At 54.9% G+C, this 230,686-nt stretch carries 188 protein-coding genes, 4 tRNA genes and 1 other RNA gene (2 of these 193 running past the window's edge); 105 read left to right on the forward strand and 88 right to left on the reverse strand.

Annotated features, from left to right (window positions below):
- The 16 genes from ffh to P3B99_003400 form a co-directional block, all read left to right on the forward strand.
- Positions 1–875, forward strand: partial view of a signal recognition particle protein gene (gene ffh / locus P3B99_003325; GenBank protein WYJ08158.1) — the 3' portion only. It extends 460 nt beyond the left edge of the window; only the last 875 of its 1,335 coding nucleotides appear in the window; the start codon falls outside the window, past its left edge; its stop codon occupies positions 873–875.
- Positions 876–1,055: 180 nt separating this feature from the next.
- Positions 1,056–2,492, forward strand: a complete 1,437-nt coding sequence (locus tag P3B99_003330) for a cellulase family glycosylhydrolase (protein ID WYJ08159.1) — start codon at positions 1,056–1,058, stop codon at positions 2,490–2,492.
- A gap of 276 nt (positions 2,493–2,768) precedes the next feature.
- Positions 2,769–4,376 carry a trehalase family glycosidase gene (locus P3B99_003335; protein ID WYJ08160.1) on the forward strand — a complete coding sequence of 536 codons (1,608 nt, stop codon included), beginning with the start codon at positions 2,769–2,771 and terminating at the stop codon, positions 4,374–4,376.
- Positions 4,377–4,416: 40 nt separating this feature from the next.
- Positions 4,417–4,806, forward strand: coding sequence for a hypothetical protein (locus tag P3B99_003340; protein WYJ08161.1), 390 nt, complete (start codon positions 4,417–4,419; stop codon positions 4,804–4,806).
- 312 nt (positions 4,807–5,118) lie between these two features.
- Positions 5,119–6,738 (forward strand): FAD-dependent oxidoreductase, encoded by a 1,620-nt coding sequence (locus P3B99_003345; protein ID WYJ08162.1) that lies wholly within the window; start codon positions 5,119–5,121, stop codon positions 6,736–6,738.
- 111 nt (positions 6,739–6,849) lie between these two features.
- A complete protein-coding gene (locus P3B99_003350) occupies positions 6,850–8,880 on the forward strand; it encodes a cation-translocating P-type ATPase (protein WYJ08163.1) in 2,031 nt (676 codons plus the stop codon).
- Positions 8,881–9,136: 256 nt separating this feature from the next.
- Complete coding sequence (locus P3B99_003355) at positions 9,137–10,324, forward strand: DUF935 family protein (protein ID WYJ08164.1); 1,188 nt, start codon at positions 9,137–9,139, stop codon at positions 10,322–10,324.
- Complete coding sequence (locus tag P3B99_003360) at positions 10,311–11,000, forward strand: phage protease (GenBank protein ID WYJ08165.1); 690 nt, start codon at positions 10,311–10,313, stop codon at positions 10,998–11,000. Before P3B99_003355 ends, P3B99_003360 begins: the two co-directional genes overlap by 14 nt.
- Before the next feature lie 40 nt (positions 11,001–11,040).
- Positions 11,041–11,736 (forward strand): capsid cement protein, encoded by a 696-nt coding sequence (locus P3B99_003365; GenBank protein WYJ08166.1) that lies wholly within the window; start codon positions 11,041–11,043, stop codon positions 11,734–11,736.
- A gap of 4 nt (positions 11,737–11,740) precedes the next feature.
- Positions 11,741–12,661: a hypothetical protein gene (locus tag P3B99_003370; GenBank protein WYJ08167.1), complete on the forward strand. Its 921-nt coding sequence runs from the start codon at positions 11,741–11,743 to the stop codon at positions 12,659–12,661.
- A 48-nt stretch (positions 12,662–12,709) separates the two neighbouring features.
- On the forward strand, positions 12,710–13,159 hold the full coding sequence (locus P3B99_003375) for a hypothetical protein (protein WYJ08168.1): 450 nt from the start codon (positions 12,710–12,712) through the stop codon (positions 13,157–13,159).
- A 1-nt stretch (position 13,160) separates the two neighbouring features.
- The gene (locus tag P3B99_003380; protein ID WYJ08169.1) at positions 13,161–13,568 is read left to right on the forward strand and encodes a hypothetical protein; all 408 of its coding nucleotides are present in this window, start codon (positions 13,161–13,163) and stop codon (positions 13,566–13,568) included.
- Complete coding sequence (locus P3B99_003385) at positions 13,565–13,951, forward strand: hypothetical protein (GenBank protein WYJ08170.1); 387 nt, start codon at positions 13,565–13,567, stop codon at positions 13,949–13,951. The genes P3B99_003380 and P3B99_003385 overlap by 4 nt, the downstream gene beginning before the upstream one ends.
- Positions 13,948–14,097: a hypothetical protein gene (locus tag P3B99_003390; GenBank protein ID WYJ08171.1), complete on the forward strand. Its 150-nt coding sequence runs from the start codon at positions 13,948–13,950 to the stop codon at positions 14,095–14,097. The genes P3B99_003385 and P3B99_003390 overlap by 4 nt, the downstream gene beginning before the upstream one ends.
- Position 14,098: 1 nt before the next feature.
- Positions 14,099–15,817 carry a hypothetical protein gene (locus P3B99_003395; GenBank protein ID WYJ08172.1) on the forward strand — a complete coding sequence of 573 codons (1,719 nt, stop codon included), beginning with the start codon at positions 14,099–14,101 and terminating at the stop codon, positions 15,815–15,817.
- A 2-nt stretch (positions 15,818–15,819) separates the two neighbouring features.
- A complete protein-coding gene (locus P3B99_003400; protein ID WYJ08173.1) occupies positions 15,820–16,443 on the forward strand; it encodes a hypothetical protein in 624 nt (207 codons plus the stop codon).
- Positions 16,444–17,021: 578 nt separating this feature from the next.
- Here P3B99_003400 and P3B99_003405 read toward each other — a convergent pair.
- Positions 17,022–18,497: a DEAD/DEAH box helicase gene (locus tag P3B99_003405; GenBank protein WYJ08174.1), complete on the reverse strand. Its 1,476-nt coding sequence runs from the start codon at positions 18,495–18,497 to the stop codon at positions 17,022–17,024.
- Between the two features lie 143 nt (positions 18,498–18,640).
- Between P3B99_003405 and P3B99_003410 the strand changes: the two genes are divergently transcribed.
- Positions 18,641–20,296, forward strand: a complete 1,656-nt coding sequence (locus P3B99_003410) for a hypothetical protein (protein ID WYJ08175.1) — start codon at positions 18,641–18,643, stop codon at positions 20,294–20,296.
- Here P3B99_003410 and P3B99_003415 read toward each other — a convergent pair.
- Genes P3B99_003415 through P3B99_003430 form a run of 4 tightly spaced genes read right to left on the reverse strand, consistent with a single transcriptional unit; the run spans position 20,284 to position 24,264 of the window.
- Positions 20,284–21,258 carry a thiamine-phosphate kinase gene (locus P3B99_003415; protein ID WYJ08176.1) on the reverse strand — a complete coding sequence of 325 codons (975 nt, stop codon included), beginning with the start codon at positions 21,256–21,258 and terminating at the stop codon, positions 20,284–20,286. The genes P3B99_003410 and P3B99_003415 overlap by 13 nt on opposite strands.
- A complete protein-coding gene (locus P3B99_003420; protein WYJ08177.1) occupies positions 21,255–22,046 on the reverse strand; it encodes a type II CAAX endopeptidase family protein in 792 nt (263 codons plus the stop codon). Before P3B99_003420 ends, P3B99_003415 begins: the two co-directional genes overlap by 4 nt.
- The gene (locus tag P3B99_003425) at positions 22,046–23,302 is read right to left on the reverse strand and encodes a dihydroorotase (GenBank protein ID WYJ08178.1); all 1,257 of its coding nucleotides are present in this window, start codon (positions 23,300–23,302) and stop codon (positions 22,046–22,048) included. The genes P3B99_003420 and P3B99_003425 overlap by 1 nt, the downstream gene beginning before the upstream one ends.
- Before the next feature lie 5 nt (positions 23,303–23,307).
- On the reverse strand, positions 23,308–24,264 hold the full coding sequence (locus P3B99_003430) for an aspartate carbamoyltransferase catalytic subunit (GenBank protein ID WYJ08179.1): 957 nt from the start codon (positions 24,262–24,264) through the stop codon (positions 23,308–23,310).
- Positions 24,265–24,403: 139 nt separating this feature from the next.
- On the opposite strand from P3B99_003430, the gene trkA reads away from it, so the two are divergent.
- Genes trkA through P3B99_003455 form a run of 5 tightly spaced genes read left to right on the forward strand, consistent with a single transcriptional unit; the run spans position 24,404 to position 29,925 of the window.
- A complete protein-coding gene (trkA, locus tag P3B99_003435; GenBank protein WYJ08180.1) occupies positions 24,404–25,753 on the forward strand; it encodes a Trk system potassium transporter TrkA in 1,350 nt (449 codons plus the stop codon).
- Entirely contained in the window at positions 25,754–27,232 is a 1,479-nt protein-coding gene (locus P3B99_003440) for a TrkH family potassium uptake protein (protein ID WYJ08181.1), read from the forward strand. It abuts the gene before it with no gap.
- Positions 27,233–27,245: 13 nt separating this feature from the next.
- Positions 27,246–28,001: a pyridoxine 5'-phosphate synthase gene (locus P3B99_003445; protein ID WYJ08182.1), complete on the forward strand. Its 756-nt coding sequence runs from the start codon at positions 27,246–27,248 to the stop codon at positions 27,999–28,001.
- Positions 27,991–28,395, forward strand: coding sequence for a holo-ACP synthase (acpS, locus tag P3B99_003450; protein WYJ08183.1), 405 nt, complete (start codon positions 27,991–27,993; stop codon positions 28,393–28,395). The genes P3B99_003445 and acpS overlap by 11 nt, the downstream gene beginning before the upstream one ends.
- A gap of 3 nt (positions 28,396–28,398) precedes the next feature.
- A complete protein-coding gene (locus P3B99_003455; GenBank protein ID WYJ08184.1) occupies positions 28,399–29,925 on the forward strand; it encodes an NAD(P)H-hydrate dehydratase in 1,527 nt (508 codons plus the stop codon).
- Positions 29,926–30,015: 90 nt separating this feature from the next.
- Here P3B99_003455 and P3B99_003460 read toward each other — a convergent pair whose 3' ends face one another.
- The 4 genes from P3B99_003460 to P3B99_003475 all read right to left on the reverse strand — a co-directional run bounded on the left by P3B99_003460 (position 30,016) and on the right by P3B99_003475 (position 32,480).
- Complete coding sequence (locus tag P3B99_003460) at positions 30,016–30,270, reverse strand: hypothetical protein (protein WYJ08185.1); 255 nt, start codon at positions 30,268–30,270, stop codon at positions 30,016–30,018.
- A 74-nt stretch (positions 30,271–30,344) separates the two neighbouring features.
- Positions 30,345–31,433: a type II toxin-antitoxin system HipA family toxin gene (locus P3B99_003465; GenBank protein WYJ08186.1), complete on the reverse strand. Its 1,089-nt coding sequence runs from the start codon at positions 31,431–31,433 to the stop codon at positions 30,345–30,347.
- Complete coding sequence (locus P3B99_003470; GenBank protein WYJ08438.1) at positions 31,426–31,695, reverse strand: helix-turn-helix transcriptional regulator; 270 nt, start codon at positions 31,693–31,695, stop codon at positions 31,426–31,428. Before P3B99_003470 ends, P3B99_003465 begins: the two co-directional genes overlap by 8 nt.
- Before the next feature lie 137 nt (positions 31,696–31,832).
- Positions 31,833–32,480 carry a GIY-YIG nuclease family protein gene (locus tag P3B99_003475; protein WYJ08187.1) on the reverse strand — a complete coding sequence of 216 codons (648 nt, stop codon included), beginning with the start codon at positions 32,478–32,480 and terminating at the stop codon, positions 31,833–31,835.
- 251 nt (positions 32,481–32,731) lie between these two features.
- On the opposite strand from P3B99_003475, the gene P3B99_003480 reads away from it, so the two are divergent.
- The 7 genes from P3B99_003480 (at position 32,732) to P3B99_003510 (ending at position 38,793) form a co-directional block, all read left to right on the forward strand.
- Positions 32,732–33,892 (forward strand): site-specific integrase, encoded by a 1,161-nt coding sequence (locus P3B99_003480; GenBank protein WYJ08188.1) that lies wholly within the window; start codon positions 32,732–32,734, stop codon positions 33,890–33,892.
- Between the two features lie 13 nt (positions 33,893–33,905).
- Complete coding sequence (locus P3B99_003485; GenBank protein WYJ08189.1) at positions 33,906–34,982, forward strand: Fic family protein; 1,077 nt, start codon at positions 33,906–33,908, stop codon at positions 34,980–34,982.
- Positions 34,983–35,491: 509 nt separating this feature from the next.
- Positions 35,492–35,749 (forward strand): helix-turn-helix domain-containing protein, encoded by a 258-nt coding sequence (locus tag P3B99_003490; protein WYJ08190.1) that lies wholly within the window; start codon positions 35,492–35,494, stop codon positions 35,747–35,749.
- Positions 35,749–36,534: an AAA family ATPase gene (locus P3B99_003495; protein ID WYJ08191.1), complete on the forward strand. Its 786-nt coding sequence runs from the start codon at positions 35,749–35,751 to the stop codon at positions 36,532–36,534. Before P3B99_003490 ends, P3B99_003495 begins: the two co-directional genes overlap by 1 nt.
- A 37-nt stretch (positions 36,535–36,571) precedes the next feature.
- A complete protein-coding gene (locus P3B99_003500; protein ID WYJ08192.1) occupies positions 36,572–37,987 on the forward strand; it encodes a DUF3987 domain-containing protein in 1,416 nt (471 codons plus the stop codon).
- Positions 37,988–38,163: 176 nt separating this feature from the next.
- A tRNA-Arg gene (locus tag P3B99_003505) sits at positions 38,164–38,235 on the forward strand.
- Between the two features lie 150 nt (positions 38,236–38,385).
- Positions 38,386–38,793 (forward strand): hypothetical protein, encoded by a 408-nt coding sequence (locus tag P3B99_003510; protein WYJ08193.1) that lies wholly within the window; start codon positions 38,386–38,388, stop codon positions 38,791–38,793.
- Positions 38,794–39,698: 905 nt separating this feature from the next.
- Here P3B99_003510 and P3B99_003515 read toward each other — a convergent pair.
- The 4 genes from P3B99_003515 to P3B99_003530 form a co-directional block, all read right to left on the reverse strand.
- On the reverse strand, positions 39,699–40,655 hold the full coding sequence (locus tag P3B99_003515) for a Fic family protein (protein WYJ08194.1): 957 nt from the start codon (positions 40,653–40,655) through the stop codon (positions 39,699–39,701).
- Between the two features lie 112 nt (positions 40,656–40,767).
- The gene (locus P3B99_003520) at positions 40,768–41,061 is read right to left on the reverse strand and encodes a hypothetical protein (protein ID WYJ08195.1); all 294 of its coding nucleotides are present in this window, start codon (positions 41,059–41,061) and stop codon (positions 40,768–40,770) included.
- A 2-nt stretch (positions 41,062–41,063) separates the two neighbouring features.
- Complete coding sequence (locus P3B99_003525; GenBank protein WYJ08196.1) at positions 41,064–41,333, reverse strand: hypothetical protein; 270 nt, start codon at positions 41,331–41,333, stop codon at positions 41,064–41,066.
- On the reverse strand, positions 41,326–41,529 hold the full coding sequence (locus P3B99_003530; GenBank protein WYJ08197.1) for a hypothetical protein: 204 nt from the start codon (positions 41,527–41,529) through the stop codon (positions 41,326–41,328). Before P3B99_003530 ends, P3B99_003525 begins: the two co-directional genes overlap by 8 nt.
- A gap of 437 nt (positions 41,530–41,966) precedes the next feature.
- Here P3B99_003530 and P3B99_003535 point away from each other — a divergent pair, with 437 nt between their 5' ends.
- The 5 genes from P3B99_003535 (at position 41,967) to P3B99_003555 (ending at position 52,730) form a co-directional block, all read left to right on the forward strand.
- Entirely contained in the window at positions 41,967–43,688 is a 1,722-nt protein-coding gene (locus P3B99_003535; GenBank protein ID WYJ08198.1) for a class I SAM-dependent DNA methyltransferase, read from the forward strand.
- Positions 43,685–44,800, forward strand: coding sequence for a restriction endonuclease subunit S (locus P3B99_003540; GenBank protein ID WYJ08199.1), 1,116 nt, complete (start codon positions 43,685–43,687; stop codon positions 44,798–44,800). Before P3B99_003535 ends, P3B99_003540 begins: the two co-directional genes overlap by 4 nt.
- Before the next feature lies 1 nt (position 44,801).
- Positions 44,802–47,996, forward strand: coding sequence for a type I restriction endonuclease subunit R (locus P3B99_003545; protein ID WYJ08200.1), 3,195 nt, complete (start codon positions 44,802–44,804; stop codon positions 47,994–47,996).
- A gap of 451 nt (positions 47,997–48,447) precedes the next feature.
- Positions 48,448–52,152 (forward strand): hypothetical protein, encoded by a 3,705-nt coding sequence (locus tag P3B99_003550; protein WYJ08201.1) that lies wholly within the window; start codon positions 48,448–48,450, stop codon positions 52,150–52,152.
- A 95-nt stretch (positions 52,153–52,247) separates the two neighbouring features.
- Positions 52,248–52,730 carry a hypothetical protein gene (locus P3B99_003555; protein ID WYJ08202.1) on the forward strand — a complete coding sequence of 161 codons (483 nt, stop codon included), beginning with the start codon at positions 52,248–52,250 and terminating at the stop codon, positions 52,728–52,730.
- Positions 52,731–53,197: 467 nt separating this feature from the next.
- On the opposite strand, the gene P3B99_003560 is transcribed toward P3B99_003555, so the two are convergent.
- The 5 genes from P3B99_003560 to P3B99_003580 form a co-directional block, all read right to left on the reverse strand.
- Entirely contained in the window at positions 53,198–55,981 is a 2,784-nt protein-coding gene (locus P3B99_003560; GenBank protein WYJ08203.1) for a hypothetical protein, read from the reverse strand.
- A gap of 68 nt (positions 55,982–56,049) precedes the next feature.
- Positions 56,050–56,934, reverse strand: coding sequence for a hypothetical protein (locus tag P3B99_003565; protein ID WYJ08204.1), 885 nt, complete (start codon positions 56,932–56,934; stop codon positions 56,050–56,052).
- An 11-nt stretch (positions 56,935–56,945) separates the two neighbouring features.
- Positions 56,946–58,031, reverse strand: coding sequence for a hypothetical protein (locus P3B99_003570; protein WYJ08205.1), 1,086 nt, complete (start codon positions 58,029–58,031; stop codon positions 56,946–56,948).
- Positions 58,032–58,055: 24 nt separating this feature from the next.
- Positions 58,056–59,705, reverse strand: coding sequence for a pilus assembly protein PilM (gene pilM / locus P3B99_003575; GenBank protein ID WYJ08206.1), 1,650 nt, complete (start codon positions 59,703–59,705; stop codon positions 58,056–58,058).
- Positions 59,706–59,859: 154 nt separating this feature from the next.
- Complete coding sequence (locus tag P3B99_003580; protein WYJ08207.1) at positions 59,860–60,525, reverse strand: hypothetical protein; 666 nt, start codon at positions 60,523–60,525, stop codon at positions 59,860–59,862.
- 208 nt (positions 60,526–60,733) lie between these two features.
- Here P3B99_003580 and P3B99_003585 point away from each other — a divergent pair, with 208 nt between their 5' ends.
- Entirely contained in the window at positions 60,734–63,259 is a 2,526-nt protein-coding gene (locus tag P3B99_003585) for an immunoglobulin domain-containing protein (GenBank protein WYJ08208.1), read from the forward strand.
- A 263-nt stretch (positions 63,260–63,522) separates the two neighbouring features.
- On the opposite strand, the gene rnpB is transcribed toward P3B99_003585, so the two are convergent.
- The 3 genes from rnpB to P3B99_003600 all read right to left on the reverse strand — a co-directional run bounded on the left by rnpB (position 63,523) and on the right by P3B99_003600 (position 66,811).
- Positions 63,523–63,892, reverse strand: an RNA gene (gene rnpB, locus P3B99_003590) — RNase P RNA component class A.
- Between the two features lie 138 nt (positions 63,893–64,030).
- The gene (locus tag P3B99_003595; protein WYJ08209.1) at positions 64,031–66,196 is read right to left on the reverse strand and encodes an alpha-galactosidase; all 2,166 of its coding nucleotides are present in this window, start codon (positions 66,194–66,196) and stop codon (positions 64,031–64,033) included.
- A 96-nt stretch (positions 66,197–66,292) separates the two neighbouring features.
- A complete protein-coding gene (locus tag P3B99_003600) occupies positions 66,293–66,811 on the reverse strand; it encodes a lipocalin family protein (GenBank protein WYJ08210.1) in 519 nt (172 codons plus the stop codon).
- A gap of 188 nt (positions 66,812–66,999) precedes the next feature.
- On the opposite strand from P3B99_003600, the gene P3B99_003605 reads away from it, so the two are divergent.
- Positions 67,000–67,992: a class II fructose-bisphosphate aldolase gene (locus tag P3B99_003605; GenBank protein WYJ08211.1), complete on the forward strand. Its 993-nt coding sequence runs from the start codon at positions 67,000–67,002 to the stop codon at positions 67,990–67,992.
- Between the two features lie 296 nt (positions 67,993–68,288).
- A complete protein-coding gene (gene clpB, locus P3B99_003610) occupies positions 68,289–70,862 on the forward strand; it encodes an ATP-dependent chaperone ClpB (GenBank protein ID WYJ08439.1) in 2,574 nt (857 codons plus the stop codon).
- A 169-nt stretch (positions 70,863–71,031) separates the two neighbouring features.
- Here clpB and P3B99_003615 read toward each other — a convergent pair whose 3' ends face one another.
- Positions 71,032–72,165 carry a coproporphyrinogen-III oxidase family protein gene (locus P3B99_003615; protein ID WYJ08212.1) on the reverse strand — a complete coding sequence of 378 codons (1,134 nt, stop codon included), beginning with the start codon at positions 72,163–72,165 and terminating at the stop codon, positions 71,032–71,034.
- 44 nt (positions 72,166–72,209) lie between these two features.
- Here P3B99_003615 and P3B99_003620 point away from each other — a divergent pair, with 44 nt between their 5' ends.
- On the forward strand, positions 72,210–73,193 hold the full coding sequence (locus P3B99_003620; protein ID WYJ08213.1) for an IPT/TIG domain-containing protein: 984 nt from the start codon (positions 72,210–72,212) through the stop codon (positions 73,191–73,193).
- A gap of 92 nt (positions 73,194–73,285) precedes the next feature.
- Positions 73,286–74,179 (forward strand): LOG family protein, encoded by an 894-nt coding sequence (locus P3B99_003625; GenBank protein WYJ08214.1) that lies wholly within the window; start codon positions 73,286–73,288, stop codon positions 74,177–74,179.
- Positions 74,180–74,521: 342 nt separating this feature from the next.
- Here P3B99_003625 and P3B99_003630 read toward each other — a convergent pair whose 3' ends face one another.
- The gene (locus P3B99_003630) at positions 74,522–76,609 is read right to left on the reverse strand and encodes a hypothetical protein (protein WYJ08215.1); all 2,088 of its coding nucleotides are present in this window, start codon (positions 76,607–76,609) and stop codon (positions 74,522–74,524) included.
- A gap of 299 nt (positions 76,610–76,908) precedes the next feature.
- Here P3B99_003630 and P3B99_003635 point away from each other — a divergent pair, with 299 nt between their 5' ends.
- Positions 76,909–77,712, forward strand: coding sequence for an SGNH/GDSL hydrolase family protein (locus tag P3B99_003635; GenBank protein WYJ08216.1), 804 nt, complete (start codon positions 76,909–76,911; stop codon positions 77,710–77,712).
- Positions 77,713–77,979: 267 nt separating this feature from the next.
- Here P3B99_003635 and coaD read toward each other — a convergent pair whose 3' ends face one another.
- A complete protein-coding gene (gene coaD, locus P3B99_003640; protein ID WYJ08217.1) occupies positions 77,980–78,465 on the reverse strand; it encodes a pantetheine-phosphate adenylyltransferase in 486 nt (161 codons plus the stop codon).
- Positions 78,466–78,542: 77 nt separating this feature from the next.
- On the opposite strand from coaD, the gene pgsA reads away from it, so the two are divergent.
- The 4 genes from pgsA (at position 78,543) to tpx (ending at position 80,676) form a co-directional block, all read left to right on the forward strand.
- Positions 78,543–79,127, forward strand: a complete 585-nt coding sequence (gene pgsA / locus P3B99_003645) for a CDP-diacylglycerol--glycerol-3-phosphate 3-phosphatidyltransferase (GenBank protein WYJ08218.1) — start codon at positions 78,543–78,545, stop codon at positions 79,125–79,127.
- Positions 79,128–79,130: 3 nt separating this feature from the next.
- The gene (locus P3B99_003650; protein ID WYJ08219.1) at positions 79,131–79,661 is read left to right on the forward strand and encodes a phosphatidylglycerophosphatase A; all 531 of its coding nucleotides are present in this window, start codon (positions 79,131–79,133) and stop codon (positions 79,659–79,661) included.
- A gap of 113 nt (positions 79,662–79,774) precedes the next feature.
- Positions 79,775–79,846 (forward strand) — tRNA-Lys (locus P3B99_003655).
- 323 nt (positions 79,847–80,169) lie between these two features.
- Positions 80,170–80,676, forward strand: a complete 507-nt coding sequence (gene tpx / locus P3B99_003660; GenBank protein WYJ08220.1) for a thiol peroxidase — start codon at positions 80,170–80,172, stop codon at positions 80,674–80,676.
- Positions 80,677–80,793: 117 nt separating this feature from the next.
- On the opposite strand, the gene dnaE is transcribed toward tpx, so the two are convergent.
- Entirely contained in the window at positions 80,794–84,639 is a 3,846-nt protein-coding gene (dnaE, locus tag P3B99_003665; GenBank protein WYJ08221.1) for a DNA polymerase III subunit alpha, read from the reverse strand.
- A gap of 177 nt (positions 84,640–84,816) precedes the next feature.
- On the opposite strand from dnaE, the gene P3B99_003670 reads away from it, so the two are divergent.
- Positions 84,817–84,975 carry a small basic protein gene (locus tag P3B99_003670; GenBank protein ID WYJ08222.1) on the forward strand — a complete coding sequence of 53 codons (159 nt, stop codon included), beginning with the start codon at positions 84,817–84,819 and terminating at the stop codon, positions 84,973–84,975.
- Positions 84,976–85,041: 66 nt separating this feature from the next.
- Positions 85,042–86,313 (forward strand): peptidase U32 family protein, encoded by a 1,272-nt coding sequence (locus tag P3B99_003675; protein WYJ08223.1) that lies wholly within the window; start codon positions 85,042–85,044, stop codon positions 86,311–86,313.
- Between the two features lie 53 nt (positions 86,314–86,366).
- Here the strand turns inward: P3B99_003675 and P3B99_003680 are convergent, their stop codons facing one another.
- The 13 genes from P3B99_003680 to P3B99_003740 all read right to left on the reverse strand — a co-directional run bounded on the left by P3B99_003680 (position 86,367) and on the right by P3B99_003740 (position 96,915).
- On the reverse strand, positions 86,367–87,548 hold the full coding sequence (locus P3B99_003680; GenBank protein WYJ08224.1) for a DegT/DnrJ/EryC1/StrS aminotransferase family protein: 1,182 nt from the start codon (positions 87,546–87,548) through the stop codon (positions 86,367–86,369).
- 678 nt (positions 87,549–88,226) lie between these two features.
- Positions 88,227–89,621, reverse strand: coding sequence for a 3-isopropylmalate dehydratase large subunit (gene leuC / locus P3B99_003685; protein ID WYJ08225.1), 1,395 nt, complete (start codon positions 89,619–89,621; stop codon positions 88,227–88,229).
- 89 nt (positions 89,622–89,710) lie between these two features.
- Positions 89,711–90,451: a YebC/PmpR family DNA-binding transcriptional regulator gene (locus tag P3B99_003690; GenBank protein WYJ08226.1), complete on the reverse strand. Its 741-nt coding sequence runs from the start codon at positions 90,449–90,451 to the stop codon at positions 89,711–89,713.
- Between the two features lie 98 nt (positions 90,452–90,549).
- Positions 90,550–92,508, reverse strand: coding sequence for a membrane protein insertase YidC (gene yidC / locus P3B99_003695; GenBank protein ID WYJ08227.1), 1,959 nt, complete (start codon positions 92,506–92,508; stop codon positions 90,550–90,552).
- A gap of 24 nt (positions 92,509–92,532) precedes the next feature.
- Entirely contained in the window at positions 92,533–92,856 is a 324-nt protein-coding gene (gene yidD, locus P3B99_003700) for a membrane protein insertion efficiency factor YidD (protein WYJ08228.1), read from the reverse strand.
- Entirely contained in the window at positions 92,840–93,193 is a 354-nt protein-coding gene (rnpA, locus tag P3B99_003705; GenBank protein WYJ08229.1) for a ribonuclease P protein component, read from the reverse strand. Before rnpA ends, yidD begins: the two co-directional genes overlap by 17 nt.
- A gap of 13 nt (positions 93,194–93,206) precedes the next feature.
- Entirely contained in the window at positions 93,207–93,344 is a 138-nt protein-coding gene (rpmH, locus tag P3B99_003710) for a 50S ribosomal protein L34 (protein ID WYJ08230.1), read from the reverse strand.
- Between the two features lie 750 nt (positions 93,345–94,094).
- On the reverse strand, positions 94,095–94,766 hold the full coding sequence (locus P3B99_003715; GenBank protein WYJ08231.1) for a zinc metallopeptidase: 672 nt from the start codon (positions 94,764–94,766) through the stop codon (positions 94,095–94,097).
- 1 nt (position 94,767) lies between these two features.
- Positions 94,768–95,244, reverse strand: a complete 477-nt coding sequence (locus P3B99_003720; protein WYJ08232.1) for a dihydrofolate reductase — start codon at positions 95,242–95,244, stop codon at positions 94,768–94,770.
- A complete protein-coding gene (locus P3B99_003725; GenBank protein ID WYJ08233.1) occupies positions 95,241–96,038 on the reverse strand; it encodes a thymidylate synthase in 798 nt (265 codons plus the stop codon). The genes P3B99_003720 and P3B99_003725 overlap by 4 nt, the downstream gene beginning before the upstream one ends.
- A 245-nt stretch (positions 96,039–96,283) precedes the next feature.
- Positions 96,284–96,448, reverse strand: a complete 165-nt coding sequence (locus P3B99_003730; protein ID WYJ08234.1) for a hypothetical protein — start codon at positions 96,446–96,448, stop codon at positions 96,284–96,286.
- A 158-nt stretch (positions 96,449–96,606) separates the two neighbouring features.
- Positions 96,607–96,807 carry a 30S ribosomal protein S21 gene (gene rpsU / locus P3B99_003735; protein ID WYJ08440.1) on the reverse strand — a complete coding sequence of 67 codons (201 nt, stop codon included), beginning with the start codon at positions 96,805–96,807 and terminating at the stop codon, positions 96,607–96,609.
- A 35-nt stretch (positions 96,808–96,842) separates the two neighbouring features.
- Positions 96,843–96,915 (reverse strand) — tRNA-Lys (locus P3B99_003740).
- 200 nt (positions 96,916–97,115) lie between these two features.
- Here P3B99_003740 and P3B99_003745 point away from each other — a divergent pair.
- The 13 genes from P3B99_003745 to P3B99_003805 all read left to right on the forward strand — a co-directional run bounded on the left by P3B99_003745 (position 97,116) and on the right by P3B99_003805 (position 108,949).
- Positions 97,116–98,018, forward strand: a complete 903-nt coding sequence (locus tag P3B99_003745; GenBank protein WYJ08235.1) for an alpha/beta hydrolase — start codon at positions 97,116–97,118, stop codon at positions 98,016–98,018.
- A 15-nt stretch (positions 98,019–98,033) separates the two neighbouring features.
- Positions 98,034–98,909 (forward strand): alpha/beta hydrolase, encoded by an 876-nt coding sequence (locus P3B99_003750; GenBank protein ID WYJ08236.1) that lies wholly within the window; start codon positions 98,034–98,036, stop codon positions 98,907–98,909.
- Positions 98,910–98,924: 15 nt separating this feature from the next.
- Positions 98,925–99,566, forward strand: a complete 642-nt coding sequence (locus P3B99_003755) for an MBL fold metallo-hydrolase (GenBank protein ID WYJ08237.1) — start codon at positions 98,925–98,927, stop codon at positions 99,564–99,566.
- On the forward strand, positions 99,566–100,687 hold the full coding sequence (gene ribD, locus P3B99_003760) for a bifunctional diaminohydroxyphosphoribosylaminopyrimidine deaminase/5-amino-6-(5-phosphoribosylamino)uracil reductase RibD (protein ID WYJ08238.1): 1,122 nt from the start codon (positions 99,566–99,568) through the stop codon (positions 100,685–100,687). Before P3B99_003755 ends, ribD begins: the two co-directional genes overlap by 1 nt.
- Entirely contained in the window at positions 100,669–101,421 is a 753-nt protein-coding gene (locus P3B99_003765; GenBank protein WYJ08239.1) for a methyltransferase domain-containing protein, read from the forward strand. The genes ribD and P3B99_003765 overlap by 19 nt, the downstream gene beginning before the upstream one ends.
- A gap of 32 nt (positions 101,422–101,453) precedes the next feature.
- The gene (locus P3B99_003770; protein WYJ08240.1) at positions 101,454–104,246 is read left to right on the forward strand and encodes an insulinase family protein; all 2,793 of its coding nucleotides are present in this window, start codon (positions 101,454–101,456) and stop codon (positions 104,244–104,246) included.
- 29 nt (positions 104,247–104,275) lie between these two features.
- Complete coding sequence (pyrH, locus tag P3B99_003775) at positions 104,276–104,989, forward strand: UMP kinase (protein WYJ08241.1); 714 nt, start codon at positions 104,276–104,278, stop codon at positions 104,987–104,989.
- 19 nt (positions 104,990–105,008) lie between these two features.
- On the forward strand, positions 105,009–105,569 hold the full coding sequence (gene frr, locus P3B99_003780; protein WYJ08242.1) for a ribosome recycling factor: 561 nt from the start codon (positions 105,009–105,011) through the stop codon (positions 105,567–105,569).
- Positions 105,570–105,575: 6 nt separating this feature from the next.
- Positions 105,576–106,670: a glutamate 5-kinase gene (proB, locus tag P3B99_003785; protein ID WYJ08243.1), complete on the forward strand. Its 1,095-nt coding sequence runs from the start codon at positions 105,576–105,578 to the stop codon at positions 106,668–106,670.
- 1 nt (position 106,671) lies between these two features.
- Positions 106,672–107,274, forward strand: a complete 603-nt coding sequence (locus tag P3B99_003790) for an iron-sulfur cluster assembly protein (GenBank protein ID WYJ08244.1) — start codon at positions 106,672–106,674, stop codon at positions 107,272–107,274.
- Between the two features lie 41 nt (positions 107,275–107,315).
- Entirely contained in the window at positions 107,316–108,200 is an 885-nt protein-coding gene (locus P3B99_003795; protein WYJ08245.1) for a substrate-binding domain-containing protein, read from the forward strand.
- A 29-nt stretch (positions 108,201–108,229) separates the two neighbouring features.
- Positions 108,230–108,305: transfer RNA gene (locus P3B99_003800), tRNA-Gly, on the forward strand.
- Positions 108,306–108,523: 218 nt separating this feature from the next.
- Positions 108,524–108,949 (forward strand): hypothetical protein, encoded by a 426-nt coding sequence (locus P3B99_003805; GenBank protein WYJ08246.1) that lies wholly within the window; start codon positions 108,524–108,526, stop codon positions 108,947–108,949.
- 68 nt (positions 108,950–109,017) lie between these two features.
- On the opposite strand, the gene P3B99_003810 is transcribed toward P3B99_003805, so the two are convergent.
- A complete protein-coding gene (locus tag P3B99_003810) occupies positions 109,018–110,142 on the reverse strand; it encodes an SGNH/GDSL hydrolase family protein (protein WYJ08247.1) in 1,125 nt (374 codons plus the stop codon).
- A gap of 134 nt (positions 110,143–110,276) precedes the next feature.
- Positions 110,277–112,058, reverse strand: coding sequence for a DUF5696 domain-containing protein (locus tag P3B99_003815; protein WYJ08248.1), 1,782 nt, complete (start codon positions 112,056–112,058; stop codon positions 110,277–110,279).
- Between the two features lie 109 nt (positions 112,059–112,167).
- Between P3B99_003815 and P3B99_003820 the strand changes: the two genes are divergently transcribed.
- Genes P3B99_003820 through P3B99_003830 form a run of 3 tightly spaced genes read left to right on the forward strand, consistent with a single transcriptional unit; the run spans position 112,168 to position 115,016 of the window.
- Positions 112,168–112,899 (forward strand): hypothetical protein, encoded by a 732-nt coding sequence (locus P3B99_003820; protein WYJ08249.1) that lies wholly within the window; start codon positions 112,168–112,170, stop codon positions 112,897–112,899.
- A gap of 51 nt (positions 112,900–112,950) precedes the next feature.
- A complete protein-coding gene (locus tag P3B99_003825; protein WYJ08250.1) occupies positions 112,951–113,319 on the forward strand; it encodes a hypothetical protein in 369 nt (122 codons plus the stop codon).
- Complete coding sequence (locus P3B99_003830) at positions 113,316–115,016, forward strand: SulP family inorganic anion transporter (protein ID WYJ08251.1); 1,701 nt, start codon at positions 113,316–113,318, stop codon at positions 115,014–115,016. Before P3B99_003825 ends, P3B99_003830 begins: the two co-directional genes overlap by 4 nt.
- A gap of 751 nt (positions 115,017–115,767) precedes the next feature.
- Here P3B99_003830 and P3B99_003835 read toward each other — a convergent pair.
- Positions 115,768–117,150 carry a Gfo/Idh/MocA family oxidoreductase gene (locus P3B99_003835; GenBank protein WYJ08252.1) on the reverse strand — a complete coding sequence of 461 codons (1,383 nt, stop codon included), beginning with the start codon at positions 117,148–117,150 and terminating at the stop codon, positions 115,768–115,770.
- A gap of 323 nt (positions 117,151–117,473) precedes the next feature.
- On the opposite strand from P3B99_003835, the gene P3B99_003840 reads away from it, so the two are divergent.
- The 8 genes from P3B99_003840 to P3B99_003875 all read left to right on the forward strand — a co-directional run bounded on the left by P3B99_003840 (position 117,474) and on the right by P3B99_003875 (position 131,193).
- The gene (locus tag P3B99_003840; GenBank protein WYJ08253.1) at positions 117,474–117,668 is read left to right on the forward strand and encodes a hypothetical protein; all 195 of its coding nucleotides are present in this window, start codon (positions 117,474–117,476) and stop codon (positions 117,666–117,668) included.
- A 216-nt stretch (positions 117,669–117,884) separates the two neighbouring features.
- Positions 117,885–120,590, forward strand: coding sequence for a hypothetical protein (locus P3B99_003845; protein ID WYJ08254.1), 2,706 nt, complete (start codon positions 117,885–117,887; stop codon positions 120,588–120,590).
- 137 nt (positions 120,591–120,727) lie between these two features.
- Complete coding sequence (gene leuB / locus P3B99_003850; protein WYJ08255.1) at positions 120,728–121,825, forward strand: 3-isopropylmalate dehydrogenase; 1,098 nt, start codon at positions 120,728–120,730, stop codon at positions 121,823–121,825.
- A gap of 18 nt (positions 121,826–121,843) precedes the next feature.
- The gene (gene alaS / locus P3B99_003855) at positions 121,844–124,516 is read left to right on the forward strand and encodes an alanine--tRNA ligase (protein ID WYJ08256.1); all 2,673 of its coding nucleotides are present in this window, start codon (positions 121,844–121,846) and stop codon (positions 124,514–124,516) included.
- Between the two features lie 4 nt (positions 124,517–124,520).
- On the forward strand, positions 124,521–128,222 hold the full coding sequence (smc, locus tag P3B99_003860; protein WYJ08257.1) for a chromosome segregation protein SMC: 3,702 nt from the start codon (positions 124,521–124,523) through the stop codon (positions 128,220–128,222).
- 369 nt (positions 128,223–128,591) lie between these two features.
- Positions 128,592–128,771, forward strand: coding sequence for a 50S ribosomal protein L32 (gene rpmF, locus P3B99_003865; GenBank protein WYJ08258.1), 180 nt, complete (start codon positions 128,592–128,594; stop codon positions 128,769–128,771).
- A 221-nt stretch (positions 128,772–128,992) separates the two neighbouring features.
- Positions 128,993–130,090 (forward strand): phosphate acyltransferase PlsX, encoded by a 1,098-nt coding sequence (gene plsX / locus P3B99_003870; GenBank protein ID WYJ08259.1) that lies wholly within the window; start codon positions 128,993–128,995, stop codon positions 130,088–130,090.
- A 101-nt stretch (positions 130,091–130,191) separates the two neighbouring features.
- On the forward strand, positions 130,192–131,193 hold the full coding sequence (locus P3B99_003875) for a beta-ketoacyl-ACP synthase III (protein ID WYJ08260.1): 1,002 nt from the start codon (positions 130,192–130,194) through the stop codon (positions 131,191–131,193).
- A gap of 101 nt (positions 131,194–131,294) precedes the next feature.
- On the opposite strand, the gene P3B99_003880 is transcribed toward P3B99_003875, so the two are convergent.
- From P3B99_003880 to P3B99_003900, 5 genes are read right to left on the reverse strand one after another with little or no spacing between them, the layout of a single operon-like run.
- The gene (locus P3B99_003880; GenBank protein ID WYJ08261.1) at positions 131,295–132,197 is read right to left on the reverse strand and encodes a DMT family transporter; all 903 of its coding nucleotides are present in this window, start codon (positions 132,195–132,197) and stop codon (positions 131,295–131,297) included.
- A gap of 9 nt (positions 132,198–132,206) precedes the next feature.
- Complete coding sequence (locus P3B99_003885; GenBank protein ID WYJ08262.1) at positions 132,207–132,965, reverse strand: DUF1189 family protein; 759 nt, start codon at positions 132,963–132,965, stop codon at positions 132,207–132,209.
- Between the two features lie 5 nt (positions 132,966–132,970).
- Positions 132,971–133,711 carry an RNA pseudouridine synthase gene (locus P3B99_003890; GenBank protein ID WYJ08263.1) on the reverse strand — a complete coding sequence of 247 codons (741 nt, stop codon included), beginning with the start codon at positions 133,709–133,711 and terminating at the stop codon, positions 132,971–132,973.
- Positions 133,708–135,141, reverse strand: coding sequence for a hypothetical protein (locus P3B99_003895; protein ID WYJ08264.1), 1,434 nt, complete (start codon positions 135,139–135,141; stop codon positions 133,708–133,710). The genes P3B99_003890 and P3B99_003895 overlap by 4 nt, the downstream gene beginning before the upstream one ends.
- A 4-nt stretch (positions 135,142–135,145) precedes the next feature.
- Positions 135,146–135,739 carry a Maf family protein gene (locus P3B99_003900; GenBank protein WYJ08265.1) on the reverse strand — a complete coding sequence of 198 codons (594 nt, stop codon included), beginning with the start codon at positions 135,737–135,739 and terminating at the stop codon, positions 135,146–135,148.
- 149 nt (positions 135,740–135,888) lie between these two features.
- Here P3B99_003900 and P3B99_003905 point away from each other — a divergent pair, with 149 nt between their 5' ends.
- The 4 genes from P3B99_003905 to P3B99_003920 all read left to right on the forward strand — a co-directional run bounded on the left by P3B99_003905 (position 135,889) and on the right by P3B99_003920 (position 145,122).
- On the forward strand, positions 135,889–137,997 hold the full coding sequence (locus tag P3B99_003905; GenBank protein ID WYJ08266.1) for a DUF6259 domain-containing protein: 2,109 nt from the start codon (positions 135,889–135,891) through the stop codon (positions 137,995–137,997).
- A gap of 224 nt (positions 137,998–138,221) precedes the next feature.
- Positions 138,222–140,210, forward strand: coding sequence for a methylmalonyl-CoA mutase family protein (locus P3B99_003910; protein WYJ08267.1), 1,989 nt, complete (start codon positions 138,222–138,224; stop codon positions 140,208–140,210).
- A gap of 22 nt (positions 140,211–140,232) precedes the next feature.
- Positions 140,233–142,425 carry a methylmalonyl-CoA mutase gene (gene scpA / locus P3B99_003915; protein WYJ08268.1) on the forward strand — a complete coding sequence of 731 codons (2,193 nt, stop codon included), beginning with the start codon at positions 140,233–140,235 and terminating at the stop codon, positions 142,423–142,425.
- Positions 142,426–142,560: 135 nt separating this feature from the next.
- A complete protein-coding gene (locus P3B99_003920) occupies positions 142,561–145,122 on the forward strand; it encodes an alpha-L-arabinofuranosidase C-terminal domain-containing protein (GenBank protein WYJ08269.1) in 2,562 nt (853 codons plus the stop codon).
- A 62-nt stretch (positions 145,123–145,184) separates the two neighbouring features.
- On the opposite strand, the gene P3B99_003925 is transcribed toward P3B99_003920, so the two are convergent.
- Positions 145,185–146,198, reverse strand: coding sequence for a metallophosphoesterase (locus P3B99_003925; GenBank protein WYJ08270.1), 1,014 nt, complete (start codon positions 146,196–146,198; stop codon positions 145,185–145,187).
- Between the two features lie 99 nt (positions 146,199–146,297).
- Here P3B99_003925 and recR point away from each other — a divergent pair, with 99 nt between their 5' ends.
- Genes recR through P3B99_003970 form a run of 9 tightly spaced genes read left to right on the forward strand, consistent with a single transcriptional unit; the run spans position 146,298 to position 153,129 of the window.
- A complete protein-coding gene (gene recR, locus P3B99_003930) occupies positions 146,298–146,894 on the forward strand; it encodes a recombination mediator RecR (GenBank protein WYJ08271.1) in 597 nt (198 codons plus the stop codon).
- Positions 146,895–146,909: 15 nt separating this feature from the next.
- Positions 146,910–147,956, forward strand: coding sequence for an undecaprenyl-diphosphate phosphatase (locus P3B99_003935; GenBank protein WYJ08272.1), 1,047 nt, complete (start codon positions 146,910–146,912; stop codon positions 147,954–147,956).
- A 6-nt stretch (positions 147,957–147,962) separates the two neighbouring features.
- Positions 147,963–148,880 (forward strand): amidohydrolase family protein, encoded by a 918-nt coding sequence (locus P3B99_003940; protein WYJ08273.1) that lies wholly within the window; start codon positions 147,963–147,965, stop codon positions 148,878–148,880.
- A gap of 32 nt (positions 148,881–148,912) precedes the next feature.
- Positions 148,913–149,554: a dTMP kinase gene (gene tmk, locus P3B99_003945; GenBank protein WYJ08274.1), complete on the forward strand. Its 642-nt coding sequence runs from the start codon at positions 148,913–148,915 to the stop codon at positions 149,552–149,554.
- Positions 149,541–150,467 (forward strand): DNA polymerase III subunit gamma/tau, encoded by a 927-nt coding sequence (locus tag P3B99_003950; protein WYJ08275.1) that lies wholly within the window; start codon positions 149,541–149,543, stop codon positions 150,465–150,467. The genes tmk and P3B99_003950 overlap by 14 nt, the downstream gene beginning before the upstream one ends.
- Positions 150,464–151,423, forward strand: coding sequence for a TIM barrel protein (locus P3B99_003955; protein ID WYJ08276.1), 960 nt, complete (start codon positions 150,464–150,466; stop codon positions 151,421–151,423). The genes P3B99_003950 and P3B99_003955 overlap by 4 nt, the downstream gene beginning before the upstream one ends.
- The gene (gene ybeY, locus P3B99_003960; protein ID WYJ08277.1) at positions 151,420–151,887 is read left to right on the forward strand and encodes an rRNA maturation RNase YbeY; all 468 of its coding nucleotides are present in this window, start codon (positions 151,420–151,422) and stop codon (positions 151,885–151,887) included. The genes P3B99_003955 and ybeY overlap by 4 nt, the downstream gene beginning before the upstream one ends.
- The gene (locus tag P3B99_003965; protein ID WYJ08278.1) at positions 151,880–152,524 is read left to right on the forward strand and encodes a DUF502 domain-containing protein; all 645 of its coding nucleotides are present in this window, start codon (positions 151,880–151,882) and stop codon (positions 152,522–152,524) included. The genes ybeY and P3B99_003965 overlap by 8 nt, the downstream gene beginning before the upstream one ends.
- Positions 152,521–153,129: a hypothetical protein gene (locus tag P3B99_003970; protein ID WYJ08279.1), complete on the forward strand. Its 609-nt coding sequence runs from the start codon at positions 152,521–152,523 to the stop codon at positions 153,127–153,129. The genes P3B99_003965 and P3B99_003970 overlap by 4 nt, the downstream gene beginning before the upstream one ends.
- Before the next feature lie 4 nt (positions 153,130–153,133).
- On the opposite strand, the gene P3B99_003975 is transcribed toward P3B99_003970, so the two are convergent.
- Positions 153,134–155,056 (reverse strand): methyl-accepting chemotaxis protein, encoded by a 1,923-nt coding sequence (locus P3B99_003975; protein WYJ08280.1) that lies wholly within the window; start codon positions 155,054–155,056, stop codon positions 153,134–153,136.
- Positions 155,057–155,171: 115 nt separating this feature from the next.
- Positions 155,172–155,837: a hypothetical protein gene (locus tag P3B99_003980; protein ID WYJ08281.1), complete on the reverse strand. Its 666-nt coding sequence runs from the start codon at positions 155,835–155,837 to the stop codon at positions 155,172–155,174.
- Positions 155,838–156,136: 299 nt separating this feature from the next.
- Between P3B99_003980 and P3B99_003985 the strand changes: the two genes are divergently transcribed.
- The gene (locus P3B99_003985) at positions 156,137–157,828 is read left to right on the forward strand and encodes a hypothetical protein (protein ID WYJ08282.1); all 1,692 of its coding nucleotides are present in this window, start codon (positions 156,137–156,139) and stop codon (positions 157,826–157,828) included.
- Positions 157,829–158,047: 219 nt separating this feature from the next.
- On the opposite strand, the gene P3B99_003990 is transcribed toward P3B99_003985, so the two are convergent.
- From P3B99_003990 to P3B99_004015, 6 genes are all read right to left on the reverse strand, one after another.
- Positions 158,048–158,923 carry an NYN domain-containing protein gene (locus P3B99_003990; protein ID WYJ08283.1) on the reverse strand — a complete coding sequence of 292 codons (876 nt, stop codon included), beginning with the start codon at positions 158,921–158,923 and terminating at the stop codon, positions 158,048–158,050.
- A gap of 30 nt (positions 158,924–158,953) precedes the next feature.
- Positions 158,954–159,109, reverse strand: coding sequence for a hypothetical protein (locus P3B99_003995; protein ID WYJ08284.1), 156 nt, complete (start codon positions 159,107–159,109; stop codon positions 158,954–158,956).
- The gene (locus P3B99_004000) at positions 159,106–160,848 is read right to left on the reverse strand and encodes a sodium:calcium symporter (protein WYJ08285.1); all 1,743 of its coding nucleotides are present in this window, start codon (positions 160,846–160,848) and stop codon (positions 159,106–159,108) included. The genes P3B99_003995 and P3B99_004000 overlap by 4 nt, the downstream gene beginning before the upstream one ends.
- On the reverse strand, positions 160,845–161,549 hold the full coding sequence (locus P3B99_004005; GenBank protein ID WYJ08286.1) for an ABC transporter ATP-binding protein: 705 nt from the start codon (positions 161,547–161,549) through the stop codon (positions 160,845–160,847). Before P3B99_004005 ends, P3B99_004000 begins: the two co-directional genes overlap by 4 nt.
- Positions 161,550–161,869: 320 nt before the next feature.
- Positions 161,870–162,430 carry an OmpA family protein gene (locus tag P3B99_004010; GenBank protein ID WYJ08287.1) on the reverse strand — a complete coding sequence of 187 codons (561 nt, stop codon included), beginning with the start codon at positions 162,428–162,430 and terminating at the stop codon, positions 161,870–161,872.
- A gap of 128 nt (positions 162,431–162,558) precedes the next feature.
- The gene (locus tag P3B99_004015) at positions 162,559–163,221 is read right to left on the reverse strand and encodes a hypothetical protein (GenBank protein ID WYJ08288.1); all 663 of its coding nucleotides are present in this window, start codon (positions 163,219–163,221) and stop codon (positions 162,559–162,561) included.
- 95 nt (positions 163,222–163,316) lie between these two features.
- Between P3B99_004015 and P3B99_004020 the strand changes: the two genes are divergently transcribed.
- The gene (locus P3B99_004020; protein ID WYJ08289.1) at positions 163,317–165,506 is read left to right on the forward strand and encodes a trehalase family glycosidase; all 2,190 of its coding nucleotides are present in this window, start codon (positions 163,317–163,319) and stop codon (positions 165,504–165,506) included.
- Between the two features lie 79 nt (positions 165,507–165,585).
- Here P3B99_004020 and ispE read toward each other — a convergent pair whose 3' ends face one another.
- Positions 165,586–166,464, reverse strand: coding sequence for a 4-(cytidine 5'-diphospho)-2-C-methyl-D-erythritol kinase (gene ispE, locus P3B99_004025; GenBank protein WYJ08290.1), 879 nt, complete (start codon positions 166,462–166,464; stop codon positions 165,586–165,588).
- 48 nt (positions 166,465–166,512) lie between these two features.
- On the opposite strand from ispE, the gene pyrF reads away from it, so the two are divergent.
- Genes pyrF through ispF form a run of 3 tightly spaced genes read left to right on the forward strand, consistent with a single transcriptional unit; the run spans position 166,513 to position 168,437 of the window.
- Entirely contained in the window at positions 166,513–167,211 is a 699-nt protein-coding gene (pyrF, locus tag P3B99_004030; protein WYJ08291.1) for an orotidine-5'-phosphate decarboxylase, read from the forward strand.
- Positions 167,208–167,951 (forward strand): IspD/TarI family cytidylyltransferase, encoded by a 744-nt coding sequence (locus P3B99_004035; GenBank protein WYJ08292.1) that lies wholly within the window; start codon positions 167,208–167,210, stop codon positions 167,949–167,951. The genes pyrF and P3B99_004035 overlap by 4 nt, the downstream gene beginning before the upstream one ends.
- Positions 167,952–168,437 carry a 2-C-methyl-D-erythritol 2,4-cyclodiphosphate synthase gene (gene ispF / locus P3B99_004040; GenBank protein ID WYJ08293.1) on the forward strand — a complete coding sequence of 162 codons (486 nt, stop codon included), beginning with the start codon at positions 167,952–167,954 and terminating at the stop codon, positions 168,435–168,437.
- A 170-nt stretch (positions 168,438–168,607) separates the two neighbouring features.
- Here ispF and P3B99_004045 read toward each other — a convergent pair whose 3' ends face one another.
- Together P3B99_004045 and P3B99_004050 are read right to left on the reverse strand one after the other, a co-directional pair.
- A complete protein-coding gene (locus P3B99_004045; GenBank protein ID WYJ08294.1) occupies positions 168,608–169,453 on the reverse strand; it encodes a patatin family protein in 846 nt (281 codons plus the stop codon).
- 28 nt (positions 169,454–169,481) lie between these two features.
- The gene (locus P3B99_004050; protein ID WYJ08295.1) at positions 169,482–171,194 is read right to left on the reverse strand and encodes a hypothetical protein; all 1,713 of its coding nucleotides are present in this window, start codon (positions 171,192–171,194) and stop codon (positions 169,482–169,484) included.
- Positions 171,195–171,430: 236 nt separating this feature from the next.
- Here P3B99_004050 and P3B99_004055 point away from each other — a divergent pair, with 236 nt between their 5' ends.
- Entirely contained in the window at positions 171,431–172,606 is a 1,176-nt protein-coding gene (locus tag P3B99_004055) for an outer membrane beta-barrel protein (GenBank protein ID WYJ08296.1), read from the forward strand.
- 192 nt (positions 172,607–172,798) lie between these two features.
- On the opposite strand, the gene P3B99_004060 is transcribed toward P3B99_004055, so the two are convergent.
- From P3B99_004060 to P3B99_004070, 3 genes are all read right to left on the reverse strand, one after another.
- Entirely contained in the window at positions 172,799–173,566 is a 768-nt protein-coding gene (locus tag P3B99_004060) for an MBL fold metallo-hydrolase (GenBank protein ID WYJ08297.1), read from the reverse strand.
- 1 nt (position 173,567) lies between these two features.
- A complete protein-coding gene (locus P3B99_004065) occupies positions 173,568–175,307 on the reverse strand; it encodes a hypothetical protein (protein ID WYJ08298.1) in 1,740 nt (579 codons plus the stop codon).
- Between the two features lie 209 nt (positions 175,308–175,516).
- Positions 175,517–177,466 (reverse strand): FAD-dependent oxidoreductase, encoded by a 1,950-nt coding sequence (locus P3B99_004070; GenBank protein WYJ08299.1) that lies wholly within the window; start codon positions 177,464–177,466, stop codon positions 175,517–175,519.
- A 142-nt stretch (positions 177,467–177,608) separates the two neighbouring features.
- Between P3B99_004070 and P3B99_004075 the strand changes: the two genes are divergently transcribed.
- Genes P3B99_004075 through P3B99_004090 form a run of 4 tightly spaced genes read left to right on the forward strand, consistent with a single transcriptional unit; the run spans position 177,609 to position 181,970 of the window.
- Entirely contained in the window at positions 177,609–180,176 is a 2,568-nt protein-coding gene (locus P3B99_004075) for a tetratricopeptide repeat protein (GenBank protein ID WYJ08300.1), read from the forward strand.
- A gap of 4 nt (positions 180,177–180,180) precedes the next feature.
- Positions 180,181–180,840 (forward strand): MotA/TolQ/ExbB proton channel family protein, encoded by a 660-nt coding sequence (locus P3B99_004080; GenBank protein WYJ08301.1) that lies wholly within the window; start codon positions 180,181–180,183, stop codon positions 180,838–180,840.
- Positions 180,837–181,268: a hypothetical protein gene (locus P3B99_004085; GenBank protein WYJ08302.1), complete on the forward strand. Its 432-nt coding sequence runs from the start codon at positions 180,837–180,839 to the stop codon at positions 181,266–181,268. The genes P3B99_004080 and P3B99_004085 overlap by 4 nt, the downstream gene beginning before the upstream one ends.
- Positions 181,269–181,271: 3 nt before the next feature.
- Complete coding sequence (locus P3B99_004090; GenBank protein ID WYJ08303.1) at positions 181,272–181,970, forward strand: hypothetical protein; 699 nt, start codon at positions 181,272–181,274, stop codon at positions 181,968–181,970.
- Positions 181,971–182,132: 162 nt separating this feature from the next.
- Here the strand turns inward: P3B99_004090 and P3B99_004095 are convergent, their stop codons facing one another.
- The 14 genes from P3B99_004095 to P3B99_004160 all read right to left on the reverse strand — a co-directional run bounded on the left by P3B99_004095 (position 182,133) and on the right by P3B99_004160 (position 198,184).
- Positions 182,133–183,827 carry an Rne/Rng family ribonuclease gene (locus P3B99_004095; GenBank protein ID WYJ08304.1) on the reverse strand — a complete coding sequence of 565 codons (1,695 nt, stop codon included), beginning with the start codon at positions 183,825–183,827 and terminating at the stop codon, positions 182,133–182,135.
- A gap of 41 nt (positions 183,828–183,868) precedes the next feature.
- Positions 183,869–185,146: an FtsW/RodA/SpoVE family cell cycle protein gene (locus tag P3B99_004100; protein ID WYJ08305.1), complete on the reverse strand. Its 1,278-nt coding sequence runs from the start codon at positions 185,144–185,146 to the stop codon at positions 183,869–183,871.
- A complete protein-coding gene (gene metH / locus P3B99_004105) occupies positions 185,143–188,724 on the reverse strand; it encodes a methionine synthase (GenBank protein ID WYJ08306.1) in 3,582 nt (1,193 codons plus the stop codon). Before metH ends, P3B99_004100 begins: the two co-directional genes overlap by 4 nt.
- On the reverse strand, positions 188,717–189,697 hold the full coding sequence (gene hprK, locus P3B99_004110; protein ID WYJ08307.1) for an HPr(Ser) kinase/phosphatase: 981 nt from the start codon (positions 189,695–189,697) through the stop codon (positions 188,717–188,719). Before hprK ends, metH begins: the two co-directional genes overlap by 8 nt.
- Before the next feature lie 3 nt (positions 189,698–189,700).
- The gene (gene lptB, locus P3B99_004115; protein WYJ08308.1) at positions 189,701–190,441 is read right to left on the reverse strand and encodes an LPS export ABC transporter ATP-binding protein; all 741 of its coding nucleotides are present in this window, start codon (positions 190,439–190,441) and stop codon (positions 189,701–189,703) included.
- 81 nt (positions 190,442–190,522) lie between these two features.
- Positions 190,523–190,717 carry a hypothetical protein gene (locus tag P3B99_004120; GenBank protein WYJ08309.1) on the reverse strand — a complete coding sequence of 65 codons (195 nt, stop codon included), beginning with the start codon at positions 190,715–190,717 and terminating at the stop codon, positions 190,523–190,525.
- Between the two features lie 99 nt (positions 190,718–190,816).
- Entirely contained in the window at positions 190,817–191,362 is a 546-nt protein-coding gene (locus P3B99_004125) for an OmpH family outer membrane protein (protein WYJ08310.1), read from the reverse strand.
- 68 nt (positions 191,363–191,430) lie between these two features.
- A complete protein-coding gene (bamA, locus tag P3B99_004130) occupies positions 191,431–193,929 on the reverse strand; it encodes an outer membrane protein assembly factor BamA (GenBank protein ID WYJ08311.1) in 2,499 nt (832 codons plus the stop codon).
- Positions 193,916–195,337 carry a replicative DNA helicase gene (gene dnaB / locus P3B99_004135; GenBank protein WYJ08312.1) on the reverse strand — a complete coding sequence of 474 codons (1,422 nt, stop codon included), beginning with the start codon at positions 195,335–195,337 and terminating at the stop codon, positions 193,916–193,918. Before dnaB ends, bamA begins: the two co-directional genes overlap by 14 nt.
- 148 nt (positions 195,338–195,485) lie before the next feature.
- On the reverse strand, positions 195,486–195,971 hold the full coding sequence (gene rplI, locus P3B99_004140) for a 50S ribosomal protein L9 (protein ID WYJ08313.1): 486 nt from the start codon (positions 195,969–195,971) through the stop codon (positions 195,486–195,488).
- A gap of 48 nt (positions 195,972–196,019) precedes the next feature.
- Positions 196,020–196,484 carry a single-stranded DNA-binding protein gene (ssb, locus tag P3B99_004145; GenBank protein ID WYJ08314.1) on the reverse strand — a complete coding sequence of 155 codons (465 nt, stop codon included), beginning with the start codon at positions 196,482–196,484 and terminating at the stop codon, positions 196,020–196,022.
- A gap of 21 nt (positions 196,485–196,505) precedes the next feature.
- A complete protein-coding gene (locus P3B99_004150) occupies positions 196,506–196,796 on the reverse strand; it encodes a 30S ribosomal protein S6 (GenBank protein ID WYJ08315.1) in 291 nt (96 codons plus the stop codon).
- A 42-nt stretch (positions 196,797–196,838) separates the two neighbouring features.
- Positions 196,839–197,405, reverse strand: coding sequence for an aminoacyl-tRNA hydrolase (pth, locus tag P3B99_004155; GenBank protein ID WYJ08316.1), 567 nt, complete (start codon positions 197,403–197,405; stop codon positions 196,839–196,841).
- A 95-nt stretch (positions 197,406–197,500) separates the two neighbouring features.
- A complete protein-coding gene (locus P3B99_004160) occupies positions 197,501–198,184 on the reverse strand; it encodes a 50S ribosomal protein L25 (GenBank protein ID WYJ08317.1) in 684 nt (227 codons plus the stop codon).
- A gap of 293 nt (positions 198,185–198,477) precedes the next feature.
- On the opposite strand from P3B99_004160, the gene P3B99_004165 reads away from it, so the two are divergent.
- Entirely contained in the window at positions 198,478–201,159 is a 2,682-nt protein-coding gene (locus P3B99_004165) for a beta-galactosidase (protein ID WYJ08318.1), read from the forward strand.
- A 95-nt stretch (positions 201,160–201,254) separates the two neighbouring features.
- On the opposite strand, the gene P3B99_004170 is transcribed toward P3B99_004165, so the two are convergent.
- The 4 genes from P3B99_004170 to proS all read right to left on the reverse strand — a co-directional run bounded on the left by P3B99_004170 (position 201,255) and on the right by proS (position 208,216).
- The gene (locus P3B99_004170) at positions 201,255–203,111 is read right to left on the reverse strand and encodes a sugar-binding domain-containing protein (protein WYJ08319.1); all 1,857 of its coding nucleotides are present in this window, start codon (positions 203,109–203,111) and stop codon (positions 201,255–201,257) included.
- An 804-nt stretch (positions 203,112–203,915) separates the two neighbouring features.
- Positions 203,916–205,325, reverse strand: coding sequence for an adenosylhomocysteinase (gene ahcY, locus P3B99_004175; protein WYJ08320.1), 1,410 nt, complete (start codon positions 205,323–205,325; stop codon positions 203,916–203,918).
- Between the two features lie 151 nt (positions 205,326–205,476).
- Positions 205,477–206,649: a methionine adenosyltransferase gene (gene metK, locus P3B99_004180; GenBank protein ID WYJ08321.1), complete on the reverse strand. Its 1,173-nt coding sequence runs from the start codon at positions 206,647–206,649 to the stop codon at positions 205,477–205,479.
- A gap of 46 nt (positions 206,650–206,695) precedes the next feature.
- Positions 206,696–208,216 carry a proline--tRNA ligase gene (gene proS, locus P3B99_004185; protein ID WYJ08322.1) on the reverse strand — a complete coding sequence of 507 codons (1,521 nt, stop codon included), beginning with the start codon at positions 208,214–208,216 and terminating at the stop codon, positions 206,696–206,698.
- Between the two features lie 286 nt (positions 208,217–208,502).
- Between proS and dinB the strand changes: the two genes are divergently transcribed.
- Entirely contained in the window at positions 208,503–209,720 is a 1,218-nt protein-coding gene (gene dinB / locus P3B99_004190) for a DNA polymerase IV (GenBank protein WYJ08323.1), read from the forward strand.
- A 174-nt stretch (positions 209,721–209,894) separates the two neighbouring features.
- On the opposite strand, the gene P3B99_004195 is transcribed toward dinB, so the two are convergent.
- Together P3B99_004195 and hemB are read right to left on the reverse strand one after the other, a co-directional pair.
- Positions 209,895–211,085, reverse strand: a complete 1,191-nt coding sequence (locus tag P3B99_004195; GenBank protein WYJ08324.1) for a hypothetical protein — start codon at positions 211,083–211,085, stop codon at positions 209,895–209,897.
- A 308-nt stretch (positions 211,086–211,393) separates the two neighbouring features.
- Positions 211,394–212,401 carry a porphobilinogen synthase gene (hemB, locus tag P3B99_004200; GenBank protein WYJ08325.1) on the reverse strand — a complete coding sequence of 336 codons (1,008 nt, stop codon included), beginning with the start codon at positions 212,399–212,401 and terminating at the stop codon, positions 211,394–211,396.
- Positions 212,402–212,442: 41 nt separating this feature from the next.
- Between hemB and cysS the strand changes: the two genes are divergently transcribed.
- The 8 genes from cysS (at position 212,443) to P3B99_004240 (ending at position 218,505) form a co-directional block, all read left to right on the forward strand.
- Positions 212,443–213,858, forward strand: coding sequence for a cysteine--tRNA ligase (cysS, locus tag P3B99_004205; protein WYJ08326.1), 1,416 nt, complete (start codon positions 212,443–212,445; stop codon positions 213,856–213,858).
- Between the two features lie 6 nt (positions 213,859–213,864).
- Complete coding sequence (gene ispH, locus P3B99_004210) at positions 213,865–214,740, forward strand: 4-hydroxy-3-methylbut-2-enyl diphosphate reductase (GenBank protein WYJ08327.1); 876 nt, start codon at positions 213,865–213,867, stop codon at positions 214,738–214,740.
- A 56-nt stretch (positions 214,741–214,796) separates the two neighbouring features.
- Positions 214,797–215,243, forward strand: coding sequence for a type II secretion system major pseudopilin GspG (gspG, locus tag P3B99_004215; GenBank protein WYJ08328.1), 447 nt, complete (start codon positions 214,797–214,799; stop codon positions 215,241–215,243).
- Between the two features lie 4 nt (positions 215,244–215,247).
- Positions 215,248–215,733, forward strand: a complete 486-nt coding sequence (locus P3B99_004220; GenBank protein ID WYJ08329.1) for a prepilin-type N-terminal cleavage/methylation domain-containing protein — start codon at positions 215,248–215,250, stop codon at positions 215,731–215,733.
- Positions 215,730–216,176: a hypothetical protein gene (locus P3B99_004225; GenBank protein WYJ08330.1), complete on the forward strand. Its 447-nt coding sequence runs from the start codon at positions 215,730–215,732 to the stop codon at positions 216,174–216,176. The genes P3B99_004220 and P3B99_004225 overlap by 4 nt, the downstream gene beginning before the upstream one ends.
- On the forward strand, positions 216,158–216,802 hold the full coding sequence (locus P3B99_004230) for a type II secretion system protein (GenBank protein WYJ08331.1): 645 nt from the start codon (positions 216,158–216,160) through the stop codon (positions 216,800–216,802). Before P3B99_004225 ends, P3B99_004230 begins: the two co-directional genes overlap by 19 nt.
- Positions 216,799–217,881: a hypothetical protein gene (locus tag P3B99_004235; GenBank protein WYJ08332.1), complete on the forward strand. Its 1,083-nt coding sequence runs from the start codon at positions 216,799–216,801 to the stop codon at positions 217,879–217,881. Before P3B99_004230 ends, P3B99_004235 begins: the two co-directional genes overlap by 4 nt.
- A gap of 168 nt (positions 217,882–218,049) precedes the next feature.
- Complete coding sequence (locus tag P3B99_004240) at positions 218,050–218,505, forward strand: hypothetical protein (GenBank protein WYJ08333.1); 456 nt, start codon at positions 218,050–218,052, stop codon at positions 218,503–218,505.
- A 143-nt stretch (positions 218,506–218,648) separates the two neighbouring features.
- Here the strand turns inward: P3B99_004240 and P3B99_004245 are convergent, their stop codons facing one another.
- The 6 genes from P3B99_004245 to P3B99_004270 form a co-directional block, all read right to left on the reverse strand.
- The gene (locus P3B99_004245; GenBank protein ID WYJ08334.1) at positions 218,649–219,542 is read right to left on the reverse strand and encodes a hypothetical protein; all 894 of its coding nucleotides are present in this window, start codon (positions 219,540–219,542) and stop codon (positions 218,649–218,651) included.
- A gap of 190 nt (positions 219,543–219,732) precedes the next feature.
- The gene (locus P3B99_004250) at positions 219,733–223,092 is read right to left on the reverse strand and encodes a hypothetical protein (protein ID WYJ08335.1); all 3,360 of its coding nucleotides are present in this window, start codon (positions 223,090–223,092) and stop codon (positions 219,733–219,735) included.
- Between the two features lie 364 nt (positions 223,093–223,456).
- Positions 223,457–224,092 carry a discoidin domain-containing protein gene (locus P3B99_004255; GenBank protein ID WYJ08336.1) on the reverse strand — a complete coding sequence of 212 codons (636 nt, stop codon included), beginning with the start codon at positions 224,090–224,092 and terminating at the stop codon, positions 223,457–223,459.
- A 27-nt stretch (positions 224,093–224,119) separates the two neighbouring features.
- Positions 224,120–225,487 (reverse strand): Gfo/Idh/MocA family oxidoreductase, encoded by a 1,368-nt coding sequence (locus P3B99_004260; GenBank protein ID WYJ08337.1) that lies wholly within the window; start codon positions 225,485–225,487, stop codon positions 224,120–224,122.
- Positions 225,488–225,516: 29 nt separating this feature from the next.
- Entirely contained in the window at positions 225,517–226,116 is a 600-nt protein-coding gene (locus P3B99_004265) for a hypothetical protein (protein ID WYJ08338.1), read from the reverse strand.
- A 250-nt stretch (positions 226,117–226,366) separates the two neighbouring features.
- Positions 226,367–227,407, reverse strand: a complete 1,041-nt coding sequence (locus P3B99_004270; GenBank protein WYJ08339.1) for a sugar phosphate isomerase/epimerase family protein — start codon at positions 227,405–227,407, stop codon at positions 226,367–226,369.
- Positions 227,408–227,673: 266 nt separating this feature from the next.
- Here P3B99_004270 and P3B99_004275 point away from each other — a divergent pair, with 266 nt between their 5' ends.
- Positions 227,674–228,006, forward strand: a complete 333-nt coding sequence (locus P3B99_004275; GenBank protein WYJ08340.1) for an STAS domain-containing protein — start codon at positions 227,674–227,676, stop codon at positions 228,004–228,006.
- A gap of 388 nt (positions 228,007–228,394) precedes the next feature.
- Here the strand turns inward: P3B99_004275 and P3B99_004280 are convergent, their stop codons facing one another.
- Entirely contained in the window at positions 228,395–229,273 is an 879-nt protein-coding gene (locus tag P3B99_004280) for a sugar phosphate isomerase/epimerase (GenBank protein ID WYJ08441.1), read from the reverse strand.
- Positions 229,274–229,428: 155 nt separating this feature from the next.
- Between P3B99_004280 and P3B99_004285 the strand changes: the two genes are divergently transcribed.
- Positions 229,429–230,686, forward strand: the 5' portion of a protein-coding gene (locus P3B99_004285; GenBank protein ID WYJ08341.1) for a PAS domain-containing protein. The gene runs 152 nt beyond the window's last position; only the first 1,258 of its 1,410 coding nucleotides appear in the window; its start codon is at positions 229,429–229,431; the stop codon falls past the right edge of the window.

Consider the following 230,686-nt stretch of genomic DNA (forward strand, 5'->3'; position numbering starts at 1 on the left):
TGAAGGTCTACGCCGACAGAAATTCGAAAAACGTCCCCGCGCTCGCGGAAGCCCTCGAAAAGCGTGCGGTCTCCGACGGCGCAAACGCCGTGATTTTCGACACGGCGGGCAGACTGCAAATCGACGCCGATTTAATCGACGAAATCGTGAAGCTCAAAGCGGTCGAAAACCCGCAGGAAGTGCTGCTTGTTGCCGACGCCGCGCTCGGTCAGGAGGCGGTGAACGTGGCAAAAGCGTTCAACGAGGCAGTGCAAATTACGGGAGTTGTGCTCACGAAGCTCGACGGCGACGCGCGGGGCGGCGCGGCGCTTTCAATCAAAACGGTTTCGGGCGCGCCGATTAAGTTTGCGGGCACGGGCGAAAAACTCGGCGACATCGAAATTTTCCACGCCGACAGAATGGCTCAGCGCATTCTCGGAATGGGCGACGTCGTAAGCCTTGTCGAACGGGCACAAGAAACGATAGACGCCGAGGAAGCCGAAAAAATGGCCGAAAAACTCCGCAAGGCGGAATTCGACTTGGAAGACTTCCTCTCGCAAATGCGGCAAATAAAAAAGCTAGGCTCGATGGGCAGCATTCTCAAAATGATTCCCGGAATGGGCGGCATAAACGTGGGCGAGCGCGAGGAAAAGAAAATGCGCCAGACAGAGGCGATTATACTTTCCATGACGCCCGCCGAACGCCACAACCCGAACATCATAAACGCGCGGCGCAGAATGAGAATCGCGGCGGGTTCTGGAACGCAGGTGCGCGACGTAAACGCCCTGCTCAAACAGTTCGAGGGCATGCGCAAAATGATGAAAATGATGCGCGGCGAAAAGGGCAAACGCCGCATGGCCGGCATGATGAACGCCATGCGCAGGCGCGGAATGTAGCGGGAAAGCCGCGGGAAAATCCGAAACATTTCGGCGTCCGCGCGGACGCCGTTTTTTTTGCGCCCGCGCAAACCGAAAACATACCATTTTTCAGGGCGGATACCATTTATTGGCGTTGCCAAAAGGCGCGGCAAAAGTTAAAATCGGCAGACAACAAAAACAAAAAAAGGAAGCACTCGCATGAAAAAACACACATTACTGCTCTGCGCGGCGGCGCTCGCGGCGCTCGCGTTTTCGGGCTGCAAGGAGGACAAAAACTTCGTCGGGGTATCGAAGACCGACTGCCGCTATCTCGCGCTAAAAGACGGCTCCACCTATATTCCGATAGGGCTGAACTTCTGCTGGCCGCCGAATGCGTGGAACGGCAAAGACGAAGAAAAAACGCTGAAAGAAGTGGAGGAACAGCTCGAAAATCTCGCAAAAAACGGCGGCAATTTCGTGCGAATCTGGATTAGCGCGGATTTCACAGAACCCGAAGTCGCCGAGGGCATCTACGACGAAAACAAGGCAAAGCGGCTCGACAGAATCGTCGAAATGTGCGCAAAGCGCGGAATCAAGGCGAAGATGTGCCTGCAACATTTCAGGCTGCTCAGCGGCAGAACGCCGTCGCACGGGGTCTCCGACAAGCACTACACGCGCAAAATCTACGACAAAAAGTTCGGCGGAAGTTTCGCCGACTGCGCCGATTTCTGCACAAGCAAAGAGGGAAAGGCACTGTTCGTCAAACGCATGGATTTCTTCGCAAAACGCTACGCGGACAACCCGACGATTTTCGCATGGGAACTGTGGAACGAATTCGACTGCGTGCAAATGCCCAAAGACCTCCATGTGCCGTGGACTGTCGAAATGCTCGGCGAGCTTCGCAAGCGTTTTCCGAACAACTTGGCGACCCAAAGCTGGGGAAGTTTGGCGGGCAAGCCCGACACTATTGAAAGAGAGCTTAAAGACTACTATCAGATTCCGCAGGACGACCTCGTGCAAGTCCACCGCTACAATCTGCCCAACGACGACATGCCCGAGGTTGAAGGGGCGCAGGACGTATGCCTGTCCACCGCGCTCGAGCGCGTCTTTGCGTTCAACCCGCAAAAGCCCGTGCTGCTTGCCGAAACGGGGGTCGCGCTCCGCTACTATATGGGACGCTCGCCCGAGCACGACGCCGACAAGGAGGGCGTGATTTTGCACGACACCCTTTTTGCGCCGTTTTTCGCTGGCGCGGCGGGCCCGGGGCACATCTGGTATTGGGACGTTTACGTGCAAAAAAACAACCTATGGAATCATTTCAGGCTGTTCAAAAATGCGATAGACGGCTTCGACCCCGCCGCCCAGCATGCAAGGCCGTTCCGAGCCGACACTCCCGAACTCCGCGTTTACGGGCTGAAAGGCGAAACGAAAACAATCCTCTGGTGCAGGGACAAAAGCTCCGACATTCACTCCGAACTGCGCGACAAAATTCCCGCGAAAAAATTGTCGGGGCTGAAAATAAAGGTCGGGAGCGGATACTCGAAAGCGGAGGCGTATTTCGATTGGACTGACAAAACCGCCGAGCTGAAAATCGAAAACGGAGAAATCGAGCTTCCGAAATTCAAACGCTCAATCACCGTAAGGCTCGAAAAATAGAGATAAAAACCTTGCGAAAAAGAACGCGCCGCGTGTTTGAAAACATTGCGGCGCGTTTTCGTTTAAGCCACAGAGCAAAGGCGGGCTAAGCCACGCAATGCGAAAATCTCCGCCGCCTTGCGCCAGATTCGAACGCCGAGGCGGCGCGGGCGGAAAGGCGCAGAGTTGCCCTCCGTTTTCAAAACGAGCGAAAGTCTGTCTGTTGCGTCCCCCGCGCGTCGCCGCAAAAAACGCGGGCTTGACCGCGCCGCGCTTTTCGGCTACGAACAATGCACCATGCGCATAATTTTGTTTGCAAAACTGCTTGTCGCCGCCGCCTGCGCGTGCGCGGCAGGCTCCGCTTCCCCACAAACCCGCGACTTCGGCGCGGAAAAGCTTTCCGCGTATGTCGACAAATTCAATGCCGACGACGACGAGCTTTACGTCAACACAATCCCCAATTCGGAGGCTAAAAAGTTTCTCGCCGAAAATGTCCCGACGCTCGACACGCCCGACGAGGCAATCGACGCAACCTATTATTTCAGGTGGTGGACGTTCCGCAAGCACATCGTGAAAACTCCCGAAGGGTACGTCATTACGGAGTTCATGCCGAAAGTGTCGTGGGCGGGAAAGTACAATACGATTGTCTGCCCCGCCGCGCACCACATTAGGGAGGCGCGTTGGCTTGCCGACGGGAAAATCGCCGCCGACTACACAAAATTTTGGAGCACTGCCCGACACGCAAGGTCGTACTCGTTCTGGTATGCCGACTCGGCGCTTGCCCTGCACTCCGCGCGTCCCGACCGCGCCATGCTCGAAGCCCTCTACCCCGCCCTCAAAGCAAACTACGCCGCTTGGGAGAAGTCGCACCGCGACCCCGTAAACGGGCTTTTCAAGCAGAAAGACTTGGCGGACGGAATGGAGCTTTCGATTGCGGGCGCGCTCAACGCCCGTTGGGAGGGATACCGCCCCACGATTAACTCCTACATGTACGGCGAATGCGCGGCGTTGGCGGAAATCGCGAAAATCCTCGGAAACGCGGGCGACGCCGAGCATTTCGGGCAAAAAGCGGCGGAGCTTAAAAAATCAATCAACGAAATGCTGTGGAACAAAAACCTGCGCTTCTATGCGGTCATGCCCGCAAACGGCTACACGGGCGACCTCGCCGACGTGCGCGAGCTTCACGGCTACACGCCGTGGTATTTCGGCATTCCGCCCGAAGAATATTCCGACGCGTGGCGGCAGATTCTCGACCCCGACGGCTTCAAGGCGAAGTTCGGGCTGACTTCCGCAGAGCGGCGCGACAGGCGTTTCAGACTGAATTACGTCGGGCATGAATGCCAGTGGAACGGCCCCGTGTGGCCGTTTGCGACGTCTATTACGCTGACGGCGTTGGCGAATTTTCTCGGCGAATACAAAAGCCGCCCCGTGTCGAAAGACGACTTTTTCGACGCGCTCAGAACCTACGCGAAATCGCATACGCTGACGAAACCAGACGGCAAAAAAGTATTCTGGATTGACGAATCGCAACACCCCGACAACGGCGACTGGATTACCCGCACGCGCTATGTCCGCGGCGGCGACAAGGTTAAAGCGTACTACAAGGAGCGCGGCAAAGACTACAACCACTCCACTTTCGCCGACATCGTAATTACGGGGCTTGTCGGGATTCGCCCGACGGCGGACTCGACGCTGAAAATCAACCCGCTCGTCCCCGACGGCTGGAAGTACTTCCGCCTCGCAAACGTGCCCTACAAGGGCGCAAAGCTCACGGTTTTCTACGACGCCGACGGCTCGCGCTACGGCGAGGGTTCGGGCTTCTTTGTTGTCGCCGACGGAAAGGTTTTGGCGCGCGCCGACAAGCCTCAAAAAACGGAAATCGAAAATTTCCCGAAAGGCGAATAAACTTAAACGCCGCGCCGCCCGCGCCGATAAAACAGGCGTTATGAGAAAATTATCGGCTCTTGTGTTGGCGGTCGCAGCGGCGTTTACGGCGTCCGCGCAGGCGGAAAAATCCACGGCGGACTATTATTATATAAAGAATTTTGCGGGCATAGGGGCGTCGGCGACGCTGTATGTGTCGGCGGCAAAACCGCTGGCTATTTACTGCGACAACAACGTTGTGTGTTTCGAATGCAAAACGGTAGGCTCGGACGGCTCGTTCGGCGGGAAAATCCGCGTGCTCATGCCGCAGTGGCGCGCCGCCGCCTTCCGCGAAAAATACGCAAGACCCGCCACGCCCAAGCCGCTTTCGGGCACGATAAAAAAATACCAGTGGGGCGACGGAATCTCGACAATCGTGCTGTTCATAGAAAGCGACACCGCCGAAAAATAGCGTGCCCTTGCGCGGATTTTACGCGCGTGCGAAAGCCCAGCGGAAGCGTCGGATTTGCGTTTTTGCCGAGGCGGCGCGTTTTGTTGAGGACTCATGCAGGCGAAGTGAAATGCGTAATTGCCAAAGACATGCGCGGCGGTCGCGCGATAAAAATCGCCTTTAATTCCACAAAATCTCAAAATTTATCGGCGATTTTTAGGCAAAATTATTCTTGTATTCCGCAAAAAGTCAGGCAGTTTTCTTGGGATTGTTCCGCGCGCGGAAATTCGGCACGGAATCATCTTTATTCTATCCATATCTCGAAAACTGCATATGAACACAAAAAAAGCATTGTTTGCATTCGCGGCGGCGGTCGCGGCGTTCTCGGCAAGCGGCGTTTACGCCGACCTCCCCGCGCCAACGACGCCCAACCCCGGCCTTAAATACTACTATCCCCTTCCCAAGTCGGAAAATCCCGTAGAAAACGAATACGACATCGTAGTCTACGGCGGCACGCCCGCGGGCGTCGGCGCGGCTTTGCAGGCGCGCCGCATGGGCAAAACCTCCGCGCTATACGTTTTCAGAAGACACGTCGGCGGCATGACGAGCGGCGGCCTCACGGAATCCGACATCGGCAAGAAAAGCTCGCTCGGCGGCGCGGTAGTCGAGTTCTACAAGAGACTCGGCAAATGGACGGGTTTCCGCCCGTCGGACGCCGAAAGGGTCTTCCTTGAAATGTTGCAGGAAGCCGGCGTTCCCGTCTACTTCGAACACCGCCTCGAAAAGGTCGAAAAGAAAGACGGCCGCATCACGAGGCTCGTTTTCGAAAACGGAAATTCAGCAAAGGGCAAAATGTTCGTAGACGGCACTTACGAGGGCGACCTCATGGCGATGGCGGGCGTTTCGTACATGCTCGGCCGCGAAGACAACGAACGCTTCGGAGAAACGTACAACGGCACATATTTCTCGAAACACAGCCACCTGCCCCGCCACGCGGTAGACCCCTATGTCGTCCCCGGCGACCCGTCGAGCGGACTCATCGAGGGTGTTGCGGACTCGAAAGTAGACGTTCTCGGCAAGGGCGACAAAAAGCTTCAGGCGTACTGTTTCAGAATGTGGGTTTCGAAAAAAGACCCGCACATCGAATGGCAGAAGCCCGCAAATTACAGACCCGAACGCTTCGAGCTTCTCAAACGCTACGTCAACGGCGCGCCCTCGACGTTCTGGAATCTCAGATACAGCACGGGGCCCGTCAAGCTCAACGAAGGCGACTGCAACAACGCGGGCCCGATTTCCATCGACCACGTCGGCGCAAACTTCGGCTGGGTTGAGGCTTCGTACGCCGAACGCGAAAAAATCTTCCAAGACCACGTAGACTACCAAATGGGCTTCATGTTCTTCCTCGCGAACGACTCGTCCGTTCCGAAGGAACTCCGCGACCGCGTTGCGGCGTTCGGCCCCGCGCTCTCCGAATTCCCCGAAACAAACCACTGGCCGCACGAACTTTACGTCCGCGAAGGCCGCCGCATGCTCTCCGACTACGTGATGACGCAGGCGGACTGCCAGGGCAAGAGGGTTGCGCCCGACTCCGTTGGCTTGGGCAGCTACCAGATGGACTCACACCACATCGAACGCGTCGTCCGCGACGGCAAGGTCGCCATGGAGGGCGGTTTCGAAAAACCCGTGAGAATCGCCTACCCCATCAGCTACCGCAGTCTCGTTCCGATGAAGTCGGAATGCCAGAACCTCTTTGTGCCGTTCGCGCTCTCGGCGTCGCACGTGGCTTTCGGCTCAATCAGAATGGAGCCGAACGTAATGATTTTGGGTCAAAGCTCGGCTACGGCGGCGGCGATTGCAATCGACGACAACGTCGCGGTTCAGGACGTGGACTACCAGAAGCTCCGCGCCCGCCTCGTCAAGGACGGTCAGAAGCTTGACGGCTTCAAAAAATAGTCGATTTTACTCCCAGCGCGCCGATAAAAAATCGGCGCGTTTTTTTTGCGACAAAAGCTTTGCAAAACAAATTAGACGCATCTAACTTACTGCAAAAATTTCAAAATCGATATGGATAACGAAAGCGAAAAACACGGTCATTCGTGCTGCTGCGGGCACAAGCACGAAGAGGAACTTCACAGCTGCTGCGGCGGACACGCCGCGGGCGGAATGCACTCGTGCTGCTCGGGCGGCGGAAAAAAATACGTTCCGACGTCCGTAAAGCTCTGGCTGTCGGGGCTGTCGCTCGTGGCGGGATTCGTTCTCTCGAAAACTTGGGCGGGATTTTCGCCGCTCGCCGACCCGTCGTGGATTGCGGTGGCGCTTTGCGGACTGCCGATTTTCGCCGCGGCGCGAAACGCCCTCGAAAACGGAAGAATCGGCGCGCCGGCGCTCGTTTCGCTTGCGATGATTGCGACTATCGCGCTTCAATTCGCGGTCGAATGCGGCGCGGAATCGGGCGGAGGACACGGCGGGCACGGGTACATTTTTGCGGCGGGCGAAATCGCGTTTCTGATGGCGTGCGGAGAGGCTCTCGAAGAAAGAACGGTCGGACGCGCCAAGCGGGGGGTTCGCAGGCTCGCGGAGCTTGCGCCCAAAACCGCGTTCGTGAAAAATCCCGACGGCTCGCTTCGGGAAAAACCGATTTCGGAGCTGAGCGCGGGCGATATTGTGGCGGTCAAGCCGCACTCGGCAATCCCCGCCGACGGCACGATTGTTGTTGGGCGCACTTCCGTCGACCAGTCGAACTTCACGGGCGAATCAATGCCCGCCGACAAGGCGGAGGGCGACCGCGTGTTTGCCGCAACGACAAACCTTTCGGGCGCGATTGAAGTGCGAGTCGAAAAAGCGGGCGGCGACTCCGAAGCGGGAAAGCTTGCGCGGCTTGTCGAGGAGGCGGCGGGCACGCGCGCGCCGATTTCGCGCATCGCAAACGTCTGGGCGGGGCGGCTCGTGGTTGTGGCGCTGCTCGCGTCGGTCGCGGTATTTTTCATCGTAAAATTCGGCTTCGGACTGTCGGCGATGACGGCTCTTGTGAGGTCGGCAACCGCGCTCGTTGTGTTCTGCCCGTGCGCGTTCGTGCTCGCGACGCCGACGGCGATTGCCGCAACCATCGGCAGGTTCGCAAGGCTCGGCGTAATCGTTAAAAGCGGCGCGGCGATAGAAACGCTCGCGAAAACCGACACTCTCGTTTTCGACAAGACGGGCACGCTCACAAAGGGCGAAATCAAGGTGGCTGGAATCATAGCTTGCGACGGCGACGCACGCGCCCTCGCAAGGCTTGCCGCGTCCGCCGAACGGCTCTCGGAGCACCCCATTGCGGCGGCAATCTCCGAATTCGCTAGGGCGGAAAAAATCGAGGCTTTGCCCGCCGAAAATTTCGTGTCCGTTCCCGGTCGCGGGATTTCGTGCGAGACCGCCCTCGGAAAAATCGAAGTCTGCAAGCGCGGCGCGTTTGCGGGCGAAATAGAAGGCTCGAAAATACTCTCGGATTTCGAAAAACAGCACGGCGGCGAAACGCTTGTAGCGGTCGCGCTCGACGGCAATTTGCGCGGGCTTATCGCGCTCGGCGACACGCTCAGAGGCGAGGCGAAAACCGCGGTAGACGAGTTGCGCGCGCTCTCCATTGACGCCGAAATGCTCACGGGCGACAACGAGGCCGCCGCAAAGGCTGTCGCCGATGCCGTAGGCATTGCGAAATTTTCGGCAAACGCCATGCCCGCCGACAAATTCAACGAGGTCGAACGCCTGGCAAAAAGCGGCAGGACCGTCTGCATGGTGGGCGACGGCGTAAACGACGCCCCAGCCCTCGCCGCCGCAAACGCATCGGTTGCGATGGGGAAAATCGGCAACGACATGGCGGTCGAAAACGCCGACATCACACTGCTCTCCGACGGAATAGCCGAAATACCGCGCATTATCAAATTCTCGCGCAAAACAATGGCGGTTATCAAAACTAACATGGGCATTTCGCTCACGGTTAGCGCGCTCGCAATCACGGCCTCCGCTTTCGGTCTCCTCGACCCCGTCTCGGGCGCACTCCTCCACAACCTCTCCTCAATCTTCGTAGTCTCCAACTCCGCCAGACTGAGCGGACAATAAGGCGGGAGCAATATGCGACGCCTGGCGGAGCTTCGCTCATTTCTGCGATAATTCGGCGCGGCTACAACCGCGCCTTTTCTCTTTTAGCCCGTATTGGCTTCGCCAATTACTGGCGTTGGGAAATCTTTTAGTTTGGCGGGAAACAAATAGCGCGCATTGCGCGACGGAAATCGAAAAAGTATCAAAAAATGTAGTTTTATCAAAAGTTCCCAAAGTAAATTTGCCGACGCGCCCTGTCCGTGATATTCTGGGACGCATGAATGCAAAAGGCAACAATCCCACGATAAGTTCGCGCTTCCTGAGGGCGCGATTCAACACGATTAAAAACCTGCGCCCCGATACGCTCTCCCGCGCCCTCGAAGAATTCGAAGCCGGAAGGCTCGGAACGGCGGCTCGAATGTTCGAGGCAATTCTGCGCCGCGACGACGTAATTTGCGGGCTGAACCTCAAACGCAAAAAATCGATAGCGCGGCTCGAATGCGAAATCGTCGTAAGCGAAAATTCGCAGAGGGCGTTCGAGCACAAAAAGATTCTGTCCGACTTCTATTCGTCGCTCGAAGCAAGGAGCGCGACCGACAAAAACGAGCGCGGCGGGCTTCGCATGCTCGTCTCGCAGATGATGGACGCTGTCGCGATGAAATACTCGGCGCACAAAATTTCGTTTTCCGAAAAGAACGGGAAAATCCGCGGGGTGTTCGAGCAATACCCGCTCTGGCTCTTCGAAAACACGAGCGGCAAACTGAGGCTGCTCGAACGCGAGGGGCAGCTCGCCGACGGCGCGCCGCTCGACGAGGGCGAATGGCTCATCACCTGCGGCGACGGTCTGATGACGGCGTCGTCAATCGCATACATTTTCAAACAACTGCCGCTCAAAGACTGGCTCATCTACTGCGAGCGCAACGGCATGCCGGGGATTAAGGCGAAAACCGACGCCTTCCCAGACTCGCCCCAGTGGGAGGCGGCGTGCGAGGCCGTCGCCGATTTCGGCGCGGAATTCCACGCTGTGCTTTCGGAGGGCACGGACATAGAGGCAATCGACGTTTCCACAAAGGGCGAGCTGCCCTACCCCGCGCTCGTCGAACGCGTAGACAGAATGCTCTGCGCCCTCTGGCGCGGCAGCGACCTCAACACAATCAGCGGCGACAACAGGCAGGGCGCGAGCGTGCAGTGGTACGAAAGCTCGCTCATAGAGGAGGCCGACGCCGCGCTTGTAGGCGACACGCTCAACCGCTGTGTGGACGCGCAGGTAATCAGGCTTGCGACGGGCGACGAAACGCCGCTTGCGAAATTCAGGCTGAAACTGCCCGACTACGAAATGCACAAGTGCGAGCTTGAAATCATCGAACGCCTCGCCGCCCTCGGACTCTCGCCCGACAAAACCGAACTCGCGCGGAGGTTCGCATTCCCCGCTTCAAACAAAAAGGAATCCAATGAAATCGGATAGGGAGCTTTTGCAGGTGCTTTGCCCCTTCGGAGAATGGCCGCACGCAAAGGGCATGCAGGTTGTCGACGAAGAGTCGGCGCGGAAAATGAAACGCGCGGCGGCTTGGAGCGCGGCGGTCGGCATTCCGATTTACGTCGGACACCCCGACGACGAGGGAATCAGGGCGGAGGCGGTGGGGCGCATAAAGCGCATATGCCCGACAAACGACGGCATCGCGGTCGTGGCGGCGTACCCGCAAAAAACCTACGAGAAAATAGTGAGGGGAGAATTTTCGGCGATGTCGCCGCGCTGGCGAATGCAGAAGCTCGGCGACGGCAGATACCGCCCCGTGAAGCTCCTGTCGGTAGGTCTTACGAACAACCCGAACATTTCCGAAAGCGGAAAAATTCTCGGCTTCGGCGGGCGCGGTTTGGCGCAAACTGCCGAACGCTCCCGCGCGGCGATGGCGAAAATGGGAAAGCTCGCGGAGGAAATAGAAATCTGCGCGGAAAAGGCGGAGTCGCTCAGAAAAAGCGCGGCGGCGGCGACAATCTCGGAACGGCTGGCGGCGCGGAAAAACGCCGACGAACGCCCCGAAAGGAGGCTTGCCGAACTTGCGCTCGAACGGTCGCGCAGACTCGGCGAGCCGTACACGAAAAGCTTTGCGGCGGTAAAAAAACAGAAACTCAACGGATAGCACTAAAAATCCGTCCGCATAAAAAACAACAGGAAATAATATGACAGACAACAGACAAAAACTGTCCGCGCGGCTCGCAGAAGGCCTCCGCGCGGCGTTCGAACGCAAGCCCGCGTTCTGCAACATCGCAGACGGCACGCACGCAGGCTCGATTACAATGGTCGCGGAGGAATCCGTAGACAACGCGTACCTCGTGGTAAAGGCGGGCGCAAACGACGGCGGCTTCGCGGTTGCGGGCGCGGCGGACAAGCCTTTCGGAGTGTGCTCCGACGAGGGCGCAAAAGGCGAAAGGCTCGCGGTGATTCTGCCCGCAAGCGCGGAAAGCACAATCATGTGCCGCGCGGCGACCGACATTCCCGCGGGAGCAAGCGTATACACGTCGGCAAACGGCAAGGTTTCGGCGGCGGCGGCGGACGGCTCGTACAAAGTGGGCGTCGCGGTGTGCTCGGCGGTTTCCGGCGGGCTTGCGGAAATCGACCCGCAGGGCTTCGGCGAATCGGCGTGGAAGCTCGCCGCGTGCGGCGTGCACGAATGGACTACGGCGACAACTTCGGACTCCCTCGAATTTTCGGGGCTTAACTCCGACAGCGTTGTAATCGCCGCCGTTCAAAGCGCGGGAGGCTCGGAAAAGACGGTAAAGGCCGCGGCGTCTACGTCGGGCATAAGCTTCACGCTCGACGCGAACGGCACGGCTGGCTCCACGAAAATCGCATGGATTGCAATAAGCAAAAACTAATATCATGAACGAAAACATAATAAGCGCAAACGAAAATAAATTCACCGCGGGCAACTACTCGGAAGCCCTCACGGCGTTCACTACGGGCTGGGTCGACCCCGACAACATCTCGGCGATTCTCGACTTCATCGCCCCGCCCGTCCCCGTCGGCAGACGCTTCGAATTCAAGCGCAGCGACAACGCACAGGCGTTCTTCTCGGAAAGCGACGACGTGCGCTCAATCGGCGCGGAGTTCAAGCGCGTCCGCTACGACGGCGAGTCGGTCAACGAAAAGACGCTCAACAAGGGGCTTACAATCCGCGTAGACCACGACGAAGCCGCGGGCGACGACTGGCAGGAACGCTATGTGCAGATGCTGCTCCAACGCCTGCTCCGCAACGAGCTGCGCAGGGCGGTTGCAGCCCTCGACGCAATCGCCACGGCGCAGACAAAGGCGGACTGGTCGGCGAGCGCAAACCCCGACGCCGACATTCGCGCAATGCTTTCCTCCGCCGCAGACCAGAGCGGAATCCGACCGAACAGGCTGCTGCTTGGCGAATCGGCGTGGGACAAGCGCATGACGTGCCTCGAATCGCAAAATTCGGCGGTTGCCTTCAAGGGCGCGGCGATGGCGCAGGACGAGCTTGCGGGCAAATTCCTGCTCGACGGCTGCCGCGTGCTGGCGTCGCGATTCCAGAGTTCCGACACCGCAAAATCGAAAATCCTCGGCAATACGGTCTACGCGTTCTACGCGCAGAACGCCGTTTCGAAGGACGAACCGTCGAACCTCAAACGCTTCTACACCCCCACGGAGGAGGGCTCGGCGTTCAGGGTTTACTGCGACGAACACGCAAAGTACACCGACATCACTGTCGAGCACTATTCAAGCATAGTGGCGGCGAGCGAGCTCGGCGTGCGCAAACTCGAAATCAAGGAAGGAGCGTAATAGGCGGCGCGACGGAGGCCTTCGGGCTTCCGCCGCGTCCATGCGGTTATGGAATGGATTAAAATTTTCCCCGAAGACCTCGAAGAGGCTCTAAACAAACCACAGCTCGACACGCTCAAAGCCGAGGCGTTCAAGTCGCGCAAACGCGACATTTCGGTGGACATCATAGCGACGGTCATAGCGCGAATCAGGGTGGAAATCGCAACGAGCGGGCTGAACGCGCTCGACGCCGACCACTCTAAAATTCCGCCCGAGCTCAAAGACTGCGCGTTGCGGCTTGCGGTGGAATCGCTCCACCTGCGCGTGCCGTCGATTGAAATTTCAGACATGCAGAAGAAGCACGCCGACATCGCCCGCGAAACGCTTGCAAGAATCGCGCGGGGCGAGCTTGTGGTGTCGCGACCGCTCGACGGCGTAAAAACCGTGCGTCCCCGACGCGGCGTATCGGCGGCTTCGGCGGCGAGAAACGCAAGCCGCAAAACAATGGAGGGCATTTAAAATGGGAACGCTCGAAAGCCTGCAAAATTCGATTTACGAACGCCTGCGCGGCGCGTCCGACCTGCGCCTTGCCGACATCAAAAAGGAGGGCGCGGACGACGACGGCGGAAAGGCGAACGGACTCCGAATAACAGTGGGAAGGCCGCTGCCGAAAACCGCGTCGAAATACGCGGCAGGCCCGACATTTTCGGAGGTGGAGCTGCGCGTGGAAGTTTCGCGCGCCGACCCGATAGCCGCAAACGCGCCGTCGCTGCTTTCCGCCGCCGAAACCGTATCGAAATCGCTTCACAACTGGACGCCGCCGCTGGCGTGCGGATACGGGCGCATGACCCTTGCGCCGCAGTATCCGTGGATTTCCAAGGACGGGAAAATCTCGATAATCCTCAACGCGCAATCGGTTTTGCAATGAAAATAAAATTCGCCGACACAAACCTTGCGAACGACGGAGAGTTCCCGAAATCGCTTTCGCTCGAAACGTGCAGACGCTCGCAGACGGAATACACTATCGACGCCGACGAGGCCAAAATTTTCGACAGGGGCAACACAAAAACTACCCTCGCGTTCGAAATCGAACGCGCCCACGGAAGCGAAGCCGACGCCGAAAAATTCGCGGTCGGGCACGCCTCCGAAATCGCCGCGCTCTCGCCCGCCGCGCTCGTTTTCGAACACGCAGACGGCTCGAAAACGACATTCGAAAACGCGGTGGTTTCGAAAATCAAAACCGAATACGAAAAACTTGTATCAAATACCCGCTACGAATTTTCGGCGGGCAAACCAAAGGAGCAACAATGACAATCGACGACATCGAACGCGAAATGCGCACGGAACTCGACAGGCTCGAATCGAAAATCGACGAGCTTGAAAAAACCGTGGCGCAGCTGAAATCCGACATCGAGGAAAGCCTCGAACAAATGAAAAAACTCAAAGGCGAAGTATAGAATGAACGTCGTTTTCAGGATAAACTCGGCGGCGGTAGACGCCGCAAAATTCCCGGTGTGCGCGGCGAAAATCCTCCGCAAAACGTCGTCGGCAGACGAGCTTAGAATCACGCTCGCGCCCGACGCGCAGACCGTGCCCGACATCGACGACACAATCGAGGTTTTCGTCGGAAGCACGCGCAAATTTTTCGGACGCATCACGAAAATCCCCAAACGGCGCGCGGCGGAAAAAACGGCGTCGGAAATCGTCGCAAAAAGTCCGTGGAGGGACTTGGAGGAAACCGTCTACCAGCAGTACTGGAAACGCGCCGTCGGCGGAGAATCGGCAAGCGTGCTCCGAAGCAGAGTCGCGCTCGGACAAAACGCCGCGGGCGGGAAAATCAAGGTCTCGGAGCAAATCAGAGAAATCGCGCTCTACGCGGCGTCGTGCGGAGCGCAGCTCGCCGTCGGCACAATAGACACAGACTCCGACATGCTGCTTGACGAAGCCCGCGACATCTCCTGCGCCCAGGCAATAGCGCGTACCCTCAAATGGGCGCCGAATTCCGTGGCGTACTTCGACTACGCGACGGACGGCTACCCCAAGCTCGAAGTCCGAAAACGCCCCGCCCTGCCGTCGGAGACAATAGATATTTCGAAGAAAACCACGCTCTCGGCAAGCGTCGCCGAGCGTCCCGACCTGCGCGTAGATTGCGTTTCCGTAAAGTACGAGCAGGAAAACGAAGTGGACGGCGAAACGTGGCTCGCGGTCTCCGAGGAAAAATACCCGCAGGACGCGCAGTCGAACTCGCGCCGCGCAATCGTGATGACGGTCGATTTGGACGGCGCGAAATCGTCGTCTTCGACATATAAAATCGTCTGCGGAACGGTGCAGCCAAACAGCGTGCAGTGGTGGCGAAAGCATGTGCCGTCGCTCGCGGACGAATCGGACATGACGGTTGTCGAATCGGCGCGTGAAACGCCGACATACGCGCGGGAGCTGCTCGTAGGCTCGATTGTAGCGGGAATGAACTTCCAAACGCTCTCCGACCGCATTACGGCGAAAGTAAAATACACAACAGACGACGGAAGCATTGTCACAAAAAACGTCGCAGCAAACATTCTTTCGACAAACGCAGTCAGCGGAACGTACACAATCTGGAAGACGTCGCAGTTCGCGGAGGAAAAGCCGTCGGGACTTGCGGAAGCCGTCTACAAAGCCGTTTCCGACGCGCAGTACGAAGGCTCGGTTAAGATTCTCGGCGCGCTCGAAAAGAGCTTTCTCGGCAAACGCATCGGCATTTCGGATTCGAAAAATCCCGACTGGGCGGACATAGGAGCGACGGTCGTGCAGACCGAGGAAAACCTCGCCGACGGCACGACGCTCGTAAAATTCGGCCCGCCCAAACACCTCTACCCCGACAACATGGAGGAGCTTTTCAGAATCAACCGAAACCGAACCGTAAGCTCCGACATATCGACGCGCACGACGGGCAAAATTTCGGGGAAATCCGACGAGCCTACGCAGACGAAAGCCGAAATCAACGGCGGCGAAGGCGACGCGGTTTTCGACAAATTCGTGATTGGCGCAAGCGGCGGCGAACAACCCGACGGAATCGAGCTCGACCCAGCCGACCTCGACGACGGCGAGCTTGCGAAAATGCGCGAAATCTACATCTGCCACAACGGCTACCTTGCAACCGCAAAAGTACTCATGAGCGAACCCAAATACGTAGAATAAACATGCAAGCGTTTACACACCTTTCCCCGATTCCCTACCCGACGACGGAAGTTCTGCCGGGCGGCGGGCTTGCAATCGGCCCGATGACGCCGCAGGAGTGCGTGGAGTTTTTCTGGCTGACATCGGAAGTGTCGCTCGACTTCTCGGTGCGCGTGTTCGAGCAGCACGCAAAAAGCGGCGACGTGCTCGTTGACATAACAAAAGCGGCGCATGCGGACAATTTCTGCTCGGCGACAATGCCGTTTTCGCTCGAACCCCGTGCGCGCTGCACGGCGTCGGGCAAAACGCTGTGCGACATATTCCTGCCCGACGGCGGACTCGACTTCCAAATTTCCGGCCCGTACGTCGATGCACACTACCCGCAAGAAATATCATTTGCAAGCAAATCATACTACTATAAACTTGCATTCCATTTCGGCGCAGGCTCGCTGGAAATCGATACAAACTACTCGACAAATACCGGCCCTGCCTACATGACAACCGTAAAAAGATTCCCGTTTACAATATTCGATAAAACCTACTATTTGAACCTCAACGTGCCCGACATGTACCTAAACCCCGCCCAATACGAACTAAACGTCTCATACAGCGCCGACATCTCATTAAGCAGGCAAAGCGCAGGCTAGCAGCAGGCTGCAGCCTGCACGGGCGCGAGCCGCGCCGGTCGTCGGAACTTCGTTCCTTTCTGTGATAACTCGGCGCGGCTATAACCGCGCCTTTTCTGGATAAGTTCGTATTGGCTTCGCCAATTACTGGCGTTGGGAAATGCTTAACGCAGAAAAGAAACTAATTTAAATAGACGCGCTATGCGCGGATAAAAAGAAAAGCGGAAATCCCGAATCTCGGAATTTCCGCTTTTTTGTAAAACCAACTTTTATCCCAACACACTCTAAAAATCTTCCGCGCCGTGCGCTCACTATTTAGGCGCGTCAAAGTGCTAGTATAAGGGCGGCTTTACGCGCGAAACAGGGCGCGTAGCATACACGGCTATCCGCAAACATTAGTCGGCTCACAAACCAAACAACTCCACTTTTCTCCCAGCGCATTCTAAAAAACTTTGTGCGTTAGCACTCATTTGTTAGGGGTGTTAGAGTGCCGTTCAGGCGGTGGCTTTCACGCATGCGCAGGGCGCGTGGCGTACTTTTGTACGCGAGCGGTCTGCGCATGCGGGGAAACGCCGCATCAACGGTGCTATAACACCCCGTCAGCGGTTGCGTTTCCTGTGCTTTTTGGTTTCTTCCACGAGGATTGGCTCGTTTCTGTACGCAAAGCCCTCCAACTTTCTGCGCTCGATTTTCGCGTTTATAAATTCCTCTATTCTTTTCAGGAACATAGTTTCGTCGGAGGAGTAAAGCGTGATTGCCGTGCCGTCCTTGTTCGCCCTGCCCGTTCGCCCGATTCTGTGGACATAGTCCTCCGCGTGTTCGGGAACGTTGTAGTTTATGACGTACTGGACATCGTTGATGTCAAGCCCGCGCGAGGCGATGTCGGTTGCGACAAGTATGTTGGTCTTGCGCTCCTTGAAATCGGCGAGAGCCTTGTCGCGTTCGCGCTGGGTGCGGTCGGAGTGGAGAATCGACACTTTGTAGTCGTGCCCGACGAGCCATTCGCCGATTCTGTCGGCGTCGATTCGCGTGCGGGTGAAAACTATGAGCGAGTCGAAAGTTATCGATTTAAGATATTCTATCAGTAAATCGTATTTTTGAATTCCGTCAACGGGATAGACGAAGTGCTCGATTGTATCGGCGGGGCTGTTTTGGGCAATGCCCGTGTCGAGCCTCTGCGGGTCGGTCAACGCCCATTTGGACAGGCGCATTACGGCGTCGGGCATTGTTGCCGAAAAGAAGAGCGTCTGGCGTTCCTTGGGGCAGTACCTGATGATGTTGGAAACGTCTTCGATGAAGCCCATGTCGAACATGCGGTCAACCTCGTCGAGCACAAGGTACTTTATGTTTTTGAGCGAAATTGCGCGGTTGCGGTTGAGGTCGAGAAGCCTTCCGGGGGTGGCGACCACGACGTCCACGCCGCTTTTGAGCGCGGCAATCTGGCGTTCCATCGAGACGCCGCCCTGAACGAGGAGCGTTTCGATAGGCGAATATTTCGAGAAATTTTTGAACGCCTCGGCGGTCTGCGAGGCAAGCTCGCGAGTGGGGCTTAACACAAGCACGCGCGGCTCGAACTGCGATTCGCCGAGCTTGTCGACGAGCGGAAGCGCGAACGCCGCCGTTTTGCCCGTGCCCGTCTGCGCCGTGCCGATTACGTCCGCGCCAGAAAGGACAATCGGGACTGCCTTTGACTGAATCGGCGTGGGCGACGCGTAGCCCATGTCCTTGACGGCGGAGAGAACCGCGGGGGAAAGACCGAGCGCGGCGAAGTCGGGAAGCGACGCCGAAAGCTCGTCCTGCGGATAGGGGGCGGGAACGTTTTTGGGAGCGCGTTTTTGCGCGGGGACATTCTGCACGTCCAAGCCTTTTTTGCCCGACTCGCGGCGCGGACGGCGACCCTCCCTGCGGCGGTCGTCGGGGCGGCGGGCGGCGTTTGCGGGGGCATTTTTGGGGCGCGGCGCGGCGGAATTTTTCTTTCGGGCGCCGCCCTGCTGTTTCCCCGCCTTGCGCGGCTCTGACTCATTTTTGGAAAAAACCTTTTTTCCGAGAGATACGATTTTCTTAAATAAATTCATGAAAGCCAAATATCAAATCAAAGGCGGACGCGCTCTTCAAGCTATTTCTTGCGCCCCTTAAAATAAAGACGCGCCCTAAAAGGCGTCGGGCGCGTTAAATTGGTTGACACGCGGGGAATGCCCAATAGGATTTTCGACTTTCTATGAAGACATTTATCACATCAATCTCGTTGGCGGTAATCGCAGCCGCATCGGCGTTCGCTCAGGAAATGCCCGCCGAATTAAGGGCGAAACTCGAAGCGAAATCGGCGGAAGTAAACGCCGACAACGCGTCGAAGGCGAAATCCTGGGTAAAAAAACAGGTCGAAGCGTGGGAGACTATCCAGAACATGTCGTTCTCGGCGGACGAAAACGACATCAAGCTCGTGAAGGAGCTTGCCGACAAAAAGTTCCCGCTCGACTTCGTAAAGCAGGAGCCGTTCATCGGCGAACAGGCGTCGATTGCGTCGGGGCTGGGAGACTATAAAACGCAGCTTGGCGCGGCGGCGTACGGCGAACTGAAAAAGAAATTTACGGAATCGGGCAAGACGAACCTCAACACATTCCTCGAACTGCTCCAAAACGAAACCGCCGCAAAGCTCGAACTCGACGCTATGACGACGGACAAAATGCGCCCGCGCACATTCGCGCTGATAAAGAAAGCCGCCGCAGAGGAATTCCCCGGAAACTTCGCCGAACAGCTGAAAACCATCAAGGAAATTTTGTCGGGCAAGGCGGCGGAAGCTTCGGCTTCCGAGACTGTCGCCGCCGGCGGAAACGAGCAGGGGCAGAAAAAACGCCCCGCCACAATGAGCGAACTCGAAAATCTCGTCAAGGAACGCTACACCGCGCAGACCTACATGACCGACGGCGACGTCCGCGGCGCGGCATTCCTTTCGGAAATACAGGGCAAACAGGTTGCGTTCATTCCGTTTGCTGCGTTCACGCCGGGGCTTACGCTTTCGAACGCGCGCGGCGAACAGCTTGAATACAACGAAAAGGAAATCTACGTTTCGAAAAACCTGCCGCTGGTGCTCGTCTTCCCAAAAGAGCTGCCCGAAGGCACGAAAAATTCGGAATTCATCAACGAAAAGCAGTACCGCGACCTCGTTGGAACCTCGCAGTTTGTCGTGGGTTATTTGAAGCAGAAGATGATGGCGTTCCCGGTAAAAATCAACGCAATCAACGACAGGATTTTGAAGCTAAACAACAACCTGCCCATAAGCTACTCGGAGGGCACGCTCATAATCAACCCCAATTCTATGGAAACGCTCGCGGTCGTAATGCCCGCGCAGGCGAAAATCAGGCGCATAAACTGGTTCCAACGCTCGGAAGTAAACAGGCTAATGCGCGACATCGAATCGGAGGCTGGCACTCTCGAAGCCCGCAGGCTCGACAACCTCGGCAAGTGGGAAAAATTCTCCGAAGACAACTACATAGACCAGAAGATGAAAGTCGAAAGAATCGGGAACGTCGCAAAAGACTTCGTAAAACTTTTCTCGACTACACAGCTTGCGGACTCGGAGAACTCGCCCGTAATCGGCATGATTGTAAAGAAGCACCTTTCCGCGCTCAAAAAACGCATGGACAAATCGAGCTTCGAACGCGCCTACAAGGCGTACATGCTAGACCTTTCGAACCTCATCAAAACGGAAGTGCGCGAAATCAACAATACGGACTTCTATTCGGGCTTCGAGGGCGACGTGAAGAAATACACCGAAGTGCTCGAACAGGTGCAAAAGACTTTCGAAAACGCCGCAAAAAGCCAGGCGTTCCGAAATCTCGTTCAGGAGGACATCAAGAGAAGTCAGGGCTGGTAGTGGTCGAAACCGCCCGCCGAAAACGGCTCGCGGCGGTTTTGCGAAACGACAAACACGGCGTCTTCCCCGTCTGCGGGATTCGCCGTTTTTATTTGCCCCATGACGTAGAACGGCTCGCCGAAACGCGCTTCGTAGACGCGCGAAAACGCGCTAAGCTCGGACGCCGCGCCGGAGAAAGTGAAGAGAAGCTCGTAGTCTTCGCCGTCGCAAAGAGCCTGTTTTAGTGTCGCGGTTTTGCCGCAGTACTCCCTGCGGGGGACGGCGCTTTCGGACAGCTCGGCGCAAGTTCCGCGCGGAAGGAGGTTGCGGAGGTCGGACGCCGCGCCGTCGCTCAAATCGGTGCACGCCGAAACGCGCGGCTCGGCGGCGAGGAACACGCCCTGCTCAACGCGCGGCTCGAAAGCCAAATGGTGCCCGCTTTCGAACGACGCGCCTAACGCGCCGCTTACGCAAATGTAGTCGCCCGCCGACGCTCCGACGCGCAAAAGCGTGCGTCCGTCGGTCTGCCCCAAGAGGGTAAGGTGGGTCGAGAAGAAGTCGCCGCCGACCGACGCGAAATCGCCGCCTATTATTTTCAGCCCGTACTTTTCCGCGGCAACGCCCATGCCCCCGCAAAAACCGTCGAGCCATTCGACCGACACGTTTGGCGAGCATATCGAGCTTGCAAGCGCGGCGAACGGACGCGCCCCCATTGCGGCGATGTCGCTTACGTTGCGCTTCACGAGCTTTGCGCCCGCGAGTTCGGGCGGGGTGTCGGGAGAAAAGTGCCTGCCCAAAATGACGGCGTCGCTTGTAAGCAGGACGTTTTTTTTCAGGGACTGCGAAAGCACGAGGGCGCAGTCGTCGCCCGCCCCGAATGGGGGCGGCAAATCGGCTGCCGCGCCGAATTTTGCGCACACGCGCGAAATCAGGCGTTTTTCGCCCAAGCCGCCGACCGTTCCGACTGTCGCAAAAGGTTTCATAAAATTAAAATCACCGCGATGTTCGCGGCGTTGAAAAGCGAATGCGCAACTATCGGCGAAACGAGCGAGCCAGATTTTTCGTAGGCGCAGACGAGGATTATCCCCATCAGGAAAATCGGCGCGGCGGCGTACGCGCTCGCGTGGATTAGCGAAAACAAAACCGACACTACCGCCGCCGAAGCCGCCGTTGCGACGGCTTTTTTCGAATCTGGCAAGACCGCCGAAAACGCGCCCTTGAAGACGGGGTACAGAATGCCGCGGAAAAACGTCTCCTCGGCAATCGGCGCAAGAAGCGCGATTGTGAAGACGGCGAAAATCTTTACCCGAATGTCGCCTATTCCCGCAAAGAGAGCTACAATCTCCTGCCGCGCAATGTCCTCGCCGAACGCCGCCTTGTAGAACACCGCTATGCACGCGCCGCACGCAAGCACCGCAAGGGTCGGGAAGAAGTACAACGCACCCGTTTTGAGAGCGGCGCGGGTCGGATTGAAGTCGAGCTTGATTTTCGCGAAACGCGCAAAAACAGCGCAAAGCGCAAGCGCCGTAATTTGCGAAGCGGAAGTCGGCAGAAATATTTTGAAAAAGTCGCCCGAAGCGTCGGCAAACGCCCGCGCAACGGACATCGAAACAAGCGCGCCCAGCACGAAAAGGAACGCGAGAAGCATCGTCGAAAACGCGTCAAGCTCCGCCGAACGCACGCCGCGCGCGCTCCCCGCAGTCTTCGCAACGGTAGCCCACACAGCCGCAAGCGACAGAAGCCCGAGAACGCCTGCCCCGAAATACTCCATCAATAAATCTTCGAGCCGCCGAGGTATGTTGCCACGACCCTGCCGCGCAGTTTTTTGCCGAACCACGGCGAATTCGTCGAGCGGGAGAGCGTTTTGTCGTAGACGTATTCGGCATTTTCGTCGATGAGAACGAAGTCCGCCTTTGCGCCGGCGGCGAGAGTGCCCGCGTCGATTTTCAGAAGCTGCGCGGGGCGCGTCGACATCAGTTCAACAAGCTTCGGCATGCCGATTTTGCCCGAGCGCACAAGGACTTCGTGGCAGACCGAAAACGCGGTTTCAAGCCCAGTAATGCCGAATGGGGCGCAGTCGAACTCCCTGTCTTTGTCGTTTTCGGAATGCGGTGCGTGGTCGGTCGCGATGACCTCTATTGTGCCGTCGACGACGCCCTCTATAAGCGCGTCCACGTCGGCTTTTGTGCGGACGGGCGGGCACATTTTGAAATTGGTGTCGTAGTCTTTGAGGCACTCGTCGGTTAGCGAGAGGTGGTGCGGGGTAGCCTCTGCGGAAATGCTAATTCCGCGCTTTTTGGCGTCGCGGATAATTCCCACCGACAACGCGCTCGAAATGTGCTGCAAATGGATATGCGACTTTGTGTAGTGCGCCAAAATCGCGTCGCGCGCCACAATTATGTCCTCCGCCGCCGACGGCCAGCCTCCCAAACCGAGCCGCGCCGACCACTCGCCCTCGTGCATCTGCCCCGTGCGCGTGAGCGTGTTTTCCTGACAGTGGTCCATGACGAGCATTCCGAACATGCCCGCGTACTGCATTGCGTTGCGCATAAGCTCCGCGCTCTGCACGCACGAGCCGTCGTCGGTCAGAGCAATCACACCGAGATTTTTGAGAGTCCCGAAAGGCGCGAGAGTCTCGCCCTTTCTGCCCTCGGTAAGGCACGCGCTCTGGTAGACGCGCACTTTTGCGGTTTCGGCGACGATGTCGTTAATAAGCCTAACGGTCGAGGCGTTGTCCGCCGCGGGAACGGTGTTGGGCATCGCCACGATTGAAGTGAATCCGCCCGCCGCCGCCGCCGCCGTGCCCGTCGCCACAGACTCTTTCGAAGTCTGACCGGGTTCGCGCAGGTGAACGTGCATGTCAACAAAACCGGGGGCCAAGACAAGCCCCTTGGCGTCCACGACTTCGGCTTTCGGCGAAACATTTTCGGCGAACACTCCGTCGCGGACTGCAATGTCGCAAACTTTGTCGAGATTCTGCGAGGGGTCTACAACCCTCGCGTTTTTAATCAAAATTTCGTTTTCCATAATAATTACCGGTTTGTGCGGTGCATGCAAAGGTTCATGACGGCCATTCTGACCGCGACGCCGTTGGTGACCTGCGTGAGGATAACGGAGCGGTCGGAGTCCGCAAGCGGCGTGTCAAGCTCCACTCCCCTGTTAATCGGACCGGGGTGCATGATGAACGCGCCCTTTTTGAGGAGGTTTTCGCGGCGCAGGTTCAGCCCGAAAACGTTGGCGTATTCGGAGACCGACGGGAAGTGCGTCGCGCTCTGGCGTTCGTGCTGAATGCGAAGAAGCATCACGACATCGGCGTCGGCGACAGCCTCGGCAAGGTCGCAGCAGACGCGCACGCCTAGCTTTTCGAACTCGCGCGGGACGAGCGTCGATGGTCCCGCAAGGGTCACCTCCGCGCCGAGCTTTTGGAGCAGATAGATGTTCGACCGCGCAACGCGGCTGAAAAGAATGTCGCCCAAAATCGTTATTTTTTTGCCCTTGAAGTTTCCGCCGAATTTTTCGCGCATGGTGAACGCGTCGAGCAAAGCCTGCGTTGGGTGCGCGTGCGCGCCGTCGCCCGCGTTGATTACGGGAATTTTCACCCTGTCGGCAAGGTACTTCGCCGCGCCCGACGAGCTGTGGCGCACGATAATCATATCCGCCATCAGAGCCTCTATGTTGCGGGCGGTATCTTTGAGCGTCTCGCCCTTGACCGACGACGAAATGTTCGACGCCACGCTTATGACGTCCGCGCCGAGCTTGTGCGCCGCCATTTCGAAAGCGGTGCGGGTGCGGGTGCTCGGCTCGAAAAAGAGGTTCACCACAACCCGGCCTTTCAGGTAGGGAAGCTTTGCCTTGTCGCTTTTGAGCGACGCCTTGAAAACGTCCGCCATTGCGAAAATTTTGCCGATTTCGTCGAGGGTAAGGTCTTCGGTCGAAATCAAATCTTTGCGCGACCACGAAAGGTCCTTCATAAAATCTTTTGCTTTCATGACAATTTTTCGCCGAATCTATTTTTTCGCCCGCTTTTGTCAAACGCATTATACGCGGCGGGCGATTTTTTCCGCAGTCGGGAGGACGCCAAAAAAAGCTTTTTATTCGCGCGAAGTCTGTTAGTGTCGATAGGTAGATATGAAAATAATAATAGTCGGAGCAGGAGACGTGGGGCACTACCTTTGCCAAGTCCTCAGCGAGGACGGGCACGGGGTAACGCTCTTGGAGTCCGACACTGACCGCGCGGACGAAATTGAGGAAAACCTCGACGTGCGGGTAATCCGCGGGAACGGCGCGTCGGCAAAATTCCTGTCGCTCGCGGGCGTGTCCGACTGCGACTTCCTGCTGGCGATGACCGCTTTCGACCAGCTCAATATCGTCGCCTGCGCAATAGGCAAAAAGCTCGGCGCAAAAACCACAATCGCAAGGGTTCACGACCAGGTATACGCCGACAACTCCCTTGTAAACTACCAAAAGCAGTTCGGCATAGACATTCTCATAAACCCCGAAGCTCTTACCGCCGTGGAGCTTGCAAAACACGTCCGCAACCCCGAAAGAATGGCGGTCGAAGACTTCGCGCGGGGGCAGATTGAATTGCAGGAAACCGAAATTTCGGAGGGCGCAAAGGCGGAGGGCAAACGCCTGCGCGACATCAAGCTCGACCCCGCCGTGAAAATCGGCTACGTCGAACGCGGCGACAAACTCTACGTTCCGACCGCCGACACCGTGCTCGAACGCGGCGACAAAATCACCCTCATCGGCACGCCCGACAGCATTTTGAAACACCGCGGAACGTTCTCTTCGGAGCGCAACTCGGAAAGCGTGAGGATAGTCCTCAACGGCGCGACGGAAACGGCGATTTCGGTAATCCGCAGGCTCTCGAACTACCGCTTCAAAATCAGGGTCATAGAACCCGACCTCGACAAATGCCGCGAAATCGCCGAACAGTTCCCGTCGGTCACGGTAATCAACGGCAGCGCAACGTCCCTGCGGCTTCTCGAAGAGGAGCAGATAGGCGACGCCGACTACTTCATAGCCTGCACGAAAGACGACGAAGAAAACGTCATGACCTCGATTCAGGCAAAAAAGCTCGGCGCAAAATACGTGGAACTTGTAATCAACAAGCCCGACTACGAGCAGGTTCTGCGCAACATCAGCGGATTCCTCAACATCACCGCCGACGCCTCTCCCCGCCGAGTTACGGCCGACGAAATCAAAAAATACGTCGCCAACAGAGACTTCGCAGTGGTCGGCGCGCTCAAAGGCGGCGCGGTCGAATTCATCGAGCTTAAAGTGTCGGAAAAGAGTGCGGCTTGCGGACAGTCGGTGAAGGACCTCAAACTTCCGCCCGCGTGCATAATCGCGGCAATCGTAAACGATACCGACGCAAAAGTGCCCGGGGCAAACGACGTCATAGAAAGCGACGACAGGCTCATTCTCATTCTCGAAAAGGAGAAAATCGGGGAAGTCGCGGCGATGTTCAGATAAATGAACTACTCTATCATATTCAAGATGCTCTCGATGGTGCTGTGGGTCATGGCGCTGGCGTTTTCGGCGTGCACGGGGGTGTCGCTGCTCTACGGGGCGTCGCCGCTCGAAAGCGAGGCAATGCCGTCGTGGATATGCGTAATCGCCCTCTGCGTAATGCTTGCGTTCGCCCTCTACCTGCCGAGCCGCAACGCGCCCAAAAAGCTCTTCAAAAAGGAGGCGATGTGCGTCGTGGGGCTTGGCTGGATTATCGCCTCCGCCGTCGGAAGCCTGCCCTACGCGCTGATTCTGGGCTGCGGGTTTCCAGACGCGTTTTTCGAATCGACAAGCGGGCTGACAACCACGGGATCGAGCGTGTTTTCTAGCTTTGCCGACTTCCCCCACAGCCTGATGTTCTGGCGCTGCCTTTCGCACTGGATAGGCGGCATGGGAGTGCTCGTGTTCTTCGTGGCGATTCTCTCCTTCATGGGGTCGGGCGGAAGGATTCTGTACGCAAGCGAATCGAGCGCGAACGCGGGCGGCGGAATAGAAACCGCGCGCATTCAAAGCGGAATCTTCAAAATACTCGCGCTCTACCTCGGCGTCTCCGCGCTGTGCCTTGCCGCGTTCAAAGTCTGCGGAATGGGCTGGTTCGACGGCGTCTGCCACATGTTCTCGGCGGTCGCAACGGGCGGATTCAGCGTGTACGAAAACGGCATGGCGCACTACGACAGCAACGCGGTCTACTGGGCGACGACGTTCTTCATGTTCGTCGGCGGCGTGAGCTTCATGCCGATGCTTGCGGCAATCGGCGGCGACTTCAAAAAACTGGCGTCGAACACGGAGTTTCGGACATACTCGGCAATACTGCTCGTATCGACGGCGGCGGTCGCGGCGTTCATCGCGCAAGACTTCCGATCGGCGTCCGACTGGGGAGAGGTGATTACAAAGGCGGCGTTCGCGTCGGTTTCGCTGATGACCACAACGGGCTTTGCGGGAATAGACTACGGAACGTGGCTTCCGGCAACGCACGCAATATTTTTCGTGCTGATAATAATCGGCGGCTGCGCGGGCTCGACGTCGGGCGGGCTGAAAGTCTCGCGCGCGGTCGCGGCGTTCAAGATAGCATGCAACGAGGTTGAAAAATCGTTCCGACCGAGAGTCGTGAGGAACATCTCCGTCAACGGCAAGAGCCTCGACGACTCCGACATCAAAAGCGTGCTCTCGCACTGCGCAATATTTTTCGGGCTGTCCCTATGCGCCACGGTGCTGCTTGCGGTTCTCGAACCCGACATGTCCTTGGAGGGTACGCTGTCGGCGGCAATCGCGTGCCTGAACAACATAGGGCCGGGGTTCGCGGAGGTCGGGCCGTCGAAAAATTTCGGATTTTTCGGCGACTCGTCGAAAATAATTTCGGCATTTTTAATGATTACGGGGCGTCTCGAATTCTACGCAATCCTCGTGCTGTTCCTGCCGTCGCTCTGGAAAAAATTTCAATAGAAAGGGAAATACCATGACAAAACTCGGAGTAAACATCGACCACAGCGCAACGCTCAGACAGGCGCGCTACCGCGAATCGCTGGACAATCCCGACGTAATAGTCGAACCGAACCCCGCGGAAATCGCGCTCGCGGCGGAACGTGGCGGCGCGGACTCAATCACCGCCCACCTGCGCGAAGACAGACGCCACATGCAGGACGCCGACATCGCCGAACTGCGCAGAAAAATCTCCACAAAACTCAACCTAGAAATGGCGTGCTCGGAGGAAATTGTTAAATTCGCGACGGAAATTTTGCCGGACTACGCGTGTCTCGTTCCCGAAAACCGCCGCGAAGTCACAACCGAGGGCGGCGTCAACCTGCTCGACCCCGACATCAAAGACAGAACCGCCCGCGCCGTCGAAACGCTTTCGAAAAAGGGAATAATCTGCTCGATTTTCATCGACCCCGAAGCCGAACAAATCAGGGTTGCCGCGGAAATCGGCGCGCCCACCGTCGAACTCCACACGGGCGCATACGCAAACGCGTGGGGCAACGTTGAAAAACGCAACGCCGAGCTCAAACGCATAGCCTCCGCGCGGGACTTCGCAAAATCGCTGGGACTCACCGTAAACTCAGGGCACGGCATAAACTACCGCAACGTCGGCGAACTGCTCCGCGCGGCTGATTTCAACGAACTCAACATCGGCCACACCATCATGTCGCGCGCGCTTCTTGTGGGAACGGAACGCGCCGTCGCCGAAATGAGGGAACTTATAAATGCCCGCTAACTTGCAGGACGCAGGAGGCGTCGCGGGCGTCGGCACCGACATCGCCGACGTCGCCCGCATTTCGAAAATGCTCGAACAGTACGGCGACGCCTTCCTGAAAAAAACATTCACCGACGCCGAAATAAAATACTGCGCCGCGCGCCCCGATGCCGCCCTGCGCTTCGCCGCAAGATTCGCCGCAAAAGAGGCAATGGCAAAAGCGCTCGGAACGGGACTGCGCGGGAAAATCACGCTCAAAAGCCTGTCGATTGAAAACGACGAACTCGGCGCGCCCCGCGCCGTGCTCGACGAAGCCGCCCGCGCCGCGCTCGAAAAACTCGGAGCGTCGAAAATGCTCGTGAGCGTCTCGCACTTGAAGGAATACGCAATCGCATTCGCAGTAGCCTCACGCTGAACAATGGAAAAAATATCCCACCCAATACTCTCCTGCGCCGACGCAAAACGGCTCGAAGCCGCCCTGCTCGGCGACTCCGATAACGCGTCCTTTGCCGCCATGCAAAAGGCGGGAACGGGTGTCGCGCGGGAATTTTTGCGCGAATTCGGCCCGCGACTGCCCTACTCCCCCAAACTGCTCGCATTCGTCGGAAGCGGACACAACGGCGGCGACGCCCTGATTGCGCTCTCCTCAATCGCGGAAAAATTCGCGTCGCCTAAAATCACCGTCATTTGCGGCGACACCGCAAAAATGAAGCCCAATACAAAAAAGGCTCTCAACGCGCTCGCAAAAAAATTTCCCGAACTCGAAATCGGCAGGGAAATCGATACCGCGCGTGAGTTCGACCTCGCAATCGACGGCATTCTGGGAATGAGCTTCACGCCCCCGCTGAGGGAGTCTGCGGCGGAGAAAATCCGCGCGGCAAACACAGTCCGCGCCGGCATAAAAATTTCGATAGACATTCCCTCGGGCGCGGCGGATACTCCGCAGGAATGCGTGTTCCGCGCCGACGCAACATACGCCACGGGCATAGCAAAAGACGTTTTGTTCAAGCCGCATAACCGCGAATGCGCGGGCAGACTCAGATACGTCGATATCGGCTTTTTCGATGCCCCCACCGAATTCGACGGCGCGGCAATCAGAATCGCCCGCCCCGATATTCTCCGCTTCGCAAACACTCTGCGCCCCGCACTCTCCGATAAACGCACATTCGGGCATCTGTTCATCGTAGCAGGCTCGCGCAAATATCCTGGGGCGGCAATGCTCGCAACACGCGCGGCGTTGCGCGCGGGCGCGGGACTCGTTTCAAGCTTCGTGCCAGAATCGCTCGCGCCCGCATTCGCGGCGGCGGAACCGTCCGCAATCTGGGTCGGGTGCCCCGAAGACGAATCGGGGGCTATCGCGCTCGACGCGCTCGGACTCGTGCGCGACAGATTCGGCGCGGCAAGCGCATTGCTCGCAGGCTGCGGACTTTCAGATTCGCCCGAAACGCAGGCACTCGTCGGCGAAATCCTGCGGCTCAACCCCGCACTGCCCGCAGTGCTCGACGCCGACGCAATACGCGAGCCGATAGTAAAAATCCTGCCGTCGCGCAACGCCCCCGCTTTGCTGACACCACACGAGGGGGAAATTCTGCGGCTCGCCCCCGACGCCTCCGATGCGTCATTGCTCGACGCATGCAAAAAATACGAATGCGCAATCGCATTGAAATCGGCGGCGACGAGAATCTCCGACGGCAAGACAATCATAATCCAAACGCGCGGCTGCCCCGCCCTCGCCCGCGGGGGAAGCGGCGATATGCTCGCCGGAATTTCGGGAGCATTACTCGCAAACAAGTCGTTGAAAAACGACGCCATAAGGGCAGGCGCACAGGCATCAATGTGGCTCGGACTCGCCGCGGAAACGGCGACAACAGAACTCGGAGAAACGGCTCTTGCCACAAGCGACCTCCACAAATACCTCCCACGCGCAATCTCCCCGCACAGATAGAAAACCGACCGCCCCCTCTCGATTGGAAAATTGAAAGGGCGGACAAGTCTTGCTTAAAACGGACGGCAAAACGCAAAAGCAACGGAAAGCCTAACCCTTGCAAACTTTGCAGGCAACACCCTCGTCTTTCGAGCAGGGTCGCCCCTTGCACTTGTAATAACGGCAAGACGAGTTATGCCGCTTGCCCGTTTTAGACAGCCAATAGCCGGTTTCCTTCTGCGCGGTTTGCCCGGAAGGCGGATAGGCGGCTTTGTCATTTTCCGCCGCTTCGACAAACGAAACAAAGAAGACCGAAACCGCCGAAAATAAAACCAAAAATATAAAACGCAAAAATCCTTTATTCATAGTAAAGCAATCCTAATATTTTGAAATAAACAAGCAATAAAAAACACACAAATCACGCAAACATTTGTTATGTTTTATTTATTATTTTCGGATAATATCTTCCTCATCTCGCCGTGAATATTCTTTGCAAGTTTTTCCGAAATCGAAACCTGTTTTGCAACTTCAACAATGTCGTCTATGCTCGGATTTCCCTTTCCGTTGACGGACGTCGTGTGCATGTCGTTGAACCCCGCGCTCGGCAGCATATCGTAGGCGGGCGACAATCTCCATTCGCCGTTTTTATATTGGAACGCGAAATTTTTCGAGTGGTCGTCTTTGTTGCCAATCAGAACATTGAAGACCATTCTGCGGAAGAGTTGCACAACCTGCGCTTGGTCTTTTGTGAGGTCTTTGCAAACAGTAAGCAAGTCGGCATAGTCGAGGCTCGGCAAGCGGTAGTGTGCGTTCAAAAGCCCCGACGCCGAAATTGTGTGAACACGCCCGTTCGGCGTTCTGTCGAAACGTTCAACCGCAAAATATTTGCCGTTTACCAAAAGCGTTTCGGGCATTTCGATTCGGCATTTATTTGCAAGCAACGAATACCTGTATTCGATTTCCCCGATATTTTTCGGGTCGAAGCTCGACCTAAATTTTACGAGCCATTCTCGTCCGTCAATTTTCGCAAACACTTTCGGACACGCACCGCCCGACGAACCGCCGTTCTTGTAAAGCTCTTCAAGCGAATGCGCGTCGATTTTCCTCTCTTCGAGGATTTTTTTACACTCCGACGAAATCTTGTCGAAATCCTTAAAATGGCTGTCGGCAATAAAACTGTTGTCAGGACGGTATTCCAACGCCCCGCGTCCGTTCGAGCCAATCAGCGACAGTTTGTCCAAGATTGTGAGCTTCGACAACTCTTTGCCTTGCTCTTTCAGGAATCTGTCGAGCAACAAACTTCCCCAACCGTCTGGAAGCGAATCGTCAAATACGCCGAAATTCCCGTCAAAAGGATCGCGCTCGGCTACAAAAACTTTCTTTTGAAGCGGCAGAACATACGGCGAAATAGAAAAGCCTCTTTCGAGAAACTTTGAGTCATACTCAAACGCACATAGCCCCTCGGAAATCAGCGCAATACGCCCCACAAGCGAACTACCAAGCCAGACTTCAACAAGCCCCTTATCCATTTTTCGACGCCCTTTTTCTTTTCGATTTTTCGCTCAGCACTTCTTCAATCGAAGAATATTCGCGCTTCGTGAAGAGATTTTTTATATCGCCCGCAAGGTCGAAAAACTTGGCGATTTCAACCAACTTGCGGAAAGAAATCTCGCCCGTAGTTTCAAATCGCCTGTATGTCGGCAACGCAATCCCGACACGCAATGCAAAATCTTTCTGCGAAATATTCCGCGCCAACCTCATTGCGCGAACATTCCCCGCCACCGCCTTCATAATCTCCGAAGCCGTCGCGTTTCTATTACGCACAACAGATAATATATTATTACTCACTTGCCTATTACGCTGTAAATAACAATATATTATCAATAAAATGCCAAGAGAATTTGTATATAAAGAGCTTTATAATTCAACTATTGCCCGCATTCCACCTCTTTCCTGAGGTCGTCTAAAATTTTGCCGTTGTAGGAAAAGAATTTTGCCCCCTGATACGCGCCCGATGTGTTGCGCCTATCGGCGGGCATAAAAGTTCCGACAAACGGCGAAAGCTTGTAAATGCGCCCGTCGTATTCAACAGTGTCGTCGCTTGCTACCGTAACGACAGTTCCCGTCGGAATGAACGTGATTTTCTCGCCGATTTTTATGCCGACCATACTGAACTTGAACCTTCCTCGCCTTGCATGCGGACATTCGTCGGAGCCATCGCCCGCCGAATCCGAGTCCTCTTTTTTGTATTCGATAAGCTCGGCGTCTTCCACTGCCGAAGCGATGTCTTTGAAAATGTCGAACGCGACTTGCGGCGGAACGTTAAAAAATTCGCGATTCTGGCGTATGCGCAAATGCGTTAAACGATCTATTGTTTTATGTACAAGCTTTTCAACCTCGTTGTATTTTGATGTCTTTATCGCGGCATAAATTTCAAACGGCAACGGAACGGCTGTGTTATCCAGTTCTTTCGAGCGGACATCTACAGGGCGGGCAGATTTGCCAATTTTCACCCAATCCTCCTTGAAACTCGGATTGGTCAAAATATATACATATCCAACTTTTGCCTCTGCCATATTTTATCCGTTTTTATTGTTCTAATTTTATGCACTTTCCTGCTCTTCCATATCGCTATTGTCTGTCCACATTTCGCACTGAGCAATAACGGTATATAGGGCTTATTTCCGCGCAACGTATTCGCCGCACGACATATATCCTACATTAGGAACAAATAGAACATGTGTAATTACGAGCAACTTGCGTAATTTTTTCCCAGTGGTAAGGCAATCCCTTACCATTTCGCTTTTTTGACAGGAAAGGAGTTTGCATGAAGAACAGATCACCTTCCTTTCCAAAAAAAGTTGCTGAAAAAAACCGCGAGCGCTGGGTCGTTTACTATTTCGACACCGAAAAGCAAAAACGATGGGCGCGCAGGTTTTCAACCCAAGCCGAAGCCCTCGAATTTTTCCGAGAGAAAAACATTTACGACGAAAAGCTCGGCGTCGAAGCCGACAGGATTTCGCCAAACGACAGGCGCGAACTGGTCGAGGCAAAGATGCTGCTTTCCCCTTTGCGGGTGTCGCTTACAAACGCCGTCCTCACCTACGTGAAGCTTACGAATGATTTGCAGTCGCTCGGAATCAGCCTAAGCCAAGCCATAGAGGAGTACAAATCGCTCGCAAAGCTAAAGGAACGCTCCGCAAGGTTGGACTTCGCAATCGACAAATACTGCTATACGCTCTTGAAAAAGGAGCTGTCGAGCGAATATGTAACAGGGGTCGAGCGCACTCTTGCCCGCTTCATGGGCGATTTCGGCAAGGAGCGGATAGTCTCGCTTATAACTGGCAGGGAAATCTTCCAATGGCTCATAAACCTCAAAAAGCGCGAATACGACGACAGCGACACGCTGACAGTTGACGGACGCCCCATGAAGGTTTTCAAGGAAACGCAGAAAGACTTGGGGATTTATTCGAGAAACGAATACAGGCGCACGCTCTATTCCTTTTTCAAATTTTGCAAGATGCAGGACTGGCTCGACGTCAACCCCGTTGAGAAAGTGGAAAGCTGGCGAGCAAGGGGCAGAACGCCCGGAATATTCACGCCCGAAGAAGTGCGAAAAATTCTAAACTCCACGCCGCCGCAAAGCGAAATCCGCGCATTTACAGCCATAGCCGCCTTTACAGGAATACGCAACGCCGAGCTAAAAAGGCTGACTTGGGACAAAATAAGGCTCGACGACCGAGAAATCATACTCGACAGCGAAATTACAAAAACGGCGTCGCGCAGAATCGTAAAGATTCCAGAAAACTTGGCGAAATGGCTCGAACCGTACGTCTGGGATCTCGGCACGAAGAAAAAGATTCTTACAAGGCGAAAAGTTCCAGTGTTAAAAAAGCTGCACGAGAGCCTCGGCAAAGGCAACTGGATAAAGAACGGCCTGCGCCATTCAGCGGCGACCTACTACCTCGCTCTGACAAAGAACGCATAACTCGTTGCCACCCTTGCCACCTTCTTTTGATGTCGAAACAAAAGATGTTTTAAAGGCATGTTTAGAAGCAACCAGATCATTAGCCGAACTGAAAGGGATTGGAAGTATTCTTCCTGATCAGTCTATATTGATAAATTCAATACCATTACAAGAAGCAAAATTAAGCTCAGAAATTGAAAATATAGTCACAACTCAAGACAAGCTATTCCACGCTAATTTGATAAATGAGAGTAATATTATAAAAGAATCTTCTTATAGCGAAGATAAAATAGACCCTGCGACAAAGGAGGTCATAAAATACAGAACTGCATTAAAATACGGTTACGATGAAATAAGACTACGTAAAAGACCGTTTGATTTAAGATTGATTAGAGACATTTGCTCTATCTTAAGAGGGAAAAGTGTAGATTTTAGAGATTATGGATCTAATGTTGCTCTCGCAAATCCTTATACGCAGGAACGAAGATATACTCCGCCAGAAGGTGGAGTCGTTCTAAAGAATAAACTTGATGATTTAGAAAAATATATATTCGAATATAACGAACATGATCCATTAATAAAAATGGCGTTAATACATTACCAATTTGAAAGTATTCACCCTTTTGATGACGGAAATGGAAGAACGGGTAGGATTATGAATATTCTATACCTTGTACACGCAGGATTGTTAGGTATTCCAGTTTTATATCTAAGTAAATATTTGATAGAAAATAAAAACGAATATTATAAGAAGCTGCGCTTAGTTACTGAAAATTCAGAATGGGAATCATGGGTTCTGTATATGTTAAAAGGCGTCGCCGAAACTGCCCAGATAACAACGAACCGTATAAAACAAATATCTACCCTTTTTTCAGAAATAAGCGATGAAGTTAAACAAAAAGCTCCCAAAATATATTCTAAGGATCTAATAGAGTCTATATTTAAGCAAGCATATACAAAGGTTTCTTTTCTTGTTCACGACAATATTGCAAAAAGGCAAACTGCGTCTATATATCTTCAAGAGCTTTCCGCTTTAGGGATATTGGAAGAAATAAAGATAGGCAGAGAAAAAGTATATATAAATTCAAGACTTGTAGATCTGTTAAGATAATTCATGTCGATTTTTTTAAAAAAATCGACATGAATGTATGATATGTCGATTCGATAAACATATCGAAAAACTTTACTTTGATTCTTTTTGAACATTAGATACTTATCTATTTACCAGATGGTATTTTTTTAGGGTCAAGCGCATAATCCATTTATTTTTTAATCCCATTACCATTTGATAATAGCCTATTTGAGAATTTTTATTTGGCTGTTTTTTAATAAGACAAATAAAGGCTCTGAAAAACGGAACGCATGGCAAATTTTGCGGAAAATGGAAGTTTATATCTTGGAATTCCATTTGTATAACCAGTGTTACATCCTACCCCAAGCAATTTTTGCCAAATTTTTTTGCGCCATATAATCCAAAATCGACACACTTTTATTTTGTGTCGTTTTTCAACCTGCTTGGGAAACCAGTTTCCCAACTATTTTTTTCAGCCCTCCAATTCGATTTTTTGCGCAATTTTGCGGCTATTGATTTTTGAAAAATTTGACACGCGGACATTCTGCATGGAAAAGAAAAAATCCGCAATAACTCAAACATTAACGCAGCCTGACGCAAGCGACAGGCTTTTTACACGCGCAGAGGTGGCGGAGTATCTCAATATTGGCACAACCTTTATTGAGCAGCTCCGCAGGCAGGGCAAACTGCCGAGCTACCGTCTTTCGGGCAAGTGCATTCGCTACAAGAAAAGCGATTGCGACGTCCTGCTTGACCACTGCTTTATAGTCCGCCCCGCCAAAAGCGCGAAGAAAGGAGAAATCTAATGAGAATTCGCACGATAAGCCAAATTTTAGCCGAAGAAAACGAGTCGATGTTTTCATTTGACGACGTTGTTATCGATAAAAACTTTCTGAGCAAGGGTCAAACGTGGGTGATTTCGGGCGCGACAGGAATCGGCAAAAGCGTTCTTGCCATGCAGCTTTCCCTCGGGCTCGCTTTTGGAGAAAAAACGCTGGGCCTTGAAATTTTTAAGCCCGCCAAAACGCTTTTGCTCCACAATGAAAACCCGATTATCGACGAGAAGATTTATTTTCGAGGGATTGTCTCGCAGTTTGCGCTCGATGAAAAGCCGAACGCTGACAGGCTAAACGAAAACCTGCGCATCTCCTGCAAAACAGGCCGCTACTATTCGGTGGACGAATTCATATCGAAACTGGACGCCTCTTTAAGCGCGGGCAAGTACGATGTGGTAATTGTGGATTCGCTGTCGTCGTTTGTGCATTGCAACTTTTCAGACCATGCGGCGGTTGCCGACCTCTTTTGCAAAATAAATGGGCTAAAATCGAAGCACAACTTCGCAATGGTCTTGATCCACCACTTCGACAAGCCGATGTTTTGGAGCAAAAGGATTCACCCCGCAAAGTGGTGCATGGGCGGGAAGGCAATCGGGATTTACGCAAACATAATGTCGGCGCTCGTGGGGACGAAAGAGGAGTCGGTTTTCTCGTTCAGGCATTACAAGCCGTTTGAGGATTCCGAAATTTCGCAGACGCTCATCGCGCAATGCCAAAACGGCAACACAGCTTGGGAAGAGGTGGAAAATGTCTAGGTTCGTGGCACAAAAAACTCCGCAATTTTTTGCGACCATGGAGACGCTTTCGGAAGCCTACAAAGAGTTTTACGAAAGCGAATGCCCCATTGACGCCTTTCCGAGGGCTATCCGCGACGTCGCAAGGACGTATTCCGTTGGCAGAAATCTGCCAATGGAGCTTCTTTGCTTCTGCGCCTGCGGAATTTTAAGCGGCGCTATGGGCAGAGTGTTCAAGACGAAAAACGCAGTAAGCGGCGGATACACGCAAACAGGGAATATCTTTGTCCTCGGCGTGGGCGAAAGCTCCACTGGCAAAAGCGCAAGCATTCGCGCCCTTTTCTCCAACTTGGAAAGAAGGGTTTTGGACGAAATCTTCGAATACAAAAAGGAGCTTGAAAAATTCAAGAAAGCGAAGACAAAGCTCATGCAGGACAAGCTTAACGGCGAGGACAAATTGGGCTTTGACGACGAAATTGCGGACACGCCCAAGCTCCCGAGAAACCCCGACTTCATCGTGAAAAATTCGACGTCGGAAGCCATGATAAAGGCGATGGAAGCAAGCGGCGGCGAAATTTTTTCGGTATGCGAGGAAGCCCGCGACAGCATCTATATTGTGGCGGGCAACTATCGCAAGCAGGGCGACGACACCGAAACTCTAAACAGCGGCTGGTGCGGCGAGCCCATAAAGCACAACCGAATTGTAAACGGGATTTCAAGCGTTCCCAACCCCTGCATTTCCCTGCTTTGGATGGTGCAAAACGACGTCATCGACACCATCGTTTCAAAGAACAAAGGCAGCTTTATCGGCAGCGGGTTTCTTGGAAGATTCCTCTACTGCAAAGGCGCTCCAAAGGCCATTCCAGACTCGAAAGAAATTATCCCGCTCGACGAATCCGCAATTCTCAAATGGGAAAACCTTCTTGCTCAAACCTACCAAACCCGCAAGAAAGGCCTGCCAGTATGGTTTGACACCGACCAAGACGCCTTCGAGTATTTCTGGGACTTCGACGCATTCAACACGGAACTCATGAACGGCAAACTGCGCACGCAGGCTTCTTTGCTTGGCAAGGCAAGGGAAAACGCAATCAGGCTTGCGGTCATTTTCGCGCAGGCTGAAGGCGCGGACCGCATCACCGCCGACATCGCAAAGCGCGCATGCAGGGTTGTGTCGTATTCAATCTGCGTTTCGGTTGTTTTGTTCTCAAGCGGAATGCTTCCAGAAATCGAAAACGACAGGGCAAAAATGGACGCCATGATTCGCCAGAACGACGGCTTCTACAAAAAGATTAGCTTTTTCGACCAGTATTCGAGTTTGCGCAGCGAACGTGTGGAATTTATCGTCCATACGTTCCCTGACCTTTACGAAATCGTCAAAAAAGGCAAAGGAAGATACGTCGTTTTAAAGGATAGACTATCCGACGCAAAACAGGCGCTTGGCATCGAAACCGACGATGACGACGATCTGTTTTAGCAAATAGGGAAAATAGGCAAATAGATAAATAGGCAGAATGTATGAGACCTGCCAGTCGGGGAGAAAATAGGCAAATAGGTAAATAGGTGAAATAGACAAATAGATTGCAATGCGCATAAAACTTGAAATTTAGTTGACTTTCAAACCGACATCTGGTCTCATGCTTTCTTTATCCCGCCCCTGTAGTTCAACGGATAGAACGGGCGTTTCCTAAACGCTAAATCGTGGTTCGATTCCACGTGGGGGCGCGGGTATGTTTTTGTTAAGCAGCATATTGCCATTTTTGCGCTCGCTGCTTTTTTTGTGGGCATAATGCCGTAAGTCCCTAGTAATTGACCTAAAATCTGGCAGAAATCCAGTATATGCCCTTACCATTTTGGCTTAACGATATGCCCCAAATGGAAGAAAAAATTTCCCCACTGGAAGAATTAATATCTATTTACCTATTTGTCTATTTTACCTATTTCCCCTATTTTGCCGGCAGTGGAGTTGCAGCCCGAACGCCCCGAAGGGAACAGGCGGAGGGCGAAACTTCACTTAGGCAAAATCTATTTCTTAAAAACTCTTTTTTATTCCACCTGTTCTATCCCTTGCAGTTTGTCCAACCATTTGGACAAGTTATCGGGTTCTGTGAAATAGTCTATGACGTTAAATTCACAAGGTTGGCGATATGGGTCGAGTTCCATGGTGAAGCCCTCGTCGGTGAAATTAAACCAAGCTCAGTTAGTGAGCAAGTTTTATGCCCCATGAATCCACTGATTGTAAAGCTTTCGGGAGATGTTTGCTATGGCGTGGTGAAGTTGTGAATTTAACCCAATTTCTATTTAACTTCACCAGTGAAATTAGACCTGTGAAGTTGGGGTATTTTCTTTTTCACCCATCGCGCCCGTCTGTGGAGCTGTGAAATTAGGGGGAGATATATACCGTAGGTATATCCCCCAAGTTCACAACTTCACAAGGCGCGAAGGGCGCGGTTGGGAGGCTTCTTTCTTCTCTCCACAACTCACCGCTTCACAGACAGGTTCGCTATGATGCGGAGAAACGGGGAATATGGTGTAATTTCGTTTCTCTGTTTCTCTGGGGAAACGGACAAACGGGGAAACGGGGAATATTATTTTCCCTATCGCACCGTTAGTGGGGAAACGGGGAAACAGGGAGAGTATATATACCATAGGTATATACTCCCGTTTCACCGATTCTCCACAGGTGCGAAAGGTGCGGTAGGCTCATCGAGCTGACGAGATTCTCCATGCACCAAAGCAAAGCCGATTAATGGCTCTATACGAACTCGGGGCGACTTATGAATGTCAAGACTCATATTCGGCAATAGAGCGCCTTTAACGGGTAAAAGACTGCGTTTATTGGCGGGTTAAATTCGGCGTCATATACAGATGGGGGGGGTATCTAAGGAATCTATTAAACGCTGAGGAACGGCAGGGACGTTCGGCAGGGCGTTTTCTCCTTGCGAATGGCATTTTTGAAATGTTCCACTTTTTTTCGTTAAGACAGCCCACAATCCAAGTAAAATAGCGCATTCGCAGGCATTTTTTACAGCGGAAAAACTATGGAAAATGTTCCGTCTTTACGCGGCGCAATCTCCCATTAGCTTAACAACAAGCAACTTGGGAAACGAAAGATTTCCACCCTGCAATTTGCAAACAAAACCAATACGAAATCTTAGGTAAAATTAGGAATACATATTGATAAAATATCACTTCAAAAAGTATCCGCCATTTTTGGGCGCGCCCCTAAATTCGATAAACTCGCTTAACGATTTCAAGTATCGACTAAGCGTTCTGACGGGAATATTCAAGGCCTTTGCAATATCGTTTGTGTTTGCGCCTTGGTTGTTTCGGATAAACTCAAGCACGTCATTTACTCTGCCATTTAGTCTGCCGTTTACTCTGCCACTTTGGCTTGTTTGGTGCAGTTTTAGAGTCTTTAAAATCTCGCCAAGCATAAAATCCACGAATATTCCCGAATCGTTTTTTGCGGAGCTATCGTTAATTGCCTCATAATAATTTTGCTGATTATTATAAACCATTGTTTCCACCGGCAAATATTGAAATAATGGATTGAACTTGGATAAAATTAAAGACTGCCAAAGCCTTCCCATTCTGCCGTTCCCGTCCGCAAACGGGTGTATAAACTCAAATTCATAATGGAACACGCAGCTTTTTATAAGCGGGTGGTCTTCCGAATTTTTCAGCCAATCAAATAAATTTTCTATCAATTCCGAAACCATTTCAGCTGGCGGAGCTATGTGGACGGCTTTATCGTCGTCAAAGACCCCGACGCCGCCCGACCTAAATTTGCCCGCTTCCGAGACGAGAGATTTCATCATTTCGGAATGCGCTTTCAACAGGTCTGATATGGAAAAAGGATCATATTTTTGAAAACTATCGTAAGCTTTAATCGCGTTTTTTACTTCCATAATTTCCCTAAGAGGCGCGACAACTTTTTTTCCGTTTAAAATATCGCTAACTTGCTCCTCGGAAAGATTGTTTCCCTCTATCGCAAGCGAGGAATGAATTGTTTTTATCTTGTTGGATTTTCGCAGTCTTAGGGAGTCCTTTTCCATTAAAATCGAATGCCGTTCTAAGAGCGCGGAAATTTCGGCAATCATAGATATTGCTTTTGCGGACACTGTAAACGGCGGTTTCTTCATACGATTTTAACAAGCAAACATAGTAAGAATTTTCGTTCCCTTTTCAAGACTTTTAACGCCCAAAGTGCCATTTTGGCACTTTAGAAAATCTCTACATGGCACTTTGGAACTTTTAGTAATCTTCTGGAAATAGCATAGTGGTAACGCTTCTGTCCCATTCGGTGATTATCCAGATTTTTTCACCGTCTGGAAGCGTGTATGCGGACAGCAATCTTTCGCCTGTTTTAAGGGCTTGGTCGTTTGCGTCCTTGTCCTCTTGGCAGACATCGCCCCAATCTCCTTGGGCGTGGAGGACAAGATATGGAAGCAATGCAAAGCGGTTCCTTTCACAATGCTCGAATAAATGTGTTGTTGATACGATTTCACCTAGGCGGAACTTTGATTCTATGAATACTCTTTCTTCCATGATTACGCTATGTTGAAGGTCGTTTTGATGTATTCTTTGCCTTTGTCCGTAAGCATTAGGACGGCGTCCCGATGCCCAGACCTTGAAATTATGTAGCCTTTCTTGTTAAGCGAGGACAGCACTCCAGATCGTGTTCTTGCGTTAAGCCCTCGGGCTTTGAGATTGTCCGAAAAGGCGTCAGCCCAAAGTGTGGACTCCACCCCGCTATCGCAGAATTCGTCCTCTATATAGGCTTGCAGGACTATCTTCTCTTTCTCGGTTAGCTTATCCATTGGAGACCTCCTGCACGTCGTCTATTTCAAAGGTTCTGCTTACGTCGATTTCGTTGCTCGTATCGTAGAGGTCGTATTCCCTTTGATTGTCGCTTACCTCTTGGCGGGCTTCGTCGGCATTTTCAGCTTCGATTTCAATCTCGCCAGTTTTGATTGTCGTTACGATGTATGTGTATGTGATTTTGTATGTCTTCATTTTCGCCCTTTGTTGCTTATTGGTTGACTTGCCTGATTGGCGGTTTGTCCATGTTGCTATTATACCATAATTTAAATAAATTTGCAACATTTTTATTTATCTTTTTTATTGCGCACCAACCACTTACATAAATAACCGAGAGCAAAAAAGACGAAAAATAATCTTGAATTTTTTAGCGGGAAATCTGATAGGTTCGAAATCTATATTATTCCGAGTGTATTTTTTGTACCTATAGAAGTTGTACTTTCTTCAATGTTCAAAAAGATATTACAAGTATCACATCCTGAAACGAAGAATTTTTAGGGTAAATATTTTTTATTACAAATCGGCTTTTGGGCATTTTAGGATTGAACGGTTATAAAAAATATTTATCGTGTTGAGCGTTTAAATTTGCTAGGGAATTTCAATGATTATATTCACATAATAAAAGGTGAAATATGTTAAATAAACAGTTGAAAGAATTAAAAGATAGGTTGTGGGCGACGGCGGATCAACTCAGAGCAAACTCCGGTTTGAAGGCCACCGAGTATGCAGAACCAGTGTTAGGTTTGATTTTCCTTAGATTTGCCGACGTGAAATACTCTAAGCATGAAGCAGAGATAATCCGTGAATTTAACAAGCTCAAAGGTTCTCGTATGGGAAGGCCTATTCACGAGATTGCTATTGAAAGATGCGGATATTATCTCCCGAAAGAATCCAGATATAATGAACTCTTGAATTTACCAGATAATGCTAACCTTGCCCAAGCCGTCAAAAATGCAATGATAGCGATTGAAAAGTACACTAAAGAGCTTGAAGATACGCTTCCCAAAGATATTTATTACAATGTAAACACTCAAGAAAATCCGTTGGTACTTTCCAACCTCTTGAGAAACTTCAAAGATATTCCAGAGAATGTGGAGCTGGATATTTTCGGTGAAATATATGAATACTTTTTAGGTAAGTTTGCATTGGCAGAAGGCCAAGGCGGGGGAGAGTTCTTCACGCCATCAAGCGTTGTTAAATATATGGTTGAAGTTCTGAACCCCAAAGAAGGTAAGATACTTGACCCCGCATGTGGTTCTGGCGGTATGTTCGTACAAACAGCACACTACATTGAAAGACACAAAAATAAAGGCGAGCATATCAACTTGAGAGCTTATGGAATTGAGAAAACTCAACAGACCGTAAGACTTGCCAAGATGAACCTTGTGTTAAACAATGTCAGAGGGGAAATAACCCACGCTAACTCTTATTATAGCGACCCTTATGAAAGCTATGGGAACTTTGATTATGTAATGGCGAATCCCCCATTCAATGTTGATGATGTTTTACTGGGGAAAGTAAAAGGCCAGCCAAGATTTAATGAATATGGAATTCCTCAGAACAAGCCCAAGAAAAAGAAGAATGATGTTAAAGAAACCGTTCCGAATGCCAACTATTTGTGGATAAACTTGTTTGCTACTTCCTTGAAAGATACTGGAAGAGCAGCTTTAGTTATGGCAAACTCAGCTTCTGATGCTGGGAATAGCGAATTAGATGTAAGAAAGAAACTTATTGAAAGTGGAGTTATCAAACAAATGGTTACTCTTCCTTCAAATATGTTCTCTTCTGTAACACTCCCAGCTACATTGTGGTTCTTTGATAAGGCTAAAGAACATAAAGACGAGATCCTTTTTATTGATGCAAGAAATGTCTTTACTCAGATAGACAGAGCACACAGGAAGTTTTCAGCAGAACAGATTAGAAACTTAGGTGTTATAACAAGACTCTATGAAGGTGATACAGAAGAATTCACCAAGTTAATTAAAGAGTATGAAACCAACATAGATAATGCTCCAGAAACTTCTGATGAAGAAGATAATCCACCTAAGAGCTACTGGCAAGAAAATATAGATTGGTTAAAGGAACGCTTCCCAGAAGGTAAATACAGAGATGTTATTGGTCTGTGTAAAGTAGCTAAACTTGAAGGTGAAGACGGTGTTAAAGACCAAGACTATTCCTTAAATCCCGGCAGATATGTAGGAGTTGTCATTGAAGATGACGGAATGACAGAGGAAGAGTTCAAGAAGAAAATATTGGCACTACATACAGAATGTCTAACTATATCAAAAGAAATAATTGATCTAGAAAAAGATATAAACAGTAATATTCAAGAACTATTTGGAGCTAATTCATGAATTATAAGAAACTTAGTGATGTAGCTTATTATTCAGAGTTACGCACAAAAGATATAACTATTGAAAATTACATAACGACAGACAATATGCTTCCTAATATTGGGGGAGTATGTTTAGCTTCTTCAATCCCAGACAGCAAGACAGCTAAATATTATAAAGACGGAGACATTCTTCTCTCTAATATCCGACCTTATTTCTGTAAGATATGGTATGCAAATAGATGTGGTTCTGCTTCAAATGACATATTAGTGATAAAGAATAATAAAGATGTTAATTCAAAGTTCCTATACTATGTCTTATGTGATAAGAACTTCTTTAATTATGATACTGTTACATCAAAGGGCACTAAAATGCCCAGAGGAACCCCTAATGCAATAATGAAATACCTTGTTCCTGATATTGATGATAAAGTACAAATAAAAATAGCTTCTATATTATCTGATTATGATGATTTGATTGAGAAGAATAACCGTAAGATTGAGATTCTGCAAGAAATGGCAGAAGAGTTATATAAGGAATGGTTTGTTCGCTTCCGTTTTCCCGGCTACAAGACAGCTAAGTTTGAAAATGGTATTCCTAAAGACTGGGGTGTTGATAAGATAAAGAATAAGGTAAATAGACTTCCATTTAATAAACTGTATAAAGAAGCTGACCTTGAAAAAGAAGGAAATGTTATTGTTATTGACCAATCTGAAAAAGAATATTTAGGATTTCATAATAATGAACCTTCACATGTTGCAAGTATTGATGAACCTATTTGTTTGTTTGGAGACCACAGTTGCAAGTTTAAACTCATGTCTGAACCATTTTCTCTAGGTGAAAATGTTGTACCATTCAAGGGGCAAGGTGTTAATCCTTACTATCTTTTCTATGCTACACACCACATTATTGAAACAGAAGAATATAAACGACATTGGGGTTTATTCACATCAAAGAAAATTCTTATTCCAACAGAACCAATACAAGATAAGTTTGCAGAGTTTATAAAAGTTATACAGCAACAAACGAATACAATAACCAAATGCCAGAGATTATTGATTAAACAGCGTGATTTATTGTTACCAAGACTAATGTCTGGTAAACTGGAAGTGAAGGTAAAACAAGAGGTGTAGTATGGCGAACTTTATATCAGAAGATAATATAGAACAAGCGGCCATTAAGTTATTGGTTGAAAACCATAACTATAAAGCAATCCGTTGCTTTACGGAAAGTCCTGATACACTTCCTGATAACTCAGGTAGAGAAAATAAGAAACAAGTTGTTCTCCCGGAAATCCTATTGGAACAGTTGATTAAACTGAATCCGAATATCCCGGAAGAGACTGTTAAAAGTCAGTGGATAGAATTATGCCATACTCCAGCGACCTATGAGATAATGGATGAAAACTATAAGAACTATTTGAAAATCAAAAATGGTATTGATGTTACATACCAAAAGGATGGCAAGAAAGAATCCAACAAGTTAATACTTATAGATTTCAATAACCCGGAAAATAACAGCTTCCATGTTGTATCTCAGCTATGGATTAAAGGTGAAACATATAACAGAAGACCAGACCTCATAATATATGTAAACGGTTTACCTCTGGTATTCATAGAATTAAAGAACTCAAATATCCCGGTAAAAAATGCTTATGACAAGAACTTGAAGGATTATTTGAAAGATATTCCGTACTTATTTAATTATAACCAGATATGCGTATTATCTAACGGTATTGAAACAAGACTGGGAAGTTTCAAGGCAGATTATAACTACTTCTTTGAATGGTTAAAAATTGAAGGTGAAGATGAAACCCCGGATAGAAAGCGTATCCGAGAGCAAGGAGTAAGTTTGGAATACTTCATCAAGGGTCTTTGTAAACCAGAGAACTTGCTGGATTATGTTGAAAACTTTATTCTGTACGACAGAAAGAGTACAAAGATTATTGCCAAGAACCACCAGTTCTTCGGTGTAAATAATGCTTATGAGTCATTCCTTCACAGAAAAGAGAAAGGCGGAAAACTCGGTGTATTCTGGCACACTCAAGGCAGTGGGAAAAGCTATTCCATGGTATTTCTGGCAAACAAGATTAACAGAAAGTGTGCTGGTAATTATACATTCCTTGTTGTTACGGACAGAGCTGATTTAGATACTCAGATTTATAAGAACTTCCTAAGAACAGGATTTATTAGCGAAAAGGAACAAGTAAGACCGAAGAACAGCAAAGAGCTGAGGAAAGAACTCACTACAAATAAGAAGATATTGTTCACTTTAATTCACAAGTTCCGTTATGACAAGGGGAAAGAATATCCCATTTTGTCTGAAAGAGACGATATTGTTGTGGTTGTTGATGAAGCTCACAGAACCCAGTATAAAGACCTTGCGGAAAATATGAGAAAAGGTCTGCCAAATGCCCAATATATCGCATTTACGGGTACGCCATTATTGGGTTCAAAGAGACTCACTAACCAATGGTTTGGTGATTATGTAAGTGAATATAACTTTTCTGATTCAATAGAAGACAATGCAACAGTCCCTTTGTACTACGTCAAAAGAGTCCCGGAAGTCAGCCTTGAAAACGACTTTTTTAATGACGATTTCATTGAAATATTGGAAGATGAAAACCTAACAGAAGAAGAACAAAAGAGGCTTGAAACCCATTATGCCAAAGAACTGGAAGTTATCAAGAGAGAGGACAGACTTGATACTATCGCTAAATACATTGTGAAGCATTTCCCATACAGAGGATTTCGCGGCAAAGGTATGGTAGTTTCTGTCGATAAATTCACGGCAGTTAAGATGTACGATAAGGTTCAGCATTATTGGAAAGAAGAGATAAAAGAACTAAACAGAACCATATCCCAGACAAGAGATGAATTTGAAAGACAACGCTTGAAAGATATAGTTAATTATATGAACAGCGTTGAAATGGCCGTTGTAATAAGTACAGAAGGAACAGAAGACGAAGAGAAAAATTTCAACAAGGAAGGGCTCACCATTAAACCGCATATCCTGCGAATGAGCCAAGTTGATGAAAACGGTTATGATATAGAAGATAACTTTAAGGATCCAAAACACCCGCTCCAATTGGTATTTGTATGCGCAATGTGGCTGACAGGATTTGATGCGCCTTCTGTTTCAACGCTATACCTTGATAAACCTATGAAAGGTCATACCCTGATGCAGACAATCGCTAGGGCAAACAGAGTGTACGAAAACAAAACCTGCGGTTTGATTGTAGACCATATCAATGTATTTAAGCACTTGAAAAGAGCATTGGCGGATTATGCTTCAAATGATAATGTTGATACGCCAGTAAAGGATATTGAAATATTATTCCGTAAATTAAACGAATGTATAGATATGGCTTGCAAATTCTGCTCAGCTCACAATGCAGAATTGAAAGATATTGTTGATGAAGATGAAGTGTTCAAGAACATAGAGAAGTTTGAATCTTATGCAAACAGTATTGTTGGTAATGATGAAGTGAAGAATGAATTTCAAGTGTTGGCAAATACGGTTGAGAATATATATGAGTCATTGAAACCAGAAATATTCACTATGGAATTTGCAAACAAGCCGTATAAAGAAGCTATTTTGTACCTTCGAGACATCATTAACGGTAAAGTAAGACCAGAGAAAATTGAATCGGCGCAGGGAAGAATAAACAAGCTATTAGACCAAAGTGTAATTGCAACTGATGATGCGAAGAAATATATCATCAATGAAGAAGGGAAAGAGTTGGATTTATCTATTATCGATATAGATGAATTAAAAGCTGAGTTTAAAAAAGTTACCAACAAGAATCTTGTTATATCTGACCTTAGAAAACATATTGAGGGTAAGTTAGAAATAATGCTCAAGAAGAACAAGACTAGAACCAAGTTCGCTGAACGGTTTAAGGGTATTATCGACGAATATAATGCTGGTGGTTCGCAGAATGAAGACTTCTATGAAAAACTCCTTGAGCTGATGCGAATGATGAAAGAAGAAGAGGCGCGACATGTTAAAGAAGAGCTTTCAGAAGAAGAACTGGAAATCTTTGATTTGTTATGCAAAGACTCATTAACCAAAGAAGAAGAAAAAAAGGTTAAGTTGGCGGCCAAAAGCTTATATAATGCCTTACTCGAGAATAAAAAAGAGCTCTTTGTTGTTGATTGGCAGAACGACCCAACCCCGAGAGAAAAAGTAAGAAGTAAAATTAATTCTGTATTGAATGAGTATCTTCCGAAATCCTACGACAGAATTATATTTCAAACAAAGAGCGACATCATATTTCAGCACATAGTAGAACAAGCGACAATGGGATATAATTGGATAGCCGCATAGTAATCTTTTTCACTTGTTCGGAATTTCCGAACAACTTGTAAGAAATCCTTACAAGTTCAGACTTGTGAGAAAACGAGCCTCAAGAAAATGATATCGAGTTTTTGACGATTTTCCTGCGAAGTGATAGCGCAAATCAATTTTCGCCTAACAAAATCGCTCCTTAAAATAAAACATCTGATTCCTGACAACAGGCATTCCTTCTCCCTTTTTCCCAGAATTTGTCTTTAAAAAACGCACAATAAAAATAGGCAAAAAGGAAGTAGCCTGTTTTTTCATTTTGACTCATTATCCCATTGTGGCTCTAATAGATTTAAGATTCTTTTTCTGTAACTTTAGATAATCTTTTCTCTTGAAAATAAAAACACAGGATTACATAATAATAATCATGTTAAACAACATACGTTTTTACTATCTATAAAAGTAATTCCTACGAATAGCAGTCTATAAACATATGGAAAACAATTATACATACGACATAACCCGTTTGGATTTAGAAAATTTAGCACAACGAACTTCGATGAGGTATAATATGTCAACCCATATTCGAGATCTTCTTTTCAATTTTTTTGGGATTAGAGCAACGGTAAAATTTCAGGGAAGTGAAGATGTCGGTTCGCCTGGATATGACGGGGACTTATTTATACCGGAAGACATGAAGAATCCAATTTTCCCAGAGGGGAATAGTGTCTGGGAATTGAGTAATCAAGTAGATATAGATGGCAAAGCAAATTCAGACTATAATAAACGGCTTGCGAATGCTGATTCACAGAAAACATATGTCCAAGCAACTTTTAGAAGATGGGATAATAAAGAAAAATGGGCAGAAGAAAAAAGAAATGAGGGAAAATGGAAAGATGTAATTGCGCTCGATAGTCGCGATTTTGAATCTATTTTTAACAATCCACAATCTGGTTCGGCGAGATTGCGATTATTAACCTGCCTGGGAAAAGTTACTACAGGAGTGAAATTTGTAGAATCAGAATGGGAAAGAATTTATTCGAGATTGGGAGAAAAACAACTCCTTCCTAAATCATATTTAATGGGGCAAACAAAAGCAATAACAGATTTGAACGAATTCTTATGCAGCGAAGATAGGATTATATATGTAAGAAGTGATTTTTCATCAAGCGATTCAAAAGCTTTTTTATTGGCATTTTTTGTGCACAATAAAGAACATTCTCCATCGGTTGTTATAGTTGAAAACAAAGATGTTCTTGATTATTTAATAGATATGGGATTCTCGGGAATTATCATTGTGGATCCAAGTTTAAAATTAAGCGGAGAAACTTTTTATAGGTGTAATTCTTCCAATGCTAAAATTTTGCTTCCTATTTATTCAATAACTAACGCTAAAAAGGCAATTCAACTAAATAGATTACCTAATACGAGTTACGTAGAGCTATTGCAGAATATTGGGTTTTCGGAAGAAGATTCTATGCGATATTCTAATATGACGAACGGCTCATTGACTTGTTTGAGGTGTTTTATCAATGATTCATTTCCAGTATCGCCATGCGCTCTAAACGACAAATCTTATACGCTTTTTGCTGTTGGTTCTTGGGATGTAAATTTCCCTGGCGATGTAAATACATTAGAGAGATTAGCCAAAGTTTCATATGCTGAAATTGAAACCACAGTAAGGGATATGGAACAATATGAATACCCTTTTATTGTGGGCGCAAAAAAGAAAGTTTCAAGTTATAATAAGATTGGGGCATGGTTCTTTTTTGCGCCACATATAACTTCATCTTTCATTGATTCATTTTTAAACGAAGCTTATAATGTATTAACAGATGTTGATCCAAAATGGGATTTAACTGCAGATAAAAGATTCGCGGCAGAATTATATGGTAAAAAAGCCAAATATTCTAATACTATAAAAAGGGGTATTGCAGAAACATTATTGTATATGATGGCCTTTGCAGACAGAGCGCCTGATATGAAAAGCCATTTAGTTGCAGGTATAAAACGCCTATTAATTCGTGTTTATGAATGTTTAGATACTTGGGAGAAATGGGCTTCTGTTGATTCTATATTACCTTTGCTTGCAGAAGCAGATCCAGATATATTCTTAGAATATATGGAAAGGACTATTGCTAGTAAACAACAATTGTTCATAGAATTGTTAAGCGATGATAAAGATTCCTTCACATTTGGAGATTGTAAACATTCTGGATTACTTTGGGGATTGGAGTTAGTATTATGTTTTCCTGAACACTCTCGACGTACAGCTGATGTTCTTGTTGATCTAGCAGTTATTGATCCTATGGGGAATTGGGGGAATAGACCAAAAAATTCATTGACTAGAATTTTTCTTTATTGGCTACCGCAGATACCATTAAAAATTGAAGATCGACTTTCGATTTTAAAATCTCTATACAAAAAACATACCAATATTGCTATATCTATTATAAAATCCATTATAAATACACATACATCTGGACAAATCTATTATCCTAAAATCACAAAGTACGAGCTTTGGAAAGACAATAAAGAAGATTCCACATTTTATTACTCGGAACTGTGTAATTTCTATCTTGAAGTCGCGAGGGATCACCCCAAGGAAATAGTATATCTATTAGACAATCTTGGGTTTCATCGTGGATTACAGTTTAAGTTGTACGAACTTTTAAACGGAATAGATATTTCTGCTTGGAATGATTCTGATCGTTTAAAAATTTGGGAAAAAGTACGGAATGACATATGGTCCTACAATCAATTTGAAGGACATCAGAATTGGCAAATAACTCCACAAAGGAAAGAAACGCTTCGAGTATTATACAATAAATTTAAACCGAAAGACAAAATTGTATTGTATTCAAAATATTTCGAACAGGGATTAAGATTAGCAGAATATAATGATGTTCCAAAGGATCTAAAAGAACGTGAAATTTATAATAGGGACTTCCAAAAAAAAGCATTGGAAGAGTTCCTAAGAGAATTCGGAGTAGATGGACTTTTAAGTTTAGTTAAAATATCCGAAGATGTGAATGCTATTGTTCGTGCGATTGAAGATGCGAAAGATATTGACGCCATTTTTAATTCTATCCCGTCATGTCTTAATTCTGACAACCCAAAGTTATTTAATTTTGCGCAACTACTATTATACCATATATATAATGTAAATCGTCAGTTCGTTTTGTCATATATCGCGAATTCTTCTTTTGATGATATTATGAAATCAAAGATTTTCGCTTCATTGCCCTATGACGATGGTGTAAAACTATTACTCGATCAGGCTTCTTCTACAATAAAAGAAAACTACTGGGTAAACCTTTCTCTTATACCGATAGACCCTAATTCGGAATATATAGAAGAAATCGCTTCTGGACTTTTGTTTGCTGAACGCATCAAAGACCTTATAAAAATACTGTGGTTATCAAATAAAACTTTTACAATAAATTTCCTATGCGAAGTCTTAGATAAAGCAAGGGAGCGCAAATATCATGAATTTATAGCGTCTTCTTATTATGAAATTATTATAATTTTTAAAAAAATATATTCACACCCTGAGATTAAAAATGTGGATAAAAATTTGATGGTAGGATTAGAAATATCATATTTGGGAATTTTTAATGGATATAACGACATTGAACCCTTATTTCTCCAAGATAATATTTTTTCTAGTCCACAATTCTATATAGATCTTGTAAAGGGCGCATATAAGAATGATAAAATGGAGGAATTCGTTAAGGATTCTAATTTGTCCGAGATGAGTTATCGCATACTAGATGAAATTAGAAATGTTCCTGGAAAAAATGAAGAAACTTTTGATGATACAATTTATAAAGAATGGATTCAGGAAATAATTAAGTTATCTAAAGAACAAGAATATTTCGTTGGTGTAAAATGCGCCTTACCTAAGGTTCTTATACATACGCCTGCAGACGAAAAAGATGGGATATGGCCGCATCGTGCATTAAGAGATATTTTAGAAGAACTTAAAGATCCTGATTTAGAATTAAATTTAGTCATTGCAAAAATGAATTCTAGAGGAGTTCGGTCAGGAAGTTTTAAACAAGAAAAAGATGAAGCAAAATATTACAGAGAACAAGCATCGAAATTAGCAATAATCTACCCACGAACTTCTTTAATTTTAAATAAGATCGCAGCCGAATTAGATTCATATGCAGATTTTTTTATCGATGAATTCTAAAATAGCGCAAGAGAAATATTATCTAAAAATAATAAATAAAAATGTTGCGTATTTTGTCGTGATGTGGTAATATAGATACCATAACGGGACAGGGTATGATGATAAGCAAGACGAAGATTTCAACTGAGGGGTTTGAGAAGGTTGAGATTACTGCGGAGATGGCTGAGATATTCGGGCTTCCGAAGAAAGCCATTGGGAAATGGGCGGTTGTTGCAGAAGATGATGTTGAGCGTCGCTTAATGAAAGTTCGTTTAGACGGCTATTTTGCGGACGACAAGTACAACAATCATCAGCGCATTTCCAACAGGATTTGGGGGCAGATGTTTGGCGGGGTGCGCTGTGCAAAATTTGAATTTTCCAAGCTATGCACGCGCAAGAAGAACTGGATATTGGCGCTTATTGACGAATTTGAGAAAATCCCCGAACTTGCCGTATCTCTGCGGAAGTTGAGCTTTGACGACATCGTTTTGCAAATTATAGACGACACGAATTCTGAGCGTCCGCAGGGCAAGGCGTACAGCTCGATTGCGAGCGCGATAACCTATTGGAAATACAAATATGGAGACAATGGAAGATGAAAATCCGTCAAAATGATTGGTCAGAATTTGGTAAGGATTTTATCGTAAAAATGCGCAAAAATACAGGGTTTTTGCCTTGTATTTGTGCTTACCACATACGTAAAAATGCGCAAAAGTTTTTAAAAACCGACATTTGCAACATCACAAGCATCAACAACATACAAAACCAAGAAAGCCCGAAAATGAATACAACCAGAAGGAGATTAGGAAACGCTCGTTCTATCCGTTGAACTACATGGGCGGGATAAATTAGGTAAAAGAATGCACAGCTTCCTTTTAAAGTCAATCTAATTTCAGCCGTATAGGGTGTGTTTTAGCGGTATACGATTTTTGTTTTTTTGAAAAAAAACGCATCGTCGAATATTATATCTTTTCATTATATAGCAACTATGTCTTGATTTTCGTTATATGCTTGCGCGAAAAAGCCTTCGGGAAATCCCGAAGGCTTTTGCATTACAAATTCAGCTTTACTTTTCTGCGCCTGCGTTTTCCGTTTCCAGCACGCGCTGTACCGCTCCGCCGGGGGATACGATAATCGGGTTCTGGAACACGCTGCCGGGGCGCATTTCTTGGAACTGTTCGCGGCCTGCGCTGCCTCCGGGGGAGATTCTGTTGACTGTGACGAATATCAACAGGTTCTTCTTCTGGCGCGTTTCACCCTTCGACTGGAACAGTCTGCCGACCCACGGAATATCGCCAAGTACCGGCACGCGGTCGTCAACTGTGATAACTTGTTCGCGTGTCAAACCGCCCATTACCAGTGTTGCGCCGTCGAACACCGTTACCGATGTGCGTACTTCGCGTACCGAGAACACGGGCTGAATGAAGCCGGACGGTACTGTTACCGTTGTGCCGCTCGAGATAGCGACTGCGACGCCGCCGTATTCGAGGAAGCCTTCGAATTCTGTTACGCGGGGGTTCAAGACTAAGTTTATCGAGCCGTCTTCTTCGACGTTCGGGGTTACTTCCATAACGACACCGACGTCGTATTTTGTAAAGTCGGTCGGAGTACCGGGGGTGATTGTTACACCAGCCGAACCAGAGCTACCAGAGCTGCTACTCGACGAAGTACCGACGTTCGACTGCATGTCGCCCCAGCTTTCGGGGTAGCGCATTTGTTGCGAAACCGTAATCGAAGCTGTCGAGCCGGAGATTACCGTTACTTTCGGAGCGCAGAGCAGGTCGGAACCGTTCTTCTGTTCCAGTGCGCGGACTTGGAGGTCGAACGCATAGGAATTGAGGAAGCCGATGAAGCCCGACGTTGTATCGGTCGAATTTCCGCCGATATTGATTGTCGAAGGCAGGGAGGGAACCGAGGGATAGAGAGTTGTCGGTTCGACAGCACTACCCGCTTCGGTAATCTGAATCGGGGTTCTGCCCGCGTTTGTACTCTGAGCGGAATCTTTCAGCGAGCGGTTGCTCGAAGCGAACATTGTCGTTTTGCCGAGAATTTCGTTCTTGGAGTCGAACTGCGCGACTGTCCAGTTGAAGCCGAGTTCTTTAAGGTCGCCCTGGCTGACTTCCATGAATTTGGCTTCGATTTCGACCTGCTTGATTTCGCTATAACGCAGGAGGATATTGCGAACCTTATCGAGGTTGCGGCGGGTGTTTGTTACCCAAAGTTTCGTTCCGTCGAACGCGAGGTTTGCGCCCTGACCGAATTCAACGCCCGCTTTGATGAGGAATTGCTTGATGGCTTCGCCTTTGTTGTCGTCGCCGCCGCCTGCCGCAGCCGTGTCGAACGGATTGTCCGAGCCTGCGCTGCCCGCCGCTTTGATACCAATCATGCGCGTTACCGCCGCCTGGGTAATCGGGAAGTCGAGCGTATCCATCGAGCTTGTCGCGCTGGAAGTGTCGGACGCCTTGCGGACTACGATTGTGTCGTTTTCGATGTCGTACTGGTATCCCGCCTGTTGCGTTACCCAATTAAGGATTTGTCCGAGGGGAAGGTCGCGGAGAGTAAGAACAACGTTCTTTGTTTCGCCGCCCGTATCAAAGAGGACGATGTTTACGCCCTTTTTGCCTTCTGTGGATTTGTCGTAGTCTACCGACAGAACCGACAAAGTGTTGATAGCCTGCGCGAGCGGAACTCCGGGATCGGGGAAGCTTACGTTGGGGATAACGATATTGCGCAGTTTTGCGTCTACAACCGAATCCGTGCGCGTACCGCCCATATCGACGCTTGCGCCCGAATATACCTGCGGGCGAACCCAGCTCTGGTTTACTTCGTCAAGCATCGATTCGCGGGTTGCGAGGTAGGAGAGTTTTCCGGGGGTCAGCAACTTTTCGGCGACGAGGCGCAGGTACGCTTTTGCCTGAATGTTGTTGGCGTCGAGAGTTTCGATTTGGCGGAATGTCGAGCGGGCGCCCGCGTAGTCGCCGTAGAGGTACTGTCTGCGACCCTTTTCGAGGAGCGCGTTGACTCTTTCGAGTCTGACAGAGTAGTCGGGGCTTACGTCCGAAATCTTGTTGTTATAGGGGTTTTCCTCGAAAGCGTCAACTTCCGCGGTAAATTGCTGGGCCTTTGCCTGATTTTCTTCGGCGGCGGCGTATTCGCCTGCGAATTTCTTGGCGTTCTTCACGTCGCGGTCGGCCATTGCGATGTTCGCGCGTTCCTTTGCCATTGTGGCTCTTGCGCGTTTGAGTTCCGAGCGGACTTGGTCGCTTGCGGGCGAGTATTCGTAGGAGGCGATTTTTTCGTCGGCAAGAGTCAGTTTTTCCGTCGCGACGTCCCAGTTACCCGAATCCATTGCGTCGTAGGCTTCGTCGATGAGGTCGAAAGCCGCGAGAATCGAGAGCTGTTGTTTGCGGGTCGCCTCCGAGACTACTGCGTCTGAGGGGGCTTCGGCTTTTGCCTCTTCCTTGTCTTCAACCTTGGCGGCTTCAGCTTTTTCAGCTTCCGCCTTTACGGCTTCTTCCTTTGCGACTTTCTGCGCCGCTTCAACCTTGTCCGCCGCAACCTGACCCGTCAAAACGGGCGTTTCGCCCTTGGACTGGCGTTCGATATCGGCGTTGACGTCTGCGAGCATGCGCTGTACGCTTTCGTCGTTCGGTGCGAGCTTCACAAGCTCTTCGAGAGCCTGTTTCGACGCCTTAAAGTCGCCGCTGTCGCGCGCCTGAACGGCCGTAACCATCAAGCGTATTTTCTCTTGCGTATTGTCTGCCTGTGCGGCGGACGCAACGCCCGCGAACGCCGTGCACGCCATTATAGCCGCCACAGCCGCCCGTTTCTGGATTCTGTTTATTTTCATATTAGCTGTATTTGTAATTTGTTGGAGAATTAATGTAGACGTTTTTCGAAAAAATTAAAGAATTATTTTTATCTTTTCGATTTTTTTACGGGCGCGACGCCCGCTTCTGACAAAGTCATGGTTTGCGGAGTAATGTCTTTATCGGAGGGTACCATTTCCACTACCGCGCTTCCTTTGTCAAAATCAACCGACTTCACCGTGTATGTCGCGTTGGCGACTTCCTTCGATTCGCCCGCGCCCTTCACGTGCCACTGGCCGCCGTCGGGCAGCAGGAACGTCATTCTGCGACTGTCCTCAATCACGGTCGGTTTATTCGAATACACCGTGATTTCCTTGCCCAATTTTTTGTCGAACAAAACGACTTTCACAACCTGCGCAATCGTATTGTCGGCGTTCTTTACGCGCTGGCGGTCGAACGATTTTACAACCAGCCCGACATCGACCGTTTCCGCCGTGCCGTTTTTGCCCATTACCTGCATTGTCACGGGCTGGTTGAGGCGGGCGTTGAAGAACGCCTTTGTCGATTCGTTGCGAAGCTGGATGAGCGGGTTTTCAAAGCTGCCCATTGCGCCGACGTATTTAATCGGATACGGTTCGTTCGAGATTCCGCCGAATTTGAGCGCGAACGACTGCCGCGCCATCGCCTTGATAAGCGGCGATTCCGTGATGAATTTGCCGTCTTCGTCGACCCAGATTTGCGGGGGCGTGAAGACCTGGAAGAACCATCTGCCGTCTTCGTCCTGCGGGCGGACTTCCGGCCATTCAATCGGCTTGATTTCCAAGCGCGGAACGGCCACTTCCTTCCATTCCATGCCTTTCGCCTTTTTTGCGAGCAACGCCTCCGCCTTGTCCGCCGATTCGGCGATTTTGGGTTTGTTCATTACATAGTATCCGCACGATGCGCCGAGCACAACAAGCGATACCAGAAAGAAAATTTTGTCGTAATATTTCATATCGCGTTCCTTTATTTAGCTTCGGCGGCGGGCTTTTTGTTTTGGTCGGGCTTTACGACCTCGACGTATTCTATTACAACCGTAAATTCCGAAACGTTGTCGGTTACAACAGGCGTGCGCGACGCCTGCTGCTGTTGCTGCTGGTCCGAGCCGTCGGTCTGGGCGGCGGCGGCCGCTTCGGCGTTTGCCGCCGCGCCGAAGATTGCGTCAAGACCCGTGGGCGCGGACTGCGCGTTGGCGTCTCCGAAATCGTCGGAGGGCTTTTCTTTGAGCTGTTCGAGCTGGGAGTAGTCGGCGGGTTTTACGTCGATACTGCGCACAACGAGCATTGCGTCGAAATCTTTGAGCTGGTTGAGGAATCTGCGGAGCACGTCGGTGTGCCCTGCGAACGTGAATTTGTATGCAATCGTATCGAGACTGCCGGCCTTGCGGGCGGTGATTGCGGGGTCGATTTTGAAGTTGTCGCCCGACTGCAAGTCCGCATTGCGGCGGGCGCGCGCGTTGCGGCGTTGTTTGCCGTCGTCCTTGACGCCCTCTTCGGGGAGGAGTTCGCGCTGGACGTTCAGAATCCACATCGGCGACTTGTCCGACTTGCATGCGAAGAGTTTTTTATTCACATAATTGAGAACGCACGCCTGTTTCCAGATTGCCGCAAGCGCCTCTTCCTTCGGGGGTTCTGCGTTGGGGGCTACGTATTTTTTGAAGCCGAAGTCCATCGAGTCGGAAAGGTCGATTTCGAGCTTTCTTGCCTCCTTGCGCCACGAGTTTACGAAGCCGCGGAGCTGTTCGACCAGCTGGTAGCCCTCTTTCGCGGTGAGCGGCTTGAAGATTGACGCCGACGCGCGGGTCAGGTCTTTTTCGAGAAATGCCAAGTGGCCTTTGAGTTTGTCGATGTTAGACTTCGACGCGTCGATTGCCTTTTGCGTGGGATCGTCCGCGAGGGCGTCTCTGTACGAATTCATTTCGCGCGAGAGTTTTTTGGAGACCGTTGCGCGCTGCGAATTCAGGTAGACGTCGAAGCCCGCCATGCCCGCAAACGCGAGAAGCAGCACCGCCGTCACGACGAAAAACAGGGGATATTTCTTAAAGTATTTCATAGGGATTTTTCTCTCCGCAATAAATTATATGGGCTTGTCGGGGTTTACCGTCAAAGTGAAGTCGAACTTCAAGATTCTGGGGTTTGTCGGGTCTGTCCTGACGTTCGAGTAATCCTTGATGAACGACGAGCTTTTGAAGGAGTCGAGCAGCTTGTTTATGCGTTCGATAGCCTTGTTTGTGTCGTAGGCTTCGGGGTCGTCGGGATTGGCGTCGCGCAAAAGCAGGCGTCCCGAAAGTTCCAGATTGTACATGGGCTTTTTCGGGTCGGCGGAGCGCACGACGTGCAACTTGTCGAGCCAAACGTCCTTCTGCTCCATGAGTTTCTGCTCGATATCGATGAACAGGTTAATCCAGTTCGACTTGGATTTCGCCAAGCCCTCCAAGCCCTCTATTTTCGAGGAGAGAAGCTTTACTTCCTTTTCGTTGTTTTGAAGCTCTTCAATTCGCTCGTTGATTGCGGGCGTGCTTTCGGCGAATTTTGCGATGTACGCCTTGTCCGACGAAATCGCGCCCGATACGAAAAGGAACGGGGGAACAGCCGCCAGCGCGAGCAACGCCGCGCCCAAAACCATGAGCGGTCGCTTCGCCGCGAACTCTGTTTCCTCTATAATGTGCCTGGGCAAAAGGTTTACACCCATCGCGCCCTGCACCACCATTCGCGCAGCCTCGCCGACGAGTTCGCTCATCTGCTGGGAGCAGGCGTTGAGAAGCGCCTGATTCACGCCCGCCGAAACGGAGACGTTTGCGAGCGAGTCCAAAAATTCCACGTCCATCTTCTCGTCTTCGGCGATGTATTCGGCGAAGCCGGGGAGGAGCGAGCCTCTGCCCGTGAGGTAGATTTTCTTCGGAGTCGCCACGCGCCCCGTTCTGCGGTAGTTGAGAATCGAGCGTTTCAGCTCCAAGCCGATTCTCTGCATTACGCTCTTGGCGTTCGAAGTGAAGTGTTCCGCCGCGCTCGACGCCGTGGACGACATTTCGACGTCCTCGTTATTCTTGAAATATTTGCATTTGAGGTCTTCGACAAAATCGAAGCTCTGCCCCATCGAGTCCGCAATCGCCTGAGTGAGGGCGTTGCCGCCGACGGGAATGCTGCGGGCGAAAAGCCCGTCGTCGCGCACGACAAGCATGTTCGAGAACCGCGCGCCCACGTTGAGCAGAACGACGTCGCTTTCAAGACCGCAGTACTTCCAAGTGTTGTAGTCGAGAATCGACGACGCCTCGATAGTGTCGGCTACGATTCCCACCGACGCCAGCGCCGCGCAGAATTCGTCCGCCGCGCTCGACTTCATGGAGGCGAGGAAAATTTCGGTTTCAATGCCGTCGTCGGCAATCACCTGATAGTCCCACGAGACTTCGTTGATGGGGTACGGAATGTTCTTTTCCGCCTCGAACGAAACGACCTCCTTTTGGCGGGCGGCGTCCACATGGGGAATTTTGATTGTCTTTGTAAGCAGGAGCATCGAGGGGGCGATAACCGTCGCCCTGCCCGAAACGTTCATCGATTTTAACGCCGAACGCAGAGCTTCCAACCAGTCTTCCTGAACGGAATAGTCGTAGGAAAGCTCCTGCATTTTGAAATCTTCAAGCACCAGCCTGCCGTTCTGCGCCGAGAACTTCGCCGCAGTGACATGCGTGGCCTGACAGTTTATTATGAGCTTATTTTTTTGAGCCATTTCTCTTTTTTAAATTGGGATAGGAGCAAAATTGTTTGCGGGGTATTTCTTGAAACTATCAAAACCGCCCCTTTATAGTAAAGCAATTTTTTCCGCAAAATGCAAAAAAAACGAATCCGCCGGGGGCTTCCCGCGCCCGACGGATTGCAAGTGGCTATTTGGTCGGCAAATAGGTGGGAATTGCGCCGCTGGTCTTGTTGTACTCGTAGCGTTGGACGTTCAGGGGAACGTCGCGCAGGGTCATGAGCACGTTTTCGTTGGCGGCGGATGCCGACTGCACAAGCTTCTGGTAGCTGTCGTAGACTTTCTTTACGTCTGTCGAACGCGCGATATTTTTGGAAAGCATCGTCTTCATGTTCTCGCGCGAGAGCGCCACGGGCGTGCCGCCGACGCTAAGCTCTATGCTGTACGCAAAGGGGTCTTTTGATAGCCTGTAAATGGGGAACGCCTCCGGCGGTATATAGAATACTACGGGGACTTTCTGGTTGCATTTTACCGCGAAGAGCTTTGCCTTGTTTTTTAGCACAATCATGTTTTCGGGCTTGTTGCGCTCCGACTTTTTAGCCTTTTCGTCGAGGTATACGAGAGTCAGCGCAACTTCTACATCGCGCACCCACTGCTCGTTGTTCGACTTGTCGTCGGGGTTTTCGTTGCCAGCAACTTCGACCATGATTCGCGTCCACTGCCCGGTCGACGCCAAGATGTCGGAGGGTTGCAGTCTTTTGAACTCGATTTTCGAGACGCTCACGGGGTCTGCTTTTGCGAAGAGGGAAGTCGGAAGCAGAGCCGCCGCGAATAAAGCGATAAACAAACTTTTCATAGATTTCATGAAGTCGATTAAACTATTTTCCCCCCTTAGGTCAAACAAATTTTGAGCAACCCGCCCTCCCCGAAGCTGCAAATCCCCCGTTTGAGCTTCCCGCCGATACCGAAAAGCGGACTCCGATTATTGTTGACAAATAGGGATCGAATTTATTTTGTAGAGCGAATATTGGAACAACCAATAAAACCAACAGCACGAAAATTCCATGAAAAAACTGACAACAATACTCCTACTCGCAGCCGCGCAAATCTTTGCGGCGGGAGCGATTGCCGCCGGCACAATCAGCACGAAAATCATTTCGCCCAAAGGCGCGACAAACCTTGCGGTTTTCGAGGGAGACCCAATAACGCTTGAAGCCGAAACAGAGGCACAATCAACAACGGAATCTTCAATGTACGCCTGCTGGTTCGTATCAACAGACGGCAAAAATTGGACACCCGAATACGAAGTAAACGACTTAAAAATAGCATCAAGTCATCAATATTTATATCAATACCGTGACCTTTATACGCTCGAAATCAAAGAGCTAAAAGAGACCATGAAATTCAAGTTCGAAGTAATGGGCAGAGACAGGAAAAAAGCGACTACTGGCGTTTACACGGTTTCGGTCTACCCGCGCACGACGGTCGATGTCGGGCTTACTACGCGCTACGTTTTCGACGGCTCGAACAAAAAATACAAGGACGCCGACTGCAAGTTAAAGTTCACCGCAAGGGCGAGCGGCAAAGCCCCCTTTAAATACCAGTGGTACGAAGTTGTTGGCGGCGAAAAGACTCCCATCAAAAACGCAAAAGCCGCAAGCTACACCACGCCCAGAATTACCGACTTCAACAAGCAGTACATGGTTGAAGTCTCCAACGCCGCGGGCACGGTGGAATCTAAGCCAATCACGATAAAGCGGGCGGTTGCGGCGAAAATCGCAACGCAACCCGCAAACGCGTTTAGCGGCGACAAAAACAGCTCCGGAACATTCTCCATTGTCCTTTCAGCCGATTCGGGCGAAAACCCCAAATTCCAGTGGCAGCGTTGCGACGTCGGCAAAAGCACCGCAGTCGAAAGCAACTGGAAAAGCGCGGGCGCGGCAAGCACATCGGGAGTTTGCAGCACTTTGGTTGTAAAAAATCCCACGGCAAAGCTCAACGGCGCACGCTACCGCTGCATTGTCTCAAACGCGGCGTCCGAAAAGCCGATTGTCTCAAACGCGGCAAAGCTCACGGTCTACCCCTCGGCTAAGATAACCGCGCAACCCAAGGCGGCGACGGTGATTGCGGGCAACGAGTTCGAGCTTAACTGCGCGGCCACGGGCGTAAACGTAATCTACATTTGGGAAAAGAGCGACGACAACGGCAAGACTTGGTCGGTGCTTCAAAGCGGCAAAAGCGGCAGCCTTAAAATCACGCTCGACGAAGCCCAGAAAGCCAAGTTCCGTTGCAAGGCGGTAAGCCGCACCGAAAGAGGAAATTATATCTATCCCGAAGCCGCAAGCTCGGCGGTCTTGATTACCGCAAACGAGCCTGCGAAAATCGACGAAATCCTGATTACGCAACTCGGCGACGAAACGGAGACGGTCTTCATAGACTATCCTTTCGAGCTTAAAGCGGTCGCAAGCGGCAAGGCGATAAAGTACCAGTGGTACGAGTCCTCCGACGGCGGCGCAAGCTTTGCGGAAATCCGCGGGGCGAGAGCGGCTACATACAAAGTCGCAAAGGGCAAATACAAGCGGGAGGCAAGCATGCTCTTCAAATGCGAAGTCTCGAACAAGTTCGGAACGCAGACTTCGGAAGCGTCCAAGACGGTCGCGGCGGAGCTTATGAATTCGCCCGTGCCCGTTTCGCTCGAAGGCTACGGATTTGTCGGCTACATCGACGGCGCGTTCACAAACGCAATCTTTACGGACAAGTCGAACATGCGCATGGCGGCGAAGGTCGGAAAGGTGAAGAAAGAGGTGAGATACACCTGCAAAAGAACCTCGCCCGTTTCGGCGGACATCTCGATTACCCTGACACCCTTTGACGATTACAAGGGCAAATTCGGAAAAGCGCAAACGCTCAAATACGAGCTGTCCTACGCCGACGGCACATACATGCTTTGCGAAAGCACAATGCCGTTCGATTACGCCGACAGAATCACCCTTTACAAGCCTGACGTACCCGCATTTAAGGCGAACGAACTCAAAGACGGCATGACGTTTAAGTCGAAGACTACGCTCTACTCGACTATGACGTTTAAAATTACGGACGCAAAAAAGCGGCAGTTCACATGCTTTAATTCCGACGGAATTGAATTCGGAAGCGGCACATACACTTACGCCGTAAAATCGCCCTCGACGGCAATCATTACGTTCAAGCTCCCGAAACCTCCCTCAATATACGATTTGAAAACGCTCGAATTCGAATATGCCATCGCGTTCGAGACCCAGTCGTCCGCGTCTGTTAAGGGAGCTGCAATCTGCAACGAATACGCCGTAAGCAAAAAAAATGTGTCCAGATATTACGCTTGCTCCACCACGTTTGAGATGAAGACCGCAGAGCAGGCGGCGGGAAATTCCGTTGAAATAGTCAAAGCCCCGAACATCGACTTCAATGACAACCCGAATATCGGCTTCGAAGGCGGCGACCCGAACCTCGACCTCGGAGACTTCGACATCGGCGAAGACGGCGAAATAATCGGCATAGGCGACAATACTTGGGGAATCGGCGAACTTGCGCCCGTAGGCGCGGACGCCGAATAACCCGCCGATAGCCCTACAAAGCCGAACAAACAAGGCAAAGCAAAAGCCCCGCATTCAAAAAAACGCGGGGCTTTTTTGCGCAAAAATTCCGCGACGCGCAACGCAAAAAATGGCACGCCCCCAAAGTGCGATACACTACAAAACGCGCTTCGCCCAAAACAAAGCGCAAGCCGCCCGCAAGGCACGCCGCGATAAAAACAAAATCCGCGGGCAAACAAAGCGCGCCGCGCTTCAAAAAAAATCGCGACGCGCCGCAAAAAAGGGAAGACTGCGGAGCGTAAGCCGGATTCTGTGGCTCTTGCGAACCGGCATTCATTTATCTGCGCGGGCGGATTGCTCCGACCCCGCGCCTCCTTGCGGAGTGCGACATACCCGATGTGTTATGGACGAGCCGCCCCACACCCTACATTGTCTTGCACCGAACTGGGTTTGCAATGCCCGTCGGGATTGCTCCGACGGCGGTGGTCTCTTACACCCCCTTTTCACCCTTACCGCTTGCGCGGCGGTATATTTTCTGTTGCACTATCCATGCGGAGGCGTTTTCCGCCGCCGCCCCGTCCTTTCAAACGGAGTTCCGCCCTGTGGTGTCCGGACTTTCCTCTCGGCGAACCGAGCGAATGCCTGCCCCGCAGTCTTCGAAAAAAAAGCTCTCACAAAAACGGCGCAAAGCGCAAGCAAATTCGCATCGAAACACGCCGCGCGAACGCAAAAAAAACGCCGCCCGCCGGCGTTCGGCAAGGGGCGGCGTTCGGCGCAAAAGCCGCGCGGACGCTAAAATTTCAGCTCAAACTTCGCAAAGCCCTCCTTGTTGTCGGGCGATTTCAGCAGGCTAAGCTCCACCGAATTGTTGTCGGGCTTTGCCGACATCTTCGCGCCGGCCGCCGTTGCCGACTTGAACGAATAGCGCGCAGGAACGTGGATTGCAACCGTCGTCGGGAAGCCGTCCACAAGGGCGATTTTGCCTTTGAGCGTCTTTGTTTTGGCGTCCCACTTTTCGTCGAGAATTTCGAAATTCGTCTGCGCAATGTGGCGGTCGGTTGCGAGAATGCGCGGGCGGTCAACCGTCGGGCGGGCGACGAGCACGCGGACTCCGTGCGCGGGCACACGGATTGCGTAGGGCGGATTGAAGTTGGTGTAGGTTTCGCCCGTCCAAAATTCGCGGCAGGTATACGAACCTTCGGGCATGCCGAGTTCTTTCGCGCTTGCCTCGACGAGCTTTTCCTCGTCGCCCCAGTTGAAGAATGCAATGACGTTATATTTGCCCATAACGGGGTGCTTTACCGCCAAGTTCCAGACGGGGAGCATGTCGAAGTACGGATAGAGCGCGGCGGGGCGCACAATGGCGGCGGGCAGCGTCTGTTGGAGAATCTTCATGCGGTCGGGCGCAAGGTTTGCGAGCTTGTCGCCGAAGAACGTGAGCTGGCCGGGGAGCGCGACGATTGTGGCTGTCGTTCGAGCCTCTTCAAGCGGAAGGTCGCGGACAAGCACGGTGTCTGGGTCGGCAATCATCGAGATGTTGTGCGTGAAAATCTGGTTGACGGTGCAACGCCCCTGCAAGAGCACGTTTTTCCACATGACGGGCTTGTTGGGGTGCACGATGTCCGCGCCCGTACGCGCCATTTCGGCGTACGCCGCCTCGGGCCCCGACGTGTGCCCCTGGCACGCAAGGAAAAGCCTGTCGCCGCCGATTCCCCTGCGGAACGCCTGCACGGTAAGCTCGAACGGGTTTGCGCACTTGGGATTCTTGAAGCGCGCGCGGATTGACGGACGCTCGTAGAGGTGCGCGCAGTAGCCCGCGTCGCGCCCCGACATGCCGTCGATTTTGAAGAACTCGTAGCCCCACTCGCGCGACGCCCTGCGCATGATTCCCTCTATGTGCGCAAGGGCTTCGGGAACGGTCGGGTCTATCGTATACAATCCGTTCCACGACCAAATAGGCTTGCCGTTTGCGTCGTGCAAAAACCAGTCTTTGTGCTTTTCGTAGAAGTCGCGGTTGCCCGTTCCGTATGGGGAAATCCAAATTCCCGGGCGGAAGCCGAGGGCGCGAATGTCGTCGGCGAGCTTCTTCATGCCGTCGGGGAACTGCTTTTCGTTTACCTCCAAATCGAGGTGGTAAAACTTAGACACGGGCAGCTTGTCGGAATTGCCCTGCCACGACTCTATCGACCAGATTTCGCAGCCGAACGGCTGCAAAAATTTTTTGCCCACGCGGGCCTCCGCAAGGTTGTCTTCGGCGGTCGCCTTGTCGAAATATGTGTTCCAGGACATCCAGCCCGTGGGGGTCTTCGGGCAGTTTTTGCGGTCGAGCGGCTTGTAGTACGGAACATAGCTGTTTTTGAAATAGTTTTTGCGCAGGTCGAAAACGAACTTCGCGCGGGAGCTTTTTTCTATCTCGCCCGACATCTCGAATTTGTACGACTTCGGCGAAAGCGTCGAAATTTTCAGTCCTCCCGCCGACATCGAAAGCATGGTGTCGGTGGCGGGCGCAAACACGGAGTCGTTCAAAAGCGAATCCGCTCCGCCAATGCCGAGGGCGAGCACGCGCTCTCCGTCGGCCGGCTTGCTTCGGCACGCAAAGGCGTCGTCGGAGGTTTTTATGCGCCCCCAGAGCTTCATTTTGCCCGAATACGCCTGCGCGGTTCGGTGGTAGAAAAGCATTTCGAGAGTGTCGTTGTTTCGAGGGAAGACGAGGTATCCTTGAACGTTCCCCTTGGCGTCGACCAGCGCAAAGCGGTTCTTCACGCCGTCGCGCGAATTTACCACGCCCCACTTTTTGCCGTCCGACTCGAACAAAAGCTCGCCGCTGACCGACACGCCGTCGTTTTCGGCGCTTAGAACCGAAGTTTTTTCGTCGAAAGAAACGCTCCATTCGGCGAAAGAAAAGGCGGGCGCAAGACACGCCGCCGCAATCAAAAAAGATAATTTTCCCGTGCGCATATTTATTGTTGTATAGGGAAGCCACGCTACGCGCTTCGGCGCGGCGGTCAAACAAATTCGGATTGCAGCAGCGCAAAAAAACGCGCATGCGGGCTGTCAGGACGCGTTGTAGACAAGCTTTTTTACGTCGTAGCCAAGCTTTTCGGCGCGGCCGAGAATTTCCGCCAAGACGGGCTTCGGGAGGGTCGGAGTCCGCGAAAGTATCCACAAATATTTTTTGTCCGACGCGCCCACGAGCGACCACTCGTAGCCGCCGCCCCGCGCAAGCACAATGTAGTCGGAGTAAAACGGGCGGAAGAACGACACCCTAAGCTCCGCGCTCTTCGCGGGGTTCGGCACATACGCAATGCCGGTCGATTCCCGCCGCGAGCCGTCGGGCGCAGTGCCCGAATTTACCACGCGAACGCGGCCGTCGGGCATAAGCTCGTAGACGGCGGAACAGTCGCGCAAGCCGTGCTGGAAGAAGTTTTCGAACCGCGCAACCTCGTACCATTTGCCCGCGTAGCGGCTCAAATCTACTTCGGGAAGCGCATGCCCCGAAGCCCCCGAATGCGAACAGCACGACGCCGAAAACAGCGCGGCGAGCGCACAGAATATCCCAGTTGTCTTTTTCATAAAAACGCCCTTTCATGCCGATTTTTAAAGCTCGGAAATTAAGCCGAGCGCGGCGCAAGCCGATTTTTTCGAGAAGCCGCCCCTACCCCTATCGGAAAAAATACGGCGCATGCGGAGAATTTTTTTTGTTGCATTAATTTTATTGCGCAACAGTATTGACGACTTCTTTAACCAGAAAGTGTATTATTATGGTATCGTACAAAGAATTAGGTCTTGTTAACACGCGCGAGCTTTTCAAAAAAGCAATCGCAGGTCATTATGCGATTCCCGCGTTTAACTTCAACAACATGGAACAAATGCAGGCCATCGTTCAGGCTTGCGTCGAAAAAAAGTCCCCCGTTATCTTGCAGGTTTCGAGCGGCGCGCGTAAATACGCAAACCAGACGATCCTCCGCTACATGGCGCAGGGCGCGTGCGAATACGCAAAGGAACTCGGCTGCAATATTCCGATTGTCCTCCACCTCGACCACGGCGACACTTTCGAACTCTGCAAATCGTGCGTTGAATACGGTTTCTCGTCGGTCATGATCGACGGCTCGGCGCACTCGTACGACGACAACGTCGCCCTCACAAAGAAGGTCGTTGAATTCGCGCACGCGCACGATGTCACGGTCGAAGGCGAACTCGGCGTCCTCGCGGGCATCGAAGACGAAGTTTCGCACGAAACGCACTCGTACACGCGCCCCGAAGAAGTCGAAGACTTCGTAAGCAAGACGGGCGTAGACTCGCTGGCAATTTCCATCGGCACATCGCACGGCGCGTACAAGTTCAAGCCCGAACAGTGCACGCGCGACGAAAACGGCCGCCTCGTTCCGCCGCCGCTCCGCTTCGACATTCTCAAAGAAATCGAAAAGCGTATTCCCGGCTTCCCGATTGTCCTCCACGGTTCGTCCTCGGTTCCGCAGCAGTATGTTGACGAAATCAACAAATACGGCGGCAAGCTCGAAGCGGCGGTCGGTATCCCCGAAGAACAGCTCCGCGAAGCCTCGAAGTCGGCGGTTTGCAAAATCAACATCGACTCCGACGGCCGTCTGGCGATGACTGCGGCAATCCGCAAGGTATTCGTCGAAAAGCCCGCGGAATTCGACCCCCGCAAATACCTCGGCCCCGCGCGCGACGAGCTCAAAAAGCTCTACATGCACAAGGTCGAAAACGTCCTCGGTTCGGCGAACAAGGCGTAGTCTTTGCGACTCGCAAAAACGGGGGGCTTCCGCCCCCGCAACGCGTCGGCTCCCAAACGCCGACAGACAAAAAACACGGGTTCAAGCCCGTGTTTTTTTTTGCGTCCTCCCGCCGAGCAATATCTAAGCCGAATTTTGGGGACTGTTTTTTCGTCCTCCCCACGCTTGTGCCAAAATTGGCACACCTTAGGGAAAAAATGGCACAGCCGCGGACGCGCCCGTTTGCGCTTTTGCCTTGAAATCATGCCGTTGCGAATTGGCACACAGACTGCTATTTGAAAGGCAATATGAGTAATATTGACGCAGAAAAATTTACGGAAAAGAGCCTTGAAGCCCTCAAAGGCGCAAGCGAAATTGCAAAGGAGCGCGGGAACACGGAAATCCTGCAAGTGCATCTCCTTGCGAGCCTGATTGCGCAGGAGGGCGGAATTGTAGGCTCTATCCTCAACAAGCTCGGCTCGGACAAACGCTCCGCGCTCGAACTTGGTATTCGCCGCGTTCTCGACAACCTTCCGAAAGTCGGCGGATCGAATACCGACCCCTATCTCAGCACGGGGCTGTCGGCAACGCTCGACCGCGCCGCATCAATCGCAAAACAGATGTCCGACGACTTCGTTTCGACCGAACACCTTTTGATTGCAATCGTCGAAAAACCCGATCCTCAGGAGATTGCAAACCTGTTCAGAAGCCTGCAAATAACGCGTTCGGGAGTGGAGGAAGTTGTCTCGCAAATGCGCGGGTCGGCGCACGTCAACACAAAGACGCCGGAGGCGACCTACGACGTGCTTGAAAAGTACGGCGCAAACCTTGTAATGCTCGCCCGCGAGGGCAAGCTCGACCCCGTCATCGGCAGGGACGACGAAATTAGCAGGGTAATCAGAATACTTTCGAGAAAAACGAAAAACAACCCCGTTCTCATCGGCGAACCCGGCGTAGGCAAAACCGCAATCGCCGAGGGCTTGGCGCAGCGCATTGTCCGCCGCGACGTCCCCGAAGGGCTGAAAGACAAGACGGTCTTCGCGCTCGACATGGGCTCGCTTATCGCGGGCGCAAAATACCGCGGCGAATTCGAGGAAAGGCTGAAAGCCGTCCTCAACAAGGTGAAGGAGTCGGAGGGCAAGATAATCCTGTTCATCGACGAGCTTCATACGATTGTCGGCGCGGGAAAGTCGGAGGGTTCAATGGACGCTTCGAACATGCTAAAACCCATGCTCGCCCGCGGCGAACTCCGCTGCGTGGGAGCTACCACACTCGACGAATACCGCCAGTACATTGAAAAAGATCCCGCCCTCGAACGCAGATTCCAGAGCGTGTACGTCGCCGAACCCGACGTCGAAACGAGCATCGCAATTTTGCGCGGACTTAAAGAGCGTTTCGAAACATTCCACGGCGTGCACATTCAGGACCGCGCCCTCGTGGAGGCGGCAAACCTCAGCAACAGGTACATCACTGGCAGACAGCTCCCCGACAAGGCAATCGACCTCGTGGACGAAGCTTGCGCGAGAATCAAAACGCAGCTCGACTCCATGCCCGCGGAGCTCGACCTCCTGCTGAGAAAACTCCGCAGGCTCGAAATAGAGGAAACCGCCCTCGTGAAAGAGGAGCACGACGACAAGCGGCTCGCCGAAGTCCGCAAGGAACTCGCCGAAATGCGCGAAAAGGCGAACGCCATGAAAGCGCAGTGGGAAGAGGAAAAACAGGCGACCGACAAAGCCGTAAAACTCCGCGAGCAAATCGAAGCCGCAAAAATCAAGATGGAACGCGCCGAACGCGAGTACAACCTCACGCAGGCGGCGGAAATAAAATACGGCGAACTTCCGAAACTCGAAGAAGCCCTCAAAAAGGCGATGAGCGAGGAAATGAGCGAATCCGCGCTCGTAAAGGAAAGCGTCAGCGCGGACGAAATCGCGGCAATCGTCGCCGACTGGACAGGCATTCCCGTCAAAAAGCTGCTCGAAACCGAGCGCGAGAAACTGCTTAAACTCCCCGAAATCCTCCACAAGAGGGTAATCGGACAGTCCGAGGCTGTGGACAGCGTTTCCGACGCAATCCTCAGGTCGCGCGCGGGTATCCAAGACCCAAAACGCCCGACAGGCTCTTTCATGTTCCTGGGGCCCACGGGCGTCGGCAAAACCGAGCTTGCAAAAACGCTTTCGGAGGCGCTCTTCAACAGCGAGGACAACATCGTGAGAATCGACATGTCCGAGTACATGGAAAAGCACTCCGTGGCGCGGCTAATCGGCGCGCCCCCCGGCTACGTCGGCTACGAACAGGGCGGACAGCTCACCGAAGCCGTGCGGCGCAGACCGTACAGCGTGGTTCTCTTCGACGAAATCGAAAAGGCGCACCCCGAAGTGCTCAACACGCTGCTGCAAGTGCTCGACGACGGCATTCTGACCGACTCGCAGGGACGCAGGGTAGACTTCAAAAACACGGTAATCATCATGACCTCCAACATCGGCGCGCGCTTCATCACCGACGGCGCGCTCGACGACAAGGGCGAGCTTTCCGCCTCCGCGCGGGAAGCCGTCATGACCGAAGTCCGCGCCCACTTCAAGCCCGAATTCCTCAACAGAATCGACGACATCGTAATCTTCAAGGCATTGCAGCTCGACGAAATCGTAAAGATTGTAAAACTGCAAATAGACTCGCTCAACAAGCGGCTCGAAGCGCAGAACATAAAAGTAGAGCTTACCAAGAAAGCGTACGAGTTCCTCGCCGACAAGGCTTACGACCCGCTCTACGGGGCGCGTCCGCTCAAACGGGTAATCAACAACAAGATTGAAAACCCGCTCGCCCGCGCAATCATTTCGGGAAAAATCAGGGAGGGCGACACCATGAAGTTCACCGAAAAGGAACTTCAAGACTAAGCCCTCCTTCGAATCGGGGCGCACGGCGCAAACGCGCCACTCCGCCCCGACCGAAAAAAGCAAACGCCGCGCATTGCAAAATGCGCGGCGTTTTTTTGCGCCCGCTTTGACCGACACTCCGCAAAGCAAACACAACACACGGCACGCCCCCGCGAAAGCGGCGTAAGGCCTACAAAAGCTCGACCGCCACGGCGTCCGCCACAAGCCTCCCGCTCTGCGTAAGGCGGATTCTCCCGCCGTCGATTTCAAGCAGGTTTTGCGCCGCAAGAAACGCGAGCGGCTCGCGGTATTTTTCGGAATCTGCCGACGGAAAGCGGCGGCGCAATAAATCGAAATCGACGCCGTCGTTCATGCGCAGCCCGAAAATCAACGCGCTCGAAAACATCTCGGAATCGTCGAGCGGCACAACGTCGCATTCCGCGGGAACGCCCGCGTTTACGCCGCAAAGCCACGTTCCGAAATCGGGCGCGTTGCGGAAACGCCGCCCCACGAACTGCGACGCCCCCGCAGGCCCGAAGCCGAGCCACTGCGCCATGTGCCAAGTTGAAAGGTTGTGCAGACACCTCGCGCCGCCCTTGGCGTAGTTCGAAATTTCGTACTGCCCAAAACCGAGCTCGGGAAGCCTGCCGAAAGCTATTTCGAGAAAGTCGCCCTCGCGCTCCGCATTGGCGTAGTCGCCGCCGCGCCCGCCGCAGCACGACGTCGCGCTCTCGAATTCGAGACAGTACGCGCTGATGTGGTCGACGGGGCAGACGGCGGCTTTGTCTATGTCGGCAAGCCACGCTTCGGGAGTCTGCCCCTCCGCGCCGAAAATCAGGTCTATCGAAAAATGCGGGAAGCCCGCGTCGGCAACGCGCCCAATCGCCTCCATCGTGGCTTTGAGCGTATGCCTGCGGCCGAGAACGCGCAGCGTGCCTTCGTCGAAACTCTGCACGCCCATCGAAATGCGGGACACCCCGACGCGCTTGAACGCCTCCAAACGCGCCCGCGTGGCGTTGGTCGGCGCAACCTCGACAGTCCATTCGTCCGTCGGCAGAAGCCCGTCGAAAGACTCCGCAAGCGTTTCAATCCTCCGCTCGTCGAGAACCGACGGCGTTCCTCCGCCCCAAAACATGGTCTGCGGGCGCGGCAAACTCCCCCCGTTTAGCGACTTGCGCAGGGCGATTTCCGCGCCCACGCCGCGCACGAACGCGTCGAGGTCGGCGGAAGTCGGAGCGCGCTTGTAGAAGCGGCAGTAGTCGCAGCTCTGGGCGCAAAACGGAACGTGTAGATATATTCCGAAATTTTCGAAAATGTCTTGCATACGTCGGACTTTTTTTTATATAGATGCGACATTATTTTAAACCTATGAATAAAGCAAAGAAATTTGTATCCGTATGCGCGGCGGCCGCCGCAATGCTCGCGGCGGGCTGTTCGGGGCTTACAAACCTCACGCCCGAACGCGTACCCGAAAACTCCTCGCGCGTGTACACGCTCAGCATGAGCGCGTACATCAACGACGGCTCGCTTGTGCGCGACTCCATCGAACCTTTCGTGGTAATCGACGAACAGATTATCCCCATGAAGGAAATCAAGGACATGAAGTACGACCGCCTCTACGAGTACGACTACACCCTCCCGAAGGGAAGAAACGAGGCGAAATACTACTTTCTGCTGAAATATAAAGTGTCGAACAACATCGACGGCGTAAAGAAAGACCGCGAAATGAAAAGCCCCACGGTCTACACGCTCAAACCCGCGACGCGCTATATAGTGAACATGCAAAACGAACGCGGCCCCGTGGGCGCGTCGGTCACGGTTCTCGGACGCGGCTTCGACAAGCAGGACGTTATCCGCGTGGGCGGCGTGGACGCCGACACCGAATACCTCTCGCGCTCCACGCTCAGCTTCGTGGTTCCCCCGCTGAAATCGGGCAAGACATACGACGTCGAACTCATCGGCGAAAAAGGCGAAATCTGGATTGGCGCGTTCCGCGTCGACACCGCAAAAATGGGCGTTTCGCCCTCGTCAATCACGCTCGCTGGCGGCGACATCGTCAACATGATTTTCGACATCGGCTTCAAAGCCCCCAAGGGCGGATACCCGATTGACGTAAAGACGAACATTCCAAGCTCGATAATTATGGACGACGTCGTAGTTCCCGAAGGACAAAGCTCGGTCAGCGTAATGCTCAAAGCCGCCGCCCCCGGAAAGGGATTCCTCTACGTCAACGGTCTGGGCTTCAACGAAACGACAGTTCCCGTGGTCGTCAACCGCGCCGACACAGCCGAACCCGTAATGACGGAAGCCGCGGGCGCAATCAACGAAATCAACACGAATGCCGAAAAATAGCATTCCGTAGAATTTTAAAGGCGGGCATTTGCGTCGCAGGATGCAATCCCCGCCTTTTTTTTCGATAAAAACAAATGCCGAAAGGAAAGAATATGGCGGACAAAAAAGTCAGGACTAAAAAAAACCAGCACAGGGTTGTTGTGAAAAACGTCGCGCTTGAAGACGAGCAAATCAGCAGCGAACAGCCGATAGAATGCCTGTTCTCGGACGTGTCGCCGAGACTCATGCGCATCATGCGCGACCTCCTCTCGCCGGCATTCATTTTCGAAAAGGAGAAAATCCAGAACACAATCACATTCTTCGGCTCGGCGCGGATTAAGCCCGAGGAGGACGCGAAGGAGGCTCTCGCCGAACTGAAAAAACGCCCCGCAAAAACGGCGGAATACAAGCAGAAACTCGCCGCCGCAAAAGAAGCGGTCGCGATGTCGAAATACTACACCGCCGCATGCGAACTTGCCCGCAGACTCCAAGAATGGTTCAACATGCTCCCCCTCCCCGACGACCAGAAATTCTACATCATGACGGGCGGCGGCCCCGGCATCATGGAGGCCGCGGGCAAGGGCGCGCACATCGCCGGAGGCACGCCGGTGGGGGCGACAATCCTCATTACCGACGAACAGCGCAGAAACCCGTATGTTGACAAGGGCGTGTGGGTGAACTTCCACTACTTCCTCATGCGCAAATTCTGGCTGCTGTTCTTCGCAAAGGCTCTCGTAGTGTTCCCCGGAGGGACGGGAACTTTCGACGAATTTTTCGAAGTGTTCACGCTGATGAAAACGCGCAAGACAGCGAGGAAAATCCCGACAATCCTGTTCGGACGCAAATTCTGGAAGGGCTGCCTGAACTTCGAAACGCTCATAAAGGCGGACGTAATCACGCGCGACGACCTCGACTTCTTCGTCTACGCCGACACTGTTGACGAAGCGTTCGACTACCTTACAAGGGAAATCTCCGCCTACCTGAAAAAGGCGAAACTCATAAAATAGCGCGGCAATTTCCGCACGGCTTCCGCAAACTCCGCCCAAACACGGCGGAGTTTTTTGCGGGCGCAGACGCGGGCTGATTTTGCCGAATAAAACGGAGAGCATGCCGCTTGCGGCGCGGCGCGTTGTGTTTGCGCGTGGCAAGGCGCGCTACTTAATTTTTGCGGACAAGAGGCAAAGAGCGTCGAAGCAGTAAGCAACGAGGGCGCAGCAGGCACGGGCGAAATGCGAGCACAGCAGGACGCGAACGAGCGCAACGTGGCGGGTGTGGATGGGCGCAACACAGCGCGTGTGGGCACAAAAAAACCGCGTCCGAAGACGCGGTTTTTGAGGAGATTTACAAACCTATTTTCTGCGGCGGTAGACCGCCATAGCAAGCGCGATTGCCCCGAAAATCGCCGCCCATTCCGCGGGTTCGGGTATCACGTAGTTGAGGTAGCCGTTTTGGTGCTGCCAGACGCCGCCGCTGAGCAATTCGCCCGACTTGTCGTACGCGATAATCGTGATTGTGGATTTACCCTTTGTAATCACGCCGCCCGAAATATCGCAACCGCTATCCATTTGGATGTCGTCGATTTTGACAATGTCGTTTGCGAAGTCCGTCAAGATGAGGTTTGCGAGGGTGTCCGCCGCGCCGCCGTCGTCGGGGCGAAGCAAGCCGATATGCAGAAGCGACGCTCCGCCGAGGTTGATTGTCAAATCAATAGCCTCTCCCGGATTGCCGCCCGCGTAGCCCTTGAATGCAAGAATCGTGAAGTTGTACGACTGCCCTTCCGAGAGCGTAAGGAAGTTGTTTGAAGTTCTTATGACCGCAAGTCTGCCCGTGTAGGACGAACCGCCGCCCAATAACAATTCTTTTGCGCTGTCGTAGCCTACTGTGCTGGTGCCTACCGCGGGGCTGAACAAGATGTTATTACCGGCGATTCTCGAAGTGGCATCAACCGAAATGGTGCCGCCGTTTGCGATTAAAAGCGAAGTTCTGTCTGTTTTCATTGCAAGCGTACCGCCGTCCGAAATGCTAAGCGTTCCCATCTTGACGATGCCCGTCAGAGAGTCCGTCTTGCCCGTAAGATTAAGCGTGCCGCCCGCGATTGAAATATTTGCAAGCGATGTCAATTTTCCATACGTATTCGCTTCCGCGAGGGTGTTGTTGATGTCCAATACCCCGCCATTGCCGATTGTAAGAGAGCCCAAGACCCATTCGTTCGCGACGGCATTGGCATATTTATCGTAATCGGAACCGCTGCTGGCATACACAACATGCCCCGAAATGTTCAATTCCGTTTCCGCGTTGACCGTAATGTAGTTAGCGGTAAGCGTTTTGCCGTCGGCTACGGCAAGTCTGGAAACGCCGGACTTCGCCTGCGTTCGCATCGTGCCGACAAGACCGTCGGAAACGAATTTGATATCGCCATCGCGCGAGCTGCGGAGTTCGAGAGCGCGTTTCGAAAAATCTACATTTTCGCCGAAGCTTATCGAACCGCCGCTCGTTGCGATATTGCCGTTGAGCGTGCCGTTAAGCTCGAACGAGCCGCCGTAGACTGCCGCCATGCCTGTCATGACGCCCGTTTCGCCGACAATAAGTTTTGCCCCTGTGTAAACCTGAGTGCCAGACATGTTTGAGTACGAACCGTTAACGGTCATGGTAGACGCGCCTCCCAGCACGGCGGTCGTGAACGAATCGTCGGGAGTAATATAAACGGTCGCGCCGTTGTCGATTGTAAAGGAAGAACCGTTTAAAACTCTCAGTTTGCCCTTGTTTTGGATTTCACCGCCGCTTCTTACGGTCATGTTCGTATTGTTCAGCACAAGCGAATCAACCTTGGTGCCCGTAAGATTGAGCGTGCCGTCTACATAGAACATGGAGTCGGTGTACGAAGCCTCGGACGTTCTCAGCTTGCCGATTACATTTGCCGACTTGGTTTCAAGCGTTACATTTTTGCCGATTGTGAAAGTTCTGCCCGTCTTGCCCAGAGCGACGTTGCCGTGTACATAGTCGGCGTCGTTGGAAGCCAAATTGACGTTAAAGCCCTTTTCGTTCGTCGCCTTGACGGTGATTGCCGAGCCGGCCGCCGATTCGAGCGAATATCCCGCGGAAGAAACCCCGCTTCCGTACGCGTTGTATTGGAAATTTTCGAGCACGGAAAACGACGTATCCTTTTCGAGCAGAATGTGGTAGGTAGCGTGGTATCCCTTGCCGCCGGAACTATACAGGAAAGTGCCGAGGGTGTCGGTGGACGATTTCAGATAGTAGTCTGCCCACGAGGTCATTTCAGAGTCAAGGCGGTTCGTTTTCAAAATAACGTCCGAACCGTCGAGAATTGCCGCGTTTTCGGGACTTGTGTTTGTGGTGACGAACAAGTCTTTTGCGCACAAACTGTCCGACGCAAACGCGGCAGCGGCGGCGGACAATGCTAATAGCAGTTTTTTCATGATAACAATCTCCTATAATGTAGTTGTTAATAGATGGTTTAATTCGGCTTGGTAATAAAATAAAAGAGCAAGTTTCTATTTTCGTCAACACCGAGATACGTATTTTTTGTTAAACTGTTTACCTTGCGTTAATTGATTACATTTCAATGCGTTGCGAACTTTGTTCAAATTTCCGAACATTAATTTACGGAATTTTTTGTAGCGAATTTTGCGAAAAAAAAACTCCCCCGAAATCCCCAAGAACGCGGACGGAAATTTTTGGCTTGAAAACGCGCCGACGCGCTTTTATTAGTCCGAACATGAAAAAAATTACAACGCTCCTTTTCTGCTTGCTGGCGGCGGTATCGTTCGCCGCCGAAAAAACCGCCGCCCCTATCGACTCCGATTGGAAGGGCAAAAACGTCGCATTCCTCGGAGACTCCATCACCGACAAAATCTACGCCTGCTCAAAAAAGAACTACTGGCAGTTTTTGGAGGAGTCGCTCGGAATAGCCGCGCGCGTCTACGCAATCAACGGCAACACTTTCGGCGGCGTCCTCAAACAGGCGCAAAAACTCAAAGCCGAACGCCCCGACATCGACGCAATCATAATCTTTGCGGGCACAAACGACTTCAACGGCGGCGCACCCCTCGGCGACTGGTACACCCTCGGCGACGAGCAGACAAACGCCGACGGCAAAACCGTTGTCCGCAAACGCCGCGCGTTCTCGACCGATACAAAAACGTTCCGCGGCAGAATAAATGCGGTTCTCGGCTTTTTGAAGGAAAACTTCCCCGACGCGCAAATCGTACTTCTTACGCCGATACACAGAAGCTACGCAAAGTTCGGCGAAAAAAACGTCCAGCCCGACGAGTCCTTCCCCAACCGAATCGGTCTTTATATAGACTCGTACGTCGACGCGGTCAAGGAGGCTGGCAACGTGTGGGCGGTGCCCGTAATAGACCTCAACGCCCTTTGCGGTCTTCACCCCAACACGCCCGCCCACGCGAAATATTTTGCAAACAAAGACACCGACCGTCTCCACCCCAACGCCGACGGGCACTACCGCATAGCAAAAACCCTCGCGCGGCAGCTCGCAAGCCTCCCCGCAAATTTCGAGTAATTTAAAACGGAGCTAATCGGGCGCGGTGCGGCTGGCGCAAAGCACGGAACGAAAAAAAAATTCCGCGCCGAAGAGGACGCGGGAAATTTAGCCGCAAAAACCTAACGCGGCAAGCGCGCTTTCGCGCGAACTTCCGCCGCCCGTACGCGCGTCTTCCGTCGTTTAGATTGCGCTTTCGCGTCCGTCCTAAAACTGCGGCGCATGTGCATGCGAAAAAGAAAACCGACGACGCAACCCCCGCCAGTCGAAACTTCCGCAATTCGGAGGCTACTTTTTCAGGCGCAGCATTTCGTCGAGCACATTCTGCGGGACGAACTCGCTGACGCGTTCGGGTGCGTAGGCGGCAACCTGCTTGATTATCGTGGAGCTTGTGTAAAAATACTTGTGGCTCGGCATCAGGAAAATCGTCTCGACGCCGCCGTCGAGATGCCTGTTCATCTGCGCAAGCTGGAACTCGAACTCGAAGTCCGACACCGCGCGAAGCCCGCGTATGATGGCTACGGCTTTGTGCTCGCGGGCGAAATCCACGGTAAGGTCGTCAAACTTGCGAACCTCCACATTCGGCATGTCTGCAAGATTTTCGGCGAAAAGGCGCACGCGGGTATCGACGTCGAACAGCGGCCCCTTGCCCGCGTTCGGGGCAACCGCAACGATTACTTCGTCGAACATTTTGGCGGCGCGGCGGAGAACATCGATGTGCCCGTTCGTAACGGGGTCGAATGTTCCGGGGTAGATTGCGGTTTTCTTTTCCATATAAATTTCCGTCGGATTTCTCTTGTTTTAGCTATTATTCTTGTAAAATCGAAAAAATCTATCAACACTATTTTACAATGAATTTTCCAAACACTCTCACGATTCTGCGGATTCTGCTGACATTCTGCGCGGTCGCGCTCGTCTGCACCGACGTCCGATACTGTGCGCTCGCGGCGTTCTTCGTGTACGTCGTAGCGGGCACGACCGACTGGTTCGACGGATACCTCGCAAGAAAATACAACGCCGTTACCGTCTTCGGCAAATTCATGGACGCCCTCAGCGACAAAATCATGGTCGTTACAATGTTCATGACGCTCTTCGCCCTCGACATGTACCGAGACTGGACCCTTGCCGCCCTCGTCTGCGCAATAGCCTCCGTCACGCGCGAATTCGCCGTGAGCGGAATACGAATGGTTGCCTCGAACGCGGGAATCGTGCTCGCCGCCGAAAAAATGGGCAAATACAAGGCGGCTTTCCAGATGTACTCCGTGGGCGCAATTATCCTCGCCTTCGCAATGAAGGTGGACTTCGGGACGACGCGCGGGTTCGTGGCGGAATTCGCGTACGGCTCTGGAATCGCAACGCTGCTGCTTTCGACAGTGCTCTCGGTGTGGTCGGGGCTTGGATATATCCGCCGATACGGACATTTGCTGAAAGGCTAAACCATGACCGTGCGCAAAAAATTCTATCCGTGGGCGGCGACACTGCCCAAAAATGTCTCCGTAAATATCGCAACACTCTTCGGGCTCGGCAATTTGAAAGCCCCCGGAACGTGGGGCTCGGCGGCTGGCGTGCTCTTCTACTGGCTCGTATTTTCGGGACTCGGCGGCGACGGCGCGCTCGGATTTTTCAGATACATTCTCTTCGCGGCACTGCTGACCTACCTTGCGGTGGGCATCTGCGACGCCGCCGAACGCGCCATCGGCATGCGCGACCCCGGGAAAATCATTCTCGACGAATTCGTGGCGATGAACTTCTGCTTTCTGCCGCTTTCCGCCGAACCGTATAGCGCGTTCGGATTGCTGCTGGGCTTCGGGCTTTTCAGGTTCTTCGACATAAAAAAGCCGCTCGGAATCTCGAAATTGCAATCATTGGAGGGCGGGCTTGGGTGCGTAGCCGACGATATCGCGGCCGCGCTTGTCTCGTGCATAGCACTCAACGTAGCGGCTCTTGGAGTGCCTACAATTTACGCATAAGAACGCGCAAGGCAAACTCATGGAAACGCGCGGAAAATAAAAACATAAAATTTCTAAAAAAAAGCTTGCCAACAGACGCGCCATTCATACATTGATTGCTTTAATTTCTTTAAGGGCCGATAGCTCAACGGTAGAGCAGTTGCCTTTTAAGCAATTGGTTCCGAGTTCGAATCTCGGTCGGCCTACTTAAAGGAAACAAAACTTAAAAACTCGCAAGATAGCTACTTGCGAGTTTTTTTGTGCCCAAATTTCCAAGAAATTTATATCCACCCAAATTATCCATTTTATCCACCTTAAAAGGAAATCAGGTGGATAAAAGTGGACATTTCAAGTGGATAAAAAGTCCACTTTTTTATCCACCTCAAATCGATTTATTGGAACAAAATATTAGCTTTTCAAAAGCCCCGCATAAGCAAAAAAAGTCGCGCACATACACGCGGGGTTAAGTGCGGGCGGGTTAGTACGATAGTTTTGGTAGCGGCGATTATGTCGCGAAAAGCTCAATGTTATGAACACAAAATTCAATGGTAGTCCCGTCAAGCTTGGCGGGAATTTTGCGGAGGTCGGCGCGAAAGCCCCCGACTTCAAAATGGTCAAGTCCGACCTCAGCAACTTCACGCTCGGAAGTGTGGCGGGCAAGCGTCTGCTCCTGAACATATTTCCGAGTCTCGACACCTCAGTTTGCGCGATGTCGGTGCGGAAATTCAACAAGATGGCGTCCGAAATCAAAGACGTTCTCGTTCTCTGCATTTCGAAAGACCTCCCGTTTGCCCAGAAGCGTTTTTGCACGACCGAAAACATCGCGAACGTCATTCCCCTTTCCGACTGCCGCATCGGCTCGACTTTCGGCGCAGACTACGGGGTAATCATTACAGACGGCGTTTTGGAGGGGCTTTTTGCCCGCGCGGTTATTGTAATTTCGCCCGACGGGAAAATCGAGTATGCCGCGCTTTCGCCCGAAATCACGAAAGAGCCCGACTACGACGCCGCGATGGCGGCTCTTGCAAAAGCCTAAGCCTTTTCGGCTTTTCCGAGAGCGCGCGCAGCATATTCCGAGGGAAATTTCCGCCCGAGAAAAATCGGCGCATTAGTGTTTGCGGGCTGCGCGGAAATTCCGCGGCGGAAGTCCGCGTTAGTTGCGGGAACCTCCGCGCTGTCCGTTTTTGAATCCGTTGCCGCCCCATTTGCGTTCCCTTACGGGCACGGGCTTTGCGGAAAAATGTTTTTTCACGACCGACGGTTCTGCGGCGAGCGTCTTGAACAGCGGCGGGCAGAACGCAGTGCGCATTATGCGTTCGGAGCTCATTTCGACGTAGTCGGCGTCGCCCACCCTGATTTTAATTTTGTGTTCGATTGCGTCGCCCTTTGCGTCTTCGTAGACGCCGTGCGCGAGAATTTTCACGAAGCGTTCTGCGCGGGAGTCGGGGTCGAGCAGCCATTCGATATTTTCGCAATACGCCGAGATTGCGGAGGGCATCGACATGACGGTTTCGCCGTTGAAGCGCAGTTCCGAGCCGTCCTTGCTTTGGCATTCGCCGATGACGCAAACGCAGTCGCCGTCGCGCACGCGCGAGAAATATTCGGAGAAGGCGTCGGGGAAGAGGTTAATCTGCCAGACTTTCGAGTTGTCCCTGCCCGACAGCGTGAAGTAGCACCACGGTTTGTTGTCCTTTTTTGTGAGCTTTTTCACGACGTTCGACACCACGCCACACGCGCGGAACGGCAGGCGTTTGATGCGTTTGACGGCGTCGCTTGCGGGAATTTCGTCGAGGGCGTCGTCGAAGCCCGCGTACTCGTTCATTGGGTGTCCCGAAACGTAGAAGCTAAGAAGCTCCTTTTCGGCGAAGAGTTTTTCGGCGAGCGGCATTGTCGGTTTCGAGGTGTCTATCACGTTGTCGGACATCGATTTTCCGCCGCCCATATCGAGCATGTCGAAGAGGTTTGTCTGTCCCGTTTTTGCGTCCTCCTCCGCCTCCGCCGACTGCATCATGATTGCCTCTACCGAGTTGAGCAGGTGCCCGCGGTCGATTTCGAAAGAGTCGAACGCGCCCGTCTTTATGAGGTTTTCGAACACGCGCTTGTTGAGCGATTTCGAGCCTATGCGCGAAACGAAGTCGAAGGCGTCCTTGAAAGGCCCGTTTGCGTCGCGCTCCCTCACAATCGCCTCCGCCGCGACGCCGCCTATTCCCTTGATTGCGGCGAGTCCGAAGCGGATTGAACCGGCCGATTTTTCGAACATCTGCCCGTCGAGGTCGGGCTTCCAGTTCGGGTCGATAATTGGCGTGAAATTTTCGCGCGAAATGTTGATGTCGGGGCCGAGAACCCTGATGTTTATAGCCTCCGCCGACTCTATGAACTTCGACACCTTGTCCATGTTGCCGAGTTCGCTCGAAAGCAGGGCCGCCATGAATTCCACGGGGTAGTTAGCCTTCAAGTACGCCGTGCGGTAGCTGAGCATTGCGTACGCCGCCGAGTGCGATTTGTTGAAGCCGTACTGCGCGAATTTTTCGAGCACGGCGAAGATGTCCTCCGCCTCCTTGGCGGGCATGTTGTTGAATTTTTCCGCCTTTGAAATGAAAATCGCCTTTTGCTGCGCCATGACTTCGGGCTTCTTTTTGCCCATGGCGCGGCGGAGAATGTCGGCCTCGCCGAGCGTGTAGCCCGCGATGATTCGCGCCGCCATCATGACCTGCTCCTGATAGACGAGCACGCCGTAGGTTTCCTGCACCAAGTCTTTGAGGAGCGGGTGCGGAACGTGCATTTTTGATGGGTTTTTTTTAGCCTCGATGAACTGGTCGATGAACTGCATCGGGCCGGGGCGGTAGAGCGCGATGAGCGCGATGATTTCCTCGAACACACTAAGCCCGATTCTGCGGCAGAGATTCTGCATGCCCTCGCTTTCAAGCTGGAAGACGCCGACGGTAATGCCGCTGTTGAGCAGTTTGTATGTGGCGGGGTCTTCGAGTATGATTTCCTCGATGTCGAAATTGTTGTGGCGCGTGCGGCGCACGTTGTCCTGGGCGTCGGAGATTACGGTGAGGGTTTTGAGTCCGAGGAAGTCGGCTTTGAGCAGCCCCAGCTCTTCGACGGGGGTTTTTGCGAACTGCGTCGTGAGCGTTTTTTCCTGCGTCATCATGGGCACCACGTTGTCGAGTTTCTGGTCGCCGATGATGATGCCGCAGGCGTGCTTGCCGAGCTGGCGAATCATGCCCTCCAAGACTTCGCCCTGTTCGAAGATGTGGCGCACTTCGGGGTCGTGCTCGACCTCGTTGCGGAGTTCCGCCGACATTTCCAGAGCTTTTTTGAGCGTCATTTTCAGCTCGTCGGGAACCATTTTCGCGATGGCGTTTGCGCGGTCGAAGGGAATGCCGTTGACGCGCGCCAAGTCGCGCACGACCGCCTTTGCGCCGAGCTTGCCGTATGTCACGATGTTCGACACCCTGTCCACGCCGTACTTGCGGCGGACGTATTCGATGACGTCGCCGCGGCGGCGTTCGCAGAAGTCTACGTCGAAGTCGGGCGGCGACACGCGTTCGAGCGAAAGCATACGCTCGAAAAGCAGGTTGAAGCGGATAGGCTCGATGTCGGTGATTTTGATGAGGTACGCAATCATGCAGCCCGCGCCGCTACCGCGCCCGGGGCCTACGGGGATGCCGTGGCTTCGCGCCCAGTTGATGAAGTCGTACACGATTAGGAAGTAGTCTACAAAGCCCGCGCCAACGATAATCGAAAGCTCGTAGTCGAGCTTGTCGCGCAGGAACTGGGCGCGGTCGGGACGCTCGTTGGGCTTGGGAACGTAGGCTTCGGGGTGGTCGTAGTCTACGCCGTATCGTTTCATCATGCCCTTTTTGGAAAGGTCGAAAAGCAGGAGACCGTTTTTCATCAGCTCCTTCCTGCGTTCGGGCGAAAGCGAGAAATCGTCGGGCTTGCCGTTCTGCCGCAGAACCTCGTTTTTCTTCACGACGTAGAGGTCGAGAATGCGGTTGAAGTTGGTTTCGTCGCGGTCGTAGACAATGTCGACGGGCTGCTCGTACTTGGGGTAGTGGTTCTCGCCCATCGGGATTTTAATATCGACGCCCTCGGCAAGCTCGACGGTGTTGTCGAGAGCCTCGTGGAGTTCGGGGAAGATTGCCTCCATCTCCTCGCGGGTCTTGATGTAGAACTCGTTGTTTGGGTAGCGCATGCGGTCGGCGTCCGACACGAGCGAGCCCGTGTTTATGCACAGCATTGCGTCGTGCGCGTCGGCGTCCTTTTTGTAGACGTAGTGGCTGTCGTTTGTGGCTACCATCTTCAAGCCGAACTCGCGCGCGAGCTTCACAAGACCGGGGATAACCTTTTTGTCGGCGGGCAGAAAGTGGTTCTGCAATTCGATGTAGTAGTTTTCCCTGCCGAAAATATCGACGAAGTTCGCGGTGACGCGGCGGGCGTTCTCGTAGTCGGAGTACAGCAGATACTGCGACGCCACGCCGTTGATGCAGCCGCTGAGGGCGATTATCCCCTTCGAATATTTTGCGAGCGTTTCGAAGTCTATTCTCGGCTTGCGGTAGAAGCCGCGCTCGTAGGATTCGCTCGTGAGCTTTGCGAGGTTCAGAAAGCCCTCGTAGTTGCGGGCAAGGAGCGTCTTGTGGTGGATTTGGTACTTGGGGTAGTTCTGCGGGTTCAACAAAGAGGGGTCGCTCTCGATGCCGTCGATGTCGTCCGACTTGTCCTTGTCGCGGACGGACTTCATCAGCTCCTTGATGTCGTCGTTGAGGGTGTGGTCGTTGATGTAGTACGCCTCCATGCCGATAATCGGCTTTATGCCCGCCTTGTTCGCCGCCTGATAGAAGTCTATCGCGCCGCACATGTTGCCGTGGTCGGTCATGGCGACAGCGGGCATGCCAAGTTCCTTCACGCGGTTTACGAGGACGGGAAGCTTTGCGCAGCCGTCGAGAACGGAGTAGTCGGTGTGGACGTGGAGGTGTACGAAATTTGCCATTTTGCGGAGATAAAAATACGTCTGAATGAAAACATCGGGCGGCGTTTTTTGCAACAAAATCATTGGCGAAAATGCCCGATCGGGGGTCGGGAAAGTATTTTTTCAAAAAAAACAGTTGCATTTTCCGCCGAGGAGCTTTTAATCCAACAACTTTATTGATTAAAAAAGGAGAATTTTATGTCACAACACAACAGCTTCAAAAGCGGCGGCTCCGCATCTTCCAAAAAACGCAGCGTTCTCAAACGCTTCGAACGCATTGACCTGCTCCGCAAACGCGGCCAGATTAAGGAAGTAACCCGCGTAACGGGTCTCCCCAAAACAAAGCCCGCCGAATAAGCCCAAAGCTTCCGAACGGACTATTGCGCGCCCTCGACTTTCCGTCGGCGCGTTTTTTTGTTTGATATGCCCGAAAGCAAAAAAAACGCAATCCGCCGCCCGCGCCCCGAAATTATGGCACCCGCGGGCGATTTTGCGTGCCTCGACGCCGCAATAAAGGCGGGCGCGGACGCCGTGTACTTCGGAATAAAGGGCTTCAACATGCGCGCGGGCGCAAAAAACTTCGAAGCGGCGGACTTGAAGAGAATCGCAAAAATCTGCCGCGCCGCTGGCGTCAAAACATACATTACGCTCAACACGATTTACTACGACTCCGAGCTCAAAAAGCTCGATTCCCTCGTCGGGAAAATTGCCGCCGCGGGCATAGACGCCGTCATCGCGTGGGACTTCGCGGTTTTCGAAGCCGCAAAAAGACGCGGCGTTGAGGTGTTCCTCTCGACGCAGGCGAGCGTCGCAAACACGGCGGCGGCGGCAATGTATTTCGAAAAATTCGGAATCAAAAGGTTCGTGCTCGCGCGGGAATGCTCGCTTTGCGACATCGCGAAAATCAGGGGCGGTCTGCGCCGCAGATTCGGGAGGGACGCGGACATAAAAATAGAGGTTTTCGCGCACGGGGCAATGTGCGTGTCGCAAAGCGGCAGGTGCTTTATGTCCACTTTCGCGTGCGGCAAAAGCGCAAACAGGGGCGAGTGCATGCAGCCGTGCCGCCGCGAATACAAAATAGAGGACGCAAACGGAAAGGGCTTTGTGGTCGGCAACGGATACGTCATGAGCCCAAAAGACCTCTGCACCATTCCGTTTATCGAAAAAATCTTCGAGGCGGGCGCGGACTCGCTGAAAATAGAGGGGCGCAACAGAAACCCAGAATACGTTTTCGAGACGGTCTCCGCATACCTAAAACTGCGCGACTTCTACTTCGACAACCGCAGCGAAGACGGCTTCGAAGAAGACTTCGCGCGGGAAAAATCCGCCGCGCTCGAACGCGTCTCGACCGTGTTCAACAGGGGATTCTCGGACGGATTTTTCATGGGCAAACCCGTCGGCGACTGGACTTCCGACGGCAACAAGGCGACGGAAAAAAAGGCGATTGTGGGGCACGTCGTAAAATTCTTTCCGAAAATCTCGGTCGCCGAAATTTCAATAGACGCCGAACCGCTCTGCGTCGGCGACAAGATTTTCGCCGAGGGCGACAAGTCGGGATTCTCCGCATTCGCGGTTGAGAGCATGCAAATAGACGGCAAAAACGTGCTGTCGGCAAAAAAGGGCGAACATGTCGGAATAAAAGTTCCGTCGCCCCTGCGCAGGCTCGACAGAATTTACAAATCAAAGAAAGCGTAAAAAACCGGCCGCCGAATTTCGAGGTCGGTTTTCGTTTTCCGAAACGGAAATTTTTACGCGCGGGCGAAGCGCAAAACAACGGCGCGGATTATTTCCGCCGCCTTCGCCATGTCGGCCTCCGTGAGGGTCGGGTGGATAAGCGTCATAACTCCGGTGTCGCGCAATACGGCGGCGTTCGGCAACTGCGTTTCGTCTTTCGACAGCCCCGCCTTTTTGAAGCAGTTTTCGTTCGAAACGTTCCAGCACGTTCCGCTCATCGCGGGAACGCCCTCGGCGTTTATCGCGTCGATTACGTCGAGAACCGTTGTGCCCTCTTTGAGTTTCGAGAAATCGAGGAAGAAATAGAACTTGTAGTTCGCGTGAACGCAGTCGGCGGGAACTTTCTGCAAACGAACGGCGTCTAGCGGCGCGAGGGCGTCGGCGAGAATCTTCGCGTTGCGCGCGCGCTTCGCGCTCCATTCGGGCAGATTCGCCAAGCCGCGAATGCCCAAAACAGCCTGCATCTCGGTCATGCGCATGTTCGTGCCGAAAGTTTCGAGATACCAGCGGAAGCCCGCGGGGTGCTGGGCGTGGAAAACCAAATCGTAGTCGCGCCCGTGGTCTTTGAACGACCACATTTTGCGCCAAACCGCCTCGCTGTTCGTAGTGACCGCGCCGCCCTCGCCGCCCGTGGTTATGATTTTGTCCTGACAGAACGACCACGCGCCGACGTCGCCGATTGTGCCGACACTGCGCCCCTTGTACTTTGCGCCGTGCGCCTGGGCGCAGTCTTCGATAACGAAAAGATTGTGCCTGCGGGCGACGTCCATGATTGCGTCCATGTCGCAGGGGAAGCCCATGAGGTGGACGGCGATTACCGCCTTTGTCTTCGGAGTGATGAGCTTTTCGATTTCGGAGGGCATGATATCCTGCGAATTTAAATCGACGTCGGCGACAATCGGAGTCGCGCCGCGCATGACGATTGAACTTGCCGATGCCATGAACGTGCGGCACGGAACAATAACCTCGTCGCCCGCGCCGACGCCCAAACCTTCGAGAGCAAGCTCAAGGGCGGTCGTGCCGTTGCTTACGGCGATTGCGAACTTCGCGCCCGTGTAGTCGCAAAGAGCCTTTTCGAAAGCCAGATTTTTGTCGCCCGTCCAGCGGTTGATTTTTCCGCTTGCGAGCACTTCGGATACCGCCGCAATGTCGGCATCGTCGAAATGCGGCCATTTTTTGTAGTTTTCGCTAATCATTTTTTCGGCATGGGATTTTTGCCGAACAAGCCCGCCTTGCAAGGAAAAAAGCTAAGCTCTAAAAATCCCCACCACAAAAAACCGCAACACCACGCAAAATATAAAGCAACACAAAATCATACAAAACATCAATACCTATTGCGCACGAAAAAAAGCGGACGCACCTTCCTACCCCACAATGAACAAACATGTACATATGGCAAACAACATAAACAGTACCGACTGCCGCGCGGAAATTACACAACAAAAATAAGCAGTTCCACGCCGCGCCCCGACGGAAACGAAATGCCCCTCGTTTTCGTTTCCGTCCCCCTCCGTGCGCATTAAGCGCACTCTGATTTTCCCATACTCATAGGAACGCGGAAAGCTACCCATGCAAAAAATTCCGCCGCAACCATGGCAACCAATAAAAAATATCACCATGTAATATACAAAAAACGCGATATTTCGGGCATCGCGAAAGTCCCAAATATCGCGTTTTTCTCTAAACTCCGCGCGGCGGCTGCCGCGCTGTCGAGGCTTGCGAGGTTGCACGCAGAAATGCGGCTTTGCGAAGCAAGGCGACGGGAGTGTACTCTCGTACATGACCGAAGCCGCGCGAGCGAAACGCATTTATATGCCGACCCCGCAAGCCCTCCTAAATCTCCTTGCACGCATTGAGCGTGCCAACACTATCTCCTATCCCAAATCGACGAGCTTGCCTGCGACGGCCGCATGCGCCACCATCAAAGGACTCATCAATATCGTGCGGCCGGTGGGGCTGCCCTGACGACCCTTGAAGTTGCGGTTCGAAGTCGAAGCGCAAAGCTGATCGCCGACGAGCTTGTCGTCGTTCATGGCAAGGCACATCGAGCAGCCCGCCTGACGCCACTGGAAGCCCGCTTCCGTAAAGATTTTGTCGAGACCCTTTTCGCGCGCGATTGCATCGACAATCTGCGAACCGGGGACTGCGAGAGCCTTGACGCCCGCGGCAACCTTTTTGCCTTTGAGGTATTCGGCGGCGGCTTCGAAGTCTGAAAGCCTGCCGTTCGTGCACGAGCCAATGAACGCGACGTCGATTTTCGTCCCCGCGATGGGCGTGCCCGATTTCAGCTTCATATAGACGAGGGCGTCCTCGGCGTCCTTGCGCTGGGTGGGGTCTGCAATAGTTGCGGGGTCGGGGATATTTTCGTCGATAAACACCGCCTGCGACGGGTTCACGCCCCAAGTTACCGTCGGGCGGATTTCCGCGCCGTCGAAGTCAACCACATCGTCGTACTGGCAGCCCTCGTCGGAGGCAATCGTCTTCCAGTACTCTACCGCCTTGTCGAAATCTTCGCCCTTGGGCGCGTAGGGTCTGCCTTTGAGGTACGCAAAAGTTTTTTCGTCGGGGTTGATGTAGCCGATTCTCGCGCCGCCCTCGATTGCCATGTTGCAGACGGTCATTCTGCCCTCCATGGACATGTCGTCAAAGACCTTTCCGCCGAATTCATAGGCGTAGCCGATGCCGCCGTTAACGCCGAGCTTGCGGATAATGTGGAGCGCGACGTCCTTGGGCGTTATGCCTTTTTTGAGCGAGCCGTTCACGTTGACGCGGCGGACTTTAAGCTTTTTGAAAGAAAGCGTCTGCGTGGCGAGAACGTTGCGGACTTGGCTTGTACCGATGCCGAACGCGATTGCGCCGAACGCGCCGTGGGTCGCCGTGTGCGAGTCTCCGCAGGCGACAGTCATTCCGGGGTGGATAAGCCCCTGTTCGGGCATTACGACGTGGATTACGCCTTGCTTGCCCGTCGTGGAGTCGAAGAAAGTAATGCCGTTGTCGGCGCAATTTTTGCGGATTGCCGTGAGCATTTCGTACGCAGTCGCGCTCTTGTAGGGTTCGGTGCGGTCGTCGGTGGGAATGATGTGGTCAACCGTGGCGTATGTGCGCGACGGGTACTTCACGGGCAGTTTGAGCGTGCGGAGCATGCCGAACGCCTGCGGGCTTGTCACTTCGTGGAGCAGATGAGTGCCGACGAGCAGTTGAGTCGAACCGTCGGGCAGCTCCCTGACGGCGTGTTTTTCCCATACTTTTTCAAAAAGCGTCTTTTTCATAATTGCGTTTGCGTAGTGTTGTAAATACAAATCGGCGCGGATTCAATCCCGTCGAAAACCGAAAGGACAGCCGCGCCGATAAATCCGAATTAGTCTACGAGCGAACCGTCGAGGTCTTCGTTGGAGTAGACATTCTGCACGTCTTCCAAGTCGTCGAGAGCGTCGGTAAGCTTTACGATTTTCTTTGCGAGTTCGGGGTCGGTAATGACGGTTTCCGAATTCGGAATCCATGCGATTTCCGAGTCTTCCGTTTCGATGCCCGCCTTTTCGAGAGCTTCGCCGACCGCGTTGAACGCGGAAATAGGGCACAGGATTTCGAAATAGTCGCCGTTATTGCGGATATCCTCCGCGCCTGCGTCGAGAACTACGTCCATGAGGGCGTCTTCCGTCGTCTTTTCGGTGCTGACGATAAACTGTCCCTGTTTTGTGAAGTTGAATTGGAGCGCGCCGGGGGTCGCGAGGTTGCCGCCGTTCTTTGTGAACGTGCTGCGGACATCGCTTGCCGCGCGGTTCTTGTTGTCGGTGGTAACTTCGACGATAATGCCGATACCGCCGGGGCCGTAGCCTTCGTAAATAAGCTGTTCGTAAACGACGCCGGGGAGTTCCCCCGTACCCTTTTTGATTGCCCTATCGACGTTGTCGGCGGGCATATTGGCAGCTTTCGCCTTCTGCAAAAGCATGCGCAAACGCGCGTTTGTTGTGGGGTCTCCGCCGCCGTCTTTCGCCGCGAGGGTCAAATCCTTACTCAGAGAGCTGAAAATTTTGCCTCTTTTTGCGTCTACGGCTGCCTTGTGTCTTTTAGTTGTTGCCCATTTACTATGACCGGACATTTGTTTTTCTCCTGTTATTTTAGAGTGTTGATTTTATCACATTTCTACTCTTGAAAAGTAAAATTAAGCCCTATGGCCCGCCCCTTTTCAAGCATTTTTTATCGCTTCTTGGGAGTCGAGCGACCGCCGGGGTTCTTTTTGCGCTTTTCGTAAAGAGTCCCTTTAAGCCTGTCTTCCTTTATCTTTTCCTTCGCTTTGCGCGCGTCCTCCGCGGCTATGCGCAGACGCTCTTTGAGGGGAAGTTTTGCGAATTCGTCGCCGCGCTTTTCCTGCATCGCCTGCGCCTGTTCCATCGCCGCCTGCATTTTCTGCATGAACGACGGCTTTGTGCGCTTTTTCAGCACGACCTTGTCTTTGCCCATGCGGATTATCAGCGCCTGCAAAATTCCCAGCAAGCTCTGCACAAGCCAGTACAGCACCAAGCCCGACGGGAACGTGTAGAAGAACACGAGCATGATGACGGGCATGAGCTTGAACATCATCGCCTGCGTTTTGTCCGCCGACGGCGACGGGTTCAGGTGCATTTGCACGAATGTAACCGCCGCGTTCAGCAGGGGCAGAACGTGCAGGGGCACTCCGAATATGCTCGGCAGGCTTTCGATTGTGTCGGGCAGGGACAAGTCCTTAACCCACATGAAGTGAGCAAAGCGGATTTCGCACGAAGTTTGGAGCATGTAGTACAGCCCGATGAAAATCGGAATCTGTATAAGCACGGGCAGGCAGCCCGCCAGCGGATTTATGCCGTACTCGGAGTAGATTTTCATCGTCTCCTGCTGCACGCGCTTCGGGTCGTCCTTATACTTCGCCTTGATTTCGCGAATCGGCTCCTGCATTTTCGCCATGCGCTGCGCCGACTTTATCTGTATCGACGTAAGCGGCCAGAGAAGCAGTCTTACGATAAGCGTCAAAATGATGATTGACCAGCCCCAGCTCCACGACGGCGAGATTACCTCAATCCCCGAATTAATCCAGACCAGCAGCCTCGAAAGCGGGCGGCTGACGAAGCCGAACCAGCCGTAGTTCATCACCGCTTCCTGCCCCGCGCCCAGCGACGCAAGCGCGTCAAGCTCTTTCGGCCCGACGTAGTACGTCCCCGAAAGCTCCCAGCTCTTGCCCGAGGCAATCGCGCCCGTGTGGAAGCCCATGAAGCCCGCGACCGAGTTTTTCATATACTTGTTGTCGGTCTTGAAGCCCGTTTTCAGCGGAATTGCAAAGCCGATGTCGGAAACCGCGTTTTCGGGCGTGAACACCGCCGCAAAAAACTGGTTCTTCACCGAGCCCCAGACGGAATCGGGCACGTTGATTTTTTCGAAAATCTTCGCCTGCGACGCCCCGATTCCCAAAAATCCGGAGCTTTCCGTAAACGCGCTCGACCTCGCGAAGTGCGCGCTTCCGTTATACAGCAAAAACGCGAGGTTCGAACCGTACACGTCGCTCGCCGTCGGCGGAACCGCGCCCAAGCAAACGTAGACTTCCTCCAACGGAAGCGGCGCGGCGGACAGATTTTCGACCGACGTTTTCGCAAAAACCGTATATTTTGTATAGTCGGCCTTGCCGCTTTTTATCAGCGCGTATGTGCGCGAAATTTTCATTTTCCCCTTTTCGACGTACTCGTACGAAACGGTGTCCGCCGACTTCGCGGCGAGCGCAAACGTCTTCAAAAACGGCGCGGGAAGCTCGCTCGACGGGTCGAAAAACGCAAGGCTCATCGCGGGAATCGCGCCCTTGACTTCGTTGAACGCAAACGGCTTGTCCGAATCCTGACTTTCGGCGTATTTCAGAACCTCGACGTTGGCGATCGCCCCGCCCCTGTTCGTGAAGTTTATTGAAAGGTTCTCGTTTTTTAGCGAGCAAAACTCCTCTTTCGCCGCGTCCGCCGACTGCTTCGCCGCAATCTCGAACTTCGACTCCGCCGACTTCGGCGCAACCGCGTCAACCGTCCGCACGACCTCCGCGCGGCGCGCGCGCGCCGCCGCATCCTTCTTCGTGGAGTCGTACATAAAATAGAATGCCGCAACTATCAGCAGCACCCCGATGATTGTGTTTTTCTTATCCATCGTTATAAAAAAAAGAAAGACAAATTAATTACCGTCCGAATTGCATTCGTCAACTTTGTTTTGCGAAAATAGTTTCCGCCACGAAAAATTTTTCGGAACGTAGTCGAAGCCGCCCTCGCTATACGGGTTGCACCTGAGTATCCTGCACGCGCCCATCAGAATTCCCTTCAACGCGCCGTGCCGCGAAATCGCAATCAGCGTGTACTCCGAGCATGTCGGGTAAAATCGGCAGCCGCTGTTCGGCAGCAGATGTATCACGGGGGAAATCGCCAGCTGGTAGAATCTGACGGCAAGCCAGCTCGGCGCGGACAACAGCCCGCGCGGCATTTTCCTACTCTTTTTTTGCATTCGCGATTACCGTTTCCGCCGCCCGACGGAATTTTTCGCGCAGCTTTGCGTACTCGAACTTCGCGTACCCGCGCCTCACAAACACCAAAATATCGCACGGCACGGCGAAATCGGGCGCGCATTCGCGGAATATCGCCCGAAACCTCCTTCGCGCCGTGTTGCGCTCAACCGCGCAGCCGACCTTTTTGCTCGTCACCAAACCCAGCCGCGACGCCGAATTTTCGGGCCGCGGCAGACAATAAAAAACGAAGGCGGAACAATCCGCCTTCTTCGACTTTTGTTTTAAAAAAGCAAAATCGTTCGCGAGCCGTACCCTGTTTTCTCTTCCAAAACGCACGACCGCTTACCGACTATTTCGTAACCAAACGCTTGCGACCCTTTTGACGGCGTGCCGCAATGACGGCCTTGCCGCCGCGCGTTTTATTTCTTGCACGCCAGCCGCAACGACGGGCGCGTTTCAACTTCGAAGGTCTATATGTAGGATTCATCTTTTGTCTCTTGTAAAATTATTAAAGATTCTTCATGAAATCACACCTCAACCCTTTGTCAACAAAAAAATAAGGCTAGAGCCTTAACGCCGCAGATGGGGGCTACCGCCCCCATGAGGCGGATTTTGCTTTGCAAAATTTCTCCGCCTCCGCCCCCGCAGGCTGCCTGCACGGCAACAGAGGGGGCTGCCGCCCCTCTCGTCGGAGCTTCGCTCCTTTCGGTGGTTATGCGGCGCGGGTATACCCGCGCCTTTCCCCGATTAGTTCGTATTGACTTCGCCAATTACTGTCATTAGAGAATGCTTTATGTTTGCAAGAAACAATAAAAAAATAGACGCGCTTTGCGCGGATAAAAATAAAAATCGAAAATCCGCAAACATGGATTCTCCGCCTACCGTTCCACCCTACTTTAATCCCAGCGCATTTTAAAAATCTTCCGCGCCGTGCGCTCACTATTTAGGCGCGTTAGAGTGCCGTTCAAACGGTGGCTTTCACGCATGCGCAGGGTGCGTGGCGTACGCTACAATCCGCAAATATGGATTCTCCGCTTACCAATCAACTCCGCTTTTATCCCAAAGCATTTTAAAAATCTTCGTGCGCAAGCACTCACTATTTAGGCGCGTCAAAGTGCCAGTATAAGGGCGGCTTTGTGCACGGAACAGGGCGCGTAGCATACTTGGCGTATGTAAGCGGTCTGGAACGTGCGCGAAACGCCCTTAGACTAGTGCTTTCACGCGCCGTTAAGCCCCGTCATCGGCGGTTGTTCGCCGCGGAGATGAGATATAGGAGCCAGCCGAGCGACGACACAAACGCCGCCACATACGTGAACGCCGCCGCGTCCAGAACCTCTCCCACGCCTCTGCCTTCCGCTCCGTCAACAAATCCCAAGTTGCGCAGTTGCGCCTTCGCCCTGTTCGACGCGTCGAATTCCACCGGCAGCGTTATGAGCTGGAACAGCGTCAAAACTATGTAAATTCCGATGCCCGCGTAAATGGTAATCATGCTGTTGAACAGGAAAAATCCGCCGAGCATTACGATTGGCAGAAGCGAGCACGCAAAATTTGTTATCGGCACAAGAGCCATGCGCAGATTGAGCGGCGCGTAGGCGCATTTATGCTGGATTGCGTGTCCCGCCTCGTGCGCGGCGACGCCGAGGGCGGCAATCGACCGCCCGCGGTAGTTTTCGGTGCTGAGGGCGAGCACTTTTTTCGTCGGGTCGTAGTGGTCGGTTAGGTGCCCCGCGATTTCGACGATTTGCACGTCGTCGATGCCCGCCGACTGCATGACGGCCGCCGCCGCGTCGCGCCCCGTCGCGCCCGAGCGCGTGGCGACGCGCGAGTATTTTTCGTATGCCGAAGACACCTTTGCCTGCGCGTACATGCCGATGATTATCGGCACTAAAATCAATACGAGAAATTCCATATTACTTCCTTCTCACATATCTGACAACGTCGAACTGCGGGTGGCTCAAAATAGTTTCGGAAGCCTCGAATTTGCCGTCGAATTTCGGGAAGAACACGTCGCCCTGCGGAGACATTTTCACGCGGCTTATGACGAGTTCGGAGCAGAAGTCGAGGGCGGTTTCGTAGAGCTTTGCGCCGCCGATAATCCAGAGCGTGCGGGGGTCGGCGGCGTAAAACCGCGCGAGTTCGTCGAGCGAGCGGAACGCGCGCGCGCCGCCCGCGATTTCTTCGGGGCGCGAGGTAATCACGACGTTCTCGCGGTTCGGGAGCGGCTTGCAGCCGAGGCTTTCCCAAGTGCGCCGCCCCATCGCGACAATTCCTCCGAGGGTCGTTTTCTTGAAGTGTTTGAAGTCTTCGGAAATGTGCCACGGAATGGAGAGTCCGCTGCCAATCACCCCGTTTTCGGCAACCGCCGCTATCGCCTTGAATTCGCTCATACGGCAATGGGGGCTTTGATTGTCGGGTGCGGGTCGTAGCCTTCGAGGGTGAAGTCTTCGTATACGAATTCGTCAAGCTCGCGGCGGTCGGGGTTGAGCTTCATTTTGGGAAGCGCGCGGGGCTCGCGCGAGAGCTGTTCGCGGACTTGGTCGAGGTGGTTTTTGTAAATGTGGAGGTCGCCGAAAGTGTGGACAAACTCGCGCGGTTTCAGCCCGCAGACCTGCGCCACCATCATCGTGAGGAGCGCGTAGGAGGCGATGTTGAACGGAACGCCGAGGAAGAGGTCGGCACTGCGCTGGTAGAGCTGGCAGCTCAGCCCGCCGTCGGGCGAAACGTAGAGCTGGAAGAGCGCGTGGCAGGGGGGAAGCGCCATTTTGTCAAGCTCGCCGGGGTTCCACGCGCTTACGATGTGCCTGCGCCCGAAGGGGTCTTTGCGGATTCCCTCGACGAGGTTTTTGATTTGGTCGATATGCCTGCCGTCGGGAGCGCGCCAGTCGCGCCACTGGGCGCCGTAAACGCGGCCGAGGTTGCCGTCTTTGTCGGCCCATTCGTCCCAAATCGAGACGCGGTTTTCGTTCAGAAATTTGATGTTGGTGTCGCCGCGCAGAAACCAGAGCAGCTCGTAGATAATCGAGCGGGTGTGGAGTTTTTTTGTCGTAAGAAGCGGAAAGGATTCGCGGAGGTCGAAGCGCGCCTGCGCCCCGAACACGCCGATTGTGCCGACGCCCGTTCTGTCGGAGCGTTCGGAGCCGTTTTCCATTACGAGTTTCAAAAGGTTCAAATATTCTTTCATTACCGAACCCATAAAATCGAAACGCTCCGCCCCTTACAACAAAAAAATCTCGCCAGCCACGCCGAGAAAAGAAAACGCGGACAACGCCCAAACACTACCGCGCGTCAACGACAACTCCACGAACCGCCCAATGCCAACCAGTCGTATGTGTTTAGGCTCGGTTTCAGATTTCCGTCCAGAACAACATCATATGCCGTCGTTATATCGCAACCGTGGTAGCCCGTAAGTATGAGCGAAGAATTCATTTATTTGCTTTTCTTCGCCTTCTTACGTTTATCAAGATCTGGGTCGATAGCCCTCAAAAAGGCATCGGTTTTACTCTGGCTGCGGCGGATAATTCGCGCGGCATCTCTGATAACGCGCACTTGACGTTGGATTTCTTCTTCTGTCTGTGTTGCTATCATTGCCATGCCCATAATCTCTTCCTTTTGTCCGATTTTGTCAACGGTTAGTTTTCTGCAAAATCGGCAAAACTTGGGGATTTTGAATTTCCCGCGCCGCGGCAAACGCGCAAAAAAAAAAGACTTCGGAAAAATCCGAAGTCTTAAAAGAAAGGTTGCTTGCCCGATTAGCGGTTTTCGTAACGCTGGCGGAGCATATTGTTGAAGGCGGCAACTTTGTTCTTGCGACGTTTGATTTCGCAGGGTTTTTCGTAGTAGCGCTTCTGGCGGACGTCGCGAATGACGCCTTCGCGGTCGAGCTTCTTTTTGAGACGGCGGAGAGCCTTCTCCATTGCTTCACCCTTGCGCAATTTAACTTCTACTGACATTACCATTCACCTCCTTCTATGAAAATTCGATTTCGTACCTGGCCAGGGACTCGAACCCTGAACCAATTGATTAAGAGTCAACTGCTCTACCGATTGAGCTAGCCAGGCAAAATCAATATTCAACGCATACTGTACATTCGCGTTCGCTATGCAAGAAAAAAATTAAAAATTTTTAAACAAACTCCGTTTCCCTCAAAATCGCGCACCGAAACGGCTCGCCGAGTTTGCCGCAAAAATCCGCGCCTCCTCCCCGCGCCCGCCGTTATTAGTTGTTGACGCCGACGCCGCGCTTAAAATACAATGTCCTTATGAAAAATACATATCTGAAACCGCTCTTTGCGGCGTTTGCCGCCGCCCTCGCATGCCTTTCCGCCGACGCCGAAACCGTCGCGCTTTGGGGCGACGGGCAAATGCAGGGACGCTCCGCGCAGACGGACACCCTCAACAAGCGCAACATGTTCAACGGCATAAAAACCCCCGCGCTCGAACTCTTTTTGGCGAAGTCCGACAAGCCGAACGGGCTGGTCGTGATTGCTCCTGGGGGCGGATACCAAATTCTCGCATACCCGCACGAGGGCGTTCAGATTGCCGAATGGCTCAACAAATGCGGAATTTCCGCGGCGGTTCTCAAATACAGAGTGCCCGACTTCCCCGCTGAGGCTCTCGCCGACATTCAGCGGGCGATAAGGCTCGTCCGCGCGAACGCGAAAGCGTGGAATGTCGACCCCGACAAAATCGGCGTAATGGGCTTTTCTGCGGGCGCAAACCTCTGCGCGCGCGTGTCCACAAACTACGGGAAAGACGCCTACGCGCCCGTGGACGACGCCGACAAGCTCTCCGCGCGCCCCGATGCCACATGCCTGATTTACCCTGCATACTGCGACAGGCAGGGCTTCGACAGACGCTGGAACAACGCAAAGTTCGACTTCGACGCCGACATTCAAACCCTCTACTCGCCCGCCGAAAACCTCGGCGTAGACAAAAACACGCCGCCCGTTTTCATAGCGCAGTCGCTCGACGACAAAAACTACATCAATTCGGGGATAGCGTATTTTCTCGCGGCAAAACGCGCGGGGATAAAGGCGAACCTGCACGTTTTCGAAGCGGGCGGGCACGGCTACGGGCTTGCGGCGAAAAGCGGAGGACTCCACGCCGACTGGCCCATGCTCGCCGAAAAATGGTTCGCCGCGAGGGGATTTTCAAACAAATAAGCCTGCATGCTGAATATGAAAAAATATCTTAATACAATAATTTCCGCGGCACTTGCTTTCGCCGCGGCAAACGCATACGCCGCCCCGCAAAAGACGGTCGAAATCTGGGACGGCGTAAAAATGGCGGGCGAGGCAAAGCCCTACAAGGGCAAAAAGACAAACGACAACAACGTCTGGTACTCGGTTCAAGCCCCCGTGCTCGACCTCTACCTGCTTGAATCCGACAAGCCCAGAGGCTTTGTAATCGTATGCCCGGGGGGCGCGTACTATGCTTTGTGCATAGGGCACGAGGGCGAAAAAATCGCGAAGTTCCTCAACAAAAAAGGCTATTCGGCGGCGGTTTTGAAATACCGCATTCCGAACAATTTCGACGGCGCTCTAATGGACGCCCAACGCGCGGTAAGAATCGCGAGGGCTAACGCAAAGGCGTGGAACATCAAGCCCGACAAAATCGCGATAATGGGTTTTTCGGCGGGCGCAAGCCTCGCCGCGCGCGCGTCCACAAACTACGGCAAAAAGCTCTACGCGCCCGTGGACGACGCCGACAGGCTCTCCGCGCGTCCCGACGCAACCTGCCTGATTTACCCCGCCTACTGCTCGCAGCCCGAAAAAGACCGCCGCTTCAAAAAAGGCGGCGCGAAAGACGGCGACTCCTACGACGCGCGCTACAAAATTGCCGACTGGAACGTTGTCGACAAAAACACGCCGCCCGCATTCATCACCCAAACGCAGTTCGACCCCTACGTAGACGCGTCCATCGCCTACTACCTCGCGCTCAAAGAGGCGAAAGTTCCCGCGCAGCTGCACATGCTGCCCGTCGGCAAGCACGGCTATCAGGACAAAAAAGTTTTCGAAATGTACGCCGATTGGCTGAAATCCAACGGATTTTAATTCGACAGAACAAGAATGAACATCACCACATACGAACTCGGTCAGCTGGGCACAAACAGCTACCTGCTGTACCCCGACAACACCAACCTTGCGATTCTTGTCGACGCGCCGCTCGACGCCGCCGAGGAAATCCCCGCGCGGCTCGACGCCGACGGCAAAAAGCTTGCGGCAATCCTTTTGACGCACGGGCACTGGGACCATCTTTGGGACGCTGGCGCGCTCCAAAAGCGCACCGACGCAAAGCTCTACGCGGGCGCAATCGGGCGCGAGCTTGTGGAAAGCCCCGAATTCCAGCAAAAGAACTTCTACGCGCAGTCCGACTTCGACGCCGCGAAAATCGACGTTCCCGTAAAGGACGGCGACACGCTCGACATCGCGGGGCTTAAAATAAAATGCTTCGAAGCCGAGGGGCACTGCCCTGGGAGCATTGTCTACTACACCGACGACGGCGAGCACAAATACCTCTTCGCGGGAGACGTCCTCTTTTCGGGAAGCGTCGGACGCTCCGACCTCTGGGGCGGCGATTTTTCGAAGCTCGAAAAGGCGATAAAAACGCGCATCTACACGCTCCCCGACGAAACGATTGTCCTTCCCGGGCACGGAGAGGCTACGACCGTCGAGATTGAAAAACGCTCCAATCCCTACGTTTCCGAATAATGGCGACCTCCGCAAAACCCGACGCATTCTACATGCGCCGCGCCCTCGAACTCGCGAAACGCGCGTGGGGCGACACCGCGCCCAACCCGATGGTGGGGGCGGTGCTCGTCAAAAACGGCGAAATAATCGGCGAGGGCTGGCACACGCGCGACGGCATGCCGCACGCGGAAATAGAGTGCCTGCGCAACGCAAAAGCCCCGCCCGACGGCGCAACGCTCTATGTTTCGCTCGAACCGTGCTCCACGCGCGGGCGCACGGGCGCATGCACCGAAGCCATAATCAAAGCGGGAATAGCCGAAGTGAAAATCGGAACTCTCGATCCCAACCCCGCCCACGCGGGACGCGCCCTGCCCATTCTCCGCGCGGCGGGCATAAAGTGCGAGTCGGGAATTTTGGAGGGCAAATGCCGCGGGCTAAATTTCATCTTCAACCACGCCATTACGCACTCCGAGCCGCTTGTCGCGCTAAAATACGCGGTGTCGGCGGACGGGAAAATAGCGGAAAGGCGCGGAGTTCGCACGCAAATTACAAACGAAGCGTCCCGCGCAAACATGATGGTGTGGCGCAGGCTGTTTTCGTCGATTGCCGTGGGGCGCGGCACGCTCGAATCGGACAATCCGTCGCTTACTGCACGGGGGCTTCCCGACGGCGACCACTGCGCGGAAAGGCTTGTCTTCGACGCGTCGCTCAACATCGCGCGGCACGCCGACCCTAAAAACTTCGCGCTGTTCTCCGACAAATTCGCAAACAAAACGCGAATCGTCTGCGGCGCGGAGGCGTCGGAGGAACGCGCCGAAACGCTCGGAAAACTGGGGCTTCGGATTTTCAAAATAGCCGCGGCGGCGGGAACGCCCAAATTTTGGGAAAAGCTAAAAGAAAAGCTTTTCGCCGAGCGCATAACGTCGCTTTACATAGAGGGCGGCGCGGGACTGATTAAGTCGGTCTGCGACGCGCGGGCGGCGGACTTCGCGTTCGAATACCGCGCGACGAAAACAATAGGAGACGGCGGGCTGCCCGCTTTCGAAAACGGCGAAAGGCCGTTCGACATCGACGGCAAAACGCTTGCGCTCGACGGCGACACACTCACATTCGGGGAAATAAAATGGAAGCGGACGCGGTAAAATCGTACTTCGAGCGGGCGGAGGTTGTTGCCGACTACGCGCGGGCTGTGGACGAAGTGGGGCTTTGGAAGTCAGAGGAAGCGGTAATCTGCGCCCTTGTGCCGAAAGACGCCGCCGTGCTCGAACTCGGCTGCGGCGCGGGGCGCATAGGCATAAACCTCGCGCGGCGCGGATACACAAACGTGCTCTCGACCGACTTCTCCGAAAACATGGTGAAAATCGCCGAGGCAATCGGCGCGCGCGACGGGCTGAAAATGTCGTTTGCAGTCTGCGACGCAACCGCGCCCGCCCTGCCCGACGAATCGTTCGACGCCGCAATTTTCGGCTTCAACGGGCTTATGCAGATTCCGAAATCGGAAAACAGGGAAACCGCCGCGCGCGAAATTTTCAGGGTTTTGAAGTCGGGCGGAATCTTCGTGTTCACCACGCACGACCGCGAAGTGTCGGCGCACCGCCGCTACTGGGAATCGGAGGAAAAGCAGTGGGCGCACGGCGTCCAGGACCCGCGCCTCGACGACTTCGGCGACATCTACTACAAGGGGGAGCACGGGAACATTTTCATACATTCGCCGTCAAAAGACGAAGTGGCTGAAATGCTCGAACGCGCGGGCTTCGAAACGCTCTTCGCAAAACGCCGCTCGGAAATCGCGCAGGAAAACGCTTCCGTGGAGGAGTTTTCCGACGATTGCATATTCTGGGCGGCGAAAAAACCCGCGCCCCAAAAAATTTTATGAAGAAAACACTAACTTTATTACTGGCAATATCAATGGCACTATCGAACATGGCGGCAAAGCCGATTCTCGAACGCGACAAAAATTTGGAGGTCGAAACCCTGCCCAACGGAATGACGGTTGCGGTATTCAAAAACTCCGAACCGCCGAACAGGGTTTCCATGCGCCTGCTCGTCAAGCGCGGCTCGGCATACGAAACGGAAGGCGAGCGCGGAATAGCGCACTTCGTGGAGCACATGGCGTTCAACGGCACAAAACACTTTCCGTCGGGCGACATGGTGGAATATTTCCAGAGGCTGGGAATGGCGTTCGGCGCGGACACAAACGCGCACACGGGGTTCTCGGAAACGGTCTACAAAATCGACATGCCCGAAGTGTCGAAAAAACTCGTGGACGACGGTCTAACGCTTCTGCGCGACTACTGCGACTCCGTCATGTTCGAGCCGAAATCCATCGAAAGCGAGCGCGGCGTAATCATAGCCGAAAAGGACTCGCGCGACACCCAGGACTACCGCAAGGCGGTCAAGGAAATCGCCCACACATTCAAAGGCTCGATTTTCGCCGAAAGAATGCCGATAGGGATTGAAGGCGTAATCAATTCGGTAAAACAGCCCGACTTCAAAAAATTCTACGCCGCAAACTACCGCCCCGAAAACACGGTGCTCGTAGTGGTTGGCGACATCGACCCGCGCGAAATTTTCGCCGCCGCAAAGCGGATTTTCGCCGACTTCAAGGCGAATCCCGCCGTGCCCGCCCGCGAGGCGGACTTCGGCAAACTCGAAACCTCTAACGTAAAATTCACTTTCGGCAAAACGCCGCTCGACATCGACGCAATCTACGACTCCACGCCCAACACGCCGCGCTCGTACGCGTCGGTCGCCGTGGCAAAACAGCCAGAATCGCGGGAGGATACGCTCGAAAGGCGCGTCGAGGACTTCCGCAGGCGCGCGCTCGCGGCGACGCTCACGGCGAGATTTTTGAGGGTCGCCGACAGACCCGAATCCAAATTCTCGCAGGGCGGCGCGGGAACATTCCAGTTCGACAAATACTGCGACGTTTTCATCGTCAACACAGAAGCCCCCGTCGGCGGCGGATTCGACGCTCTCGAAGAGGGTTTCCGCCAGCTTTTCGGCGCGGAGAAAATCGGCGGGCAGGAGCTTGAAACCGCAAAGAAAAAGATTTTCGAAAACCTCGAAAGCGAAATCAAGGCCGCGCCCACGCGCAAGAGCCGCAGCCTTGCAAACGACATCGTTTCGGCGTTCTCCGACGGCGAAACCACCACGTCGCCCGAAAAGGATTTGGAGATTGCCAAATACGCCCTCGGCGGCTTCGGCGCGGACGACGCCTCCGCGCTTCTCAAAAACATTTTCGACAACGCAAAAATCAAGGTTTTCGTCTCCGACGCAAAGCCCGAACCCGACGCCGCAAGCCTCGACGCCTCCGTAAAACGCGCTTTCGAAAACGCGGCAAAATCGACCTACCCCGCGGAAACGTTCGCGGCGGCGTCGCTTGTATTTTCGAAATTCGGGGCGGCGGGGAAAGTCGCCGAACGGCGCGAAATTAAGGAGCTTGGAATCACGCAGGTGAAGTTTGAAAACGGCGCGAGGCTCAACGTAAAACGCACCGACTTCGCCAAGGACGAAGCGGCTATGAAAATCTCGTTCGGACGCGGACTGCTCGACATTCCCGCCGACAAGCCCGAATATTTTGCGGCAATCTACGCGCTCGTTGCGGGCGGCACAAAATTCCAGACTGTCGGGGAAATCAACGCGGCGAAATTCCCGATGAAAATGTCGCTCGGAATTTCGGTTGACGGAAACGCGTTCGCTTTCGGGGCGAGGTCGTCGGCAAAGCACTTCCCCGACGCGCTAAGGCTCGCCGCGACAATATTCGCCGACGCGGGCTTCCGCGAAGACGGCCGCGAGGCACTCCTGAAATACGGAGAGGCCTACTACCTCGACTACCGCACCGACCCGATGTCGAAGCTGCGCTTCCTGCCCGTGCGCATGGTGAAATCGGGGCTGGCGGACGTCCCCGGGGATTTCGAAAACTTCAAGAAAATCGGAATGGACGAAATCGGAAAATGGTTCGCGCCGATTCTGGAAAAATCGTACGCGGAAATTTCGGTCGTGGGCGACGTCGAGGTCGAAGCCGTAATTTCGCTCGTGGCGGAAACGTTCGGCGCAATGCCGCCGCGCGAAGCCGACAACCCCGAACCCTACGCAAAACTCGAACTTCTGCCGCCCGCCGACAAAATCGAAATGCGCTACGAAACGACCGACGAGCCGCGCTCCATTGCGGTTAGAATGTGGCGCAGCGCGGGCAGAACCGACATCGAAAAAATGCGCGCCGACAACGTGCTCGGCGCGGTGCTCGACGACGTTCTCCGCAAGGACGTGCGCGAGGCGCAGGGCAAAGTGTATAGCCCGTTCGCCTACAACAACGCAAGCACGTGGATTGACGGCGCGGGACTCATGACGGCGGCGACTTTCGTAGTGCCCAAGTTCAACGCGGAGCTTCTCGAAACGCTCGAAAAATGCGGCAAAAAAGTCGCGGAGTCAATCACGGAGGACGAATTCGAACGCGCGAAAATCCCGCTGATAAAGGGGGTCGAGGCGAACAAGCGCAAGAACTCGTACTGGCTTGAAGCCGTGCTCGACCGCTCGCAGTGCCGCCCCGTGAACATCGAGCTTGCAAAGAGCATCGACACGGGCTACGCGGGCGTGTCGCTCGAAACGGTCAGACGCCGCGCGAAGGAAATTTTCGGCGAAAGCGCGTACTCGGCAAGCGTAATGCCCGAACGCGTCAAAAAAGAGTTGAAAAAATAGCGCGATTCCGAGATATTCGAAATTCGAGAATGAATCCAAAATATAAAAGAATCGTACTGAAACTCAGCGGCGAAGCGTTGAAAGACACCGAAAACGGCGACGCGCTCGACCCGAAAATCCTCAAAAACCTCGCCCTCGAACTCAAAGAGGTCTACAATATGGGCGTCCAAATCTGCCTTGTGGTGGGCGGCGGCAACATCTTCCGCGGCCTCGCGGGGGCGAAGTCGGGCGTGGACAGAACAACGGGAGACTACATGGGCATGCTCGCAACCGTAATCAACGGGCTTGCGCTCATGAACGCGCTCGAAAGCGAGGGTCTGCCCGTGCGCGTGCAGACGGCAATCCCCATGGAAAAAGTTGCCGAGCCTTTTATTTTGAGACGCGCGGTAAGACACCTCGAAAAGGGAAGAATCGTGATTTTCGTTGCGGGAACTGGCAACCCCTACTTCTCGACCGACACAACCGCCGCCCTCCGCGCAAGCGAAATCGGCGCGGACTGCATTCTCAAAGCCACAAAGGTGGACGGCATCTACGACAAAGACCCCAACAAGTTCGCCGACGCCGTGAAATACGAAACGATAGACTATTTGGAGGCAATCGAAAAACGCCTTGCCGTCATGGACTCCACCGCGTTCTCGCTTTGCATGGACAACAAAATTCCGATTATCGTCTTCAACATGAACGACGGCGGCAACATCAAGAAAGCCGTCGAGGGCGACAAAATCGGCACACTCGTAAAATAACAAAACAAAAGGAAAATACATGGACATATCGGCTGAATTAAAGAAGACGGGAGACGCAATGTCGAAAGCCGTTGACCACGTCGAACACGAATTCGAAACGGTGCACACGGGCAAGGCAAACCCCGGAATGGTCGAAAACGTCATGGTGGAAGCCTACGGAACGTCCTCGCGACTGCGCGACATCGCGGCAATCACCACTCCCGACAGCTCCACTATCCGCGTGCAGCCGTGGGACAAAAGCATTCTCAAAGACGTGGAAAAGGCGATTCTTGCCGCGAACATCGGCTTCACGCCCGCGGTCATGGGCGACGCCGTCCGCTGCCCCATTCCCGCGCTTTCGGGCGAACGCCGCGCGGAACTCGCAAAAATCTGCCACGAAATGGCGGAGCTCGGCAGGGTTAGAATCCGCACAATCCGCAGGGAAACGCTCGACGCCGCGAAAAAGATGAAGTCGGCTGGCGCGGCTACGGAGGACGACCTCAAAAAATTCGAAAAGGAAGTCCAGAACCTCACCGACAAATTCATAGCCCTCATCAACAAAAGCCTCGAAGCAAAAGAGGCCGACCTTAAAAAAGTCTAAAACAAAATGTCCACCGATTGCGCAAAGCGCGTCATCGTGAAACTCGGCACGGGGGTGCTTACCTCCGGCGTCGGGCAGCTCGACACGCGGAAGATGGAATCCGTCTGCAAGCAGATTGCCGACGCAAAAAAACGCGGCTACGAAATCGTGCTCGTAAGTTCGGGCGCGGTCGGGCTGGGCATGGGGAAACTCGGTCTGAAAACCCGCCCCAAACAGATTTCGGCGGTGCAGGAATGCGCGGCGGTCGGACAGGGAATCCTGATTCAGACTTGGGGCGAACTCTTCGCGCCGTTCGGAATCACCGTGGCGCAGATTCTGCTCACGCGCGACGACGTCGATGTGCTCGAACGCCACAAGTCGCTGCGCGGGTTGATAGACAGGCTCCTCGCCGACGGCATAGTGCCGATTATCAACGAAAACGACTGCATCAGCGCGGCGGGGCTTTACATTAAATTCGGCGACAACGACGTGCTCAGCGCGCTCGTCGCCACGCTCTCGAAGGCGGACAAACTCCTGATTCTTTCGACGGCAATCGGGCTTATCGACATGAAGGGAACGGGCAAAGTGGTGCCCGTGGTCGAGAGGATAACCTCGAAAATCCGTGAAATGGCAAGCGGCACGACGAGCGCGACGGCGGTCGGCGGCATGATTACGAAAATCAGGGCGGCGGAAATCGCCACAAGCAGCGGCTGCGACGTCTACATAGCAAGCGGTAGCGAGGAAAACATCGTGGGGAAAATCCTCGGCGGCGCGGAGGTCGGTACGCTCTTCCGCGCGCATTCGAACTCGGTAAGCTCAAAAAAACGCTGGCTTGCGCACTTCGGCAGGACGATAGGCAAAATCTTCGTGGATTCGGGCGCGGTCGCCGCGCTGCGCGGCAGGGGAAGCTCGCTGCTGCCCGCGGGAATCAAAAGGATTTCGGGCGACTTCAAATGCGGAGATCTCGTGGAAATAGCCGACGAAAAAACGGGCGAGATCGTCGCCCGCGGCCTCGCCGAAAAGAGCGCGCGGACAATCAAAAAACTGCTCTCCGAAGATTCGCACAAAAAATGCGGACACAAGGACGTCGCAGTCCACCGCGACAATCTGGCAATAGTCTAAAATGGCGGGATACATCAAACTTTCGCGCGACTGCCCCGCAATGCTCATTCCGTCGGGAATGAAGGTGTTGCTCATGGGCGGTTGCGAAGTCATAATAACCCACAAGCTCGCGGGAACGTTCACGGTGCTCGGCAACTTCGGAATGGCGCGTATCGACGGCGAAAACGCCGACGCGCTCGGACTCGAAAGCCCGAAAGCCGACAATCCGGCAGGCGCGGCAAAGCTCTCCGCGTGCGCAACGGCGTCGCAAATAGCCGACGAGCGCAAAACGCCCGCAGAACAGCCCGGACACGTCTCGGAAGACGACGCATGGGAGGTCGCAAAAACCGTCTACGACCCCGAAATACCCGTGAATATCGTAGACTTGGGGCTGGTTTACAGGCTCGAAGTCTTCGACGACGGCGGCGGCAAGCGGCGGGTCGAAGCCGACATGACGCTCACCGCCCCCGGCTGCTCGATGGGCCCTGCAATCGCGGAGGACTTGCGCTGCCGCATAGAGGCGTTGCCGTCGGTGTCGGAGGCGAAAGTCAACATAGTCTGGGACCCTCCGTGGAACAAGGACATGATGAGCGAGGAAGCCCGCATGATTTTGGGCTTGGCATAAGCCGCGGACACGCTAACATACAACAAAAAAACAGGCATTTTATGAAGATTCCGAAAATTCCGTTCCTCCTCGCCGCGCTCGCGGCGGCTCTCGACGCGCACGCGCTTGTCGTCGCGGGAAGCGATTTGATGAAGCAGGTCGTCGGCGACGAAATCAAGGCGATAGCCGCAAAGAACAACATTCAGGCGGACATAAAAATGGAGGGCAGCTACGCGGCAATCGACGCTGTCTCCAACGGAAAGGCGGACTTGGCGGTAATCGCAGTCCCGCGCGGGACAAAACTGCCCGCCGACTTCGTAGCACTCCCGATTGCGTATCAGGCTGCGTTGGTTGCGGTAAATTCGGTAAACCCGATAGAGGAAATCTCCACAAAACAGCTTTTCGAAATCTACTCGATGGGCGCGACCGCGCACGCCGAAACTTGGGAACAGGTGGGCGTGAAAAACATCGGGCTTCGCAACATCATGCCGATTACGACAAGCCTTTCCGACAACGTCGTGGTGGAGCTTTTCAAGTACGAGGCGATAGACGGAACGAACCTCGGCTCGTGGGTGCACGTCGCAAAGAACGCGGCGGAAATCGGAAACCTGCTGAGGGGAAACAACTCGGCAATCGCGGTAATCGGCAAATTCGAGGGGCGCGACGGCAACCTGATAAAAATCTTGCCCGTCTCGAAAGCCGACAAAGATTCTGGCAAATTTTACGCGTTCAAGCCCGACAGGGAAAACATCGCAAACGGAGACTACCCGCTTACACTGCCGTTTTGCATAGTCTACAAGAAGTCGAACGCCGAAAAAATCAAGGCTCTTGCAAAAATTCTGCTCGGTGATGATATTGCAAATAAGATAGATAAGTCTGACTTCTACTCCGCGCCCGTAAATTCGAGAAAAAAATCAATTTTTAACCTTGACATTCCGCAACAATAAGGCACTATCGGAAGCATAATAAATTTTACGCGGGCATAGCTCAATTGGCAGAGCGCGACCTTGCCAAGGTTGAGGTTGTGAGTTCGAACCTCATTGCCCGCTCCATTTAAAAGCCGCAAGTCGGAATTCCGACTTGCGGCTTTCCTTTTTCCGAAATCGGGCGATATTCTATGCGCCGAACACTCTCCTCACGCCCAGAAGCCCGCATAACGCGCAAGTCGCGCGGCGGCACATTCAAAATGCCACGCCCCTGCCGCAAAAGACGCAAAACCGCCAAAACAGCTTGACCGCCCGCCGACTAGCGGCAGAATAGCTGCATAAAAATGACAACCCGCAACAAAAATATCCTGTATTTTCTCTACCCCGCAACATACGTTCCGCTGGCGCTTGCGGGCACGTTCTACGCGAAGGCGGATTTCTCCAACCCGCTCTACATTCTCTACGCGCTGCTTCCGCTTGCGGTCTCGGCGATAATTTCGGCGTGCGCAGCGGTTTCGTGCGAAAAATTTGCGGCAAAGAAATTCGCAAACAACTGCACGCTGGCGCGCTTCGCTGTGCTTTCGTTCGCGACGTACGTTGCGTGCCTTTGCGTTGCAAGCATCATAACGCTTGCTATCCGCGGCAGAACCGACCTTCCGCTTATCCTCGGCGCGTGGACGGTGCTGCTTACGATTTTCAGCGTCTACCTCTTTTGCTGGCTCTACGCGGTCTACCGCATTTTCTACAAAGACAACCCCGACTTCCTTTAACCACCTCCCGAAAAAAGCAAAAAGCGCGGGCAGAAAAATCCGCGCTCTTTTTATAAATGCCGGCTAAACTACTCGATGCCGAGAGCCTTTTTGAGCGTCGGCAGGGAATTCTTGAACATCAGATAAAAACCGAGGTCGTTGGGGTGGCAGTTATCGACGGTGAGGTATGAGTAGTCCGCCCCGCTAAAAAGCGTTTTTCCGTCTATAAACCAGACTTTTTTGTCGCCCGCCTTGACGGCGTTTTCGTAGGTCGCGCGGACGACGGCGTCGCGCTCTGGCGTTGCGTGGGTAATCTTGCCCAAGATGATTATCGGGAGGTCGGGGCGCGCATTTCTGACCGCCTTGAAGAACGGCTCGTGGGTCTTTTTGAGGTGCTCGAAATTCGGCGCGTTGTAGTCGTAGTCCATGACGAACGCGGCGAGGTCTAGCGAGCCGATAAGCTCGGCAACTTTTATTTCGCCCTTTGCGTTGCCCGAAAAGCCGAGGTTAATCAGCGGAGCGTCAACCGCGCGGCAGAGCATTGCCGTGTACGCGTTCGACGTTCTTGAAGCGCACGCGCCCTGCGTAATCGACGAGCCGTAGAAAAGGACGGGCTTTTTTATTTTGTGCGGAGTGGGCGCTTCAAGCTTGGCGTCGGGCGCAAGCCCGATTTCGAGCGAATCGACGCCGTTGTAGAGCGGCATGTAGAGGGTGTAGTCGCGCATTTTTTTTGCGCCGCCCTTTACAAGCGGGACTTCGAGCGGCACGGGAATCGACTTCTTGTAATGCGCGGGATTCACCGTTTTGACATACTCGTTGCCGTCGCGGAAAAGGTCGAAGCCCGACGAACCCGTTTCGGGCATGTGCCCCATGCTCTCGTTCGGGTTGGAAATTTTCGCCCTCAGCGTGATGTACGGCGAATCAGTGCGGAAGCGCACGACGCCGCCCGACGTGTGTTTCGCCAAAGCCATTCGCGCCCCCCTGTTGATGTCTTCGGGCTTGATGTTATGCGGAAGCCTGTAAAGGGGTTTGCCCTTTTCGAACCACGGAAAGCCCTCCAAGACAAAAGGCGCGGAAAGCGCGTCGCGGTAGACGACATTCAGTCCGTCGCATTTCTCGACGGCGAAATTTTTATCGACGCTCGCGATGTCCTGCGCGAATGCGGACACCGACAAAGCCGAAACCAAAACCATTGCCGAAAATATTTTTAACATGCAATATTTTTAAAATTCGGCGTCCCTGCCGGCAAGAAAAAAAACGCCCGAACCGCAAACGGGTTTCGGGCGTTTTCCGAGCCGCCGAACACGCAATATATTGCAACGGCGGCGCAAACGGGCGGCACGCGCAACTATTTTTCGAACACTCTGTAGCCCAGCGACGGCACCGAAACGCCCTTGTGCGCAAAAGGCTTGTCGGAATAGTTTGAAACAATTTCCGTGCCGTCGGAATAGACGGTGGAATACACGCCGTCGGCAATCTGCTCGTGGCTTTCCATGAATTGGAGTTGCAGGCGGGCAAGCTTCTTGTATTCGTCGTACGCCTCCTTGATTTTCGACACGTCGTGGACAAGCTTTTCGTCGGTCTCGCAAGTAATGTCGTCGTTGCCCATCCAGTTGCCGCTGTCGCGGAACTTGGAGTGGAAGTAGAAGCTGGGGCGTCCGCCGAACTCCACGAACTTCAGCCGCGTCTTTGCGTCCTTGATTGAATGGTTGATTGTGTACGGGCCGGGATTGTACAACACTATGCCGTGGTAGACAATCTGCCAGACGGGAACCAAATCGTCCCAGTACGAATACAGCTTGTCGCGTCCGAGCGCGAACGAAACGTATAGAACGGAATCCACAACAGAAAAGCCGTGGTCGTAGCCGCCCTCCGACATCGAGCCGCCGAATGTCTTGTTGCAGTATTCGAAAATCTTGTTCATGTACGCCGACGCCTCTTCGGGGGTTGTGGGGTGCCTGGGGTCGAAGCATTCGCGGGCGGGAACGCATGTCGAAACGTCTATGTAGTGCATGCCCTTGAAGCCCAAGTCGGCGACTTTCGCGAGGTCGTGCTCGCCGAAGCGTTCGTAGGCGCGTTTCCAGCAGACGTCGTACATCTCGCCGCCGCTCCACGGAGTCGGATTCTTTTGCAGCGAGCCGTCGGGCTTCTTGATGATGTACTCTTCGCTCCACACGTCTGCGATTTCGTAGGCGTCGGTGCTGTTTGTGTGGCAGGTAATTTGGTAGCCGTCGGCAAGCGTGTTTTTGATAAGCTCGCGGAGCTTCGCCTCGCCTCCGAGCTTCGGCTCTACGGGGAACATCTGCGGATAGCGGCCGTCGTGCCCGCTCTTGTTCCAGCCCACGAGGCAGATTTCAGCCTTGTCCACGCCCTGACGCTTCAGCTCGCGCACGATGTCGCCTACCCTGTCGAATGTGACCACAACCTTCATTTCTGGCTCGTTTTCGAGGGTCTGGTGGATTACCTTCGGAGGCGCGGGCTTCCAGCCCTGACGCACCCTGATTTCGGGCGCATAAACGCAGTATTCGAGCGCGGGCCTTTCCTTGATTTTTTCGGACAGCGGCCTTACCGCGCCCGATTCAAGCTTGTATTTGCGGTAGGCGCGCGCCATACCAGAATAGTTTGCGTCGCCGCCTTCAAGCTTGACGTAGTCAATGAGAACGTCGGCGTAGGGTTTGAGGTGCTTGAAGTCGAAGAAAACGGTCTGCGTGTACGAGTCTCCCTTTTTGACGTTCTTCGCCGAAAAGAAATACGGCATTGACTTGACTATCGACGCGTACGCGCCCGCAGGGGTTTTCGAGCCTACAAACGCCATGTGCCCGCGCTTGATTTCCACCCTGCCGTCCTTGCGGTCGAGAAATTTTGTCATCGCGCCGTTCGGCAGAATGAAATAGCCGTCGTCGCCTACTTTCGCCCGCGCGAAGTCGGGCGTGAGTTCGAGCCGCTCGACGTCGGACGGAATTTCCGATGCCGCAATTTTGAGTCTGTATGTGTCGGGCGAAATCTTTTCGGGCTTGACCGTCTTGGTCTCCGATTTTCCGCCGCCGCGCACAAATGTTATATCGACGCTCTGCGCTGAAAGCGAAACCGCCGCCGAAAGCAAAAGAATAAGTGTGTTTATTTTCCTCATAAATTTGAAAAAGTAAAACGCTCTAACGTTAGAAACAAGCAAAAAAATCCGCCGCATTTCAAAAATTTGTTGAAAACCCGAACGCGCGGCGGAAAATCGCGGAATTTAAATGAAATTCGAAAAAACATATCCCGTAAGAGCCGCCGAAATGTCGCCCGAATACAGGCTGAAAAAGTACTATGTCGGCATGTATTTTCAGGAGTGTTTTGCCGAATACGCCGCGTCGGTGGGGCTTGCCGCATTCGACACGGCGAAAATCGGGCGCACTTGGCTGACCTCCGACGCGCGGGTCGATTTCACGGGGCAAATGCCGTTCTGGCGCGAAGACGTGAAAATTTCGACATGGGTCGGGAAAATCACGCCCGCGCGGATTTTCGTGAGCGCGGTCGCCGAATGCGGCGGCGCGGAAATCGCCTGCGGGGAATCGGTGCACGTCATAGCCGACGCAAAAACCCACAAGCCAGAGCGCAGCGCGGGATTCGCCGAAAAATTCGGAATCGGCGGCGGCAGGGCTTTCCCCGCCGAAACATTCGGCAAGCCCAAAATCCCCGACGGCGCGTACGGAATTTTCGAAACATCGCAGGTCGTCAGGTTCGACGAGCTTGACTTCAACATGCACCTCAACAACGTAAGATACGTTCCGCGCGCGCTCGAAGCCTTGCCCGAAAATTTCCGCGCCGAACACAAACTGCTCTCCTACCGCATAAAATTTCTGCGCGAGGCGAAATTCGGCGACACCATTGTCTCGCGGGCTGTCCCCGCCGGGAACGAATGCCTGCACGTTCTCGCCAAAAGCTCCGACGGCGCGGAACTCTGCCGAATGAAAAGCGTTTGGGCGTAAAAATTTCCTTGCAAAAGGCTTTAACATCTATTCACTTACCGCCCTTACATTATGAAACATACCGAAGACATTATAGTCAAGCTGCTGCAAATCCGCGAGGCAAGAAAACTTGCGGAGTCGAATGTAATGTCCGACGAAGACACGGAAAAACTCCGCGACCTCATCGCGGCGAACCGCAGGCAGATTCCGTCGTTCGCGCTGTCGCATTTCGACAGGCTCGAATCGGACGGCAAAAGCGGTCTCGCGGAAGTCGTTGACGGCAAGTGCGCGGCTTGCGGCGCGGAAATATCGGCAGACGAGATTGAATATCTCGAAAAAAACAGAAATATCGGCGTTTGCGACAACTGCTTCGCCTTTATCTACATGCCCGACGAAAAATACAACGTCGCCGATTCCGTTAAAAAGCTCCTCACAAAATGAGTCATTCCAAATTCTCGTTCCGCCCCAAAATGCTCGACTGCATGAAGGGCTATAACCGTTCCGTTTTCGCCGCCGACCTGTGCGCGGGTTTTAGCGTCGGAATCCTCGCCCTCCCGCTGGCAATGGCGTTCGGCATAGCAAGCGGCGTCACGCCCGAACAGGGCATCTACACGGCGATTGTCGCGGGCTTTATAATCTCGGTCTTCGGCGGCTCGAAAGTCCAAATCGGCGGCCCGACTGGCGCGTTCATCGTAATCGTGGCGGGAATCATCGGGCAGTACGGGTATGCGTCGCTTGCGGTGGCGACGCTCCTTGCGGGCGTCTTCCTCATCGTGATGGGCATTACGAAAATGGGCAACGCAATCCGCTACATTCCGCGCCCCGTCGTAGTGGGCTTCACAAACGGCATCGCAATCCTCATCATGTCCACGCAGGTGAAGGACTTTTTCGGGCTGCAAATCGACAAAGTGCCCGAAGACTTCATTCCCAAGTGCGTCGCAATCTGCAAGGCAATCGGCACGACGCACATTCCCACGCTTTTCATCGGGCTGCTCTCGATGCTCGTAATCGTCTACTGGCCGCTGTCGTGGCGCAAGCGCATTCCGGGACAAATCGGCGCGATTTTCGTCGGCACCTTCGCCGCGCTTGCGATGTCGAAGTTCGGCTGGGAAACGGAGACAATCTACACGCGCTTCGGCGACATTCCGAATTCGCTCCCCCAATTCAAATGGATTGACATAGATTTCGCCAACATCAAAAACCTGCTCATGCCCGCGTTCACCATCGCGCTCTTGGCGGCGATTGAATCGCTCCTTTCGGCGGTCGTTGCCGACGGCATGATTGACGACAAGCACGACTCAAATCAGGAGCTTATCGCGCAGGGCATGGCGAACATCGCAGCCCCCTTCTTCCTCGGCATTCCCGCAACGGGCGCGATTGCCCGAACCGCAACCAACATCAAAAACGGCGGGCGCACGCCGATTGCGGGCGTCGTGCACTGCGCGGTTCTGCTCTGCATACTCGTGTTCGCCGCGCCCTACGCGCAATACATTCCGCTTGCGACGCTCTCGGCGGTTCTGTTCGTCGTGGCGTTCAATATGGGCGACTGGTCGGCTTTCCCCGAAATGCGCCTGCTGCCGCGCTCCGACGACGTCGTATTCGTCTCGACGTTCCTGCTCACCGTGGTTTTCGGTCTGACGCTCGCAATCGAAGTCGGTATGATTCTTGCGGCAATGCTCTTTATTAGGAGAGTCTCGCAGACGACGCAGGTCATGCTCGTAGACAAAAAGCTCGAAACAGACCTCTCGAAATACTCGCTCGAAGGCAAGGACGTTCCCGAAGGCGTGATGATTTTCCGAATCTTCGGCGCGCTGATGTTCGGCGCGGCGGACAAGCTTGAAAGCATTTTGACATCGATGGGCGAACGCCCCAAAATCGCAATTTTGCGCATGCGCACGGTTCTCGCAATGGACGCAACCGCCCTCGACGTGCTCGACAGACTCTACGAAAAATTAAAGGCAAAAGACGTCGTACTCATGATTACGGGTGCGCACTCCCAGCCCCTCCACATGATGCAAAAATCGGGCTTCCTCAACAAAATCGGCGAAGAATATGTCCTCGAAAATATCGACGCCGCCCTCGAAAAATCCCGCGAAATCCTTGGGCGCGAGCCGCGCCAGTCGACGGAACTTCGGTAGGCTGCAGCCTACACGGCGTCGGAGCTTCGCTCCTTTCGGTGATTATGCGGCGCGGCTATAACCGCGGGCGCAAGTTGCGCCTCCCTACGGAGCTTCGCTCCTCATAGTGATTACACGCGGCAAGTATACTTGCCGCTTTTCTGTATCAGTTCGTATTGGCTTCGCCAATTACTCGTGTTGGGACTGCCGAACAGTAGAGAGAAACAGTTTAAAATAGACGCGCATTGCGCGAAAAAATAAAAAGCGGAAATTCCAAGACTTGGAATCTCCGCTTACTTTTTAACTAAACTTTTATCCCAACGCATTCTAAAAAACTTCGTGCGTTAGCACACATTTGTTAGGGGCGTCAAAGTGCCGTTCAGGCGGTGGCTTTCACGCACAGGCAGGACGCGTGGCGTACTTCTGTACGCGAGCGGTCTGACTGCGCGGGGAAACGCCGCATCAACGGTGCTTTCACGCCCCGTGCGCGTCAAAGTGCCTTTATAAGGGTGGCTTTCCTGTGCTCGCAGGGCGCGTGGCGTACGCGACTATCCGCAAATATAAGTCGGCTCACCAACCTAACAACTCCACTTTTATCCCAACGCAACCTAAAAATCTTCCGCGCCGTGCGCTGTAATTTTAGGGGCGTCAAAGTGCTTTCATAAGGGTGGCTTTCCTGTGCTCGCAGGGCGCGTGGCGTACTTGTCGTACGCGAGCGGTCTGCGGGTACAGGGAAACGCCCTTAGGGAAGTACTTTCACGCCCCGTGCCGCTTAGAAGAGACGTATGCGCGAGGGCAGGAACTCGCTGCGGTAGGCGTAGAGCGACTTTATGTACTTGTCCGCCTTCGGATAGTTCAGGAACGACATCGTCTTCGGGTCGTACACCAGCGGAATGTTCGGTTCGCAGAGCGCGACCATTCCCAGCAACGCCATTTCCGTGAACGGAGCCGCGTAGTCGAAATTGCCAACCGACTGCCTGCCTTCCAAGCAGCAGATTGCCCATTCCTTGTGCGGATTGTTCGGGGCAACCGAGCGGGGAATCGTCTTCTTCGGGAGCGCGCCCGATTTCGCCAAATCCTTCATGCGCGAAGCCGGCCAAATGCGCGAGCCTACGCCGTATTCGTTGGTGTAGACTGTTTCCTTTGTGCCCACGATGAATGTCGCGTTGTTGTTGCGCGGGTCGTCGAGGAACGACTTGTCCACGCGCTTAATCGCCTTCGGCTTTCTGCCGCCGTCGTACCAGTGCAGGCGGATTTTTCCGCCGACGCCGCGCTCGTTTGCGAACGTCATAACCGACGACGCCTGACTCGGCCAGCTGTAATCGTTGAAAGGTGTGGAATTGCCGACAACCTCCTGCGGGAAGCCGAGGTCGAACGCCGAATACGGAACGTCGAGGAAGTGGCACGCCATGTCGCCCGCAGCTCCCGTACCGTAGTTGCGCAGACCGCGCCAGTTGAACGGAACGAACGCCTTGTTGTAGGGCTGGTAGGGCGCGACGCCGAGCCACAGGTTGTAGTCGAGCGTGGCGGGCACGGGCTGACCCGCAGGCATTTTGAGGTCGCCCTGCGGCCAAATCGGGCGGTTTGTCCAAATGTGGATGTCTTCGATTTCACCGAGGATTCCGGCTTCGTACCATTCGCGGATTACGCGCCAGCCCTCGTTGGTGTGCCCCTGATTGCCCATTTGCGTGATGACGCCAGCCTTTTTGGCGAGACGCTTCAATTCTTCCGCTTCCCAAATTGTGCGGGTAAGTGGCTTTTCGCAGAAGACGTGCTTGCCGTTGGCAATTGCCCACGCGGCAATCGGGTAGTGCATGTGGTCGGGAGTGCAGACGGCGACGGCGTCGATGGAATCGCCGAGCTTGTCGAACATCACGCGGTAGTCGCGGAAGCGGGGAACTGCGGGGAAATCCTTGTAGGCCTTTGCCGCGCGGACGTCGTCAACGTCGCAGAACGCGGTGAGCTTGACCCTTTCGAACGCGCCGAGCGACTTGACCGCCGCATAGCCGCGGCCGCCGCAACCGACAACCGCCACGCGGAGCAGTTCGTTTGCGCCGAATTTTTTGGTTTCGCCGAACGCGGAACGTCCGCCGAGGAACATAGCGGCACTGCCGAGCAACGCCGAATTTTTGAGGAACTCTCTTCTGTTGAACATGTTTTAGTCTTTGTAGTTAAGTAAAATCGGGGGAAAGCCCGCGCGGAGGCGGCATTTTCGAAAGGACGTACGCCTTGCGGCGGGCGAGGCTCGCGACTCCCCTTAAACATGTAAAATTCAAAAAGAAGTGCCAAAATAGTCAACAATTTTTTGCGTCCAAAAGCCGCGCCGAGCATGCTGCGGCGCAATTTTTCGAAATTCCGTTAAAAAATTTAAAGAAAACGCTTGATTTGTCCGAAAAAAGAATAGAGTATTATGACGGTTCGCGAGAGATTTGCCGCGGCAAGTGTCGCCCGAACCGTCAACCTCAATAGAGGCGTTCTATGAAATACCGAAAAGAAAACGTCGCCGTGTTCGACTACGAACTGCGCGACGGAAACAAATTCGGCGCAACAAAATACCGCTGCCGCCCGTCGGCCTCGCTGGAAGAATACATTGAGCGGGAGTTAAAGCTCGACGGATTTTTCCGCAACAACCGCGAAATTACGGGCGCGCAAAGGGCGTTTGCGCTGAATTAGTCGCAATCGCGACGCGGGTGCGGCGAAAACTCGAACGGGCAACGACGCACTCATAAAAAAGGGGCGACCGCTATCAAGCAGGTCGCCCTTTTTTTGTGCGGACGGGAAATTGCAAGCCAAAATCCCGCGCCTTTTTTGCTCCGGATATTTGCGCGGCGGGGGAAGGCGTCCGAAAAAAACTTGCCTTGAAAATCCGCCTACATAGAACATTGCGCCATGACACATGCGAAATTTATTTTTGCCGCAGGCGCGGCGTTCGTGCTCGCGTCGGCCGCCGCAACTGCGAAAAACTACGGCGCGCTCGAAATAGAGCCGAAAGGCACGGCGGTTTCGAACGGGACGAAAATGTCGGTTGTGTGGCGTTTCGTAAGGCAGGAGGAAGCCGTAAAAATAGGCTCGGAAAAATCGAGTGAAAAGCTCTACGAGTTGTCGGGCGCGATTTCGACGAAAAAAATCGGCGAAATGAAAATCGCCCAAAGGGTAGAAAAAATTTCGGACTCGCGGACACGCTTCGAGGCGGAAACCGAAATAGTGGGCACGCCGCCGCGCGGCTCGAAGCTCCGCCCGTCGTTCCAGTTCCACCTGCCCGCCGACGTCTTCGACGGCAGGATTTTCGCCGACGGCAAAAGCGTCGCGCCGGAGACAAAACAATTTTCGGCGTCGGAGCTTTCCATACAGTCGGAAAACGGCGAGCTTAAAATAAGCGGGAAGCTCGACGTAGCGATAAAGGAGAGTGTGCGGCAGAAAGTGCTGAAATACCGCTCGATTTCGATAATGTTCGACGAGCTTGGCGGCGGAAAATACAAGACGGCTCTCGACTTCTCGTTCGACAAGAACAAAAAGCCCGTCCCGCTCGCGAACGAGTACACAGTGGGGGAATCGCGCGACTACATGCCGATGCCGAACCCGCGCAAAACAAAAAAGAACAGCGCGCTCGACTTCTCCTTCCTGCTCGACGCCCCCGCGGGTAAATACGGCTTCGTCAGGGCTGCCGGCGACTCTTTCGTGTTCGAAAAACGCCCCGACCGCAAGGCGCGGTTTTTCGGCGCAAACGTCTGCCAGACCGCAACCATTCCGTCGGGAGAGTCGGCAACCGCGCTCGCCGAAGAGTTCGCTGCGTCGGGCTACAACACCGCCCGCCTCCACCAGTTCTCGCCAATTCTGCGCGGCAAAAAGGGCGACTTCGCCGAGCTGAACCAAAAGAACATGGACAAGTTCGACTTCCTCTTCGCCGAGCTTAAAAAGCGCGGAATCTACATCACTACCGACTTCTACGCCTCGGGCAGGCTCTTCCCCGAAGAATTCGACGACGTACCCTACCGCGGCGACAACATGAAGGCGCTGTTTTTCGTCTCAGACAAGGCTCGCGCGGCGTTGAAGCGGTTTATCGCAAACTTTCTCAACCACGTCAACCCCTACACGGGCTTGGCGTACAAGGACGAGCCTGCGCTGGTTTTCGCGAGCGTCGTCAACGAAGACTGCATCGAAAACGCGCGGAATTTCGTAATCCGCACGCACCTCGACTACGACATCGCAAAGCCGCTTTACGAAAAGTGGCTCGCGGGAAAGCCCGCCCTCCCCGACGGAATCGACGAGAACGAAAAATTCCAAATCTTCCTCGTCGAGCGCTACGAAAGCTTCTACCGCGAAATGTCCGCCTATATAAAGTCAATCGCGCCCAACATGCTGCTCACCGACCAGACAAACGGCGGCAAGCTCCTCGCGACGGTCATGGCGGAACGCTACGACGTCTACGACACCCACCTCTACAACGGGCACCCGCTGTTCTACGAAAACCGCTTCACAACCCCCATGTATGTAGACCCCGCAGACCCGCTCGAAAAGCGCGGCGGCGCGTTCATGAAAATCGGCGCAACGCGCCTGCTGACAAAGCCCACGGCGATTACCGAGTGGGACTACGTGCGCCCCAATCCCCGCGCGGCGGTCGGCGGGCTGCTCGTCGGCGCGTACTCGGCGCTGAACGGCGTCGACGGGCTTTGGCAGTTCTGCTACACGCACCACGAAAAGAACATCTGCGGGAATCCGCCGCTGGGAATTTTCGAGACAGCAGGCGACGCCGCGAGAACGCTCGCCAACAAAATAGGCTCGCTGATGTTCCTGCGCGGCGACATCGCCGAAAGCGGAAAAACCGTGGCGCTTGCCGTCTCCGACAAGCCGTTCGACAAATGCAAAAACGGCGACGCGTACAAATTCTGCGACGCCCTCGCGGAGCTTGCTCTTGTGGCGAAGTCGGGAGTCGTTGCGGCGGCGGACATGCCCTCGCTCGAAAAAAAGCTCCCCAAAGACACCGCCGCCGTGCTCTACACCGACGCCGCGTTTGCGCCGAAAGACCGCAAGACTTTCGGGACGTCGGAAAGCGCGGAAAAAATCGCGAACAGGGTTTTCCTCGACGACGGCGGAATCAAAAACGGCGTCTACACAAGCTCGACGGGAGAGCTGAAACTCGATTCGGCAAAAGCCCGCTGGAAGGCGGTCGCGCCGCGAATCGAAGCGTTTGCGCAAAACGGATGCTCGGCGCAAAAGGGGAAATTCGCGCGGGTCGAAAACACGGACGGCTGGTCGATTGTCGCGCTGTGCTCGCTCGACGACGCGGAGCTTGGGAAGTCGAAGCGCATTCTCGCCGCGCACATAAGCAACATCATGAACGGCGGCGACAGATTCGGCGGGCGCAACTTTGCGACCCTCCTCGAAAAGGGAAGCGGCGGCTACCTGCTCGCGCGGGCGGAGTCGAAAATCGAGTTCGCAAAAAGGCTCGACGGCTTCAAATGCTTCGCGCTCGACGCAACGGGCAAACGCATTGCGGAAATCCCGATTGAAAGAACCGAAAACGGCGCAAAACTCGCCCTTTCCACCCACAACAAGTTCGGCGCGACAATCGCCTACGAGCTTTCCGCCGAATAGCAAAAAACGCCCCCAAGACGACCTCCCCCGCGCCCCGACGGCGCAAGCGCCTTTCGGGGCGTCATTTTTTTGTGGAAATCCGCGCCGAAAAGTGTTTTAGTAGCCCGATTTTATGGAATTTTAAAAATAGAAATATTATGTCTACATTCAAATTCGCAGTTTTGCCCGGCGACGGTATCGGGCCGGAAGTAATGGACGCGGCACTCGAAGTTCTCGACGCCGCATGCAAAAAACACGGGCACTCGCTCGACTACAAAATCTGCGCCGTAGGCGGCGCGGGCATAGACCAGTTCGGCAAGGCGCTGCCCGACTCGACGGTCGAAACCTGCAAGAATTCCGACGCAATCCTGTTCGGCTCGGTCGGCGGCCCGAAGTGGGAACACCTCCCCCCCGCGGAACAGCCCGAACGCGCCGCGCTTCTGCCTATCCGCAAAATCTTCAAGCTCTTTGCGAACATCAGACCCGGACTGCTCTACCCGCAGCTTACCGACGCCTCGCCGCTTAAATCGGAGCGCATTCCCGACGGCATCGACATCGTCTGCATACGCGAGCTTACGGGCGGCATCTACTTCGGCGAGAAGAAGACGTGGACGGAACCCAGCGGCGAGCTTGCCGCGTGCGACACCATGATGTACCGCGTAAGCGAAATCGAACGCATCGCCGAGGTTGCGGGCAACACGGCGATGGCGCGCAACAAGAAAATCTGCTCAATCGACAAGGCGAACGTCCTCGAAACGTCTGTGCTCTGGCGCAAGACGGTAACGGAATACTTCAAGAAGCACTTCCCCGAAATCCAGCTGACCTACATGTATGTAGACAACGCCGCAATGCAGCTTGCGCGCGACCCCAACCAGTTCGACGTCTTCTTCACCGAAAACATGTTCGGCGACATTCTTTCCGACGAAATGGCGGTAATCTGCGGCTCGCTCGGCATGCTTTGCAGCGCGTCGCTTGGCGACATCAAGAACTCGCTCGGCTTGAAGTTCGGCCTGTACGAACCCGCGGGCGGCACCGCTCCCGACATCGCGGGCAAGGGCATAGCAAACCCCTGCGCCCAGATTCTGTCGGCGGCGTTGATGCTCCGCTACTCGTTCGGACAGGACGAAATCGCGGCGGAAATCGAAAAGGCGGTGCGCGGCGCGGTATGCTCCGGCGTGCGCACGGGCGACATCGCGTTCGGCATGAAAGCCGTCTCCACCGACGAGATGAAACGCGCCATCATCGAAAGACTCTAATAAACACAAAATATCCATATGGAATCCGCAGAAATTAGAAAAAGTTTTCTGGAATTTTTCAAATCGAAGGGACACACGATAGTTCCGTCGGCGCCGCTGTTGCCGACATCGCCCAACCTGCTCTTCACGAACGCGGGCATGAACCAGTTCGTTCCGTACTTTCTGGGCGAGGAAAAAAATCCGTTTCTGCGCGCCGCCGACACGCAAAAGTGCATTCGCGCGGGCGGCAAACACAACGACCTCGAAGACGTGGGCTTCGACACATACCACCACACGTTCTTCGAAATGCTCGGCAACTGGTCTTTCGGAGACTACTTCAAGAAAGAGGCAATCAACTGGGCTTGGGAGCTTCTGATGGACGTGTGGAAATTCCCCAAGGAACGCCTGTACGCGACGGTCTACAACCCGTCGGAGGGAGAGCCCGCGGAGTTCGACGAAGAGGCGTACGGCTACTGGGTCGAAGTGTTCGAAAAGTACGGGCTTGACCCGAAAGTCCACATCAAAAAATGCGGCAAGAAAGACAACTTCTGGATGATGGGAGAAACCGGCCCCTGCGGCCCCTGCTCCGAAATCCATATGGATTTGACCCCAAAGGGCGACACCGAGGGCGCGCTCGTAAACGCAGGCTCGCCGCTTTGCATAGAAATCTGGAATCTGGTTTTCATGCAGTTCAACGCGCAGCCCGACGGCACGTTCGTTCCGCTTAAAAGCAAGAATATCGACACGGGCATGGGCTTCGAGCGCGTCGCGGGAATCATGGCGACTACAAAGAATTTCGCCGACTTCTCGCAGCTCGCCTCGAACTACAACAGCGACCTCTTTACCGACATCTTCAAATACATCTCGCACATGTCGGGCAAAGTATACAGGGGAACGCTCCCAAAAGACCCGCGCGACATGTCCGCGCAGGAGCTTACCGACTGCGTTTTCCGCGTGCTCGCCGACCACGTCAGAACACTCACGTTCTCTATTGCCGACGGAATTATCCCCGGAAACGAGGGCAGGAACTACGTTCTGCGCCGCATTCTCCGCCGCGCGGTGATGTACGGAAAGCGCCTCGGGCTCGAACGCGGCTTCTTCACAAAGCTCACCGAGCCCGTCATCGAAAAAATGTCGCCGTTCTTCCCAGAGCTTAAAGAGCAGCGCAAGATGATTGTAAAGACAATCGAGGCCGAGGAAACGAGCTTTGCGCGAACCCTCGACAGGGGCTTGGAGCTTCTCGACAGAATCACGACGACCGACGGCAAAATCAGCGGCGAACAGGCGTTCGCGCTCTACGACACATTCGGATTCCCCATCGACCTCACAGAGCTTATCGCCAGAGAACGCAACATGCCCGTAGATACCGAGGGCTTCGAGCGCGAAATGGAAAAGCAGCGCAAGCGCGCCCGCGACGCGCAGACGCGCAAGGTCATCAGCGTATCAGACCTCTCTGAGGCTGGGCACGCTACGCAGTTCATAGGGTACAGCTCCGACAACCTCGCGAATTTCACGACGACAATCAGCGCGATTCTCGAAGACGAAGACGCCGACTACATCATTCTGCCCCAGACCCCGTTCTATGCGGAAAAGGGCGGACAGGTCGGCGACACGGGCTTCATCGAAATCGACGGCGTGGCGCACGAAGTAATAGACACAAAGGCGGACAAGGCAGACCACATTCTCCACAAAGTCCGCAAGGGCGTGTTCAAAAGCGGAATGGTCGGGCGCGAAGTCGTGGTGTCGGTGGACTGCCTGCGCAGACGCGCAATCCAGCGCCACCACACGGCGACGCACATTCTGCACTGGGCGATGAGGCAGGTTCTGGGAACGCATATCAGACAGGCGGGCTCGTACGTAGACGCCGAACGCCTGCGCTTCGACTTTACCCACTACGAAGCCCCGACGCCCGAACAGCTCGAAGAAATCGAAAGGCTCGCCAACGCGAAAATCCTCATGAACGAGCCGGTCAAGTGGCGCGTGCTGCCCCGCAACGAAGTCCCGCCCGAATGCATGGCGCTCTTCTCGGAAAAATACGGCGCGGTTGTGCGCATGGTGGAAGTGGGCACTTTCAGCAAGGAGCTTTGCGGCGGCACGCACGTTGCGGCTCTCGGCGAAATCGGCTTCATAAAAATCCTCGGCGAGGGCGCGATTTCCGCGGGAACGCGCCGCATAGAGGCGGTTGCGGGCGTGGCGGCGCTGAACCGCGTGGACAAAATGCAGTCGACGCTCGGCGAAGTCTCCCGCGCGCTCTCGTGCAAGCCCGAAGAGGCGTCGGCAAGGCTCAAAAAGCTCGTCGAAGCAAAGAACGAGCTTGAAAGGGAGCTTAAAAATTTCAGAAAGGAAAGCGCGGGCAAGCTCGCAAAGAGCCTCGCAAACGACGCTATCCTCAAAGACGGAAAAACTCCGTTCATGGTGAGAATCGTCGAAGCGGAAAACCCAGCGGAGATGCGCCAGCTTGCGGTTGACGCAATCAGGGAGCGTCCCGACGGCGTGGCGGTGCTGGGGGCGGCTTTCGGCGAAAAGGCGACGGTGCTCGTGCTCTGCTCTCCCGACGCGGTCGCGGCGGGAATCAAGGCGGGCGACATCGTGCGAGAGCTCGCGGGCAAGCTCGGCGGCAAGGGCGGCGGCAAGCCCGACTTCGCGCAGGGCGGCGGCTCGGCGAAGGACATCGCAAAAATCTTCGACGAATACAAAGCCGAAATAAAATAACGCCATGTATTTAAAGCAGCTGACAATCAACGGGTTCAAGAGCTTCGCCGACAGGACGGAGCTACCCCTTACCCCCGGCATTACCTGCATTGTCGGCCCCAACGGCTGCGGCAAAAGCAACATTGTAGACTCAATTCGCTGGGTGTTGGGCGAGCAGAGCGCAAAGGCGCTGCGCGGCGGAAAAATGCAGGACGTCATTTTTCAGGGCACGGAAACGCGCAAGCCGCTGCAATTCTGCGAAGTCAGCCTGCTTTTTTCGGACTGCGAAGGCCAGCTTGGCACAAACTTCAACGAAGTGGAAATCACGCGGCGCGTCGGGCGCGACGAAGGCAGCGAATACTTCATCAACGGCAAGGCGGCGCGCCTTAAAGACATTCAGACGCTGTTTATGGACACGGGCGTCGGGCGGGTGTCGTACTCGTTCATGGTGCAGGGGCAAATCGACCAGATTCTGTCTTCGAACCCCGGCGAGAGACGCTCGATTTTCGAAGAGGCGGCGGGCATTACAAAATACAAAACGCAACGCCGCGAAGCCCTCAACAAGCTCGCGCTCGTAGACCAAAACCTCGCGCGGGCGACGGACAGAATCGAGGAAATCGGGCGGCAAATCGGCACGCTGAAACGTCAGGCGTCGAAAGCGCTGCGCTACAAGCGGGCGAGTTTCAGGCTGAAGCACCTCGACCTCGCGCTGAACGCAAAAAACTACGCTGACCGCTCCGAGCAGCTCAAAGCCGACGAGGAAACGCTGAAAAAAATTTCGTCCGACATTTTCGAGCTTGACCGCAAGCTCGCGGCGGCGGAGGAAACCCTCGCCCGCATGCGCGCCGAGCGCGGCGAATGCGCCGCCCAGCTTGAATACCTGCGCCAAAGCGCGGCGGAAACGCGCTCGCAAAAGGAGCAGGCGGAAAGAAACTGCGAGTTCGCGGCGGTCAGAAAGCGCGACCTCGCCGAACGCATAGAACAGATTTCGACAGAGCTTGCCTCGCTCAACGAACAGCTCGCGGCTCTCGAAGGCAGGGCAAAAGGCGACGCCGAAGTAAAGCAAATGCAGCTGAACTTGGTGTCCGCCGACGACGAAGTTTTCCGCAGGCAGAGCGAGGAACTTGCCGAAACGGAAAGCATGCTCCGCGCCGCGGAGGAGGAACTCTCGAAGGCAAAGCGCGACGCCCTCATGGGCGAAAGCTCCATTACGCGCCTCAGGGCGAACTGCACGACGCTCGAAGTCGATTTGAAGTCGTACCAAGTGCGCCACGCGGCGGTGTCGGACTCCGTCTTCCAGCTGAAAGAGGAAAGCGCGGCTCTCGAAAACCGCAAAAACGAGCTTGACGCCGCCCTCGAAAACGCAAACGAAAGGCTCGGCAACGCCGAGGCGGACACTACCGACGCCCAAGCCCGTTCGGAGGAACTGCGCGCGCAGTACCGCAACAGACAGGCGGAAATCCAGCAGCTCGACAGACAGCTTGCGAGCAAAAGCGCAAGGCTCGGGCTTCTCAACGATTTCCGGTCGCGCATGGAGGGCTTCTCGGAGGGCGTCAAGGCGATTGTAAAGGGGCGTCTTTCGGAGTGCATAGACCCGTCGAACGTGAAAATCGTAAGCCAAAACGTGGAGGTCGCCGACGGCTGGACTTCCGCGTTCGAAACGCTCCTCGGAAGCGCGCTCGACGCCGTCGTTTTGGAGGACTCCTCCAAGCTCGCCCAGACGCTCTCGCTTCTGCGCGAAAGAAACCTCGGCAACGCCTGCATTCAGATTCCGCAGTCGAACTTCGGGGAGTCGCAGACGCCGCTGCCCGACGGAATCCGCAGGGGCGCGGACGTCGTCAAAACAGACAGGGAAGACCTTAAACGCTTTGCGGCAAACCTCGTTGCGGGCTGCTATTTCTGCGAAAACATTGCCGACTTTGCGGCGTTTGCGGCGGCGGCGCCCGACTTCAAATTCGTGGCCGCCGTCGCCCGCGACGGCAGCATGCTCGACGCCCGCGGAATCGTCTACGCCGCCAGCGGCGAAAAGCGCGACACCGAAAGCAGCTTCATTTTGAGGAATCAGGAAATCAAACGCCTGAAAGCCGAAATAGAATCCGAAAACGCCGCCCTCACCTCGCTCACCGAGGGCGCAATGGAAATCAACGCGCAGCTCGACGCCGCCGAGCGCGAGATTGAAAACCGCAAAAACGCAGCCGCCGAAATCAAGCGCGAAATCGCGTCGATAAACGGACAGACGGCGGGGGTTGCGGCGTCGCTGGCGGAGAAAAAGGCGGAGATTGAGAAAAAGTCGGCGTCGCTGGCGGAGATGGAAAACTCGCGCTTCGAGGCGCAGGACAAGCTCGACTCCGCGACAAAGGCTCTCGCGGAGGCGGAGCAGACAATAGAAAACGCCCGCAACCTCACAGAGCAAAAGGAGCGCGAAATCGCCGAACTGCGCGAAAGCAAAGACCAAAAATACGCGGTCGTTTCCGAAACGCGCCTCGAGCTGGCGCAGAAACGCTCGCGCCTCGAAAGCCTCGAACGCGGGCTGGCGGCGACCGCCGAACAGCAGAACGAGACAAGGATTTTGATAGAAAAACGCTCGGCGGAGTCGCGCTCGCTTTCCGAGCAAATCGCGAAGTTCGACGACGAAACAGCCTCCGAAAAACGCCGAGCCGAAACCCTCGCCGAAACCCTCCGCGAGCAGCTCGAAACGATAGAGGCAGGGCGCGTGAAATTTTCCGAATGCGAAAACAAAATCGCCGCGTTCGAGGCGTCGCTCACGGGCGACCGCGAAGCGCAAATGCGCAACAACGCCGCGAAAAACGAATGCGACGTCCGCGTGGCAAAGCTTCGCGCAAAGCTCGACTATGTGGCGGAGCGCGTGCTCAACGAGTACGAGACGGAAATAGCGTCGGTAGACTGGAAGTCGGAGCTTTGGAAGTCGGACGAAGAATTCGAGTCTAAAATAAAGCTCGAAGAATTGGAGGAAGGCGAAGTCGCCCCCAAGCCCAAGCGCGAGCGCGGCGAACCCACCGAAGCCGACCTCGCCGAAATGGACAACACCGACTTCTCCAAAATTGACGACGAAGTGCGCGAGCTGCGCGAGCGCATAAACGCCATGGGCGCGGTAAACCTCGTGGCAATCGAGGAATACGCCGAGCTGAAAGAACGCTACGACTTCCTCAAAAAGCAAACCGACGACCTCTGGACGTCGAAAAACGCGCTCGTCGCCGACATCGACGAAATCAACGCCACAAGCCAAAAGCTTTTTGCCGACACTTTCGAGCAAATCAAAAAGAATTTCCAGTTCACTTTCCAGAAAATCTTCGGCGGCGGCACTGCCGACCTCAAACTGGTCGAGACCGAAGACGTGCTCGACAGCGGCATCGAAATCGTCGCGCGTCCCCCAGGAACGGTTCTCAAAAGCCTGTCGCTGCTTTCGGGCGGGCAGAGGACGATGACTGCGGTCTCCCTCCTCTTTGCAATCTACATGGTAAAGCCAAGCCCGTTCTGCGTGCTCGACGAGCTTGATGCCCCCCTCGACGACGCCAACATCGGGCGCTACACCGACCTGCTCAAAGAGTTTACCCACTACTCGCAGTTCCTTGTAATCTCGCACAACAAAAGGACGATGTCGGCGGCGCAGACAATCTTCGGCGTCACCATGCAGGAGCGCGGCGTCACCCGCCTAATCTCCATGAAACTAAGGGAAGCCGAAACTTCCGCCGAAATCGCCCGATAGCAGACTATGTGCGAATCGCAAGGCTAAGCCTTGACGCCAACAGAGGGGGCTACCGCCCCCAAAAGGCGGGCGCGAGCCGCGGGCGCAAGGTGCGCCTCCCTACGGAGCTTCGCTCCTTACGGTGGTTATGCGGCGCGGGTATACCCGCGCCTTTCCCCGATAAGTTCGCATTGCTTCGCAATGGCTTTGTGTTGGGATAAACCGCAAAGAAAGAAAAGTAAATTGCCTGCGGCAAAAAACGGAATCGGCAAAACACGGCAAGGGCGCAAAAATTCGGAAAGAAAAAAATAGGAAAAAAAAGCTTCTTGACAAAAGCGCGGCAAAGCGTAGTGTTCATATTTTTAATAAATTTCAAAGAGGTAATCTACCATGGGACAACCAAAACGCAAACAATCTAAACAGCGCACGCGTATCCGCCGCGCCGCAAACCATTACGAACTTCCCCAGTTCGCAAAAGACCCGACGGACGGCTCCATCTGCATGTCGCACAGGGTTAACCCCTCCAACGGTATGTACCGCGGCAAGCAGGTAATCAGCGTTAAAGTTTAGTTCTTAAAGTCGATAGGCTTTTTTCATCGTAATGCGGGATTTATTTTAATTAATAACTCCCGCGTTTTCTTTAATCGGGGGTCGTGTTTTCGAGCTTCGTTTTGCAAAACTCTTTCCTCTTTTTGGGGAAAAGCGCGGTCGGCTTTTGGGGTTGACTATTCGGCGTTTTTAACCGAAACTTCCAGCCGATTTTTTCTCAGAAAATCAACACGTCATTTTCGATGAGCAACTCAATCCCAACAATAGCCGTAGACGTCATGGGCTCCGACCTCGGGCCAGAAGAATTGATTATCGGCGTCCGGCAGACACTTTCCTCCGACAAAAGCGACTTCCGCATTATCGTTGTCGGAGATGACAAGGTTATTTCGCCGTTGCTCGTCCGCCACGACGTTCTCAAAGACAACCGCGTGCAGGTCTACAACGCCTCGGAAGTCATCGAAATGGACGAAAAGCCCATTCAGGCCATGAAAACCAAGCGCGACTCCTCCATGATGCGCGCGATAGACCTCGTGAAAATCGGCACTGCCGACGCCGTTCTCAGCTGCGGAAACACCGGCGCTCTCATGGCGGGCGGCACTATCAGACTCCGCACAATGGACGGCATTGAACGCCCCGCACTCGGCACGGTTATCCCCGGAAAGTTCAAAAATTTCATAATGATTGACGTCGGCGCGGCTCCCGACCCGAAACCCGAAAGCCTTGTAGACAACGCCATTTTGGGCGCAAACTACGCGCACGTGGCTCTCGGAATAAAAAATCCGCGCGTGGGGCTGCTTAGCAACGGCACGGAAGACTGCAAGGGCAACAGCCTTGTCCAGACCGCGCACAGGCTTTTCAAGGCGCAGGAGGGCGTTATAAACTACGGCGGGCTTATCGAAGGCTTCGGGCTTTTCGACGGCGAGTTCGACGTTGTCGTATGCGACGGTTTTACGGGAAACGTCGTGCTGAAATCGCTCGAAAGCTCGGTCAGAATGTTCAAGGACATTCTCAAAGAGGAAATCATGCGCTCGTGGGTCTACAAGCTCGGCATTCTGATTGCCCGCGGGGCTTTCAAAAACCTGAAAAAACGCCTGCCCATCGACAAATTTTCGGGCGCGCCCCTGCTCGGTCTGAACGGGCTTGTGGTCAAGGCGCACGGGTCGAGCAACCGCAAGCAGATTGCGGGGGCGATAGAAATCACTCTGCGCTGCCTGCGCAAACAAATGCAGTCGCGCATTAAGGAGGACGTTTCGCGCCTCAAAGAAATCGTCGAAAAGAACAAGGAAACCGCCCGCGAGCGCGAGCGCAAGTCGGCGGAAGAGCACAACACGACGGGCTGAAAAAATCATCGGGGAAGGCTACAAATGTTTTAAGCTTTCCCCTTATAAAACGCGGCACTGCCGCAAAAAAAACATCGGACCAAATTTTATCTGAAAGCGACATGAATTTCAAAAAGCCAAACTCCATCGTAATCGCGGGCACGGGAAGCTACGTCCCCGAAAAGACCGTCTCGAACGACGACCTCGCAAAATTTCTCGACACTTCCGACGAATGGATTTTCGAGCGTTCGGGAATACGCCGCAGGCACATCGCAGCCGACGGCGAAGCCGCCTCGGACATGGCTCTCGTGGCGGCGAAGAACGCCCTCGAAAACGCGGGAATCGCCGCCGCCGACATAGACTTGGTCATCGTCACGACCGTCAACCCCGACATGATGTTCCCCTCCACAGCCTGCCTTTTGCAGGCAAAGCTCGGAATCCGCAACAACATTCCGTGCTTCGACCTAAGTGCGGCGTGCTCGGGCTTCGTCTACGGCACGGAGGTCGCGACCCGCATGATGCAAAGCGGGCTTTACAAAAACGCGCTCGTGGTAAGCTCGGAAAAGATGAGCAGCATTGTCGACTGGACGGACAGGTCAACCTGCGTGCTCTTCGGCGACGGCGCGGGCGCGGTCGTTCTAAGCGCGTCTGACGCGGAAAACACGGGGATTCTCGGAACGGTTCTGGGCGCGGACGGCTCCGACACCGCCATGCTGCGCATGCCCGCGGGAGGCTCGCTCATTCCGACCTCGGCGGAAACCGTCGAAAAACGCCTGCACTTTGTGCAAATGGACGGGCGCGAGGTCTTTAAACACGCGGTGAAAATCATGCAGGAAAAGGCGCTCGAAGTGCTCGACCTCTGCAAAGTGCCGCCCGAAAAAGTTTCGCTTCTGATTCCGCATCAGGCGAACACGCGCATTATAGAAAGCGTGGCGAAACGCCTGAAAATTCCCTCGGAAAAAGTATACGTCAACATAGAAAACTACGCAAACACGTCGTCGGCGTCGATTCCGATTGCGCTCGACGAAGCCGCCCGCAACGGCAGAATCAAAAAGGGAGACTACGTTCTGTTCGTGGCGTTCGGCGCGGGTCTGACGTGGGGCGCAACGCTCGTGCTCTTCTAAGGGGCTGGCGGAATTTCGGCGGCGGAATTTTTCGTTTTTTTCGCAGGGAAAAATCCGTGTTTCTTCGGCGGGATTTCCGCTACTTGCGCAGAGCGTAAAATTCAGCCGCGAAAATCGGGCTTAGGCGTTTTTCCGCAGTCCGAAAACGCAAGAATCACTACGGCGGAGACTATCAGCACTATACCCGCAACGAGGTTTGCCGTGCACGATTCCCCCAAAAACACTACGCTTAGCGAAACCGCGGTAAGCGGCTCGAACGCGCCCAAAACCGCCGCGACGGTCGGCCCAGCGTATTTGACGGAATAGGCTATCGCCGTTATCGAAACCGCAGTCGGGATAAGCGCAAGCCCGCATGAATCGAGAATTTCGGAAGCAGTCTGCGGCGCGGCAACGCCGCCCGCAACCGCGCACTTTGCGAACGTAAAAACCGACGCGAGCCCCAAAACCCAAAGCGTAAGTTTAAGCCCGCCGATACCCGCAAGCAGCGACGCCTTTTTAATTATCACCATGTAGAACGCGTAGGAAAGCGCGGAGAGAACCACGAACACCGAGCCTAAGAAATCTACCGAAAGCTCCGCGCCGTCGAGCGCGATTGCCGCAACCCCCGCGACGGACAGGAATATCGACGAAAACACCGCAAGCCCGAATTTTTCGCCGAAAAACAGCGACATTATCAGAGCCGTGAAAATCGGATAGGAAAACAGAAGCGTGGAAGCCACCCCCGCCGACATTTTCGTAAACGACCAAAACAACGCCTCCGCCGAAAACGCGAAAAGCGCGCCAAGAAGCGCAAGCCAGCCGACCGCGCGAAGCGGAACGCGCAATCCGCCGCGCTCGGAAAACAGCGCGACGGGCGCAAGCAAAACCGCCGCGCCGAAGAAACGCCAGAACATCATCGAGTCTACGGGAAAGCCCGCGCGGATAAGCCGCACCCCGAAAAGCGGGTTCGTGCCGTACGCCACCGCCGAGAGCATTCCGAAAAATATTCCCAAGAATTTGGACATTGCCGCCCCCTATTCTACCGCCGACCGCGCAAAAGACTTCAAAACGTAGAACACCATGCCGCCCGAAATCAGCGCGTACACAAAGCCGTGAACGGGATTTCCGAACGCCGAAACCGAAACGATGTCGACCACAATCGACGGCGTGAGCGCGCACAGCGCAAGCCTTGCGCTCTGCCAAAACGTAAGGATAGGATAAACCGTGCGCGAGAGCACGAATGCGGCGATAGTCGTGAGCGAGACGAAAACTGCGTTCGTCGGAATCACGAAAAGGAAGAGGCACGCAAGCGGCGCGATTATGTAAAGCAGCGTGTTTTTCGACGGAAGCATTGCGTCCACGCCGCGCCCGTCCAAAAGTTTGTCGTAGCCCGCGAGCGAAAAGAAAGTCTCGCCGCCGTCTGGCAGGTAGAACGAAACCCTGTCGCGCTCGAACGCGAACATCAGGTCTTTCGTCTTCACGGCGTCAACATAGTTCTGGCTTGCGACGGCGAAGACTTTTCCGTCGCGCCCGCGCAGTTCGACGTCCGCGCCGTCGGGGGTTTTGACGCGCCCGTTTTCGACCTTCACGCCTTTGAGTAGTTCGAGCGCGGGGGCAATCGAGCCGTCGTAAAATTCGCCGAGTACGCGGTGCGTTGCAAGCATCGCCGACGCCGACGAAAGCAGGGAAAGCAGAAAGAAGTACAGAACCGATTTCCACTTCCAGCCGAAAACCGCGTTTTTGTATGCGTCCGTGTTGCCGAACGACAGCCAAAGCATTTTAAATACGTCCATGGTTTTTATTTTTTAGACACCGCCTTTTCGAAAGAGTCTGGCAGCGGAGCTTCCGCGCGGAACTCGACCGTCCGCCCGCCGATTTCGACTGAAAGCCTCGTTTTCAGGCAGTGGAGAAAGAGTCTGTTGAGCTTGGAGGAAGCCCTGAATTTTTTGTTGAATGCGAAATTTCCGTAAGTGGCGTCGCCCAAAATCGGCAAGCCGTGCTTTGCGCACTGCACACGAAGCTGGTGCGTAAGCCCCGTGCGCGGCATGAGGCGCAGAACCGACAAGCCGCCCGCGACGCGCAAACGCGCAAAGTCGGTCTTTGCGGGAAGCCCGCCCGATTCGGAGAAAGTGCGCACAACCCTGCCCTCGCGGTGCGGGCGCAGCCTGTCAACCCACGTTCCGCGCGGCGCGGCGACGCCAACGCAGATTGCGACGTACTCCTTTTCGACCGCCTTGTTTTTGAATGCAGCCCGCGCGGCAAGCGCGACCGCCTCGTCGCGGGCGGCAATCACCACGCCCGAAGTCGGCGAGTCGAGCCTGTTTACAAGAAAGAGCTTTTGCCCGCCGCCCCAGCGGTAGAACTCTCCGTCGAAATCGTATTCCGCGCGGAGCATTGCGGGCTTCGCGTTGGCGGAGGGATTCGGGTTCGGGTGCGTAGCCCTGCCCTCGCGCTTGCCGATTGCCACAAGCCCGCATTCGTCGAAAGCAAGAACCTCGCAGCCGTTCGAGAGCGGCAGACTTTTCACAAATTCTTTCATCGGTAGTGGAATGTTATGCGCACGGACTGCTCCTGATTGCCGAACGCGGCGACCATTTCGCGCGTCCATTCGCCGTAGGGGGCGGTCGTGAGAATCGACTGCTCGCAAAGGCCGCTGCCCGTGTTTGTTGAGTTCGAAAACACTATGTTGAATTTCGTCAATTCGCCGAGCGAATTCAAATAGTATTCGGCGACGACTATCGTGCCCACCGCAGTGCCCAAGTCGTACTTCGACGCAAGCAGATTCCACTGGCGCGAGATTGCCTCAATCATGCGCTGTTGGTACGCGCCGAATTCGCTGAACCGCGAATCGCAGGCGACGGTGCCGCGCGCGCTCGCGTGCGTGGGATTGTCGGCAAGCGGGCCTGCGGGGATTTTCATGCTGAGCGTCGGGCGCGGACGCGGCGCGGGAAGCGGCTCTTCGGCGGAAGCAGGCGCGGGGGTTTGCGACGCCTGCGGAGTCGGAGGAGTTGCGGAAGTCTGCGCGGGCGGACGGGCTTGCGATTGCGACGGCTTGCCCGCGCCCTTTTTTTGCGCATTGCCCGCGCCCTGCGACGCGGCGTTTCCGCCGTCCGATTTGTCGGGCTTCGAAGCGTCCGCGCGGGCGTCCGATTTTGCGGAGTCGGACTTGCCCGAATCTTTTGCGGTCGTTTTTTCAGTCAAAGGTTTTTTCGAAATTTTGAGAAATGCGTCGGGGTCGTCGGGAGTTTTTTCGTCGGCGTCAGAATCGCTTTGTTCGGCTTTCGGAGCGTTGGAAGGCTGCGCCGGCTCGGCGGCGTTTCCGCCCGACTGCGCCCCGCCGTTTTCAGGCGGATTCCCCGAAGAAGCCCCGTCTTGCTCCGAAGCCTCCGATTCGGAACGCGCCGAAGTTTGCGCGTCGGCTTGCGCCGTTTGCGCCTGTTGGGGCTGCTCCGCACTTGTCTGCGGCGCGGCGGGCGAGCCGCCCCCCGACTGTTGCGCCGACGCTTCGTCGGGCTGCGCGGGGCGTTCGAGCGGGCGTTCGAGAGTCTGCATGACGGATTCGGGCGAATATTTGTCGTCGTCGGAACTCGTGCCCGATACGATTTTCTGGCTGTCCGTGTTCTCGCCCACAACGAACGGCTTGCGCGACTTCGAAGCGGGGTCGGGAATTTCGTCCGCCGCCCGCTGGTCTTTGAAAGATTCGGGGGCGTCGGGCGAGTCGGGCACGGCGTCGTTGCCGAAAGGGTTTGCCTCTATGAATTCGGGTTTGCGGTTTTCGAGCTTGGGAGGGAGGATTTCGAGTTTCAATTCGCCGTCGTCGCTTTCGGGCGCGGCGTGCGCGAACTTGTCGGGAACTACGCAGTACGCGCCGACGTGGAGCAGCGCAGTGAGAACAAGCGCGGCGAGTGCGGCGGGAACGTCGTATCGGTTGCCGTCGCGATAGAAGTCGCTGTCGAAATTCCCGCGCATTAGCCTAAATTTTAAGTTCCGCCGCAAGCATATCGAGCGTGCTTTCGGCGAGGGCGACGGGCAGCCCCATTACGTTGTCGAAATCCCCGTCGATTTTTTCTATTATCATCGAGCCGCATTCCTGAGCGGCGTACGCGCCCGCCTTGTCGAGCACGTCCACTTTCGAGACATATTCCGAAATCGCGTCGGCGTCGAGGCTCTTGAAATGCACGCGCGACTCTCCGCACGCGGTTTTAGTCCTAAGCTCCGCGCCGTCGAAATACGCCGCGCACACGCCCGTGAACACCGAATGCGCCCCGCCACGCAACTCGGCGAGCATGCGCTTTGCGTCGGCGATGTCGCGCGGTTTGCCGTAGATTTTGGAGTTGCGGTACACGACGGTATCCGCGCCCAACACCAGCCGCTCCGCGTTCTCCCGCGCGACGCGCGAGGCCTTCAATTCGGCGTTCGAGACCGCGAGCCTTTCGGGCGGCGCGGAAACGTCGGCGTCTTCCGACACGTCGGCCACGCGCACGTCGAACGGCACTCCCGCGCGTTCGAGAAGCTCCCTGCGGCGCGGGCTCGCCGACGCCAAAATAATCCTGCCTGCGTATTTCATTTTAAAAACCGCGATTTTTCCAAACGCTCCGAAAAACGCAAAACAAAAAACGGGGCGCGGCGCGCAGAAAAAAATTATCGACAACGACGACGCATTTTTGTTAGGTTCAAATTTCTCAACCAGCTCTACAAAAACAGGAGGAATCACACATGAAAAAATACGCTCTCGCCTGCGCGGCAGCCGCGCTCGCGCTCTCGGCGCAATGCCTGAACGCCGAAATCTTCGAGCTTAAAAGCCCGAAAGCGCAAATAAAAATAGACGACAAGGGCAACTTGGTGTCGCTCAAAAACCTCGAAAAGAACCGCGAATATGCGGGCGGAGAGGGGCTCTGGCGGATAATCTATCAGGACGGGCTTTCGCTCGAAGAAAGCGTAGAGAGCGAAAACGCGCCCGTGAAAGTTTCGAAGAACGGCGGAAAAATCACGCTCGAATACGGCGGCGAATTTCCCGTGAAAGTCGAGTGCTCGCTCGACGGCGACGAAATAGCGTTTTCGTCGGAAATAAAAAACGCCTCGAAAGACAAAATTTTGCGCGAGTTCCAGTTCCCGATTATAAAGTCGGCAAAAATCAAAAAGGACACCGTCCTCTACTGGGCGAGCGCAAGCGGCACGAAAATCCCCGACGTCCGCAAATGGCTCATGGGCGGCTTTAAATCCTACATGGCGCAGGACAACAAGGCAATCGAGCGCTACGACGTCTACCCCTCGCCGATGTCGCTCAACTACTTCGTGCTCGACGACGGCGACTGCGCCCTCTACTTCGCAAACCACGACCCGAATTTCGAAAAGACTCTCCACCTCTTCCGCACGCGCAAAATCGGCGGCAGGGGCGACTTCGAATACGGCGGAATCGACGCGGCGATGGCGAAATACCCATTCCTGAAAGCGGGCGAATCCAAGAAATTCGCCGACTTCGTCGTAGCCCCGCATTCGGGCGACTGGCACGTCTCGGCAAAGAAATACCGCAAGTGGGCCGACACTTGGTACAAGCACATTCCGATTGCCGAGACTTTCAAAAAGTCGAACGGCTGGCAGAGAATTATCATGCGCCACCAATACGGCAAGGTGCTATTCCGCTACGACCAGCTGCCCGAAATCCGCAAGGCGGGCAAAAAGGCGGGCATCGATACTATCCTCATGTTCGGCTGGTGGAAGGAGGGCATGGACGCAGGCTACCCCGAATACACGCCCGACGACACTCAGGGCGGCGACGAAGCCCTCAAAAAATGGATTAAGGAATTCCAAAAGGACGGCGGCAAAGTCAACCTCTACTACAACGGGCAGCTCATCGACATGGGCACGAACTTCTACCGCACGCTCGGCAAAAAAATATCGGTCAAGCGCGCGGACGGCACGGAGCACATGGAACGCTATCCGTTCGGCGGAGACGGCACGGCTCTGCGGGTCTTCGGAAACAAGACATTCGTGACGGCTTGCCCCGCGACAAGGGAATGGCTGGAAATCCTCAAAAAGCTCGCCGAACGCGCAATCGCGCTCGGAGCCGACGGCGTGTTCTTCGACCAGCTAGGCTTCAAAAGCGAGCTTTGCTACGACGAATCGCACGGGCACTCCATTCCCGCGCAGGACATCATGAAGTACAAGCACAACATGCTCAAAGAGCTTCGCGCCTACGTCCGCTCGAAAAAGCCCGACATGAGCATGGGAATCGAATGGGTGAGCGACCCGACCTCCATGTACGCCGACTATATCCACGCGGTCGCCCCCAACCTGTACATAACCCACAAGGATAAAAACGGCGTGCCCGCCACAAACTACGCGCCCATGTACTACTACACATTCCCCGAAGTGTACACTACCAACCGCGACATCTACAACAACCAAAACGTGCCGTTCCGCTGCAACCTGACTTTCATGCGCGGCTGGCGCGAGGACGCCGCGGTCTACCGCTGCCGCGCGACCCTCGACGAAACGCCCGTCTATCAGGCGTACCTCGCAAAAATCGACGCCCTTCGCGACAAGTTCCGCGACACCGTCCTCAACGGCGCATTCAGAGACACAGACCTCGCGAAGTCGTCGAACCCGAACATGTACTACTCCACGTTCGAGAACGACAGTCAGGTTGCGGTCGTGGCAATGCACCCGCACGCCAAAACCGTCGAAACTGCGTTCGAAGTTCCGAACTGCAAATTCGTCGAAAGCGGCGGAATCGGAGACTTCAAAGTTGAGGCAGACGGCTCAAAGGCGAAAGTCGGAATCGGCAAGGACGGAATCGCCGTGCTGCTTTTCGAAAAAAAATAGCGCATTGCAATTTGCCGGCAAGAACGCGCCCGATTGACGGGGCGCGTTTTTTTGCGCCTCCGCGCAAAAAAAATTGGTTGACCGACCGAAGAAAAACAAAGATAATCGCTTTGTTTTCGGGTGCTGTTTAGCCCCCGAACGCGCGGCTTTGAAAATCCGCGCATGTTCTTTGTTTGCGCGGAAACACACGCTCAAAAATGTAAACCAAAACGAAAAACCAACCGATGAAAAACGAAAAAAAACTGTTCGCGGAATTCCAGCCGTCGACATATCGGGAATGGTACGCCGAAGCCGAAAAGCTTCTGAAAGGCGCGCCGTTCGAGAAGAAAATGTTTACAAAAACCCCCGAGGGCATAACCCTCAAACCCATCTACAATAAGGATGACATCGATTTCGAAACGTCGCTCCCAGGGTTTGACGACTATGTCCGCGGAACGGACGCGGCGGGCAACAAGGCGTCTCCGTGGAAAATATCGCAGGAGCTTGCCGCCGACACCGCAGGGGAATTCAACGCAAAAATCCTCGACGCGCTCAACAAGGGGCAGACGTCCGTCGAAATACTCGTAAACGACGGCGCAAACAACGGCTTGGACTTCGCCTCCGCAAAGGATTTCGCCGAAGCCCTCGACGGCGTCGAATGCGGCTGCGTAGACATTTTCGTGCGCGGCGACACGGTCGGCGCGGGAACGCAGGCGGCGTTGTTCGCCTCGCAAAAAGGCAAAAAACTTTCGGGCGGAATTTTCTTCGACCCGCTCGGCGCGTTCGCAAAATCGGGCAAAATTTCGCCCGACGCCGCCTACGGCGAAATGTTCGCAATGGCGTCCTACAACGCCGCAAACATGCCGAACTTCACGGCAATCGGCGTCGACACATCGGCATACTCCTCCGCAGGCGCAAGCGCAGTCGAGGAGGCGGGAGCGGCGTTCGCGACGGCGGTTGCTTATATCCGCGCAATGCTCGAACGCGGCATGGAAATAGACGATGCCGCAAAGCAAATCAGGTTCAGAGTCTGCCTCGGCGGAAACTTCTTCATGGAAATCGCAAAAATCCGCGCAATGCGCATGGTTTGGGCGAAAATCGTCTCCGAATTCGGCGGCAACGAAAGGAAAATCAAGCTTTCGGCGCGGACGGCAAAATTCAACAAAACAGTGTTCGACCCCTACGTCAACATGTTGAGAACCGCGACGGAGGCGTTCTCCGGCGTCGTCGGCGGAGTCGATTCAATGACGGTCGGCGCGTTCGACGAAATAATCCGCAAGCCCGACGAATTCTCCGAAAGAATCGCCCGCAACCAGCAGATTATTTTGCAGGAGGAATGCAATTTGGCGGACGTAATCGACCCCGCGGGCGGCTCGTACTATGTGGAAAACCTCACGCGCGAGCTTGCCGCAAAAATTTGGGAGTTCTTCTCTAAAATCGAATCGCTCGGCGGAATGCTCGAAGCGTTGAAGTCGGGCGCGGTGCAAGACGCAATCGCCGCGACCGCCGCGGGCAGAAAAAAGCTCTACGACACCCGCAGAAGCTCGGTAGTCGGCACAAACAACTACGCAAACCTCTCCGAAAAGCCGCTTGAAAAGCGCGAATACCAAAAACGCGCCCAGCCCGCAAAGACGCAGGCGTTCGACCTCGGCGGCGCAAAGGGCGCGGACGCGTTCGCAAAACTGCTCGAAGCCGCGGACAAGGGCGCGGGCATCGACGGCATGAACGCGGCGTTCGGCGGCGGCGAAACGATAGAGGCAAAGCCGCTCGCGGCGCACAGAGCCGTGGAGCACTTCGAAGCCCTGCGCCGCGCAAGCGCGGAATTCAAAAAGAAGAACGGCTTTGCGCCGAAAATCTTCCTCGCAACAATGGGCCCGCTCTTGCAGCACAAAATCCGCGCGGACTTTATCCGCGGATTCTTCGAAGTCGGCGGCTTCGACGTCGTCTACCCGAACGGTTTTGAATCGGGCGAAGCGGCGGCAAAGGCTTTCGCCGAAAGCGGCGCGAAATACGCCGTGATTTGCTCGACCGACGACACCTACCCGACGCTCGTCCCCGAAACGACGCGCGCAATCAAGGCAGTCGCGCCCGACGCAACCGTCTACATGGCGGGCGTTCCCGCCCCCGAAGCCGAACCCGCGTACAAAGAGGCGGGCTACGACGGCGCGGTAAGCATAAAGAGCAACAACTACGAAACGTTGAAGTCGATTCTTTCGGCACTCGGCGTTCTCTAAAAAAGCGGAGGAGAATTCTACAATGAGCAAAAATCCCGATTTTACAAAAATCGCCTTCGAAACGCCCAAGACGAAAGCGTCGATGAAAGACTGGAAAGCCGACATCGAAAAGAAGACGGGCAAAAGCCTCGACGACCTCGTCGTGGAAACAATGGAGCAGATTCCCGTAAAGCCGCTCTACACGGCGGCGGACACGGAAAATCTCGAACACACGGGCTTCACGGCGGGCATCGCTCCCAACCTCAGAGGGCCCTACGCGACAATGTACGTCGTGCGCCCGTGGACGGTGCGCCAATACGCGGGCTTCTCTACGGCGGAGGAATCGAACGCGTTTTACCGCAGAAACCTCGCGGCGGGGCAGAAGGGGCTTTCGATTGCCTTCGACCTCGCGACCCACAGAGGCTACGACTCCGACCACCCGCGCGTTGTCGGCGACGTCGGCAAGGCGGGCGTCGCGGTCGATTCAATCATGGACATGCAGGTGCTCTTCGACAAAATCCCGCTCTCGCAGGTCTCGGTTTCGATGACGATGAACGGCGCGGTTCTGCCGATTCTGGCGTTCTACATCGTCGCGGGGCTTGAACAGGGCGCGAAGCTCGAACAGCTTGCGGGCACTATCCAGAACGACATTCTCAAAGAGTTCATGGTGCGCAACACCTACATCTACCCGCCGACGCCCTCGATGAAAATCATCGGCGACATCTTTGCGTACACGTCGAAAAACATGCCGAAATTCAACAGCATTTCGATTTCTGGCTATCACATGCAGGAGGCGGGCGCAACCGCCGACCTCGAAATGGCCTACACGCTCGCCGACGGGCTTGAATACCTGCGCGAGGGCGAAAAGGCGGGGCTGCTCGTGGACCAGTTCGCGCCGCGCCTCTCGTTCTTCTGGGCGATAGGCAAAAACTACTTCATGGAGGTCGCAAAAATGCGCGCCGCCCGCATGCTCTGGGCGAAAATCGTCAAGGGCTTCAACCCGCAGAACCCGAAGAGCCTTGCGCTGCGCACGCACTCGCAGACAAGCGGCTGGTCGCTGACGGAGCAGGATCCCTTCAACAACGTGACGCGCACGGCAATCGAGGCGATGGGCGCGGCTCTCGGACACACGCAGAGCCTGCACACAAACGCGCTCGACGAGGCAATCGCCCTCCCCACCGACTTCTCCGCGCGAATCGCGCGAAACACCCAGCTCTACCTGCAAGACGAAACGGGCATCTGCCGCGTAATCGACCCGTGGGCTGGCTCGTACTACGTTGAATCGCTGACGGACGCGCTCGTCAAACGCGCGTGGGCGCACATCGAGGAGGTCGAATCGCACGGCGGCATGACAAAGGCAATCGAGGCGGGGCTTCCGAAACTCCGCATCGAGGAGGCTTCGGCGCGCAGACAGGCGAGAATCGACAGCGGCCGCGAGACAATCGTGGGTCTCACAAAATACCGCCTCGAAAAGGAGGAGCCGCTCGACATTCTCGACATCGACAATACCGCGGTGCGCGAAGCGCAAATCAGGAAACTCGAAATCCTCCGAAAAAACCGCGACAACACTAAGGTTCGGCAGATTCTCGAAGAAATCACAAAATGCGCAGAAACCGGCAAGGGCAACCTGCTCGAACTCAGCGTCGAGGCGGCAAAGGCGCGCGCAAGCCTGGGCGAAATCTCGCTCGCGTGCGAAAAGGTCTTCGGACGCTACAAGGCGGTTATCCGCTCGATAAGCGGCGTCTACCAAAAGGAATACGCAAAGGACGGAAAGCACATGAAAATCGTCGAAGAAATCGCAAAACTCGTCTCGGAATTCGAAAAGGAGGAGGGACGCAAACCGCGTATCCTCATCGCGAAAATGGGGCAGGACGGACACGACAGAGGCGCGAAAGTCGTCGCGACGGCATACGCCGACCTCGGCTTCGACGTCGATATGGGCCCGCTCTTCCAGACGCCGGAGGAAACCGCGAAAATGGCGGTCGAAAACGACGTGCACATCGTCGCGATGAGCTCGCTCGCCGCGGGACACAAAACACTGCTCCCGCAGCTTGTCGAAGAGCTTAAAAAGCTCGGGCGCGAAGATATTATGGTCGTCGCGGGCGGCGTCATTCCGACGCAAGACTACGACTTTCTCTTCAAGCACGGCGCAAGCGCAATATTCGGCCCCGGAACGGTCATTCCCGAAGCCGCAAAGAAAATGCTGCTGCTTCTCAAACAACAGCAGCAGGCGTAATTGAAGAAAACAAAAAAACAAACGCGCGTTCGGTCTCGGACGCGCGTTTTTTGCGGCTCGCGCACGGAATATGCTTGTTCGAATCGCGCAAAACGAATATTTTGCCTGCTTAAATCAATCAATATCTATACACATATGGGAAGATACATCTTGTTTATGCTCGCGCTGACAGGCGCGCTATGCGCGTGTTCGACGCAAAAAATCGAAAAGCAAAACGACGCCGACAATGTCGAAGTCTTCGTGTTTTCAGACAAAAAGATAAAGCTGTGGCGTCCGCTACAAATAGCATACAAAAGCGACGGGAAATGGGTTGCCTCCGAAAACAAAACCCTCACAAGCTTCTTCGGCGACAGACGCCTGCGCCCGCCGCGACAGATGACGACGCCCTATCTGTTCGTCGGAAACGACGGGCTCTGCCACTGCATTTGGGCGTTCGGCGACGGACGCAACGAATTTGCCCATTCGAGCACGCCCGACTTCTTTGCGTGGAGCAAACAAGACAACGCAGCGCTTCCCGACGGCGTGAGATTCCTCAATCCCGTAGTGAAAGCTTCCGACAGCGGCTACACGGTGTTTTTCAAAAACGGAAACGACGGCTTCATGAAAACAGAAACCGCCGATTTCAAAAACTATTCGACACCGAAAAAAATCGACGCCGCGGAATATCCCGACGAATACGCGCAACTCGAACTTCCGCGCGGAAAATACGAAGGCGCATTCGTAAAAATAAGCCCGAGCTGCTTCGAAAAATTCATAAAAACCGAACGCGACTTCCTGAAAAAAAGCAAAATCATGCGCGACACTCCCGAAGTCATGGCAAAGCGGCTCGGCGGCAAAAAAGTTTCGGCAAAACTCGCGCTCGCGGGGACGAAGAAATCAGTCAACAAAAAGATGTCGGGGCTTTTCTTTGAGGACATCTTCCACGCCGCCGACGGCGGTCTATACCCCGAACTCGTCCAAAACCGCGACTTCGAATACTCGCCCGCCGACAACGACAAATTCCACCCCCTCTACGCGTGGAAAATCTCCCCGAACGCCGAATTTTCAGTGGAAAAATCAAACCCCATCAGCAAAAATAATCCGACGCACCTTTTTGTAAAAACGAAAGACGGAAAGCCCGTGCGCTTGGAAAATTCGGGCTGGGACGGAATAGACCTCAAAGGCGGCGCGGGCTACGACTTCTCCGTTTTCGCGAAGTCGGCAAATGCGAACGGCATGATAAAAGTATTTGTAAAATCCCCCGGCGGCTCGAACGCGCTTGAAGGCGAAATCGCGCTGAACTCTTCCGAATGGAAAAAATATTCGCTTTCGACTGTCGCAAAGTCGGGCACGAAAGCCGCGCCGCTTGCTCTCGAAATCGAAGCCGACGGCGGCGTAGCAATCGACATGGTATCGCTATTCCCGCGCGACACTTTCAAGGGCAGAAAAAACGGACTCCGCAAAGATCTCGCCGAAACGCTCGCCGCGCTCAAACCGAACTTCGTTCGCTTCCCCGGGGGCTGCATAGTCCACGCCGACAAGCCCGAACACTTCTACCGCTGGCAATACACAATCGGCAAACTCGAAAACCGCAAGCCGCTGCCAAGCCTCTGGAAATACCACCAGACTTTCGGACTCGGATACCTTGAATACTTCCAGTTCTGCGAAGACCTGAACGCCGAACCGCTGCCAGTGGTGTCTGCGGGAACGGTCTGCCAGATAAAGGGCAACGCCTGCATTCCGCTCGACAAAATGCCAGCGTACATCGACGAAGTTCTCGCGCTAATCGAATGGGCGAACGGCGACCCCGAAAAAACGAAATGGGGAAAAGTCCGCGCCGAAAACGGCCACCCCGCGCCCTTCGGAATGAAATACCTCGGAATCGGCAACGAAGACGAGCAGACCGAAAACTTCAAAATCCGCTACCTGATGATTAAGGACGCCGTTAATAAAAAATATCCTGACATAACAGTAATTGGCAGTTCTGGAATTTTGTCGCACGGTCAGGACTACACTCAGGGCCGGAAAATCGTGAACGAATCGCGCACGCCTATAATCGACGACCACTGCTACGAGCCGCCCGAATGGTTTATCGCCAACGCCGACTACTACGACAACCGAGACCGCAACGGCGCAAAAGTCTATCTCGGCGAATACGCCCCGCGCAACAAGGCGGACACAAACACCGTCTACACCGCGCTCTGCTCGGCGTTCCACTTGGCGAACTTGGAGCGCAACGGCGACCTCGTAAAAATGGTCTCCTACGCGCCGCTGCTCTCGCGAATAGGCGTCTCGAAACGCAAGACGATGATGGTTCATTTCGACAACACAAACGTCTATCCGACGCCCGAATACTATGTTCAAAAACTCTTCTCGCACAACGCGGGCGACGTATACCGCGACTCGAAAATCGAAATAATTTCGGGCGGCAACGACGGCGTGAAAGAACGCGTCGGCGCGTCGGTCGTAGATGATTCCGAATCGGGCGAAACCGTAGTGAAGCTCATAAACCTGCTGCCCGTTGAATGCGAAATGTCCGTAGATTTGGATACTATAGGCTCTCCGCGCGACGCTGTAAAAACCGTGCTAACATGCGCTAAGCCCGACGACGAAAGCGCGAAAATAAGCGAAGCCCGCGTTAGACTCGGAGGAAGTTTTACCGAAAATCTGCCTCCATATTCGCTCGTCGTAATCAAATTCAAAAAGGGACAAAACTAAAACCGCGCAACGCAAAAAGAATCGGTTCATTCGAACCGATTCTTTTTGCGATAGCACCGCCGCTAAAATTTCGCGCCTCTGTCGCGCGACTCGCGCCCCGCGCCGATTCTGAATATTTTGATTTCGCGCGCGTCGGCGTCGATTGCGACAAGCTCGGCGAGCATGTTTTTCCGAGGGTCGAAAGGTTCAAGCTTCACGTCTTTCGGACGGTCTTTTTCCTCGATAGTGCCGTAGCCCTGCGAGACGAAAATGTTCACGCCGTCTTTCGAAAACGTCCTGTCGAAGTGGCTGTCGCCCGTGAGATTCGCGGCAAGCCGCCCGCCCGCCGCAACATAGTCTTCCATGATTTTTCTGAACTCGTCGCCGCTCTTGCCCGCAAAATGGGGGCGTATCGGCAGCCAGCTTCCCTTGATGTCGACGCAATAATGGGTGCACACAAACGCCGCCCAGCCGTCGGGCGTTTCGGTCAGATTTTTGCGGAGAAATTCGAGCTGCTTTTGCGAAAAGCCGTAGTAGAGCGGAGACTCGCTCGAATTGAGGAAAAACACGCGGCAGCTTTTTTCGGGGAGGTCGAGAAACCCGTAGTCGCCGTTTTCGCCGAATGTCGCCGCCTTGCAAAACGGCATGAATTTGCGTCCGAGATATTCGTTGGAATAAATGCGGCGGTAGTGGTCGTGGTTGCCGACGCAAAAGAGCGTCGGAATCTTCGTGCGCGAGTGGCAGTCTAGAACAGTGTCGAGAAGCTTCTCGCCGTTGTGTTCCCTTTTCACGGGGTACTCCAAGCCCCAGTCGCCGAGATTTATGACGGCGTCCGCGCCGAGCCTTTCGGCGGCGCGGTTTGCGTACAAAATGTGCTTGTAGGTGTGCCGCCAACGGGCGACCTCGTCGATTCCCGAATGGAGGTCCGTTATGGCGACGAACACCGCGCATTTGCGGCCGTTTTTCCAAGCGTCGAAACGCTTTTTTGCCAAGTCGATTTCCGAATCGACCCACGACGGAAGCTCCGCCGAAATGTTTTTCGCCGACGCCACCGCCGCCGCGGCGAGCGCAAGCCCTATGAAACCCCTTCTTTTCATAGAGCCATTTTCGGGAGGATTCTCAAAAACGCAAGCAAAATCATGGAAGCGCGGAATTTTGTTGCCTGAAAAACGCCGCCGCGTAGGATAGATCGGACAATGAGCGAATCTTTCGAAAAACTGAAATCCGCGCTGCGGAAACTCCCCGGAACGGGAATGAAAAGCGCGGAGCGAATGGCGTTGCACCTCGCGCTCGAAAACCAGTCGGACGCGCGCGCGCTGGCGTCGTCGATAATCTCCGCGCTCGAACACATCACGCCCTGCCCCGTCTGCGGCGGGCTGTCCGAAGACGGCGAACTTTGCGAAATCTGCAAAAACCCCGCGCGGTCGGACTCCGCAATCTGCGTGGTCGAACGCGCGAGCGACATCGACGCAATAGAAAAATCGGGCGCATGGCGCGGCAAATACCATGTTTTGGGCGGCAAGCTTTCTCCGCTGAAAAAAATCGGCGCGGAAAACCTCAACATGGCGTCGCTGGCAAAGCGCACCGAAAGCGGGGAGGTAGAGGAAATCATGCTCGCGCTCTCGAACGACATCGAGGGAAAGGCGACTTGCCTTTTCATTCAGGAGCGCATTGTCGGCTCGAAGCCCGTGCGGCTTACGCGCATAGGCTTCGGACTGCCGAGCGGAAGCCAGCTGGGCTTTGCGGACTCAGAGACAATCAAGAACGCGCTCGATTCAAGAAAATCATTTTAACAAAAAAGCACAAAAATGAAACCGTTTTTAACATTTTGCATTTTAGCCGTTTCCGCGCTGTGCGCAAACGCGCAGCTGACGGTCGTTGAAATCGGCGCGGACGGAAAGGCGGCGGAGACCTCCCTAAAACAGGCGGCAAACCACTCCGCAAGCGGCGCAAAGACCGACATAAACTACACCGACGCCCTCGCGCTCGGGCTCGTCGAGGGGCTGACCGAATACCTGCCCGTGTCGTCCACGGGGCACCTGATAATCGCAAACGCCGCCCTCGGGCTCGAATCGGAAGAGCCGCTTACCGACAAAAACGGACGCGCGGTTCTCGGCAAAGACCTCAAACCCTACACGATGAAGAACGCCGCCGACGCCTACGCAATCGTAATCCAGTTCGGCGCGATTCTCGCAGTCGCCCTCGTCTACCGCGACTATCTTCTGAAAATGCTCGCGGGGCTTTTCGGGCGCAATCCCGTGGGGCTTCGGCTTCTGCGCAATATAATCGCGGCGTTCCTGCCCGCCGCCGTTGTCGGGCTGGTTCTCCACGACGCAATCAACGGATACCTTTTCGGGGTAAAACCCGTTGTGGCGGCTCTCGCCGCGGGCGCGCTGCTGATGTTCGGCGTGCAAAAATACTACCAAAAGCGCGAGCAAAGCCGCGCCGATTTCACGCGGCTCGAAGACCTTTCCCTGCGGCAGTCGCTAGTCGTGGGCGTGTTGCAGTGCGTGGCAATGTGGCCGGGGACAAGCCGCTCGATGATGACGATTCTCGGCGGATACCTCGCGGGAATGCGCCCCGCCGACTCCGCGCGGTTCAGCTTTCTGCTGGGGCTTGCGACGCTCTCGGCGGCGTCGCTCTACAAGGTTTACAGGGACGGCGCGGCGATGGCGGAAACGCTCTCCGTGGGGCCGCTCGCGTTCGGAATGGCGGTCGCGTTCGCAAGCGCGGCGGCGTCGGTAAAATGGCTTATCGGTTTTCTGACGAGGCGCGGGCTCGTGCCGTTTGCATGGTACAGGCTCGCGCTCGCGGCGGCGCTCGGCGCGATGATTTATTTCGACCTAATCGGATAAGCTGCAATGATCGACGCCCACACGCATTTCTATCCCGAAAACGTCGCGGCAAACCCCGCCGCGTGGGCGGAACGGCGCGGAGAGGCGTACTGGGCGGCGCTGGTCGGCCCGCGCCACGACGGGAAAAGGTCATTGCAGGGCTTTCCGTCGGAGAAAAAATTTCTCGAAGACATGGACGCCGCGGGAGTCGAACGCGCAATCGTGCAGGGCTGGTATTGGGAAAGCCCCGACACCTGCGGCGAGGCGAACGCCGCAACCGCAGCTTTCGCCAAACGCCACCCCGACAGGATTTCCGCGTTCGCGTCGGTGCAGCCCGCGTTCGGCAAACGCGCGGCGGAGACCGCAAAACGCGCGAGGGACGACGGCTTTGTCGGAATAGGCGAAATCCACGACGGCGTGCAGAAATTCTCGTACGCGGGCGGCTCGTTCGAACAACTCGCCCTAGCTTGCGCCGAGGAAAGCCTGCCCGTTTGCGTCCACCTGACGGAGCGGAGCGAACGCGCGTATTTGGGGAAAGTAGCCACGGATTTTTCCGCGGTGTTCGCCGCCGCGCGGAAATTCGCGGGGGTCGATTTCATTTTCGCGCACTGGCTCGGCGGCGCGTTGTTCGACGGAATCGGCGGCGGCGCGGAGGCGGCAAATCTTCCCAACGTGTTTTTCGACTCCGCCGCAAACCCGTTCGTCGCGGGAATCGAAGCGTGGCGGACATGCGTTTCGGAATACCCCGACTCCGCAATCTACGGCTCCGACTACCCGCTGCGCCTATATCCGCGGAAATTCAAAACGGAGGAAATGGCGACAATCGCAAACGAAGCCCGCGCAAACGTGCCCGCAGAATTCGCAGGAAAATTTTTTTCGGGAAATATCGCAAAAATCGCGTTCGGCGGCGGGCGCAATTCGGGATTTCCGCAAAATAACAGTTGAGAAATCGGGAAAAGTCGCGAATACTTTTGTATATGAAAAAGGGCATATTCATCACGTTCGAAGGCGGAGAGGGCTGCGGGAAAAGCTCGCACATAAAATCGCTCGCGGAATATTTCGCGGGGCTCGGACGCGAATGCATAATCACGCGCGAACCGGGAGGAACGCCGCTCTCGGAAAGAATACGCGACCTCCTGCTCGACCCCGACAAGGGGCGCGGAATGTCGAGCCGCGCGGAGCTTCTGCTTTTCGAGGCAGCCCGCGCCCAGCATGTGGACGAGCTGATACTGCCCGCGCTCGCCGAGGGAAAAGTCGTGCTCTGCGACAGGTTTGCGGACTCCTCCGCGGCGTATCAGGGCGCGGCGCGCAGGCTCGGAGACGGCGCGGTGGAATGGCTCAACGCGTTCGCGGTAGCCTCCGCAAAGCCCGACCTCACGATACTTCTCGACCTGCCCGCAAAGGACGGACTCGCAAGGGCGAACGCCCGCGACGCAAATTCGCCCGACAGAATGGGCGCGGAAAAAACCGCGTTCTACGAAGCCGTGCGCGGCGCGTTTCTTAAAATCGCAACCCTCAACCCCGACAGGGTCGCGGTAGTCGATTCGTCGGGGACGAAGGGAGAGACGTTCGCGAAAATCCTCGAAACCGTGAAGGCAAAATTCGATGTCCAACCCTAAGGCACTCAACATTCTTCTGGGCGCGCTTCGGGCGGGCAGACTGCACCACGCGATTCTGCTTTACGGGGAATCGCTCGACGCGCTCGAAGAGACGGCAAAGGCGGTCGCGCAAAGACTGCTCGGCTCCGACCCCGACAAGCACCCCGACCTCTTCACGCTCCGCCCGCAGGGCAAAATGCGCCTGATAAAAATAGGCTCCGACTCCGACAAAATCGGGACGGAATGGCCGCCCAACACAATGCGCAGGCTCTTGCGCGAAATTTCGCAGACGTCGAACAGGGGCGGCAACAAAGTGGCGATTGTCTACGAGGCCGACCGCATGAACGCCGCCGCCGCAAACGCCTTTCTGAAAACCCTCGAAGAGCCGCCGAAAGGCACTACAATCTTCATGCTGACAACCCGCCCGAACGACCTGCTCGACACAATCAGAAGCCGCTGCATAAGCCTGCGGGTGGACTCCGACGCCGAACCGCTCGACGACGAACAGTGGCGGGCGTGGCTCGACGACTTCAAAAACTGGCAGAAGTCGCTCATGGGGGGAGTAGGCGTGAAAATTCCGATCGCCGACGCAATGATGCGCTGCTACGGGTTGCTTGCGCGTTTCGACAAAATACTCTCGCGCATGACCGACGAAGTCGCCGACATCGGCGAGGCGGAAACGGAGGAGCTTGACGCCGACGTCATCGACGCGATTGTCGCCGGAGAACGCCGCGCCCTCCGCAAACGGCTCTTCGGCGAGATAGAGGACGCGTGCGTTTCGTGCGCGCTCGGCGGGAACGGCGTGCCCGCGGTCAAGCTTTCGCGCGTGGTGGACGCCCTCGAAAAATCGGCGGGCTTCACGGAGCTCAACATGCCCGACACCCCCGCGCTTGAATATTTTATGCTAAATTCAATCAGAATTTGGGGAAGATGAACATGGACGGCAGCCCGATAATTTCGCTCTCCACAAGCTACCTTCAAAAAAAATTCGAAGGCGACGGATACGCCATGCTCTGCCGCGCGGCGGAGCTGGGCTTCGAATACGTCGAGCTTGGGCACTCCACGACGAACGCGTCGATGGAGGGCATAATCAGGGCGGTCGAAGAGGGGATTGTGAAAGTGTCGTCGCTGCACAACTTCTGCCCCGTGCCGCCGTTCGCGACTGGAGCCGCGCCCAACCTGTTTTCGCCCGCGACGGCGTCGAATGCCGAGTCGGAGCAGTGGCTGCGCCACACGAAAAACACGCTCGAATTTGCGGGACGCTTCGGGGCGAAAGCGGTAGTGTGCCACTGCGGATTCCTCTCGTATTTTTTCATGCGCCCCGAACGCGCCCTCGAAAAATACATCGAGAAGCACCCCGACGCGAACGCGGAAAACGACCCCGTCTACGCGAAAATCGCCGAAAAATTCAAGACGCGCTCCGCCCGCAGAGCCGAAAAAAAAGACTACATTTGCATTGAAAACAACGTGCGCGAAATCGCCCCGACCGCCGAAAAAAACGGCGTTCTGCTGGGGCTTGAAAACCGCGAAGCGCCCAACGAGCTTCCGCTCGACTGGAATTTTGAAAAGCTCGTCAACGCCCTGAAAACCGACACTCCCGCGCGGACGTGGCACGACGCCGGACACTCCATGCGCAAGCAGCTGCTGGGGCTTGGCACGCAGCTCGACCTCCTCGAACGCACGTCGGACTCGCTAATCGGCTGGCATTTGCACGACTGCACCGACGCGGGCAAAGACCACATCGCAATCGGCGCGGGCTGCATAGACTTCGCCGCGCTCGCAAAATTTTTCGACCCCAAAAAACACATTTTCACGCTCGAACTCAACCGCGCCGTGCGCTCGCGCGACGCCGCCGATTCGCTCAAACGCGTGCAGGACATGATGCCATGAAAAGACAAACCGACATTTCCGATTTCAGCGGCATGCTCGAATTCGACAAACGCAAGCTCCGCCGCTTCATAGACCTTCTCGACGCCGAAATGCCCGACGGCTTCAAAGCCCCGCAGGGGACGCTATCCGTCGCGCTTTTCAACGACAAAGACCTCGCGAAAATCCACGCCGACTTCCTGAACAAGCCCGACGAAACCGACGTTATAACTTTCGAGGGAGACCCCGACGACGGCTTCGCAGGCGAAGTGTGCGCAAGCGCGGAACGCGCCTTCAAATGCGCCGCAAACTACGGCTCGACGCCCTCGCGCGAGCTGTGCCTTTACGTCGCCCACGGATACCTGCACCTCGCGGGGATAAACGACATAGAACCCGAAGACGCCGCGGTCATGCGCAGGGGCGAGGCGCTCGCCCTCGAAATTCTCGACCGCCGCTTCAAAAAGCCGATATTCAAATACAATGATTAAAAAGTTAGGCAACTATTTCATAACAGGAATTATCATCGCGCTCCCGATAGCCGTCACGATTTTCGTGTTCATGGTTTTGATTCGGAACGTGGGCACGCCCGTTTCGCAAACGGTTTTCGTGCCGCTCTTCCGCAACCTCGACGCCGCGCTTCCGCATTCGGGGCTGGGAATTGCGATGCTCGATTTGCTCTCGACGCTCGTCGTGGTGCTGTTCATAACCGCGCTCGGAATCGCGTCGAAATTCCTGCTCGCCCGCTGGATTATCGACGCGGGGGAGCGCGTGATTAACAAAATCCCCGTCGTGGGGGTCGTCTACCGCACGGTCAAGCAGATTGTGGACACGTTTTCGAAGCAGAACAAGGCTGTGTTTCAGGCGGCGGTCATGGTCGAATTTCCGTCGAAGGGTCTGCGCTCGATAGGCTTCCTCACGGGAGAGGCCAAGGGCGAAATCCGCGAGCGCACGGGCGGCGACTACGCAAACGTCTTCGTGCCCACAACCCCGAACCCCACGAGCGGCTTCCTCATCGTAGTGCCGAAAAGCGAAATCGTGTACCTCGACATGACGGTGGGAGAGGCTATGAAACTCATAATTTCAGGCGGCGCGGTCGCGCCCGAAGCGAAAAAATCCGAAAAGTGAACGCGTTTTTCGCGATAGACTGCGCAACGGTTCTCGACACGCAGATACGCGGCGAAAGCTCGCTGCAAATCGCGGCGTACTCGCCCGAACACGGGCTTTTCAGGGCGTCGAAAAGGATTTCGGCAAAGCGCGCGGGCGCGCTCCCCGACATCTTCGACGACATCTCCCTCGACTGTGAGGCGGCGTCGCCCTCCGCGCTGAAATTCGTCAGGGAGTTTTCGCGGACAAAACGCCGCGGGGGAATAGCCGAAAGCTACGACGCGTTCGAACAGGCGTCGCTCATCGCCCAAACCGTGCTGAAAAACGGCGGGCACATAGAAGACTCGCGCGCGCTTTCGGGCAAACTGCGGCTTGCGCTCGACGCGATAGACGCGGGGCGTCCGCCCGTTTCGGTGCGGCTGAAATTCATGTACCTGCTCGCGCGGGACGAGGGCTACCCCGTCCGCGAGGACTTTTACCGCAGGCTTGCCGAGCCGCAAAAGGAGCTGTTTTCCGCGCTCGTGAAAACGCCGAGCGGCGAATTGCGCGAATTCGAGACGCGCGCGCGCGACATGCTCGAAAAGCTCTGCCGCTGGATTTATGCGGAAACCGACATCGCCGAGTAGCCGCTCATCTCCCGCTTCCGACGGCGAGACGCTCCCGCGCCCTGTTGACGAAAGAAACCGCGTTTTTGGAAAACGCCGTAAATTCGGACAGCGCGGCGTCTACCCGCGCGAGGTTTTCCATCGCCTCCTGAACGGTGGAATCCGAGCCTGCGCGGCCGCGCAGCGAGGCGGAAATGCCGTTTGTCTCGGCTGAAATTTTCGAGAGCATGAGGGTAAGCTCGGAAAGGGCGGCGTCGATTTCGTCGAGAATTTTTGAGTCGGACTCCAACGCCGAAAGGAACGAGTCGGTATCGTTTGCGCCCGCGTCGAGCGTCTCCAAAATGGAGTCGCGAATCGACTCTATGTCTATGACGGAAACGACGGTGCGCTTCGAAAGAATCTTGACCTGCTCGGCAAGCGTGCCCAAGCCCGACCCCTTGATTCCCGACTTCGCGGTTTCAATCGAAAGGTTCAGACTGAGAATGTTCGCCTGATCGGCGACTCCCGTGAAAGTTTCGGCGATTACGCTCATTTTCGCCGCCGCTCCGCGAAGCGCGGCGAGCCTTGAAACAATGCCCTGCGCCGACGACAGCGCCCCCCTGATTCCGCCCGAAACCTCCTGCACAGACTTTCCCTGCGAACGCGCAAGCTGCTCCGCGCCGTTGAGGCTTTCGCGCAAGTTCTGGGCGGCGACGGCAAGCGACGCGTCCGACTTGTCGCGCAAGTTCGTTTTTGCGTCGATTCGCAGAAGCCCGTTCGAAACGCCGTTGAGGCGCGGCTTCTGCTCGGCGACAATCGACCTCGCGTCTTCGTCGAGCTGCACGGAGGAGTCCAAAACGGTTTTTGCGATTTCGGAAATTTCGGCGTAGGCGTCAAGCAGTTTCACGATGTCGGTGTCTATTCCCGCAAACGCCGATATTCTGCGCGGAGTGATTTCGAAATATTCGCGCGCGCCCTGAATGTCGCGCAACGCCGCAAGAGCCGCGAGCCTGCGCGTTCTGCGCGCCGAGAGCGCCACCGACCGCCCCGCCAGCAGCGACACGAAAAGCGAAAGCGCCACAACCCCCGCAAAAACGTAGCCCGCAATCCGCAGTTTCGACACATCGGCGTTTTTGGACGCCGTCAAAAGCCCGTCGAGCGACTTCACCGAAACGTTCCACAGCTCCGACGCCGCCTTTTCGGTCTGCGTGAGGTTTGTGCGCACAAGCGAGGCGTCGAGGCTCTTGCCGTGCCAGATTTTCGAGACCGCCGAGTTCAGCTCGATAGTCGCCGAATTGAATTTGCCGATGTCGGCGACAATCGAAACCGACTTTTCGGGCGGGCATATCGCGCACGCCCTGCGAAGCTCCGCGACAAGCTCCGTTGCGCGTTCGTTCAGCACAACATACGCGGCGGAAAACTCGCTCGCCTGAACGCGGTCGGGCGCGGCGGGGTATTTTTTCAACAGCGACGAAAACTTGAAAAGCGCGGAGTAGAACGACGGGAAAAGATCGGACGACGCGTCCATGAACATGTGGACTCCCGTGTGCGAATCCGTAAACAGCCCGCTTTGCAGGGCGATGAAGCCGCCCATGTCGGCGACAATGTCGCCCGTATCGGGCGTTTTTACGAACGCGTCGATTGACGACGCCGAGAAAATCCCCTGAATGCGCGGGCTTTTTTTGGCGTCGGAATTGCCGAGCTTCGGCGCGCCGTCGGAAAGTTTTTTTACCGCCTTTTTCAGTTCGGACGCGTCGAAGCGTTCGTCCGCTCCCGAAAGATACGCCGAGTGCGCAACAACCGCAAGCGACGACAACATTTTCACGCCCCTCAGCTCGCATTCGGAATTGCGCGCCCTGCCCGAAAGCTCGCAAAAATAAAAGAATGCGGGCAAAGCCGACGCCGCAATACCCGCGGCGCATATCACAAACAGGCGCGTTCCCAAACTGTCAAATCTTAAAAATTTCATTCCGACTTGTGTAATAGCCGCCGCCGGCGGATTAGGCAACCATTTTTTGACTTCGCAAAGGCGCAAAAAAAATCGGAAGCCGAAGCCTCCGATTTTTTGGAAATCTTGAATCCGATTAGTTCGAAGCCGACGTTACAATCGTGTTGTCGGGGAGAACGTCGTTCACGTCCGTAGCGGGAGGAGTCGTGAGCGGGTTCTGGGCGTTCGAGGAGGAGTCAACCAACTGGGTGTTGCCAACCGAGCCTTTTACCGTGCCGTTCGCATCGACGGCAAAGATAACCGGCATTGTGGTTGCCGTACCGTTCTGACCCTGAGCCGAAACGTTGCCGACCGTGTCCGCAGTCTGCGTGGCGGGGTTGTAGCGCGTTTCGGTGTTCGCCTGATATTTTTCGCCGGCGATTGCGACGTTAGCCGCAACTTCCGCAACGTTTACCAATTCTTCAACCTTGTTCTTTACTACGAAAGAAACTTCGACGGGGCCGAGCGCGGGAGCGTTTCTATCAGCAAGAGCCGCGTTGATTGCGACCATCGCCGCGCTGATTGCCTTGCCGTTGAGGGAATCCGCGCCGACTGCCGCAAGAGCCTTTTTGAGGACGTCTTTAAGGGCTTCTTCGCAGGAAACCGTGGGGTTTTTGACATCGACGGAAATGGAAACCGATACCGCGCCGTTGTCATTCTTGACGGAAACCTTGACGGGGTCGTTCGACTGCGCGTCCGCAGCGTATGTAAGGGATACCAACATGGCCGACGCCAACACTGCTACATATTTTAAGATTTTCATATCAACTCTTTCCTTTGTTTTGTATAAAAGTTTTTTTTAATGGACTTCAAACTAAACCCTCGCCCCTCCGTTTTACAAGCTTTTTTTTACATTTTTTTGAAGCGCCGAATTTGAGAGGGCGGGCAATAAGGCCGCGCCGAAATCCTCGCCCCGCGCGTCCGCCATTCTTTTTCATACGGAAATTTTTGTTTTGCAATAAACGCAAAATATGATTTTATCGCGTACCCATAAAACAATTCGACGCGTCCACCGTCCGACGGCGGGCGACTTTTACAAAACAATCACAGGATATTATAGGCATGTCCGAAGAAAACAACGAACAACAAAACCGCGCGGAAGTTGATTTGAGTCAGCTTTCGAACATCGAATTCGCAACCGCTTGGACGCCCAGCTCGTCCATAAAAAAGAGCTTCGGCGACAAGCCCAGAGGCGCGTTCCAGCGCGGAGGCAGAGACGGGGACGACCGCGATTTCAAAAAACGCCGCGACTTCAAAAAGAATTTCGGCGACAAAAAATTCTCCAAGCCCCGCGCCAAGTTCGACGGCGAAAAACCCCGCGAAAACGGCGGCGGCAAATTCCGCAAAAATTCGAAGTTCGACGGCAAGCGCAAGCCGCAGACGCCCTTTAATTTCTCGATGGAAGTGCTGTTCTATCCCGACGATACCCCTTTCAACAAGCTCGCGGACATCATGAAAAACTCGAAGCGCACCTACCAGCTCTTCGACATCGCCGAACTCGTGCTAGAAAAGAACGACAGGTTCGTGGTTCTCGCGAAAAACCTCCCCGACGAATCTGGCGCGGTAAAGCCCCTCTATTGCGCACAGCCGCTCAACCTGCCCTTTGAAGACGAGGCTTCGGCGAAAAACGCGGCTCTCGAATACTACGCCGACGAACTTTTCGAAAAGCAGAAAATCGAAGCCGAACCGCCCAAAGGCAGCTTCCAGGTCGTCAACCGCTGCGCGCTCACGGGCGACCTCCTCGGCGCGCCGAACTGGCACAGATACAACGAATACCTGCGGGAATACCACCGCGAACACTGCCAGAAAATGCCGTTCGAGGCGTTCCTTGCGACAATCGAATCCGTGCGCGACGCCGACCAAATCAACGCGTGGCTCGAACAGATGAAGACCCGCGAAGTCTACAAGCTCAAAAACCCCGCAGAAGGCGAAAATGACACGTTCGACACCCGCGAGGCGGCAATCAACTACGTCGCCCACAAAATGGGCTCGGAGCTCGTAAAAACCTACGAGCAGGTCAGAATGAAGGGCGCAAACCTTTCAAAAATGCCTTTCGGACGCATTCGCAGAAACATCGAGGAAGCGTGGCGCAAGCAGAAACGCTTCCCGATTGTCACGGCGAACAACCTGCGCGGCCGTCTGCGCCGTTCGGGATTCTCGGTCTACAAGCGCGGAAGCAAGGGCTTTGCGTTCGTGTCGGTCGTAAAGAGGAAGTTCCTGTTGGAGGGCGACAAACTCTCCGACACTCCCCAGCAGATTTTCGACTTCATCACGGCGAACCCCGCAATAATCGCGGCAGACCTGCCCTACAAATTCCTCGGACTCACGCCGCCCGCCGAAAAGCCGAAGACAAAGACGCTTGCGGAGGAAAACAAGGCGGAACAGCCCGAAACGCAGGAAAGCCCGATTCGCGAATCGGAGGAAATTTCGGAAGAGCAGAAAATCAAGCTCAGCTCCGTTTGGAGCGAACTGCGCTGGCTGGTTTCGGAGGGCTACGTTGTTGAATACGCAGACTCCACACTGCAAGCCAACCCCTACCTGCCCCGCCCGAAGGACAAATCGCAAAAGTCCGAAGAGCAGAATCTGGGCGCGGCGGACGAGCCTATTGTAGCGCCTAAATCGGAATCGGAAGAAGCACCCGAAGCGGAAGAAAACTGCGGCGAAGCGAAAGCCGAAGCCCCCGCCGAAGAGAACCCCGAAGCAGAGCAAAGGCCCGAAGCCCAGGAAGCCGACGGCGCGGAAAAATCCGAATAACGAGGATATTTTTCCGAAAGAACGCGGAGCATTGCGCTCCGCGTTTTTTTGCGCCCCCCGACGACGCTACGGAATTGGGGGAACTCCGCCGACCGCTTGCGCATTGCCGAAAAGGCGCACAATGCAAACCCGCATTAAAGCACCACCGCACAAACACAAAAGCACGCAGATGCAAAACGCAAATGCCTACACGCGCCGCACGAAAGCAATTGCGTTTTTTCAGCGGCGTTTTTTGCGCGGGGCGTTCTTTGCCGAATTTTGCGGATTCTTTTTGACGCCGCCGCCCTCCAAAAGTTTTTTCAAATCGGCAAGAGACTTCGCGCTCGCGGGCTTTCCGCCAATCACGGGACGGCGCGGCGCGGGCGCGGAAAAGGGCTTTACATGCAAACGTCCGCCGCAGTTTTTTCCGCAGTCGGCGCGTTTGGAATTTAGCGCGGATGAAGCATCGGCGGAAGTTTTGCGCGGAACGGCGGAATCGGCTCGCGCCGCGTTTTCGCCGAAATCCGAGGCGTTTTTTGCGGACGCGCGGGCGCGTTTCTTTTTGAGCCGCTTTGAAATCAGCGGCGATTTTCCGAAAGCCGATTCTATGTCTACGGCAAGCTCGTCGAGCTTCGAGAACGGGTTTGTCTTGCGCCATTCGAGCGACGCCGACGCGTTGTTCGACTTCGCCGCGCGGACTACCGCCCTCTCTGAAATTTCCGCGCGTTCGAAAAACGATTCGGGCGTGAGCGACATCGCGCCGAAGCTCGACGCCGTGAGCCTCAAAAGGTTGTCGCGCGTGATTACAAGCAAATCCTGCGGGCGTTTAGACTCGGCGCAAAACTGCTCTATGAATTCGTCGGCGGTCATAACCGACGGCGTGTAGACTTCCGAAAACGTCGTAGCCGCGCCGCGCCTTACGACCGAAATATCCGCGCCCGCGCCGTCGTAGACAATGGTGATTCTCGCGCCGTCGTAGTCGTGGAGCGCGGCGAGCATTGCGGAAAGCTCCGCCTGCGCCTCCTCGGCGCGGTTTTCGGCAAGCTCGCGGGCGAGGCGCGGGTGCGCATGGATTGCGTTCCAACCGTCAACGAGTATGTGCCTGAAACATTCCACGATTCGCTTATCGGAAAAATCCGGCTCCCGCTATTTGCGTTTTTTTCCGCCGCTTTCGAAAACCTCCGCGCCGATGGACTCCGCCTCGGAGGGCTTCGCCGAAAGCACGCGGTACAGACACCATGCAAACAAAACGGTAATCGAAAGCGTCGAAACGCCGAAAGTTATCCAGCCGCCGAAAGTCATTTTCCGTCTTCCTTTCCGAAGTTTTTATACCGCCGCGACGCCGAGAAAATCAGCGCGAAGAACAGGTAGAGCGCGGCGATTATCGCGATGCAAATGCAGGCTGTCGAGTTCGGCGGGGTATCCGCCGTGCCGATAAGGTCGGTAATGTAGGGCGAGAGATTTCCGCCGCCGACCACGCCGAAAACGTCCTTTGCCACCCACAGCGCAAACACCGCAAGCAGCAGCGCGGGCGTGATGTATTTCAGAACGAAGCCGTAGAACGGCGGCAGTTTCAAAAGCGAGCCCTCGTTTGCGAGCGCGACGCCCCTCTTCACGCCGAATATCCACGCGAACGCGATTGTCTGAACCATCGCGAAAATGTAGATTGTGACCTGCCCAATCCAAAAGTCGAAAGTGTCCATCGCCTTCAAATCCTTCGAGAAATAGACAACAAAGCCCGTGATGAAAAACGTCAGAAGCCCCAGCAACAGCGTCGAGAATTTGCGCCCCAGCCGCGTCGCCTCCTCGATGAACGCAACCCCCGGCTGGAGCATGGAAAGCGAGCTTGTGACCGCCGCCAAAAACAGCAGGAAGAAAAACAGGAAGCCGAAAAAGTTGCCGAACGGCAGCGACACGAAAAACAGCGGAAGCACCTTGAAGCCCAAATCGAAAAGCGACAGCCCCGCGCCTATCGCGCCAGACACGCCGAAAAACGCCACCGCCGCAGGCACGGTTATCATTCCTCCGAGGCAGATTTCGCAGAACTCGTTTGCGCTGCACGAAGTCAAGGCGCTGAGAACTATGTCGTCCTTGCGTTTGAGGTAGCTCGCGTAGGTCATAATCGCGCCGAAGCCCACGGTCAGGCTGAAAAACACCTGCCCCGCCGCGGCAATCCATATCGACGGATTCGAAAGCTGCCTGAAAACCGAAATGCGCGTAATGCGCTCTTTCGGCGCGGCGGCGGAAGCGGAGTCCGCCGACTTTAAACGCGCGGTTTCCGCGTCTATTTCGCGGTCGCCCACAAGCTGGCGAACCTCGACCCACTTGCCGCCGTCCTCTCGTTCAAGCACGACTTTCACGGGGTTCCACATAAAGCCCATGCCCTGATTTATCGAGCGTTCGGGATGGTCGGGCGAAACGTCGGAAAGGGTCATCATTCGCACGACGATAATTATCCCCAAGACAATCAGCGTTGGCATTGCGTATTTGCAGAACAGCTCGATTCCGCGCGACACTCCCCTGTAAATCAGCCAGAAATTCAGGCAGAACGAAACCGCCAAAAACACGAGAACCTTGTCCGCCCCGAACGCCAGCGCGCCGCCGTTTTCCGCCGCGCCGATGAAGTTCGAGAAAAATCCGCCCGACTCCGCCAGCGTTTTGAACGACAAATTCCCGCCCAAAAAATTCGAGGCATAGCCCAAGCACCATGCCTCGATGTAAATATAATAGCAATAGATAAGAATTGTCATAATGGGGCTGCCCAGCCCGACATACGCCAGCGCGCGCTTTTTGGAAAACGCGCCCATGATCCCCGCGGGCGAATTGAAGCCGCGCGCGCCGCCGTACCTGCCGATGGTCCATTCCGTAATGGAAATCGGAAGCCCGACGAGAAAGAACGAAACGACGTACGCAATCATGAACGCCGCGCCGCCGTACATGGCGACCTGACCGGGGAATTTCAGAAAATTGCCCAGCCCCACCGCGCTTCCCGCGACGGCCAAAATCACGCCGAGGCGCGAGCTCCAATTTTCGCCCTTCATTCGGAAGCCCCCGTAAGTTTGCCGTCGACGAGCCGCACAATGCGGTCGGCGATGTCGAGAATGCGGTTGTCGTGGGTGACCAGCACAACGGTTACCCCCAAATCCTTCGCCATTTTCCTTATGATTTCAACGACCTCGCGCCCGCTCTTTTGATCGAGCGACGCCGTAGGCTCGTCCGCCAGAACAATCGCGGGTTTGCGGATAAGCGCGCGGGCGATTGCCACCCTCTGCCGCTGTCCGCCCGAAAGATGCGCGGGCTTTTTGTGCGCCTGCGAGTCTATGCCGACGGTTTTGAGCGTTTCGAGGGCGCGGGCTTTCGCGGTTTCCGAATCGACGGTGTCGTCGAAAGCGAGGGGAAGCTCCACATTTTGCAAAACGCTTATCGAATTGAGCAGGTGGTGGGTCTGGAAGATAAAGCCCAAGTCGCGCCTGATTTTCATGAGCGCCGACGCCGATGCACCGTGAAGGTTGTGCGAGCCCACCGTGATTTCGCCCTCCTGCAATGTCAGCTGCGCTCCAATGAGTTTAAGCAGCGTCGATTTTCCAGAGCCCGACGGACCCATGATTATCACGATTTCGCCCGAATAGAAATCGACGTCGATGCCGTGCAAGACCTCCTTTATTCCGTCGCCTTCCCTGTACGAATGGCGGAGGTTTCGCACGCTGATAATCGGGCGTTTGTCGTTTACCGTCGCAGTCATATAAATTGTTCCGATAAAATACCACTCGCCCGCAAATTGCGAGACATTTTTAACAAAACAAAACTCCGCAAGCGCGCCCCAAGCCATGCCCTACCCCGCGCCGCCCCCCGAAAGTTCCGCGCGTGCTCCGCCGCGAGCCTTCCGAAGCGCAAGTTTTACGCGACGCCAGCCCCCCCAGACGGAGTCTCCGTCTCCCCACCAAAAGTCCGCCCGCGACTATCCCGACGCCTCGAAGCCGCCGCAAAAAGCGCGCTTCCCGCGCGCGCAAAAAAATGCGCCCCCTTTCGGAAGGCGCATTTCGGAAATTTGAAAAGCCGATTCTATTTGAATTTCACGACGTCCACGCGGCGGTCGTGCTTTGCTTCGGGCGAGTCTTTCGCAACGTCGATTGCAGCGCCCGCTTCGCCGCGCGCGATGATTTCGATGCGAGAAACGTCGAGACCGAGGCTTGCCGCGTAGTCTTGAACCGCCTTACAACGCTTGTCGGAAAGGAGCATGTTGTATTCTTCCGTGCCGTACCAGTCGGTATGGCCTACGAGAACTACCTTGAAGTCGGGATTCGACGCGTAGAAGTCAACCGCGCGTTTTACCTTGCCGCGTTCGCCGGCCGCAACCGCGTATTGGTCGAAGCCGAAGTAGATTGTTTCGACGATGTCTTCGGGCTTGATATTGTCGGGGTCGAACGCGCCGAGTTCGTTGATTCCGCGCGAGGCGAGACCAGCGTCGGACAGGTTGGCGTCGCCGGGGAGATCGCCGGGGTTGAGTTCGTTGGACGAGCTTGACGCGCGGGTGTCGAGCGGCGATGGGCCGTCCATGGAATCGCAAGCTGCGAGGAAGAACATTGAGAACGCTACTGCGGCGAGTGTAAATGCTTTTTTCATAATTTATTTATTATCGGATTATTTTTTCTTGAAAAAATCTATATATTGCAAGTCTCCATGCATTTTTTATTTTTTGCAAGTTTTTTCTACGCCGTTCAGCAACATTTTCGGGCGCGGCGAAAAAAAACCTATCGGCGGACGTTCGGAGAAAGAATCCGCTTGTGGTGCGGAAGAAGCACTATGCCGCCCCTGCGCTCGATTTCGCGCTCGGTCGCCGCCTGAGCCTCCAAGGCGGCGGCGTTGAGGCGTTCAAGCTCCGCCTGCCGCAGTTTCAGAGCCTCGATTTCCGACTCGCGGCTTTTCAGAAGCTTGCGCATGTTTTCGAGCCTGTCGAGCGATTCCGAGCGCGTGGAATTTTGCGCGCGCAGCCGCTCCAAGTCGGACTTGGTTTGGGCGACGGTTTTGTCGAGAATGTCGCGCTGTTTCAGAAGTTCGGCGTACGCCTTTTCGGCGGAAAGGCGGGCGTCCGCCTCGCGCTCCAGCTGGGCGTTGAGTTTGGAGACAATCTCCTTTTGCGTAAGCGAACTTGTGCGCTTTGCGCGTTCGAGCATTTCGCGCGCCTCCCGCGCCTTGCGGATATTGTCGGCGGCTGCCTCCTGCGCCAGACGCGTTTTGCGCTCGGCTTCGTCCGCCTTGCGCTCTACGGTCATCGCGCGGGTCTGCGCCGTTTTAGTCTCCTCCTCCAATATTTGCGACTGCGCGCGCTCCTGACCGTATTTCAGAAAAAATACGATTGCCGTAAAGGCGAGCAGGCACAGCGCAAAAATTAAACTCCCGTGTATATCTTTCATGCGCGTTGAATAATGCAAAACCGCCCCGCCTTTGCAACGTTAAAAAATTCCACAATTTAGTTGCTCAAAAATTTCGCATACGCAATAATGGTGGCATGTCTATATATAAATACTATCTGCTATCAATAGCGGCGTTTGCGGGCATGCAGGCGTTTGCTCAACCTTTCAAGGCGGAGGAATACAGCCCCGCGACCGACCCCGCCGTAAAAAAGGCGGCGCGTCCCGAATTCGGGAAATGGAAAGCCGCATACATGTGGTATCCGGGGCAGTACGCGTCGTTCTGCCACCGCAGACTCGCGGAAAAATCGGTGGAACGCTGCGCATACGTAAACGACGGCGGAACATACTACACTCCGCAGGAATCGACGCTTTTCAGGCGCGAAGTCTACCTGCCGAAAGACGCCAAGATGAAATGGCGGGCGTCGCACTTGGCGTACATCGACGTCGACGGCAAGCGCGTTGCGGGAATGCGCGCGGGCGAAATCACAATACCCGCGGGGAAGCGCGAAATCAGGGTGAAGGTGGTTTCGAAAACCCGCCTGCCCTGCCTTATAATAGAGGGCGAGGGGCTGTCCACGCCCGAAGGCTGGGCGGCGAGCCTCGACGGCAAGAGCTGGGTGCCCGCGGAATCGTCGCCGCTCTTCGACGAGCCGCAGACTACGCCCGACTACCTCGCCTACGACATCTACGAAATTCCGCCGCACAAATACCCCGTCGCCGAAAACTGCAAAGCCTCCGCCGACGGAATCGAGATGGGCAAAAACTCGAAGCTCGTGATAGACTTCAAGCACGACGAACTCGGCGGCGTCGTCTTACGCGCAGAGGGAAGCGGAACGCTCAGATTTTCCGTCGGCGAAAGCCTGCCCGAAGCCCTCAACGACGACGAAGTGCGCTTCGAGCAAAAGCCGCTTCCGTCGTTTGCGCTAGCGGACGGATTGAACGACATCGAGCTTCCCGAAAGGGCGTTGCGCTTTCTGCGCATTGAGTCGGACGGCGGCGCGAAAATCTCCGTCCCAGTGTTCCGCGCAAAACTTTTCCCGATGAAAAGAATCGGAAAATTCAGGTGCAGCGACGAAATGTTCAACCGCATTTTCGAGGCGGGAGCCGCCACAATCCACACCTCCACGCACGACTTCTACCTCGACGGAATCAAGCGCGACTTCCTGCCGTGGCCGCTCGACGCCGTAGAGGCGGGCCTTGCCGCCGACCTGCTCTTCGACGCCCGCGCGGTCTCGCGCAATTCCTACGCGCTCTCGCTGCTTTCCGACAAGCCGTCGCTCTACAACACGGGTATTCTCGACTACCCCCTGCACGCGCTCGTGGGCTTCGAACACGACTTCGCAAGATACGGCGAAATCGAGACGTCGCTCCAATACAAAGACAGAATCCTGCAAATGCTCGCCCTCTACGAAAGCGCGCTCGACAAAAACGGGTTCCTGCCCTACCGCCATTCCAAGTGGCCCGCGTTCCTCCCAGGCTGGGCGAAAAGACACCCATTCCCCTACTGGAGCGGAACGCCCGCCTATGTGCAAATGATGCTCTACATAAACTGGAAGAACGCCGCGAAATTCTCGGAACGCTGGGGCGATACCGCCGCCGCGCTAAAATACGCAAACATGGCGGAATCATTGCGCGGGAAAATCCTCGAACATTTTTGGGACGGCGAGCGGCGGGCGTTCATAAACGGCTACGACAAAAACGGGAAGCCCGACACTGAAATATCGCAATACGCGCAGTACTGGGCGGTACTCGCCGGGATATTCCCGAAAGAGTCGCTCGACAACCTCTTCGAAAAAGTCATGCCCGCAGTCAAGGACTACCGCGAAGACGTAAGCATCGAAAAGCCCTACGAAATGCTCGCATACGCAAAGGCGGGGCATGTCCGCGAGGCTTTCGACTACGTCAAAGACATCTGGGGCGGCTGGCTCGACGACGGCTTCACGCGCTTCCCCGAAAACTTCACCCCCAAGGGGACGCCCGCGCAAAAGCTCGAATTCTACCGCAGACCGTTCGGGCTTAGCCTCTGCCACGCGTCGCTCGGCGCGCCGCCCGTCATCGTCGCATTCCGCGGAATTTGCGGCTTCTGGGAAACCGAAAATCCGAACGAATACCTGCTCAAACCCGACCTCGTAGGGCTTGACTGGGCGGAGGGCGAAATTCCCGTCAGGAACGGCTCGATAAAATTCCGCTTCGAAAAAAGCGGGAAGTTCGAAGTGTCGCCGCCCAAGGGCGCGAACGTCGTCTTGAAGTTTGCGGGCAAAACGCGCCGCATTGCGGGCAAATAGCCCAAGCGCAAACACGGATACGCAAAACGCCCCGCGAAAAACGGGGCGTTTTTGTTTTGCGGGAAAGCCGAATTTTGCGCTACGCGTCAACAACAACGCAGGAGTCGCCGAGCATGGACTTCACGAAATTTTTAAGCTCCGAAATCCGCGCGTCGGTCAGGTTGTTTACTATCGCAAAACACGCGCTGCCGGAGCCGCTCATCATGGCGGGTACCGCGAATTTTTCGCGCACGCCCTCCACTGCGAGTTCGAGCGCGGGATATTTCTTGAACGCCTCAATCTGCATGTTGTTTACGAGCGGCAGACCCGAAATGCTCGGGTTTTCGAGCCATACGGAAAGCATCGATTCCGCCTCGTCGGCGTCGATGTAGTCGGAGGGGTTCGCCCTCATCTGCGAGTACGCCCAGCCCGTGTTTATGGAAAACGCGGGTTTGAAAATCACGAGTTTCAGGCGCGAAATGTAGTCTTGCGCGTCGCCGAAAAGCGGGTAGACAAGCTCGCCGCGCCCGCGCATGACGACGGGCGTTCCCGTGAGGAACAGCGGGCAGTCGCTGCCCATTTCCGCCGCAAGGGCTTCGAGCCTTTTCATCGGAAGCGGATTTCCGCAAAGCCCGTTTACCGCAAGCAGAGCTGCCGCGCCGTTGGAGCTTCCGCCGCCAAGCCCCGCGCCGTGCGGAACTTTTTTGTCGAGCTTGAATTTGAAGAAAACGTCCCTCCCGCTCTCCCTGCGGAACAGCGCCGCCGCCTTTACAACGAGGTTCGACTCGTCGAGCGGCACGCCCTCCATGTCGCATTCGATTTCGTCGCGCGACGCGCCGTCGAGAATTTCGGCTTCGAGCCAGTCGCCGAATTTGACGGGGGCTACAATGCTCACCAGATTGTGGAAGCCGTCGGGGCGCGCGCCCGTTATCGCAAGCATCAGGTTCACCTTGCAGGGGGAAAACTTTTTTACTTTCATATTTAAATATTTGAAAAATTTTACGGATTGTTGCATAAACGCGCCAATATGTCAAAACACGATTGCAAATTGATGCTCGCCCTCGACCTCCCCGACAAAAACGCGGCTCTCGACATGCTCGGAAAACTGCGCGGAAATCTGGAATGGGTAAAAATCGGGCTGCAAATGTATCTCGCCTACGGGCGCGGTTTCGTAAACGAAGTCGCCTCGATGGGCTTCAAGGTTTTTCTCGACCTCAAACTGTACGACATTCCCAACACCGTGGCGTCGGCGGTCAAGAGCCTCAAAGGCCTGCCCGTTTCGATGCTCACAATACACACGTCTGGCGGACGCGAAATGATGTCGGCGGCGGTCGCCGCGGCAAAGGAGACAAACCCCGACATGCTGCTGCTGGGCGTCACAGTGCTCACATCGTTCGACGCCGACGGGCTCGCCGAAACGGGAGTCGCAAAAGCCCCCGCCGAACAGGTGGAGCTGCTCGCAAAGCTCGCGGTAGATTCGGGCATGCGCGGCTTGGTGTGCTCGCCGCTCGAAATCGAACGCCTCAGAAAAATCATACCGCAGGAGGTCAAACTCATAACCCCGGGGATACGCCCCGCGGGAAGCTCGACAGACGAGCAGAAGCGCGTGATGACGCCGTCGCTCGCGGCTGAGGCGGGCTCCGATTTCATAGTCGTCGGACGCCCCATTCTCAAAGCCGAAAACCCCGCCGCCGCCGCGCGCGCGATAATCGACGAGCTGAAATGAAAGCCGCAAAAAAAAGCGCAAAGAGCGGAAACGCCGCGGTGATTCTCGCGGGCGGAAGCGGCTCGCGCATGCGCGGAACGGTAGCCGACAAGGTGCTCGAACCTCTCGGCGGAATGCCCGTAATTCTGCACTCGTTCAAGGCGTTTCTCGAAAGCGGGCAGGTGTCGGAGGCGGTTTTCGTCTGCCGCGACGCCGCGCAGAAACGCGCAATTTCCGCCGCGCTCAAAAAGTTCTTTCCCGACTTCAAAAAGGCGGTGTCGGTCAAATTCGCGCAGGGAGGCGCGGAGCGTCAGGACAGCGTACTAAACGGGCTTGCCGAAATTTCCGACAAATCCGCGCTCGCGTTTATCCACGACGGCGCGCGCCCGCTTGTCGGCGCGGAAAACATCGTGCTTCTCGCCGCAGCCGCAATGCGCGACGGCGCGGCGGTTCTCGCCTCGCGCGTGGTCGATACAATCAAGCGCGTGCCGCCCGACGGCTCGACCGAAAAAATCAAGCCCGCCGACCTCGACCGCTCGCGCCTTTGGGCAATGCAGACCCCGCAGGTTTTCCGCGCAGGCGCAATCGAAAACGCCTACAAAAAAGTAAAGCGCGGGAAAATCAAAATCACAGACGACGTCGCCGCATACGTGCTCGACGGCTCGAAGATTTCGATTGTCGAAAACCCCAACCCCAACCCGAAAATCACAGTACCGCAGGACATCGCATACGTCGAATTTTTGAAATCGAGGATACAGTAAATGGAATGCAATTTTAGAATAGGACACGGCTACGACGTGCACAGGCTCGTCGAGGGCAGAAAATGCATCATTGGCGGAGTGGAGATTCCGTCGAAGCTCGGACTGCTCGGACACTCCGACGCCGACGTGCTAACGCACGCGCTTGCCGACTCCATTTTGGGCGCGCTCGCCCTGCCCGACATCGGCTTCTACTTCCCGCCGTCCGACCCGAACTGCGAGGGAATAGACTCGCAGGAAATCCTCAAAAAGGCGGTTGCGGAGGCAGACAGGCTCGGCTACAAAGTGGCGAATGTGGACTGCTCAATCATCGCCGAAACGCCGAAAATTCTGCCGCATGTCGCCGCAATGAAAAAGGTCTTGGCGAAGTCGCTGGGCGTTTCCGAAAACGACGTCGGCGTAAAGGCCACCACGAACGAAAAAATGGGCTGGGAGGGCGAGAAGCAGGGAATCGGCGTGCACGCGGTTTCGCTTCTTTGCAAAAAATAGCCCGAAAAAAAATTCGGCAAAATTATAACGGCGTCGGAAAATTTATTCCGACGCCTTTTTTTTGCAAAACCCTCCGAAAACTTTAACGGACGCGCGAAACGGCAAATCGCGGGCGGCACGCGAGGGGTATCCGAAAAACGCCCGCAAAAAGATTCCGCGGGCGCGGCGTTTTAAAACATCGCGCGGATTTTCGACAAGGCCGCGCCGCACAGGCGGTAGCCCTCGTCGTAGAGGTCGGCAAGTTTTTTCGGGTCGCGTTCAAGGCGTCCCACTTGGAGCGGACGCGCTGGACGCAGGGCGACTATCCGCCCCTCGCGCTCCAATTTGTCGGCATACGCGAGAGACTCGTTGTAGGCTTCGTGGGCGCGTTTGAGCGCGTCAATCAGGCGCGGATAACGCTTGTAGAGGATTTTCGCGATAGACAAATACATGGGAGGCTTGCGGAAGCCCCTGTTGCGCGTGAGCACAAGCAGGATTTTCCCCGCGCCGGTTTCAAGCGCATGCCTTACGGGAATGGCGTCGGAAATTCCGCCGTCGAGATAGGGCACGCCGCGTATGCGCGTAAGCGGGCAGACGTAGGGCAGACTGCACGACGCCCTGCACGCGGCAAGAGTTGCCGCAAAAGTCTTGGGCTTTTCCAGATAGTCGGGCTTGCCCGTCCTGCAATTCGTGGCGACAAGCTCGAAGTCGCCCGACTTCAAATAGGCGTCGAAATCGTAGGGGTAGACGCGGCGCGGAAGCTCGCCGAAAAGGTAGTCGTAGTCCATTATGCACCTGTTGGTGAACAGGTATTTCAGACCTATGTATTTGCGGTTTGCGAGCGCGTCTATGTTGCAAAAGCGCGCGCGTCCGCGCTGGCGCGACGCGTACGAAAGCCCGTTGGAGCTTCCCGCCGACACGCCGATAACGCGCGGAAAATATATTTTTTCGTCGAGCAAGCAGTCGAGCACTCCCGCGGTGAAAACCCCGCGCATGCCGCCGCCTTCGAGAACAAGAGTCTGTTTCATATTGCGCATGCCCAAAAGGCGGAACGCCGCGGCAACCCTACAAAGCCTCGCCGAAAACGGGGGTTTCGGTGATTCTGTCGCCGCCGGTTTCGGTGTTCGTGGAGGTTGCGTTTTTCGAGTTCACAAGGGTGTCGATTTCGCGCATGATTTTGTCGCGGTTTTTCGTGAAAATGAACTTGTCGCTCGAAAGGTTTTTGCGCGCCTCCAAGACAAGCTCGCGGGGGGGGCGGCGCATCGCAAGCAGGCGCACGATGTGCTTGTCGAGGTTAGTCGAGTTGCCCTGATTTATTTCGAACTGGATAAGCCGCGTGAGCGCAAGCTGGTGCTTTGGATATTTTTCCACCGCCGTCTCCAACAGCTTTTGCGCAAACGCCATCGCGCCGAGCTTGTCCATGCGCCGCGCCGTCGCCACGAGCACGCGCGGGGTCGCCGTTCCCCTGTTGAGAACGTCCTTCATGATGATTTCGGACATGTTGGCGTTGCCCGTGGCGTAGTAGGAAATCGCGCGGAGGCAGCCAAGAACGTCCTCGTAGCGTCTCGCCCAGACGGGTTTTTCCTTCAAAATCTCCTCGGAGAAATCGACCGCGCCCTTGTAGTCGCCGTCGGTAATCATGGTTTCGAGAAGCAGCAGGCAGAACGCGCCAATCGGAAAATTGTTAACAATTGCCCCGTCGTAGATTTTGCGCATTAGGGCGATGTTTCCGTTGTCGGCGGCGTAGTTGCCCAAGACGAGCATTGCGTTGTAGTCGCCCGCATACTGTTTCAAAAGGGATTCCTCGGCTTTTTTGACCGCCTCGGCGTCGCCCGTTTTCGCCTGCAAATTCAGGTATTCCATGCGCTGTTCGACCGAAAACGGATTCTCGATTGAGCGCAGCATCGAATACTGGCGCGCCTTTTCCAAGTCGCCCATCGTCTTGTAGTAGTTTACCAAAATGGCGTAAAGCGGCTCTTTATTTTTGGCGTAGTTGAAATTCTGCGCAATTATGTTGATTGCCTCTTCGCGGTTGCCCTGCTCCCACTCGTTTTTCGAAAGGCGCAAAATTCCGGGGAGGGTTTTGTCGAGCTTGTACTTCACCAAATACTCCTTCGACTTTTCGAAATTGCCGTGCAGCGAATACACCGACGAAACCGACATCGCAAGGTACGCGATGACGTCGTTGTTCGTGAGCGTCCCCGAAGTCAGAAGCTTCTCGGCGACGTCGAGCAGACGCCTGTCCTCTGTCTGGTCGATGAGCGTGCGCATGTAGAGCCGCATGAACTGCGTGTCGTTCTTCGCGTAGACGAGCGAACGCTCCATGACTTTTATGGCCATGTCGGGACGCTTGAACATGGGCGAAATGTAGAATTCGGCAAGAAGCATTGCCCCGCGCACGTTTTTAGGCGAACGCCCCGTTCCGAAAGCGAGATTCTTGTAGGCGTCGCGCCACTTCGCCTCTTTTATGCACTGCTCCGCCTGCGCGATGTTGTAGTCGCCGATTGCAACGCGGAGCGCGGAGCGGTCAAAGGGATAGGCGAGCGCCTTGCCGACGGTCATTTCGTCGTACTTGATTGCGATTCTGAAATAGAAATACACAAACGCCGTAAGGAGCATGTACAGCGCGACGGCGAGCACGCCCAGCACCGTGAAGAGCCTCGACCAAACTACCTGAACAACCCACACTCCGTTCGGTTTGCGGATTCTGCACAGCATTCCGAAGAACAGTGGATAATAATTGCCTACGCCGTATTTTTCGCTTTTCTTGTTGTCCATGATTGAAAAATTGTCTCTTATTAAAAAAAGTTTTGACGATTTCCGATAAAATCCGAAATACGGAAAATGTAAAGCCCGAAAGTTTCCGCCTCCCCGCGCGAACGCCCGTTAAAAAATACGGGGGATTTAATGCTTGACAAGTTTGAAAAAATTTCAGAGATTTCTGCTAAATTGTAAAAAACAAACACGCAATCGTGCGATTGCCCCAAAATTTAAAATCAACCAAATATCTAATAATGAAAAAAATATTATCATCGTCTATCCTGCTCGCTGCCGCGCTTTCGGCAAGCGCCGCGCCTCTCGTCACGGTCGGAGACCAGCTCGACCTTTTCTTCAAGGGTGCCGTAATCGGCAAGTGGAACAGCAACATCACAACAACAAGCAACAAGGCGAAAAAGTACGACGACTATTCGGCGACAATCCGCCTCGGCGCGGAAGCGGACTATGGCCGCAACAGCAAGTTCAAGGCGAACATCAAGTTCTTCGAAGACATTATCCGCTATGCCGACAAGAAAGAATTTAACGCGAACCTCGCACACGTAGCGGCGAACGCCTCCTACACGGAATCGGTATTCTCGCTCAAAGCCAACTTCTCGTTCGACCAGACCTACCAGAACACGTCGCAAACACTCGCGGCGGCGCAGGCGGGCGAACTCGTCCGCTCCAACGACTGGAAAGCGGGTCTGCTCGGCTCGTACGACTTTTCCGAAAAGCTCTTTGGCGAACTCGGCGGCAACTGGTTGTACAAAGAATATCTCGGAAGATGGAGCAATCAATACTCCGACTACGATATGTACAGCGTTCCGCTCAGCGTGCTTTACAGAATAACCCCCAAGATTGCCCTCGGTCTCTCGTACCAGTACCGCTACACCACGTTTGAAGGCGGCAATCCGACGAACAAAATTCTCTACGGCAACAACCGCGAAGACCACTTCGGCGGCATCACGGTTCGCGGCGACATTCTCCCGAAGCTCAACCTTTCGGCGTACGCCGGCGTTTCCTACCGCAACCAGACAAGCGGTATTCTTGCAGGCGACGACACCACATTCTCGTGCTCGATGACGGCTTCCTACGAACTCACCGAAAAGGTCGGCCTCTTCCTCACGGGGCGTAGAGACTTCGCCAACGGTGCAGCTCGTCAAAGCTCGGTTGACAGCACATGCGAATTCGGCGCGAACTACCTGCTCAACCAGTTCGTCACCTTCACGACAAGCTTTGCCTACACCAACAGCGACTACATCGCAATCGACCGCAACGACGACGAATACGTTGGCCGCGTAGGCGTTTCCTACAAGCCCAACAAGTTCCTCACGCTCGGCGCGAACTACCGCTTCCTCGAAAACTGCTCGAACGTCGCTTCGGCGCGCTACAACCAGCACTTGGTTGACATTTCGGTTGCGGTTAAATACTAATACATTTCATTGTTAGACAGAAAGGCCCGAATCCACGCGGTTCGGGCTTTTTTTGTGCCCTGCTGTCCCCACTCCCGCGCTTAAAGGACACGGAGGACAAAAAGCAAAAGACGGTAAAAGACGGCTTGCGGCGCAGTCAAAACGGACACAAAAAAACTTCGGAGGAAATGCCGAAGCTTTTTGCGTCGCAAATTAAGCCTCGTAGGGCGTGCTCGAAACGGAAAACGGGGAAACGATTTCTATGCGCTGCCTGATGTCGCCGATGTCTTCAATCAGCTCGGCTATGTGGGAAACGCTGTTGCACTCGCGCGAAATGTGGGCAAGATAGATTTTTTCGACAGTGTCGGGGGAAAGCCCGCGCATGATTGAAATTGCGTCCGAGTTCGACAAGTGCCCGTGAGAGCCTTTTATCCTTGCTTTCAGGCGGTACGGGCGCGGGGAATTTTCGAGCATGCGCGGGCAGTAATTGCTTTCGAGAACCAATACTTGCGCGGTTGAGGCCATGTCTTTTGCGAGCATTGTCGGCTTGCCCAAGTCTGTCAGCCAAACGAGGTTTTTGCCGCCAACGCAAAAGCGGTAGCCGACGGAGTCGCTGGTGTCGTGCGGGACGGGAAAGCCGCACACGCCTATCCCCATGAAGTCGAACTCTTTCCCGTCCTCGAATGTAGTCCATTTCAGCGACTTCGCCGCGGAATCGCCGTATCTGATAGATTCCGCGGTAAGTTGGTTCGCAAAAATTCTGGTATTCGGGCTTGAAAAATATTTGACCGCCTTGCAGTGGTCGGAATGCTCGTGCGTGATGAAAACGGCGTCGATGTCGTCGAGCGCCAAGCCGCGCGAGGCAAGGTAGTCTTTAATTTTCCGAATGCCTACGCCCGCGTCCACAAGCGCTCGCACGCCGTCGTGTTCGAAATACGCGCAGTTTCCCGCGCTCGAAGTCTCTAAAATCTGGAAAAACATATCATTTTTTGTTTACGGAATCGACGACCGCCTGCGCCGCCTTTGCCCGCTGCTCGGGCGAAACGCGGTTGATTGGAATGCGCGAAACCTTGTCCACGAAAATTTCGCCGTTGCAGCCCACCTTGATTTCCTGTTCGGGATTCAAATAAGAGTCGCCCATGAAAAGAACCGCCGAGCCGTCGAGAAAAAACGCCTCCGCCGAATAGGTATCGAGGAAAATCATCGCCGACGTGAAGCCGTCGGGGCGCGGGTCGGTCGCTTTGATTGCGTACTTGTTCGTTTCTATGCGCGTGATTTCGTAGGATTCGGAGATTTTGGAGTAGCCAAACTTCGCCACTCCCGCGCGGAGCGAAAACCCGACAAGCTCGCTGGTGTCGAACGTGAACACGACCGCAAAATTGTTGCCGACAGCCTCGGGAAGAGAAAACACGTTCGAGCGGAATTGGAGCTGCGGAATACCCAAAGCGTCCTCGGGTCTGCCGAAATGCCCCACGATTTCCTGCGGGACGGACGCGCGAAGGCGCAAACCGCGCTTTGTGTCGGCAAGGCGCAACTCCCACGGAATCGACGCCGACTGCGAGAACGACTGCCCCACATCGCGCATTAAGTCGCCCGGCTGGTCTACGCGGGCGGTCGCCAGAATGCGCCCCGACGGAACGTTTTGCCAAATCTGCGCGCCGCGGGCGTCGCCGTAAAACAGGCGCGCGGGCTTGGGAAAATCGCTCTTGAAATTGCCGCCGTCGAAGCCTCCGACAAGATAGGAGCCGTCGCCGCCCCAAAGAACGTATTTCCTGGTATCGGAGGCGGAAACGTAAGTTTCGAAAAGCGTCGGCGACGGCATGTCGGCGGCGACCGAACCCGACAGCTTCCAGTTGGACAAATCCCGCGACGTGTAGAATTCAACGACGTTCGAACCGCCCGACGAAACGCATTTTACCACAAGCCAAAGCTTTTGTTTTTCGAGATACGAAAGCGACGGAGAGCCGACCGACTTTCCGCCCAAACCCGAAAGAACCGCAAGCTCCGCGCCCTCCGACGAAACCAGAACGGTAGAGCCGTCCGACTTTTCGACAATCAGAATCACGCCCGAACCCGAATCGAAAAATCCGCTTTTGTTGTTTTTGTCGAAAAATGCCGAACCCGCCACGGGATAGACCGCCGCGCCGTCCGAAAACACGGGGCGCATGACGTCGGGCTTGTAGTCCCAATTCACGAGGTCATCGCTGACGGCGTGGGCAATGAAATACGGCTCGTGAGGAGTCATCGCGTAGGGGTTGAAAAGAAAGTATGCGTGCCAAAGACCGCCGACTTTCACAAGCCCGCAGAAATCGCCCATGTAGCCGAATTTCGGGGTTAGGTGGAAAGTCGGACGCCCTCTGTCCTTCGAGTGGTCAATGTAGCCAAGCTCGTCCACCTGCCGAAAGCTCGGCTCTTTCGTCAAAGTCTGGTACGAAAACGTGATTTCGCCGCCCTTGAATTTCGACACGTCAACGGGCGCGTGCCACTGCGCGTTGCCGTCGGCAAGCAGCACCGAACCCGCAAAAACGGTGTTGCCGTCGGCGTCGGTAATTTTTACTTTGTTGTACCGTTCGCCGCCGTTCATGGGCAGAAGCAGCCAGTTTGCCTCGACCTTAACCTTCGCCTCCGAGACTCCCGTAAACGGTGGCGGGTCGGGATAGTCGGTCTGCGCGAATGCGGCAAATGCGGAAAGGAGAAGCGCAATAAAAAGGGGCAATTTCATACTGTTTTAGAAATCGGAATAATAAAATAGTTCGCGGAACATTCAAAAAACGGCGCGGAAATTTTGCGAGCAAAAACGCAAAAAAAGACGCCGTTTGCGCGGCGTCCAGAGCGAATTTTCAAATGCCGCCGCCCCGATAAAAACGCGCGGTGGGCAAAGCGGGCTGAAGCCGAGCCGCAACCGAATCGGCGGCGCGGAAATCGGGACTGCTACGCTTTCGGGAATTCGGCGTAGACCCTGACTTCGCAAACCACGACTTTCGGCGAGCCGTTCGTCGCAAGGAACTCAGCGCGGAGCGACTTCACCTCGACGGGCGCGAACTCAGCGCGGACAAGCCGCTGGAAGTTGCCCCTGATTTCGCAAAGCCTTCGCTCCGAAGCGTCGGGCAGAACGCCAACGATGTCGAAGTCGCGCACAAGCTCTTTCTGCGCGCCCCTGTACATGTTTTTCAGCAGATACTCGGAATGCGTCTGCGAAAGCTCCGCGTGCCCGCCGTAGAACGCGAACTGCGCCGCCGAAATCTTCACGGGCGAAGCCCACGAAAGCGAAAGCTTCGGCTTCGATGCGGCGTCGGCAACCCAGCGGTTTTCAACGCCGTTGCGGGAGTCTATCGCGACGCCCGAAAGCACGTTTTCGGGGCGGCTTCCGTCGAGCGATTCGCTTGCGGAAACCGACGCGGAACGCGCGATGTCGAGCGGGTCGGAATTTTTCAGTCCGAGAATCGTCTGGTCGTCGCGCAAAAGGGTTTGCTGCAAGTCGGAGAGCATGCCCGCGTCGGCGCGAAGCTGCGCGGGGAGAACGTTTGCGTCGATGCACGCCGCCGCCGCCGTGCCTACCGCCTGCCCAACCGCCGCGCATGTGGACATCACGCGGGTCGAGGTAAACGCGACGTGGCTGCAACTGATGTTGCGCCCCGCCATCATCAAATTTTTCACGTTTTTGGAATAGAGCGAGGACAGCCCGATATTGTAGAACGGCACTTTGCCGAACTGCCTGCACGGACGCCTGTCGGGGGCGTTGAAGCCCTTTGCGGGGTGGTCGTCCATCGACCAGCCGCCGACCGCGACGGCGTCGTCGAAGTTTTTCCAGCCGCCCATGATGTCGTGCTGCGTCATGATACGCTCGCCGACGATTCTGAAAGTGTCGCGCCGCCCCGGGACCATGGCGATTGAATCTATCGCGCGGTTGGCGGCTTCGGGATATTTGCCGCTGTTTTTTAGGTAGTCCCAAACGCCCATTACGATTGAGAGAAGCTCGAAGCGGAGCTTTTCGTTGTCGCCGATTGCGTCGCCGTCGCCGCCAAGCTCAATCCACCAGTAGCCGTAGGCGATCCCGTCCGCCTTTATGCTGCGGAACTTCATCTGCTCTGGCGTGATTTTCTTTGCCCAGACGGGAGGCGTGAACGGCATGGGCTTGTCGTAAAGCTTCGACGTGAACATGATTGTCGAGCCCTGCCGCGTGCCGACGGGGTCGAAGTCCGCGAAAGATTCGCCGAACTTTTTCGAGCCGTCGCGCCCCGACATAACCTCCGCGCCCGCCTCCATCGCGAGACGGCAGTCGCCCGTGGCGTCCACAAAAATCTTGGCGGAAATTTCGTAGTTGCGGCGGGCGGTGTCGCAACGCGCGTAGGCGCGGGTGATTTTGCCGTCGGAGACGTCCGCGCCGCAGAGAGAAGTGTCGAGAAGCAGCGTTATGTTTTTTTCGGACACGCACTTGTCGTAGAGGAGGAAGTCCCACATTTCCCACGCAAGCTGCGGATTGTTTGCGGCGTTTGCAAGTTTAAGCTCTTCGATAATGCCGCCCTCGCGCCAGCCCGTTCGGGGCGAGTTTACGCCGAGCGGGTGCATCTTGATTTCGGAACTCGAATTTCCGCCGAGCCTCGACCTGTCCTGAACAAGCACAACTTTTTTCCCGTGCCTTGCAGCCGACAACGCCGCGCACACGCCCGCAAGACCGCCGCCCGCCACGAGAACGTCGCATTCGACGGCGAGCTTCTCCATGGTTTTGCCGTCGTTTACGAAGCGTCCCCCGAAAGTTTTTTCGGGCTTCCCCAAAATTTTTCCGACTCCCTTTGCCGACGCCGAAGACGGCGCGCTCACAATCAGACTGTACCCCAGCATAGACGCCGCGGCCATGAAATCCCTGCGTTTTATTCCCATTTTTATATACCGATAGAATTTGATGTTGCCGACGCCGCGCGCCGTTTTTCGAAAAGTTTTACGGCAAACTCCGCGTTTGTCAAGACGCTATATGGCGCGAATTTGTCTTGAAAAGAAAACGCTTTTTAAGGAATATACGAGAATGCGAAGGATTATTTGCGCCGTATTGTGCGCGTCGATTTACATGCAGTCGGTCGAAGCCGCGCCGAACGCGAATCAGGCGGCGGGGAAAATGCCCGAAACCGCCGCGCCCCTCTCGACATCGGAGAAACGGCGCACGGCGGAATATCTGGAATCGCTCGGAAAATCGGCGCAGTCGGCTCTCCGCGCGGGAATGCCGTCGCTCGCAAAGGCGATTGTAGGCGACGCAATCGAATCGGGAAACATTCCCAAAGAGCTTGAATCGGGCTTCGACGCAATACTCGTGGACGCGCTGATTGCGCAGGGCGTGTTCGAGGACGCAAAAAAACTGTTCGCAAAAATAGACTCGAAATCCCCCGCCGACAAAATCAGAAGCGCATTGATAAACGTCGGCATGTTCAACGCAAACGCCGCCGCGGCGGACTTGGAGGGAATAAGCCCAGAAAAGCTCGGCTCAGACGAGCTTCCGTGGTATTTCATAGCATCGGGCTACATAGACTACGAGCGCGGCGACACGCGCAAAGCCCTAGAAAACTTCGAAAAGGCGAAGAAATCGGCGGACTTCCCCGCGACAATCGCCGACGTCGAAATAGCCGAAACTTTCTGCAAAATGGACGGCGCCGACACGGGCGAAAGCCCCGAAACGCTCGCAAAAAACCTCGGCGAAAAGGTAAAAATCTACATGGGAACGCCGCAGGGCTTCCAGCTCGCAAAGCAGTACGCCGCCGCCCTCTACAAACTCGGCAAGCGCGAGGAGGCAATAGAGCAGCTCGAAGCCCAGCTCGAAATCGAGCTTGCGTCGGAGCTTGACAAGGACGAAATCAGAATCGTCGCCGCCGCGATGACAAAAAGCCCCGAAAAACAGCTCGACATGCTGCGCGGAATTCTGCGCGAAACCGCGTCGCCCGCCGTCTGCGATTTCGCCCTCGCGATGTACGCAAAAAACGCGTCGGCGTCAGCGGAGAACAAGCGGAAATTCTTGGAGGAACTTCTCGAAAACGGCTCGGAAAAAATACGCGACAGAATCTACCTCGAGCTCGCGAAAGCCGCAATAGACCTGCGCAACGGCGCGGAGGCGTCGAAATTCGCGGGGAAGCTTGTCGACGAATTTCCCGCGTCGAAATACAAAAGCGACGCGCTCAGAATCCTCGCGTGGACGGCGTTCGCCTCCGCCGCCGACAAACTGCCCGAATACAGGCTTGCGGCAAAACACCTCGAATCGCTCGCCGAGCTTGAAAGCGACCCGCAAAAGGCGCGCGAAATGAAACTGCTCGCCGCCGACTGCTTCTACCTCAACAAAGACTACGGCACGGCGGCGAAACTCTATGCGGAGCTGATGGACACTATGGTGTCGAAGCGCGGGGTAATCCTCAACCGCGCGATAGAGTCGTACCTGCTGCGCGGCGAGGAAAAGAGCGCGGTCGAACTGCTCGACGCCGCATACGGCAAGAGCGGCGTGGGCGACGACGCCCTCTGGAACGCCGAGTGGAAAATAATTTCGCGCTTCCGCGCAAACGGCGAAAGCGCGAAGGCTCTGGCGAGAATCGAACGCGCTGCGAAATCGACGCGCTCGAAACAGCTCCTCGTAAAAATGCAGTGGCTGCTTGCGAGAATCACGGAGGAATCGGGCGACACGCAAAAGGCGGTCGAACGGTGCGACAAAATCCTAGCCGAACTCGCGAACCCCGACTCCGCCGACAAAAGCACGCGCGAAATCGTGGCGTCGAACGCAATGCTCATGAAAGCCCGCTGCCTCGAAACGCTCGGCAAAACCGACGAAGCCGTGGCGGTCTACAAAAGCTTGCAGGAAAAATATCCGCAAAGCGACGCCGCAAAAGTCTCATACCTCTACAACGCGAGAACCGAGGCGGGGCGCGGAAATTTCGCCGCCGCACAGCAGCTCTGCCGCACGCTCGCCGAATCCGACCCCAAGGGCGACTACGCCTACGACGCCGTCTCCGACGCCGCCCAGTACGCCCGCAAAGTCGGGCTTGAAGCAGACTACAAAAACGCGCTCAAAATGCTCGACAAACTTTGCGCCGACTTCCCCGACAGCCCGCGCAACTTCTACTCGCGCCTCGCGCAGGCGGAAATTTTGCGCCTGCTGAACGCATTTCCCGACGCCCGCAAACTTTACGAGGAAATCATCAACAACTACCAGTCGCACCCCGAAATACACCTCGCGTGGCTCGGACTCGGCGACTGCGTACTTGCCCAGCCCACGCGCGCGCTCAACGCCGTCGCGATTTTCGAGCGCATCTACGCACTCCCCGAAAGCTCGCCCGCGACGAAAGCCGAAGCCGCGTTCAAATGCGCCTACGCCCTCGAACGCGCGGGGCGCACGCGCGAGGCAAACGAAATGCGCTGGGGCACGGCGCGGCAGCTCCTCGCCGAAAAGCCCGCCGACGCCGCGGCGAAATACTGGGTGGGGCGCAGCCTCTACGCGCTTGCGGGCAACCTCGAAGCCGCGGGCGAAAAGCGCGACGCCCGCGCGGCGTACGAACTCATTGTAAAATACAAACTGCCGTCGCAAATGGCGGCAAAGGCGAAACTGGAAAAACTCAATTAATTTTATGCAGAAACTCATCGACATCTTTTCAATGGGCGGCCCCGTAATGATACCGCTTGCGGGCTTGGGCTTCGTGGGGGCGATAATTTTTCTCGAACGCCTGCTCTACCTGCACAAGGGGCAGATACGCGCGGTCGAGTTCGTGTCGGGCATAAAAACCGCGCTCAAAAACAGGCGGCTTCTCGAAGCAATCACAATTTGCGACGAAAGCTTCGGGCCGATTCCGCGAATCGTAAAAACCGCCCTGCTCAACATAGAACAGCCGCGCGACGTCATGGCGCAAAGCGTGGCGGTCGCCGCGCAAAACGAATTCGCGCTGATAGACAGGCGCGTGGCGAGCGTCGCGCTCGTGGCGAAAGTCGCGCCGCTGCTGGGGCTGTTGGGGACGGTCGTAGCGCTTCTGCAAAGCTTCTACACAATGTCTAAAAGCGGCTCGTACGCGACCGCCGCGGAATTTTCGGGCTATGTCTACGCCGCCCTGCTCTCGACGGCGTTCGGGCTTCTGATTTCGATTTCGGGCTGGCTTGCGTACAGCTTTCTCAACAGCCGCGTGCGCGCGCTCGCCCACGACATCGACCTTTCCGCGAACGAAATCCTGCTTTTCATCAACAGGGGCATGCCCGAAAACGAAAACCTGCACTTGAAGGGAAAGGACGCAAAATGACGATTGTCGACGTTTCGTCGAAAGTCAGGCGCGAGCGCATAACGCTTTGCTCGGCGGCTCTTGCCGACGCGCTTTTAATCGCGCTGATGTTTACGGTGCTCGGCTCCAAGTTCATACTCGCTCCGGGGTTCGCGGTGGACTTCGGCGGAGACTCCCTGCCCGCGGCGAAATCGCCCGACGCGGCGGTCGTAGACGGAGATCTCGACGTGCTCAACGCGAACGGAAATTCGATGGTGATTTTCGACGGCGCGATTTTCAACGCCGAAACTTTCGCAAGAAAAATGGCGACGGAAAAAAAACGCCGCGGCACGCTGCTCGTCAAGGCCGACAAAAACCTCGACGCGCAGACTCTGCTTAATATTTGCGAGTCGGCGCGCGCGGGCGGATACACAAAAATCCACATCGCCGCCCGCCCCGAAAACCCCTAACAGATGGACGACGCCCGACAGAAACGCCACACAACGCTCGTTTCCGCGCTCGCAACATGCGCGGCGGCGGCGGCGTTTTTTGCGTTTTTCCCCGACGTCTCCCCCGAATGCAAAGACCCGAAAGAGCCGCAAACGCTCGCGTCGATTTCGACCGACGGCGAGGGATTTTTCGGGCTTGACGAAATCGCCGACTTCGCCCCGCTTTTCCTGCCCACAAGGCGCAACGCCTCCGCCGCGCCCCGCAAAATTCCGCAACCAGCGGGCTGGGACTTCGGCAAGAGCGATTCCGACACCCCAGCCGCCGCCTTGCGCTCGCCCGAATTTCTGCCGAACGCCGAAAGCGACATGGCGCGGGGGCGCAGCGCATTCATGAGGGCGGTCATGCGCAACTTCTTTTCGTCGTACGGCCGCGCAAACTTGGACATTCCCCAATCGGACGGCTCGGCGACATTCAAGCTTGTCGATTTGAACACGGGCGAAACCGTAAGAACCGCGCCCGTAAAATTGAAGTCGCCCAACAAAATGTACGCCGTCGCCGAGTTCAAAGTCTATATAGAGCGCGACGGCTGGGCGATGAAGCCGCTCGAACTGCAATCGTCGGGCGACGAGCGCAACGACGCCGAACTTGCGTCAATGCTGACCTCCGCAAAGCTCCTCAAAGGCGCGGAGAAAGGCGAGTACAGGGCGGTTTTCATACCCTGATTTAGGCGGGCAGCCGAATAAAATTCCGCTCCGCCTATGCGCGCCGCGCCCGCGCGCCATGTCGCTTTCGGCGTTCGGCAGAAAATCCAGTCGGCGCAAAGACATGCGCCTAAAAAAACGCCCGTCGAAAACTCGGCGGGCGTTTTGCGGAATTTGCGGCGTCTACTTGCGGGCGTCGATAATCCTGAAATTCTCCAAGTGGTAGGACGGGTCGGCGCGGAACGTCAATTTGAGGTTGTACGCCTTTTCCAGATTGATGAGGTGTTCGTAGTCTTCCGTCTGCAAGCGTTGGAGGTTGTCGGGGTGGAGCAGAATGAGCAGCGCAAGCTCGCCCACGTTTGCGTTGTTTGCCCGCATAGACCTGCATGTTGCGACAATCTTGCGCTGTATTTCCGCGCTCATCGTCCGCGCCGATTTCACAATGCCCTTGCCGCCGCAATACGGGCATGTCGTGTAAATGCCGCTCGAATTGCTCTGCGCGTGGCGCTGGCGCGTCATCTGCATGATGCCGAGCTGCGAAATCGGCAGAACTTGGCTCTTTGCCTTGTCCTTTTCCATTTCGTCTTTCAGGCGTTTGTAGACCGCCTGCCTGTCCTTGCGGCTCTTCATATCGATTGTGTCGATGATGACAAGCCCGCCCAAGTTGCGCAGGCGCACCTGACGCGCCGCCTCTGTTACGGCTTCGAGGTTCGCCTGCAAGATGAAGTCTTTGCCGTCCTCGCTCTTGCCTTTGTGCGAGCCTGTGTTTACGTCGATTGCCACAAGCGCCTCGGTTTCGTCGATTACGATTTCGCCGCCCGACGGAAGCGGCACGCGACGCTGGAATGTCTGCGCGATTTGCCGCTCGATGTTGTAGCGTTCGAAAATCGGAATGTTTTCCTTGAAGAGCTGGATTTTACTGCGGGCGCGGCGCGAGATTTCCGACACGGAACGCAGAATGCGCTCGTAGTCTTCGCGGCTGTCGATGAGGATTCTGTCGGTCTGTTCGGTGAGGAAGTCGCGGACGGTGCGCTCTATGAGGTCGGGCTCTTTGTAGATGGTCGCGGGCGCGGGGACGGTCTCTATGCGCTGCTGGATTTTCTTCCAGATGTTCAGTAGCATGTGGAGGTCGCGCACAAAGTATGTCCAGCGTTTGCCCTGCCCAGCCGTGCGGACGATAACGCCCATGCCTTCGGGCACTTTCATCGACTTCAAAATCTTCTTGATGCGCTCGCGCTCGGCTCTGTCCTCGATTTTCCTCGAAATGCCGAACTGCCCCGCGAACGGCATGAGCACGAGGTAGCGGCCGGGAATTGCGATGTTCGTCGTTACGCGCGGGCCTTTTGTGCCGATTTGCGTCTTGGTGATTTGCACGATGATTTCCGTGCCTATCGGGAATTTTTCGGGAATGTCCTTCGTCGAAAACTTCTGCGCCTTTTTCTGTTCCTTGCTCTTGTTTTCGCGGACGACTTCGTAGGAGTTGTCGGTCGTCGTCGGGAAGATGTCCCAGTAGTGGAGGAACGCGTTTTTGGGCTGTCCGATATCGACGAACGCCGCCTTCAAGCCGGGCTCGAGGTTTTGGATTTTCCCCTTGAAAATCGCCCCGACCATGCTTTCGTCGCCGTTGCGCTCGATTTCGAATTTCTGCATCACGCCCTCGACAAGCAGCGCGACGCGTTTTTCGAAAGGCTCCACGTTGATTACGATTTCGCGGTAGGGTTCGTCTTCGCGTTTGAGAAGTCTGATGATTTTTTCGAGAAGCGGACGCTTTTTTGCGCGCAGCTTCGCCTCCTGATTAAGCTGTTCTTCGGGAATAGGCTCGACTACCTCCTCCGCGGGACGCTTTGTCAAATCATAGTTTTGGTTTTCCTGTTTCATGGTTTCGCTTTAATTTTGGATTAAGCGAAACTTTTGCCTTTTCACGCATATTCTTTTCTGTGTCGGTATACGCTTTGAACGAGACCGAGTAGTATGCAACACGTCAAAACAAAAGTTCCGCCATAACTTAACATTGGCAGGGGAACTCCCGTAATCGGCATAATGCCGATGGTCATTCCCACGTTTATGAAAGTGTGCGTCATGAGTATTACGCCGATTCCCGCGCACAGATACCTTCCGAACCCGTCGCGCGAAAGTTGCGCAGCCCCAAGACAGCCGTAAATTATTATTATCGCCATCAATACGACGGCGACCGTCGCCCCGAAGAACCCCGATTCCTCGGCGAGCACCGAAAATATGAAGTCGTTATACGCGACGCTCGACGGCAGATAGCCCAGTTTTGCCTGAGTGCCTTCGGCGTGCCCCTTCCCGAAAATGCCGCCCGACCCGACCGAAATCAGGCTCTGCCGCTGGTTCCAGCTAACGCCGTTCCCCTGGGGGTCAACGACTTCGGGAGCAATGAACGCCAAAATTCTGTTGCGCTGGTAGTCTTTAAGCGGCAGTGTCAGAGCCGCCGACGACCCGTATGCGTTAGCGTTCGCCGCCGCCTCCGCCGACATATTGTGCGACTTCAAAAACGCGTTGTATCCGCAAATATCCGCCGCCACCACGCCTATCAGCAGCCCGAAAAGGAGCGCGCCGACTGCGAAAAACCTCTTCGGGAGGTTCGATATGTAGAGCATGGCGAAAAGCATTGGAAAAAATACGAGAGTAGAGCCTAAGTCTGGTTGCAAAAAAATCAACAAAATAGGAACTAAAAATACCGCCGCTATTTTCAGCCAGAATTTCAAATTTTTCTTTCCGTCGTTGCGGGCGAACATCGCCGCCGCCATTATGCACGTCCCGATTTTCGCGAATTCCGACGGCTGGACGGACACCGCCCCGAAGTCAATCCAGCGCGTCGCGTTGTAGCGGCTTTCCACAAACGGTATCGGAATTCCCAAATTTTCCTTTAACGCAAGCGGAATCAGCAGAAGCAGCGACAGCGCGTAGATTGCGTTGGCGTAGGTGAAAAACACCTTGTAGTCTATCCACGCAAGAAAGACGTACACGGGCACCCCCGCGAACACAAAATAGCATATCTGCTTGACCCAAAACTGTTTGGCGAGCGGAATTTCGTCTATATTGTAGCTCTGCGCGGAGTAGATGAACGCCACCCCCATGAGAAACAGCAGGAACATGCAAAGCGGAACGACGAAGTCGGTCTTGACTCCGCCGCGTTCGGGCACTGTTCCGTATATTTCCCTGTCGAGTTTCATCGCGCCCTTACCGACATGTATTTTTCGACATCTTCGACTGCCCGACCGCCGCGTTCGGCGTAGTCGCGAACTTGGTCCCGCCCGATTTCCGCCGAAAAGTATTTCGCCGACGGATTGGCAATCCACAACGCCGCGACAGACGACTTCGGCGTCATCATGAAGTTGTCCGTAAGTTTTATGCCCGCCGACTCTTCGAGCGAGAGCAGTTTTTCGAACTTCGCCTTTTCGGAGTGGTCGGGGTATGAAGCGTAGCCCGCCGCCGCGCGGACGCCCGCGCGTTCTTTGGGAGAGTCCGAGAACACCGCGCGTTGCGCGTAGGTCGAGAGAGCCTCGGCGAGCGCGTCGCACAGGGTTTGGGCAATCATGTAGGAATAGTCGTCGCCGGCGTCCTTGAACGATTTTGCGAACGCCTCCGCCTCGCTCCCGACCGTAGCCGCGAAGGGAGCTACGTAGTCGCCTTCGGGGGCTACGTAGTCTGCAAGGCACAGGCACTCTCCGCGCGAGTTTTCGACCTGCGAGCGCACGAGCGACAGCGTTTCAATCCGCGTCCCGTTTTCGAAAAGCGCGATGTCGTCGCCGTCGGGCTTCGCCTCGAAAAATCCGACCCTGATTCTCGGCTTCGCGACCTCCGCAAGCCTTTCGAGCATTGCGAGGGTGTCCCTGCAAAAGTCCTCCGTCGCCGCCCTGTCCTTCACGCCCCAAGTCCTGAAATACATGTTCCACGGAATGTCGGGCTTCAACTCCGACACGGGAACGCCGATTGTCCGCACGCCTGTAAACGGCGGCTTTTCTACGTGGGAGAAATCGCAGACCGCCTTTTTGGAACGCGCCTCGGCAAGCGGCAGAAGTTTTTTGTGCGCGGGCGGGTTGGCGTGCTCCGCCTCGTATTTGTCGCGCAGAGCCTGCTGGGCGGCGGCTATTGAAAGGGCGAACGCCTCCGCCTTTCCGCCCATGGTGAAGTCGGCGCAGACGCCCGCCGACGCGCCGGCGTCCTCCACGCGCACGACCGTTCCCGAATAGAGCGGCGCGAGTTTCACCGCCGTGTGGAGGTCGCTCGTAGTAGCCCCGCCGACGAGCACGGGCACTCTTATGCCGGCGCGTTCGAGCGCGGAAATTGTGTTCGCCATTTCGTCGAGCGACGGCGTGATAAGCCCGCTAAGCCCGATTACCGCAGCGTCGCGGGCGGCTTCGACGATTGCCTCGGGCTGAACCATCACGCCCAAGTCCTCCACGCGGAAGCCGTTGCAGCCGAGCACTACCGAAACTATGTTTTTGCCGATGTCGTGCACGTCGCCCTTGACCGTAGCGAGCACGACTTTCGGCGCGCTCCCTGTCGCCGACGACTCCATGAAAGGCTCGAGAGCCGCCACCGCCCGCTTCATCACGCGCGCGCTTTTTACGACCTGCGGCAGGAACATTTTGCCCGCCCCGAAAAGCTCGCCGACTTTTTTCATCGAATCCATCAGCGGCTTTTCGATTACCCTAAGCGGCGTTTTCAGCTCCTCCAAAAATTCGAGCGCGAGCTTTGCGGCGGACTCTTCGTCGCCCTTGACGAACGCCCTGTCGAGCCTTTCCTGCGGCGTCGCGTTAGGGTCGTCGCGCGCCTCTTTTTTTTCGGAGACGGCGGCGTCCTTGTAGTCGGCGGCGATTGCAAGCAGACGCTCCGTGGCGTCGGGCGACGAATTGAGGATTACCGCCTCGACCGCGTCGCGCAGGCGCGGCTCTATTTCGTCGTAGGGCGCGAGCATTCCCGCGTTGACGATTCCCATGTCGAGCCCTGCCTCCCGCGCGTGGTAGAGGAACACGCTGTGCATTGCCTCGCGCACCTTGTTGTTGCCGCGCAGGGCAAAGCTGATGTTGCTTACCCCCGCGCTCGTGCGGGCGTAGGGGCATGTGCGCTTGATTTCGCGCACGGCGTTTATGAAGTCTGTCGCGTAGGAGTCGTGCTCGGGCATGCCCGTCGCCACAGTCAGAACGTTTGCGTCGAAAATTATGTCGCGCGGGTCGAAGCCCGCCTTTTCGACGAGCAGTTTGTACGCGCGCTGGCAGACCGAAATTCTGTCGGAAAGCGTCGAAGCCTGCCCGCGTTCGTCGAACGCCATCACGATTGCCGCCGCGCCGAATTTCATAATCTCCCCCGCGTGCGAAAGGAATTTTTCCTCGCCCTCTTTCAGGCTTATCGAGTTGACGACGCACTTGCCCTGTGCGCATTTCAAGCCCGCCAAAACCGTCTCCCAATTCGACGAGTCTATCATCAGCGGCACGCGCGCGATTTCCGGTTCGGAACCGATGAGGTTGAGGAATTTCGACATGCACGCGGGGGAGTCAAGCATGCCTTCGTCGAAGTTGATGTCGATGAGGTTTGCGCCGTTTTCGACCTGATTGCGCGCAACCGAGAGCGCGTCGGTAAACCGCCCCTCCTTGACCATTTTGCGGAACGCGGGCGAGCCCATTACGTTTGTGCGCTCTCCGACGAAAATGAACGGCGCGCCACTGTCGGGAATGCGCAGAAGCTCCAAGCCCGCAAGCGTGAGCGCATCGGCTGTTTTGGGCTTGCGCGGCGCAAGTTTGGCGCACGCCGCAACGACCGCCTCTATGTGCTTGGGCGTCGTGCCGCAGCAGCCGCCTACCACGTTCAGAAGCCCGTCGGCGCAGTATTCGCCGAGGTATTTTGCGGTGTCCGCGGGCATTTGATCGTAGCCGAATTCCGAAAGCGGGTTCGGCAGCCCCGCATTGGGATAGCAGTGGGTGTAGCACTCGGCTATTCTGTCGAAAGTCTCGATGTACGGGCGCATTTTCTCCGCGCCCAGAGCGCAGTTCAAGCCCACAAAGAGCGGCTTCGCGTACCGTATCGACGCGTAGAACGCCTCTATTGTCTGTCCGCTCAGAATGCGCCCCGACAGGTCGGAGACCGTCATGCTGACGGCTATCGGAATTTTCTCGCCGCGCTCTTCGCAGAGGCTCAAATAGGCGTGGATTGCCGCCTTTACGTTCAGCGTGTCTATCGACGTTTCGAGTATGAACAAGTCCGCGCCCGACTCCGCCAAGACCGACATCTGTTCGTAGTACGCCGCGCGGAGTTCGTCGAAAGTTATCGAGCGCGCCGACGGGTCGGACACGTCGGAGGCAATGCTTGCCGCCTTGTTCATCGGGCCTAGCGACCCCGCCACGAACAGCGGCTTTCCGCCGAGCTTCGCCGAGACTTCGTCCGCCGCCGCCCGCGCCGCGCGCACCGCCGCGGCGTTCATGTCGCGCACCAAGTCCTCGCCGATTCCGTATTCCGCCTGCACAACCGAGTTCGCCCCGAAGGTGTTTGTAGTGGCGATGTCCGACCCCGCCAGATAATATTGCCTGTGAATATCCGATATTACGTCGGGGCGCGTGATTGAGAGCAAATCGTTGTCGCCGCGCAGTTCGCCCGCGGTTTTTTCGAGACGCGCGTCGCCCTTTCGGAAGTCCGCCTCCGTCAGACCGCGCCGTTGAATGAGCGTGCCCATGCCGCCGTCGAGAAACACAATCCTCTTCCCGATTGTTTCGGCGAGCAGCGCGCCCCTTTTGGAAAGAGGTAGTTTAGACATCTTTCTTTGCGTTTCCTTTCGCCATGTGGGCGATGAGCCTGTCGTTGAACGCCTTTGCGCCGTCGTGCCCCATGCGGCGCAGAGCCTGCACCATTGCGGCAACCTCCACAAGACGCGCCATGTCGCGGCCGGGGCGCACGGGTATTACAAAATGCGGAATCTGGATACCCAATATGTCGAAATAATTTACCTCCAAGCCCGTTCTGTCTTCGACAACCCCCGGCTTCCATTCGACGAATGTCACCACGATGTCTATCGACTTTTCCATGCGCACGCAGCGGATTCCGAAAAGCTCGGCAACGTTGATTATCCCGATTCCTCGGCACTCCATGTAGCCCCTGTTGAGTTCGTTGCCGCGTCCGAGCACGATTTGGTCGTTGACTTTCACGCAATAGACGTGGTCGTCGGCTACGAGCGAGTGCCCGTGGTCGATGAGCGCGAGGGCGCATTCGCTTTTGCCGATGCCGCTGTCGCCGCGAATGAGAGTTCCGATTCCCTTGATGTCGAGCAGCGTTCCGTGCACCGACATGCGCGGCGAAAACAGCCTTTCGAGCCGCACGAAAACCTCGGCGGAAAACTCCTTCGACTTCATCTTCGTGCGGATAAGCGGCACGTTGTGCGAGTCCGCCGACTCAATCATCGCCTGCGTGGGTTCGAGGTTGCGCGAGATTACCACGCACGGAATTTCGTGCGAAATCATTTCGCACATCACCGCCGTTTGGCGGTCGCGCGAAAGGTCGCACATATACGCCATTTCGCCCGCGCCGAAGAGCTGGATTCTCTTGGAGGCGAAGTTTTTGTAGTAGCCCGTGATTGCCAGCGCGGGGCGGTTGAGGCTCGGCTCGTAGATGATTCTGTCGAGTCCGTTTTTGCCCGCAAGAAGTTCGAGCTGGAGCGAGCCTTCGAACATTTCGAAAAACTCGCGGACTGAAATTTCCTCCGACACTCTCGTTTTGTTGATTCGGTTTTCCATGCCCTACATCGTAAAGTTTTCGCCGAGATAGAATTTTCGGCTCTGGGGGTCGTTCACCAAAAAGTCGCTCGTGCCCTCGCAGAGCACTTTGCCGTCGTGGATAAGGTAGGCGCGGTCTACAATGCTGAGCGTTTCGCGCACGTTGTGGTCTGTTATGAGCACGCCTATGTTTTTCGCCTTCAAGCCGCGTATGATTTCCTGAACCTCCGCAACGCTTATGGGGTCTACGCCGCTGAAAGGCTCGTCCATAAGCAGGAATTTCGGACGCGCCGTGAGGGCGCGGGTAATTTCAAGACGCCTGCGCTCGCCGCCCGAAAGCGTGAACGCCTTTTGCGACGCCAGCTTTTCAAGCCCAAGCTCCTCCAACATCGACATCGTAAAGTCTTTCAGTTCCGATTTCGGCACGGGCAGCGTTTCCGCCACGCCGTAGATGTTTTCGTAGACCGTAAGTTTCCTGAAAATCGAAGCCTCCTGCGGCAGGTAGCCTATCCCCATGCGGGCGCGTTTGTACATGGGCACGTTTGTGATGTCGCAGTCTTCCAGAAACACTTTGCCCTCTGTTGCGGGAACGAGGCCTACAATCATGTAAAAACTCGTCGTTTTGCCCGCGCCGTTCGGGCCGAGAAGCCCGACAACTTCGCCCGCCTCAACGCCGATGTTCACGCCCTTTACGACTCGCCTCTTGCCGTATTCCTTGACGAGGTTTTCGGTGCGTATCGACGATTTTTTATTTTGAAATTCCATGCCCTGCAACATAGCCGAATTACTTTTTTCTTGCAACACTTTTGATGTGTCCGCGCGGGCGTTTTTGAACAATTCCGCCCGCTATTTGCGTTTGGCGCGGAGCGCGGCGTCGGCGACCGCCCACGCATGCACGCACACGCCCGCTGGAATGTATATCATGTACGCCAAGACCGCCCCGAAGAAAAAGCCCGCCGCCTCGTATCCGCGCGACTCGAACAGCTGCCCCAAGCCGGGGAGGAAAACGCTTGCGAGCGCGCAAAGCACAATATTTGACATCGTTTTATCCTTACTTTCAGGTTTTATCTAAAAACAAAAAAAGGGGAGTTCAAAAAACTCCCCCTAACTCCGTTCCGCGGCGCGGAGCGGAAAAAAAAACTATTTGCCCGCGGGCGCGTTTGCGTTGATGCGCTTGATAAGCTCGTCGGTGAGGTCGGCTTTCGGGTCGGAATAGTGGCAGACGCTCTTTTCGATAATGCAGTCCGCCTTCTTGTCTTCGGCAAGCTTCTTTACGATTTCCCTGATTTCTTCGAGGTGGACTTTGCGGATACTGTCGGCGTTCTGGCGGAGTCTTTCGTTAGCCTGCGCGCTGATGTTGCGCATGTTCGCCTCAATCTGCTGGCATTCCACGGCGATGGGTCTGATTTCCTCTTGGAGCTTCTTCTTTGCGTCTTCGCCGAGGGCGGGGTTGTTCGCCTTTTCGAGCAGCGCCTGTGCCTGTTTCGCCTTTTCGTCGTAGGTCTTTTTCATTTTTTCGAGTTCGCCTTTTGTGGCGTCAATCGAAGCCTGAATTTGTTCCGCCGCGGCTTTCGCCTTGTAGTAGTTTTGGTAGGCTCTTCCCATTTCGATGTAGTAGATGTTGGGAGCCGCGTTAAGTGCCGCGCAGGCGGCGAGCCCCGCGATTAATGCCGTTAATTTTTTCATATGTTTTTTCTTTGTTTGTGTTTTTAGTAAGCTGAAAAAGCCGAATGTTCCGAATCCGCGATTTTTTTTTAGAACACCGTTCCGAACGAGAAGTTGAACTGCATGCCGTCGTCGTTGTACGGGCCGGTTTTCCACGGGAAGCCCAAGTCTATGCGCATGGGCGCGCCCATGAGGAGCACGCGGAAGCCGACGCCGAAGTCGGAATTATAGTCCGACGGGTCCCAATCCCACTCGCCCGAATTTACGAAGCCGATGTCGTAGAACACCGCAAAACGCACGGGATTGAAAAGCTCTATCGAATATTCCGCCGACGCGAACGCGAACGTTTTGCCGCCGTACGCCTCGCCCGTATTCGGGTCTATCCTGCCGACTTTGCGGTATTTGAAGCCGCGCATGTTGTAGCCGCCGCCGAGGAAGTACTGCTCGAAATACGGAACGTCTTTGCCGCCGTAGCCTATGACCGTGCCCGTTCTGCCGACGAACGACAGCACCTGATTGCCCGCCTCGAACGTCGGAATCCACCAGCCCGCGCGAGCCTCCACGCGGTAGAGGTTTGTCTGCCCCAGAAGCGGCCCGCCCGCGACGTCCTGAATAAGCTCGAAGCGCGTGCCGCGCGTGGGGGTCATGAGACTGTCGCGCGAGTCGCGCAGGAACGAAAGGCTCACCTGCGAAATCGAGCGTTCGCCGATGTCGCCGCGCCACTCCTTCATGACAGGGTCGGGGCCCGTGGTGAGCTTCGAATCGACGTCGTAAATATCGACAAGTTCGAGCTTGTAGGCAAGGCGGGCTTCGATGAGCTCGTAGACGCGCTTTCTCAAATAGTTTGTCGCGCCGAGGCGGACTTCCGAATAGTAGTCGGAATAGTAGCCCGTGTCGGTGCGGTAGGCGTCGATGCCGTATGCGAGGTTGCGGTTGAAAACCCACGGCTCTTCGAAGCTCACTATAATCTGGTTGCTCTTCAAGCCGATGGACCCGCGGATTCTGAATTTCTGCCCCGCGCCCTGAAAGTAGCTGTCGTAGTTTTCGTAGTCGAAGTTGCTCTGCGTGATTTCGACCGTCGCCACCAAGCTTTCGATTGTGCTGAAACCCGCGCCGAACGTGAGGTTGCCCGTGCGCCCCTCTTTGACCACCACGCGCAGATTGCGGCGGTTGGGAATGTTTGTGGCTTCGGGCGAAAGGTTCACTTCGTCGAAGAAGCGCGTTTCTTTGAGGCGGTTTTCCGAAGACTTCATTCTGGCGAGGTCGAAGACGTCGCCGGGGGCGAGCGCGAGTTCGCGGATTATGACTTCGCTCTTCGTTTTCGTGTTGCCCTGAATGTTGATTGATTCGAGGTAGAATTTGCCGCTCTCGATTATGTCTATCACCAAGTCGATGTCGCCCGACTCCACGTTCGGCTTGCGCTGGGCGCGGACGATTGTGTCTATATAGCCGTATTCGCCGTAGTAGATTCTGATTTTTTCAATCATTTCGTCAACTTTCGACGGCGAGAACACGTTGCCCGTTGTGAGGTCGAAGTACTCCACAAACGGCATGAGTTTTTCGTCGGAGAACAGCTTGTTGTTTTTGAACGAAACCTTGCCGACCTTATACTGCCTGTTGGGGACTACGTTTATGACGATGTCCATGTCGCCGGGGTTGTCGGCGTCGGGAAATTCGAACTTTACTTTCGACTCGTCGATTTCGACGTCGAGGTAGCCGTGGTCGCGGTAGACTTTGCGGAGTTTTTCGATGTCCGCCTGAAATTCCTCGTCCTTGAAGCGTCCGTTGTCGGTGATGTAGGAAATGACGGGAATCCAAGTGTCGGTCTTCATTTCCTTCAAAAGTTTAATCGAGTTAAGCTCGGCGGGATTGTCCTTTGCGAACATGCGCTTCCATAGCTTGCCCCAAAAGCCGTACTGCTTTTCGACGGCGGGGTCGCCCGTGAACCTGATATTTTCGATTGCGATATCCTCGCCCTCGTTGATGTCGAAAATCACCGCGCCCTTGCCCTGCTCGTCGTTGCGCTCTATCGAAAAATTCACCTTTGCGAGCGAGTAGCCCTTTTTTTGGTAGAACGCCTTGATTTTGTCGGCGTCGCGCTTTGCCTGAACTTCGCTGAGGGTGGAGCCGGCGTACGAAGAGATTTCCTCCTGCAATCTCCGCGCCGAATACTCCTTGTTCCCCTTGAACACGATTTGGCTGATTCTGTACTTGGGAACGATTAAAAATTCGATGTCCATTCCGCCGTTTGAAGACGCCGTGCGCGTTGCGTCAATGATGTCGTAAAGCCCCGTTTCGTAGAGCGAGCGTATAGACTGGTCGAGCGATTTTTGGTCGAACTTCATGCCCTTGCGGAGTCTGACATGCGCCGTGATTGCGTCTTCCGAAATCGTCTTCGGGCCTTCGATTTTGTAAGTGATGCGGTTGATTGTGAGCGTCTGCTCGTCAACCGGCTTTCCCGCCGTCTGCCCGTGCGCCGCCGAGCACGCCGCAATCGCCGCCGCAATCGCCGCAACGCGGAACGCGCCCGTCGCGCGTCCGAACGCCGCGCGCGCGGTTTCAAAAATTTTGCCGTTAAACCTGAACATTTTCAGCATCTATGTAATTTTCGTAGCGTGTGCAGCTTCTGTTGAACATGAGCGTGACAACGCCTGTGGGTCCGTTTCTCTGTTTCGCAAGCTCCACCCTAATCAGCCAATTCTGGTTCGAGTTTGCCTCTTCATCTGTGACAGATTTCTTCTGCCTACTCAACAGTAAAATTGCGTCCGCGTCCTGTTCTATCGAGCCGGATTCGCGCAAATCGCTCGGTCGCGGGTTGCGCTGGTCCTTTTCGCTGTCGCGGTTCAGCTGCGCAAGCACTATCACGGGGCAGCGCAGCTCCTTCGACATCGCCTTCATGCCGCGCGAAATTTCAGCGACTTCCTGCTCGCGCGGAAGCGACGGGTCGGAACCGCGCAGAAGTTGGAGGTAGTCTACAATGACAAGACCGAGCTTCCCGCCGAGCTGTTGGTGGAGCCGCCTCGCCTTTGCCCGCATTTCGAGAATCGAAATGCCCGCGGTGTCGTCAATCCAAAGCGGCGCGTTTTTCAGTTCGTTCGCCGTTGTGTTGATGTTGCGCAGTTCCTCGTCGTTGATTCGCCCCATGCCGAGCTTGTGCTGGTCTATCCTCGCGCGGGAGGCTATCATGCGCCCGTACAGCTGTTCGCCCAACATTTCCAGCGAAAATATCAGCGTCGGGAACTGTTTGCGGCCGAACAGCGCGGTCTCCGCTATATTGAGAGCAATCGACGTCTTGCCCGTGCCGGGGCGTCCCGCAACGACTATCATTTCGTTGGCGTGCAGGCCGCGCATCATATTGTCGAGCGCAGTAAAGCCCGTGGGAACGCCCATCAGCTCGCCCTTGTTTTTTATGAGCTGGTTGATTAGCGCGACCGCCGCGGGCACTTGTTCGCTCGCTTTTTTTACCGAGTCGCCGACCCTGTCCTGACTGATGCCGAGAATTTTCTCCTCCACGCCCTCTATGAACATGTCGATTCCGCCGCGGTTCGCGTAGGCGTTTTCGATTGTTTCGGAGCACGCGCGTATGATTTCGCGCATGAAAAATTTTTCGCGGAGAATGTCGAGCCACTGGCGGTAGTGGGCGAAAGTTTCAATCCTGCCCGCAATGTCGTTGATTGCCACTATCCCGCCGACCTGCTCCAGCGCGTTGCGCTTTTTCAGATATTCGGCGAGCACGATTTCGTCGATGCTCGCGCCCTCGCTGAACAGGGCGACCAACGCCGAGTAGATTATTCTGTGTTGCGGCTTGTAGAAATATTCCTCGCGGACTTTCATTGCGACGCACGCGTTGATTACCTCGTTCGTGCCGTCGATTATAATGGACGCCAAAACCCCCGCCTCCGCGTCGAGATTGTGCGGCAGCTCGCGCCCCAACTCGTCGGTGCTTTGCGGTGTTGCGCGTTTTTTGCGCGCGGGTTTCCTGTCCTCTTCTGCCATTGAATTTTTCGTTTCCATGCCGCCACAATAGAGCCGCCGCGCGACAAAATGGGACGAGTCCTTATCTACCGCACAACTCGACGGGCAGTGCGCGCCGCGTCGAGTTGCACAATTCAATCAATTTCCGCCGAAAAGCGGCGAAAACGTCTTAGTTGGATTCTTTCGCGGAATCTTCGATGGGATTCTCGGAAACAACCTCGAAATGAATGTCGATTTTGACGTCCTTGTGGAGCTTGATTTGCGCCGTGTGCTTGCCGAGTTCCTTGACGGGAGCGGCGAGGTGCACAGCCTTCTTCGGAAGCTCGATGCCGCCTTCTGCGATTTTCGCGACGATGTCCGCAACCGTGACCGAGCCGAACATTTTGCCGCCTTCGCCGGTCTTGACCGCAAACGCAATCGACATGCCTTCGATTGCCTTCGAGAGAGCCTGCGCGTTTTCGAGTTCCTTGGCTTCGCGGAGTTCGCGTGCCTTGATGAGCGCTTCGATTTGCTTCTTGTTAGCCTTGCTTACGGGAATCGCGATTTTCTGCGGATAGAGGAAATTGCGCGCATAACCCGCCTTAACCGAAACCTGTTCGCCTTCGCCGCCGAGATTTTCAACGGGCTTGACCAGTAATACTTTGCTTATTGCCATAATTGTGTTGTTTTTAATTTAAAGTTTGTTTGCAAATTTTCCGACAAATCAGAACGGCACGTCGTCGTCTTCGATGTCGTCGTTGGAGGGCGCGCGCTGCTGGCGCGGAGCCTGACGCGCTCCGCCGCGCGGTTGCGGCGCGGAATACTCGGCGTCGTAGCCGCCGTTGCCGCCCGAATCGCGTCCGCCGACAAATTCGAAACGTTCGAGAACCACCATCAATTTGGTGCGCTTCTGCCCCGTCTGCTTGTCTTCCCAAGTGTCCTGACGAAGACGTCCCTCGACGAGTATCGGTTTGCCCTTCGTGAAAAATCTCGCGATGTTTTCCGCCGACTTTCCGAAGCAGTCGATTTCGACAAAACACGTTTCGTCGCGCAAAGAGCCATCTTGCGAATTGAACGAGCGGTTGACCGCTATTGCAAAACGGCAAACGCTTGTGCCGTTCTGGGTCTGCCTCAGCTCCGGATCGCGGGTGAGGTTGCCCATCAAGATTACTTTGTTAAACGACGACATTTTCGTTCCGTTTACGAAAGTTTATTCCGCCATTACCAAAACGCGGTTTACCGTTTTGTCGAGGCGGAGTTTTTCCTTGATTGTCGTGTTCGCGGTCGTCGGGCCTTCGAATGCGATTTCAACATAGATGCCGGCGGGAAACGCGCGGTCTGTCGTGCGGGCAAACGCCTTCTGTCCGAGGTTTTCAACCGACAGAACTTTGCACGAGGCGGATTCCACTACGCCCTTGATTTTTTCGACGAGTGTTTCGACGGGATCGTTATAACCTCTCGTGTCGAGGATAAACGTTGCTTTGTACTTCTTGTTATTCATATTATTGGTTTTGTTAAATTTTTTCGGGAAATTTTTTGCGTCTCACCGACGGTTCACGACGTTCTGCGCGCCCTCGAAACCCTTTGTCAGGAGGAGCGACAGACAGCCCTTCACGTCGAGCGACTTTATCGCCGCCGCATCGCTTTCGTCGAGCCTGCCCAAAACGTAGTCCGCCAAGTCCATCGACTTGTACGGCTTTGCGCCTATGCCTATCCTGATTCGCGCGAATCCGTTTCCGCATTTCGCCATGACGTCGGCAACCCCGTTGTGCCCGCCCGACGACCCGCCGACCGAAAGCTTCATTCTGCCAACGTCGAGCGTAATGTCATCGTAGATTACGGCGGCTTCGGAAATGTCGAATTTGAAAAATTTGAGGATTTTCGCGACGCCTACGCCGCTCGAATTCATATAGCCGTCGGCAAACGCCAACACGAGCGGTTTCGAAGCCACGGAAACTTTCGCGATTTGCGCCGCGCAGTATTTGTCGTGCGAAAATTCCGCGCCGCAGCCGCGCGCTACCTCCCTCAAAACGGATTCGCCCGCATTGTGCCGCGTTCCGACATATTCCGCGCCCGTATTTCCAAGCCCGATTGCGATTTTTAACGACATTTGTAAAGAACAATTCTCCGCCGCCGAAAGCCGAGCCGCCGTCAAACCAGTTAGGTTCAAACAGCACCAAGCCCCGACGCGGCGGATTTTTCAGACTACTTCGCCTTCTTGGCGTCCGCTGCGGGAGCCGCCGCGGGGGCTGCGCCTGCCGCGGCCGCGGGAGCGGCTGCCGCGTCGCCTTCTGCGGGAGCTTCGGGAGCGGGTTCTTCCTCAACGACGATTTCGTTGCAGGTTACCAAGATGTCTTCGAGGTTCGAGGTAAATTCCACGCCTTCCGGAGGAACAACGTCTTTGAGGTGGATTGCTTCGCCGACGTGCATTTTCGAAATGTCGATTGTAATCATTTCGGGCAGGTCGCGCGGGCGGCACTTTACGCGGACTTCGTGTTCGTGGATTTCCACAATGCCGTTTTCGTTCTTGACGCCGGGAGCGTCTGCTTCGCCAGCGAAGTGGAGCGGGAGAACCGCGTGCATGGGCTTGCCGCGGACAACCTCTACGAAGTCGACATGGATAACCTTGTCCGTAATGGGGTTGCGCTCAACATCTTTGAGCATTGCGTAGCGCGATTCCGTTCCGTCGGAGAACTGCATGTCGATGAGAACGGCCTTGCCGCTGATTGCTTTGAGCGCGACTGCAAGTTCCTTTTCGTCGATGAGAAGGTTTTTCTCGCCGCTTTCGCCGTAAATGACGGCGGGGATTTGCCCGCTTTTACGGTAGCGTTTTGCGGAGTTGCCGCCAACGTCTGTTCTTGAAGTTGTGTTGAGATTTATCTGTTTCATTTTAGTGTACTTATATTGAAATTCTTAAAACCTCAGGCTCGGCGTCTTTTTACGATTCGACAGTAAGCCGTTGATTTAAAAGGCGCATACTTTACCCTCCCCTGCGACAAAATCAACAAAATTTTTTATTTATTTTTTATCCACCGCGATTTACCGCCGAAATTCCCGCTTATGTCAAAACAACAATAAAATCCGCGCGTTTTGTCAAATCGGCTCTCCGTATATTCTTGCATCGGCGCGTTCGAACAAATTCAATGGACGCAAACCTAAAAATTTCCCTCTACTCTATATAAATGAAGCCAAAATACGGACTGACTCTTTTGCTGGCGTTGACAGCCGCAAGCCTCTGCCGAAGTGCCGACTACACCGTCGAAACCTTCGGCTCGATTCCACGAATCTGCGTAGACGGCAAGCCCGTGCGCGCGCGAATGTTCTACGGGAACGTTCCCGGAACGCATTTCGACGAAAGCGAAAGCGCCCCCAAAACCGTGAAGATAAAATTCACAGCCGCGGGCGGCGAAACCCAAGTCTCGCTGAATTTCGGCGCGGCAATCGGAAAAATCGAAATTTCCGAGATGAAGCTCGCCGACCTGCAATCGGGGCAAATCTCCGACGCCTACGACTTCTCCGCGCCCGACGCCAAAATCGGCTCGAACTGGACAGTCAAAGCCCTCGAAGCGTGGCGCGACCTGCGCGAGGGAATTTCGCAAAACCCGCCCGACCCGAAAAAATATCCCAAGCCGCCGTTTTCCGCAAGGCACGAGAACGGGAAGCTCGTGATAGAGAAAGAATCGGTAGACATGTCGCTCAAACGCAACCAGTCGGTTATACACGACATCGAACGGCTCAATTTTCTGCCGCCCGCGCTCAAAACCACAAAGGGGCGCGAGTACGAGCTTTCGGTAAAAGTCGCAACAGACAAGCGCGGACGCTGCGAAATTTCGCTGTTCGACGGGGGCGAAAAGCTCGCCTCAAACACCGCCGAAACTTTCATGTCGCAGGAGAAGTTCGCAAAAGAGCGCGGAATAGATTTCGTCTCGTTCGGCATGCCCGCCTTTTGGAGCGACTCGCCCCTCTACCGAAAAGTCGCCGACGAACGCTTCCAAGCGGCAATCGCGGCGAACCCCGACGTCAGAATAATCGTAAGGCTCGGCTTCGAACCGCCGAACGAATGGCTCGACGCCCACCCCGACGACCTCATGCGCTCGCCCGACGGCACGCTCATAGAGCGCATGCACGTGCGCTTCCCCACGCCCTCCTCCGAAGCATACCGCCGCGACGCAATGGAGGCGGCGCGGAAATTCGTAGAGTATGTCGAAAAACGCTATCCCGACAACATCGCGGGCTACCACCCGTCGGGCGGCAATTCGAGCGAATGGTTCTACGGCGGAAGCTACGAAAAGGGCTTCCACGGCTACGACAAGGCGACGCTCAAAGCGTGGCGCAAGTGGCTTGCAAAAAAATACCGCACCGACGCCGCGCTCAGAAAGGCGTGGAACAACGCGGACGCCTCGATTGAAACGGCGGCAGTTCCCTCAAAGGAGGAGCGTTTCGGCGCGGAGTGCGCGCTGCTCGACCTTAAAACGCGCCGCGCCGCGTTCGACTTCAACATATTCCTGCAAGACGAAATGACAGACTTCATTCTGCTTGCCGCCCGCACAATCCGCCAGACCGCTCCCGCAAAAAGGCTGTCGGTGATTTTCTACGGCTACGGAATCGGCTTTTCGACGGTCCCGAACGGCCCCGCGTATTCGGGGCACTACGGCTTCAAAAAGCTGCTCGCCTCTCCCGACATCGACATTTTCACCGCGCCCATCGCCTACACCGAACGCCAGCTCGGCGGCTTGAAGCGCACCGTGAGCGCGGCGGAGTCGGTCCTGCTTGCGGGCAAAATCTGGCTCGACGAAGACGACAACCGCACATGGCTCGCCCCGAAATCGGGCTCGCCGCCCTATGTGCTCGACCCCCTGCAAAAAAGCCGCGCCGAAAGCGTGAAGGTAATGCAGCGCAACATGGCAAACCAGACACTGCGCAACATCGCGTCGTGGTGGATGGACTTGTTCGGCTGCGGCTGGTTTCTCGACCGCCAGCTCTGGGGCGTCTTCGACCGGTTCGAAAAAATCGAAAAACACTTTCTCGACAACCCGACGCCCTTCGCGCCCGAAACGGCAATCTCGTACGACGAAACGTCGCTCTGCACGGTCGCGGGCAAGCCAAGCTCGGCGCGAACCTGCGCGCAGTCGGTCTACCACGTCAACAAGTTCGTAGCTCCCACGGGCACGCCATTCGGGCAGTACCTGTTCGACGACGTAGCGTTCGGGCGCGCAAAGCCCAAGCTTCACTACATCGGCGGGGCGTACGCGCTGACGAAAAAACAGCGACTCGCCCTCCGCGCCTCGGCCGAACACACGTCGTGCGTGTTCATCTGGAACGCGGGCTATGTGGATTTGGACGCGGGCGAATTTTCGACTGCCGCAATCGCCGAAGCGACGGGCTTCGACGTCGAGCCTGTCGGCGACACCCCCGCCCTCGCGATTCCGACCGAAGACGGCAAAAAGCTCGGCATTCCGAAATTCGGCTTCGACCTTAAATTAAACCCGCTCTTTGCGCCGATTCCCGCCGCAGGCGACAGGGTGCTCGCAAAATATCCCAACGGCAAGCCCGCAATGGTGCTGCGCACGAGCGGCAAACGCCCGCAGATATACATCGGCCCGACCCAGCTTTCGCCCGAAGTGTGCCGCGCAATAGCAAAAATCTGCGGCGTCCACAGCTTTGTTGACAACGAGGCGGTGGCGTTTGCAAACGGCGGCTACCTGCTTGTGTACGCAACAAAAGACGGCGACCACACCGTTTCGCTCAAAACGGAAGCCGACGTCGAAGACGCGCTCGCGGGCAAAAAGCTCGGACGCTTCAAGACAAAAACATTCCCGCTGAAATCGGGAGACGTTCTGCTGATGAAGCTCTCGTCGAAATAGCAAGACCTGCCGCAAAAAAAACGCTTCGAGCCGTTGCGGGTTCGGAGCGTTTTTGTTTTTTTGCAAAGCCGAATTTATCGGAACGGGCAAAGCCGCTATTTTACCGAATCTATCAGTTTGAGGTTCGCCTCGCGCAGGCGTTTTTCGTCGAACTTCACGACCTCGCGGTCGTAGGTCATAATGCCGTTCGTCTCGTTTTCGACGTCCGTTGTCTGCGTGTAGACCGCCGCGGTGATTCCGAACTTGCGCATGTCAACAAGCATGTCGATAAATTCGCAATACTTGTCCATCATTTCGGCGGTGCTTTTAAAATTGCTGTATCCCCAAGATTTGCGCTTTGTCCAAGTGTGGTTTTCCACAACGTAGCCCAAGCCGCCGTACTCGCCGATTGCGTTGATTTTCTGGCATTCGAGCATGAGCATGCGCGGGTGCGGGTAGCTGTGGACGTCGGTCATGTCGCCCTTGTTGCCGATGAAGTTTCCGCCGCTTGCGGCGTTGACAAGGCGGGTCGGGTCGTACTTTTTCGTCCAGTCGGCGACCTGCGCGGTGTTCATCTGCCCCCAGCCCTCGTTGAACGGAACCCAGAACACGACAGACGGGCTTGACCAGAGAAAATCTATCATTTCCCGATATTCCTTCATGAACGTGTCGAACGCCTTTTGCGAAAATTCGCCCGTGTCCTTTTCGAGGTATCGCGCGAACGCCCACGGAGTGCGGACGTTGCCGTCCTTGCCGCAGGGCATGTCCTGCCAAACGAGAATGCCGAGCCTGTCGCAGTGGTAGTACCATCGGGCGGGTTCAACCTTGATGTGCTTGCGAATCATGTTGAAGCCCCACGCCTTGGTCTTTTCGATGTCGTATTTCAGGGCTTCGTCGGACGGCGCGGTGTAGAGGCCGTCGGGCCACCAGCCCTGGTCGAGCGGGCCGAAGTTGTAGACGGGCTTGCCGTTGAGCGTCATTACGTCCTTCGAACGCTTCGGGTGCTCGTCTTTCGTCAGCGACTGGCGCGAAACTTTGCGCATTGCGGCATATCCCGAAACTTCGTCAACCTGCTTGCCCGCGTCGAAAAGCTTTACCTTTGTACCGTAGAGGTGCGGAGAGTCGGGCGACCACAACTTGGGATTTTTGATTTCGAAATACGCCTTTGCGTTCGCCGCCGCCTTTGCGGTTGCGACGGTCTTTCCGCCGTCGGAAAGCTCGGCGACAAACTCCGTGCCCGCGGGCGCGAAAACTTCAACCGCCATGCGCGACTTGTCTACGTCGGGCGTGTATTTCACCGACGCCACATGCTTTGCGCCGACAGGTTCGAGCCACACCGTCTGCCAAATGCCGCTAACGGCCGTGTAGAAACAGCCCTTCGGATTGAGCGACTGCTTGCCGCGCGGCTGGAAGCATTTTTCCATGTCGTCGGTCGGGTCGACAACCTTCACGCGCAGAATGTTTTTGCCCGACTTCAACGCCTTTGTGATGTCGAGCGAAAACGGCGTGTAGCCGCCCGAATGCGAGCCGACGTGTTCGCCGTTTACCCACACATCGCAGGAGTGGTCCACCGCGCCGAAATTCAGAAGCACGTTTTTGCCGCTCCACGACGCGGGAAGCTCGAAGTCGCGCTCATACCAAAGGGCATCGGAAGCCGTGAACTTTTTGCCCACACCCGACAACGCCGACTCTACCGCAAACGGCACGAGGATTTCGCCGTCGAACTTTGCGCATTCGGCGTCTATCGGCGTGATTGCATAACGCCAAAGGCCGTTGAGGTTCTTCCATTCCGAACGCTCCATCTGCGGACGCGGATACTCCGGCAATACGTTGTTTACGTCGATATTCCGTCCCCACTTCGTCATAAGCTGGCCGCCGACAGGCGCCCACGCCGCATTCAAAGACGATACCGCCGATACAAACGCAAACGCCGCCAGTACCGACCCTACATTCCTGATTCTTGTTCTTCCCATATAATATGTGATGTGATTTGTAATAATAATACCCCCCCTCAAACGTCTGAGGAGCTAAAAACAACCAAAACAAAACCCCAACCCAAACACAAGAAAAAAAAGTGCGCGAGTCGCGCCACCCGAAACTTGGGGGCTTGCGCCCCCAGGGGTGGATTTCGCGTTGCGAAATTCTACACCCACTCCCCCAAGGCTGGGCGCGAGCCGCGGGCGCAAGGTGCGCCTCCCTACGGAGCTTCGGCAGGCTGCAGCCTGCACGGCAACGGAACTTCGTTCCTTCTGTTATTATTCGGCGCGGGTATACCCGCGCCTTTTCTGGATTAGTCCGAATTGCCTGCGGCAATTACTGGCGTTTGGAAAATGCAATATTTTGAAAAGAAACAAATAAAAATAGACGCGCTTTGCGCGGATAAAAAAAAGCGGGAATCCCCAAACACGGATTCTCCGCTTACCGCTTCACTCAACTTTTCTCCCAGAGCACTCTAAAAATCTTCCGCGCTCCGCGCTGTAATATTAGGCGCGTTAGAGTGCCGTTCAGGCGGTGGCTTTCACGCGCTTGCGGGGTGCGTGGCGTACTTTCGTACGCGAGCAATCCGCAAACAAAAGTCGGCTCGCAAACCCAACAACCCCACTTTTATCCCAACGCAACCTAAAAAACTTCGTGCGCCAGCACTCACTATTTAGGCGCGTCAAAGTGCTTTCATAAGGGTGGCTTTCCTGTGCACGCAGGGCGCGTGGCGTACTTTCGTACGCGAGCGGTCTGGGTGCACAGGGAAACGCCCTTAGGGAAGTGCTTTCACGCGCCGTCTAATAGCGATAGTGAGAGGGTTTATATGGCCCGTCTACGGAGACGCCGATGTAGTCCGCCTGCTTTTGCGTAAGCTTCGTCAGCTTTGCGCCGAGCTTTTCCAAGTGGAGTCTTGCAACTTCTTCGTCCAAGCGCTTCGGCAGAATGTAGACTTTGTTTTCGTACTTGTCGCGGTTCGCCCACAAATCCATCTGCGCAAGCGTCTGGTTCGAGAACGAGTTGCTCATCACAAAAGACGGGTGCCCCGTGGCGCAACCGAGGTTTACCAAGCGACCCTCCGCAAGGAGGAAAATCGAGCGTCCGTCGGGGAACGTGTACTTGTCCACCTGCGGCTTGATGTTCGTCCGCTTGATGTTCGGATACGCCTGCAATTTCGCGACCTGAATTTCGCTGTCGAAGTGCCCGATATTGCAGAGTATCGCCTGATCCTTCATGTTTTTCATGTGGTCGATTGTGATGATGTCGCAATTACCGGTGGTGGTTACGTAGATGTCGGCGAGCGGCAGGGCGTCTTCGACGGTTACGACGCGGTAGCCCTCCATAGCCGCTTGGAGCGCGCAAATGGGGTCTATTTCGGAGACGAAAATCGTAGCTCCCAAGCCCTTCAACGCCTGAACGCAACCTTTGCCGACGTCGCCGTAGCCGCAGACGAGGGCGACTTTGCCCGCAATCATCACGTCGGTTGCGCGTTTGATGCCGTCTACGAGAGACTCGCGGCAGCCGTAGATGTTGTCGAATTTGCTTTTCGTTACGGAGTCGTTAACGTTGATTGCGGGAACGAGAAGCCGCTTGTCCTCCACCATCTGGTAGAGGCGGTGGACGCCCGTCGTGGTCTCTTCGGAGACGCCCTTCAATTCGGCGACGACGTTGTGCCAGTGGTTTTTGTCCTGCGCGTAGACGCGTTTGAGGAGGTCCTTGATTACCTGCTCCTCGTGCGAATCGGAGGGAGAGTCAACCCACTTGTCGCCGTTTTCAAGCTCGTAGCCGCGGTGGATAAGCAAAGTCGCGTCGCCGCCGTCGTCTACGATAAGCTGCGGGCCTTTGCCGTTCGGCCAAGTGAGGGCGCGGTAGGTGCAGTCCCAATATTCTTCGAGGGTTTCGCCCTTCCAAGCGAAGACGGGAACGCCCGCCGCCGCGATTGCCGCCGCAGCGTGGTCCTGCGTGGAGAAGATGTTGCAGCTTGCCCAGCGGACGTCCGCGCCGAGGGCTTTGAGCGTTTCGATGAGAACCGCCGTCTGGATTGTCATGTGGAGCGAGCCGCTTATCCTCACGCCGTCGAGCGGCTTTTTGGGCGCGTACTTTTCGCGGATTGCGATAAGCCCCGGCATTTCGTATTCGGCGATGTCGAGCTCTTTTCTGCCCCACGACGCGAGGTTGATGTCTGCTATTTTATATTCCTGTTCTTTCATAAATTTTGCAAAATTTTGCAGTTGGCATGCCATTTAGCACAGAAATTTCCGCAAATACGGTGAATTTCCGCGCAGGTTTCAATACAAAATGCGCGGCGATAACGCCGCGTCATTGTCCCAAATATTTTCGAAAACGGGTGGAAAGCCGAAACTATTTTGCGGCTGCGGCTTTGAGCGCGTCCGCCTTATCGGTCTTTTCCCACGGCAAATCGGACTTCGTGAAGTGCCCGTAGTTCGTCGTCTTCTTGTAAATCGGGCGGAGCAAATCGAGCTGCTTTACGATGTCGGCGGGTTTGAAGCTGAACACCTTGCGGACGGCCTTTTCGATTTTCTCTTCGGGGACTTTGCCCGTGCCGAAAGTGTCTATTGCAATGCTAAGCGGCTGGGGATAGCCGATTGCGTACGCGACCTGAATTTCGCACTTGTCGGCAAGCTTCGCCGCAACGATGTTCTTTGCGACCCAGCGGCACATGTACGCCGCAGAGCGGTCGACCTTGCTGGGGTCTTTGCCGGAGAACGCGCCGCCGCCGTGGCGTCCGTAGCCGCCGTAGGAGTCTACGATGATTTTGCGCCCCGTAAGCCCGGAGTCGCCCTGAGGCCCGCCGACCACGAAGTTGCCCGTCGGGTTGACGAGGAACTTTGTGTTCTTTGTGAGGAGCTTTTTGGGCAGAACCTTTTTGACGACCTTTTCGACAATGTAGTTTTTTATGGTCTTGTGGTCTACGCCCGCGGCGTGCTGGGTGGAAACGACGACGTTTTCGATGTACGCGGGCTTGCCGTTTTCGTAGGCAACCGCGACCTGGCTTTTGCAGTCGGGGCGCAGCCATTTCGGGCCTTTGCCGCTCTTGCGCTGTTTTGCAAGCTCCGTCAAAATTCTGTGGGCGAACATAATCGCCGCGGGCATGTATTCGGGCGTTTCGTTTGTGGCGTAGCCGAACATGATGCCCTGGTCGCCCGCGCCCTGTTCCGCAGTTTCCTTGCCCTTCGCCTTGCGGGCGTCTACGCCCTGCGCGATGTCGGGCGACTGTTTGGTAAGGAGGTTTGTGAGGAAGATTTTGTCGGCGTGGAAAACGTCGTCGTCGTTCGTGTAGCCGATTTCCTCAATCGCCTTGCGGACGATTTTCTCGTAGTCGAGCTTCGCCTTCGTCGTGATTTCGCCTGCGATGACAACGCAGTTGCTCTTTACGAGCGTTTCGCACGCGACGCGGCTGAATTTGTCCTGTTCGAGACACGCGTCGAGAACGCTGTCGGAGATATAGTCGGCAACTTTGTCGGGGTGGCCTTCGCCAACCGACTCGGACGAGAATACGAATTTGTCTATCATAAAATTCAAGTTAGGGTTAAGGGATTCTTGGTTCAAGTAAAATCGCTTAGTAGGACTTTGCGAATATCGCGCGGTATTTTGCGGGACGCCCCGTGAATATGCACTTTCCGCCCTTCGGCTCGCCGCCTTCAAGCGGAATGCAGCGCACGGTCACGCGCAAATCCTTTCTGAGCATGTCCTCGACCTCTTCGCTGCCGTCGTATTCGGCGACGGCAAAGCCGCCGTGGATTTCGGGCTTCTTTTCGTTCTTCGGGGTGAAGTACGCATAGAAGTCCTCCTTCGAGGAAATTTCGACGGTGTTTTCGTCGCGGTATTTCTTTGCGCGGGCGAAGAGGTTGTCCTGTATCGACTGCAAGATTTCGGCGATTGTTCCGACGAACTCGGAGCGTGCAATGGCCTTTTTCTCGCCCGTATCGCGGCGGGCGACGAACAGCGAATCCGACGCGATGTCGCGCGGGCCGACTTCGACCCTGAGAGGAACGCCCTTCTTGACCCAGCCCCACATTTTTTCGCCGCCGCGCAGGTCTCGGGCGTCGACGGAGACTTTGACGGGAAGCCCGCAGAATGTCTTTTCTTCAAGCTCCTTTTTGAGGCTGTCGCAGTAGGCGAGCACGTTGGCGCGTTCCTCCTCCTTGTGGAGAACGGGGAGAACCACGACATGCAGGGGCGCGAGCCTCGGCGGCAGAACAAGCCCGTCGTCGTCTGAGTGCGTCATGACCATGCCGCCGATAAGGCGCGTCGAGACGCCCCAGCTTGTCGTCCACGCGTATTCCTGCGCGCCCGACTCGGAGAGGTATTTGATGTTGCTCGACTTCGCAAAATTCTGCCCCAAGAAGTGGGAAGTGCCCGCCTGCAACGCCTTTCTGTCCTGCATCATGGCCTCGATGCAATATGTATCGACAGCTCCGGGGAATTTCTCGCCCTCGGTTTTGCGCCCGCAAATTACGGGGACCGCCATGTAGTCTTGCGCGAAAGTTTCGTAGACGCGGAGCATTTTCTTTGTCTCGATTTCCGCTTCCCCGCGCGTGGCGTGCGCGGTGTGCCCCTCCTGCCAGAGGAATTCGGCGGTGCGGAGAAAAAGGCGCGTGCGCATTTCCCACCTTACGACGTTCGCCCACTGGTTGACCAAAATGGGGAGGTCGCGGTAGGACTGAACCCAGCGCGAATACATTTCGCCGATGATTGTTTCGGAAGTCGGGCGGACGACGAGCGGTTCTTCGAGCGGAGAGGCGGGAACGAGCTTCCCGTCGGGCCCCGCTTCGAGGCGCGAGTGGGTTACAACCGCGCATTCCTTGGCAAAGCCCTCGACATGCTCCGCCTCCTTTTCGAGGTAGCTTACGGGAATGAAGAGCGGGAAGTACGCGTTTGTGTGCCCCGTGTCCTTGAACATTTTGTCGAGGCCGTGCTGCATGTTTTCCCAAAGCGAGTACCCCCACGGTTTGATGACCATGCAACCGCGAACGGGGCTGTTTTCAGCCAAGTCCGCCGCCTTGATTACCTGTTGATACCATTCGGGATAGTCCTGAGCGCGCGTCGGCTCAATCGCCGTTCTTTTTTCTTTTGCCATAGTAAAATAAATAAATACGGCGTCATTCTGCCCCCATTCCGCCGCGACTTCAAGTTTTAAATGCGCCATTGCGCCGCGTTTCGGAGCATGCGCGTTCCGAAAAACACAAAAAAAGATGCCGCCGCAGCCGAAGCTCCGACGACACCCAACACACATGAGAAATTCGATTTAAATTATGTGAGCAATCAAAAGAAACATTTGAGAAAAGTCAATACTTTTTTGTAAAAAATTTCCGAAAAAATTTTTTCGGCCATTTTTTGTGGACGCAAGCGCATAAATACCGAATATGAAAACCATGCCCGCCGACAGGACAATCCTACACTGCGACCTCAACGGATTCTACGCGTCCGTCGAAGCCCTCGCCCACCCCGAAATAGGCGACAAGCCCATGGCGGTGTCGGGGAATCCGCGAATCAGGCACGGCATAATTCTCGCGAAGAACGAGGCGGCAAAAAAGTACGGCATAAGCACGGGAGAGCCGATTTTTCAGGCAAAGAGAAAATGCCCCAAGCTCATTCTGCTCGAACCGCACCACGAAAAATACGCGGAGTATTCGCGCAGGGTGAACGAAATCTACTCGCGGTTTACGAACAGGGTGGAACCGTTCGGAATAGACGAGTCGTGGCTCGACGTGAGCGGCTCGCTCTCGCTTTTCGGGTCGGGCGTCGAAATTGCCGACAAGCTCCGCGAAACGGTGAAGTCGGAACTCGGACTTACGATTTCGGTGGGCGTTTCATTCAACAAAGTCTTCGCAAAGCTCGGCAGCGACTACAAAAAGCCAGACGCAACAACCCTCTTCGGGCGCGGACAAACGCAGATTATCCGCGGACTGCCCGTCCGCGACATGCTGTTTGTCGGCCGCTCGACGGCGGAAACCCTGCGCCGAATGGGAATACAGACCATCGGAGACCTCGCCGACGCCGACGAAAACTTCCTAATCCGCCGCTTCGGCAAGCACGGAAAATCGCTGTCGGAGGCGGCGCGGGGCGAGGAAAATTCGCCCGTGGCGTTTTACGGAGAGGACGACGAAGCGAAGTCGGTGGGAAACTCCATAACTTTCAAGCGCGACCTCGACGGCGCGGCGGACATCAGGGCGGGGCTCGAACTCGTCGCCGAAAAAGTCGCGCGGCGCATGAAGCGCGACGGCGTGAAATGCACGGTTATTCACGCGACAATCAAGGGCGCGGACTTCTCGTGCCTGACGCGCCAGACCACCGTGGACAAGCCGACGAATTCGAGGCTCGCGCTCGCGGAAACCGCCATGCGGCTTGTCTCGACAAACTGGGATTTGAAATCGCCAATCCGCATGCTGGGAATAGCGGGGTCGGGGCTTGTGGACGCGAACGCGCCCTACCAAGCCGACCTCTTCGAACCGCCGCAGGAGCTTTCCGAAAAAAACGAAAAAGCCGAAGACGCATTCTTCGACATTCGCGAAAAATTCGGGAAGTCGGCAATCAGCTTCGGCTCGGAATTCGAGCGCAAAGACAGGGACATCGACGGATAGCCCCGCAGACGGATAGCCCCGCCGCGCAAAACCGCCAATCCGCGCCCCGCAGACGGACGTTTGGCGCAAAAAAATTTCCGCGCGGCAGACAAACGCAACGCGCCTACTCTCCCGCATGCGCAAATAAAAAAAGCCGCGCAGATTGCCCGCGCGGCCCGAAAAAAACTTGAAAAACTACGGATTGAGCTTGCCCTCCAAACGCGCGCGCCAGTACGCGGCAAGGAGCGTGTACGAACTGCCGCTGTCGTGCGAGCCCGAAACCCTCGCAATGCAGCCGCGCAAAATTTTCTCGTGCTTGGGCGTCAGCTTGTAGCCCGGCGAAAGCAGCTGGCCGTTTATGACCTCGGCGCAGTCGCGGGCGTACTTGCGCTTGGAAAGGTCGAACACGGGAGAGTTTTCGACAAATTCGGCAAGCATGTCCATGAGGTCGCCGACCTGCTTTTTGAGCTTTTTGTTTTTTTCGACAACGTAGATTAGTTCGAGCGACGCCTCCATTTGGAGAATCGAATACGCGGGCACATAGGAGCGCATTTTCTTTTCGGGCATTTGGGGAAGCTCCGCCGTGCGCGTCAGCGCGTAGGGCAGGTGCTTTCTGTAAAGCTCGAAATATTCGGACTTCTTCGTAACGTCGTAGGCGGCGGCGTAGAACATGGCAAGCCGCGCGGCCTCGTGCGGATAGACGTCGAGCATTTTGCCGACGCCGCGGTCGTCGGGCATGCCCTTGTAGAATTTAAACGAGTACGGGGGGTTGCCGTCTTCGCGGACTTCGCGCGTCATCTTGTCGGCGACGGCGGAAAAAATCTTCCTGATTTGCGCCTTCTCGGCGGACGACGACATCGGAGACCTGTAATAACGCCACATGCCGTGAATGCTGTGCGTGTACTGGTCGCGAGAAGAGCCGGGGTAGACGGACTTGCAGTCGTCGGGCGACACCCCGCGGGCGATAAACCCCTCGTCGCCGTGGGCGGTTGCCGCAAGGACAAGCCCCTTGAAAAGGGCGGCGGCGCGAGCCTTTGAGTCGGCGTCTTTCAAGACCTCGTAGCGGTCGCAAAGCCCCGCAAGGACAATGCCGCCAAGCATGGAACAGTCTTCAATGCCCGAACCGCCGCCATGCCAGTTTGTCATGCCGTTTTTCTTCAAAGGCTTCAACTCGGCAATCTCGGCGGGCGACGGAATTCTCGCAAGAGGGGCCGTGTAGAAAAGGTTGGACTTCGGCGAATAAAAAGCCCTCGAACTGTCCTGCCAAAGACGCTCAATCTTCGACTCCAACGCGGCGTTGTCGTCGGGATTCACCTTCTGGGCAAATGCGAACGACCCCGCAAGCGAAATTATAGAAAATACCAGTGTTAATGACAATCTTCCCATATGCGTTATTCTATATTAAAAACAACACTCTACAAAAAAACCGCCCCATTTTCAATTACTTGTTTTGTAAAAAATAAAATAAACAGGCTACACGAAAAAAAACGGCAATCTGTAAACAAAAGTCGGCTAACGAAACGCCCTACCCAACTTTTATCTCTACACACTCTAAAAATCTTCTGCGTTAGCACTGTAATTTTAGGGGCGTTAGAGTGCCGTTCAGGCGGTGGCTTTCACGCGCTTGCGGGGTGCGTGGCGTACTGATGTACGCGAGCAGTCCGCAAGCGCGGGGAAACGCCGCATCAACGGTACTATAACGCGCCGTCAGCGAAGTAAGTCAGTATCATGTCCGCTCCTGCGCGTTTTATTGACACAAGAGACTCCCTCACCGTCTTCTCCAAATCAATCCAGCCGTTTTGCGCCGCAGCCATAATCATGGAATATTCGCCCGAAACCTGATATGCGGCAATCGGAAGAGTCGTGCGCTCTTTGATTTTAGCAATGATGTCGAGATAGTGCCCCGCAGGCTTTACCATGATGACGTCCGCGCCCTCCTCTTCGTCGAGAGCCGCCTCTTTCAGAGCCTCGCGGGAGTTTGCGGGATTTAACTGGTAGCCTTTTTTGTCGAGATACTTCTTCGCCTTGCCCTGCTGCTTGGGCGCGGAACCGATTGCGTCGCGGAAAGGCCCGTAGAAAGCGGAGGCATACTTTGCGCTGTACGCCATGATTGCGGTGTCCTGAAAGTCGCAGTCGTCGAGGGCGGAGCGGATTGCGCCTATTCTGCCGTCCATCATGTCGCTCGGCGCGACGAAATCCGCGCCCGACTGGGCGGCGACAAGAGCCATCGCCGCGAGAATCTCGACGGTTTCGTCGTTGATAATCCACGTTCCCGAATCGTCGAGAATGCCGTCGTGCCCGTGCGAGGTGTAGGGATCGAGCGCGATGTCGGCGACAACCGCCATTTCGGGAAAGCGTTTTTTCACGGCGGCAATCGCGCGGTTTGCGAGGGACTTCGGGTTGACCGCCTCGTCGGCGAGGAGGGTCTTCTTAGAGCGTTCGACAAGCGGGAACGGGGCAATCGCCATGACGCCCTTTTTCGCCAAGCCGTCGCAGAGGCGCAGGAGAGAGTCGATTGTGTGGCGGTAGACGTTGGGCATCGACGGAATTTTGTCCGCTCCGTTTTTGCCCTCTTTAAGGAAGACGGGCAGAATCAAATCGGAGGGGGAAACGCGCGTTTCCTCGCAGAGGGAGAGAATGGCGTCGCTCTTGCGCAGGCGGCGCGGACGCTTTTTTATATCGAGCTTGAAATTTTCGTTCATTGTGGTTTGATATGAACCCGTCGAAAAAAATAGCAACAAAAATGAATGTATCAATCCACAACACCCTTTCACGACAAAAAGACGTTCTGACGCCCGAAACCGACACGTTCAGAATGTACTGCTGCGGCCCGACGGTCTACGGCCCCGCGCACATCGGCAATTTCAGGACGTTTGTCGTGCAGGACATTCTGCGGCGCACGCTCGAATGCTCGGGGTTGAAGGTAAAACATGTAAGAAACATCACCGACGTCGACGACAAAACAATCCGCGAAAGCCGCAAACTGGGGGTGTCGCTCAAAGAATTTACGAAGAAGTGGGAAGACAAATTCCACGCCGACTGCGACAAGCTCAACATGCTCCGCCCCACCGTGGAGCCGCGGGCGACCGAACACATCGCCGAACAGCTCGACATGGTTTCGACGCTCGTGGACAACGGGCACGCCTACCCCGCAAAAGACGGCAGCGTATACTTTAAAATAGCGTCGTTCCCCGACTACGGGAAACTCGCCGGTCTCGACCGCGAGCACATGGCGACGCAGGCGGTAAACTCGGCGGGAGAGGCAAACAACGCCGACGAATACGAGCGCGAAAACGTATCAGACTTCGCGCTGTGGAAGGGACGCAAGCCCGAAGACGGCGAGAACTTCTGGAAGTCGCCGTGGGGCGATGGCAGACCGGGCTGGCACATAGAGTGCTCGGCGATGTCGCGCAAATACCTCGGAGACACTTTCGACCTGCACGGCGGCGGCATCGACCTCTGCTTTCCCCACCACGAAAACGAAATCGCGCAGAGCGAGTGCTCGACGGGCAAATCGCCCTACGTCCGCTACTGGTTCCACAGCGCGCACCTGATGGTCGAGGGACAGAAGATGTCGAAAAGCCTCGGCAACCTCTACACGCTCGACGACCTCACGGCGAAGGGCTACACGCCAGCGCAAATCAGATACGCACTGCTTTCGGGGCACTACCGCCAGCAGCTCAACTTCACGTTCAAGGGGCTTGACGACGCAAAGAGCGCGTTGGCAAAGCTGTCGAAATCGGCAAAGGCGGCGCTCGAAAAATCGGGAATGTCGTTCGGCGATTTCGAAAAGCTCGTAAAGCCCGAAAACAACTTTGCGGGGACGATTTTCGAACCCGCGTGGAACGCACTTTGCGACGACCTCAACACGCCCAAAGCACTCGGCGAAATCTTCGGCGCGCTGCCGAAACTCGGCGGAGACAAAAAGGACGTCGCAGCCCTCGGCTCGCTGATGTACGCGCTCGGCATAGACCTCTCGGAAAAGACGGAGGAATCCGCCGCAGACGCCCCCGAAGAAATCACCGCCCTCGCACAGGCGCGTTGGGACGCAAAAAAGTCAAGGGACTTCGCAAAAGCCGACGAACTGCGCAAAAAACTTGCGGAACTCGGGTGGAGCGTGCTCGACAAAAAAGACGGTTTCGACATCAAAAAAATTTAAGGATTTATGAAAGTAATAAGAGCAAAAAGCGCGGGATTCTGCTTCGGAGTGGAGCGCGCGATTGAAATCGCGACAACATGCACCGACGGCGGCAAATGCAAGGTCTTTACCGACGGTCCGCTTATCCACAACAGGCAGATGATGGAACGCCTCACGCAGTGCGGGGTTCTCGAAATAGGCGACTATAAAAGCGAGTCGTCAATCGACGACCAAATCAAAGGCACTTCGCAAAGCGACAGCGTGCTCGTGTTCCGCGCCCACGGCGTCTCGCCCGACCGCCGCAAATACCTGCAAAGCCTCGGCATGCGCTGCAAGGACGCCACCTGCCCCGACGTGGGGAAAATCGCGGGCATAATCAAAATGCACGCAAACAAAAATTTCACGACCGTCATCGTAGGCGACCCCGACCACCCGGAAGTAATCGGGCTTCTCGGCTACGCGGGCGGACGCGGGTACGTCGTCAAAGACAAAAAGGCGATAGACGCCCTGCCCGACATCAAGGGCGACATCTGCATGGTCTCGCAGTCGACAATGTTCACCGACGACTACAACGAAATTTCCGAATACTTCAAAAAACGCTTCCCCGACACGAAGGTCATCGACACCATCTGCGGCGCGACGAAGGAACGCCAGAAAGACGTGAACGTGCTCGCCGAAAAGGGCGCGGAGGCGATTGTGGTAATAGGCGGCAAACACTCGGCGAACACCGTAAAGCTTGCAATCATGGCGCAGCGCACGGGGCTTCCGTGCTTCCACATCGAAACGCTCAAAGAGCTGGACCTCGACGCAATCAAAAAATTCGGCGTCGTGGGGGTCACCGCGGGCGCGTCCACGCCCGACTTCCTCATCGACGAAGTCTGCAACAGGCTCGAAAATCTTTGACGCCCGCGAAACTTTGACGGATTTTCGGCGTTTCTAAAAGACAAAGGAAATTTCGAATGGAAAATCACGCACATTCTTTCGGACGCCGCGCGGCGAAATCGGCGCGGAGGGCTTTCACGATTATCGAAGTACTGCTGGCAATCGCGCTGATATCGCTGCTTGCGTTCATCGTGGTCGGCAACCTCGACACGCTCATGACGGGCGGGCAGACGAAAATCGCAAAGTCGATGGTCGAGGACTCGTTCGCGACTCCGCTGATGTCGTTCAAACTTTCCGTCGGCAGATACCCGACGACAGAAGAGGGGCTGAACGCCCTCGTCAACGCGCCAGACGCGCTCTCCGAAAGATGGAAAGGCCCGTACGCGCGAAGCCTGCCGCTCGACCCGTGGGGAAACGCCTACCAGTACAGGTGCCCCTCGACGAAAAGCAAGGTCGGCTACGACGTGTGGTCGAACGGTCCCGACGGACAGCCCGACACCGAAGACGACATCGGCAACTGGTAGAAAAATGCGGCGCGCGGCGTTCACCCTGACCGAAGTGCTGCTTGCAATAGCCCTGATTGCCGCAATGGCGGGCTTTGTAGCGGCGGGCACGGGGCTGTTTTCGAAAGACGCGCTTCTTGCGCGCGCGCCCGAACGCGTTTTCATTTCCGCGCTCAAAACCGCAAAAATAGAGGCTGCGACGCGCGGGCGAAAAATGTCGCTCGCGCTCGAATCTGGCGCGATTGTGGTTCGCGACGCCTCCGACAAATCCGAAGCCGCGAAGTTCGCCCTCCCCTCCGACGAAACTTTCCGCGCCGGGCTAATCCCGCAATATCCCGAAACCGTCGGGCGCGAATCGGCGGATTTCCCCGACGTGCCCCTCGACTCAATCGAAGTCGGCGCGGACGGAACGTGCACGCCCGCAAGCGCAGTCTTCCGCTTCGGCGACGAAACGCCCGCGACGGTGAAAATCGACCCGCTCTGCGCGGAGGCAACGGGAATCGAAAAATGAAAAAACGCGCGTTCACTCTTGCGGAATCCGTCCTTGCGCTCGCGCTGTTCGCGGCGGCGGCGGTTGCGGTCTCGCAGGTCTGCGTGAACTGCCTCTCCGCGCTCGACCTCCCCGAAAAATCGTCGCTCGACGACGCCGTAAACGGGCAAATCGTCGCCGAAGCGTTGAAAATCGCCGACTACGACAGCCTCGACGACGGCGCGGAAGTGGAGGCGCTCGACGGGCGGAAATACAAAATCTACGCGAAAGCCGAACCCACCGAAGTGCTCGACCTCTTCGAACTGTCGATAAGCGGCAAGGGCGAACGTCGCGAATTTTCGACGAAAATTTTCGTCAAGCGCGGGCAGTCGTGGTACGAAAACACAAACGAGCGCGACGACCTCATAAAAGACAGAACCGACTTTCTCGAAAAGAAGCGGCGCGAATGGAGGGCGGAAAAATGAGACGCGCGTTCACACTCTTGGAGGTGGTGCTCGCGATGTCCGTGGCGGCGGTCGTGATGTTCGGCTGCGCCGCGACGCTGCTTAATTTGGTGAACACCGCGGAGCGCGTCGAGGGCGGCTGGTCGCTCACAAAACACGCCGACGGCGCGGAGAAATTCCTGCGGGCGGCGTTTATCAACTCCGCGCTGCTTCACGCGTCGAAAATCGGAAACGTGTCGCATCAAAACGCGTCGAACACGCTCGCCGTCGCCGAAATTCCCGAATCGGCGGAGACCGCGCTCGCGTTCGAAATCGACGAGCAGACGCCGATTCTGCTCGCCGCCGAAAGGTTCTCGCCCGAAAAAATCTGCTACCTTTCGCACGACACCGACGGGCTTTCGCTCGTCTGGCGGCATGCAAACGCGGAGAAAAAAAATTCGGAGGCGGTGCTCTACAAAACGCCGCTCTCGCCCTATGTAAAAAAAATCTCCTACCTGATCCCCGACACAAACGGCTGGCGCGAGGAAGACGACCTCTCGAACATCGGCGACATGCCATCGTACGTCAAACTGCTGTTCGAGCGCGCCGGCGAAAAAATCGAACGGATAATCCCTCTGTCGGGCATGCTCGACCCAAACCTGAAATGAAATACAAAAAGGCAAACGCGCTAATTTTCGTATTCGGGCTGATTTTCGCGGCGTCGGTTCTGTCGGTCGGAATCGTGGAACACACCGCGCGGACGCTCAAAATTTCGGCGTCGTCGAACGCGGAATACGGACTGCGCGAAAGCGCGTACTCCGCGCTGTACGCGGCGGTCGCCGTGCTCGAAGAATACGCGAAAATCGACGGCGGGCTGTACTCAGCCGAACAGGGCTGGGGCAGGCCTTTCGAAGACGGACGCCTGAAATTCTCCGACGAAATCGCCGCCGAAATTTCCGACGAAAGCGCAAAACTTCCGCTCTGCGCTCTGGCGTCGGCGGACATTCAGAAAATCTTCGAGGGCATGGACGTGTCGGAAAACACCGCGCGGGAATTCGCCGACTGCATAGTGGACTGGCGCGACAACGACGACTCCAAATCGCCCGACGGCGCGGAATACGACGACTACGACTCCGACGCCCCCAAGCCGCCCAACCGCAATTTCCTCTCTTTCGGCGAACTCAAATACGTCAAAAACGTCGGAGAATTTCTCTTCGACGAAAACGGCAAACCCAACGAGTTTTTCAAAGCCTTCACTGCGGGAGTGTCGCTCGAACTTTTCGAAAAAACAAACCTCAACGGCGCAAGCCCCGAAACGCTCAAAAAGCTGCTCGACATCGAAAACAAAGACTACGACGACTCTCTCTACCGCGCCCTGCGCGGCGAAATCGGCAGCGTCTCCGACGGCATAGTGTGGGTGAAAAACCAAACCGAACTTTCCGAGCGCGGCGCAAGGGAGATCCCCTCCAAGTTCGCCGACTACAAATGCGGACTGCTCAAAATAGAAATCCGCGCGCGGCGCGGCGCGGCGGAATACTACCTCTGCGCCTTTTACGCGTCGCCCGATACCGCAAAATATTTTTCCGAAAACGTTAAGAAAATTTACAACCGCTCCGAAAACGCCGTCGAGGGGCGCAAGGCGGAGGGAAGCTCGACGGCGGGCGCGGTGTACGTCGAAAACAAAAGCGTCGGCGACTCCGAGGGATACACGCTTGTGAAAATCTGCGAGCGCGGCTCAAACAGATAGGCGGCGCAATTCCCTACTTCGGAAGACAAATTCAGCATGCGGAAAAATTATACCGAAGCGGAAAAATAATCACTCTCGCAAAATTTTCCGCCGACACAAGACAGCGCGAACGTTCGTCGCCAAAATTCAAAAGCGCATTCAATCGCAAAAAACATTTTCCCGAACGCGTTGAAATATTTGCCCGAAAAAACGCGCCGCACTAAGCAAGCGCAAGCCGACGTACCAACAAGCGCATTCGGCACCCCCCCCCGCGCAATGCCCTTAAAATTTGCCGCCGCAAAAAAAACGCAAACAAACGCACACGCCGCATGCGCCGATGCAATCCCCATAACACAAAACGCGCCGCCGCATATAGCGGCGTGTTTTAAGCTCCCGCAACACACGCGCAAAACAAGAACCGCCGCGCAGACAGAGGCAAACGCGCAGAGCAAAATGCCACAACTACCGACAAACGCCGACGCGAAAAAGCAAAAGAAAGGCGCACAAGTCCATTGCCTTGTGCGCCTGTTTTTATGGGATTATTATGAGAAGAAAATTGAAACTCCGATTTCTCGGAGTATGCGCATAAACCCGATTAATCGCAGCAAAATCGAATCTTTCGCATTTCTGGCGTTTAAAATCTAAAAAATTCCAACAAAAGTCAAGTGTTATTTTGGAAAAACTTGGTGTTTTTTTGCAATTTTAACAAAATTTTTGTGCCGCACTCGAATTTACGCGAAAAAAAGCGGAAACGCGCCGCGTGCCGCCGATTGAAAGTCCGCATTTTACTAAAACTTGCACCCTGCGTGGAGAAAAAACACGGGAGCGATGTCCGCCGAAAACTCCTCCGCCGAATGTCCGCCGTATCTGAAAACCAGCCTGCGGTAGACGTTCGCGCCGACAGAGCCCGACACATAGAAGTAGCCGCCGAAATTGTATGTGGCTCCGAAAACCATGTTGACGGTGTTGTCGGAAACGGAACGCTTTACCCCGCCAGCCGATTTCGTCAGGCGGATATTCGCGTTTGTGTATTCGCACGAGGCGTTGAACAGAAGCGAGCCGTCGCCGAATGCGTCGAAGATTACGGCAACGCCGTCGAACGCGCGCAGACTCCAACGCTCGTCGATTTGCCACTTTAAATAGCCGCACGGCAGGGGCAGCCACTCGTTGTCCATGCGCGAGACCGCAGCAACGCCCAAGCCGAAGCTTAGGCTCTCCGAAATTGCGTAGCCCGCGCCGCCGCCCAACACAAGCCTGCCGCCGTCCGACAGCCCCGCGCCCGACTCCGACGAAAGCGAGCCGTGCGCCACGCCGAACGCGCTCCACCTTCCGCCGAGTCCGCAAGAATAAAACGCGTTTGCCGAAAGCGTGTTTACGTCGGAAAACGGCGAGACCGCGGAAAAATCGTAGTACGAATGCGAGTAGCCGAAAGACACGTCGAACGCGTGCCTGTTGCGCACTCCCTGAAATTTCAGCGCGGCGGTCGTGGAATACGAGCCGAGGCGGCCGTCGCCGTCGTCGTGGAGGTCGGAGGAGAGAGCCGCCGACTGCGAGACGTCGAGGGTAGCCCCCGCGTGCCAGTCCGACACTATTTGGTCGAAGAAGCTCGACCCCGCCACAACCTGCGCGTCGGCAACGCAAAACGCCGACGCCGCAAACAAAAACGCCGCAAATTTTTTCATGCAAAACATTGAAAAATCGGCGGCACGTTTTGTCAACAAAAGTATGGCGCGGGAAGCCCAGCGCCGAAGCGTTTTGCGGCAGTCGGACGCTTGCTCTCCGAAAACCGCTTTCCGCGGAAATTTCCGCGCCGTGTTTATTTTTCCGTTTCGTTATAAAATTTCCGCACGAAAAAACCGGCGCGGGAGGATTCTATTTCACCTTGACGATTTCGAAGAACGGCGTCGCGCCGTTCGGGAGCTTGGAATTGTCGATTGCGATTTTCATTACGCCCCCCGAAAATTCGAACGGAATCTTCGCGCGGCGTTCGCCGTTGAGCGCGACGGGATAGACCTCGTAGCGCGAGCGCGGGTCGAGGCGCAGCTCGGCGCGAACCGTTCCCTTTTTCATCACCATCGGGACGCGCCCGCCGTACGCAGACGCGGTTTTGTCGTACGAAAGCGCCATGTCGGTGTTGCCCTCGCGGGTGATGAACATGAACATCAGCCGCGAGCTGTCCGAAATCTTCGCGCCGTCGAGCGACACCACGCCGATTGACGACGGAACGTCCGCCGAAACGATTTTAAGCGCGCCCAGCCGCGTTTCCGTCGGGGATTGCATTGCCGCGATTTCCGTGCGCGGCGTTGAGACTTTCATCGAGCACTTTTTCATGTCCACGGTGATTTCGCCCGTGTCGGACTGCAAAATTCCGCGCTTTACGTCCGTGATGTTGTCTGGCGGCAGAATGCCCTTTTCGCGCATGGTTGACACGAATTTTTCGAGGTCGAACGCGCCGCCGCCGTCCTTGACGCTGTGGTACCACGCCTCGGAGACGATTTCGGAGCTGCCGACGGGGCTGAGAGTCATGTCGGCGGGGCGGAACTTCACGCCCTTGACCGCCTTCGGAACGTCGCCGCCGAACGCCGCCCCGAAGCCCGTAAGCAGCATGTACTGCGTCTGCGAGCTGTTGAACGCGCGGACGGAGCGCGTGTTGTTTTGGAGGAAGTCGTCCGAGACTGCGATGTCTATTCGATGCCGCGCGGGCTGCACGTCGCCGCGTATGAACGCCGCCGACGAAACAAGCTCGTTCGCCTGCGCCACGGGCGACGGATACACTTTGAACGCGCCCATCGTCCTGCTCCAACGCTGCGCGTACGGCACGGCGTCGGAGTGTATCGTAAGCCCCGAAAAGTTCTGGAACGCCGAGAGCGGCGCGAACATCGCGGGCATAACATAGCGGAACGTGTTCCAATAGCAGTGGTTATATTCGGTCACAAAAAACGGACGGTTGTTAATTTTCATTGCGGCGATTCCGCGCCAATATCCCGCGCCCGATTGGAGCGGATTGCCCTGATAGCACGAGGCGTTGTTTATGTCGAAGCTCGACGGGTGGGCGAAGTATGTGTTGGCGATTACATAGTCGGTCGTCTTGCTGCGGATATACGTTCCATAGACGTTCGGGCCGAGATTGTTCTGAACTTTAAGCCCCTTGTAGCCCGTTGCGTCTACGGTCTTTTCGGCGAACGCGACAAAGTCCGCCATGAAGTCCCAACAGCAGCGCTCCCAGTCGTCGTTTCCCGCGACAATGCACGGAACTTCGGCGAAGCTCTTGTAGGCGAATTTGCCCTTTTTCGAAAAGATTTTGTCCCACGCGGCGTTGAGCGCGGAGATGTCGCCCTTGTAGCGTTTTTCGAGCCAGCCGCGCCACTTGTCCATGACGAACGCGCGGGTTTCGGGCAGGATTTTGTCGCTTGGGTGGAACTTGCGCGATTCGTCCATGCGGCTATAACAGATGGCAAGCTCGTTGTAGTACTCGGCGCAGACGAACATGGGGTCGTCCTTCCAGCGCATGCCCGTGTAGGGATTGAAGTGGTTGAGGACGTACGTTGCGTTTTTCGCCCACTGCGCGCGGACTTTCGGCTCGCCGAAGACGGCGCGGAGCTTTACGTCGTCGCGGATATGGAAGTCGTAGTCTTTCAGCCCCATTTTGTACCAAGTGAGGGTGAGGTGCACGTAGACGCCGTTCTTTTTAAGCTCGTAGAGAAGCCTGTCGGCGGTGTCGTAGAGGGCTTCGCGCTCGATGTCGGACATGTCGTCGCGCAAAATTTCGAACGAAATCCTCGCGAAGTTGTAGCCGTGGGTTTTGAAAGACTTTGCGTAGCGCTTGATTTCCTCCGTGCGCTTTTCCTGCGGGAATTTCAGGAAGTGCGACAGCGAATACTCCGAAAAGCCCTTGAAGCGGACGTCCTTTTCGGGCGTCTTTTCGAACGCGAGCGTGCCGCGCTCCGACAGAATCACCCTGCCGTAAGTTCCCGCAGGGGCGGAGTCGAAGAAGCGCGACTGGTCGAGAGCCGAGCCTTCGCGAACGTAGATGTCTTCGGGAATGTCAACGGCGACCCATTCCTTTTTGTCGAACGGCTCGATATTGCATTTAGCAACCTGCTTGTCTCCCACAGTAATACCCAAGAGCAGGAAGGCGTCGCCGCGCTCGGTTTCTATTTCGAGAGACTTCAACGCCGCGCCGTCGGGCATATCTATCCGCGAGAGATACACCGCGCCCAGCTTCTTGTCGGGCTTGGCGTAGAACACGGGACGCGCGTTGTTGTTGATTTCGCCCGAATCGTCGAAGAACCAAGTGTCGCGGTAGCGTCTTAGCGTGTACGAAGCCTCCGTGCCGTCGTAGAGTTTCATGTTCACTTTTGCGGTGGGCGGCTCCGATTTGGAGGAGCGCACCGAAGTGTGCAAAATGTAGATGTACTTTCCGGCGATTTTTCTATCCACTGTAATTTTTTTTGCGGCGTTTGCGTTGTTTTTGGAGGCGAAGAGCACACCGCCGAATCCCTTTCCGTCGGGGCGTTTTATCAAATCGAATTTGATTCCGCCGAAATTTCCATTAGCCTTGCCGATTTCGGACAAATTATACGGGAATTTCCATATGGAAAAATCGGAAAGGTTAAAATTCGAGTATTTTGAAATATCAAGCGGCAGGCATTCGCCGCGGTCGATGTCGATTTTTCCGAGCGGCTTCGTGCGGAAAGTTATTTCGTACTCGACGCCCTTTGCGACGGGAATGCGCTGCACCAAATACGAGTTGCACCACGCCCGCAGAAACTTGTTTTGCTTTCCGTCGGCGGCGGTCTCGGAAAGGATTGCCGTCGGGAACGTGCGGCTGCCCCACCAGTTGTTGTAGTCGCCCGAAAAGTCGCCGTTGAGCACGGGCTTTCCGTCTATTGCGATGTCGTCGTAGGCGACGGTGAGCATTTCGGTCTTTCCGCCGTGCGAGCGGCGCAGAGCCGAGATGAAAAGCAGAACCGAGCCGTCGAAATCAGCCTTGAACTTGAAGCCCGCGGTTTCCCAATCCTCCGACTTGTTTTTATAGTAGTAGTCCACTAGCGAAACGCGCCTGCCGGAAACTTTGACATCGCCGACGGAGGCGCGTCCGCCGCGCGTGGCTTTCGCCTCGAAGCCGCATATTTTTTCCGCCTGCACGATTAACCGCGCCTCGGAATCGAACCCAAAGGCCGCGCCCGCAGACAGCAACAGCGCGGCAAACATATATAGACATTTTTTCATAATACACCCATTGGTTTTGAATAGCACTTGTACGGCAAACAATTACCCGTTTTTGCCCCTTTGTGTCAATCAAACATTTGCGCAAAGAGCGCGAAAATTGCCCCCGTGGCGCGGCTCAAAACAAGGCGCACATTGCGCGGATTTCGCGCGGCAAATTTTTCTTCGGGCAACATGCAAGAAGCGGAGTTCCGCGCGGCGGACATTTCCTCCGATACCGCGGAGAAAACATAATTCCCGTCAGGGCAGGCATTTTTTCGGACAACCCAAAGGAAGCGGAGTTCCGCGCGCAATTGCGCTTTAAAATGGGCGCGTGCGCACAAAAAAGGCGGCACTCGCGCGAGTGCCGCCTTTTAAAATCGGTGTATTATCTGCCGAAGACTTCGACTTCGATATAGTGGTTCATATCGTTCGAAGTGTTGCCGTTCGAATAGAGGCGAACGTATCTGCCCTTGACGGGGGGATTTACAACCATGAGCTTGCCGAGGTTTGTTTCGACGTATGCCTTGTTGTCGCCCTTGCCGAGCTTGGCGGAGTTGTCGTTGTCGTTATTGAAAACGGTCTTGACGCCGCTCTTGAACGCGGGGTCGTCGGAAATCTGGACGACTACGTCCTTGTAGGCGCGTTCCTGACTGTGGTAGTGCCAAACCGCGATTGCGAAGATTTCCGCGCTCTTTTCGAGGTCGATTTGAACCCACTGAAGCTTGTCGGCGAGTTCGACATACGAGCCTTCCGCCGCTTCCTTGTCGCCGTCGGTGATGAGTTCGAGTTCGCCGATGAGAGGGAAGTCGTCCGAAGACGTTACCTTCTTACCCTTTGCGATGTTCGAAACGTCGTCCGGAACGTTGGGTTCGGGATTCGGAGCTTTTGCTTCGAGGTTGTCGATTTTAATCGGCACGGGAGTTCCCGTCAGCTGCGAGCGGGGAACGTCGAGTTTAAGGGGCTTTGCGTAGGAGCAAAGCGCGGCGGCGAGCGCCACAAATGCGATGATTGTTTTTTTCATTATATTTTCCTTTTGTATGAAATTTGGTTATGCGACAACGAAGTCGGAATCCGAGAACGTCGCGGGGCCGTTTGCGATGGCTTCGCGCGCCTTGAATACGGCGGCTTCGGCTTCGAACGCGTGTTCGGCGTCGCAGGAAAGTTTGTTTTCGCCGCGAACCGCGCCTACGAAGTTTTCGAGGTGGTACATATGAATCGGCTTTTCCGCGCTGAGTCCGGGTACTTTTTCGGGGAAGCTATAACCGACAAGAGCCTTTGTTTCGCGGGAGTCCGCAACCTTTGCGGAAGCCGCGCTTGCTTCGCCCGCGCCGATTGTACCGTTTTCGATAAGCGGCTTCCAGTCGGGAGCGTTGTTTTCGCGGAAAAGCTTTGTCAGAGCGGGATTTTCCGACATCTTCAATGTGCCGTTGTCGCCCATGAAAGATTCGAAATAGCCGCCGCCCGAGCTTGTCGTGGTGAGAACCTGATAGAACACCTGAGCCTTTTTGCCCTGGAATGTCTTATCGAATTCAAAAATGCACATAACGTTGTCGTCCCAGTCGTGCGCGGGAGTGCCGTCCGCCTTCTTGTAGTAGTCGCGGTTGCCCGACGCCATTACGCGCGAGGGACGCGCTCCGAGCATCCAGCCGAAAATGTCGATTTGGTGCGCGCCCAAGTCGGAAATCGCGCCGCCGCCGAGACCCTTAGACCAGCGCCAGTTGAGGAACTGGTTCATGTCCTTGTAGCCGTACTTGTGGAGGATTTCCTGCGGAATGGCGTACTTCGGATTCTTGGGAGCGACGATGTCCTTGGAGACCGCTCTGTTCCACTGTCCGTTGCAGGCCATGATATTGCCGCAAATGTTGGCTTCGCGGAGGAGCTTTTCACGCGCGTAGATGTAGCGCGGGTTGCTCTTGCGCTGGTGGCCGATTTGCAGAAGCTTGCCGCTCTTGCGAGCCGCGCGAACCATTTTGCGCGCGCCTTCGAGAGTGTCGGACATCATCTTTTCGCAATAGACGTTGACGCCCGCTTCGAGGAAGTCAACCGTCATGGGCGCGTGCCAGAAGTCGGGAGTTGCGATGAACACCGCGTCGAGTTCCTTTGCGTGGTTCTTGATGAGGTCTTTATAGTCGATATAGCCCTTGGGGGTCTGTTTGAGCGTCTTCTTGATAAGCGCGCGCGCGTATTTCTGGTTGTACGCTTCCCAAATGTCGCAGATTGCCACGAAGTTGAGATTGGGCATTTTCAGGAGGCTTTGCAGAAGCACGCGGCCTTCCGCGCCGACGCCGACCATGGCGATGTTGAGCTTTTTGCCCTCTTTCGCCGCAGCCGCGTTAAGCAGACCCGACGAGAGAACGAGACCGCCGCCCGCTACGCCTGCCGTTTTGAGAAAATCTCTACGAGTAAAATCCTTCATGATTGTGTAGTTGTATATTTTAATTGTAATTATTTATTGCAGCCGCACTTGCAACCGCATTTGCATTTCACAAGCTCGAACTTGTTGTAGTCGGCAAGCAGGAGAGCGCCGACGATGAGAACCAAGTGCACGCCGAGATACGCGATACCCGCGGCGGCGTTCGGACCCATGGAGGGTTCGAGAATGATGAAGCCCCAAGTCAGCGAAATGTAGAGCAGACCCATGAGGAACAGCGAGACGCGCGTGCAGATGCCGAGCAACAGCGCAACGCCGAGGGCGATGAGCGCGTAGCCGAGAACGAACGCGTAGGGCTGAACCATGAACGAGGGCATGAGCGGGCTTGCGCTGAACGTATCGACGGTCATCGGACCTTTCGCCGGCAGACCGTGGTAGAACTGGAAGCCGAGGGCCTGAACGGTTTCGGTGACCTTTTCGACGGGCGGGCCGCCTGCGGCGTTCGACGCCATGTCTTGAAGAATGTCAACGTCGTCGGCGCTCAAACCGCCGGCGTCTTTGACGACTTCTTTTGTACCCTGGAACTTTGTAAGCCCCGTACCGATTGCGCGCGCGGCGAGCCAGAAGCGGAGCAGCCAAAATGCCATAGTGTATGTGAGATTGCTGAATTTCATTATTTTGTTTTCTATTTTAGTTAGTGAAATGAAAGTGAAATGAATATAATTTCAAAAGACGTTTATAAGACTACCCGGCCCGTTGTAAAGTTTTTTATGGGCGGGCGGCGCAAAAAACGCCGTTTTTAGCGTATTCGACACGCATGCGCCCGCGTTTGTTCGAAGCCTCCGCGGATTTTCCGCATACGATTGAACCGGGCGCGGACACGCGCCGCCGCGGGCGGAAAACGCCGCGCGGCTTGCGGAAACGCTATTGGTTAGAGGTGTCGAACGCGGAGTCGAAGGCGATGTCGCTCGTGGGGAAGTCGAAGGACTTGACGCGCGCGCACGCTTCCGTAGCGCCGTGGATTCTGTCCATTCTGCCGTCTTCCCATTCGACCGACAGCGGGCCCTTGTAGCCGATGTCGTTGAGGGCGACGATGATTTCCTCGAAGTTGATGTCGCCGTGTCCGATTGAGCGGAAGTCCCAGTAGCGGCGGGGGTCGCAGAAGTCGGTATGTCCGCCGAAGACGCCCGCCTCTCCCGTGCCGTGTCCCCACCAGACGTCTTTCATGTGGGCGTGGTAGATGCGGTCGGAGAATTTGCGGATAAACTTCACATAGTCTACGCCCTGATAGCCGAAGTGCGACGGGTCGTAGTTGAAACCGAAGCGCGGGTGGTTCTTGATTGCTTTGAGGGCGCGTTCGGCACTCGCGATGTCGAACGCGATTTCCGTCGGGTGGACTTCAAGCGCGAAGTTTACGCCCTCCGCGTCGAAAGCGTCCATGATGGGCGTCCAGCGTTTCGCGAAGTCTTCGTAGCCGGCGTTAATCATTTCCTGCGACGCCGGCGGAAAAGAGTACAGATACTGCCAAATGGACGAGCCGGTGAAACCCGTTACCGTCGGCGGAAGCGGGGAGTCCGCAAGAGACTTCGGACGCATCGACATGAATTTTTTGCAGACTTTCGCGGTGCGAACCATCTCGGCCGCCGCGCGCTGGCGCACGCCTTCGGGATTGCCGTCGCCCCAGATAGAGTCGGGCATCATTGCGCGGTGGCGCGAGTCGATATTGTCGCAAACGCACTGCCCCACGAGGTGGTTGGAAAGGGCGAAGCAGTTAAGGCCGTTTGCCTCCAAAATGTCCCAACGGCTTTTGAGGTAGGCTTCGTCGTCGGCTTTCGCCATGTCGAAATGGTTTTGCGTGAGCGCTATTTCCAAGCCCTGATAGCCCATTTTCTTCGCCAGCGGCGCGAGGTCTTCGAGCTTCATGTCGGCCCACTGTCCCGTGAACAGAGTGATGAATCTTGCCATAATTTGTCCTTTATATATTAGTGTTTGCTTTGATGAAAATATCCGCGGCGGGCAAGCTGCGCGTCGCCCGTCTGTTGGTTGAAAAGTTAGGGTGGCGCGCGAAAGTTTCAAGCTATTTTTTCCGCAAAGCCCGAAAAAACCGCCGTCGGAGCGTCGCGCGTGGCGCGGGAGGAAGGGGGCGATAAAAAAGGTTGATTTCGGCGAAAATAAATCCACTATTGTGGGGAAAAGTATTTGACAAGAAACACAAAACACGAATTCACATCATGGAAATCACCCAAGAAAAAGTAAACGACGTTGCCGTAATTTCGCTCAGCGGCAGACTCAATGTCACAACCACGTCAGAGCTGGAACAAGTCTTTACAAAGCTTCTCGAAGAAAATCAGGCAAAAGTTCTCGTCGAATGCTGCGAGCTTGAATATATCAGTAGCGCGGGCTTGCGCGTCCTGCTCACGGCGGCGAAGCAGTTCAAGAAGATTTCGGGCGAAATCGCGCTTGCGGGGCTTAGCCAGAACGTAAAGCAGGTTTTCGAAATCTCCGGCTTCACGAGCATTTTCCCGATTTACTCTACGCGCGACGAAGCAATCAAAGCCCTGTAAAGCAAACGGCACAACATTCAGAATCCGAAACCGACGCGCTTCAAGCCGTCGGTTTTTTGTTCCCGCCCGCCGCGCAAAAACAATGCCGACGCGCTCCGCAAGATAAATCGCGCCCTACCCCGCCCGCGCAAAGCAAGAGCTACCGTCTGCCGCGCCTTTCCCCGCAAGGAACGCCGCAACTCACGCGCCATGCTCTCCGCCAAGCCACACGCGCCCGCAACGTCCATACGCGCCGCCCCGCCCGCCGCGCAACCCGACAAGCATTTCGGCTTCCGCCCCGCCCGCGCCGATTGCCGAGCGCGTTAAATTTCGAAAATCCTCGCAGATTCCTGCCGACAAAAAAAGCGTCCCGCAAAGGACGCTTTTTCGCAAATGCGCAACCGCGAATTTATTTCACGAAGTCCGCCTTGTTGAGGTAGTCGAAGCTCATCTTCACGCTTTCGCAGGGCGTGTAGTTGTAGCGTTCCACTTCCACGAAGAAGTGTTCCGTGCCCGCGATTTTGAGGTTGTTGAAGATTGCGTCGAAACCTACCATACCGCTCTGACCGAGCTCCTTTTCGTCCTTGATGTGGAGGAGTCTGAAACGGTTGGGATATTTCTTAAAGAGGTCTACGGGACCCGTTTCGCCGCGAACCGCCCAGTAAACGTCAAGCTCTATGAAAACGTATTTCGGGTCTGTGTGCTGGAGCATGTAGTCCATCATCGAAATCTTGTTTTCGATTTTTTCGAACTCGTGCTTGTGGTTGTGGTAGCCGAAAGCTATGCCCTTTGCCGCCGCGCGTTTGCCGACTTCGTTAAAGTATTCGCAGTATGTCTGCATGTCTTTAAGCGTTTCGGGGCGTTTGAGGTAGGGCATAACCATGTATTTCATGCCCGCCTTTTGGTGCGCGTCGATAGCCTGATCCCACCAAGCGAGAGCCTTGGAGAAATCCTTTGTGGCAAGCTCCTCTTTCGTGAGCGCGCGGTTCTGGTGCGAGGAAATGACCTTCATGCCGGTCGATTCAACAAGCTTCTTGAATTCGACGGGGTCCATTCCGTAGAATTTGCCGTTGCCGTAGCCCGCCGCTTCGATTGAAGTGTAGCCCATGTCGGCCGCCTTTTGGAGCGTGCCTTTGAGGTCTTTCTTCGCGTCGGCGCGGAGCGAATAGAGCTGAAGCCCGATTTCCTTTTTCGGGGCGGGCGCGGAAGACTGCGCCGTAGCGCATGCCGAATTGAATGTCGCAACCGCCGCGAGCGCGATTGCCAAAACGATAGATTTAATTTTCATCATATATTTGCTGTTAAAAAGGCGAACATGCCCTACATTTTCCGATTTTTCAAGTATTTTGTTGCCGCAAAATCCAAATGCACAACCGTTCAAAAATCTTGACATTCGCGGATTTTTCGGGCAAAAATGCACCGAATTCGATTGAGATTGTACATATGCGCAGATTCGGAAAGACAAAAGCGGCAATCGCCATTCTTGCGGCGTCCCTTTGCTGCGCGCATTTCGGGTTTGCGTACTCGATACCGCTGAAAATCCAGCCGCGCTTCGAATCGGACGAACACGCCGAACACAGGGGCGAAGACTACGAACGCCGACGCTTTTGGGGCAAAATAGTGATAGGCTCGGCGATAATATCGGGCATGCTGTTGTTCAGATTCATCGCAAACAGGGAGCCGCAGCGCAGGTACATCAGAATTTTAAAATCGCTCCCGGGCAGAATCGGCGTCTGCACGCGCGACTTTTCCCTGATGTTCTTCCACACCGAAAACGAGCAGCTCAACCGCAAAAAGCTCAAAAACCTGCGCGAGGTAAAGAACATAGACTTCGACGCGATTTCGGCGGCGATAACAAAAGTCTTCAACACAAAAACCGCCGCGGTACTCGACTACGACTATAAGCACGTCCGCCGCTCCATGACGATTTCGCCGCTCGACGACTCCGTTTTCGGTAGGGAATGCGTAATCTGGTTCTCGCACGACAACACCGAATTGCAGGAAGCCCGCGACCAAGCCGAACGCTACGCAAAACAAAGCGCGGAAAACATGCTGAAACTGCGCCAGAACACGCGCATGTGGCGCATACTTCTCAACGCCCTGCCAATGCACGTTTTCGCGAAAGACCCTTCGGACGATTTCAGGTACGCGTTCTCGAACAAAAAAACCAACGAATTTTTCGGCAGGGACATCACGGGACTTACGGACTTCGAAATATTCGAGAAATCGGAGGCGGAGCGCAGGCGTTTCGAGGACATCGAAAACATGAAAGACCTGACGCGCGGGTTCGAAGCGAACATTCCCCTCAAAGACTTCCGCGGAAAGACGCACCTGATGTGCAACATCAGATACCCGTTCACCGACGAAAGCGGACACACCCTCCTTCTAGGCGCGTCGCTCGACGTAAGCGAAGTGCTCGAAAGCGCGAAAATAAGGGAGCGGACTGAATCGTTCTGGGAAAACGTGGTCGAAAACTTCCCGATTATGGCGTTCGCAAAAGACGCCGACGGCGGCTTCAAGTACATAGCGGCAAACAGGCAGGTTTGCGAATTTTTGGGAATCCCGAAAGCCGAGCTTATCGGCAAGACCGACGCCGAAATTCCCGCATTCGCCCCGATGCTCGAAGAAATCCGCGCGCGCGACGAAGCCGCGGTAGAAGCGGGCGAACACAGCGTGCACACGCTCTTCGTCCCCGACGGGC

The organism is Opitutia bacterium KCR 482, assembly GCA_029269845.2.
GTDB lineage: Bacteria > Verrucomicrobiota > Verrucomicrobiia > Opitutales > Intestinicryptomonadaceae > Merdousia.

Coding starts and splice junctions, on each gene's coding strand:
- P3B99_003330 (WYJ08159.1), top strand. CDS start 1,056: ATGAAAAAACACACATTACTGCTCTGCGCGGCGGCGCTCGCGGCGCTC.
- P3B99_003335 (WYJ08160.1), top strand. CDS start 2,769: ATGCGCATAATTTTGTTTGCAAAACTGCTTGTCGCCGCCGCCTGCGCG.
- P3B99_003340 (WYJ08161.1), top strand. CDS start 4,417: ATGAGAAAATTATCGGCTCTTGTGTTGGCGGTCGCAGCGGCGTTTACG.
- P3B99_003345 (WYJ08162.1), top strand. CDS start 5,119: ATGAACACAAAAAAAGCATTGTTTGCATTCGCGGCGGCGGTCGCGGCG.
- P3B99_003350 (WYJ08163.1), top strand. CDS start 6,850: ATGGATAACGAAAGCGAAAAACACGGTCATTCGTGCTGCTGCGGGCAC.
- P3B99_003355 (WYJ08164.1), top strand. CDS start 9,137: ATGAATGCAAAAGGCAACAATCCCACGATAAGTTCGCGCTTCCTGAGG.
- P3B99_003360 (WYJ08165.1), top strand. CDS start 10,311: ATGAAATCGGATAGGGAGCTTTTGCAGGTGCTTTGCCCCTTCGGAGAA.
- P3B99_003365 (WYJ08166.1), top strand. CDS start 11,041: ATGACAGACAACAGACAAAAACTGTCCGCGCGGCTCGCAGAAGGCCTC.
- P3B99_003370 (WYJ08167.1), top strand. CDS start 11,741: ATGAACGAAAACATAATAAGCGCAAACGAAAATAAATTCACCGCGGGC.
- P3B99_003375 (WYJ08168.1), top strand. CDS start 12,710: ATGGAATGGATTAAAATTTTCCCCGAAGACCTCGAAGAGGCTCTAAAC.
- P3B99_003380 (WYJ08169.1), top strand. CDS start 13,161: ATGGGAACGCTCGAAAGCCTGCAAAATTCGATTTACGAACGCCTGCGC.
- P3B99_003385 (WYJ08170.1), top strand. CDS start 13,565: ATGAAAATAAAATTCGCCGACACAAACCTTGCGAACGACGGAGAGTTC.
- P3B99_003390 (WYJ08171.1), top strand. CDS start 13,948: ATGACAATCGACGACATCGAACGCGAAATGCGCACGGAACTCGACAGG.
- P3B99_003395 (WYJ08172.1), top strand. CDS start 14,099: ATGAACGTCGTTTTCAGGATAAACTCGGCGGCGGTAGACGCCGCAAAA.
- P3B99_003400 (WYJ08173.1), top strand. CDS start 15,820: ATGCAAGCGTTTACACACCTTTCCCCGATTCCCTACCCGACGACGGAA.
- P3B99_003405 (WYJ08174.1), bottom strand. CDS start 18,497: ATGAATTTATTTAAGAAAATCGTATCTCTCGGAAAAAAGGTTTTTTCC.
- P3B99_003410 (WYJ08175.1), top strand. CDS start 18,641: ATGAAGACATTTATCACATCAATCTCGTTGGCGGTAATCGCAGCCGCA.
- P3B99_003415 (WYJ08176.1), bottom strand. CDS start 21,258: ATGAAACCTTTTGCGACAGTCGGAACGGTCGGCGGCTTGGGCGAAAAA.
- P3B99_003420 (WYJ08177.1), bottom strand. CDS start 22,046: ATGGAGTATTTCGGGGCAGGCGTTCTCGGGCTTCTGTCGCTTGCGGCT.
- P3B99_003425 (WYJ08178.1), bottom strand. CDS start 23,302: ATGGAAAACGAAATTTTGATTAAAAACGCGAGGGTTGTAGACCCCTCG.
- P3B99_003430 (WYJ08179.1), bottom strand. CDS start 24,264: ATGAAAGCAAAAGATTTTATGAAGGACCTTTCGTGGTCGCGCAAAGAT.
- trkA (WYJ08180.1), top strand. CDS start 24,404: ATGAAAATAATAATAGTCGGAGCAGGAGACGTGGGGCACTACCTTTGC.
- P3B99_003440 (WYJ08181.1), top strand. CDS start 25,754: ATGAACTACTCTATCATATTCAAGATGCTCTCGATGGTGCTGTGGGTC.
- P3B99_003445 (WYJ08182.1), top strand. CDS start 27,246: ATGACAAAACTCGGAGTAAACATCGACCACAGCGCAACGCTCAGACAG.
- acpS (WYJ08183.1), top strand. CDS start 27,991: ATGCCCGCTAACTTGCAGGACGCAGGAGGCGTCGCGGGCGTCGGCACC.
- P3B99_003455 (WYJ08184.1), top strand. CDS start 28,399: ATGGAAAAAATATCCCACCCAATACTCTCCTGCGCCGACGCAAAACGG.
- P3B99_003460 (WYJ08185.1), bottom strand. CDS start 30,270: ATGAATAAAGGATTTTTGCGTTTTATATTTTTGGTTTTATTTTCGGCG.
- P3B99_003465 (WYJ08186.1), bottom strand. CDS start 31,433: ATGGATAAGGGGCTTGTTGAAGTCTGGCTTGGTAGTTCGCTTGTGGGG.
- P3B99_003470 (WYJ08438.1), bottom strand. CDS start 31,695: ATGAAGGCGGTGGCGGGGAATGTTCGCGCAATGAGGTTGGCGCGGAAT.
- P3B99_003475 (WYJ08187.1), bottom strand. CDS start 32,480: ATGGCAGAGGCAAAAGTTGGATATGTATATATTTTGACCAATCCGAGT.
- P3B99_003480 (WYJ08188.1), top strand. CDS start 32,732: ATGAAGAACAGATCACCTTCCTTTCCAAAAAAAGTTGCTGAAAAAAAC.
- P3B99_003490 (WYJ08190.1), top strand. CDS start 35,492: ATGGAAAAGAAAAAATCCGCAATAACTCAAACATTAACGCAGCCTGAC.
- P3B99_003495 (WYJ08191.1), top strand. CDS start 35,749: ATGAGAATTCGCACGATAAGCCAAATTTTAGCCGAAGAAAACGAGTCG.
- P3B99_003500 (WYJ08192.1), top strand. CDS start 36,572: ATGGAGACGCTTTCGGAAGCCTACAAAGAGTTTTACGAAAGCGAATGC.
- P3B99_003510 (WYJ08193.1), top strand. CDS start 38,386: ATGGAAGAAAAAATTTCCCCACTGGAAGAATTAATATCTATTTACCTA.
- P3B99_003515 (WYJ08194.1), bottom strand. CDS start 40,655: ATGAAGAAACCGCCGTTTACAGTGTCCGCAAAAGCAATATCTATGATT.
- P3B99_003520 (WYJ08195.1), bottom strand. CDS start 41,061: ATGGAAGAAAGAGTATTCATAGAATCAAAGTTCCGCCTAGGTGAAATC.
- P3B99_003525 (WYJ08196.1), bottom strand. CDS start 41,333: ATGGATAAGCTAACCGAGAAAGAGAAGATAGTCCTGCAAGCCTATATA.
- P3B99_003530 (WYJ08197.1), bottom strand. CDS start 41,529: ATGAAGACATACAAAATCACATACACATACATCGTAACGACAATCAAA.
- P3B99_003535 (WYJ08198.1), top strand. CDS start 41,967: ATGTTAAATAAACAGTTGAAAGAATTAAAAGATAGGTTGTGGGCGACG.
- P3B99_003540 (WYJ08199.1), top strand. CDS start 43,685: ATGAATTATAAGAAACTTAGTGATGTAGCTTATTATTCAGAGTTACGC.
- P3B99_003545 (WYJ08200.1), top strand. CDS start 44,802: ATGGCGAACTTTATATCAGAAGATAATATAGAACAAGCGGCCATTAAG.
- P3B99_003550 (WYJ08201.1), top strand. CDS start 48,448: ATGGAAAACAATTATACATACGACATAACCCGTTTGGATTTAGAAAAT.
- P3B99_003555 (WYJ08202.1), top strand. CDS start 52,248: ATGATGATAAGCAAGACGAAGATTTCAACTGAGGGGTTTGAGAAGGTT.
- P3B99_003560 (WYJ08203.1), bottom strand. CDS start 55,981: ATGAAAATAAACAGAATCCAGAAACGGGCGGCTGTGGCGGCTATAATG.
- P3B99_003565 (WYJ08204.1), bottom strand. CDS start 56,934: ATGAAATATTACGACAAAATTTTCTTTCTGGTATCGCTTGTTGTGCTC.
- P3B99_003570 (WYJ08205.1), bottom strand. CDS start 58,031: ATGAAATACTTTAAGAAATATCCCCTGTTTTTCGTCGTGACGGCGGTG.
- pilM (WYJ08206.1), bottom strand. CDS start 59,705: ATGGCTCAAAAAAATAAGCTCATAATAAACTGTCAGGCCACGCATGTC.
- P3B99_003580 (WYJ08207.1), bottom strand. CDS start 60,525: ATGAAAAGTTTGTTTATCGCTTTATTCGCGGCGGCTCTGCTTCCGACT.
- P3B99_003585 (WYJ08208.1), top strand. CDS start 60,734: ATGAAAAAACTGACAACAATACTCCTACTCGCAGCCGCGCAAATCTTT.
- P3B99_003595 (WYJ08209.1), bottom strand. CDS start 66,196: ATGCGCACGGGAAAATTATCTTTTTTGATTGCGGCGGCGTGTCTTGCG.
- P3B99_003600 (WYJ08210.1), bottom strand. CDS start 66,811: ATGAAAAAGACAACTGGGATATTCTGTGCGCTCGCCGCGCTGTTTTCG.
- P3B99_003605 (WYJ08211.1), top strand. CDS start 67,000: ATGGTATCGTACAAAGAATTAGGTCTTGTTAACACGCGCGAGCTTTTC.
- P3B99_003615 (WYJ08212.1), bottom strand. CDS start 72,165: ATGCAAGACATTTTCGAAAATTTCGGAATATATCTACACGTTCCGTTT.
- P3B99_003620 (WYJ08213.1), top strand. CDS start 72,210: ATGAATAAAGCAAAGAAATTTGTATCCGTATGCGCGGCGGCCGCCGCA.
- P3B99_003625 (WYJ08214.1), top strand. CDS start 73,286: ATGGCGGACAAAAAAGTCAGGACTAAAAAAAACCAGCACAGGGTTGTT.
- P3B99_003630 (WYJ08215.1), bottom strand. CDS start 76,609: ATGAAAAAACTGCTATTAGCATTGTCCGCCGCCGCTGCCGCGTTTGCG.
- P3B99_003635 (WYJ08216.1), top strand. CDS start 76,909: ATGAAAAAAATTACAACGCTCCTTTTCTGCTTGCTGGCGGCGGTATCG.
- coaD (WYJ08217.1), bottom strand. CDS start 78,465: ATGGAAAAGAAAACCGCAATCTACCCCGGAACATTCGACCCCGTTACG.
- pgsA (WYJ08218.1), top strand. CDS start 78,543: ATGAATTTTCCAAACACTCTCACGATTCTGCGGATTCTGCTGACATTC.
- P3B99_003650 (WYJ08219.1), top strand. CDS start 79,131: ATGACCGTGCGCAAAAAATTCTATCCGTGGGCGGCGACACTGCCCAAA.
- tpx (WYJ08220.1), top strand. CDS start 80,170: ATGAACACAAAATTCAATGGTAGTCCCGTCAAGCTTGGCGGGAATTTT.
- dnaE (WYJ08221.1), bottom strand. CDS start 84,639: ATGGCAAATTTCGTACACCTCCACGTCCACACCGACTACTCCGTTCTC.
- P3B99_003670 (WYJ08222.1), top strand. CDS start 84,817: ATGTCACAACACAACAGCTTCAAAAGCGGCGGCTCCGCATCTTCCAAA.
- P3B99_003675 (WYJ08223.1), top strand. CDS start 85,042: ATGCCCGAAAGCAAAAAAAACGCAATCCGCCGCCCGCGCCCCGAAATT.
- P3B99_003680 (WYJ08224.1), bottom strand. CDS start 87,548: ATGATTAGCGAAAACTACAAAAAATGGCCGCATTTCGACGATGCCGAC.
- leuC (WYJ08225.1), bottom strand. CDS start 89,621: ATGAAAAAGACGCTTTTTGAAAAAGTATGGGAAAAACACGCCGTCAGG.
- P3B99_003690 (WYJ08226.1), bottom strand. CDS start 90,451: ATGTCCGGTCATAGTAAATGGGCAACAACTAAAAGACACAAGGCAGCC.
- yidC (WYJ08227.1), bottom strand. CDS start 92,508: ATGGATAAGAAAAACACAATCATCGGGGTGCTGCTGATAGTTGCGGCA.
- yidD (WYJ08228.1), bottom strand. CDS start 92,856: ATGCAAAAAAAGAGTAGGAAAATGCCGCGCGGGCTGTTGTCCGCGCCG.
- rpmH (WYJ08230.1), bottom strand. CDS start 93,344: ATGAATCCTACATATAGACCTTCGAAGTTGAAACGCGCCCGTCGTTGC.
- P3B99_003715 (WYJ08231.1), bottom strand. CDS start 94,766: ATGGAATTTCTCGTATTGATTTTAGTGCCGATAATCATCGGCATGTAC.
- P3B99_003720 (WYJ08232.1), bottom strand. CDS start 95,244: ATGAGCGAATTCAAGGCGATAGCGGCGGTTGCCGAAAACGGGGTGATT.
- P3B99_003725 (WYJ08233.1), bottom strand. CDS start 96,038: ATGAAAGAATATTTGAACCTTTTGAAACTCGTAATGGAAAACGGCTCC.
- P3B99_003730 (WYJ08234.1), bottom strand. CDS start 96,448: ATGGCAATGATAGCAACACAGACAGAAGAAGAAATCCAACGTCAAGTG.
- rpsU (WYJ08440.1), bottom strand. CDS start 96,807: ATGTCAGTAGAAGTTAAATTGCGCAAGGGTGAAGCAATGGAGAAGGCT.
- P3B99_003745 (WYJ08235.1), top strand. CDS start 97,116: ATGAAAAATACATATCTGAAACCGCTCTTTGCGGCGTTTGCCGCCGCC.
- P3B99_003750 (WYJ08236.1), top strand. CDS start 98,034: ATGAAAAAATATCTTAATACAATAATTTCCGCGGCACTTGCTTTCGCC.
- P3B99_003755 (WYJ08237.1), top strand. CDS start 98,925: ATGAACATCACCACATACGAACTCGGTCAGCTGGGCACAAACAGCTAC.
- ribD (WYJ08238.1), top strand. CDS start 99,566: ATGGCGACCTCCGCAAAACCCGACGCATTCTACATGCGCCGCGCCCTC.
- P3B99_003765 (WYJ08239.1), top strand. CDS start 100,669: ATGGAAGCGGACGCGGTAAAATCGTACTTCGAGCGGGCGGAGGTTGTT.
- P3B99_003770 (WYJ08240.1), top strand. CDS start 101,454: ATGGCACTATCGAACATGGCGGCAAAGCCGATTCTCGAACGCGACAAA.
- pyrH (WYJ08241.1), top strand. CDS start 104,276: ATGAATCCAAAATATAAAAGAATCGTACTGAAACTCAGCGGCGAAGCG.
- frr (WYJ08242.1), top strand. CDS start 105,009: ATGGACATATCGGCTGAATTAAAGAAGACGGGAGACGCAATGTCGAAA.
- proB (WYJ08243.1), top strand. CDS start 105,576: ATGTCCACCGATTGCGCAAAGCGCGTCATCGTGAAACTCGGCACGGGG.
- P3B99_003790 (WYJ08244.1), top strand. CDS start 106,672: ATGGCGGGATACATCAAACTTTCGCGCGACTGCCCCGCAATGCTCATT.
- P3B99_003795 (WYJ08245.1), top strand. CDS start 107,316: ATGAAGATTCCGAAAATTCCGTTCCTCCTCGCCGCGCTCGCGGCGGCT.
- P3B99_003805 (WYJ08246.1), top strand. CDS start 108,524: ATGACAACCCGCAACAAAAATATCCTGTATTTTCTCTACCCCGCAACA.
- P3B99_003810 (WYJ08247.1), bottom strand. CDS start 110,142: ATGTTAAAAATATTTTCGGCAATGGTTTTGGTTTCGGCTTTGTCGGTG.
- P3B99_003815 (WYJ08248.1), bottom strand. CDS start 112,058: ATGAGGAAAATAAACACACTTATTCTTTTGCTTTCGGCGGCGGTTTCG.
- P3B99_003820 (WYJ08249.1), top strand. CDS start 112,168: ATGAAATTCGAAAAAACATATCCCGTAAGAGCCGCCGAAATGTCGCCC.
- P3B99_003825 (WYJ08250.1), top strand. CDS start 112,951: ATGAAACATACCGAAGACATTATAGTCAAGCTGCTGCAAATCCGCGAG.
- P3B99_003830 (WYJ08251.1), top strand. CDS start 113,316: ATGAGTCATTCCAAATTCTCGTTCCGCCCCAAAATGCTCGACTGCATG.
- P3B99_003835 (WYJ08252.1), bottom strand. CDS start 117,150: ATGTTCAACAGAAGAGAGTTCCTCAAAAATTCGGCGTTGCTCGGCAGT.
- P3B99_003840 (WYJ08253.1), top strand. CDS start 117,474: ATGAAATACCGAAAAGAAAACGTCGCCGTGTTCGACTACGAACTGCGC.
- P3B99_003845 (WYJ08254.1), top strand. CDS start 117,885: ATGACACATGCGAAATTTATTTTTGCCGCAGGCGCGGCGTTCGTGCTC.
- leuB (WYJ08255.1), top strand. CDS start 120,728: ATGTCTACATTCAAATTCGCAGTTTTGCCCGGCGACGGTATCGGGCCG.
- alaS (WYJ08256.1), top strand. CDS start 121,844: ATGGAATCCGCAGAAATTAGAAAAAGTTTTCTGGAATTTTTCAAATCG.
- smc (WYJ08257.1), top strand. CDS start 124,521: ATGTATTTAAAGCAGCTGACAATCAACGGGTTCAAGAGCTTCGCCGAC.
- rpmF (WYJ08258.1), top strand. CDS start 128,592: ATGGGACAACCAAAACGCAAACAATCTAAACAGCGCACGCGTATCCGC.
- plsX (WYJ08259.1), top strand. CDS start 128,993: ATGAGCAACTCAATCCCAACAATAGCCGTAGACGTCATGGGCTCCGAC.
- P3B99_003875 (WYJ08260.1), top strand. CDS start 130,192: ATGAATTTCAAAAAGCCAAACTCCATCGTAATCGCGGGCACGGGAAGC.
- P3B99_003880 (WYJ08261.1), bottom strand. CDS start 132,197: ATGTCCAAATTCTTGGGAATATTTTTCGGAATGCTCTCGGCGGTGGCG.
- P3B99_003885 (WYJ08262.1), bottom strand. CDS start 132,965: ATGGACGTATTTAAAATGCTTTGGCTGTCGTTCGGCAACACGGACGCA.
- P3B99_003890 (WYJ08263.1), bottom strand. CDS start 133,711: ATGAAAGAATTTGTGAAAAGTCTGCCGCTCTCGAACGGCTGCGAGGTT.
- P3B99_003895 (WYJ08264.1), bottom strand. CDS start 135,141: ATGCGCGGGAATTTCGACAGCGACTTCTATCGCGACGGCAACCGATAC.
- P3B99_003900 (WYJ08265.1), bottom strand. CDS start 135,739: ATGAAATACGCAGGCAGGATTATTTTGGCGTCGGCGAGCCCGCGCCGC.
- P3B99_003905 (WYJ08266.1), top strand. CDS start 135,889: ATGAAAAAATACGCTCTCGCCTGCGCGGCAGCCGCGCTCGCGCTCTCG.
- P3B99_003910 (WYJ08267.1), top strand. CDS start 138,222: ATGAAAAACGAAAAAAAACTGTTCGCGGAATTCCAGCCGTCGACATAT.
- scpA (WYJ08268.1), top strand. CDS start 140,233: ATGAGCAAAAATCCCGATTTTACAAAAATCGCCTTCGAAACGCCCAAG.
- P3B99_003920 (WYJ08269.1), top strand. CDS start 142,561: ATGGGAAGATACATCTTGTTTATGCTCGCGCTGACAGGCGCGCTATGC.
- P3B99_003925 (WYJ08270.1), bottom strand. CDS start 146,198: ATGAAAAGAAGGGGTTTCATAGGGCTTGCGCTCGCCGCGGCGGCGGTG.
- recR (WYJ08271.1), top strand. CDS start 146,298: ATGAGCGAATCTTTCGAAAAACTGAAATCCGCGCTGCGGAAACTCCCC.
- P3B99_003935 (WYJ08272.1), top strand. CDS start 146,910: ATGAAACCGTTTTTAACATTTTGCATTTTAGCCGTTTCCGCGCTGTGC.
- P3B99_003940 (WYJ08273.1), top strand. CDS start 147,963: ATGATCGACGCCCACACGCATTTCTATCCCGAAAACGTCGCGGCAAAC.
- tmk (WYJ08274.1), top strand. CDS start 148,913: ATGAAAAAGGGCATATTCATCACGTTCGAAGGCGGAGAGGGCTGCGGG.
- P3B99_003950 (WYJ08275.1), top strand. CDS start 149,541: ATGTCCAACCCTAAGGCACTCAACATTCTTCTGGGCGCGCTTCGGGCG.
- P3B99_003955 (WYJ08276.1), top strand. CDS start 150,464: ATGAACATGGACGGCAGCCCGATAATTTCGCTCTCCACAAGCTACCTT.
- ybeY (WYJ08277.1), top strand. CDS start 151,420: ATGAAAAGACAAACCGACATTTCCGATTTCAGCGGCATGCTCGAATTC.
- P3B99_003965 (WYJ08278.1), top strand. CDS start 151,880: ATGATTAAAAAGTTAGGCAACTATTTCATAACAGGAATTATCATCGCG.
- P3B99_003975 (WYJ08280.1), bottom strand. CDS start 155,056: ATGAAATTTTTAAGATTTGACAGTTTGGGAACGCGCCTGTTTGTGATA.
- P3B99_003980 (WYJ08281.1), bottom strand. CDS start 155,837: ATGAAAATCTTAAAATATGTAGCAGTGTTGGCGTCGGCCATGTTGGTA.
- P3B99_003985 (WYJ08282.1), top strand. CDS start 156,137: ATGTCCGAAGAAAACAACGAACAACAAAACCGCGCGGAAGTTGATTTG.
- P3B99_003995 (WYJ08284.1), bottom strand. CDS start 159,109: ATGACTTTCGGCGGCTGGATAACTTTCGGCGTTTCGACGCTTTCGATT.
- P3B99_004000 (WYJ08285.1), bottom strand. CDS start 160,848: ATGAAGGGCGAAAATTGGAGCTCGCGCCTCGGCGTGATTTTGGCCGTC.
- P3B99_004005 (WYJ08286.1), bottom strand. CDS start 161,549: ATGACTGCGACGGTAAACGACAAACGCCCGATTATCAGCGTGCGAAAC.
- P3B99_004010 (WYJ08287.1), bottom strand. CDS start 162,430: ATGAAAAAAGCATTTACACTCGCCGCAGTAGCGTTCTCAATGTTCTTC.
- P3B99_004015 (WYJ08288.1), bottom strand. CDS start 163,221: ATGAAAGATATACACGGGAGTTTAATTTTTGCGCTGTGCCTGCTCGCC.
- P3B99_004020 (WYJ08289.1), top strand. CDS start 163,317: ATGTCTATATATAAATACTATCTGCTATCAATAGCGGCGTTTGCGGGC.
- ispE (WYJ08290.1), bottom strand. CDS start 166,464: ATGAAAGTAAAAAAGTTTTCCCCCTGCAAGGTGAACCTGATGCTTGCG.
- pyrF (WYJ08291.1), top strand. CDS start 166,513: ATGTCAAAACACGATTGCAAATTGATGCTCGCCCTCGACCTCCCCGAC.
- P3B99_004035 (WYJ08292.1), top strand. CDS start 167,208: ATGAAAGCCGCAAAAAAAAGCGCAAAGAGCGGAAACGCCGCGGTGATT.
- ispF (WYJ08293.1), top strand. CDS start 167,952: ATGGAATGCAATTTTAGAATAGGACACGGCTACGACGTGCACAGGCTC.
- P3B99_004045 (WYJ08294.1), bottom strand. CDS start 169,453: ATGCGCAATATGAAACAGACTCTTGTTCTCGAAGGCGGCGGCATGCGC.
- P3B99_004050 (WYJ08295.1), bottom strand. CDS start 171,194: ATGGACAACAAGAAAAGCGAAAAATACGGCGTAGGCAATTATTATCCA.
- P3B99_004055 (WYJ08296.1), top strand. CDS start 171,431: ATGAAAAAAATATTATCATCGTCTATCCTGCTCGCTGCCGCGCTTTCG.
- P3B99_004060 (WYJ08297.1), bottom strand. CDS start 173,566: ATGTTTTTCCAGATTTTAGAGACTTCGAGCGCGGGAAACTGCGCGTAT.
- P3B99_004065 (WYJ08298.1), bottom strand. CDS start 175,307: ATGAAATTGCCCCTTTTTATTGCGCTTCTCCTTTCCGCATTTGCCGCA.
- P3B99_004070 (WYJ08299.1), bottom strand. CDS start 177,466: ATGGGAATAAAACGCAGGGATTTCATGGCCGCGGCGTCTATGCTGGGG.
- P3B99_004075 (WYJ08300.1), top strand. CDS start 177,609: ATGCGAAGGATTATTTGCGCCGTATTGTGCGCGTCGATTTACATGCAG.
- P3B99_004080 (WYJ08301.1), top strand. CDS start 180,181: ATGCAGAAACTCATCGACATCTTTTCAATGGGCGGCCCCGTAATGATA.
- P3B99_004085 (WYJ08302.1), top strand. CDS start 180,837: ATGACGATTGTCGACGTTTCGTCGAAAGTCAGGCGCGAGCGCATAACG.
- P3B99_004090 (WYJ08303.1), top strand. CDS start 181,272: ATGGACGACGCCCGACAGAAACGCCACACAACGCTCGTTTCCGCGCTC.
- P3B99_004095 (WYJ08304.1), bottom strand. CDS start 183,827: ATGAAACAGGAAAACCAAAACTATGATTTGACAAAGCGTCCCGCGGAG.
- P3B99_004100 (WYJ08305.1), bottom strand. CDS start 185,146: ATGAAACTCGACAGGGAAATATACGGAACAGTGCCCGAACGCGGCGGA.
- metH (WYJ08306.1), bottom strand. CDS start 188,724: ATGTCTAAACTACCTCTTTCCAAAAGGGGCGCGCTGCTCGCCGAAACA.
- hprK (WYJ08307.1), bottom strand. CDS start 189,697: ATGGAAAACCGAATCAACAAAACGAGAGTGTCGGAGGAAATTTCAGTC.
- lptB (WYJ08308.1), bottom strand. CDS start 190,441: ATGGAATTTCAAAATAAAAAATCGTCGATACGCACCGAAAACCTCGTC.
- P3B99_004120 (WYJ08309.1), bottom strand. CDS start 190,717: ATGTCAAATATTGTGCTTTGCGCGCTCGCAAGCGTTTTCCTCCCCGGC.
- P3B99_004125 (WYJ08310.1), bottom strand. CDS start 191,362: ATGAAAAAATTAACGGCATTAATCGCGGGGCTCGCCGCCTGCGCGGCA.
- bamA (WYJ08311.1), bottom strand. CDS start 193,929: ATGTTCAGGTTTAACGGCAAAATTTTTGAAACCGCGCGCGCGGCGTTC.
- dnaB (WYJ08312.1), bottom strand. CDS start 195,337: ATGGCAGAAGAGGACAGGAAACCCGCGCGCAAAAAACGCGCAACACCG.
- rplI (WYJ08313.1), bottom strand. CDS start 195,971: ATGGCAATAAGCAAAGTATTACTGGTCAAGCCCGTTGAAAATCTCGGC.
- ssb (WYJ08314.1), bottom strand. CDS start 196,484: ATGTCGTCGTTTAACAAAGTAATCTTGATGGGCAACCTCACCCGCGAT.
- P3B99_004150 (WYJ08315.1), bottom strand. CDS start 196,796: ATGAATAACAAGAAGTACAAAGCAACGTTTATCCTCGACACGAGAGGT.
- pth (WYJ08316.1), bottom strand. CDS start 197,405: ATGTCGTTAAAAATCGCAATCGGGCTTGGAAATACGGGCGCGGAATAT.
- P3B99_004160 (WYJ08317.1), bottom strand. CDS start 198,184: ATGAAACAGATAAATCTCAACACAACTTCAAGAACAGACGTTGGCGGC.
- P3B99_004165 (WYJ08318.1), top strand. CDS start 198,478: ATGAAGCCAAAATACGGACTGACTCTTTTGCTGGCGTTGACAGCCGCA.
- P3B99_004170 (WYJ08319.1), bottom strand. CDS start 203,111: ATGGGAAGAACAAGAATCAGGAATGTAGGGTCGGTACTGGCGGCGTTT.
- ahcY (WYJ08320.1), bottom strand. CDS start 205,325: ATGAAAGAACAGGAATATAAAATAGCAGACATCAACCTCGCGTCGTGG.
- metK (WYJ08321.1), bottom strand. CDS start 206,649: ATGATAGACAAATTCGTATTCTCGTCCGAGTCGGTTGGCGAAGGCCAC.
- proS (WYJ08322.1), bottom strand. CDS start 208,216: ATGGCAAAAGAAAAAAGAACGGCGATTGAGCCGACGCGCGCTCAGGAC.
- dinB (WYJ08323.1), top strand. CDS start 208,503: ATGAAAACCATGCCCGCCGACAGGACAATCCTACACTGCGACCTCAAC.
- P3B99_004195 (WYJ08324.1), bottom strand. CDS start 211,085: ATGGGAAGATTGTCATTAACACTGGTATTTTCTATAATTTCGCTTGCG.
- hemB (WYJ08325.1), bottom strand. CDS start 212,401: ATGAACGAAAATTTCAAGCTCGATATAAAAAAGCGTCCGCGCCGCCTG.
- cysS (WYJ08326.1), top strand. CDS start 212,443: ATGAATGTATCAATCCACAACACCCTTTCACGACAAAAAGACGTTCTG.
- ispH (WYJ08327.1), top strand. CDS start 213,865: ATGAAAGTAATAAGAGCAAAAAGCGCGGGATTCTGCTTCGGAGTGGAG.
- gspG (WYJ08328.1), top strand. CDS start 214,797: ATGGAAAATCACGCACATTCTTTCGGACGCCGCGCGGCGAAATCGGCG.
- P3B99_004220 (WYJ08329.1), top strand. CDS start 215,248: ATGCGGCGCGCGGCGTTCACCCTGACCGAAGTGCTGCTTGCAATAGCC.
- P3B99_004225 (WYJ08330.1), top strand. CDS start 215,730: ATGAAAAAACGCGCGTTCACTCTTGCGGAATCCGTCCTTGCGCTCGCG.
- P3B99_004230 (WYJ08331.1), top strand. CDS start 216,158: ATGGAGGGCGGAAAAATGAGACGCGCGTTCACACTCTTGGAGGTGGTG.
- P3B99_004235 (WYJ08332.1), top strand. CDS start 216,799: ATGAAATACAAAAAGGCAAACGCGCTAATTTTCGTATTCGGGCTGATT.
- P3B99_004245 (WYJ08334.1), bottom strand. CDS start 219,542: ATGAAAAAATTTGCGGCGTTTTTGTTTGCGGCGTCGGCGTTTTGCGTT.
- P3B99_004250 (WYJ08335.1), bottom strand. CDS start 223,092: ATGAAAAAATGTCTATATATGTTTGCCGCGCTGTTGCTGTCTGCGGGC.
- P3B99_004255 (WYJ08336.1), bottom strand. CDS start 224,092: ATGAAAAAAACAATCATCGCATTTGTGGCGCTCGCCGCCGCGCTTTGC.
- P3B99_004260 (WYJ08337.1), bottom strand. CDS start 225,487: ATGAAGGATTTTACTCGTAGAGATTTTCTCAAAACGGCAGGCGTAGCG.
- P3B99_004265 (WYJ08338.1), bottom strand. CDS start 226,116: ATGAAATTCAGCAATCTCACATACACTATGGCATTTTGGCTGCTCCGC.
- P3B99_004270 (WYJ08339.1), bottom strand. CDS start 227,407: ATGGCAAGATTCATCACTCTGTTCACGGGACAGTGGGCCGACATGAAG.
- P3B99_004275 (WYJ08340.1), top strand. CDS start 227,674: ATGGAAATCACCCAAGAAAAAGTAAACGACGTTGCCGTAATTTCGCTC.
- P3B99_004280 (WYJ08441.1), bottom strand. CDS start 229,273: ATGAAAATTAAATCTATCGTTTTGGCAATCGCGCTCGCGGCGGTTGCG.